Source organism: Mesorhizobium sp. M0139, assembly GCF_040322455.1.
In the GTDB taxonomy this organism is placed as follows: Bacteria; Pseudomonadota; Alphaproteobacteria; order Rhizobiales; family Rhizobiaceae; genus Mesorhizobium.
Genome location: NZ_JAMYTN010000001.1, coordinates 223,059 through 447,258, shown reverse-complemented (window position 1 = coordinate 447,258; position 224,200 = coordinate 223,059). Strand labels below are relative to the sequence as shown.

General features: G+C 62.7%; 218 protein-coding genes, 2 tRNA genes and 1 pseudogene (2 of these 221 only partly in view). 133 read left to right on the top strand and 88 right to left on the bottom strand.

All coding sequences use genetic code 11. The annotated features are described in order from the left end of the window. The 6 genes from NKJ58_RS02180 to NKJ58_RS02155 all read left to right on the top strand — a co-directional run. A protein-coding gene (locus NKJ58_RS02180) for a TM0106 family RecB-like putative nuclease (protein ID WP_352538728.1) crosses the window boundary here: on the top strand, positions 1-2,787 show its 3' portion. Its footprint begins 483 nt before the window's first position; only the last 2,787 of its 3,270 coding nucleotides appear in the window; its start codon lies off the left edge, out of view; it ends in the stop codon at positions 2,785-2,787. 16 nt (positions 2,788-2,803) lie between these two features. Further along, on the top strand, positions 2,804-5,305 hold the full coding sequence (locus NKJ58_RS02175) for a DUF4357 domain-containing protein (protein ID WP_352852749.1): 2,502 nt from the start codon (positions 2,804-2,806) through the stop codon (positions 5,303-5,305). Beyond that, positions 5,305-6,654 carry an McrC family protein gene (locus NKJ58_RS02170; RefSeq protein ID WP_352852748.1) on the top strand — a complete coding sequence of 450 codons (1,350 nt, stop codon included), beginning with the start codon at positions 5,305-5,307 and terminating at the stop codon, positions 6,652-6,654. The genes NKJ58_RS02175 and NKJ58_RS02170 overlap by 1 nt, the downstream gene beginning before the upstream one ends. Positions 6,655-6,839: 185 nt before the next feature. Beyond that, positions 6,840-7,364, top strand: a complete 525-nt coding sequence (locus NKJ58_RS02165) for a hypothetical protein (protein WP_352852747.1) — start codon at positions 6,840-6,842, stop codon at positions 7,362-7,364. 743 nt (positions 7,365-8,107) lie between these two features. Beyond that, positions 8,108-8,527: a hypothetical protein gene (locus NKJ58_RS02160; RefSeq protein ID WP_352538723.1), complete on the top strand. Its 420-nt coding sequence runs from the start codon at positions 8,108-8,110 to the stop codon at positions 8,525-8,527. Between the two features lie 13 nt (positions 8,528-8,540). Further along, on the top strand, positions 8,541-9,581 hold the full coding sequence (locus NKJ58_RS02155) for a radical SAM protein (RefSeq protein WP_352538756.1): 1,041 nt from the start codon (positions 8,541-8,543) through the stop codon (positions 9,579-9,581). 180 nt (positions 9,582-9,761) lie between these two features. Here NKJ58_RS02155 and NKJ58_RS02150 read toward each other — a convergent pair whose 3' ends face one another. The 3 genes from NKJ58_RS02150 to NKJ58_RS02140 form a co-directional block, all read right to left on the bottom strand. Next, positions 9,762-10,481, bottom strand: coding sequence for a CBS domain-containing protein (locus NKJ58_RS02150; RefSeq protein WP_352538722.1), 720 nt, complete (start codon positions 10,479-10,481; stop codon positions 9,762-9,764). Then, entirely contained in the window at positions 10,478-10,621 is a 144-nt protein-coding gene (locus NKJ58_RS02145) for a hypothetical protein (protein WP_352538721.1), read from the bottom strand. Before NKJ58_RS02145 ends, NKJ58_RS02150 begins: the two co-directional genes overlap by 4 nt. 201 nt (positions 10,622-10,822) lie before the next feature. After that, a complete protein-coding gene (locus NKJ58_RS02140; RefSeq protein WP_352852746.1) occupies positions 10,823-13,372 on the bottom strand; it encodes an AAA family ATPase in 2,550 nt (849 codons plus the stop codon). Positions 13,373-13,563: 191 nt separating this feature from the next. On the opposite strand from NKJ58_RS02140, the gene NKJ58_RS02135 reads away from it, so the two are divergent. The 9 genes from NKJ58_RS02135 (at position 13,564) to NKJ58_RS02095 (ending at position 23,831) form a co-directional block, all read left to right on the top strand. Next, positions 13,564-13,695, top strand: a complete 132-nt coding sequence (locus NKJ58_RS02135) for a hypothetical protein (RefSeq protein ID WP_352852745.1) — start codon at positions 13,564-13,566, stop codon at positions 13,693-13,695. Between the two features lie 225 nt (positions 13,696-13,920). Continuing rightward, positions 13,921-16,329, top strand: coding sequence for a DEAD/DEAH box helicase family protein (locus tag NKJ58_RS02130; RefSeq protein WP_352538718.1), 2,409 nt, complete (start codon positions 13,921-13,923; stop codon positions 16,327-16,329). Then, positions 16,326-16,883, top strand: coding sequence for a restriction endonuclease subunit S domain-containing protein (locus tag NKJ58_RS02125; RefSeq protein ID WP_352538717.1), 558 nt, complete (start codon positions 16,326-16,328; stop codon positions 16,881-16,883). Before NKJ58_RS02130 ends, NKJ58_RS02125 begins: the two co-directional genes overlap by 4 nt. A 2-nt stretch (positions 16,884-16,885) precedes the next feature. Beyond that, positions 16,886-18,832, top strand: a complete 1,947-nt coding sequence (locus NKJ58_RS02120) for a class I SAM-dependent DNA methyltransferase (protein WP_352538716.1) — start codon at positions 16,886-16,888, stop codon at positions 18,830-18,832. Positions 18,833-19,449: 617 nt separating this feature from the next. Beyond that, the gene (locus NKJ58_RS02115) at positions 19,450-19,644 is read left to right on the top strand and encodes a hypothetical protein (RefSeq protein WP_352538715.1); all 195 of its coding nucleotides are present in this window, start codon (positions 19,450-19,452) and stop codon (positions 19,642-19,644) included. Beyond that, complete coding sequence (locus NKJ58_RS02110) at positions 19,641-20,204, top strand: DNA-primase RepB domain-containing protein (RefSeq protein ID WP_352538714.1); 564 nt, start codon at positions 19,641-19,643, stop codon at positions 20,202-20,204. The genes NKJ58_RS02115 and NKJ58_RS02110 overlap by 4 nt, the downstream gene beginning before the upstream one ends. Next, the gene (locus NKJ58_RS02105; RefSeq protein WP_352538713.1) at positions 20,201-21,787 is read left to right on the top strand and encodes a virulence-associated E family protein; all 1,587 of its coding nucleotides are present in this window, start codon (positions 20,201-20,203) and stop codon (positions 21,785-21,787) included. The genes NKJ58_RS02110 and NKJ58_RS02105 overlap by 4 nt, the downstream gene beginning before the upstream one ends. A 426-nt stretch (positions 21,788-22,213) precedes the next feature. Continuing rightward, entirely contained in the window at positions 22,214-23,452 is a 1,239-nt protein-coding gene (locus tag NKJ58_RS02100; RefSeq protein ID WP_352538712.1) for a tyrosine-type recombinase/integrase, read from the top strand. Between the two features lie 217 nt (positions 23,453-23,669). Next, positions 23,670-23,831 (top strand): hypothetical protein, encoded by a 162-nt coding sequence (locus NKJ58_RS02095; RefSeq protein ID WP_352538711.1) that lies wholly within the window; start codon positions 23,670-23,672, stop codon positions 23,829-23,831. 211 nt (positions 23,832-24,042) lie between these two features. Here NKJ58_RS02095 and NKJ58_RS02090 read toward each other — a convergent pair whose 3' ends face one another. Next, the gene (locus tag NKJ58_RS02090) at positions 24,043-24,594 is read right to left on the bottom strand and encodes a hypothetical protein (protein ID WP_352538710.1); all 552 of its coding nucleotides are present in this window, start codon (positions 24,592-24,594) and stop codon (positions 24,043-24,045) included. Positions 24,595-24,657: 63 nt separating this feature from the next. Continuing rightward, positions 24,658-25,287 carry a hypothetical protein gene (locus NKJ58_RS02085; RefSeq protein ID WP_352538709.1) on the bottom strand — a complete coding sequence of 210 codons (630 nt, stop codon included), beginning with the start codon at positions 25,285-25,287 and terminating at the stop codon, positions 24,658-24,660. A 237-nt stretch (positions 25,288-25,524) separates the two neighbouring features. On the opposite strand from NKJ58_RS02085, the gene NKJ58_RS02080 reads away from it, so the two are divergent. Continuing rightward, a complete protein-coding gene (locus NKJ58_RS02080; protein ID WP_352852744.1) occupies positions 25,525-25,725 on the top strand; it encodes a helix-turn-helix domain-containing protein in 201 nt (66 codons plus the stop codon). A gap of 155 nt (positions 25,726-25,880) precedes the next feature. Here the strand turns inward: NKJ58_RS02080 and NKJ58_RS02075 are convergent, their stop codons facing one another. Together NKJ58_RS02075 and NKJ58_RS02070 are read right to left on the bottom strand one after the other, a co-directional pair. Beyond that, on the bottom strand, positions 25,881-27,926 hold the full coding sequence (locus NKJ58_RS02075) for a hypothetical protein (protein WP_352538707.1): 2,046 nt from the start codon (positions 27,924-27,926) through the stop codon (positions 25,881-25,883). Positions 27,927-28,428: 502 nt separating this feature from the next. After that, positions 28,429-28,503, bottom strand: a tRNA-Gly gene (locus NKJ58_RS02070). A 216-nt stretch (positions 28,504-28,719) separates the two neighbouring features. Here NKJ58_RS02070 and NKJ58_RS02065 point away from each other — a divergent pair. The 4 genes from NKJ58_RS02065 (at position 28,720) to NKJ58_RS02050 (ending at position 31,361) form a co-directional block, all read left to right on the top strand. Then, the gene (locus tag NKJ58_RS02065; protein ID WP_023672125.1) at positions 28,720-29,217 is read left to right on the top strand and encodes a prolyl-tRNA synthetase associated domain-containing protein; all 498 of its coding nucleotides are present in this window, start codon (positions 28,720-28,722) and stop codon (positions 29,215-29,217) included. A gap of 80 nt (positions 29,218-29,297) precedes the next feature. Further along, the gene (gene trxA, locus NKJ58_RS02060) at positions 29,298-30,305 is read left to right on the top strand and encodes a thioredoxin (RefSeq protein WP_352519405.1); all 1,008 of its coding nucleotides are present in this window, start codon (positions 29,298-29,300) and stop codon (positions 30,303-30,305) included. Between the two features lie 111 nt (positions 30,306-30,416). Further along, positions 30,417-31,088: an LON peptidase substrate-binding domain-containing protein gene (locus tag NKJ58_RS02055; protein ID WP_023816101.1), complete on the top strand. Its 672-nt coding sequence runs from the start codon at positions 30,417-30,419 to the stop codon at positions 31,086-31,088. Positions 31,089-31,118: 30 nt separating this feature from the next. After that, positions 31,119-31,361: a Trm112 family protein gene (locus tag NKJ58_RS02050; protein WP_023816100.1), complete on the top strand. Its 243-nt coding sequence runs from the start codon at positions 31,119-31,121 to the stop codon at positions 31,359-31,361. Positions 31,362-31,481: 120 nt separating this feature from the next. Here the strand turns inward: NKJ58_RS02050 and NKJ58_RS02045 are convergent, their stop codons facing one another. Genes NKJ58_RS02045 through NKJ58_RS02035 form a run of 3 tightly spaced genes read right to left on the bottom strand, consistent with a single transcriptional unit; the run spans position 31,482 to position 37,223 of the window. Continuing rightward, positions 31,482-34,754, bottom strand: coding sequence for an error-prone DNA polymerase (locus NKJ58_RS02045; RefSeq protein WP_352519404.1), 3,273 nt, complete (start codon positions 34,752-34,754; stop codon positions 31,482-31,484). Further along, the gene (locus tag NKJ58_RS02040; protein WP_352519403.1) at positions 34,751-36,229 is read right to left on the bottom strand and encodes a DUF6504 family protein; all 1,479 of its coding nucleotides are present in this window, start codon (positions 36,227-36,229) and stop codon (positions 34,751-34,753) included. The genes NKJ58_RS02045 and NKJ58_RS02040 overlap by 4 nt, the downstream gene beginning before the upstream one ends. Beyond that, a complete protein-coding gene (locus NKJ58_RS02035; protein WP_352519402.1) occupies positions 36,171-37,223 on the bottom strand; it encodes an ImuA family protein in 1,053 nt (350 codons plus the stop codon). The genes NKJ58_RS02040 and NKJ58_RS02035 overlap by 59 nt, the downstream gene beginning before the upstream one ends. A gap of 229 nt (positions 37,224-37,452) precedes the next feature. On the opposite strand from NKJ58_RS02035, the gene NKJ58_RS02030 reads away from it, so the two are divergent. Beyond that, the gene (locus tag NKJ58_RS02030) at positions 37,453-37,875 is read left to right on the top strand and encodes a metallopeptidase family protein (RefSeq protein ID WP_023702572.1); all 423 of its coding nucleotides are present in this window, start codon (positions 37,453-37,455) and stop codon (positions 37,873-37,875) included. 163 nt (positions 37,876-38,038) lie between these two features. Here NKJ58_RS02030 and NKJ58_RS02025 read toward each other — a convergent pair whose 3' ends face one another. Further along, on the bottom strand, positions 38,039-38,245 hold the full coding sequence (locus NKJ58_RS02025; RefSeq protein ID WP_023673921.1) for a DUF1737 domain-containing protein: 207 nt from the start codon (positions 38,243-38,245) through the stop codon (positions 38,039-38,041). A gap of 63 nt (positions 38,246-38,308) precedes the next feature. Continuing rightward, positions 38,309-39,187 carry an HpcH/HpaI aldolase/citrate lyase family protein gene (locus NKJ58_RS02020; protein WP_352519401.1) on the bottom strand — a complete coding sequence of 293 codons (879 nt, stop codon included), beginning with the start codon at positions 39,185-39,187 and terminating at the stop codon, positions 38,309-38,311. Between the two features lie 349 nt (positions 39,188-39,536). Between NKJ58_RS02020 and NKJ58_RS02015 the strand changes: the two genes are divergently transcribed. Genes NKJ58_RS02015 through NKJ58_RS02000 form a run of 4 tightly spaced genes read left to right on the top strand, consistent with a single transcriptional unit; the run spans position 39,537 to position 44,543 of the window. Further along, positions 39,537-41,063 (top strand): DUF4153 domain-containing protein, encoded by a 1,527-nt coding sequence (locus tag NKJ58_RS02015; protein ID WP_352519400.1) that lies wholly within the window; start codon positions 39,537-39,539, stop codon positions 41,061-41,063. A gap of 4 nt (positions 41,064-41,067) precedes the next feature. After that, a complete protein-coding gene (locus tag NKJ58_RS02010; RefSeq protein ID WP_352519399.1) occupies positions 41,068-41,763 on the top strand; it encodes a response regulator in 696 nt (231 codons plus the stop codon). Beyond that, on the top strand, positions 41,751-43,346 hold the full coding sequence (locus tag NKJ58_RS02005; protein WP_352519398.1) for a sensor histidine kinase: 1,596 nt from the start codon (positions 41,751-41,753) through the stop codon (positions 43,344-43,346). The genes NKJ58_RS02010 and NKJ58_RS02005 overlap by 13 nt, the downstream gene beginning before the upstream one ends. Positions 43,347-43,376: 30 nt before the next feature. Then, positions 43,377-44,543: an NAD(P)/FAD-dependent oxidoreductase gene (locus tag NKJ58_RS02000; RefSeq protein ID WP_352519397.1), complete on the top strand. Its 1,167-nt coding sequence runs from the start codon at positions 43,377-43,379 to the stop codon at positions 44,541-44,543. A gap of 204 nt (positions 44,544-44,747) precedes the next feature. Here NKJ58_RS02000 and NKJ58_RS01995 read toward each other — a convergent pair whose 3' ends face one another. Beyond that, entirely contained in the window at positions 44,748-45,479 is a 732-nt protein-coding gene (locus tag NKJ58_RS01995) for a DUF72 domain-containing protein (protein ID WP_023715738.1), read from the bottom strand. Between the two features lie 140 nt (positions 45,480-45,619). Further along, complete coding sequence (locus NKJ58_RS01990; protein ID WP_023683817.1) at positions 45,620-46,045, bottom strand: GNAT family N-acetyltransferase; 426 nt, start codon at positions 46,043-46,045, stop codon at positions 45,620-45,622. 162 nt (positions 46,046-46,207) lie between these two features. Here NKJ58_RS01990 and leuD point away from each other — a divergent pair, with 162 nt between their 5' ends. The 5 genes from leuD (at position 46,208) to leuB (ending at position 50,107) form a co-directional block, all read left to right on the top strand. Next, positions 46,208-46,813 carry a 3-isopropylmalate dehydratase small subunit gene (gene leuD / locus NKJ58_RS01985; RefSeq protein ID WP_023683818.1) on the top strand — a complete coding sequence of 202 codons (606 nt, stop codon included), beginning with the start codon at positions 46,208-46,210 and terminating at the stop codon, positions 46,811-46,813. Between the two features lie 64 nt (positions 46,814-46,877). Continuing rightward, entirely contained in the window at positions 46,878-47,801 is a 924-nt protein-coding gene (locus NKJ58_RS01980) for an Ivy family c-type lysozyme inhibitor (RefSeq protein WP_352519396.1), read from the top strand. 307 nt (positions 47,802-48,108) lie between these two features. Next, entirely contained in the window at positions 48,109-48,492 is a 384-nt protein-coding gene (locus NKJ58_RS01975; protein WP_023699291.1) for a RidA family protein, read from the top strand. 13 nt (positions 48,493-48,505) lie between these two features. Then, positions 48,506-48,856 (top strand): VOC family protein, encoded by a 351-nt coding sequence (locus NKJ58_RS01970; protein WP_023671691.1) that lies wholly within the window; start codon positions 48,506-48,508, stop codon positions 48,854-48,856. 147 nt (positions 48,857-49,003) lie between these two features. Next, the gene (leuB, locus tag NKJ58_RS01965) at positions 49,004-50,107 is read left to right on the top strand and encodes a 3-isopropylmalate dehydrogenase (protein WP_352519395.1); all 1,104 of its coding nucleotides are present in this window, start codon (positions 49,004-49,006) and stop codon (positions 50,105-50,107) included. An 8-nt stretch (positions 50,108-50,115) separates the two neighbouring features. Here leuB and NKJ58_RS01960 read toward each other — a convergent pair whose 3' ends face one another. The 4 genes from NKJ58_RS01960 to NKJ58_RS01945 all read right to left on the bottom strand — a co-directional run bounded on the left by NKJ58_RS01960 (position 50,116) and on the right by NKJ58_RS01945 (position 54,069). Beyond that, positions 50,116-50,514 (bottom strand): MarR family winged helix-turn-helix transcriptional regulator, encoded by a 399-nt coding sequence (locus tag NKJ58_RS01960; RefSeq protein WP_245259985.1) that lies wholly within the window; start codon positions 50,512-50,514, stop codon positions 50,116-50,118. A 49-nt stretch (positions 50,515-50,563) separates the two neighbouring features. Beyond that, positions 50,564-50,989, bottom strand: a complete 426-nt coding sequence (locus NKJ58_RS01955; protein ID WP_352852743.1) for an SRPBCC family protein — start codon at positions 50,987-50,989, stop codon at positions 50,564-50,566. Between the two features lie 193 nt (positions 50,990-51,182). Further along, positions 51,183-51,905, bottom strand: coding sequence for a DUF805 domain-containing protein (locus tag NKJ58_RS01950; protein ID WP_023687653.1), 723 nt, complete (start codon positions 51,903-51,905; stop codon positions 51,183-51,185). A 325-nt stretch (positions 51,906-52,230) separates the two neighbouring features. After that, entirely contained in the window at positions 52,231-54,069 is a 1,839-nt protein-coding gene (locus NKJ58_RS01945; RefSeq protein ID WP_352497740.1) for a DEAD/DEAH box helicase, read from the bottom strand. A gap of 190 nt (positions 54,070-54,259) precedes the next feature. Here NKJ58_RS01945 and NKJ58_RS01940 point away from each other — a divergent pair, with 190 nt between their 5' ends. From NKJ58_RS01940 to NKJ58_RS01930, 3 genes are all read left to right on the top strand, one after another. Beyond that, on the top strand, positions 54,260-54,385 hold the full coding sequence (locus NKJ58_RS01940) for a hypothetical protein (RefSeq protein WP_023671697.1): 126 nt from the start codon (positions 54,260-54,262) through the stop codon (positions 54,383-54,385). A 107-nt stretch (positions 54,386-54,492) separates the two neighbouring features. Beyond that, the gene (locus NKJ58_RS01935) at positions 54,493-55,527 is read left to right on the top strand and encodes an aspartate-semialdehyde dehydrogenase (protein WP_023671698.1); all 1,035 of its coding nucleotides are present in this window, start codon (positions 54,493-54,495) and stop codon (positions 55,525-55,527) included. Positions 55,528-55,753: 226 nt separating this feature from the next. After that, the gene (locus NKJ58_RS01930) at positions 55,754-56,206 is read left to right on the top strand and encodes a GNAT family N-acetyltransferase (protein ID WP_352519393.1); all 453 of its coding nucleotides are present in this window, start codon (positions 55,754-55,756) and stop codon (positions 56,204-56,206) included. Positions 56,207-56,209: 3 nt separating this feature from the next. On the opposite strand, the gene NKJ58_RS01925 is transcribed toward NKJ58_RS01930, so the two are convergent. After that, a complete protein-coding gene (locus NKJ58_RS01925) occupies positions 56,210-56,611 on the bottom strand; it encodes an ACT domain-containing protein (RefSeq protein ID WP_023826861.1) in 402 nt (133 codons plus the stop codon). A gap of 357 nt (positions 56,612-56,968) precedes the next feature. On the opposite strand from NKJ58_RS01925, the gene NKJ58_RS01920 reads away from it, so the two are divergent. From NKJ58_RS01920 to NKJ58_RS01910, 3 genes are all read left to right on the top strand, one after another. Continuing rightward, complete coding sequence (locus NKJ58_RS01920; RefSeq protein ID WP_031197130.1) at positions 56,969-57,379, top strand: DoxX family protein; 411 nt, start codon at positions 56,969-56,971, stop codon at positions 57,377-57,379. Positions 57,380-57,393: 14 nt separating this feature from the next. Beyond that, positions 57,394-57,921, top strand: a complete 528-nt coding sequence (locus NKJ58_RS01915; RefSeq protein ID WP_023752732.1) for an SRPBCC family protein — start codon at positions 57,394-57,396, stop codon at positions 57,919-57,921. Between the two features lie 152 nt (positions 57,922-58,073). Beyond that, entirely contained in the window at positions 58,074-58,337 is a 264-nt protein-coding gene (locus tag NKJ58_RS01910) for a YMGG-like glycine zipper-containing protein (RefSeq protein WP_023687657.1), read from the top strand. An 87-nt stretch (positions 58,338-58,424) separates the two neighbouring features. On the opposite strand, the gene NKJ58_RS01905 is transcribed toward NKJ58_RS01910, so the two are convergent. The 7 genes from NKJ58_RS01905 to NKJ58_RS01875 form a co-directional block, all read right to left on the bottom strand. After that, positions 58,425-59,270 carry an acyl-CoA thioester hydrolase/BAAT C-terminal domain-containing protein gene (locus NKJ58_RS01905; RefSeq protein ID WP_352759653.1) on the bottom strand — a complete coding sequence of 282 codons (846 nt, stop codon included), beginning with the start codon at positions 59,268-59,270 and terminating at the stop codon, positions 58,425-58,427. 87 nt (positions 59,271-59,357) lie between these two features. Further along, positions 59,358-59,759, bottom strand: coding sequence for a 30S ribosomal protein S16 (gene rpsP / locus NKJ58_RS01900; RefSeq protein WP_023671705.1), 402 nt, complete (start codon positions 59,757-59,759; stop codon positions 59,358-59,360). Positions 59,760-59,864: 105 nt separating this feature from the next. Then, on the bottom strand, positions 59,865-60,191 hold the full coding sequence (locus NKJ58_RS01895; protein ID WP_352759650.1) for a chorismate mutase: 327 nt from the start codon (positions 60,189-60,191) through the stop codon (positions 59,865-59,867). Between the two features lie 7 nt (positions 60,192-60,198). Next, positions 60,199-61,785, bottom strand: a complete 1,587-nt coding sequence (gene ffh, locus NKJ58_RS01890) for a signal recognition particle protein (RefSeq protein WP_023671707.1) — start codon at positions 61,783-61,785, stop codon at positions 60,199-60,201. Positions 61,786-62,168: 383 nt separating this feature from the next. Further along, entirely contained in the window at positions 62,169-63,119 is a 951-nt protein-coding gene (locus NKJ58_RS01885; RefSeq protein ID WP_352813306.1) for a CPBP family intramembrane glutamic endopeptidase, read from the bottom strand. A gap of 147 nt (positions 63,120-63,266) precedes the next feature. Then, a complete protein-coding gene (locus NKJ58_RS01880; protein WP_023715744.1) occupies positions 63,267-63,866 on the bottom strand; it encodes a DUF1236 domain-containing protein in 600 nt (199 codons plus the stop codon). 61 nt (positions 63,867-63,927) lie between these two features. After that, complete coding sequence (locus NKJ58_RS01875) at positions 63,928-65,025, bottom strand: zinc-binding metallopeptidase family protein (RefSeq protein ID WP_023715745.1); 1,098 nt, start codon at positions 65,023-65,025, stop codon at positions 63,928-63,930. A gap of 293 nt (positions 65,026-65,318) precedes the next feature. Here NKJ58_RS01875 and NKJ58_RS01870 point away from each other — a divergent pair, with 293 nt between their 5' ends. Then, positions 65,319-66,116 (top strand): lytic murein transglycosylase, encoded by a 798-nt coding sequence (locus NKJ58_RS01870; RefSeq protein WP_023671711.1) that lies wholly within the window; start codon positions 65,319-65,321, stop codon positions 66,114-66,116. 100 nt (positions 66,117-66,216) lie between these two features. On the opposite strand, the gene NKJ58_RS01865 is transcribed toward NKJ58_RS01870, so the two are convergent. From NKJ58_RS01865 to NKJ58_RS01855, 3 genes are all read right to left on the bottom strand, one after another. After that, positions 66,217-66,495 (bottom strand): hypothetical protein, encoded by a 279-nt coding sequence (locus NKJ58_RS01865; protein WP_023671712.1) that lies wholly within the window; start codon positions 66,493-66,495, stop codon positions 66,217-66,219. 215 nt (positions 66,496-66,710) lie between these two features. After that, positions 66,711-67,133 carry a hypothetical protein gene (locus NKJ58_RS01860; RefSeq protein WP_245275380.1) on the bottom strand — a complete coding sequence of 141 codons (423 nt, stop codon included), beginning with the start codon at positions 67,131-67,133 and terminating at the stop codon, positions 66,711-66,713. A gap of 139 nt (positions 67,134-67,272) precedes the next feature. Next, the gene (locus NKJ58_RS01855) at positions 67,273-68,505 is read right to left on the bottom strand and encodes an argininosuccinate synthase (protein WP_023715747.1); all 1,233 of its coding nucleotides are present in this window, start codon (positions 68,503-68,505) and stop codon (positions 67,273-67,275) included. 187 nt (positions 68,506-68,692) lie between these two features. Here NKJ58_RS01855 and NKJ58_RS01850 point away from each other — a divergent pair, with 187 nt between their 5' ends. Then, a complete protein-coding gene (locus NKJ58_RS01850) occupies positions 68,693-69,334 on the top strand; it encodes a LysE family translocator (RefSeq protein WP_023715748.1) in 642 nt (213 codons plus the stop codon). Here NKJ58_RS01850 and NKJ58_RS01845 read toward each other — a convergent pair. From NKJ58_RS01845 to NKJ58_RS01825, 5 genes are all read right to left on the bottom strand, one after another. Then, the gene (locus NKJ58_RS01845) at positions 69,306-69,773 is read right to left on the bottom strand and encodes a hypothetical protein (RefSeq protein ID WP_352852742.1); all 468 of its coding nucleotides are present in this window, start codon (positions 69,771-69,773) and stop codon (positions 69,306-69,308) included. The genes NKJ58_RS01850 and NKJ58_RS01845 overlap by 29 nt on opposite strands. Next, positions 69,770-71,002 carry a dual-specificity RNA methyltransferase RlmN gene (gene rlmN, locus NKJ58_RS01840; protein WP_023671717.1) on the bottom strand — a complete coding sequence of 411 codons (1,233 nt, stop codon included), beginning with the start codon at positions 71,000-71,002 and terminating at the stop codon, positions 69,770-69,772. Before rlmN ends, NKJ58_RS01845 begins: the two co-directional genes overlap by 4 nt. A 110-nt stretch (positions 71,003-71,112) precedes the next feature. Next, entirely contained in the window at positions 71,113-71,616 is a 504-nt protein-coding gene (locus tag NKJ58_RS01835) for an invasion associated locus B family protein (protein WP_023671718.1), read from the bottom strand. Between the two features lie 314 nt (positions 71,617-71,930). Further along, positions 71,931-72,293, bottom strand: a complete 363-nt coding sequence (locus NKJ58_RS01830) for a YkvA family protein (protein ID WP_023671719.1) — start codon at positions 72,291-72,293, stop codon at positions 71,931-71,933. A gap of 119 nt (positions 72,294-72,412) precedes the next feature. Next, complete coding sequence (locus NKJ58_RS01825; protein WP_023738023.1) at positions 72,413-72,709, bottom strand: 4a-hydroxytetrahydrobiopterin dehydratase; 297 nt, start codon at positions 72,707-72,709, stop codon at positions 72,413-72,415. A gap of 104 nt (positions 72,710-72,813) precedes the next feature. Here NKJ58_RS01825 and NKJ58_RS01820 point away from each other — a divergent pair, with 104 nt between their 5' ends. Next, positions 72,814-73,341 (top strand): low molecular weight protein-tyrosine-phosphatase, encoded by a 528-nt coding sequence (locus NKJ58_RS01820; RefSeq protein ID WP_352852741.1) that lies wholly within the window; start codon positions 72,814-72,816, stop codon positions 73,339-73,341. Here the strand turns inward: NKJ58_RS01820 and thpR are convergent. Beyond that, a complete protein-coding gene (gene thpR, locus NKJ58_RS01815; protein ID WP_352852740.1) occupies positions 73,245-73,841 on the bottom strand; it encodes an RNA 2',3'-cyclic phosphodiesterase in 597 nt (198 codons plus the stop codon). The genes NKJ58_RS01820 and thpR overlap by 97 nt on opposite strands. A gap of 270 nt (positions 73,842-74,111) precedes the next feature. Then, entirely contained in the window at positions 74,112-74,756 is a 645-nt protein-coding gene (locus NKJ58_RS01810; protein ID WP_023745434.1) for an arylesterase, read from the bottom strand. 50 nt (positions 74,757-74,806) lie between these two features. On the opposite strand from NKJ58_RS01810, the gene NKJ58_RS01805 reads away from it, so the two are divergent. From NKJ58_RS01805 to NKJ58_RS01790, 4 genes are all read left to right on the top strand, one after another. After that, positions 74,807-75,508, top strand: a complete 702-nt coding sequence (locus NKJ58_RS01805; RefSeq protein WP_023683841.1) for an ABC transporter ATP-binding protein — start codon at positions 74,807-74,809, stop codon at positions 75,506-75,508. Then, complete coding sequence (locus NKJ58_RS01800) at positions 75,508-78,057, top strand: ABC transporter permease (RefSeq protein ID WP_352852739.1); 2,550 nt, start codon at positions 75,508-75,510, stop codon at positions 78,055-78,057. The genes NKJ58_RS01805 and NKJ58_RS01800 overlap by 1 nt, the downstream gene beginning before the upstream one ends. Positions 78,058-78,296: 239 nt before the next feature. After that, positions 78,297-79,037 (top strand): Bax inhibitor-1/YccA family protein, encoded by a 741-nt coding sequence (locus NKJ58_RS01795; protein WP_023671726.1) that lies wholly within the window; start codon positions 78,297-78,299, stop codon positions 79,035-79,037. Between the two features lie 117 nt (positions 79,038-79,154). Further along, positions 79,155-79,736 carry a GNAT family N-acetyltransferase gene (locus NKJ58_RS01790; protein ID WP_023683843.1) on the top strand — a complete coding sequence of 194 codons (582 nt, stop codon included), beginning with the start codon at positions 79,155-79,157 and terminating at the stop codon, positions 79,734-79,736. Positions 79,737-79,852: 116 nt separating this feature from the next. Here NKJ58_RS01790 and NKJ58_RS01785 read toward each other — a convergent pair whose 3' ends face one another. The 3 genes from NKJ58_RS01785 to acnA all read right to left on the bottom strand — a co-directional run bounded on the left by NKJ58_RS01785 (position 79,853) and on the right by acnA (position 84,651). Next, complete coding sequence (locus tag NKJ58_RS01785) at positions 79,853-80,239, bottom strand: DUF2794 domain-containing protein (RefSeq protein WP_023683844.1); 387 nt, start codon at positions 80,237-80,239, stop codon at positions 79,853-79,855. Positions 80,240-80,822: 583 nt separating this feature from the next. Continuing rightward, on the bottom strand, positions 80,823-81,602 hold the full coding sequence (locus tag NKJ58_RS01780; protein WP_023683845.1) for a DUF1223 domain-containing protein: 780 nt from the start codon (positions 81,600-81,602) through the stop codon (positions 80,823-80,825). Between the two features lie 358 nt (positions 81,603-81,960). Next, positions 81,961-84,651 carry an aconitate hydratase AcnA gene (gene acnA, locus NKJ58_RS01775; protein ID WP_023745430.1) on the bottom strand — a complete coding sequence of 897 codons (2,691 nt, stop codon included), beginning with the start codon at positions 84,649-84,651 and terminating at the stop codon, positions 81,961-81,963. Between the two features lie 285 nt (positions 84,652-84,936). Here acnA and ccmA point away from each other — a divergent pair, with 285 nt between their 5' ends. The 4 genes from ccmA to NKJ58_RS01755 all read left to right on the top strand — a co-directional run bounded on the left by ccmA (position 84,937) and on the right by NKJ58_RS01755 (position 87,341). Beyond that, positions 84,937-85,542: a heme ABC exporter ATP-binding protein CcmA gene (ccmA, locus tag NKJ58_RS01770; protein ID WP_023828743.1), complete on the top strand. Its 606-nt coding sequence runs from the start codon at positions 84,937-84,939 to the stop codon at positions 85,540-85,542. 229 nt (positions 85,543-85,771) lie between these two features. Next, positions 85,772-86,437: a heme exporter protein CcmB gene (gene ccmB, locus NKJ58_RS01765; RefSeq protein ID WP_023828742.1), complete on the top strand. Its 666-nt coding sequence runs from the start codon at positions 85,772-85,774 to the stop codon at positions 86,435-86,437. Positions 86,438-86,559: 122 nt separating this feature from the next. Then, entirely contained in the window at positions 86,560-86,763 is a 204-nt protein-coding gene (gene ccmD / locus NKJ58_RS01760; RefSeq protein ID WP_023683849.1) for a heme exporter protein CcmD, read from the top strand. Then, positions 86,760-87,341 (top strand): DsbE family thiol:disulfide interchange protein, encoded by a 582-nt coding sequence (locus NKJ58_RS01755; RefSeq protein ID WP_352519384.1) that lies wholly within the window; start codon positions 86,760-86,762, stop codon positions 87,339-87,341. The genes ccmD and NKJ58_RS01755 overlap by 4 nt, the downstream gene beginning before the upstream one ends. Before the next feature lie 184 nt (positions 87,342-87,525). On the opposite strand, the gene NKJ58_RS01750 is transcribed toward NKJ58_RS01755, so the two are convergent. Beyond that, on the bottom strand, positions 87,526-87,693 hold the full coding sequence (locus NKJ58_RS01750) for a hypothetical protein (protein ID WP_023683851.1): 168 nt from the start codon (positions 87,691-87,693) through the stop codon (positions 87,526-87,528). Between the two features lie 286 nt (positions 87,694-87,979). On the opposite strand from NKJ58_RS01750, the gene NKJ58_RS01745 reads away from it, so the two are divergent. Both NKJ58_RS01745 and NKJ58_RS01740 read left to right on the top strand, forming a co-directional pair. Continuing rightward, positions 87,980-88,900 (top strand): SMP-30/gluconolactonase/LRE family protein, encoded by a 921-nt coding sequence (locus NKJ58_RS01745; protein ID WP_023671738.1) that lies wholly within the window; start codon positions 87,980-87,982, stop codon positions 88,898-88,900. Positions 88,901-89,065: 165 nt separating this feature from the next. After that, positions 89,066-89,272 (top strand): tautomerase family protein, encoded by a 207-nt coding sequence (locus NKJ58_RS01740; protein WP_352519382.1) that lies wholly within the window; start codon positions 89,066-89,068, stop codon positions 89,270-89,272. 83 nt (positions 89,273-89,355) lie between these two features. Here the strand turns inward: NKJ58_RS01740 and NKJ58_RS01735 are convergent, their stop codons facing one another. The 8 genes from NKJ58_RS01735 to NKJ58_RS01700 all read right to left on the bottom strand — a co-directional run bounded on the left by NKJ58_RS01735 (position 89,356) and on the right by NKJ58_RS01700 (position 96,578). Next, positions 89,356-89,904 carry an NADPH-dependent FMN reductase gene (locus NKJ58_RS01735; protein WP_023683853.1) on the bottom strand — a complete coding sequence of 183 codons (549 nt, stop codon included), beginning with the start codon at positions 89,902-89,904 and terminating at the stop codon, positions 89,356-89,358. A 58-nt stretch (positions 89,905-89,962) separates the two neighbouring features. Further along, entirely contained in the window at positions 89,963-90,583 is a 621-nt protein-coding gene (locus NKJ58_RS01730) for a pyridoxamine 5'-phosphate oxidase family protein (protein WP_023706747.1), read from the bottom strand. A 60-nt stretch (positions 90,584-90,643) separates the two neighbouring features. Then, complete coding sequence (locus NKJ58_RS01725; RefSeq protein ID WP_023710236.1) at positions 90,644-91,315, bottom strand: septation protein A; 672 nt, start codon at positions 91,313-91,315, stop codon at positions 90,644-90,646. Positions 91,316-91,376: 61 nt separating this feature from the next. Further along, positions 91,377-93,347: a signal recognition particle-docking protein FtsY gene (gene ftsY / locus NKJ58_RS01720; RefSeq protein ID WP_352519381.1), complete on the bottom strand. Its 1,971-nt coding sequence runs from the start codon at positions 93,345-93,347 to the stop codon at positions 91,377-91,379. A gap of 12 nt (positions 93,348-93,359) precedes the next feature. Further along, the gene (gene mtaB / locus NKJ58_RS01715) at positions 93,360-94,679 is read right to left on the bottom strand and encodes a tRNA (N(6)-L-threonylcarbamoyladenosine(37)-C(2))-methylthiotransferase MtaB (protein WP_023683857.1); all 1,320 of its coding nucleotides are present in this window, start codon (positions 94,677-94,679) and stop codon (positions 93,360-93,362) included. Beyond that, positions 94,679-95,563, bottom strand: coding sequence for a diaminopimelate epimerase (gene dapF / locus NKJ58_RS01710; protein WP_023683858.1), 885 nt, complete (start codon positions 95,561-95,563; stop codon positions 94,679-94,681). Before dapF ends, mtaB begins: the two co-directional genes overlap by 1 nt. A 74-nt stretch (positions 95,564-95,637) precedes the next feature. Beyond that, positions 95,638-95,799, bottom strand: coding sequence for a DUF1328 family protein (locus NKJ58_RS01705; RefSeq protein WP_023683859.1), 162 nt, complete (start codon positions 95,797-95,799; stop codon positions 95,638-95,640). Between the two features lie 98 nt (positions 95,800-95,897). After that, positions 95,898-96,578, bottom strand: a complete 681-nt coding sequence (locus NKJ58_RS01700; RefSeq protein ID WP_352852738.1) for a hypothetical protein — start codon at positions 96,576-96,578, stop codon at positions 95,898-95,900. Positions 96,579-96,898: 320 nt separating this feature from the next. On the opposite strand from NKJ58_RS01700, the gene NKJ58_RS01695 reads away from it, so the two are divergent. Continuing rightward, the gene (locus NKJ58_RS01695) at positions 96,899-97,438 is read left to right on the top strand and encodes a protease inhibitor Inh/omp19 family protein (protein ID WP_023687689.1); all 540 of its coding nucleotides are present in this window, start codon (positions 96,899-96,901) and stop codon (positions 97,436-97,438) included. A 188-nt stretch (positions 97,439-97,626) separates the two neighbouring features. Beyond that, on the top strand, positions 97,627-98,811 hold the full coding sequence (gene zapE, locus NKJ58_RS01690; protein WP_023814772.1) for a cell division protein ZapE: 1,185 nt from the start codon (positions 97,627-97,629) through the stop codon (positions 98,809-98,811). Between the two features lie 209 nt (positions 98,812-99,020). Here zapE and NKJ58_RS01685 read toward each other — a convergent pair whose 3' ends face one another. Further along, on the bottom strand, positions 99,021-99,449 hold the full coding sequence (locus NKJ58_RS01685) for a GNAT family N-acetyltransferase (RefSeq protein ID WP_023814771.1): 429 nt from the start codon (positions 99,447-99,449) through the stop codon (positions 99,021-99,023). Positions 99,450-99,682: 233 nt separating this feature from the next. Here NKJ58_RS01685 and mdh point away from each other — a divergent pair, with 233 nt between their 5' ends. The 11 genes from mdh to lpdA all read left to right on the top strand — a co-directional run bounded on the left by mdh (position 99,683) and on the right by lpdA (position 111,564). After that, on the top strand, positions 99,683-100,651 hold the full coding sequence (gene mdh / locus NKJ58_RS01680) for a malate dehydrogenase (RefSeq protein ID WP_352852737.1): 969 nt from the start codon (positions 99,683-99,685) through the stop codon (positions 100,649-100,651). 33 nt (positions 100,652-100,684) lie between these two features. Then, on the top strand, positions 100,685-101,878 hold the full coding sequence (gene sucC / locus NKJ58_RS01675; protein ID WP_023745421.1) for an ADP-forming succinate--CoA ligase subunit beta: 1,194 nt from the start codon (positions 100,685-100,687) through the stop codon (positions 101,876-101,878). A 6-nt stretch (positions 101,879-101,884) separates the two neighbouring features. After that, a complete protein-coding gene (locus NKJ58_RS01670) occupies positions 101,885-102,256 on the top strand; it encodes a cupin domain-containing protein (RefSeq protein ID WP_352852736.1) in 372 nt (123 codons plus the stop codon). Between the two features lie 3 nt (positions 102,257-102,259). Continuing rightward, on the top strand, positions 102,260-102,751 hold the full coding sequence (locus NKJ58_RS01665; protein ID WP_352852735.1) for a DUF1579 family protein: 492 nt from the start codon (positions 102,260-102,262) through the stop codon (positions 102,749-102,751). 12 nt (positions 102,752-102,763) lie between these two features. Beyond that, the gene (sucD, locus tag NKJ58_RS01660) at positions 102,764-103,669 is read left to right on the top strand and encodes a succinate--CoA ligase subunit alpha (protein ID WP_352852734.1); all 906 of its coding nucleotides are present in this window, start codon (positions 102,764-102,766) and stop codon (positions 103,667-103,669) included. 128 nt (positions 103,670-103,797) lie between these two features. Then, positions 103,798-106,785: a 2-oxoglutarate dehydrogenase E1 component gene (locus NKJ58_RS01655; protein ID WP_023706737.1), complete on the top strand. Its 2,988-nt coding sequence runs from the start codon at positions 103,798-103,800 to the stop codon at positions 106,783-106,785. A gap of 47 nt (positions 106,786-106,832) precedes the next feature. After that, positions 106,833-108,125: a 2-oxoglutarate dehydrogenase complex dihydrolipoyllysine-residue succinyltransferase gene (gene odhB, locus NKJ58_RS01650; protein ID WP_023742114.1), complete on the top strand. Its 1,293-nt coding sequence runs from the start codon at positions 106,833-106,835 to the stop codon at positions 108,123-108,125. Between the two features lie 16 nt (positions 108,126-108,141). Then, positions 108,142-108,879 carry a DUF4241 domain-containing protein gene (locus NKJ58_RS01645; RefSeq protein WP_352852733.1) on the top strand — a complete coding sequence of 246 codons (738 nt, stop codon included), beginning with the start codon at positions 108,142-108,144 and terminating at the stop codon, positions 108,877-108,879. Then, on the top strand, positions 108,876-109,382 hold the full coding sequence (locus NKJ58_RS01640; RefSeq protein ID WP_352852732.1) for a hypothetical protein: 507 nt from the start codon (positions 108,876-108,878) through the stop codon (positions 109,380-109,382). The genes NKJ58_RS01645 and NKJ58_RS01640 overlap by 4 nt, the downstream gene beginning before the upstream one ends. Next, on the top strand, positions 109,379-110,134 hold the full coding sequence (locus NKJ58_RS01635; RefSeq protein ID WP_352852731.1) for an SDR family oxidoreductase: 756 nt from the start codon (positions 109,379-109,381) through the stop codon (positions 110,132-110,134). The genes NKJ58_RS01640 and NKJ58_RS01635 overlap by 4 nt, the downstream gene beginning before the upstream one ends. A gap of 23 nt (positions 110,135-110,157) precedes the next feature. Beyond that, entirely contained in the window at positions 110,158-111,564 is a 1,407-nt protein-coding gene (lpdA, locus tag NKJ58_RS01630) for a dihydrolipoyl dehydrogenase (RefSeq protein ID WP_023814768.1), read from the top strand. Between the two features lie 846 nt (positions 111,565-112,410). Here lpdA and NKJ58_RS01625 read toward each other — a convergent pair. Both NKJ58_RS01625 and NKJ58_RS01620 read right to left on the bottom strand, forming a co-directional pair. Continuing rightward, positions 112,411-113,478, bottom strand: coding sequence for a TraB/GumN family protein (locus tag NKJ58_RS01625; protein WP_352852730.1), 1,068 nt, complete (start codon positions 113,476-113,478; stop codon positions 112,411-112,413). Positions 113,479-113,552: 74 nt separating this feature from the next. After that, positions 113,553-114,491 carry a tyrosine recombinase XerC gene (locus NKJ58_RS01620; protein WP_023742119.1) on the bottom strand — a complete coding sequence of 313 codons (939 nt, stop codon included), beginning with the start codon at positions 114,489-114,491 and terminating at the stop codon, positions 113,553-113,555. 96 nt (positions 114,492-114,587) lie between these two features. On the opposite strand from NKJ58_RS01620, the gene rimM reads away from it, so the two are divergent. Next, positions 114,588-115,187 (top strand): ribosome maturation factor RimM, encoded by a 600-nt coding sequence (gene rimM, locus NKJ58_RS01615; protein ID WP_023715860.1) that lies wholly within the window; start codon positions 114,588-114,590, stop codon positions 115,185-115,187. Beyond that, complete coding sequence (trmD, locus tag NKJ58_RS01610) at positions 115,184-115,900, top strand: tRNA (guanosine(37)-N1)-methyltransferase TrmD (RefSeq protein ID WP_023715861.1); 717 nt, start codon at positions 115,184-115,186, stop codon at positions 115,898-115,900. Before rimM ends, trmD begins: the two co-directional genes overlap by 4 nt. Here the strand turns inward: trmD and NKJ58_RS01605 are convergent. Both NKJ58_RS01605 and NKJ58_RS01600 read right to left on the bottom strand, forming a co-directional pair. After that, the gene (locus NKJ58_RS01605; RefSeq protein WP_023715862.1) at positions 115,897-116,229 is read right to left on the bottom strand and encodes a hypothetical protein; all 333 of its coding nucleotides are present in this window, start codon (positions 116,227-116,229) and stop codon (positions 115,897-115,899) included. The two genes, trmD and NKJ58_RS01605, sit on opposite strands and share 4 nt — an antisense overlap. Positions 116,230-116,268: 39 nt before the next feature. Further along, positions 116,269-117,021, bottom strand: coding sequence for a sulfite exporter TauE/SafE family protein (locus NKJ58_RS01600; protein ID WP_023715863.1), 753 nt, complete (start codon positions 117,019-117,021; stop codon positions 116,269-116,271). A 326-nt stretch (positions 117,022-117,347) separates the two neighbouring features. Between NKJ58_RS01600 and rplS the strand changes: the two genes are divergently transcribed. The 7 genes from rplS (at position 117,348) to leuC (ending at position 123,450) form a co-directional block, all read left to right on the top strand. Beyond that, the gene (rplS, locus tag NKJ58_RS01595; RefSeq protein ID WP_023715864.1) at positions 117,348-117,908 is read left to right on the top strand and encodes a 50S ribosomal protein L19; all 561 of its coding nucleotides are present in this window, start codon (positions 117,348-117,350) and stop codon (positions 117,906-117,908) included. Positions 117,909-118,060: 152 nt separating this feature from the next. After that, complete coding sequence (locus NKJ58_RS01590) at positions 118,061-118,489, top strand: organic hydroperoxide resistance protein (RefSeq protein ID WP_023670524.1); 429 nt, start codon at positions 118,061-118,063, stop codon at positions 118,487-118,489. Then, positions 118,486-118,983: a MarR family winged helix-turn-helix transcriptional regulator gene (locus NKJ58_RS01585; RefSeq protein WP_023683877.1), complete on the top strand. Its 498-nt coding sequence runs from the start codon at positions 118,486-118,488 to the stop codon at positions 118,981-118,983. The genes NKJ58_RS01590 and NKJ58_RS01585 overlap by 4 nt, the downstream gene beginning before the upstream one ends. Before the next feature lie 237 nt (positions 118,984-119,220). Continuing rightward, positions 119,221-120,021, top strand: coding sequence for a transporter substrate-binding domain-containing protein (locus NKJ58_RS01580; protein ID WP_023687705.1), 801 nt, complete (start codon positions 119,221-119,223; stop codon positions 120,019-120,021). Positions 120,022-120,263: 242 nt separating this feature from the next. Next, a complete protein-coding gene (locus NKJ58_RS01575; protein ID WP_023826889.1) occupies positions 120,264-121,070 on the top strand; it encodes an amino acid ABC transporter permease in 807 nt (268 codons plus the stop codon). A 58-nt stretch (positions 121,071-121,128) separates the two neighbouring features. Beyond that, complete coding sequence (locus NKJ58_RS01570) at positions 121,129-121,764, top strand: class I SAM-dependent DNA methyltransferase (protein ID WP_023815323.1); 636 nt, start codon at positions 121,129-121,131, stop codon at positions 121,762-121,764. Between the two features lie 276 nt (positions 121,765-122,040). Further along, a complete protein-coding gene (gene leuC, locus NKJ58_RS01565; protein WP_023670518.1) occupies positions 122,041-123,450 on the top strand; it encodes a 3-isopropylmalate dehydratase large subunit in 1,410 nt (469 codons plus the stop codon). A gap of 108 nt (positions 123,451-123,558) precedes the next feature. On the opposite strand, the gene NKJ58_RS01560 is transcribed toward leuC, so the two are convergent. Further along, complete coding sequence (locus NKJ58_RS01560) at positions 123,559-123,870, bottom strand: hypothetical protein (RefSeq protein ID WP_023706723.1); 312 nt, start codon at positions 123,868-123,870, stop codon at positions 123,559-123,561. 163 nt (positions 123,871-124,033) lie between these two features. Here NKJ58_RS01560 and NKJ58_RS01555 point away from each other — a divergent pair, with 163 nt between their 5' ends. Further along, positions 124,034-125,230, top strand: coding sequence for a GGDEF domain-containing protein (locus NKJ58_RS01555; protein ID WP_023815322.1), 1,197 nt, complete (start codon positions 124,034-124,036; stop codon positions 125,228-125,230). 37 nt (positions 125,231-125,267) lie between these two features. On the opposite strand, the gene NKJ58_RS01550 is transcribed toward NKJ58_RS01555, so the two are convergent. Next, positions 125,268-125,639 (bottom strand): hypothetical protein, encoded by a 372-nt coding sequence (locus NKJ58_RS01550; protein WP_023687709.1) that lies wholly within the window; start codon positions 125,637-125,639, stop codon positions 125,268-125,270. A 252-nt stretch (positions 125,640-125,891) separates the two neighbouring features. On the opposite strand from NKJ58_RS01550, the gene NKJ58_RS01545 reads away from it, so the two are divergent. The 6 genes from NKJ58_RS01545 (at position 125,892) to NKJ58_RS01520 (ending at position 130,942) form a co-directional block, all read left to right on the top strand. Continuing rightward, on the top strand, positions 125,892-126,362 hold the full coding sequence (locus tag NKJ58_RS01545; RefSeq protein WP_023828727.1) for a hypothetical protein: 471 nt from the start codon (positions 125,892-125,894) through the stop codon (positions 126,360-126,362). A gap of 240 nt (positions 126,363-126,602) precedes the next feature. Next, positions 126,603-127,022: a succinate dehydrogenase, cytochrome b556 subunit gene (gene sdhC, locus NKJ58_RS01540; RefSeq protein ID WP_352520159.1), complete on the top strand. Its 420-nt coding sequence runs from the start codon at positions 126,603-126,605 to the stop codon at positions 127,020-127,022. Further along, entirely contained in the window at positions 127,022-127,420 is a 399-nt protein-coding gene (gene sdhD / locus NKJ58_RS01535; protein ID WP_023683885.1) for a succinate dehydrogenase, hydrophobic membrane anchor protein, read from the top strand. Before sdhC ends, sdhD begins: the two co-directional genes overlap by 1 nt. Position 127,421: 1 nt before the next feature. Then, positions 127,422-129,251, top strand: a complete 1,830-nt coding sequence (gene sdhA, locus NKJ58_RS01530) for a succinate dehydrogenase flavoprotein subunit (protein ID WP_352520158.1) — start codon at positions 127,422-127,424, stop codon at positions 129,249-129,251. A gap of 40 nt (positions 129,252-129,291) precedes the next feature. Beyond that, positions 129,292-130,071: a succinate dehydrogenase iron-sulfur subunit gene (locus NKJ58_RS01525; RefSeq protein ID WP_023670510.1), complete on the top strand. Its 780-nt coding sequence runs from the start codon at positions 129,292-129,294 to the stop codon at positions 130,069-130,071. 241 nt (positions 130,072-130,312) lie between these two features. Next, the gene (locus NKJ58_RS01520) at positions 130,313-130,942 is read left to right on the top strand and encodes a YceH family protein (RefSeq protein ID WP_352520157.1); all 630 of its coding nucleotides are present in this window, start codon (positions 130,313-130,315) and stop codon (positions 130,940-130,942) included. Between the two features lie 93 nt (positions 130,943-131,035). On the opposite strand, the gene NKJ58_RS01515 is transcribed toward NKJ58_RS01520, so the two are convergent. Further along, positions 131,036-131,461 (bottom strand): OsmC family protein, encoded by a 426-nt coding sequence (locus NKJ58_RS01515; protein ID WP_352520156.1) that lies wholly within the window; start codon positions 131,459-131,461, stop codon positions 131,036-131,038. 219 nt (positions 131,462-131,680) lie between these two features. Here NKJ58_RS01515 and NKJ58_RS01510 point away from each other — a divergent pair, with 219 nt between their 5' ends. Both NKJ58_RS01510 and NKJ58_RS01505 read left to right on the top strand, forming a co-directional pair. Continuing rightward, on the top strand, positions 131,681-131,896 hold the full coding sequence (locus NKJ58_RS01510) for a hypothetical protein (RefSeq protein WP_023726056.1): 216 nt from the start codon (positions 131,681-131,683) through the stop codon (positions 131,894-131,896). Further along, entirely contained in the window at positions 131,893-132,249 is a 357-nt protein-coding gene (locus tag NKJ58_RS01505; protein ID WP_023698373.1) for a YciI family protein, read from the top strand. The genes NKJ58_RS01510 and NKJ58_RS01505 overlap by 4 nt, the downstream gene beginning before the upstream one ends. A 12-nt stretch (positions 132,250-132,261) precedes the next feature. On the opposite strand, the gene NKJ58_RS01500 is transcribed toward NKJ58_RS01505, so the two are convergent. Together NKJ58_RS01500 and NKJ58_RS01495 are read right to left on the bottom strand one after the other, a co-directional pair. Further along, complete coding sequence (locus tag NKJ58_RS01500) at positions 132,262-133,869, bottom strand: GMC family oxidoreductase (RefSeq protein ID WP_023742127.1); 1,608 nt, start codon at positions 133,867-133,869, stop codon at positions 132,262-132,264. Beyond that, a pseudogene (locus NKJ58_RS01495) lies at positions 133,866-134,455 on the bottom strand (FGGY-family carbohydrate kinase); the annotation flags it as partial. The gene NKJ58_RS01500 and the pseudogene NKJ58_RS01495, both read right to left, overlap by 4 nt. Positions 134,456-134,652: 197 nt before the next feature. Between NKJ58_RS01495 and NKJ58_RS01490 the strand changes: the two are divergent. Both NKJ58_RS01490 and plsY read left to right on the top strand, forming a co-directional pair. Further along, a complete protein-coding gene (locus NKJ58_RS01490; RefSeq protein ID WP_023747369.1) occupies positions 134,653-135,183 on the top strand; it encodes a hypothetical protein in 531 nt (176 codons plus the stop codon). Between the two features lie 16 nt (positions 135,184-135,199). After that, on the top strand, positions 135,200-135,838 hold the full coding sequence (gene plsY / locus NKJ58_RS01485) for a glycerol-3-phosphate 1-O-acyltransferase PlsY (RefSeq protein ID WP_023670502.1): 639 nt from the start codon (positions 135,200-135,202) through the stop codon (positions 135,836-135,838). A 22-nt stretch (positions 135,839-135,860) separates the two neighbouring features. Here the strand turns inward: plsY and NKJ58_RS01480 are convergent, their stop codons facing one another. Next, on the bottom strand, positions 135,861-137,117 hold the full coding sequence (locus NKJ58_RS01480; RefSeq protein ID WP_352520155.1) for a ubiquinone biosynthesis hydroxylase: 1,257 nt from the start codon (positions 137,115-137,117) through the stop codon (positions 135,861-135,863). Positions 137,118-137,229: 112 nt separating this feature from the next. On the opposite strand from NKJ58_RS01480, the gene tesB reads away from it, so the two are divergent. The 6 genes from tesB (at position 137,230) to xth (ending at position 144,966) form a co-directional block, all read left to right on the top strand. Next, positions 137,230-138,105 (top strand): acyl-CoA thioesterase II, encoded by an 876-nt coding sequence (gene tesB / locus NKJ58_RS01475; RefSeq protein ID WP_023683895.1) that lies wholly within the window; start codon positions 137,230-137,232, stop codon positions 138,103-138,105. A gap of 218 nt (positions 138,106-138,323) precedes the next feature. Further along, on the top strand, positions 138,324-138,662 hold the full coding sequence (locus tag NKJ58_RS01470; protein ID WP_023670499.1) for a P-II family nitrogen regulator: 339 nt from the start codon (positions 138,324-138,326) through the stop codon (positions 138,660-138,662). A 31-nt stretch (positions 138,663-138,693) separates the two neighbouring features. Beyond that, complete coding sequence (locus tag NKJ58_RS01465; RefSeq protein ID WP_023670498.1) at positions 138,694-140,124, top strand: ammonium transporter; 1,431 nt, start codon at positions 138,694-138,696, stop codon at positions 140,122-140,124. Positions 140,125-140,471: 347 nt separating this feature from the next. Continuing rightward, complete coding sequence (locus NKJ58_RS01460; protein ID WP_352852729.1) at positions 140,472-143,141, top strand: DNA translocase FtsK; 2,670 nt, start codon at positions 140,472-140,474, stop codon at positions 143,139-143,141. A gap of 138 nt (positions 143,142-143,279) precedes the next feature. Continuing rightward, on the top strand, positions 143,280-143,960 hold the full coding sequence (locus NKJ58_RS01455; protein ID WP_352852728.1) for an outer-membrane lipoprotein carrier protein LolA: 681 nt from the start codon (positions 143,280-143,282) through the stop codon (positions 143,958-143,960). 199 nt (positions 143,961-144,159) lie between these two features. Further along, entirely contained in the window at positions 144,160-144,966 is an 807-nt protein-coding gene (xth, locus tag NKJ58_RS01450) for an exodeoxyribonuclease III (RefSeq protein ID WP_352852727.1), read from the top strand. Between the two features lie 160 nt (positions 144,967-145,126). Here xth and NKJ58_RS01445 read toward each other — a convergent pair whose 3' ends face one another. Together NKJ58_RS01445 and NKJ58_RS01440 are read right to left on the bottom strand one after the other, a co-directional pair. Then, complete coding sequence (locus tag NKJ58_RS01445; protein ID WP_023670494.1) at positions 145,127-145,582, bottom strand: cyclic nucleotide-binding domain-containing protein; 456 nt, start codon at positions 145,580-145,582, stop codon at positions 145,127-145,129. Positions 145,583-145,759: 177 nt separating this feature from the next. Then, positions 145,760-146,443, bottom strand: coding sequence for a response regulator transcription factor (locus NKJ58_RS01440; protein WP_023670493.1), 684 nt, complete (start codon positions 146,441-146,443; stop codon positions 145,760-145,762). A gap of 145 nt (positions 146,444-146,588) precedes the next feature. On the opposite strand from NKJ58_RS01440, the gene NKJ58_RS01435 reads away from it, so the two are divergent. Next, positions 146,589-147,125, top strand: coding sequence for a L,D-transpeptidase family protein (locus tag NKJ58_RS01435; protein WP_352852757.1), 537 nt, complete (start codon positions 146,589-146,591; stop codon positions 147,123-147,125). Positions 147,126-147,266: 141 nt separating this feature from the next. Here NKJ58_RS01435 and NKJ58_RS01430 read toward each other — a convergent pair whose 3' ends face one another. Continuing rightward, positions 147,267-147,506, bottom strand: coding sequence for a hypothetical protein (locus tag NKJ58_RS01430; RefSeq protein ID WP_352852726.1), 240 nt, complete (start codon positions 147,504-147,506; stop codon positions 147,267-147,269). A 134-nt stretch (positions 147,507-147,640) separates the two neighbouring features. Here NKJ58_RS01430 and gcvA point away from each other — a divergent pair, with 134 nt between their 5' ends. Then, the gene (gcvA, locus tag NKJ58_RS01425; protein ID WP_023683901.1) at positions 147,641-148,561 is read left to right on the top strand and encodes a transcriptional regulator GcvA; all 921 of its coding nucleotides are present in this window, start codon (positions 147,641-147,643) and stop codon (positions 148,559-148,561) included. 15 nt (positions 148,562-148,576) lie between these two features. On the opposite strand, the gene NKJ58_RS01420 is transcribed toward gcvA, so the two are convergent. The 4 genes from NKJ58_RS01420 to NKJ58_RS01405 all read right to left on the bottom strand — a co-directional run bounded on the left by NKJ58_RS01420 (position 148,577) and on the right by NKJ58_RS01405 (position 150,564). Beyond that, entirely contained in the window at positions 148,577-148,999 is a 423-nt protein-coding gene (locus tag NKJ58_RS01420; RefSeq protein ID WP_352852725.1) for a DUF1761 domain-containing protein, read from the bottom strand. Between the two features lie 102 nt (positions 149,000-149,101). Continuing rightward, on the bottom strand, positions 149,102-149,800 hold the full coding sequence (locus NKJ58_RS01415) for a class I SAM-dependent methyltransferase (RefSeq protein WP_352852724.1): 699 nt from the start codon (positions 149,798-149,800) through the stop codon (positions 149,102-149,104). Beyond that, positions 149,755-150,180: an EVE domain-containing protein gene (locus NKJ58_RS01410; RefSeq protein ID WP_023826897.1), complete on the bottom strand. Its 426-nt coding sequence runs from the start codon at positions 150,178-150,180 to the stop codon at positions 149,755-149,757. Before NKJ58_RS01410 ends, NKJ58_RS01415 begins: the two co-directional genes overlap by 46 nt. A gap of 87 nt (positions 150,181-150,267) precedes the next feature. Next, complete coding sequence (locus NKJ58_RS01405) at positions 150,268-150,564, bottom strand: YciI-like protein (RefSeq protein ID WP_352852723.1); 297 nt, start codon at positions 150,562-150,564, stop codon at positions 150,268-150,270. Between the two features lie 388 nt (positions 150,565-150,952). Here NKJ58_RS01405 and NKJ58_RS01400 point away from each other — a divergent pair, with 388 nt between their 5' ends. The 4 genes from NKJ58_RS01400 to NKJ58_RS01385 are packed head-to-tail and all read left to right on the top strand — an operon-like array spanning position 150,953 to position 154,298. Continuing rightward, positions 150,953-152,182 carry a glycosyltransferase family 2 protein gene (locus tag NKJ58_RS01400; protein ID WP_352852722.1) on the top strand — a complete coding sequence of 410 codons (1,230 nt, stop codon included), beginning with the start codon at positions 150,953-150,955 and terminating at the stop codon, positions 152,180-152,182. Next, complete coding sequence (locus NKJ58_RS01395; protein WP_352852721.1) at positions 152,172-153,176, top strand: glycosyltransferase; 1,005 nt, start codon at positions 152,172-152,174, stop codon at positions 153,174-153,176. The genes NKJ58_RS01400 and NKJ58_RS01395 overlap by 11 nt, the downstream gene beginning before the upstream one ends. Positions 153,177-153,180: 4 nt before the next feature. Then, positions 153,181-153,672, top strand: coding sequence for a GtrA family protein (locus tag NKJ58_RS01390; RefSeq protein ID WP_352512766.1), 492 nt, complete (start codon positions 153,181-153,183; stop codon positions 153,670-153,672). A gap of 2 nt (positions 153,673-153,674) precedes the next feature. Continuing rightward, positions 153,675-154,298 carry a class I SAM-dependent methyltransferase gene (locus tag NKJ58_RS01385; protein WP_352852720.1) on the top strand — a complete coding sequence of 208 codons (624 nt, stop codon included), beginning with the start codon at positions 153,675-153,677 and terminating at the stop codon, positions 154,296-154,298. Between the two features lie 54 nt (positions 154,299-154,352). Here the strand turns inward: NKJ58_RS01385 and NKJ58_RS01380 are convergent, their stop codons facing one another. Next, a complete protein-coding gene (locus tag NKJ58_RS01380; RefSeq protein WP_352852719.1) occupies positions 154,353-155,201 on the bottom strand; it encodes a methyltransferase domain-containing protein in 849 nt (282 codons plus the stop codon). A 311-nt stretch (positions 155,202-155,512) separates the two neighbouring features. Between NKJ58_RS01380 and NKJ58_RS01375 the strand changes: the two genes are divergently transcribed. Then, positions 155,513-157,207: a DUF7056 domain-containing protein gene (locus NKJ58_RS01375; protein ID WP_352852718.1), complete on the top strand. Its 1,695-nt coding sequence runs from the start codon at positions 155,513-155,515 to the stop codon at positions 157,205-157,207. Here NKJ58_RS01375 and NKJ58_RS01370 read toward each other — a convergent pair. Together NKJ58_RS01370 and tsaD are read right to left on the bottom strand one after the other, a co-directional pair. After that, entirely contained in the window at positions 157,204-158,220 is a 1,017-nt protein-coding gene (locus tag NKJ58_RS01370; RefSeq protein WP_352852717.1) for an NAD(P)H-dependent glycerol-3-phosphate dehydrogenase, read from the bottom strand. The two genes, NKJ58_RS01375 and NKJ58_RS01370, sit on opposite strands and share 4 nt — an antisense overlap. Further along, positions 158,217-159,302 (bottom strand): tRNA (adenosine(37)-N6)-threonylcarbamoyltransferase complex transferase subunit TsaD, encoded by a 1,086-nt coding sequence (tsaD, locus tag NKJ58_RS01365; protein WP_352852756.1) that lies wholly within the window; start codon positions 159,300-159,302, stop codon positions 158,217-158,219. The genes NKJ58_RS01370 and tsaD overlap by 4 nt, the downstream gene beginning before the upstream one ends. A gap of 120 nt (positions 159,303-159,422) precedes the next feature. Between tsaD and hemC the strand changes: the two genes are divergently transcribed. The 8 genes from hemC to NKJ58_RS01325 all read left to right on the top strand — a co-directional run bounded on the left by hemC (position 159,423) and on the right by NKJ58_RS01325 (position 166,706). Next, entirely contained in the window at positions 159,423-160,346 is a 924-nt protein-coding gene (gene hemC / locus NKJ58_RS01360; RefSeq protein ID WP_023736796.1) for a hydroxymethylbilane synthase, read from the top strand. 1 nt (position 160,347) lies between these two features. Beyond that, positions 160,348-161,061 carry a uroporphyrinogen-III synthase gene (locus NKJ58_RS01355; RefSeq protein WP_023815312.1) on the top strand — a complete coding sequence of 238 codons (714 nt, stop codon included), beginning with the start codon at positions 160,348-160,350 and terminating at the stop codon, positions 161,059-161,061. Between the two features lie 111 nt (positions 161,062-161,172). After that, positions 161,173-162,663, top strand: a complete 1,491-nt coding sequence (locus NKJ58_RS01350; protein ID WP_352852716.1) for a COG4223 family protein — start codon at positions 161,173-161,175, stop codon at positions 162,661-162,663. A gap of 10 nt (positions 162,664-162,673) precedes the next feature. Further along, positions 162,674-164,275, top strand: a complete 1,602-nt coding sequence (locus tag NKJ58_RS01345) for a heme biosynthesis protein HemY (protein WP_352852715.1) — start codon at positions 162,674-162,676, stop codon at positions 164,273-164,275. A gap of 76 nt (positions 164,276-164,351) precedes the next feature. Next, positions 164,352-164,831, top strand: a complete 480-nt coding sequence (locus tag NKJ58_RS01340; protein WP_023687738.1) for a tellurite resistance TerB family protein — start codon at positions 164,352-164,354, stop codon at positions 164,829-164,831. A 14-nt stretch (positions 164,832-164,845) separates the two neighbouring features. Then, positions 164,846-165,562, top strand: coding sequence for a glutamine amidotransferase (locus tag NKJ58_RS01335; RefSeq protein ID WP_023752685.1), 717 nt, complete (start codon positions 164,846-164,848; stop codon positions 165,560-165,562). Between the two features lie 188 nt (positions 165,563-165,750). Then, positions 165,751-166,014, top strand: a complete 264-nt coding sequence (locus NKJ58_RS01330; RefSeq protein ID WP_023670477.1) for a YMGG-like glycine zipper-containing protein — start codon at positions 165,751-165,753, stop codon at positions 166,012-166,014. A 56-nt stretch (positions 166,015-166,070) separates the two neighbouring features. Further along, positions 166,071-166,706: a LolA family protein gene (locus NKJ58_RS01325; RefSeq protein ID WP_023687739.1), complete on the top strand. Its 636-nt coding sequence runs from the start codon at positions 166,071-166,073 to the stop codon at positions 166,704-166,706. A gap of 30 nt (positions 166,707-166,736) precedes the next feature. On the opposite strand, the gene NKJ58_RS01320 is transcribed toward NKJ58_RS01325, so the two are convergent. The 9 genes from NKJ58_RS01320 to NKJ58_RS01280 all read right to left on the bottom strand — a co-directional run bounded on the left by NKJ58_RS01320 (position 166,737) and on the right by NKJ58_RS01280 (position 180,417). Next, positions 166,737-169,940, bottom strand: coding sequence for an efflux RND transporter permease subunit (locus NKJ58_RS01320; RefSeq protein ID WP_023815310.1), 3,204 nt, complete (start codon positions 169,938-169,940; stop codon positions 166,737-166,739). Beyond that, the gene (locus NKJ58_RS01315) at positions 169,937-171,043 is read right to left on the bottom strand and encodes an efflux RND transporter periplasmic adaptor subunit (protein WP_023694469.1); all 1,107 of its coding nucleotides are present in this window, start codon (positions 171,041-171,043) and stop codon (positions 169,937-169,939) included. The genes NKJ58_RS01320 and NKJ58_RS01315 overlap by 4 nt, the downstream gene beginning before the upstream one ends. Positions 171,044-171,404: 361 nt before the next feature. Further along, positions 171,405-172,646: an MFS transporter gene (locus NKJ58_RS01310; RefSeq protein ID WP_023670472.1), complete on the bottom strand. Its 1,242-nt coding sequence runs from the start codon at positions 172,644-172,646 to the stop codon at positions 171,405-171,407. A 158-nt stretch (positions 172,647-172,804) separates the two neighbouring features. Next, positions 172,805-173,905, bottom strand: a complete 1,101-nt coding sequence (locus tag NKJ58_RS01305; protein ID WP_023670471.1) for an aminotransferase class I/II-fold pyridoxal phosphate-dependent enzyme — start codon at positions 173,903-173,905, stop codon at positions 172,805-172,807. Positions 173,906-174,038: 133 nt separating this feature from the next. Continuing rightward, positions 174,039-174,503, bottom strand: a complete 465-nt coding sequence (locus tag NKJ58_RS01300; protein ID WP_023687743.1) for a Ros/MucR family transcriptional regulator — start codon at positions 174,501-174,503, stop codon at positions 174,039-174,041. A 214-nt stretch (positions 174,504-174,717) separates the two neighbouring features. Beyond that, positions 174,718-175,422 carry an ROK family protein gene (locus NKJ58_RS01295; protein ID WP_023807698.1) on the bottom strand — a complete coding sequence of 235 codons (705 nt, stop codon included), beginning with the start codon at positions 175,420-175,422 and terminating at the stop codon, positions 174,718-174,720. A gap of 116 nt (positions 175,423-175,538) precedes the next feature. Further along, positions 175,539-176,912: a glucose-6-phosphate dehydrogenase gene (gene zwf, locus NKJ58_RS01290; protein ID WP_023687745.1), complete on the bottom strand. Its 1,374-nt coding sequence runs from the start codon at positions 176,910-176,912 to the stop codon at positions 175,539-175,541. A gap of 23 nt (positions 176,913-176,935) precedes the next feature. Next, a complete protein-coding gene (gene gnd / locus NKJ58_RS01285; protein ID WP_023694463.1) occupies positions 176,936-177,949 on the bottom strand; it encodes a phosphogluconate dehydrogenase (NAD(+)-dependent, decarboxylating) in 1,014 nt (337 codons plus the stop codon). A gap of 47 nt (positions 177,950-177,996) precedes the next feature. Next, complete coding sequence (locus NKJ58_RS01280) at positions 177,997-180,417, bottom strand: glucan 1,4-alpha-glucosidase (RefSeq protein WP_502902261.1); 2,421 nt, start codon at positions 180,415-180,417, stop codon at positions 177,997-177,999. 204 nt (positions 180,418-180,621) lie between these two features. On the opposite strand from NKJ58_RS01280, the gene NKJ58_RS01275 reads away from it, so the two are divergent. From NKJ58_RS01275 to NKJ58_RS01240, 8 genes are all read left to right on the top strand, one after another. Further along, a complete protein-coding gene (locus NKJ58_RS01275) occupies positions 180,622-181,635 on the top strand; it encodes an ABC transporter substrate-binding protein (RefSeq protein WP_023670464.1) in 1,014 nt (337 codons plus the stop codon). A gap of 48 nt (positions 181,636-181,683) precedes the next feature. Further along, on the top strand, positions 181,684-183,201 hold the full coding sequence (locus tag NKJ58_RS01270; protein WP_023710192.1) for a sugar ABC transporter ATP-binding protein: 1,518 nt from the start codon (positions 181,684-181,686) through the stop codon (positions 183,199-183,201). 1 nt (position 183,202) lies between these two features. Then, positions 183,203-184,174: an ABC transporter permease gene (locus NKJ58_RS01265; RefSeq protein WP_352500527.1), complete on the top strand. Its 972-nt coding sequence runs from the start codon at positions 183,203-183,205 to the stop codon at positions 184,172-184,174. Between the two features lie 2 nt (positions 184,175-184,176). Further along, positions 184,177-185,124, top strand: a complete 948-nt coding sequence (locus tag NKJ58_RS01260; RefSeq protein ID WP_023694459.1) for an ABC transporter permease — start codon at positions 184,177-184,179, stop codon at positions 185,122-185,124. 128 nt (positions 185,125-185,252) lie between these two features. After that, complete coding sequence (locus tag NKJ58_RS01255) at positions 185,253-186,278, top strand: BMP family protein (RefSeq protein WP_023670460.1); 1,026 nt, start codon at positions 185,253-185,255, stop codon at positions 186,276-186,278. A 174-nt stretch (positions 186,279-186,452) separates the two neighbouring features. After that, positions 186,453-187,964, top strand: a complete 1,512-nt coding sequence (locus NKJ58_RS01250; RefSeq protein ID WP_352519156.1) for an ABC transporter ATP-binding protein — start codon at positions 186,453-186,455, stop codon at positions 187,962-187,964. 281 nt (positions 187,965-188,245) lie between these two features. Then, positions 188,246-189,301 (top strand): ABC transporter permease, encoded by a 1,056-nt coding sequence (locus NKJ58_RS01245; protein ID WP_023683937.1) that lies wholly within the window; start codon positions 188,246-188,248, stop codon positions 189,299-189,301. Next, entirely contained in the window at positions 189,298-190,242 is a 945-nt protein-coding gene (locus NKJ58_RS01240; RefSeq protein ID WP_023683938.1) for an ABC transporter permease, read from the top strand. The genes NKJ58_RS01245 and NKJ58_RS01240 overlap by 4 nt, the downstream gene beginning before the upstream one ends. A gap of 24 nt (positions 190,243-190,266) precedes the next feature. Here the strand turns inward: NKJ58_RS01240 and NKJ58_RS01235 are convergent, their stop codons facing one another. After that, positions 190,267-191,034: an SDR family NAD(P)-dependent oxidoreductase gene (locus NKJ58_RS01235; RefSeq protein ID WP_023686096.1), complete on the bottom strand. Its 768-nt coding sequence runs from the start codon at positions 191,032-191,034 to the stop codon at positions 190,267-190,269. A gap of 232 nt (positions 191,035-191,266) precedes the next feature. Here NKJ58_RS01235 and NKJ58_RS01230 point away from each other — a divergent pair, with 232 nt between their 5' ends. Then, entirely contained in the window at positions 191,267-191,422 is a 156-nt protein-coding gene (locus NKJ58_RS01230; RefSeq protein ID WP_023670454.1) for a hypothetical protein, read from the top strand. 170 nt (positions 191,423-191,592) lie between these two features. Continuing rightward, positions 191,593-192,552: an LLM class flavin-dependent oxidoreductase gene (locus NKJ58_RS01225; RefSeq protein ID WP_023732922.1), complete on the top strand. Its 960-nt coding sequence runs from the start codon at positions 191,593-191,595 to the stop codon at positions 192,550-192,552. A gap of 195 nt (positions 192,553-192,747) precedes the next feature. On the opposite strand, the gene NKJ58_RS01220 is transcribed toward NKJ58_RS01225, so the two are convergent. After that, a complete protein-coding gene (locus tag NKJ58_RS01220; protein ID WP_023686098.1) occupies positions 192,748-193,416 on the bottom strand; it encodes a cysteine hydrolase family protein in 669 nt (222 codons plus the stop codon). 325 nt (positions 193,417-193,741) lie between these two features. Here NKJ58_RS01220 and exbB point away from each other — a divergent pair, with 325 nt between their 5' ends. The 12 genes from exbB to NKJ58_RS01160 all read left to right on the top strand — a co-directional run bounded on the left by exbB (position 193,742) and on the right by NKJ58_RS01160 (position 206,748). Continuing rightward, positions 193,742-194,731, top strand: a complete 990-nt coding sequence (exbB, locus tag NKJ58_RS01215; RefSeq protein WP_023687757.1) for a tonB-system energizer ExbB — start codon at positions 193,742-193,744, stop codon at positions 194,729-194,731. A 6-nt stretch (positions 194,732-194,737) separates the two neighbouring features. Next, entirely contained in the window at positions 194,738-195,196 is a 459-nt protein-coding gene (gene exbD / locus NKJ58_RS01210; RefSeq protein ID WP_352519155.1) for a TonB system transport protein ExbD, read from the top strand. Next, positions 195,193-196,152, top strand: coding sequence for an energy transducer TonB family protein (locus tag NKJ58_RS01205; RefSeq protein WP_023806409.1), 960 nt, complete (start codon positions 195,193-195,195; stop codon positions 196,150-196,152). The genes exbD and NKJ58_RS01205 overlap by 4 nt, the downstream gene beginning before the upstream one ends. Before the next feature lie 171 nt (positions 196,153-196,323). Then, the gene (locus NKJ58_RS01200; protein WP_023693237.1) at positions 196,324-197,418 is read left to right on the top strand and encodes a transporter substrate-binding protein; all 1,095 of its coding nucleotides are present in this window, start codon (positions 196,324-196,326) and stop codon (positions 197,416-197,418) included. After that, complete coding sequence (locus tag NKJ58_RS01195) at positions 197,415-198,014, top strand: ANTAR domain-containing response regulator (protein ID WP_023693236.1); 600 nt, start codon at positions 197,415-197,417, stop codon at positions 198,012-198,014. Before NKJ58_RS01200 ends, NKJ58_RS01195 begins: the two co-directional genes overlap by 4 nt. After that, positions 197,992-198,894, top strand: a complete 903-nt coding sequence (locus NKJ58_RS01190; protein ID WP_023693235.1) for an ABC transporter permease — start codon at positions 197,992-197,994, stop codon at positions 198,892-198,894. The genes NKJ58_RS01195 and NKJ58_RS01190 overlap by 23 nt, the downstream gene beginning before the upstream one ends. Positions 198,895-198,907: 13 nt before the next feature. After that, positions 198,908-199,828, top strand: a complete 921-nt coding sequence (locus tag NKJ58_RS01185; RefSeq protein WP_352852714.1) for an ABC transporter permease — start codon at positions 198,908-198,910, stop codon at positions 199,826-199,828. 76 nt (positions 199,829-199,904) lie between these two features. Further along, positions 199,905-201,500 (top strand): ABC transporter substrate-binding protein, encoded by a 1,596-nt coding sequence (locus NKJ58_RS01180; protein ID WP_488494722.1) that lies wholly within the window; start codon positions 199,905-199,907, stop codon positions 201,498-201,500. Beyond that, positions 201,490-202,434, top strand: a complete 945-nt coding sequence (locus tag NKJ58_RS01175; RefSeq protein ID WP_023668593.1) for an acetamidase/formamidase family protein — start codon at positions 201,490-201,492, stop codon at positions 202,432-202,434. Before NKJ58_RS01180 ends, NKJ58_RS01175 begins: the two co-directional genes overlap by 11 nt. A gap of 187 nt (positions 202,435-202,621) precedes the next feature. Then, positions 202,622-204,403, top strand: a complete 1,782-nt coding sequence (locus NKJ58_RS01170; RefSeq protein ID WP_352519153.1) for an ABC transporter ATP-binding protein — start codon at positions 202,622-202,624, stop codon at positions 204,401-204,403. A gap of 127 nt (positions 204,404-204,530) precedes the next feature. Continuing rightward, positions 204,531-205,481: a hypothetical protein gene (locus NKJ58_RS01165; protein ID WP_023698728.1), complete on the top strand. Its 951-nt coding sequence runs from the start codon at positions 204,531-204,533 to the stop codon at positions 205,479-205,481. Positions 205,482-205,533: 52 nt separating this feature from the next. Continuing rightward, positions 205,534-206,748, top strand: coding sequence for a hypothetical protein (locus NKJ58_RS01160; protein WP_023668596.1), 1,215 nt, complete (start codon positions 205,534-205,536; stop codon positions 206,746-206,748). Between the two features lie 47 nt (positions 206,749-206,795). Here the strand turns inward: NKJ58_RS01160 and NKJ58_RS01155 are convergent, their stop codons facing one another. The 3 genes from NKJ58_RS01155 to NKJ58_RS01145 form a co-directional block, all read right to left on the bottom strand. After that, entirely contained in the window at positions 206,796-210,221 is a 3,426-nt protein-coding gene (locus NKJ58_RS01155; protein WP_352519152.1) for an acyl-[ACP]--phospholipid O-acyltransferase, read from the bottom strand. 91 nt (positions 210,222-210,312) lie between these two features. Further along, positions 210,313-210,600, bottom strand: a complete 288-nt coding sequence (locus tag NKJ58_RS01150; protein ID WP_023668598.1) for a YiaA/YiaB family inner membrane protein — start codon at positions 210,598-210,600, stop codon at positions 210,313-210,315. A 111-nt stretch (positions 210,601-210,711) separates the two neighbouring features. Further along, positions 210,712-211,398: a PspA/IM30 family protein gene (locus tag NKJ58_RS01145; RefSeq protein ID WP_023831826.1), complete on the bottom strand. Its 687-nt coding sequence runs from the start codon at positions 211,396-211,398 to the stop codon at positions 210,712-210,714. A 107-nt stretch (positions 211,399-211,505) separates the two neighbouring features. Between NKJ58_RS01145 and NKJ58_RS01140 the strand changes: the two genes are divergently transcribed. Continuing rightward, a complete protein-coding gene (locus NKJ58_RS01140) occupies positions 211,506-212,114 on the top strand; it encodes a TetR/AcrR family transcriptional regulator (RefSeq protein WP_352519151.1) in 609 nt (202 codons plus the stop codon). Positions 212,115-212,216: 102 nt separating this feature from the next. Then, entirely contained in the window at positions 212,217-214,178 is a 1,962-nt protein-coding gene (locus NKJ58_RS01135) for an acyltransferase family protein (protein ID WP_352852713.1), read from the top strand. 47 nt (positions 214,179-214,225) lie between these two features. Here NKJ58_RS01135 and NKJ58_RS01130 read toward each other — a convergent pair. Continuing rightward, a tRNA-Ala gene (locus tag NKJ58_RS01130) sits at positions 214,226-214,301 on the bottom strand. A 148-nt stretch (positions 214,302-214,449) separates the two neighbouring features. Between NKJ58_RS01130 and NKJ58_RS01125 the strand changes: the two genes are divergently transcribed. Together NKJ58_RS01125 and NKJ58_RS01120 are read left to right on the top strand one after the other, a co-directional pair. Next, the gene (locus NKJ58_RS01125; protein WP_023668602.1) at positions 214,450-214,740 is read left to right on the top strand and encodes a YggT family protein; all 291 of its coding nucleotides are present in this window, start codon (positions 214,450-214,452) and stop codon (positions 214,738-214,740) included. Positions 214,741-214,753: 13 nt separating this feature from the next. Next, positions 214,754-215,065 (top strand): DUF167 family protein, encoded by a 312-nt coding sequence (locus tag NKJ58_RS01120; RefSeq protein WP_352445031.1) that lies wholly within the window; start codon positions 214,754-214,756, stop codon positions 215,063-215,065. Positions 215,066-215,175: 110 nt separating this feature from the next. Here NKJ58_RS01120 and NKJ58_RS01115 read toward each other — a convergent pair whose 3' ends face one another. The 3 genes from NKJ58_RS01115 to NKJ58_RS01105 are packed head-to-tail and all read right to left on the bottom strand — an operon-like array spanning position 215,176 to position 217,946. Continuing rightward, positions 215,176-216,057, bottom strand: a complete 882-nt coding sequence (locus NKJ58_RS01115; protein ID WP_023681445.1) for a MurR/RpiR family transcriptional regulator — start codon at positions 216,055-216,057, stop codon at positions 215,176-215,178. Between the two features lie 48 nt (positions 216,058-216,105). Further along, positions 216,106-217,173: an ABC transporter ATP-binding protein gene (locus NKJ58_RS01110; protein WP_027050535.1), complete on the bottom strand. Its 1,068-nt coding sequence runs from the start codon at positions 217,171-217,173 to the stop codon at positions 216,106-216,108. 2 nt (positions 217,174-217,175) lie between these two features. Further along, positions 217,176-217,946, bottom strand: a complete 771-nt coding sequence (locus NKJ58_RS01105) for an SDR family oxidoreductase (protein ID WP_023668606.1) — start codon at positions 217,944-217,946, stop codon at positions 217,176-217,178. 178 nt (positions 217,947-218,124) lie between these two features. On the opposite strand from NKJ58_RS01105, the gene NKJ58_RS01100 reads away from it, so the two are divergent. The 4 genes from NKJ58_RS01100 (at position 218,125) to NKJ58_RS01085 (ending at position 222,926) form a co-directional block, all read left to right on the top strand. Continuing rightward, on the top strand, positions 218,125-219,357 hold the full coding sequence (locus tag NKJ58_RS01100; protein ID WP_352519150.1) for an ABC transporter substrate-binding protein: 1,233 nt from the start codon (positions 218,125-218,127) through the stop codon (positions 219,355-219,357). Between the two features lie 331 nt (positions 219,358-219,688). After that, on the top strand, positions 219,689-220,558 hold the full coding sequence (locus tag NKJ58_RS01095; protein ID WP_023681441.1) for a carbohydrate ABC transporter permease: 870 nt from the start codon (positions 219,689-219,691) through the stop codon (positions 220,556-220,558). Next, on the top strand, positions 220,555-221,379 hold the full coding sequence (locus NKJ58_RS01090) for a carbohydrate ABC transporter permease (RefSeq protein WP_023668609.1): 825 nt from the start codon (positions 220,555-220,557) through the stop codon (positions 221,377-221,379). Before NKJ58_RS01095 ends, NKJ58_RS01090 begins: the two co-directional genes overlap by 4 nt. Before the next feature lie 71 nt (positions 221,380-221,450). Then, positions 221,451-222,926: a M81 family metallopeptidase gene (locus tag NKJ58_RS01085; RefSeq protein ID WP_023681440.1), complete on the top strand. Its 1,476-nt coding sequence runs from the start codon at positions 221,451-221,453 to the stop codon at positions 222,924-222,926. Positions 222,927-223,057: 131 nt separating this feature from the next. Here the strand turns inward: NKJ58_RS01085 and NKJ58_RS01080 are convergent, their stop codons facing one another. Continuing rightward, positions 223,058-224,200, bottom strand: the 3' portion of a protein-coding gene (locus tag NKJ58_RS01080) for a M3 family metallopeptidase (RefSeq protein WP_023681439.1). The gene runs 912 nt beyond the window's last position; the window shows 1,143 of its 2,055 coding nt (coding positions 913-2,055); the start codon falls outside the window, past its right edge; it ends in the stop codon at positions 223,058-223,060.

The following is a 224,200-nucleotide window of genomic DNA, read 5'->3' as shown; positions in this document are numbered from 1 at the left end:
CCCGAATATGCCCATGTTGAGTTAGGCGACGGCAGCCGCGCAACGCTGCGGCTAGCGGATTATGCAGCCTATGCGCGGATGGCGCGGGCTCGGCTTGAGGCTTTCACGGCTGACCCGCACCCGACGCGGCCCATTCCTTGCGCCGATTGTGGGTTTTGCCGCTGGTCCGACCATTGCGATGGTGTCTGGCAGGCTGAGGATAGTTTGTTCAACGTCGCGAATATTGCGCGCGGGCAAGTGAAGAAGCTCGAAGCCGCAGGTATCGCCACGATGGCCGAGCTTGCTGCGCGGGAAGGGCTGGTGCATGGCATGGCGGCGGGCACGCTGGAGAAGCTGCGCGCGCAGGCGCGGCTGCAGCATGCTCGCAAAATTGGAGCGCCGGCCTATGAGTTACGCTCGCCGCAAGAGGGAAAGGGGTTTCATCTTCTACCCGAACCCCAGCCGGGCGATCTGTTCTATGATATCGAGGGCGACCCGCACTACGAGGGGGGCCTTGAATATTTGCACGGGATCTGGTGCGACGGGCAGTTTCGCGCCTTCTGGGCGCACACCCACCACGCCGAGGCGCAGGCGCTTTCCGACCTTTTCGACTTCTTCCGCGCGCGGCTAACGAGTTATCCGAAAGCCCGCATCTATCACTACGCCCCATACGAAATCACCGCACTACGCCGTCTGACCGCGAAATACGGCATCGGCGAGGGTTTCCTCGACCGGCTGTTGCGCGAGCGACGCTTCGTCGATCTTTATGCCGTGGTGCGCGGCGGGTTGATCGCATCCGAGCCCAACTATTCAATCAAGTCGCTCGAGGTATTTTATGGCCTCAAGCGCGAGGGCGAGGTGAAGACGGCGGGCGGCTCAGTGGTGGCATATGAGCAATGGCGCGAGACAGGCGACCCGCAGATCCTGAGCGAGATCGAGGACTACAACCGTATCGACTGCCAGTCGACCGAGATGCTCCGCGAATGGCTAGCGTCGATCCGCCCCAAAGATCCGTGGCCGCAGATCGGCCGCGACCAGAGCGAGAAGGAAGCGGAGGAGGATGCCGAGGCGCGAGCTTTGCGAGCGCGGCTCGCAGCCTCGAACCTGCCCGAGGACCGCAAGGAAATGCTTTTCAACCTTGGCCTCTTCCACAAACGCGAGGCCAAGCCTGCCTGGTGGGCAATCTTTGATAGCCTCGGGAGTGAAGACGACGAATTGATTGACGATCTCGACGCGCTCGGTGGCTTGGTGGCCATTGGGCCCGCCGAGCCGATCAAACGGTCGGTCGCGCGCACTTATCGGTTCCCGCCGCAGGAGACGAAACTGCGAGGCGGGAGGAAGGCCACGGTCCCTACGCCCGAGGGTTTTGCTTCGGTCAACATCGAGGCATTCGACCGTACAAAGCGGATTCTCACGCTAAAGATAGGCGCGGCCAAGGGGGAGCTGTTGGGCGACCGGTTGACGTTGCACCCCGATAAGCCGATCGGCACCGAGGTCATCGCCGCAGCGTTGGGGAACGTAATCGACGATCAATGTGGTTCGCGGGTTTACCGGGCGATTGATGACCTGCTTTCGCGCGCGTCTCCACGCTTGACGGGTGGCGGCGGCGATATCCTGAATGGTGCCGATCCGGGCACGGGCACTATCGCTGCCGTCCAGCTTATGGAGAATACCGTCCTCCCCATCCAAGGACCGCCCGGCACCGGCAAGACCCATGTTACTGCCCGCGCGATCTTGTCACTGGCGGGCGCAGGCTATCGCGTGGGCGTCGCTTCAAACAGCCACGAAGCCGTCCGCAACGTGCTGCTCGGGTGCCTCTCGGCGCTTGAAGACGTGGACGTGCCGATTGCGCTCGACTTTGTTCACAAGGTCTCGGAGGATGAAAACGGATATCCCGAAGATTGCCCCGTGCGCCGCACGACCGACAATGCCGAAGCCGCCGAGGGCGGCCATGTCGTAGGCGGCACTGCCTTCTTCTTCGCGCGCGATGAGAACATCCAGGCTTTTGATTGGCTCTTTGTTGATGAGGCCGGTCAGGTAGGACTCGCCAACATGGTCGCTATGGGTCGGGCTGCGCGCAACCTCGTGTTAGTGGGTGACCCGCGCCAGCTGCCTCAGGTGATCCAGGGTGCGCATCCCGCGCCTGCTAACCTTTCATGCCTCGACTGGATGTTAGGTGAACACGCGACCGTGCGGGCCGACCTGGGAATCTTCCTGCCCGTCACGCGGCGCATGCATCCCGCGGTCTGCCGCTTCATCTCGGATCAGGTTTATGACGGGCGGCTGATTAGCCACCCCGACACAGCCCGTCAGCGGGTGATCGGCACTGCCTTCCCCGAGGCTGGGGCATTTTGGGTGCCGGTCGAACATCAGGGCAACGCGCAGGCCTCGCCGGAAGAGGTCGCAGCGATCCGCGTCGCGTGCGACGAGTTGCTGACCGGCCGGTGGACCGACAAGACCAGCAACACCCGTCCGATTTCGCAGGACGACATAATCGTGGTCGCCCCCTACAACGTGCAAGTCAACGCACTCAGAGAGGCGCTGCCAGAGGGAATTCGCGTCGGCACCGTGGATAAGTTCCAAGGGCAGGAGGCGCCGGTCTGCATCGTTTCGATGACCGCATCTTCGGTCGAGGAAACCTCCCGCGGGATGGATTTCCTCTTCTCGCTCAACCGCATCAACGTAGCGGTGTCACGCGCCAAGGGGCTTGCGCTCGTCTTCGGTTCGCCCCGCCTGCGCGAGGCGAAATGCAACACGGTCGAACACATGCGGCTGGTGAATACGCTTTGCGCACTTCAAGACGTCTGAACTCAGGAGGATCTGGTTGACTACTGACAGCGGCAACAATTGGCTCCAAATTCGAAAGGAGTTGGCGCTCGCGTTTGGCAAAAGCGTGCCTTCCGGATTCCTGGTCCGAGAAGGATCGACAGCCATGCGCAATGGCTCGCCGCTTGTGAAGAGAGACCGGGCGGAACGCGACCGGCTTGTTGGCACAGGAGTGCTAGTGCCCGATGAAAACCCGGCGTTGTTCCGCTTCGCCGTCGATCACACCTTCAGCAGCCAGAGTGTAGCGGCAGGAATTGTCATCGACGGCAATAGCAATGGAAGCCACTGGCAGACTGCCTCCAGGTCGACCAGGGGAGAAGGTGCAGTCCCAGACATACTGGATCGGATGGCCGTCGAAGCGGCAATGGATGCATTCGACAGATATCGCCAGAACGGAGAGCACTCCGAAATCTTTGGGCATTTCGGCGAGCCGCGCGATTATTGGGTGCGCTCAACGCGAGCACGCCCTAACAGGGTCTATCCTACGAAGCCCATAGTCGCGTTCGCGGGTGACAGAACCAAACTTAGTGGCGGCTGGGGAAACGCAGACGACGCTGCCGCCCTGCTGCACAATTCTGGATTTATTGTGGTCGACAAGGACGACCAGCCCGTAACCCCATCAGAGCAGTATGGTCACGTGATCCGCGGGGCAGACCGTATTCGGCTCGTGGCGCTGAACTACTACATGGAACCGGCCCGTGAGAGTGCGGCGCATGAAGTCTCGATCCGTGCCGGAACTTTGGCAGCGGATATAGGCCTGCTGAATGCTCATCCGGCTATCTGCAGTGCTCTTGGTGGTGAGAAGTTGCGGCAACTGGCCGGAGTTGGTGTGGCTACACATACCCAACCGAACCCGAGCAGCACCACGGTCTTCACATATCAACTCACCCCTGCGGAAGAAGGCCCAGAAACCATGAACTCCGAGCCATCGGTTGAAATGCCCTCCGCGACCAACCTAATCCTTTATGGTCCTCCTGGGACCGGCAAGACCTACGCAACGGCTGTGGAAGCGGTCCGACTTTGCCACGGCGATGAGGCGGTGGCTGCGCTGGAGCATGATCGCGATGCGCTGATGACCGAGTATCGCCATCTTGTAGCTGACGAACAGATCGCGTTCGTAACCTTCCATCAGTCATTCTCCTACGAAGAGTTCGTTGAGGGGCTGCGGCCCGTCACCGAAGGAGGGGACGCTGGTGATGAAAAAGCAGGAGCAGGGGGTCCAAGCGGGTTCAGGCTCAGACCTCAGCCTGGCGTATTCAAAAGGATCAGCGAGAAAGCCCGCTTAGACTCAGGGAACACCCCGACGATACGGCTCGACAGGTCTAAAGCAGTCTACAAAATCGCCTTAGGTCGCCGGCGGACCGAAGAAGACCAAATTCGAGAAGGGCTCGACAAATCACTGATCCATATCGGATGGGGAGGCGATATTGATTGGTCGGCTGAACGCTTCGACGATTTCGAAGAAATTAGGAAAGAATGGAAGGCCAAGAAGGATCCGGACGCCGGAGGCAAAGATCCGAACATCGAAATAACTTATGCTTTTAGGTCAGGTCTCCAGGTCGGGGACTATGTAGTCATCTCTGACGGCAGAGACAGCTTCCGTGCTCTCGGCCAGGTCACAGGGGAATATGAGTTCGACGCTGGTGCCACGTTCCACCCGCATAGGCGAAGAGTGCAGTGGATCTGGCGCGATGATAGCGGCACAGATCGTGCGAGCTTCTACGCCAAGAATTTCAGGCGCCAATCGGCATATCGACTGGATCCAGATCTCATTGATTGGGACGCGTTGGAAACCACAGTCATAGGTCTGGACGCCGGGCGCCCCGTTGCCGGCGCAAGGCCTCATGTCTTGATCATTGACGAGATCAACCGGGCGAATATCTCAAAGGTCTTCGGCGAGCTGATCACTCTACTCGAGGTAGACAAGCGTCTCGGCTGTCAGAACGAAATTAAGGTCCGGCTTCCCTATTCCGGGGCAAGCTTTGGCGTGCCGTCTAACCTACACATCATCGGTACGATGAATACCGCAGATCGTTCGATCGCGCTGCTCGACACGGCACTGCGCCGCCGCTTCACTTTTCGCGAGCTAATGCCAGACATATCGGTGCTGCGGAATACCATGGCTACGAGAGCGCTCAACGCAGAGAACCTCGACGGCATTAATCTGTGCAAACTTCTGAGCACGATCAACGAGCGGATCGAATACCTATTCGATCGCGAACATCAGATTGGTCACGCCTATTTCACAGAATGCGGCAGCCGGGCGGATGTGGACGACGTAATGCGTCACAAGATCATCCCGCTTCTGACCGAGTATTTCTATGAGGATTGGTCGAAGGTCGCCGCGGTGCTGGGCGACGGAGGCGGGACGGCCAACACCAACTTCCTCGAAGCGAAGAGACTATCGCCTCCCGCCGGCCTTGCGGACGATGAACTCGGCGGGGAGAAGCTGCGCTGGAGCGTCAAAGCAAAATTCAACTTCGCCGAGTTTGAAGCCTGATGCCGGCCTATACGGTCCGTGAATGGGACAGCCTTTCACATGGAGACGGAACCGGCCAGATACCGGAGTCCTTCGCGGATCGGCTGGCCGCCATTGCGCGGGTTTCTGCATTTGCTGGCAGAGAGGGCGGTGGTGTGGTCGAACGCCGTCGCCACTCGCTGCGCGCCAGGGGTGTTGTCGGCATTCTGGCCGCCAAAGACTGCAGTCTGGAGATACTGCCCAAAATTGACGTGGTGCCCGGCGAGAACATCAGCCGCCAAAACGCCGAGACTCGGAAGCGGCTAGTCCATATGTTGGCCGTCGCCCTTGAACTGAAGATCGATCTAGGGGCGATAACGGATATTGAGTGGCAGCGCGAGACGCTTCTCGAAATCTTGATTCGGATTTTTTGCGACAAACTTACCGAAGCGGTTCGCAAGGGTATGCCGCGCCGCTACACAGAGCAGGATGATGACCTGCCCATGCTGAGGGGTCGACTGAACATCACGCGGCAGTTCACCCGCCACGCAATCAATCCCTCACGCCTCGCTTGTCGGTTCGATACTCTATCCGAAGATATTGCGCTGAACCGCATCATGAAGGCGACAATCCGGCATCTGTTTCACATCTCGAAAAGTCCGGCCAATCAGCAGCGTCTACGCGAACTAGCATTCGTCTATTCAGAAATAGCCGATCTTCCCCCTGCGGCCCTCCGATGGGACGAGGTTGTTATCGACCGCACCAACCGCCAGTGGCGGGAGCTGTTTGATATGGCAAAGCTTCTGCTATCAAATCGCTACCAGACGACCACTGGAGGCCCTGGTGAGGGCACAGCCCTTCTCTTTGAAATGAACGCGCTATTCGAAGAATATGTCGGCCGCATGATTTCGCGCGCTTTGGTTGGGACCGACCTGAGCGTATCTTTACAGGGAGGGCGTCTCTTTTGTCTAAGCGCGGAAGAGACTGGACGTGGTCTGTTTCAGACGAAACCAGATATAATCATCCGACGAGCAGGGGCCGTTGTCCATCTGATTGATACTAAATGGAAGCGGATCCTATCTCGGATTGACCATCCAAAGCAGGGAGTTTCGCAAAGCGACGTATACCAGATGATGGCCTACGCGCAGCTCTACCGCGCGCCTAGACTGACGCTGCTGTACCCACATCACCCTGGGCTAGGAGATGAAGAAGCAGTGCACGCGCGGCACAAAATCACCGGGCACGAAACCATTTTGGAAACCGCAAGCATCGACGTTGCAAATGGCGAGCGGATGCTCGACCGATTGCGGCAGTTTCTCATGGTGGGCAAACCTCCTGAGCCCTATTGCTCAGTAGAAATCCCGCCTCTGCCAACGCAAGATCAAGACTGATTTGAGAAACTTTCCGCTACCAATATGTTAGAGAGGGGGCCTCGGAACTTCCTGGAGAGGATCGGATCTGCCGAATATGGAATTGCTCCTTGCAACAAATCTGCATGGCTTCCTAGATGTGTTCCGAAATGATCACCCCCAAGAAGCGCGGGCGGCCGGTTGGCGAAAGGTGAGGTTTTAGTCCGATGGAGGGCAATGTAATTGTCGTATCCAGCATCATCGAAGATGCCTTTCTGATATCATGCCTGGTTCTCGCGCTGCAGAATGCAGAGCAGGCGATCAATAGAAACTCAGACGTCGACAACTTCTTAGATGATTGCCAGACCAGTATCGAAGCCATGCTCCTGAAAAGACTCCTCGCCACCGCGGGAATGATCCGGAACCTAGTGTTCGAAAAGTATCCATCAGAGATGAGAACCGGCGAATGGCGCCAACTCGCGGACAGAGAGGTTGGTTTGCTTTCCACGGATGGAAGCGACCCCATCCCGCTACATTTTCAAGAGAGCTGCAACAAAATCCTTCATCACCGTAGTTATTCCTTCCCAGCATCAGATCAGATGGATGATATGAAGGCGCGGTCGAGCCTCAGCTTGCAGGATTGCGCACAGTTCTCTGGGTCGCGGCAAAAGAGCAAATGGCATGCGATCATCAACTTACACAATTTTGCTTCAGCTGCTTGGGTTTGCGCCGATATCGACAGCAGGATGTGACACGGTTGCTACCCAGCATCCGATCAACTATGCGCGGCCGACTGCGAAGGCGTTGTTAGCCGCCGATTTCCGCCAGCGGTTTATGAGAGGAACCTCTACTGGCGGGGGCGAGTTGCGGTTCGTTACTAGAACCGAATGATGGGGTAGAGCTCAACACTGTTCAACGTGCAATCGCGGTGTCGCCCCAGTTTGGCAAGCGATAAATTACGGCGTCTCTGGAGTACGGCTCATTTACACGTGCAACGCTCCAATTAGCCACGATACGCGTTTCTAAGTTGCACAACGGATATCGCATTTACGAACTGGCGCATACCGCCGTCGAGTATAGGGAACCTCAGCGAAATTCAGTAACGGTGACCGCACGGTAACCCGCGTTGTATCCTTTTGTCACTTCGTCGGGACCGAGGGTGTCATTTTTCGACTCCTATGCTTCATTGACGGCTTCCGCCGCCATTGTCTTGGAGACCCCTCTGATTGAAGGCCCGATTAGGCACTTCGCGGAGCTTCAAATTGCAGACCGGTCCATTTGCCTTGTAATCTTGTCGTCGTTCATCGGTGGTCCTTCCGGTCAAAGGTGGGTTTCGTAACCAGACCCTACCGGAAGCGCCGATTACCATCGCAAAGCCGTTCGCTACAGCCGAGCTACACCGCCTGTGGTTACACGGCCTACTTTTGACGACTCAACCTCTGGTGTTCAACCCCATAATAGGCTACCATTGGCCGATCTATTAGGGAGCGCTAATATGACGATGAATAGGCGTAAAATGTTCGCGTTGGCGGGAACTGCTGCCACATCAGCAGTTTTACAGGTGGCAGGAGGAACTGCTTATGCCCAGGAGAATAATTCTATAAACTTAAATATAGACGGTAAAAATGTCACCATAGAAAACGCTCCGCAAAAAATAAAGGAATTGAACACATTTCTTGAAAACGAGGATAATTTCAAACAATTTGCCCAAGACCCCGATGCTTCTCTCAAGAAATTTAACATGACCGTCGACCCTGATTTTATTGATCAGCTCAAAAACAGGTTGAATGGTAAAACCTCCATCAAAGACCTCCAGTCAAAAGTAGGTCAAGGCGGGGAGGACAACGCGACCCTTTGGGCTGTGGCGGCCGGCTCCTACTCCATTTCGTCCTCTAAAGTTGCCGTAGCGTTTTAAGTTGCATTCCGAAGTGCTGTCAGCAACTTCATTCGCCTTTCATCTGACATACACATGTCCGCTGACATGTGCACATTGCTGTTTTCATTCCGGTCCAAGCGTGCGTGATAAACTTGACCCGTCACTCGTGCTAACGGCTATTGCTGCTTTACCAGATGATTTATCGCTCGTCGCATTTACTGGTGGAGAGCCATTTCTTCACGGTGCGCACTTGGTTAAATACGTTCAAGCTGCTCACGAGCGGAACTTCAGGACACGAATAGTCACCAGCGCCTACTTTGGTTCAACTGGTGCTGCAGCAGCCTCCAAGCTAAGGCCACTGGCTAAGGCTGGATTGGACGAACTCAGCGTTAGTTGGGATGATTTTCACGAAGAGTTCGTCAAGTTCGATGCGGTCGCGAACGTTGTAAACGCGGCAATAGAATTAGGTATCTCCACCGCAATCAACTGTGTAGAGACAGCCGATTCACGCTGGACTCGCGTGAGCATTCTTGAAGCATTGGGAGAAAACGCCGGACGACTAGCGGTGGTTGCTGAAAGCCACTTGAATTTGACCGGGCGAGCCGAGGTCGAACTAGCCGATCGTCCCGCCAAAGCCAACGGCTATTTGGGGCCGTGTCCCTACGTGCTTACGGGACCGACATTGAGTGCGAAAGGCAAGCTGCTTGCATGCTGCGGAGTTATACCGGATACTGATCGGCTATCGATTGGTACTGAATTCGAGCCAGCCGATATTCCTGACCTGATTCATAAAAGTTTTTCCAATCCTTTACTTGTATGGCTGTTCTTGCGTGGCCCCTACTCGCTTGTCAAGGAAATCGCGCTGCGCCGTGGTATAGAACTGCCGTCAGCTGATGGGATTGGTGGTAATTGCGAGGCATGCAAGATACTTTTGACAAATCCGACTTTTCTGTCCGGTATCGATGACGTTCTTAAAGATAAGCTTTCGGCCCTTGCCAACGAAATGCTTCTGCTCGAGTCTATCGGGTTTTTGAATCCTGAGAAGATTGCAGCCTTCTGGTCGACTAAATCGGCTACCCGAGTTGGTCTTTAACGAGGGCTTCGTAACCCCGGAAGTGACCTGTGCGTAACCAGCCGATATAGCCGTCGTCCTCGGGACCAAACCCGTAGAACGAGCGTAGCCAGATCCGGCGAGGTTTGTTGGGAAGGTCAGTCATCAGCCCAATGCCCATACTGAAGAGTCGAAACGGGTTGAGCGCTCAACTTCTCGGCCTCAAACATCGGTTGACGTGGCGAGGACATCCCACGGCGTGATGAGACGTTGAAGCGCTTCTGACTCTTTGCCTGAGGCCGTCACGAACGCTGCACCCACCCGCGTCAAGGGCGACTCGACGGCAAGGAACATCTCGACGAGGCTATCGAGTGAGGTCCTCGGGCCTACGAACCTGAAGGTCTCCATACGCTTGGCATCGAGACGGCAACTAGGGAATATGTCCGAGATTTTCATCTGCCGACCAACGATCGTCTCCGTCTCTGCCCACAAATGATGGAAGACGGCCGCTTCGTTAAACACACCAATAACCGCATCGCGCTCATCCAGAATTGGCACATGAGTGAAACCGCCACGTTTCATCTCGTCGGCCAGGTCACCAAGCTGGTCGGTAAGGCTGGCGGTCCTGATTTCCTTACGCGGCACACCGACAGAATTGGCTGTAGGTGGGTTTCTCAGATGGTTGAGCAGAGCCCTTACCTCATCGAGAAACGTCTTGGAAATCTCAATGGCGTCGCCATCGGAACGATGCTTGGGATGTTGGAGCGCATTTCGCACGTCACGGATGTAGACGAGTAGCGCGCGATTCTTCCTCACAGAGCCATCACGCTCTGACGCCTTTTCGATCTCGAACGAGCGAGATGATGGCGAACCGGCGCGGATATTAACTTCGCGGACGATCTCCTCGAAGGTGCGGATGAAACCCTCGGTCGGGTTGCTCATTCCGTCGCCTCCATCTCACGTTCCTCGGCCGGCGCCAGCGCTTCGGCATGCAGTTTATCGAGCAGGCGGCGCTGTGCAGCTCTAATCCCGTCGAGGCCCATGCCGCGCGTTATCCCATGTCCGTGGACGGATTTCGGCAAACGTCCTCACCGTCTATCGGATGCTCTGTCCAAGGCAATCGGGGCGCGTGGTGAACCGGCTCATGCTTGCGAGGGCCCGGGCGAGCGAGTCCCGCCAGGTGCCAAAATCTCGCATCCCGTGAGCGGTTATAAAGCACGTGCTTAATACCCGCCCGACCTTCAGCAGATGCGATGTCCAGCGTGGCTTGTGCCCCACGCCGCCTAAGGACGCCTTGCAGCCAAACTTTTTTCGGCGGCAGCGAGTCCCTCCTTTACTCTGTTAAGAGCGCTGCTTGAAAGCCATTTGTCGGGGTCACTAAGAGCTTCGCTCAGTCCTCTCAGTCGATTTCTCAGTCGATTTGCTATCTCCGGTCGATATGGCGTCTTTGCAAATATCAGCAGGGAATTGGTAATGGGTTCCTCCACGGGATCAAGATATATCTCTCTCTCTTCTCCCAGTAACTTCACACGATCCACCAACTCCCAGGGCGTTTCGGACCTCTCCAATATCTGGCAAACTTGGAACGCAGTATTTCTGGCAAACAACTCGTATCGCTCCGCACGGTAGTCGGCTGCAACATGCAGAAGTTTAAACGCGCGAAGATGGAGGGCTAACGCGTCGTTTAAGTCTTTGAGACCGTCGATGGTATCGGTCGGAAGCCTCTCCTTTCCTCTTGCATATAAACTCGTCGCCTTGAGACAAATCATGGTGACTTTGTCTTGTTCATCGTATCGACGGCCGTTGAGAACCAAGTCCGCGATCTTCAAGGTCCAGCCATCGTGAGCGCCACTGTTTCGTTCCGCGTCAAACCACCTGTTCATGTAACGAAAGTCCGGCTCGTGCCGCATCTTTAATGCGTACTCGAATGCCTCTCTGGCCTCGATCAGGTGTGGCCTAGCAAGGCAGACGCAAACATAAGCGTACGTGCTCTTAAACACGGGATTTTCAGTTACCAGAGGGGGCAGATTCTTGTCGGTAACGATCCGGTAGGCTTCGTTTGCTCGATCGGGTGGATGGGATGGAAACCGCTTTGGCAGCAATCTCTCAACCTGAGTGGCAATTGCCGCGACTCTCGGATTGCTAACCTCCACGGTTCTCTTGTAGGCGCGTATCCGTTCTCTTAAGACGCTATATCCTTCTAAGTGGCGCTTGCGGCTGGAAACAAAAAGCTTAGTTAGCGGCGCTAACGAAAAGAGTGCCTCTTGGCCAGCCTCATCGACCTGCAGAAACATCTCGCGCACCATCCCGATCGCGTCCTTCACTCGCGACGGTTCGAACTGCAGCACCGTCTGCAGGTCGGCGAAATTTGCAGGTACGTCAAAATCAGCCAGAGCTGCAAGGAACAGCTTGGAAAGATTGCCACCTGTCAGCGCTTCCCATTCTCGGAGGAAGACGTACTCCCGTATGCTGTCGCCCGCGTGCTGATGGAACAACTCTACCGCCCGATCATAACTGCCGGCGGTCCGGGCAAGAGCAACGATATTTTCAACGACCAAGGGTCGGCGTTCTGAGACTGCTGCCAAAACATTGTCCCGAAACGCTCGCGACGGCTCCTGAACAGAAAACTGGGCGGCACATTCGCTTACAAAAAGTTCGTATTCTCCGTCCTGGAGGCCAGGGACTTCTATCGAATTTGTAAGGGACTGGGTGGGAGAATTCCGCAGAGTATAAATGACTCTGGATGGAACTTTTGATCGGCAAAGGCATCGGTACAGAAAATCCGACCCAGGATCAATACCTTTTGTAGTTAATGTATCAACATCGTCCAAAATAAGAACCACAGACGTTAGATCCAGAAACTGCACTAATTGCGACCTGAGGTCTGTCAATTGCGACGTCGCGAGGGACTCGAGATCAGAGGTCCAGTTTCCGTATTGCAAAATCTTCCGAAGAAGTTCTGATTCGCTAGAGAAATCGATATTCACGACATCAGCCACGCTACCAGTCGCGGGCACAAGTTCCTTCTCTTTCGCGCTTAGGAAAATAACGACTTCGATAGAATGCCCAGATATAGAAAGGTGCTGACCGTGATCCTTGAGGAGCTTGGCGAACTCGTAGGCTATAGTCGTTTTCCCCGACCCCCCTTTTCCATAAAGATACGTCCGTGGCTCGTCGGAGCTACCCAGCCAATGGAATAGCTGATCAAGGACCTCTGTCCGTCCGACAAACCGCTTCAATACAGCCGGACTTGGGGGGAGAGACCCTTCGACGCCCGAGCGCCCTTCAAATTCTTCGTAATCTGCTCGGCAAAAAAGAATGGGAAAATGGGATGGCGTTGCTTCAGAAACCTCGTGTCCGGCCCTCACCCAAAACGTGTCCGCCTTGTGTTTGCCGATACCTTTTGCAAATCGATATGGAGAAACGTTCTGTTGCCTTGCACACACCAAAAGGGCATTGACGTCACCATACCTTTCGGACGAGTAGTTCTTCAAAACCAGATTGGGATGAGCACCAAGTAATTGACCGAGCGCTTGTTGAAACTTGTCGAAGTTTATAAGAACTTTATTGTGCCCGCCGTCGCGCTTCTTGTCGTGGACTCCAAAAACGATAACTCCACCCAAGCCATTACCAAACGCGCATATCAGCCTAGCGATTCCAGCGAAATATTCGTCGGACAGAGAAAAAGGCCACTGGTCTTTGAAGTCCCAATATTGGCCTTCTTCCGATGTAAAGGCTTTACCTTCAGTGGTCAGCGCCGAATAAAAGGATTCTGCTTCTGGCATATCCTCGTCAGTAAGCCATTTGCGTATAGATTTCTCAATTTGGCGCATTTTGGAATCCCCCCACCCAAGGGATTATTCCATCCGGGGGCCTAAGCCAACTCGTGCGGGCGAATAATCTGTGTGAACTGGGACAAGTAGACGCAAGTTCAGAGCAAAGACTTCATGGATGAGTATCATCTGGGACGCACAGCGCTCACCTGACCGCGCCTTTAACGGGCGGCGCGGCTCCGTGAGCGCCCATGCGCGCCGACGAACGGCGGCGTCAACTCGACCAGAAGGTCGACGTAGAACCAAAAATCCTGATGGACACCGACACATTTCTAACTGGTTACGAAGCGCCGCTGGGAGTCGAACGTACCGCATTGGTATGACATAGCGGAACCGCGAGTTAAAAAGGCTCGTCGATTGTGCGCGGTTTGGCTTGCATTGGCTCCCCATGCCCCCCCTTGTCTTTTCACGAAAGCAAGACTCGCCCCGATTCGCCAGAAGCGTGACAGATTGTACCACAACAAGAATTCTGGGTTTGGCATGAGCGCAATGGCAATCGAGGAAATGTCGGCACTTCCTCGACAAGCTTCTTTACCGGGAGGGTGAAAATGAGCATGAATGAGGCCGACACGCGGTTTCACCTTATCGACCCCGTTCTCCGGGAGAAGGGCTATGTCAGTCGTGAGCGGGTCACACTCGAAACTGTCCTGACCCCTTCACCAGTTGAACCCATTGGGCCCAAGGGCCGCAGGCGGAAGGGGCCAGGGCGCACGGACTACCTCTTGTGCGTTCAGATCGACGACATGCCGAAGCCTATGCCCATCGCGGTTCTCGAGGCTAAGAAGGAGAGTGACGATCCTCTCAAAGGCATGCAGCAAGCCAAAACGTATGCCGACTGCGAGCGCTTTGACGTAAAATATGTCTTCGCCACCAACGGACATAGATATGGGGAGTACGATTATTTCTCCGGCCTCCAAGCCGGGCCATTCCAGTTCGCCGATTTTCTTGCTCACCCCGATCTTACGGCGAGATACGCCAAAGACCGTGGCATCAACCTTAGGGCACCGGAAGCGGCCATGCTCTTCCAGGCAGACAGCTCCGCTTGGGCGCAGACCCGATACTATCAGGACGCCGCAATACGCGTCACCTTCGAAAAGATCATTATCGACCGGAAATCGGGCACCCCGCCGCGGGTATTGCTGACCCTCGCCACCGGCGCAGGCAAGACGATCATCGCCACCAACCTGCTCTGGCGCCTCTCCCAGGCTGGACAGCTCCCGAAACCGGCACTCTTCCTGTGTGATCGCGACGAGCTTCGCGAACAGGCCTACAACAAGCTCAAGGCGGCCTTCGGCGACAACGCCCGCATCGTGAAGACCGAGCGGGGCGGCAACGCGGCACAGAATGCACGCATCCACATCGCCACCTATCAGACCCTAGGTCTGGATGACGATGAGGGGTTCGCGAGCTTCCTGACCGAACACTACGGCGAAGACGCATTCAGTGTCATTATCATCGACGAGTGTCACCGCTCCGCCTGGGGCCGGTGGTCCGAGGTGCTTCGGCGCAACCCGAACGCCATCCATATCGGTTTGACCGCGACGCCGCGCAAACTCGAGGAGTCGAAGCACGCCAGCGTCGAGGACCAGGAAATCACCGCCAACAATCGGAAGTACTTTGGTGAACCAGTCTACGAATACACCCTGATCGAGGCGCAGGAGGACGGATACCTGGCGGCCTGCGAGATCGTCAAACGCAAGGCCAGCATCGATAATATCGTCTTCACCAAGGAGGAAATCCTCAAGGCAGGTGTCCGTGACATCAAGACGGGCTTGCCGCTGACCGAGGATAACCTCACCAAGGCGCAGTATACGGGGAAGGACTTTGACGACGAGCTTTTCGTCGAGCTGCGAACGCCAAAGATGTGCGATGACCTGTTCCAGCTTCTCTGCCAGAACGGCGGACCGGAGCAGAAGGTCATCATCTTCTGCACGCGCGAGATCCATGCCGATCGGGTCGCGCAGCACATGAACAACCTCTACGTCCGATGGTGCCGCGAGAACGACCAGGTCCCCAAGGACCACTACGCGTTCAAGTGCATGGGCGGAGCCAATAACGGCGCCGACATGATCGAGCCGATGCGGGGATCGGGCGAACGCGCATTTATCGCCTGCACCGTTGACCTACTAGAGGCAGGCGTGGACATCGAACGCCTGAATGCCGTCGTCTTTTTCCGCTACCTCCAGTCGCCAATCAAGTTCTACCAGATGGTCGGCCGGGGTACGCGCATTCACGAGGAGACGGCCAAGTACAAGTTCTGGCTCTACGATTACACCGGTGTCACCGATCTCTTCGGAACCGAGTTCATCACCAGGCCAACGCGTCCCGGTGACAGGGGTGGCACAGGTGGTAGTGGCGAGAGCCGCGACGGCGGAGGGGGTGACGGCCCATCCGTGGCCGAGATCGGCGGAAAGCAGGTTATCATCAACCCCCAGGGTCGCTTCATCCTGGTCAGTCGCGACGGGCGCGACACGCCAATTCCGGTGGACGAATATCGGCGCGAGGTGATGGCACGTGTGCTCGCAGAGGCGCATACGCTGGACGAGTTTCGCGAGCTCTGGATCGAAACGACCAAGCGCCGTGACCTGATCGACCATCTGCTCGGCGACAACTTCAGCCCTGAAGTCATCCGCGAAATCGACAAGATGAGCGACTTTGACCTCTACGATTTCTTTGGCCATCACGGCTATCACGCCCGCGCTCTAAAGCGTCCCGAGCGTGGGAATCAATATATCGACTTGAACAGGAGCTGGTTTGACGCCATGGACCCGAAAGCCACCGTTGTGCTCAAGGAGCTTGGCCCCCAGTTCGCGCAAGGCGGCACCGACGCGCTGGAGACACCCGCTCTGTGGGACGTGCCGGAAATCCGGATGGCAGGAGGGCTCGCCGCGCTTCGTGGGCTGGGGAAACCTGCTGACGTGGTGCGTGAGGCAAAGGGAAGGCTGTTCAAGACGTGAGCAAGAAGATCATACTAGGAGACGGTCTCACCGAGATAAAGGGCGGCATTGGTCCTGACTGGGCGAACTTCCCGGTGTACGGAGCGACTGTTGACGGTCTTGCGCCGGCGAAGGAACTGCCGGGCAAGAACCCTCAGAAGTATAAGCCCGTTACGCCAGGGACTATATTCTACAATCCGATGCGTATCCTTATCGGTTCTGTAGCTTTCGTTGCCGAGGACGATGCCCCAGGCATTACCAGCCCAGACTATGTTGTATTCCGTGGGAATGAAGGTTGTATCGACTCACTCTGGTTTTACTATTGGCTCCGATCGCCTATCGGACATGAATGCGTGCTTTCTCTGGCCAGAGGAGCGGTTAGGGAACGAATGCTTTTCAATCGGCTGGCAGAGGCAGAGGTGTGCCTGCCAGATTTCGATGTACAACAGGAATTTGCCAATAGGCTGCGTATCGCGCAGTCGGAAATCAACTCGATAAAGGCTGCCATCAATGTGCAGCTAAGGGACATAAAGAGCCTGCCGCACAGAATTGTTGCGGCATCCTTTGGGGCATGACAATGAAGCAGAATAAATCCACAAAGCCCCAGCAAAGGAGCATCAGTGGCGTGCGATCCTTGTCGACTTTCGTCAAGGGTATCTGCGACGTGATGCGCCGCTCCAACTGCGCCAGTGCGCTTCAGTACGTGCCAGAACTGACGTGGATCCTGTTCCTGCGCCTTCTCGATGCGCAGGAAGCACGCGACCAGGAAGAGGCCGATGCCGTCGGCGTCGGGTTCTCGCACGCTTTGCGCGAGCCCTATAGGTGGCAGGACTGGGCGGCGCCTTATTCCGAGAAGCCGTACCATCCTAAGACCCCGGAGGGTAAAGCCTTCGGCTGGAAGCGGCAGGAACTGTTTGCTGCCGGTGACGGCAAGCTCTTCGACTTCATCAACAAGGAACTGCTGCCCGCGCTGCACAGGCTGGACACTGACACGCGTACCGGGCTGCCGAACCCGGCCGCCAGCCCCAAGCAGCGCATCATCGGCCGCATCATGACGGCGGTCGAACGGGTGCGCGTGGATTCCGAGACGAACCTGCGCGATATCCTGGATCGCGTGGACGAAATCAGCGTCGACAACATCGACGATACGCATTTCTTTACCCTGTCACAGGTGTACGAAGACCTGCTGCTCAAGATGGGCGAAAAGAACTCGGACGGCGGCCAATTCTTTACCCCGCGCGAGGTGATCCGGGCGATGGTGCATACAGTCGATCCGCACCTTGGCCAGACCGTCTATGACCCTTGCTGCGGCACCGGCGGCTTTCTGGCGATCGCCTATGAGCACATCGCCCGGAAACTGGGCCGCTCCCCGCTCAGCACTGACCTTGAGACGCTGAAGCACGACACGTTCTTCGGCCGCGAGAAGGAGAACCTTGTCATCCCGATCGCGCTGGCCAACCTGGTGCTGCACGGGATCGACCAGCCCAATCTCTGGCACGGCAACTCCCTTACGCGAAGGGCTACGTATGGCGCGCTCTTCGACAAGGCACCTAAGCAATTCGATGTCATTTTGACCAACCCGCCGTTCGGCGGGAAGGAAGGAAAGGACGCGCAGAAGAACTTCGCTTTCGAGACCAGTTCGACGCAGGTCCTGTTCGTCCAGGACATCCTTGCCGAGCTCGCGCCCAAAGGCACGTGCGCAATCGTCCTTGACGAAGGCATGCTGTTCCGGACCAACGAAGGCTCGTTCGTGGAGACGAAGCGCAAGCTGGTCGATGAATGCAATCTTTGGGCGATTGTGAGCCTGCCAGGAGGGGTCTTCTCGACCGCTGGCGCGGGCGTGAAGACGAACCTGCTATTCTTCACGAAAGGCAAGAAGACCGAGCGGATCTGGTACTACGACCTGAGCCATGTGAAGGTCGGCAAGAAGACCCCGCTTACGCTGGCGCACTTTGGATTCGACAAGGATGGAAGGCCGCTCGCCGACAGCGCGCTGCCCGCCAACCTGACCACCGATTGGCTGGAGCAGGAAGAAAACGCCGGAAAGCCGTTCCCGTCCTACGCTCGGCTGCAGCCGCTGCGCGGCAAAGCGGAGGCCGACAGTCGGCACTCTTGGACTGTCGACTTCGCAGCGCGCCGTGCGAAAGCCCGCCAAGAGATGCGGCCCATCTTGGAGCGGGCAACCGAAACCAAAGCCGAGGTGATCGACCTCAAGGAGAAGCTCAAGCGCCTGAAGAAGGTGAAGGCTTCCGACAGCAAAGTGGCGGCGCTAATCAGGGAGATCAGTGAGAAGGAGAAGGCAGCGCGAGAACTGGAGGCTCAGGCAGCAGCCGTGGATGCTGCCGTCTTCGACCTCAAGGCCGTCAACCCCAGCACAGTCGCAAAGTTTGACGACCGCTCGCCTGCCGAGATCATCCAGAGCATCCATGATCAGGGACGCATCGTGACCGACGCGCTGACGCGGCTCGCGGGGTTGGTCAATCGAGACGAGTCTATTTCCTCCAATGCCCGGACTGCATCTTGAGACCTCGCCGAAGAGTTCGACTTCTGCAGCCGTTCCTCCATACGCTTCTTATCGTCATACCCGCCGTGCCAGCGCTACGCATATTTCGCGACTTTCAGCAGCGGCGCAGCTACACGGGCGCGCGACCCTGGGCGACGGCTGACCACAAAACGTGAACAAAGTCAGTGGGTTGCGCGGTATGACGATTTGTGGCAGAGTGACTTTGCAACTGATGATGTGTGCTGACGCGCGGCCAATGCCGCCTTCATGACGCAGTGCTTCAGACGTAACAACCGATGCGTAAGCTAGGTTGTAAAGTTCTGCAGAGCGCCGCCGGTCGCATTTTAACCCTGAATGGAAACAGGGCGGAGATGCACGGTGCAGCGCCCTTTGTTGCTCTGTGCTCTCCGCTGATCGGAGAGTGTTGTGGAGAATTCACCCTGTAGCGGCCCTTCAGCGCCCGAAAAGCTGATCAATATCCAGATGGCCGCGAAAACGTTGGGCGTCCATGCTTGGGCACTGCGTCGGGCCATAAGCTCTGGAGTGATACCAGCTTATACCCCGTTCAACTCGCGGAAGCTGGTCAAACTCTCCGAGGTCGTCGCCTACATCGATGCCACCCGACAGGGAGGCATGCTGTGAAAGACGAACGCCAACTAGAACTGAATTTCGACGACCCGGTCGAATATCTAGCTCGTCCGACTTACCTCGGAAACACTGCGCGGAGCCACGGCACTTGCACGACGGGAACCATAGCCGTCGAGATCAAAATCCGCGTCGCTCTCAAGACAAGGATTGCTGGATCTCAAATCGGTGGCGAGGAGAAGGCATGAGCAACCTAACGCCAGATACTGCCTCGGCCATGGATTTTCTAAGGCGGTTCACTCCCTCAGATCGTTGGGATTTAGCCGCCCTCCCACCCGATGGGGGGCAACCTGAATTCCGGACCTTCATCCCTGACGAACATGAGCAAGCACGCGATTGGATCGAACGACGGCAGGGTACAAAGGGCCTCTATTATCACGTCAACCGGTTGCGGACGGATGCACGCAACATTAAAGCCAAAAAGCCGGACATCGTTGCAGTCCGTGCCCTGCATGTTGACGTTGATTTGAACGACGACGCTGCATTGTCAGCGTTGAGGGAATTTGGACCTACACCGACCGCTATTGTCTTCTCTGGTGGAGGATACCAAGCGCTTTGGCGATTGACTGAATCATCGACCGAATTCGATCGGGCTGAGCGAATCAACATCTGGCTCGCCCGTCAGCTTGGCGGTGACAACTGTCACAACATCGACCGTCTCCTCCGACTCCCGGGGACGATTAATTTGCCGAACGCAAAAAAACGAGCGGCCGGCCGCGTGCCAGTCCTTGCGAGGGTCATTGGATGAACTGGTCATTATCCTATGGTCTCGATGACTTTCCGGTCGCTACTCCCGCCTTTATTGGCACCGGAAAAGCTCCGGTGCCCTCGCTAGATGAAATCGTACCCAGGTCAATAGACGATCTGTCGGTCGGTGTTAGCGAAGTCCTCAAACAGCTGATACGCACCGGCGATGACTCTGAACGCCCAAGGGGAGGGCACAACCCTCGTCACCCAAGCAGAAGTCATTCGGTTTTTGCGGGCGCTCATGGGTTGGCTCGAGCGGGGTGCGATGAGACAACTATCGCTGGAATCTTGTTAGATCCCAGAAATGGGATCTCGGCCTCTGTTCTCGAAAAACGAAACCCGAAAAACTATGCCCTTAGACAGGCTCGGCGGGCAACCGAAGCGCTGGCCGCTGGATGGATCGATGTGGAGCGCAGCGGTAAACCGAGATCCAGTATGCGCAATACGTTGCAGGCCCTTGAACGGCTCGAACTTACCTTCAGCTACGACCGGTTTCGTCATCGAAAGATGCTAAACGGTGCGGCGCTGCAGGAATTCCAAGGGGAGTTGAGCGATGATGCTGTTGCGATGGTCCGCGCCCTCATCATTGCTGCGTTTGGTTTTGACCCCAGGGCTGAAAATGTCCGTGACGCTGTCAATCAACACTGCCTGGAAAACTCCTTCCACCCCGTTTGCGACATGCTCGACTCCCTGGAATGGGACGGAAAGCCGCGAATCGACGCATGGTTAGTCGACTATCTTGGCGCCGAAAACACAGCGCTTAATCGGGCAATTGGCCCGATAATTCTCATCGCCGCTGCTCGTCGGGTTCGTGTGCCAGGGGTAAAATTTGACCAGATCCCAATCTTGGAGGGCCCTCAAGGTTCGGGCAAGTCGACTGCCCTCCGGATAATGGCGGGCGAGGGTTTCCATTCTGACCAGGAAATCCTCACTCAGGATTCACGTAGCCAGATGGAACTGCTCGAAGGGATTTGGATCTATGAGCTGGGTGAGGTCGAGGGATTCAACCGAGCCGAAGTCAATAAGATCAAGGCGTTCGCTTCGCGCCAGGAAGACCGATCCCGAATGGCATACGGGCGTTTTGTCGAGGCGCGGCCAAGACAAGCGGTATTCATAGGTACCACCAATGAAACCACCTACCTCCGCGACCAGACGGGCAACCGGCGGTTCTGGCCGATAAAAACTACCGTCATCGATCTTGAGGGCTTGAGGCGCGACCGGGCTCAACTTTGGGCGGAAGCTGCACATCGCGAACGCCAAGGCGAGAGCATCATCCTTTCACCGAACCTATGGGAGACCGCCGCAGTTGAGCAAGCGGCACGGCTGGAGGAAGACCCGTGGCTCGAACTCCTCGCTACTGTCAAAGGCCGCGCCAGCGGACATCTGGTGCGTGTGGGGACGCACGAACTCTTAGGCAAGCTCAAAATCGAAGCAGAACGCCAGAACCAGTTCCACACAAAGCGGTTAGCTATCGTGATGCGGAAGCTCGGTTGGGAGCCTACGAAGTTTAGAGTCGGCGAGTACACGATCCGTGGCTACGAGCGCCCAAAACCAGAAGGCCACGTCGATGCCCAAGAATTTTAGGCTGTGGCGTGGTGGCGTGTGTGGCATGTCCGGGGGGCGGCGTCAGCGGTGTAGGAATGTGTAGCCGGGTGTGTAGGCGGCGGGCGCGCTAGGCGGCTGTGGCATGCCACACACGCCACAGCATAGTCCCCTCCGCTGTGTTGCGCTCTCAGCCAACCGGCATCGCGGCGCGGCTACAGGAATATGGCACCCCCAGTCGACCTGAGCTAGATCACGCGCCGCGATTTCAACCTCGGTGGCCGAGGAATCCGAGATATCCGGAGCCGCGTCGTCTCGCGGCTCCTACCTTCCCTGACATGCCGAGGTTACGCGTCTGGTTACAGTTCGGGCCGTTTCACGGGCTCGCTGGCCGCTCCGGCGATTACTTGTGCCGGTTACCGACGCGTGTTTTCGTTCCCGCTTTTTTCCTTTTGGATGAGCAACGCCATGAATGACTTCAACGTCTCCATCACGACCGCAACCCGGCGCCGCAAGCTCCGCGACGGCAAAGTCGCTCTCTATCCGCAATACTACTGTGAGTATCGCGAGCCGCTTACGCAGAAGCGCCGCCGCCGTGCGTTCAACCGTAAGAAGGACGCCGAGGCGTTCCGGAACTCGCTGCTGCTCAAGGTCGCGGAGGGCGGCTACATGGATGAGCGCAAGGCCCCAACCGTTGCACAGGCCATCGAGCACTGGCTCCAGACCAAGGAGGGCAACGTCAAGTCATCGACGCTGAAGGGCTACAAGGTGGTGGTGTATGGTGCAATCCGGGGACCGCTGCTCATCGGCACCAGGCAGGAACGTGCTGACTTCACTGAGACTGGCAATCCACCGAAGAATGCTCGCTTCATCAAATTGCTTGGACATATCAAGCTATCGGAACTGACAACTGCCATGATCCGCGTGTGGCACAGGACTGTCACCGAGCAGTGTGGCAGCTACACCGCAAATCGGGCCAAGTCGCACCTAAAGTCCATCCTGGCGCTGGCCGAGGAAGACTATTCCATCCGTGCGCCTTCGATGCCGACCGGGCTGGCGCGGGCGCGGCACAAAATCAAAAAGACGATCCTGGCCACCGAGCATATCGCCAAGCTGATTACGGCGGCGAAGAGCGACCTGGAGCAAGGCATCTACTACGCCTTCGCCTTCCTCGCCGGCACCAGGCCCTCCGAGCAGCTGGGTCTGTTGTGGAGCGAGGTGGACTTCGACCGCAACGTCATCCGCGTCCGGCGCATCCAGGAGCGGGACGGCTCGCTCACCGAAATGACCAAGACGGAGGCCGGTACCCGCGAGATCCCCATGAGCGCCGTGCTGCGCGAGATGCTGCTGGCTTGGCGGGTTCGCTGCCCCAGGTTGGGCAAGGAGCTGCACCGCGTGTTCCCTGGCCCCGGCCGGCTACAGGAATGGCCGAAGCCCCGTATCGGTGGTGGCGGTCCACTGCTCTATCAGAATTTTCGGCAGCGTTATTGGGCACCGGTGTTCGCCGCGCTCGGACTTCCATATGTGACGCCGCACTCTGCGCGCCATTCGTTCATTTCGATGCTTCAGGCTCAGGGCATCGAGATCGGCCTCGTGGCTCAGATCGCTGGCCACGCGAACCCGACGGTCACGCTCGGTCACTACACCCAGGCCGTCCGTGACGGAAGCGCAGCGATCGCTGCGCTGGACCGGGCCTACAGCGGCTAGCCTATGCCGGCACCGGCCACGCCGCGCCACGGGGACCGTACGCTCAGCGCTGTGGGTACGGCAGCCGGCCAGCCGGGCTGCACCGCCGCTGGCGGTGCACGGCTGCGGTGCAGGCCTGCAACATGGAAATCGTCGCTAACATGATGATATCTTTGATATAATTGCGCCTGAGCTCTCGCCATGGTTTACTGTCCTGTTGGACAGTAGGGAGAGATCGATGCACATCCTGATCAGGAACAAGCGAACCGGCAATGAGGAATGGATGCCGCTCGAAGCCGCTGCGGAAGTGATGGAACTCGACGCAACCGAGATCGAATGGGCGCTGGAAGAGTTTGGGGAGTGTGAGTCGGTCGATCACATCGCCATCGAGCCAGAATAAGCCGCCACCACCTCACAGCTGCGCCTTCCCAATGCGGCGGTCGACTCTCGATCGCCGCATTTTCGTATGTGTGCTTCGTTTCCGGGGCGCGCGCCTCGACCCTCCCCCTTCAAACGAGAGGTAACAGAATGCCAAAGGGACCCGTTTGGCCCTCGAAAATATCTGGAGCGCATACCCAGTACGCGCGACACCCAACTACTCTACCCTGTAGTCAACCGAATTCGGCGACACGCGCGTAACTCTCAGCGTTCTGCCTTCGACCTTGACGCTTTGACCCTTTCCCGAGCGCGATCTGGATCGGCTGCGCCGCAGTTGCATATTGGGATGAGCCACGCGGCGGAATGTATTGGAAGGAGGTCGATGCCGCGGTCGCTGAGACAGGAGTTCCACCGATCGTGCCGTTCACGTTGGTGTTGGTGGTGTTGCGCAGAATGAGTGGCGTTTCGCTCATCGTGGTTGCATTGCTCTCGACGCTCACGTCCGACCGTTCAAACACTGCTTGACCGCGGCGCGTGCCGAGATATCTGACCGTGGTGTGCCCCGCATCGGTGGTGCGGCCGAATAGGTCGGCCTTGCCGACGATGTTGGGAAGAGAACGTCTGGACTGGAAGTTCATCACGAAATCGCCGGGACCGGCAGACCGGATTTGAACGCTAACAGGCGTGAGCAGCGAGGTTTTGGTCTCAACCGGCGTACAGGCGGCGAGCGCCAGCGTGGATAGGAGAAATGTAGCGCTCGTAAGACGCTTTTTCGGTATGTTCATGGCTATCTATCCGTTTGAAATTACAAAGTTATTCGAAAAATAACGAGGAAAATCTGCTGTCAATTATCCGACAGCGATGCGGTTCGATCCGAGATATTCGCCTTTGATGAAACTCGCGTCCCACCGGCCGCAGGCCTCAATCGCCGCGACAGCCAAGCGCGCTCGGCTGTCTGGGTGGACAAGCAGGAAGAACACCACATGCGCTGTGGTGAACGTCCAGATCGCGGCGCCGGAAGCCACGGACCGGAGGCGGTCGGTGCATGAGGCGATGAAAGCGCGCCGCTCGATCCTGGGAAAATGCTGGTAGATCAGCAGCGACTTTTCGGAAGCGTAGAATGTGGCCAGTTCGTCCAGGAAGACGTACTTGCTTGAATTCTTCCGCCCTTTGGCGAGCGCTGTTTCTAAGCCATTGTCGGGATCGAAGAACACTAGGTCAGCATCGTGAAATTCGAACGCGCATCTGTCCATAAATGCCCGGCGACCGGCAGCGTTGTCGGGGAGTAACTCATTGAAATACGTGGCACTCGCGACAGCGCTGCTACCCTCAATGGCCTGCAGCCGGCGACGGTCTGGCTCCGATGCGGTATGGGCGAGAACGTCGAATAGCACTGGGTCATGATCGCGGTGCTGTTCGGGCTTGTTGAGGTAAATGAGCTTGTTGCCGTCCGAACTGCCATCCGAAGGCGTCAGCATCCAGCAGACGCCGACCCGTTAACGCCGCCGGCTGACAGCGCCCGTAGCAACGCATACTTCCGATAGTCGCTGATGTCCCCGACGTATTGTTCTTTCACGCCGACCCCGAATCCCTCAGTTTAGTGAAGAATGACATAATACCCGATTTTGGGGTACTCTGATTTAGGGTTTTATTGGACAGCCAGTTTCGAATTGGCGCTCCTCTTGACCTCAATCCGTTATGATCTCTATCGCCGAATGATCGAGCTTCTTGTAGAGGCGCGAAAGGAAGCTGGCATAACCCAAATCGAACTGGGGAAACGCCTTGGTGTCCGTCAGACTTTTGTATCGAAATTTGAGCTGGGCGAGCGGCGGCTCGACGTGGCAGAATACATTGAGGTGTGTCGAGCCATAGGCACGGACCCGTACCAAATCATGCGGGCGGCCGACGTGCGTTGAAACCGCATGAGATGGTTATGACACGGCTCACGGCGGAAGCAGCGTTAAAGAGCGAACGAGGCGCACCGGATTGTATATACCGGCTGAAGCGCAAAAACGCCAAGGCCACTTACTGACCTTGGCGTTTCAAACTTTTGATGGTTTACGCCGATTGGTTAATCAGCGGACTGAGAGATGGGCTCATCGCCTTCTAGTTCCCATTCATCCGTAACATCCATAATAGGCTCGTCATCAAGACTTTTTGCTTCTTCAACCAACCGACGGGCATCGGCGTTTGCACCGTTAGCCCGACGATGCGTCACACTCCACAAGACGAGCTCGTCATCAATCTGGGTCAGTTCTTCACGCCATGCCGCACAGGCACGCTGATCAACACCCTTCGTTTCGACAAGCGCCCGCCCGTCATCTCCCTCGACACTTCTTAGATTGTCGAAAGCTTCGGTCAATGCCGTGATCGCATTAGCCATGGCGCTTACTGCGTTGTGGTAGCGGTCGGTCGGCGTATCCCCAGGTCTGCGTGCCCGCGCTTTCCCGGCAGGCGGGAATTCTCCCCGCAAGTAGATGTCATTGACCATCTGGTCGCCGGCATCGCCCTGCACCTTGATTGAACCGTCTTCAGCGACCGCCCGAATATGGCGACCTTCGGCAAAATCTCTCAAGGCTTGACCGAGCTGGTGGACGCCCTGAACGTTCTGTCGCATAGCGTCAAGGACTTCACCCGGCGTCCGCCGATCGGGCTGATCATTGTTAGCCGAGCCTCGGTCGGCATTAAGCCTGCCCGAAACAACAAGGGGATAGGCCGCGCGGACTGCAAGTTCGAGAGAAGCTGGGCCCCTCTCGTCAACCGATCCATTGGCGATCGATTGATGGACTTCGGACAGCGCCGCTCTGACCAAGGTGTCAGTGTCACGGGAAGTGCTCTGCCAAACCTGGCTATGAACCGATTTTCCAAAAGCGAACCGGAGATAACGGCGCACCTGGTCTGCTTTTGAAGGGTCACCCGCGACCGCTCGAAGCACAAGCGCCGTGGCAAGGTCGTTCAGAAGCTTTGTGCCAATCCGCTTCCGCGTGGACTGGCTCGTAACGGCGACACGAATGGCAGTGCGGAAGCGCTGATCCGGATTCGTCAGCAAACCAACAATTTCGGCTGCCCGAATCGCTGGATCATCCGAGAGGTGGGCAGCGCGTGCCTCCGCCCTTGTGCAAGAGCCGGCGTAGTAGGCATGCTGAATGCTGGTAATCAAACTCCGACGATGCAATTCATCGAGAACTTCATCGGCAAGAGATTCATTTTCTGGACCTTCCCCCCAAGGGGTCGGGGGGTCGACATGGCGAAGCGCGACAATCGACTTGACCGCTGTCGGAAACCCTGTGGTCCCTGAGTGATAGGGCACAAATCCAACCAAGATCAAAGCCGGAATGCGTTCGCACCTCAGCGTGTCGAGGGTCTGTTTGTCAGCTCCGCGCTCATACTCTTCGTTCAGTTTGCGGATGTGACCCCGAAACTTCGTATCCTGGTCATCGTATGGCACGTCGGACGATCGAATGCCGAGTATCTCATGCGTGGCCGTTACGCGGGACGACCCGTCCACGGTAGTGAGCGTCGTAACCGGTTCTATGCCGTCATCATGGTTATATGTCATCGCGACCAGATAGACGGATTCCATGACGCCCTGGGAAGCAATCGAATCCTTCCAGTTGTTGTTTGCGAGCACATATCCTGCCGCCTGCTGAGAAGCCCAATGCAGATGCTCGCGGCTCTCAATTTGGACCGCCAGCTCAGCGACCTCGGCACCTACACCTGATGGGGTGCGGGGCTCTGGCACGGGTCGAAACTTTGAATCCTCAGCACCCTTCCCAGGTTCAACTGCGAAGGGGTGCCGACGAGACGGGAGCGTGCGTGGGTTGCGGGCATCCGGCATGATCCGGCGAGCCCACACCGCAGTTCGGATGCCAAGCAGGGTTCCGCCAGGCACGGCAATGGATTCAACAGTCGGGTCCGCAGTATCATTGATGGACTTTCGTACCGCAGCCGGATCCACAACAGCGTTAGAGATAGCTGTTGCCGCCGCTGCGGACAGGCCGAATGCCTCTTGCAGTTTTTCTGCGAGGGTTTGGCGGGCCTTTGCGTGCGCATACTCAGGAAGTTTTTCCGCAGGACGCGGAAGAACGGTATATTCTTTTGTGCTAGTGATGTTCATTTCAATGGTCCTTGGCTAGGCGATCGAGACTGAACTCGTCAAAAACCCGATCGCAACACGAGGTTGACGATCCGAGGTGCCAAGGACTCTAGGTCCGTGCGCATCCTCCTTCCGTTTACCAGGACAATCCCGGCGTCACCGAAGGCGGCAACAAGACTGAAACGTCTTCCCAAGGCGTACGAAACGTATCGGGCCAATGCCTGAGTTGTTTCGCGTAACCGCCCTCCAACGCGATTGAAGGAGGTGGACGACGCGCATTCCTGCGTCGCGGTGTTCGGGAGATAGCGCAGATTTGAACTATTATCAATCCCCAGCGTGCCCTTGCGCGACGTTCGGATTTTACTCCGCGTCGAATCCGCAAACTGATAACCGCGAAACTAGTAACCGCACGGTGACCACGACGTTCCGCAGACTTGAAGTCGCCGCGATCTCTGACCGGCCCAAAAACGAAAAAGCCGCGGAGTTCCGCGGCTTTTCGATGCTTGATTTCCTTGGAGGAAACTGGAGCGGGTGAAGCGATTCGAACGCTCGACCCCAACCTTGGCAAGGTTGTGCTCTACCCCTGAGCTACACCCGCTCACACGGCCCTTTGGCCGCAAGCCGGGCCTATATGGCTGAAGAGCGCGGCGATTGCAACAGGGAAATGACGGGCTTTTTGGTCGCGCCAAATCGCTTGGCGGAACCTTGTCGGCCACGCGGGTGGTTCATCGACTTCCCGCATGACGGTCTTGTCTCGGCGGCATCATTGGCCGTAAACGGCTTTGCCGCGCGCCGATACAGGGGAAGACCACCAATGCCGAAGACCGAAGCCGAGCTTTTCGCCTTTCTTGCCGATCTCGGCATATCAGTGTCGACCGTGCGCCATCCGCCGCTCTATACGGTGGCCGATTCGCAGTCGCTGCGCGGCGAGATACCGGGCGGGCACACGAAAAATCTGTTTCTCAAGGACAAGAAGGACAATTTCTTCCTGGTCAGCGTCGGCGAGGAGGCGGTCGTCGACCTGAAGCAGATCCACACGATGATCGGCGCCGCCGGCCGGGTGTCGTTCGGCAAGCCGGAGATGCTGATGGAGCTGCTCGGTGTCATTCCGGGCGCGGTCACCGTGTTCGGGCTGATCAACGACACCGAAAGACGGGTCAAAGTGGTGCTCGACCAGGATTTGATAGCACATGCGACAGTCAACGCGCATCCGCTGACCAATGAGGCGACGACGTCGATCGCGTCCGCCGACCTCATCAGATTCGTCGAGGCAACCGGACATGATGCTGCTATCTTGAAAGTCTCGGCTTGATCGCCACATGGATGGCGAAAACTGACCTCTAGTTAAGGACGTCGCGCTGCTCCGCTGGGCGCGATCGGAAGGGCGACGACATGAGCGACAACAACAATCCGTTTGGCGGCCAATTCGGCGGCAATTCTGGCCAGTACACCACGTCCGTGCAATATGGCGGCGCCGAGCCGGCCAAGTCGGCACTTGGCCCGACACCCGGCGCAGCACCTGCCGCTGGCGAGCTGATCAAGGACACCACGACCGCCACTTTCGCCGCCGACGTCATCCAGGAATCGCGCAAACAGCCGGTACTGGTCGATTTCTGGGCGCCGTGGTGCGGGCCCTGCAAGCAGCTCACGCCGCTTCTGGAAAAGGCGGTCAAGGCCGCCGGCGGCAAGGTCAAGCTGGTCAAAATGAACATTGACGATCATCCCTCGATCGCCGGCCAGCTCGGCATCCAATCGATCCCGGCGGTCATCGCCTTCAAGGACGGCCAGCCTGTCGACGGCTTCATGGGCGCCATCCCCGAGAGCCAGATCGCCGAGTTCATCACCAAGGTCGGCGGCAAGGGCAATGGTGCGCCGCCGGTGGCCGAAGCACTGGCCGCGGCGGCGGAAGCGCATGCGGCGGGCGATGCGCAGACCGCAGCCGACATTTACGACGCCATCCTGGCGCAGGCGCCGGAGACGATCGAGGCGATTGCCGGGCTGGGCGAGCTTCTGTTCGAGGCCGGCGACAGCGACGGCGCCGAGGCGCTGCTGGCAACGGCGCCGGAGGCCAAGAAGAATGCGCCGGCACTTGCCGCGCTGCGTGCCAAGATGACGCTGGCTGCGGAAGCGGCAGCACTTGGCAATCCAGCTGAATTCGAGCAGCGACTGGCCGCCAATCCCGGCGACCACCAGGCGCGTTTCGACCTCGCCATGATCCAGAACGCCAAGGGCGAGCGCCATGCGGCGGCCGACAATCTTCTGGCGATTATAAAAGCCGACCGGACGTGGAACGAGGACGGCGCCAGGGCGCAGCTGCTGAAACTGTTCGAGTCCTGGGGCATGACCGACGAGGCGACGCTGGCGGCACGGCGCAAATTGTCGTCGCTGCTGTTTTCCTGAGCCGTTTGCCGGCCAAATTGCCGGGGCGTGGCTGTCGGGCCTTGCGGTCGGCGGCCGCCGCGCCAGATTAGGCCGATAACATCGCGCCCGAAGCGGGTCGGAGGAGTGAAGGTGCAGGTCGGAAACGCATTTTACCGGGTCGGCAAGGATCTGCCGGCAACCATTCCGGTGTTTCCGCTTGCCGGCGCGCTGCTGCTGCCGGGCGGGCGCATGCCGCTCAACATTTTCGAGCCGCGCTATCTGCAGATGGTGGATGAGGCGATCGCCGGCGCGCGGCTGATCGGCATCGTCCAGCCCAGCCTCAATGGCGCGTTGCGCGCCGACGGCGAGCCGGAACTGTGCAATGTCGGCTGCGCCGGGCGCATCATCTCGATGGCCGAGAGCGGCGACGGCCGATATCTGATTTCGCTGCAGGGCGTCTGCCGTTTCCGCATCACCAGCGAATTGCCGGTGAAGACGCCGTTCCGGCAATGCAAGCTGGCGCCGTTCCTCACCGATCTCGCCGAAGACCAGGCGGCAAGCGAGATCGACCGGCCGGCGCTGTTGAAAGCGTTTCGCGCCTATCTGCAGGCCAACGATCTCGAAGCCGATTGGGAAAGCGTCAGCCGCGCCGAGAATACCATGCTGGTCAATGCGCTGTCGATGATGTCGCCCTACGGACCGGCCGAGAAACAGGCGCTGCTGGAGGCGCCCGACCTGAAAGCCCGCGCGGAGACGCTGATCGCGATCACCGAAATGGCGCTGGCGCGCGAGAATGAGGACTTTGGTTCCAGCCTGCAATAAGGGCTGAGCCGATGGCTGAAGGGGGATCCAATGGCTGCGGATGGGCGTGACGGCAAGTCGGTCAATGTCGATCCAAAATTGCTGGAGCTGCTGGCCTGCCCGCTGACCAAGGGGCCGCTGGCCTGGGACCCGGTGCGCGGCGAGTTGATCTCGCGGGCTGCCAAGCTCGCTTATCCCGTGCGCGACGGCATCCCGATCATGCTGCCCTCGGAGGCGCGGACTATTTCGGCGGAAGACGTGCTGTCGCCGCCGCGATTGGGTGGGCCGGGCTGAAGGGCCAGGGGTGGTTCAAACGGACCTCAGCCTAAGAAGCCATTCTGTTGGCGATCCTTCGCGCCCCCCTCTGCCCTTGCCGGCATTAATGTCATGGGCTCCCGACCGCCCTGCACTTGCCTACTGAAAATTCCGCCCCTTGGGCATGACCCTTTCAGCTTTGTCCGAGAGGGTGGCAATGTCGGGCCGGGCAGCCGGCGTCATCTCTTCCAGCAGCACCGTCAGCCACGGCGTCAAATCCTCGATCTTCTCGGCGACGATGTGGATGACGTCGGATTCCGACTGCAGCTTGCCGGTGACCTTGACGAAGCGCGCGCCCATGACGATGGGCCGGAAACGGGTAAAGGTCCGCTCCCAGAAAATGACGTTGGCGACGGCCTTGTCGTCTTCCAGCGTCAGGAAGATCGCATTGCCCTTGCCGGGCCGCTGCCGCACCAGCACCAGGCCGGCGACCGAGACCCGCCTGCCGTCGCGCACCGAGCCGAGATTGGCATTGGGAATGACGCCGGCGCGGTCGAGCCGCTCGCGCAGGAAGGCGACCGGATGCGCCTTCAGCGACAGGCCGAGCGCGCGGTAGTCGTGGATGACGTGCTCGCCGAGCGGCATTGTCGGCAGTTTTGTCTCGGGCTCGAGTTCGCGCAGCCGGATCGCCGGCTGGTCGAACAGCGGCAGCCGTTCGGCGGCGCTCTTGCCATCCAGCGCGCGTACCGCCCACAAGGCTTCACGACGGTCGAGGCCGAGCGAGCGGAAGGCGTCAGCCTGCGCCAGTCTTTCGATTTCGCCGACATCGAGGCCCGAGCGCAGCCAGACATCCCTGACGCTTGTATAGCCGGCGCCGCGCCGCGCGGTGAAAGCTTCCATACGCTTCTCGGCCAAGCCCTTGATCTGACGGAAGCCAAGCCGGACGGCGCACCGGGTCTTGATGACACCGCGCATTTCGGCATGGCGCGCAAGGATGCGGCCCGGATCGAATTGGGCTTTCTCCAGGGTGCAGTCCCAGTCGGAAAAATTGACGTCGACGTCGCGGATATCGACGCCATGGTCGCGCGCGTCGCGCACCAGCTGGGCCGGCTGGTAAAACCCCATCGGCTGCGAATTCAGGATCGCGGCGCAGAACACGTCGGGATAAAAGGTCTTGAACCAGCAGGAGGCATAGACGAGCAAAGCGAAGGAGGCGGCGTGGCTTTCGGGAAAGCCGTATTCGCCGAAGCCTTCGATCTGCTTGAAGCAGCGCTCGGCGAAGTCCTTGGTGTATCCCTTGCCGACCATGCCGTCGATCATGCGCTGGCGGTAATTGCCGATGGTGCCGGTGCGCTTGAAGGTGGCCATGGCGCGGCGTAGTTCGTCCGCCTCGCCCGGCCTGAAGCCGCCGGCGACGATGGCGATCTTCATCGCCTGTTCCTGGAACAACGGCACGCCCAGCGTCTTGCCCAGGATTTCTTCCAGTTCCGGCTTGGGGTACTCAGGCATTTCCTTTTTCTGCCGGCGGCGCAGATAGGGATGCACCATATCACCCTGGATCGGACCGGGCCGCACGATCGCCACCTCGATGACCAGGTCGTAGAATTCGCGCGGGCGTAGACGCGGCAGCATAGACATCTGCGCGCGCGATTCGATCTGGAAGACGCCGAGCGTGTCGGCGCGGCAGATCATGTCGTACACGTCGTTCTCTTCCGGCGGCAGGGTGGCCAGCACATAGGGTCGGCCGTAATCATCCCGGGCCTTCGGATAATAGTCGGTGAGCAAGGTGAAGGCGCGTTTGAGGCAGGTCAGCATGCCGAGCGCCAGAATATCCACCTTCAGGATCTTCACCGAGTCGAGATCGTCCTTATCCCACTCGACCATCTTGCGCGCCTCCATCGCCGTCTTGACGATGGGGACGATCTCGTCGAGCCGGTCGCGGGTAATGACGAAGCCGCCGACATGCTGCGACAGGTGCCGGGGAAAGCCCATGATCTCGTTGGCGTGGGCGATCACGCGACGGGTCGAGGTCTCGTTGCGGTCGAGGCCGCCGGCATGCGCCTCCTTCTCGCCGAGCTCCGAGGTCGACCAGCCCCAGATCGAACTGGAGAGCGCACTGCGGACATCGTCCGACAGGCCCATGGCCTTGGCCACCTCGCGCAGCGCCGAGCGGCCGCGATAGCTGATGACGGCGGCAGCCAGCGCGGTGCGCTTGGCGCTGTATTTGGAGTAGATGTACTGGATCACCTCCTCACGCCGCTCATGCTCGAAATCGACGTCGATGTCGGGCGGCTCGTTGCGCTCCTCGGAAATGAAGCGCTCGAACAACGTGTCGATGCGCTCGGGGCCGACCTCGGTGATGCCGATGCAGTAGCAGACGATCGAGTTGGCGGCCGAGCCTCTGCCCTGGCACAGAATGCCCTCATTGCGGGCGAACTGGACGATGTCGTAAACGGTCAGGAAATAGCGCGCATAATTCAGACGCTCGATCAGAGCGAGCTCCTCACTGATGCGCTGCAAGACGGAAGCGGGGACGCCCGCCGGATAGCGCGTGGCGGCCCCCTCCCTGGCCAGACGCTCTAGCTCGGCCTGCGGCCCAAGCCCTGATTGCGTCGGCTCGTCGGGATAATTGTACTGGAGGTCGCTGAGCGAGAAGGTCAGTTCGCCGGCAAAGCGCAGCGTCTCGGCCAGCGCCCGTGGATGGCGGCGGAAGAGACGGGCCATTTCCAGCGGCGGCTTCAGATGGCGCTCGGCGTTGGCCGTCAATTCCAGCCCGACCTCGGCGACCGGCAAATTGAGGCGGATGGCGGTGAGCACATCTTGCAGCGAGCGGCGCTCGGCGCTGTGATAAAGCACGTCGTTGGTCGCCATCAGCGGCACGCCGGCGATGTCCGCCATGCCCGCCGCCTGCTCGATGCGGAAACGGTCATTGCCGCGATAATCCGGCGCCATGCCTAGCCGCAAATTAGCGCCGAAACGGTCTTTCAGTTGACGGACCAATGCCAGGGGATCGTCGGCATTCGCCGAGAGATCCGGCAGCACCGCCAGCGACAGCAGGTCGCCCCATTCGAGCAGGTCGCTGCGCTGGAGAAGGGTCGCGCCCTTCTCGTTTTCATCGCGCAAATTGGCTTGCGTCAGCATGCGGCAGAGATGGCCCCAGCCCTTGCGGTTCTGCGGATAGGCGAGAATGTCCGGCGTGCCGTCGCCGAACACCAGGCGGCAACCGGGGTGATAGGCGAGCTTCTCGACCTTGGCCTGCTGCCAGGCGCGCACGACGCCGGCCACCGTGTTGCGGTCTGCCAGTCCGATCGAGGAAAAGCCGAGGAATTTGGCCGCCACCACCAGCTCCTCCGGCTTGGAGGCGCCGCGCAGGAAGGAGAAGTTCGACTGGATGCCGAATTCCGCATAGGGGATGACGGTCAGCGCGTTCATGCGAAGACCCCATGCATGAACCAGCGCGGCGGCACCTGCGGGTTGCCATAGAGGCCTTGCCGGTAGAGCCAGTAGCGGCGGCCGTCGGCATCCTCGATCCGGAAATAGTCACGCGTCGATGTGAGCGGATCGCTTGACGTTTCACGCCACCATTCCGGCGCGATGCGTTCCGGCCCCTCGGCGCGCGCGACCCGGTAGAGCGCGCGGCGCCAGCGGAAATTCATCGGCGGACCCTCAGGCATTTCGGTGGCCGGCACCTCGATCGGCTCGGGCGAACGGAACAGCCGGATCGGCCGTTCCGGCGGGAAGATGGTTGCGCGCGGCGCGTCTTTCGAGCCCGGCTTCCTGAGCGGTGTTTTGCGTTGTGGCGCTTCCGAGAACGGGATGGTGGCGATGGCGCGCTCCGGCAGATGGCTCTCGAGGGCGACCGGTTTCAGCACCGCACTGTCGCCGAGCCTGGCGCGGATGCGGTCGGCAAAGAGTGCCATGTCGGCGCCGTCATCCTCGGTCTCGCCGGTCAAATCGGCCTGCTGCATGTCGAAGCCGGCGGCCGCCAGCACCGAAAGCCGCACCAGGTCGAAGCCGTAGCCGGCATCGATGTCCTGTTCGAGCGCGGCCAGCCGCTCATGGAACAGGCGCTGGATAAGCTTGGGTTCGCGCAACGGTCGCGAGGTACCGACAGCGATGCGGCTGACGGCGCCGTCGACGCGAAACAAAAGCAGCGCCAGCATCCTTGCGCCCTCGCCGCGGCGTTCGAGATCGGCCTTCAGCGTCACCGCCAGCAAGAGCACCAGCCGTTCGATCTCGGCGGTCAGCACGACCGGCTCGGCCAGGTGGCGTTCGACCGAAAGCGGGGCCACGGGCAGGCGCGGCGATACCGCCTCGTCGAGGCGACCGAGCGCCTGGTCAAGACGCAACAGCAAGGTCGCGCCGAAGCGACGGGCGAGCGGCGCGCGCGGCGCTGCCATGACCGCGCCGGCGGTCCGCAGGCCGACGCTTTCCAAGCTGGCGCGGATATCGGCCTCCATGCGCAGTGCCGCCAGCGGCAAGGGGGCGAGCAGCGCTTCCTCCTCGCCGGAGACAACGATGCGGTTGCCGCAGAAGCGCGCCGCCGCCCAGGCTGCACCCGGCGTCGCGGCCAACCCGGCGCGGACATCGAAACCCTGCTGGAAAAACCGCGCAAGGATGTCGTCCAGCATGGCGCGCTCGCCGCCGAACAGATGCGTGCAGCCGGTGACGTCGAGATAAAGGCCATCAGTACCGTCGAGCGCCACCAGCGGCGTATAGCGATCGCACCAGTCGGCGAGGCCTTCGAGCAGCCGGCGATCGGCGTCCGGATCGGCCTCGACGATGTCGATCGAGGGATGCATGGCGCGCGCATCGGCAATGCCCATGCCAGGCTTCAGATGCAGCGCCTCAGCCCGCTCGTCGAGGGCCGATATGCGCTGGGCGTTGCGGTCGCGATGGCTGATCACGAGCGGTGGGTGAGATGGCGGCAGATGATCCGAAGGCCGGGAACGCCACGACCGTCCCAGGCGCTGGCGCAGGATCCGTTCTGCCGCCAGATGCGGGAACCACAGCGACAGAATTCTCTGCCCGTTTTTCGCGGGGCTTTCTTTCTTCGAATGCGTGTTCATCGGGGTTCCACTCCAGTGTGAATTGTCCAGGCAGAGCGGTGCGGCTCTTGCCGATGCTGACGGTGAAGGCAGGGTGGCCGATCGACCCGGCAAGCGGCCCGGCGATCGTCCGGCGCGATGTCGCTGGTGCAGCCGACACGATGAGGCGCACCGGGGCGGCGGTCGGCTCGGCTTCGCCGGCCTGGCGCAGCAGGAATACCGGCCGGCCGGCGTTTTGGGCGCGCGCGTGCAGCCGGCGCGTCGCGGTGAGGTCGAGCCGCTGCGGGCTGCCACGGATTTCGAGGATGATTGCGGCGAGCGCCGTCATCTTGGCGGCCTCCTCGGCTACCCACAGCGCATCGGTGAGTTTCGGCGCCTCGGAAAACAGCAACTGCTCCGGTGCGATACCGAACATGCCCTGCAATCCCCTGGCATAGGGAAAGCCGGCCTCGCGAAAAATCTCCGACGTGCCGATCCACAGCACGGGCAAGGGCTGGCCCTTGAGGATCAGGCTGACAAGCGACAGCACAAAGCCTGCGACGGCCCCGGCATTGCGGGTCTCAAGGCCATGGATTTCGCTCAAGGCGGCTTTCGGAAGGCCGCCGCTGAGGGCCGCATCGAGGCGTTCGATGCCGGTGGCCAGGAAAGCATCCGGCAAAGCTGCGGCAAGCCCGCGCCGGATGATGGTAACATCGGAATCGGGTTCAGGCGCGGCGTGGAGACAGCCCTCAGCACGCGCACGAGGTCGCTCGCCGGCCGGCACGGCCAGGCGCTCGGGCAGCGTTCCCTCGATCTTCGCGATCTGGCGGCGCAGGGCAAAAACAGTCTCCCGCGCCACGGCTGATGTCGCCATGACGGTCAATTTCTCTCATAATTGTTCCTGTTATGTTCCTATAGATTCCAGAGGGTGCCGAAAGAGTCAAGCGGAGTCAGAAGGAATTTATTCCTTGATCAAAGGTGGCGAGGCCAACCTTGGACTTTGGTCGCAGCCATTCGGCGCAAAGAAACAGTCATCGGCCAGGTACCCGTCCATTTGCCGAGTCCGGAGGGAAAGCCTATATGCCGGGATCAAAGGACAAAGCATGGCCCGCATCTACAAGACCCGCACCTGGCACGATGAACTCTCGCCCTCGATCGAAGAGATGGAGTTTCTGGCGCTGGAGGCGTACGCGCATCTGCCCGACGATTTCCGCAAGCTGACCGGCGAGATCGTCATCATGATCGCCGAATTCCCGACCGACGAGATCATGGACGATCTGTCGCTGGAGACGCCGTTCGATCTGCTTGGCCTGTTCGAGGGCCGCGGCATCGCCGAGCGCTGGAACCCGCAGACCGGCGAAGGCCCGAACCGCATCACCCTCTACCGCCGCGCCATCCTCGACTACTGGGCCGAGAACGAAGAGACGCTGGGCGACATCGTCACCCACGTGCTGATCCACGAGATCGGCCACCATTTCGGCCTGTCGGATGATGATATGGAGAAAATCGAAGAGGCGGCGGAGTGAGGCTGCGCCGATATTCAGGTGAAGCCGGCCTGCGAACGGCAGCTTCCTGCGCTTCCGGTGCTCGCGTACTTTAAGTACGCTCCGCTCCGGTTCTCGGAAACCACTGTTCTCGGCTCGGCCTGACCTGAATCTCGACACAGCCTGCGTCCGTGCCTGGCAAAGCCTACCAGTCGCTCAGCTTGGTATCCGGCCCGTATTCCTGGCCGTCGATATCCTTCACCACCGCCTGGCCGCAGCGCATCGATTTGGTCTTCTTGTCATAGGCGTAGGTCGGCGAGCCGTACAAATGCCAGCCCTTGTTCAGCGCCGCGGTTACCTTGTGACAGAAGGTGGAATCATCGGGGGCGGACAGAAAGCGGTAGAGTCTCATGGGTCAGGTCCTGTCGTAAGTTCTGTCTTGTAGGGCGGGATATTCCGAAGCCGGCTTAGGCAATCATGCGCCGATGGCGGCGGCCTTCGCCAGCAGTTTTTCGACTTGCGCCAGGTGCAGCCGTTCGACCATCCTGCCATCCAGCGCAATCACGCCCTTGCCGGCATTTTCGGGCAAGGCGAAAGCCTCTTTCACCGCATGCGCCTCGGCAAGGGCTTCGGGCGCGGGGGCAAAGGCGCGATTGGCGGCTTCGATCTGGGCCGGATGGATCAGCGTCTTGCCGTCGAAGCCCATGGCCGCCCCTTCCGTGCATTCGCGCGCAAACGCGTCGAGGTCGCGAAAATCGTTGGAGACGCCGTCGAGCATGTCGATGCCGCCGGCCCGCGCCGCCAGCACCATCTGCATCAGCCAAGGCACGAGGTAGCGCCGATCGGGCGTCGCCAGAATGCCGGTTTCCTTGACCAGATCGTTCGTTCCGGCAACGAAACAAGCTAGGCGCGAGGCCGGGTCGCGGCCGAGTTCGGCAATGGCGCCGATGTTGAGCATGGCCTTGGGCGTCTCGATCATCGCCCAGAGCTTGACGCTGTCGGGGGCAAAATTATCGTCGAGCACGTCGCCGACTTCGAGGATATCGCGCGGCGTGGCGACCTTGGACAACAGGATGCCGTCGGGCTCGAATTTTGCCGCGGCGAGCAGGTCTTCAGTGCCCCATTCGCTGGACAGCGCGTTGACGCGCACGATCATCTCGCAACGCTTTGGCCGATTGGCGAAAATAGCGGCGAGTTTATCCCGCGCGGCAATCTTGTCGGCCGGAGCGACGGCATCTTCGAGGTCGATGATCACGGCATCGCAGGCAAGTTGCGCGATCTTGGCTAGCGCCTTGTCGTTGGAGGCGGGGACGTAGAGTACAGAGCGGCGTGGGCGGTAGGGTTCGCTTGTCATACCCGATCTATGCCGCGTGTGATTGGTGGAGGCAAGCGCCCGACCGGTACCTGATGCGCTGCCCGCCATCCGCCGTTGGCTCGCCCCAGCTCGAAGCGCAGGTCCTGCACGAAAACTGCACATCCCTGCGGAAAACATCCTCCGCTCCGCCCTGCCGTGTCCATGCGGGCCCGCGACAAGGCGGCATGCAACAGCGAAACCGTTGGTCCCTACCCTATCGTCTCAGCAGCGAAAGCTGGTGGTTGGTCGATCCGCCACGGCCCGAGGCCCACCCTTGCCTGGAGGCAAGCTTGCTCCCTTTTATCCGCCCACCGGCCGAGCGGACCCAGCCCATCAGGAAAATCCGCGCATGACATCGTTTGCAAGCTTTTCCAGCCGCTTCGGCATCGCAGTCCTGCTCGTCGCGCTGGCGGATTTTTTCTTTTATGGCCAGCCCGCCGGAATCACCGTCCTGCTGTTCGCCATCGTGATTGCCGGCGCGGTCGTCGCCGTGCATCCGTCCGCCCTGAACTCCACGAGGCCTTGGCTCAAGCCGGCCTGCCTGTTCGTTACGCTGCTGCCGCTGGCCGAAAATGTCAGCCCGCTGTCGGTCACGATCGCGCTCGTGGCGTTGATCGTGTTTGCGCTGTCTCTGGCCGGGCGGTTGCGGCACGGCATCGCCCGCATTGCCGGCCAGGTCGGGCTTTTCCTGCTGGCGGCGCCGCTGCGGCTTATCCGTGACGTCTTCCGCTGGCGCCGCACGGTGCGCCGTCTTGGCGGCCGCCGCATCCGCCTGGCGTCCGTCATCGTCTGGGTGATGCCGGTGACCCTGGGCGCGGTGTTCCTGCTTTTGTTCGGCGCCGCCAATCCGGTCATCGAGTATTGGCTGTCGCTGATCGACCTGATGAAGCTGCTCGACCTCATCCAGCTGCCGCGGATTGTCTTCTGGCTGGTCGTGCTCGCCGGCGTCTGGGCCTTCCTGCGGCCACGCCTGCCGCGTTTCCTGCGCCGCCTTCCACGACGCCCGCCGCCTGCAGCCGTGGCCGCACCAGCCGCGACCAAACCCGCGACAACGATCGAGGACGTCGTCTTCGGCAAGGCGGCGATCCTGCGCGCCTTGCTCGTCTTCAACGCGCTGTTTGCACTGCAGACCGGGCTCGACGCCGCCTATCTCTGGGGCGGTGTCGCCCTGCCCGATGGCTTGAGCTATGCCGCCTACGCGCATCGCGGCGCCTATCCGCTGATCGCTACCGCGCTGCTGGCCGCCGGCTTCGTACTGGCGGCGCTGCGGCCGGGCAGCGAAACGTCAAGCGATCCGCTGATCCGCCGGCTGGTCTATGCCTGGGTGGCGCAGAACATCGTGCTGGTCATCTCGTCGATTCTCAGGCTCGATCTCTATATCGGCGTCTATGCACTGACCTACTGGCGCATCGCCGCCTTCGTCTGGATGGGGTTGGTGGCGTCAGGGCTTGTACTGATCATTGCCCGCATCGCGCTTGGAAAATCCAACGAATGGCTGCTCTCCGCCAATCTTGCGACGTTATCGGCGACGCTTTATGCCTGCTGCTTCATCAACTTCGCCGCAGCGATCGCCAACTTCAATGTCGACCATTCCCTTGAAATGACCGGCGACGGCACGCCTATCGATACCGAATATCTGCGCTCGCTTGGCGCTGCCGCCATGCCGGCGCTGGACCGCCTCTACATGCATCAATTCGGAAACCAAACCACCTGTCTGGCCGATCAAATGATGATCGACGACACTATCGCCGAGCAGAAGCAGTGGCGCGCCTGGAGCTTTCGCGGCTGGAGGCTCGTGCAGGTTCTCGACAAGAGAGGTCCGCTCGTGCTTCCTCCACCTACCCAGCCCTCGCAACGTTCAGTGCCGGACCGTTAGATCCATGCCGCATCAGATCCTGGTCGCCGACGACGATCCGCACATTCGCGAGATCATCTGCTTTGCGCTGGAGAGGGCCGGGATGAAGACGCAGGCCGTCGCTGACGGCGCAGCCGCCCTGCAGGCGATCGAAGGCCGCGAGCCCGACCTCGTCGTGCTCGATATCGGCATGCCGGAGATGGACGGGCTGGAAGTCTGCCGGCGGCTGAGGCAGCGCTCCGATGTGCCGGTTCTGTTCCTGTCGGCGCGAGACGAGGAGATCGATCGCATCCTCGGGCTCGAAATGGGCGGCGACGACTATGTGACGAAACCGTTCAGCCCGCGCGAGTTGGTGGCGCGCGTCAACGTCATCCTGCGCCGCGCCCGCCCGGTGGCGCCGGACCCCGCCGATGACAAGAACTTTGCGCATGGCAAGCTCAGCCTGGTGCCGGCCAGCCATGGCGCCAGTTTCGACGGCAAGGCGCTGGCGCTGACGGCGATCGAATTCTCGATCCTGAAAGGATTTCTGGCGCGGCCGGCGCATGTGCTGGGGCGCGACCTGGTGGTCGCCAGCGCCTATGCCGCCAACATCCATGTCGCCGACCGTACCGTCGATAGCCACATCCGCAACATCCGCGCCAAGCTGGCGGCGGCAGGCTGTCTCGACGCCATCGAAACCGTGCATGGCGTCGGTTTCCGGCTTGGCCGATGCGGCGCCTGAGCGACGCCAAATGGATCGGCACCAAATGGCGGCCAAGGCTGGCCACGGTGGTCCTCGCCATCCTCATCATGGTGCTGGCGCTGCCGCTGGTCGGCTTGTTCTTCTTCCGGCTTTATGAAAACCAGCTGATCCGCCAGACCGAGGGCGAGTTGATCGCGCAAGGCGCCGTCATCGCCGCCATCTATGCGCAGAATATCAGTGACGCCGCCATTGCCCCGGAGAAGCTTGGGGTGCCGATGCAGGCTGACAGCGGCGAAGCCAGCCGCGGCGACGACACGCCTTACCAGCCGATCGAGCCTACCCTCGATCTCGCCTCCGACTATTTGCTGCCGACCCGGCCCGCCGGCGTCGCTGCCGCCACCGATCCGGCCTTTGCAGCGATCGGCGCGCGGCTGTCGGGCATTCTCGACACCACGCAGAAAACCACCCTGGCCGGCTTCCGGCTGCTTGACCCGCATGGCGTCGTCATTGCCGGGCGCGACGAGGTCGGCCTGTCGCTGGCCCTTGTAGAGGAGGTGCGCACCGCCCTTACCGGCCACTATGCCAGCTCGCTCAGGCAACGAATTCCCGACCAGCCGCCACCGCCGCTCTATTCGGTCAGCCGCGGCACGAAAGTTCGCGTCTTTGTCGCCATGCCGATCGCGGTCGACGGCCATGTCGCCGGCGTGATCTACCTGTCTCGAACGCCGAACAACATCGTCAAGCATCTCTATGGCGAACGCGGCAAGGTGACGCTGGCGGCCATCGCCATGCTGTTCGGCACGCTGCTGATCGCGCTGGTGTTCCTGCGCACCGTCAGCCGGCCGATCTACGCGCTGATGGAGCGCACGAGGCGCATCGCCGCCGGCGACCGCGACGCCATCCGGCCGCTCGACCATCACGGCACGCGCGAAATGGCCGAGCTGTCCGCGGCCTTTCTCGACATGGCCGAAAAGCTGCAGGCGCGCTCCGACTCGATCCAGACCTTTGCCACCCATGTCTCGCACGAGCTCAAATCGCCGCTGACGGCGATCCAGGGCGCGGCCGAACTCTTGCGCGATTCCGGCGAGGCGATGGACGCGGCAGAGCGCAAGCGGTTTTCCGGCAACATCGTCAACGATGCCGGAAGGCTCAATCTGCTGGTACGGCGCCTGCTCGATCTGGCGCGCGCGGAAAACCTGGCGCCGAGCGGCGAAAGCACATCGCTCGATGCGGCGCTGGCATTGCTGCCGGTGGACGGCAGGCTGGCTGTGACCATCGAGACGGGCGGCGAAACCGGTCTGCGCATCTCGGCCGAGAATGCGGCGATCGTGCTTGCCAACCTGATCGACAATTCCGCCAGGCACGGCGCGACCCAGGTTTTGCTGGCGGCTGCCAGCGCCGACGGCAAAGTGACGATTGCGATCAGCGATGATGGCGCCGGCATTTCGCCGAGCAACAGGGCGCGCATTTTCGAGCCGTTTTTCACCACGCGGCGCGAGTCCGGCGGCACCGGCACGGGCCTCGGCATCGTGCTGGCCCTCCTGAAAGCGCATGATGGCACGATCGCGCTGGTTGACTCCGGGCGCGGCACGCGCTTCGAGATCATTGTGCCGGCGGCGTGAAGGATGCCGGCGGCCGGATCGGAGAACAAAGTGCGCTACGACACCGTCATCATCGGCGGAGCCATCGTCGGCTCCTCGGTCGCCTATTATCTGCGCGAGGAAGGCTTTTCCGGCTCCATCGCGCTGATCGAACGCGACCCGCAATTCGCGCATGCGGCAACGACGCTGTCCATGGCCTCGATCCGTCAGCAATTCTCGATTCCGGAAAATATCCGGCTGTCGCAGTTCACGCTAAACCTGTTCCGGCGACTGAAGGAGACCTTCGGCACCGATGCCGATATCGGTTTTCGCGAAGGCGGCTATCTCATCCTGGCCGGCGAGGCCGGGTTGCCGATCCTGAAAGCCAACCACGAGGCGCAGGTCGCCGAGGGCGCCGACATTCTGCTCGAGGATGCCGACCAGCTGGCAAAGCGCTTTTCGTGGCTGTCGACGGAAGGCATCAGCGCCGGCGCCTTCGGCCGCAGCGGCGAGGGCTGGTTCGACGCTCATGCGATGCTGACGCTGTTCCGCAAGGCGCTGCGCGACAGACAAGTCGATTTCATCGCCGCCGACGTCACTGGCATCGAGAGGCAGGGCAATCGCGTCACCGGCGTGGACCTCGACAATGGCGAAAGACTGCAAGCCGGCATCGTCGTCAATGCCGCCGGGCCGAATGCCGGCAAGGTGGCCGGCATGGCGGGACTCGTCCTGCCCGTCGAGCCGCGCAAGCGCAACGTTTTCGTCTTCGAGGCGCGGGAAAAATACGCCGACATGCCGCTGCTGGTCGACCCATCCGGCATCTATGTCCGGCCTGAAGGCTCGGTCTATCTCACCGGCGGCGCCGAGCTGGAGGAGGGCGATGGCCCCGCCGACCCCCGGGATTTCGACGTCGACTGGCCGCTGTTCGAAGAGGTGATCTGGCCGGTGCTGGCAACCCGCATTCCGGCTTTCGAAGCAATCAAGCCGACCCGCGCCTGGGCCGGCCATTACGACTACAACACGCTCGACCAGAACGCCGTCATCGGACCGCATCCCGAGGTCGAGAATTTCATCTTCGCCAACGGGTTCTCAGGGCATGGGCTGCAGCAGGCGCCGGCCGTCGGCAAGGCGCTAGCGGAGCTTTTGGTGCATGGCGGGTATCGGACCGTGGATTGCTCGGCGTTCGGGTACGCCAGAGTGGCCGAAGGAAGGGCGTTCCGGGAATTGAATGTGATTTGAGGCGGCAAAAGCTCACTGTCGAGTTCCCGCCCACCCCCCTCTGCCCTGCCGGGCATCTCCCCCGCAAGGGGGGAGATTGGCAGCTTCGGCGAAGGCGCCATTCTTGCAACGTCGGCGATTGGCGAAAGCGGTCGCGGCATCTGATCTCCCCCCTTGCGGGGGAGATGGTCGGCAGGCCAGAGGGGGGTGCTGTCCCGCGAGAGTCTAAGCAACCATCGCACTGACAGCCATCGCGTTGCCCAGTGCATGCCCGGCGGCCGTATTGTCGAAAATGCCCCAGACCTCGGCACCGGAAGCGGCCGCTGCTTCCACTTGCCGCGCAAACCGGTCGAGCGTTTCGGCATCGTAACCCGAATAGTAGATGCGCGGCGCGCCGTGCCAGCGGAAATAGGCAAGGCCGGGCGAGCCACCCGGCCCTGCTGCCTCCGGAACCGAAGCCGGGTCGGCGGCGACCCGTGCGACCTGGTGACCGGCGAGCAGTGCGTCCGCCTCGGCACCGAACCAGCTGGGATGGCGCGGCTCGCATGCCAGCCTTGCCAGGCTACGCCTGCCCAACATGTCGAAGAAGCCGCCGGCGACCTCCGGCTCGAAGGGCAGGCTTGGCGGCAGCTGCACCAGAAGCACGCTCAGCTTTTCGCCGAGACCTTCGACCTGCCCGAGAAAGTCCTCTGTCAGCCCCTCGCAATCGGCGAGGCGATGCTCATGGGTCATGCTCTTCGGTGCCTTGACCGCGAAGCGGAAGTGCTCCGGCACGGCGTGCGCCCAGCGCTCATAGGTCTCGCGGCGGTGCGGTTTGTAGAAGGAGGTGTCGATTTCCACGACCGGAAAGCATTTTGCGTAACGTTCGAGATGCGACCCGGGCTGCGGAAAGTCAGCCTTGTATCGAGACGGAATTCCCCATCCGGCGGTGCCTATCAGAGATCGGCGATTTCCCATGCTGCGGATTTGGACCGGATGAAGCGCGGGTCAAGGGCGACAAGGAGGCGTTGCGCCGCGGGGTCCTGAACACCGTTCCGCATTGCCCGAGAACCTTGCCCGCCGCCCGGTCCCTATCGGCGATTGCTTCTGACGCGACGTCAGCCCTTGCGTGAGAACCAGAACGCGTCGGGCATGCGCTTCATGCCGATACGCTCATAGAAGCCGACGGCGTCGGGCATCGAGATCAAGCTGATGGCGACCGAAGGCCCAAGCTGCCGGCGGGCCTCGTCCATCAGGCCTTTGCCGATGCCGAGGCCTTGCGCAGATTGGGATACGGCGAGCTCTGAAATGTAGCACACCCAGGAAAAATCGGTGATGGCCCTGATAACCCCAATCAGCGGCGTGCCTTCGACATCGAGCCGCGCGGTCAGCACCAGGTTCGCGCCCGAAAGCATCGCCTGCAGCCGGGCGTCGTCATCGACGGGGCGTGTTTCGCCGAGCGTGGATTCAACCAGAACGCGGCGGAATTCAGCGACGTCGAGCTCAGGCTCACTGGCATAGATAATATTCGATTGTGTGGTCATGGGCGCAAGGTGCACCAGCGGCGGCCGGTTTTAAAGACGTTTGCCGCCGATCTTTCGATCGGGCCGCGCACCAACAGTTGCCTTTTATTTGCCGGCGGCTTTGTGTAAACCGGGCGCAGCAAACCCTGACGCAACGAATTCGATCAAGAACGGGCAAAAGCCATGGAAAAATTCACCAAGCTCACCGGCGTCGCCGCACCGATGCCGATCGTCAATGTCGACACCGACATGATCATCCCCAAGGATTATCTCAAGACGATCAAGCGCACCGGGCTCGGCAGCGGCCTGTTCGCCGAAATGCGCTACAAGGACGATGGCTCGGAAAACCCCGACTTCGTGCTTAACAAGCCAGCCTACCGCAAGGCGGAGATCCTGGTCGCCGGCGACAATTTCGGCTGCGGTTCGAGCCGCGAACACGCGCCGTGGGCGCTGCTCGATTTCGGCATTCGCTGCGTCATCTCGACGTCGTTCGCCGACATTTTCTACAACAACTGCTTCAAGAACGGCATCCTGCCGATCACCGTCAGCCCCGAAGACCTGGAGAAGCTGATGGACGACGCCTCGCGCGGCTCCAATGCGACGGTGTCGGTCGACCTCGAGGCCAAGGAAATCCGCGGCCCCGACGGCGGCGTGGTCACCTTCGACCTCGACGACTTCAAGCGCCACTGCCTGCTGAACGGTCTCGACGATATCGGCCTGACCATGGAGAAGGCCGGCGCCATCGCCTCGTTCGAGAAGAAGAACGCTGCCGAGCGTCCTTGGGCCTGAGTGGTACGAGATGGCCCGGCCGCCACAAAGCCGGGTTCGTGGCGGCTGAACGGAGGGGACAGTCATGACACGTTTTCTTCTTGCCGGCGCCTGCGCGCTGGCGTGGATGCTGATGCCGGTGGCCGGCGCGCAAGCACAGACCGACACGGTCCTCGTGCCGGCAGAAGATCCGTCCGCCGCCGATCCGGGCGCGTCGAGCAATGCGGCCCTGGCGGACGATGACAGCCAAGGGCCGGTCCCGTTCGAGGGCGGGCAGCTGACCATCACCCAGCCGGAGCAGGATGGCGAAAAGGTGCTGGCCTATGACGGCAAGCAGCTGGCCAGCAATTACGACGTGTTCTTCGACAGAACAGTCAAGGTCGGCGGCGTCGACGTGGCGCTGGTCGATGTTGGCGACGGCGGCAACCAGTGCGGCCCGGCCGAGGTCATCGTCTGGAAACCGGAAGGCGGCGAGATACAAAGCCTCAAGGTCGAACAGGACGAATGCGGCGCGCCGCCGGCGGCGGTGGCCGACAACGCCATCTATTTCGTGCCGTATCTGTTGCCGGGCGATACGAAGCAAGCGCTGCAATGGTCGCCCAGCGATGGGCTGACGATCTCGGGCGACCTGACCTACGCGCCGGAGCCGGGTACGGACTGGAAGGACGTCGATCCGGCCAAATACCAGAACATCATCGACGCCTTCCACAATGAGGCCGTCTACAAGGCGGCGCAGACGCTGCTCGGCGACACCATGCCCGACATGGCGACCAGCCTGCTGGTCGGCGGCGGCACCGAAAAGACGGCGTCGGGCGCCTTCTACGCCACCGGCTGCGTGCCGCACGCATGCGGCAGCAATGACGGTTTCATGGCGGTCGACCCGGCCAAGCACACGCTCTACTTCGCCCGGCGCGGCGACAATGGCGAGCCGCAGGCGTGGCCTGACGTGAAGACCTGGCCTGCGGATGTGAAGGAAGCAATGGACAAGGCGCAGGAGTCGGGGAACTAGAGTTCGCGGCAGCGCGGCGAACACTCGGTGTTCATGCTTGTTTCGTCGCGATCCGTCACACGCCCCTCTGCCCTGCCGGGCATCTCCCCCTCAAGGGGGGAGATCAGACGTCACTCTGGCTTTCGCCAATCGCAAATGTGGAAAGCGAGAAAGGCGTCCGAACTGCTAATCTCCCGCCTTGAGGGGGAGATGGCCGGCAGGCCAGAGGGGGGTGCTGTCCCGCCGACGACCAAGATTTGCACCTGACTTGGCCCATGGCCTGGCCGGCCCTCTTCCTGCAAAGTGTCCGAAACCACAGCGAGGCTCCATGCGCACACTCATCTCCACCGGTTCGCCCTTCGAAAAAACCGCCGGCTATTCGCGCGCGGTGGTGCAGGGCGACTGGTGCTTCGTCTCGGGAACCACCGGCTATGACTATGCGACGATGGCCATGCCGGAAACGGTGGAGGCGCAGACGCGCAATTGCCTGGCGACCATCGCCGAGGCGCTGAGGGATGGCGGCTTCGACATGGCCGATGTGGTGCGGGCGCATTACTACATCACCGACCAGGCCATCGCGGACGTCGTCTTCCCCATCCTCGGCGAGGCTTTCGGCGAGATCAGGCCGGCGGCGACGATGATCGTGTGCCAGCTCAACAAGCCGGAAATGAAGATCGAGATCGAAGTCACGGCGCTGCGGCGCACGGCTTGAGGAGGCCAAAGCCATGACGGTCCGGCGCATCGTAGCCAATATCGGGACGCAGGACGCGGCGGCGGCGAAACGCTTCTATCAGGACGTGCTTGGCCTCGATGTGCTGATGGATCAGGGCTGGATCGTCACCTACGGGTCCGACGAACGGATGCAGGTGCAGATCAGCTTCATGGCCCAGGGCGGCTCCGGCACGCCGGTGCCGGACCTCTCCATCGAGGTCGACGATGTCGATGCGGCGCTGCAAGGCATGAAGGCCGCCGGCTTTGCCGTCGAATACGGTCCGGCCGACGAGCCGTGGGGCGTACGGCGGTTTTATGTGCGCGATCCGTTCGGCCGGTTGGTGAATATTTTGTCGCACAAGTGATTTGTTCCTCCCCCCGCCTCTGGCCACGGCGAGGAACCCAGGTCTTGAGAGGCGGGCGCCGTCGTAGCGTTCTTCATCCCCTTGCGCCGCAAGCTCTTGGCGTTTAGCAAGGCCGCGGTTTCTCCAAACAGCATCGGACGGTTCTCCATGGCTTCGAAAAATCTTCTCCTGCTCGCCGGCGACGGCATCGGCCCCGAGGCGATGGCCGAGGTGAAGAAGCTGATCGCGGCCATGAACGCAAAGCTCGGCAGCGGTTTTGCCACTGATGAAGGCTTGGTCGGCGGCTGTGCTTACGACGCACATGGCGCGGCGATTTCCGACGCCGACATGGCAAAGGCGATGGCTGCGGATGCGGTTCTGTTCGGCGCCGTTGGCGGGCCGAAATGGGACAAGGTGCCTTACGAGGTGCGTCCCGAGGCCGGGTTGCTACGGCTGCGCAAGGATATGGAGCTGTTCGCCAATCTCCGGCCCGCCATCTGCTATCCGGCGCTGGCCGCGTCCTCTTCGCTGAAGCAGGAGGTGGTCGAAGGCCTCGACATATTGATCGTGCGCGAGCTTACCGGCGGCGTCTATTTCGGCGAGCCCAAGCAGATCATCGATCTCGGAAACGGCCAGAAGCGCGGCATCGACACGCAGGTCTACGATACGTTCGAGATCGAGCGCATTTCGGGCGTCGCCTTCGAGCTGGCGCGCACCCGCAAGAACCATGTGACATCCATGGAGAAGCGCAACGTCATGAAATCCGGCGTGCTGTGGAACGAGGTCGTCACCCAGGCCCAGAAGACTCGCTATGCCGACGTCAAGCTCGACCACATGCTGGCCGATGCCGGCGGCATGCAGCTGGTGCGCTGGCCAAAGCAGTTCGACGTCATCGTCACCGACAATCTGTTCGGCGACATGCTGTCCGACATCGCCGCCATGCTGACCGGATCGATCGGCATGCTGCCGTCGGCCTCGCTCGGCGCGCCCGATGTGAAGACCAAGAAGCGCAAGGCGCTGTACGAGCCGGTGCATGGCTCGGCGCCCGACATTGCCGGCCAGGGCATCGCCAACCCGATCGCCATGATCGCGTCGTTTGCCATGTGCCTGCGATATTCCTTCGGCATGGTCGATGAGGCCGACAAGCTCGAAGGCGCAATAGCCGCCGTGCTCGACGACGGGCTGCGGACGAAGGATATTTTGTCCGAGGGCATGACCGAAGTCGGCACTGTCGCAATGGGCGATGCCATCATCGCCAAGTTCCTGGCTTAGCGGCCGACTCAGCGGATCTCGCCGGCCAGCCGTTTCAGCAGGCCGACGAGTTGCGCCTCATCCACGGCTGAGAAAAAAGCAGCGTCGGCGGCTTCGACGGCGACGATAGCGCGCTGGACTGCGGCCGTCCCCGTCGTGGAGACGCGGATCACCTTGGCGCGGGAATCCCGCGGGTTGGTGTCCCGCACAATCAGTCCCTTTGCCTCGAGCCGGGCGACGACGTCCGATGTCATCTTCACCTCGGTGCCGGCCTGGGCGGCGAGCTGCACCTGGTTGGGCGGCTCGCCATAGCGGCCGAGCCACATCGCCGAAGCCAGCAGCACGAACTGGACATGGGTAAGGTCAAGCGGGGCCAGCGCCGCCGTCATGACGCGCTGCCAGCGCATGGTGGTTCGCCAGAGCAGCAAGCCGGGGCTCTCGGATGGTCCGCTGAAGCGCGTGTTCAGATCCCCCCGATCAGCCACCGTTCGCCAACACCCTTGCCTGCTCGAACAGTTTGGCCATCGAAGTGTCGAAATCGCCGCTGATCTGCGGCCCGAGCTCTGGTCCGACCTCGGCGGCCGATGGGCCGGAAATCTCGAGGCGATGAGTCACTTGAGTGCCACCCTCGACCGGCGTCAGCGTATGCCTGAACAGCAGTTTCGTGTCGCCGAACGAGGTCTCGTCGGCATACGTCACAGTGTCGACAAGATCGACGATCGTCGATTCGAAGGTGTCCTGCCCGACGGGCGTTACAGAGACGCGGGTGCCCTTGGCGAACGGGCCGTGCAGCACGAACGTATCGGACCCTTCGTAGGTGAGGCGGCCTTCGTGCAGCGCCTTGAGCGCTTCCAGATGGCGTGCGCCGAAAGGGGGGAAATTGCGGTGTACTCGTTGGTCCACATTTGTCTTGGCTCCATCATCCGTTTTCGATCGTCGATTTGATGAGTGCACAGATTATCTGTGCGCAGACTAAACGGCAAGAGAAATATCTTGTTCGTCCGGTCAAAACAGCAGCTGCCTTCCTGGCTGCGACCTAAGCCATTGTTAAATCGCGGCTGTCCGCAAACAGCCGGCAGTTCATTTCTGGTGCGGTCTAGGCTCCGCCTCCTCCAGGCACCGGCCCCCACTGGTTTTCGTGGGCCTGGGTCGGGATCAATCCGAGTATCAGCGCGAGGATCAGCGTAGCCGGAGCGAACATGAAGGTGATTGCGAAGTAAGGTATTGCCAGCCAGCCGGTCAGGCCGATGTCGTGCAAGCGGCGCACGACGAGCCCGACCCAGGGCAGGAACGTCGCTAGCCAAAACAGCCCCCAGACGCCGATCATCACAATCGGCCAGTTGCCGGCATCGAAATTGCCGACGGCCTGGTCGGCGAGGCCGCCGGCAATTCCGACCAGGATGAAGCTGACGGTCCAGAACAGGCAGTAGCCCCAGAATTCCTTGCGGCGGGCGCGTTCGGCGAAGTTGATGTAGTTGCGCGTCACGCCTCGCCAGAAATAACCCGGCAGTCCGCTATCGCGAACCGCGCCGTCTTCCGCCAGGCGGCCGAAATGCTGTGGCGCGGCTGAAGCGGCAGCCGCCTTGGGCGGCGCGGCGCTTGCCGCTGGCGCAGCGGTGGCGGGACTGGCGGGCTGGGCGCGGATTGAAAAAACGTCGCGCGCCTGACCGCTTGCCGGCAGAAACTCGACCACTGCGCCGTTCGCGATCACGGTATCACGGCGCAGATCCTCGCGCGCGAAGGTGTAGCGGTTGCCGTCCGCCCCGGTGATGAAGCCGAAACCCTGGGCCTCGTCATAGTGAAGAACTTCGCCGCGCATTTAGCCTCGCCCCCGTGTAGGCACAGACTGTTCAAAGTTGCGGCGGACTGCAAGGGGTTGGACGAAATGGAGGGTAAACGGTTCAGGCATGAGTTGCTTCATTTTCCCGTCCGTTGGCGCTGCCCCTCACCTGCCTGCCGGCATCCTCTCCCCGTATAATGGCGGGGAGAGGGGTCGCTGTTATTGACGATTCCGCCAATCGCCAACGTTGCAAGAAGAGCGCCAAGGCTGCGGTCAGCCGTTTCTCCCCGTCACTATACGGGGAGAAACGCCAGGCAGGGCAATGAGGGGCAGCGCCTGCATCTGTAATTGGCCGATAAGAGCCTCAAACCGGCCGCTTCTTCGGTTTCTTGTTCTTCGGCGGTCCAGCCTTGTCGAATTTCGGTTTCCCGGCCCAAGGCTTTGCATCGCCGGCGGGCCGTTCCCGCTTCTCGAATTTCGGCTTGTGTGCGCTTTGCGGCGCCTCGAACGGTCGCTTGCCGCGATGCGGTTTCTTGTCCGGCTTCGGCGCCTGGTAGCCGGCCCGCGACAGGTCGGGCGTGCCGTCCAGGCGCTTCACCACGATGTTGCCCTGCAGCTTCTTGTCGGGGCCGATGGCGGCGAGGAAGCGATCGGCCCAGTCGGCCGCGATCTGCACGTAGGTCTCATCCTGCTGCATCTTGATGGAGCCGATCTCGCGCTTGGAGATGTTGCCGGTGCGGCACAGCATCGGGATCAGCCAGCGCGGCTCGGCATTTTGCTTGCGCCCGATCGACAGCGAGAACCAGACACTGTCGCCGAAGTCGTCGCGCCGGCTTGGCGCTTCATCGCGCTCGAATTTTTCGCCCGCCGGTTTGTCACGCGAAGGCGTGAACGGTGCGACATCCGTAAGCTCCTCGGGCGCCGAGCGGCTGGCGCGGCATTGGCGCACGAAGGCGGCGGCCACCTGTTCGGCGCCATGCTTGGCCAGAAGCGCGTCGATGAAGCCGCGCTCGTCCTCGGCAATCGGCTCTTCGAAGGCTGGATCGGCAAGGATGCGCTCGTCGTCGCGCTTGATGACGTCGTCGGCGGAGGGCGGGCTCGCCCATGTCGCCTTCAGCCCTGCATTCTGCAGCAGCCGTTCGGTGCGCTTGCGGGCGCCGTTGGGCACGATCAGCGCGCTGACGCCCTTGCGTCCGGCTCGGCCGGTTCGGCCGCTGCGGTGCAGCAGCGTTTCGGGATTGGTCGGCAGATCGGCGTGGATGACCAGTTCGAGATTGGGCAGGTCGATGCCGCGCGCTGCGACGTCCGTGGCAATGCAGACCTTGGCGCGGCCGTCGCGCATCGCCTGCAGCGCGTGGGTGCGTTCGTTCTGGCTGAGCTCGCCCGACAGTGCGACGACGGAAAAATTGCGGTTGTTGAAGCGTGCCGTCAGATGGTTGACGGCGGCGCGGGTGTTGCAGAACACCAGCGCGTTCTTCGCCTCGTAAAACCGCAGCACGTTGATGATGGCGTTCTCGCGGTCGGGATAGGCGACATTCAGCGCCCGGTATTCGATATCGAGATGCTGCTTTTCCTCGCCGCCGGCCGAGATGCGTACGGCGTCGCGCTGATAGCCTTGCGCCAGCGTGGCGATCGAGCGCGGCACGGTGGCCGAAAACATCAGCGTGCGGCGCTGAGCCGGTGCGGCATCGAGGATGAATTCGAGGTCCTCGCGAAAGCCCAGGTCGAGCATCTCGTCGGCCTCGTCCAGCACCACGGCTTTCAGCGCCGACATGTCGAGGGAGTTGCGGGTGATGTGGTCGCGCAGGCGGCCGGGCGTGCCGACGACGATGTGGGCGCCGCGCTCCAGCACGCGCCGTTCGGAGCGCATGTCCATGCCGCCGACGCAGGACGCGACGGTGGCGCCGGTCGGCGCGTAGAGCCATTGCAATTCGCGCATCACCTGCAGAGCGAGCTCGCGCGTCGGCGCCACGGCCAGCGCCAGCGGTGCGCCAGCCTGGTCAAAACGTTCGGCGCTTCCAAGAAGGGTCGGCGCCAAAGCGAGGCCGAAGGCGACGGTCTTGCCTGAGCCGGTCTGCGCCGACACCAGAGCGTCGGACTCGCCGAGCTCCAGCACGGCCTTCTGCACTGGCGTCAGCTCGGTATAGCCGCGTTTTTCCAGCGCTTCTGCCAGCGCAGGAACAATAGCTTCGAAATTGGACATCTCACTCTTTCGGAATTCAGGGTCTGGGCTCATCATGGAGCACATGCCGGGGCTGACGCACGCCAGCCAAACACTATTTGGGCGTTCGTACTTCTTGCGGCCGCTATTGTACAGGGCAGGCGTGTGCCTGGCCGCAATTGACTCCTGACGCAAACCGCGTAAAAGCCGGCATCGAACGGGATCATTTTCGATGCGCGGCCTCCTGATGGCTCTTCTTGCCTTCGACTTCCCCGGCCACAATCATGGGGCCGGGCGCGTCGGCGCGTCTTACCGTTCCAGCAAAACCATGGCCAAAAAAACCACCACCACGGTGTGATTCCCTTGGCCTAACCACCCTCTCCCGGGTCCGGCCCGGGGGACGGAACCCGCATTGGCCGGCGGGTTTTCTCCAAAAACCAAGCGGAGAGGGACAGGAGATTTCTGATGAGTTTCAAGGTTGCGGTAGTCGGCGCCACGGGCAATGTGGGTCGCGAAATGCTCAACATACTGGAAGAGCGCGGCTTTCCGGTAAGCGAAGTCGTGGCGCTGGCCTCGCGGCGCAGCCAGGGCACCGAAGTGTCGTTCGGCGACCGTTCGCTGAAGGTCAAGACGCTCGACCAGTATGATTTTTCCGACACCGACATCTGCATCATGTCGGCCGGCGGCAACGTCTCGAAGGAGTGGTCGCCGAAGATCGGCAAGCAGGGCTGCGTCGTCATCGATAACTCGTCGGCTTTCCGCTATGACCAGGACGTGCCGCTGATCGTGCCGGAAGTGAACCCGGATGCGATCTCGCTGTTCACCCGCAAGAACATCATCGCCAATCCGAACTGCTCGACGGCGCAGCTGGTCGTGGCGCTGAAGCCGCTGCACGATGTCGCCACCATCAAGCGCGTCGTAGTCGCCACCTATCAATCGGTATCCGGCGCCGGCAAGGAAGGCATGGACGAACTCTTTACACAGACCCGCGCGGTGTTCGTCGCCGATGGCGTCGAGGTCAAGAAGTTCACGAAGCGCATCGCCTTCAACGTCATTCCGCATATCGACGTCTTCCTCGACGACGGCTCGACCAAGGAAGAGTGGAAGATGGTCGCCGAGACCAAGAAGATGCTCGACCCCAAGATCAAGCTGACGGCGACCTGTGTGCGCGTGCCGGTGTTCATCGGCCATTCCGAAGCCGTCAACATCGAGTTCGAAAAGCCGATCACCGCCGACGAGGCGCGCGATATCCTGCGCGAAGCGCCGGGCTGCCAGGTCTTGGACAAGCGCGAGGATGGCGGCTACATCACGCCGCTGGAATCGGCCGGCGAGGACGCCACCTTCATCTCGCGCATCCGCGAGGATTCGACGATCGACAACGGCCTGTCGATGTGGATTGTCTCCGACAATCTGCGCAAGGGCGCGGCGCTGAACGCGGTGCAGATCGCCGAGCTTCTGGTCGAGCGCGGCCTGATCCAGCCGAAGAAGAAGGCGGCCTGACGGCTGGTTTGTTTTCGCTCACGGGGTTCGGCCTTCGGCCGATTCCGTTTATCGCTCACGGGCCGTATCGCCGCTGCCGCGGCTGGCCCTCCGCGGGGCGCCGGAAAGCCGGCGGCCCGCAGTCGCGGGCTCGGCCTTCGGCCGAAGCCTTCCTTCTCCCCGTTCACGGGGAGAAGGTCCCGGCAGGGGGATGAGGGGCAGCGCTGACCTCTGTTGAGAAACGCCTTTGAACGATCCCACCAAAATCGTGCTCCGCCCCGCCACGGCTTTGGATGCCGCGACCATCGCCATTGTCATGCGGGCCGCACTTGGCTCGTTCTCCTGGATGCCGGTCATCCACACGCCGGATGAGGATATTGCCTTCATCCGCGAGATCGTGCTGTCCCGGCAGCAGGTGACGGTCGCCGAGACCGGCACCGGCATTGTCGGCTTCATTGCCCTCAGCGGCGATTGGGTGGAACAGCTCAATCTCGAGCCCGCCTGGACGGGGCAAGGCATAGGCAGCCGGTTGCTGGTGCAAGCGACGGCGGCACTGCGGATCGTTAAACTGCATTGTTTCCAGGCCAACACCGGCGCGCGTCGCTTCTACGAGCGCCATGACTTTCGCCCCGAGGCGTTCGGCGACGGCACCACCAATGAAGAAGGCCTGCCGGATATCCTCTACGTGCGTCGAGCTTGATACTCAGCCGGCGCTATCCTTGGCCAGTTGGCGCAATAACTCCATCGCTTCCTCGGCCCGCTCAGCGGGCACGAACAGATGGTCATGATAGAAAGCAGAGACCGGATTGACGCCCATGCCGGCGGCGGCCAGCCGGGCGGTGATGGCGGCGAGGAAGCCGACGGTTTCCAGCGAGGAGTGGACGTTCAGGGTGATCATGCGGCAGCGGAAGGCGGACTGCAGCCCGGCGGCCTGGTCTTCGGGCAAGATCAGCGTCGTGCCCTCCTTCTCGCGAAACAGCATCACCGGATTGAGCGTCTCGGGAACCGGTGCACCGGGGACCAGGGTGGCGAAGACATGGACGCCGGGAAGCAGTTCCGGCGTCATCGCCGCCAGCAGCTTTTTCAGATCAGTCTCTCCGGCCATTCGCTCGTCTCTCGCCCAGCCTTATCAATAGCCGTGACTGGTGGATGTCGATAGTCCGTCAAGGTCGAGGGACAGCACCCCCCTCTGCCCTGCCGGGCATCTCCCCCGCAAGGAGGGAGATCGGCGGTTTAGATGCTCCGCTCATTCATGGAACATTGCCGAAACGGTCGAGCGTGTAATCTCCCCCCTTGCGGGGGAGATGGCCGGCAGGCCAGAGCGGGGTGTGAAGGATCGCCACGCAGCGGCTTTTGCTTGCTGCTACCCAAAAAGAATCCGCACCCTGTAGGATCGCCGCCCCATCGCTCGTCCTTGGTCCGAAGCCAGCAAACGGCTCGAACCACTTAGGAGGGAACACCCGTGAGTATTTCTCAAACCATGCCCGTCTCGTCGGGCGCCCTGTGGACCGGCCGCGTGCTCAGCGGCCTCATCATCCTGTTCATGATCTTCGACGGCGTCATCAAGCTGCCGCCGCTCGATGTCGTCACCCAGACCATGGTGCCGCTCGGCTGGCCGGCCGATGTCAATGTCGCGCGCACGCTCGGCATTATCGGGCTGATCTCGACCGCGCTCTATGCGCTGCCCCGCACCTCGGTGCTCGGCGCCATCCTGCTCACCGGCTATCTCGGCGGCGCCATCGCCACAAATATGCGCGTCGGCAGCCCGTTGTTTTCGCACACGCTGTTTAGCGTCTATCTCGGCATCATCCTGTGGGGCGGTCTCTATCTGCGCGACCCAAGCGTGCGCACCCTGATCCCGTTCAGCCGTTAAGCGAGGAGAAAAACATGCTCAGCACCATTCTCATCATCCTGGTCGTCATCATCGCCGCCGTGCTCATCTATGCGGCGACGAGGTCGAATGATTTCGTCACCGCCCGCACCGCCAGCATCAAGGCCGCGCCGGAAGCGATCTTTCCGCTGATCAACAATTTCAAGCACTGGCCGGAGTGGTCACCCTACGAAAAGCTCGACCCCGAGATGAAGCGCACGCTGTCGGGCGCTGATGCCGGCAAGGGCGCCGCCTACGCCTGGGAAGGCAATGCCAAGGCCGGCAAGGGACGCATGGAGATCGTCAATTCCGTGCCATCCTCGCTGGTGTCGCTGAAGCTCGACTTCGAGAAGCCGTTCCGGGCCAACAACAGCGTCGACTTCACCCTGAAGCCCTCGGGCGACACCACCGCAGTCACCTGGGCAATGCGCGGCAGCCGGCCCTTCATTGCCAAGCTTTTGGGCCTCTTCATGAATTTCGATACGCTGATCGGCAAGGATTTCGAGGCTGGCCTCGCCAATCTGAAGAAGGCCACTGAAAGGTAAAACGTCCTGCATTTCAACAAGCTCGGCGGCGGTCGTTACGAATGTGACAGGCGCGCGCACCGCGATCTCTCACGTCATCGGGATCAAATCAGCCGTCTGGGAGTTAGAGCCGTGGCGGCGAGGACGGCGATCCGCGTGAGAGAGGAACGATAATGAAAAGAGCGATGATCATTCTGGTACTGGCGACCGCACTGGGTGCGTGCTCGCAAACCGAAAAGGGTGCCGCGGTCGGCGGCCTCGGCGGCGCGGCGGTTGGCGCAGCTGTGGCAAATGATCCGGTTCAGGGCGCCGTCGTCGGCGGCGCCGTCGGCGCCGTGGCCGGCGCGCTGATCGGCCGTGCCAGCGAAAGCGGTCAATGTCGCTACCGCGGCCGCAACGGGCGCACCTACATCGCCAGCTGCCCCGACGGTTATTGAACACAGCCAGGTCCAACATCGGAAACCGGCGGCTATAGATCGCCGGTTTCGCTGTTGCCTAAGGCAGCTGGACCATGGCTGCCTGCGCTACAGCAATCCCCGGATATGCTCCCAAGCCAGGCGGCCCAGGCGCGTGTCGGCGTCGTCATTGCCGCCATGGGCATGCAGCCTCGAGCGCGGCGTGATTTCGCCCGGCAGCAGAATGCGGTGGCCGGCGTCGGGCACTGAGACGAGGCAGGTGGTCATTGCTGTGTCCTGGCGACGCCGAACGATCGACTGGGCAAAATCCAGCGATGGCCATAGCGCGTCGTCGCCGCCCGCAACCAGAACAATGTCGGCTGAAATAGCTTCGGCGGGAATGGCAGCCTTGGCCGCTGCGTCCTTGAAGGTTTGCAAGGCACGTAGGAAGAGCCGCCGGTAGGACACCAGACCATCGACATACTCAGCGTTCCAAGCGGGATTGCTTGGGACAAACGGCAAAGGAATCCCCTCGAGCGTCCACGACGATCGTTCCGGCCAGCTGACGCCGTCGCGGCCCGGCCCGATATTGCCCCAGACCACCGATGTCGGGCTGATCGCAACCACGAGGCCGATGCGTGGATCGTGAGCCGCCGCAAGCAGGGAGGCCTCGGCGCCTTTCGAGGTCCCGACATAGACGATGCGCCGGCATCCCATCTGGACAAGATAGTCGGTCGCCGCGAAAAACGTTTCGAGCGGGATCTCGCAAATGCCGGGCACCTGACCTTCGCCGCCAAACCATTGCAGCGCGAGAGCGGATGCTCGTTCCTTGGCAAAGAGCCGGGCGCGGGTGACGTCGATGCGGCCGCTCGATCCGCTGAGCACGACGACGCCTGTCGTGGCGCCGGCGCATCGCAACAGCGTTCCGGCTACGCCGCCGAAAAGGGTCTCTTCCGTGACGGTCCGCTCAGTCATCTTTCGTTCGAACGCATATGACATCGCCGCACATTAGCAAAACGGCGGGCACAGGCCCGCCGTTTTGTCGATGCGATGACGCGATGCTTATTCTGCGGTGGCGGCTTCCGCTTCGGCCGGGGCTGCAGCAGCGGCGGCAACGGCGGCGGCAGCGTCTTCCTGGGCCTTCTTCAGCAGAGAGGCGCGTTCCTGCGCCTTCTTGCCGGGCTCGGCCTTCTTCGGGTTGGAGCGGGCTTCGCGCTTGAGGAGGCCGGCCTCATCGAGGAAGCGCAGCACGCGGTCGGTCGGCTGGGCGCCGTGCGACAGCCAATGCTTGACGCGGTCGGCGTCGACCTTGACGCGCTCGCCGTCCTTGGGCAGCAGCGGGTTCCACGAGCCGATCGACTCGATGAACCGGCCGTCGCGCGGCGAACGGGCGTCGGCGATGACGACGTGGTAGTAAGGGCGCTTCTTCGAGCCCGCACGGGCCAGTCTGATCTTCAAGGGCATTTCATTTCTCCTAAAATTTCTGATCTCAGTGTTGGGTTAATGGCTTTGTCTGGTGCAGGTCGTTGTCCCAAAACCGCTGCGCACTTTTGGGCGACATGCACTTTGTTAGCCGGTTTTGCTTGCGCCGTTGGACGCGGCGATCTGCTCGTGATGGCGGATCACTTCGCGGACGACGAAGTTGAGGAATTTTTCCGCGAAATCGGGGTCGAGATGAGCGTCCTTCGCCAGCTGGCGAAGGCGGGTGATCTGCTCCTGCTCGCGCGCCGGGTCGGCGGGCGGCAGGCCATGCTCGGCCTTGAGCACGCCGACCGCCTTGGTGCAGCGGAAGCGCTCGGCCAGCATATGAATGAGGGCGGCGTCGATGTTGTCGATCGAGGCGCGATAGCCGGCCAGGATGGTGCGTGCGTCGGCTATGTCTTTTTCTTCGTTCATAGCGTCCTCACTTCTTCTTTCCGAGGCCGGGCAGACCACCGCCGCCAAGGCCGGGAAGCTTCATGCCGCCGGGCAGACCGGGCAGGCCACCGCCGCTCGGGGTGGGCGGGCCCTTCATGCCGCCAAGGCCGGGCATCTGCTTCTGCAAGGCTTCGAGCTGCTTGGGATCCATCTTGGAGAGGTCGGGCATGCCGCCACCCATCATGCCGCCGGGGCCACCCGGCATCATGCCGCCGAGGCCCATCTTGGAGGCAAGGCCGCCCATCATGCCGCGCATCAGGCCGCCCCCTTTGCCCTTGCCGCCCATCGCCTTCATCATGTCGGCCATGCCGCGATGCATTTTCAAGAGCTTGTTGATCTCGGCCGCATCCGTGCCTGAGCCGGCGGCGATGCGCTTCTTGCGCGAATGTTTCAGCATGTCCGGATTGGCGCGCTCGGCCTTGGTCATCGACGAGATGATGGCGAGTTGGCGGCCGAACATCTTGTCGTCGAGGCCGGCGGCCGCCATCTGGTCCTTCATTTTGCCCATGCCGGGCATCATGCCCATGATGCCGCCCATGCCGCCCATTTTCGACATCTGCTGAAGCTGGCCGGCAAGGTCGTTCAGGTCGAACTTGCCCGACTGCATCTTTTTGGCCATCGCCGCCGCCTGCTCGGCGTCGATGTTTTCGGCGGCCTTTTCGACCAGCGAGACGATGTCGCCCATGCCGAGGATGCGGTCTGCAATACGCTTGGGGTGGAATTCCTCCAGCCCGTCCATCTTTTCGCCGGTGCCGATCAGCTTGATCGGCTTGCCGGTGACGGCTCGCATCGAAAGCGCGGCACCGCCACGGCCATCGCCGTCCATGCGGGTCAGCACCAGGCCGGTGATGCCGACGCGCTCGTCGAAGCTTTTGGCAAGGTTGACGGCGTCCTGGCCGGTCAGCGAATCCGCGACCAGCAGGATTTCGTGCGGGCTCGACATCTTCTTGATGTCGGCCATCTCCACCATCAGCGGCTCGTCGATATGGGTGCGGCCGGCGGTGTCGAGGATGACGACGTCGTGACCGCCGAGCTTGGCTGCCTGGACGGCGCGCCTGGCGATGTCGACCGGGTTCTGGCCCGCAATGACAGGCAGCGTCGCGACTTTGACCTGCTCGCCGAGCTGGCGCAGCTGCTCTTGTGCCGCGGGCCGCCGCGTGTCGAGCGAGGCCATCAGAACCTTCTTGTTCTGGCGCTCGGTCAGGCGCTTGGCGATCTTGGCCGAGGTCGTCGTCTTGCCGGAGCCCTGCAGGCCGACCATCATGATGACGACCGGCGCCGGCGCATTGAGGTCGATGGCGACGCCCTCGGCGCCGAGCATGTCGACCAGCTCGTCATGGACGATCTTGACGACCATCTGCCCGGGCTTGATCGACTTTACGACAGCCGCGCCGACGGCCTTCTCGCGCACCTTGTCGGTGAAGGAACGCACCACTTCCAGCGCAACGTCGGCTTCGAGCAGCGCACGGCGCACCTCGCGCAACGCCGCCGAGACATCAGCCTCCGACAGCGCGCCGCGGCCGGTCAGGCCGTTCAGGATGGAGCCAAGGCGCTCCTGAAGTGATTCAAACATTGGTCAACCCGCCGCCCGAGAGCGCCTCGGATTCATGGTGATCCCTGTCGGGCCGATGGCCCTCCACGCCTCTTGTGCGCTCCTGCAGCGATTCAAACATTCCGTTTCCTTTTTCTCAGGCACCCCGATGGTGCCCGAGAGGTAGTGCGTTCGCGCCGCTCATCCAAGCAAAGCTCAAAACCAAAAAGCACCCGGGGGCGCTCAGCGCTGCCGGGTGTTGGCCTCCAGGATCTGTTTACAGCACCCACCTCAAAAGGTTTTGGCGTCCTGGTCGGCTTGCTCAGAGGGATACTCGTCGCGGATTTCGGGGCTGTAGACAGGAAATCGGCCGAAGAGTCAAGACAAGGGCGGCCTCCCGGTCTCTGGATCGGTCCCTGTTTAGTTCACCCTGCACCCCGAGGGTCGGCCGTAACCTTCAGCGGCGAGCGCGGGTGCAGAAGCAGCAGGATCGTCAGCAAGGTGCAGACGATACCGATGGCGGCGATGATGACGGCATCCGTCGTCGTCCAGTCCGGACCTTCCAGCGGCTTGGCGTTGAACAGGGCGAAGGAATTGTAGTTCTCCTGATGCGAGATCAGCAGGAAGCCGGTGAGATTGTTGCCGAGATGGGCGCCGAAGGCGGCGCCGAGATTGCCGGTGACATAAACCACCAGCGTCAACAGCAAGGCGAAGGCGGCGATCGAGGCCAGCACGCAGGCGTTGATGGCGGGGGTCGAGCCCGGGCTCCAATGCAAGGAGGTGAACAGCAAAGCGGGCAATAGCGCCCACACGTAAGGGCTCTCGAAGCGCCTGGCCAGGCCGCGCAGCAGATAGCCGCGAAACAGCATCTCCTCGGACGAGGTCTGCAGCAGGGTCAGCGCCACGATCGGGAGCAGGAACAGCAGCCAGGTCGACAGGTTGATCGTGCCGCGGGCGATTTCGGGCTGTAGCCAGTAGAGCAGGATTTCGGAAAGCGCCGATGTGATCAGCACCGCGACCAGGCCCTTGAGGAAGCCCGACAAGGACACGCGGCGACTGGCGCCGAAAAGCGCCGAGAGCGGCTCGCCATGGACGAAACGCATGGCAAGCCAGAGGCCGAGCCAGATGCCGGTAAACGAGGTGAGTGCGGTGAGTATGCCGATGGGCGAGGCCAGAAAGCCCTGAAGCGGCCCGCGCGGATCGTCCGGCAATACATGCCAGACGATCGCGACATAGGTGCCGCCAAGCACCACAACCAGGGTGATCGCCACCCAGAACAGGACGACGACTGCCGTTCCAATTATCAGCCGCGGCAGGTTCGTCTTTTCGGTGGCCGTGTTGCTATAGCGCTCGAAGGCGGCTGAATCTGATATCACGCGAGTTCCTCTGCCGAACGCATCGGGTCGCATGATCTAGGGGATCGTCGGCTCTCGCGCAATTGCTGCTGTTCAGCGACCCTTTTGCCGCCCTCAGCCTCGGCAGGAGGGCGGCACGAGTTCACTTGTCATTCTTTCCAGGCAAAATCAGCGCACGACGTACATGATGCGCCGTGTCTGCGGGTCGACCAGCGCCTGCTGGCCATTCACATAGACGTAGCGGTAGCGGTAGTCGGGGATTTCGCGTAGTTCGACCGTGTCGGGCAAGGTAGCACCGGTCACCACCTCGCCCTCGAGATAGACAGGATCGAGCCGGTGCGTGCTGACATAGGTGCCGACTTCCGCCGGTGGCCTGTCGATGGCGTCGACGGGGCCGTCGTCGGGCAGAATCGCACCGGTATAGGTATCGGGATAATCATCCTGCGGCGGTGTAACCACGGTGATGGCGGCGTCGGCGGGGCGGCGTGTCAGAACGACCCGGTTGCCGCCGAAATCGGCCGTGACATAGTCGGAATAGACCCAGCCCTGGCCTCCGGCTTCGGCAATGGTGCACCATTTGCTGTTTTCGATGCAGCCATTGAGCGTCGCCGACTGGCCGGCGGCGAGCACGCCGATCACAGGATATTGCGGGCCGGGGCCGGCGCGCACATTAAGGTCGGTGACGGCCGAGACGGCGGTATCGGCGAGTGCCGCACCCGACATCGCGACAAGCGCCCCGGCGACGGCCGGAAACAATATGCGTCTCATGTTTCTCTCCCTTTCATGGTCCCTCGCGACACCAAACGAAACCAGAGCGCATGCGTTCCGGCTAAAATACCGACGCCAGCTCACGATTTGTTCCGGTTTCTTTCGGCAAACCGGTCAAAAGCTCATGCACGAAGCTGAGTTTCTGTGCCGTCACGTCCGAAATGACGAAGGGATAGAGGTCGGGCAGGCCCATGCAGCGGTTGATCGAGTTGGAGGCTTCCGAGAGTACCAGCCAGCGGGCGAGAATCTTTCCGAACGGCTCGGGCACCGCGTTGGGTTCCGCGGGCGCCGCCTGCAACCGGCCGCCGGTGTCGCCTTGCGGCAGCACATTGGTCTCCATTGTCTCAAGCTGGCCGAGTGGAAAATTCAGCGCGTGCACCATCTCCAGCGTGTCGGTGATGTGGAGATGGTGCGCCCAGGTCTCGGCCCAGTCTTCCCATGGATGCGACGTCGCATAGGCGGAGATGTGGTTCTGCTGCCAGTCGGGCGCAGCGCCATTGGCGTAATAGGCCTTCAGCGCCTGCTCGTAGTCGGGGCGTTCGTCGCCGAACAGCGCCCGGAAGGCATCGAGCCGTTGCGGCACGTCGCGGATGAGCCGGTCCCAGTAGTAGTGGCCAAGCTCATGACGGAAATGACCAAGCAGCGTGCGGTAATTTTCGCCCATCTCGACGCGCCGCCTCTCGCGCTCGGCCGAGTCCGCCTCGGCGACGTTGAGCGTGATCAGGCCGTTGTCGTGGCCGGTAAGGATGCGTTCGCCGCCGGGACCGCCGCCGATCGGATCGGCAATGAAGTCGAAGGCGAGGCCGATTTCGTCGCCGTGCTTGTGCTTGGGCGCGACCGGAAGGCCGAAGGCGAGCAGCGAATAGACGGCGCGCTTCTTGGCCGCCTCGACGCGAATCCAGCGGCGGCGGTTGCCGTCGACGGAGAGGTCGGGGATCAGCTGGTTCAGCAAGCAGGCGCGGCAGTAGGTATGGCCCGGTTCGGCCATCCAGTTGCAGGCGCATTCATCCGCATTGGTGCAGTGGAAGATGCCGTCGACGTCAGACAAGGCAAAGCGCGCATGCTCGGGATCGTAAAGCACGAGACTCCCGCAATTCAGGCACTGCGCATTCTCGAAGTAGAGGCGGTGGCCGCAATGCGGGCAGTCGAACAGTTTCATGTCGATCTCGATGCGTCAGGCGTTGGCGTATGGCGTCAGAGGAGGAATATGGTGCGGAGCGGCGCCTCGCCCAAACGCCCGCCACGGGCCGCCGTTCCATGCCCCCGTCACCTCTTTTTACCCGAGCAGCGAATTCGCCTGCCCGGCACCGGGCGTTTCGGCCACAATAAGCACTTGATCGTAAGCAAATTCCGCTGCATTGGCCAGGGTAGCGCCGGGGGTACGGTGACAATGGCGCGTTTCGCTGGCAAGTTCGCAACCGGGACGTGATTCAGGCAATCAGGAGAAAAAGCATGGCATTGCTTGCCAAGGGAAAGATTATTGCTGCCGCGGTGGTCGCGGTACTTGCGCTGGCGACGGGCGCGCAGGCGGCGGCCAGCTGCGGCAAGACCGGCGCGGGCTTCGAGGCGTGGAAGCAGGACTTTGCCGCGCAGGCCAGGTCCGAAGGTGTCGGCGGGAAGGGTCTGGCTGCTCTGGCCGGTGCCAGCTACGCGACAAAGACAATCTCCGTCGACCGCGCCATCCACAAGGCGTTCAGCGGTTCGGTGGACGCCTTCATGAAGCGTCGTGGCGGAGCTGCGATCATTTCCAGGGGCCGTGCGCTGAAGAAGTCGAATGCAGCGATGTTCGACAGGATCGAGAGCAATTACGGGGTGTCGCCGGGCGTGTTGCTGGCCATCTGGGGCATGGAAACCGGCTTCGGAGCCTCCCTGGGCAACCAGAACACGGTCTCCGCCATTCTGACGCTTGCCTATGATTGCCGTCGCCCGGGCTTCTTTTACCCGCATGCCATTGCGGCGCTGAAGCTGGTCGATCGCGGCGCGCTGAGCGCCTCGTCGGTCGGCGCTGCGCATGGCGAGATCGGCCATACGCAGTTCCTGCCCGGCAATGTCCTGAAGTATGGCGTCGGCAACGGAAATCTGCGCGACAAGGCGACGGCCTTGGCTTCGACGGCCAACTTTCTCAAGGCTCATGGCTGGCGGGCGGGTGCGAGCGCGAGTGCGAATATGGGGGCCATCGCCGGCTGGAATTCCGCCAGCGTCTACCAGCAGGCCATCGCCCAGATCGCCGACGCGATCGACGGCGGCTGATAGAAATATCCAGATCGAAGAACGGAAAGCCCGGCCATGCGCCGGGCTTTTCTGCAAGGACTGGAGCTTTTGGCGGTCAAACCGTTCAGCAGCCGAGCGGCTACCCGCCTTTTATGACCTTCCAGATGTCCGTGGACTGGTCGAACTGGAGGCGGTTTATGTCGGAGAAGGTCAGCCGGCCGGTCTTCATGGCATCGACAAGGCGGCGGCACAGCAGTGGCGGCATGCGCTCCAGGGAAACGCCCATAAAAGCGGCGATCTCGTGTTTGGCCGATATATTCGATATGGCCACCTTGCTGACGCAGCGATCGAATGCCGCCTCGGGATCCTGTCTCACTTGCTCCTGCCCAGTCTGGCAACCGGCCAGCATGACGACCATTGCAGGCAGGGCCACAAACCACGGCTTCATTGTCAGCTGCCCCCATCGATTGTGAGGAGGCTAGATAAGGGCCCGAAAAGATCAAGCAGGAAAAGCACTGAGTTCTTTGCCGCCGCTCTATTTCTTTGTTTTTACGCAGTTACGGACGAAGTCGGGCATGCTCTTTCTCGAATTGCTCGATCGTTGGCGCAAATGCCGGCTGAGCGCCTGGGCTCTCAATAATGTGCGTAGCCGCTCAACGGGCACTTCTGGGAAATAGGAACCTCGAAGGCGCCTTCAGTACCTTTGCAGCTCCGGAATTTGGAGTTGCGCAGCACCGGCGCGGCCCTGGCAGCCGCCTTTGACTTGCCCTTGATGACCAGCCATATCTCGGTCGGCAGGTCTAGCTGCACTCTGTTCAAATCGGAGTAGCTGATCCGCCCGCTGCGTACGCCTTCGATGATACGCTGGCAGAACAGGGCCGGCATGCGCTCCTGCGAGACGCCCATGAAAGAGGCGATTTCGTGCTTGAACGTGATGCTCCACAAATGGACTGCGGAGATGCACCCGTCCTGCTCGCGTTTCGCGGCCGCCTGCGAGGACTGGCATCCGGTAAAGACGATGGCCGCCGCAAGCATGAGAAAAATGGCGTTTTTCACGATCAGAATCCCTCGTCCCGCGAAGGAATTTAGATGAGGCTTTTAAAAGGTCAAACGGAAACCATGTCAGCCAGCTTGGCCTCTTATATTAGAGGTATCAAATAAAAACCCTGCGTGACCGCCGGGTTTTCCTGGAACACTAGTTTGGTTCACCCTTGCGGCTCCTTGCCGCCAGCGTCCTCAGCCGCAGCGCATTGAGGCGGATGAAGCCGGCGGCGTCCTTCTGGTCGTAGGCGCCGCGGTCATCCTCGAAGGTGACCAGCGCGTCGGAATAGAGCGTCTTCTTGGATTTGCGGCCGGTGACCATGACATTGCCCTTGTAGAGTTTCAGGCGCACCGTGCCTTCGACGTCTTCCTGGCTCTTGTCGATCATCGCCTGGAGCATCAGCCGCTCGGGCGAGAACCAGAAGCCGTTGTAGATCAGCTCGGCGTAGCGCGGCATGAACTCGTCCTTGAGGTGGCCGGCGCCGCGGTCGAGCGTGATCGATTCGATGGCGCGGTGGGCGACGATCAGGATGGTGCCGCCGGGGGTCTCGTAGACGCCGCGCGATTTCATGCCGACGAAGCGGTTCTCGACCAGATCGAGCCGGCCGATGCCATTGTCGCGGCCAAGATCGTTAAGCGCCGTCAGCATGGCGGCCGGCGACAGCTTCTTGCCGTTCAGTGCAATCGGATCGCCCTTCAAGAATTCGATTTCGATCTCGGTGACCGCGTCCGGCGCGTCCATCGGCGAGACGGTGCGCTGATGGACGAATTCCGGCGGCTCGCTCCACGGGTCTTCCAGCACCTTGCCCTCGGAAGAGGAGTGCAGAAGGTTGGCGTCGACCGAGAACGGCGCCTCCCCCCGCTTGTCCTTGGCCACCGGGATCTGGTGCTGCTCGGCGAAGTTGATCAGGTCGGTGCGCGACTTGAACGACCAGTCGCGCCAGGGCGCGATCACCTTGATGTCGGGATTCAGCGCATAGGCCGACAGCTCGAAACGCACCTGGTCGTTGCCCTTGCCGGTGGCGCCATGCGCAATGGCATCGGCGCCGACCTCCTGGGCGATCTCGACCAGGTGTTTGGAGATCAGCGGCCGGGCGATCGAGGTGCCGAGCAGGTAGGTGCCTTCATAGACGGCATTGGCGCGAAACATCGGGAAGACGAAGTCGGCGACGAATTCCTCGCGGACATCGACGACGCGGATATCCTTGATGCCCATCATCTCGGCCTTCTTGCGCGCCGGCTCCAACTCGCCACCCTGGCCGAGATCGGCGGTGAAGGTGACGACTTCGGCGCCGAGCTCGGTCTGCAGCCATTTCAGGATGATGGAGGTGTCGAGACCGCCGGAATAGGCGAGCACGACCTTCTTGACGTCTTTTGTCTTGGGCATTGCTGGGGACATTTTGACGGTTCCGCGATGAGTTTCGCGGGCGAGGTATCACGGCATTTCCGGCCAGCGCAAGGGATGAACGGGCTCCGGCCGCCGCAGCCGCTGGACCAGATGCCACGCCAGTCAGTTGCTGGCGTGAGCCGGGAGGCTGCGTTATAGACCGACGATCATTCGCCAGGGCCCACCGATGTCCTTCATTCCCGACACCACCACGCTGATCCAGTTCGCCATCGCCACCATGATCCTGGCGATCACGCCGGGGCCGGATATGACGCTGTTCGTCTCGCGCACACTGAGCCAGGGCCGCGCCGCCGGCTTTGCCTCGCTGGCGGGTGCTCTGTTCGGAACGCTGATCCACACAACTTTGGTGGCGGTCGGCATCTCGGCGCTGATCGTCGCCTCGCCAATGGCCTTCCTCGTGCTGAAAACGTTCGGCGCCGCCTATCTGGTGTTCCTGGCCTGGCAGGCAATCACCAAGGGCTCGGCGTTTTCACCGCAGAAGAAGAACGGGCCGCAAATTTCGCTGTTCCGCAGCTGGGCCGCCGGACTCGGCGTCAACCTGCTCAACCCGAAGATCATCCTGTTCTTCATGACGTTTCTGCCGCAGTTCGTCTCCGCTCACGATCCGAACGCGCCGGGAAAACTGTTCTTCCTCGGCCTCATGTTCATCGTGCTGTCGATCCCTGTGACGGCGCCGATGGTGTTTGCCGCGGAAAGGTTTTCGGCGGCGATGAAGGCCAGCCCGCGGGTGACGCGGGTGGTAGACTATCTCTTTGCCGGTGTGTTTTCGGCCTTCGCGCTCAAGATCCTGACCGCTCAGGCGAAGTAGCGGCCTGCCACCAGCTTCCGGCCCAGCGGCCGGCGCTTAGCCAGTAGAAGATGCCGCCGACCATGCCGCAGCCGATCACCGCGGCGATGGCGCGCGGTTCGGTGACGTCGAAATCCACGTTCTGGTGGACGAAGCCGAGGAAGGCCGCGGCCACCAAGCCGCCCGCGAGTGCATAGAACAGCCAGTCGCGGCGGCTGAGGACCTCGGAGATCAGGATTGCGACCACCGCCGGTATGAAAGCGAAATAGGCGACAAACAGCGCCACGAACGGGATCGAAAAATACAGCGCCGCGGCCACCGCTGGGTGCGCATCGTCCGGCATATAACCGACGGAAGCCAGGAACAGCACGTTGAGAAAGGCGCTCGCCGCCAATGAGGCGACGACATAGCCGAACAGGATGACAGCGAAACGGAGGATATAGGCGTAGAGGCGGCTCACGCCTCGCCATGCCCCGCAATCATCATGGCTTCCAGCGCCAGGCGGTCGACCTTGCGCATGCGTTCGGATTCGGATTTGAGCTGCCCGCAGGCGGCCAGGATGTCGCGGCCGCGCGGCGTGCGGATCGGCGAGGCATAGCCGGCATTGTTGATGTAGTCGGCAAATTTCTCGATCGTCTCCCAGTCCGAGCACTGATAGTTGGTGCCCGGCCACGGGTTGAACGGGATCAGATTGATCTTGGCTGGAATGCCTTTGAGCAGCTTGATCAGCCCCTTGGCGTCCTCGATGGAATCGTTGACGTCCTTCAGCATCACATATTCGAAGGTGATGCGCTTGGCGTTGGACAGGCCGGGATAGGCGCGGCAGGCCTCGATCAGTTCCTTCAGCGGATACTTCTTGTTGATCGGCACAAGCAGGTCGCGCAGATCGTCATTGGTGGCGTGCAGCGAGATCGCCAGCATGACCCCTATCTCCTCGCCGGTGCGGAAGATCTCGGGCACCACGCCGGAGGTCGAGAGCGTAATGCGGCGCTTCGACAGCGACAGTCCGTCGCCGTCGGAGGCAATCAGCAGCGCCTTCTTCACCGCCTCGAAATTGTAGAGCGGCTCGCCCATGCCCATCATGACGACGTTGGAGACTTTTCTGCCCTCGGCAGGGACGATGGCGCCGTCGGGTGTGTCGCGGTCGGGGAAATCGCCGAGCCGGTCGCGGGCGGTGAGCAATTGCGCCAGGATCTCTTCCGCCGTCAAATTGCGCACCAGCTTCTGCGTGCCGGTGTGGCAGAACGAACAGGTCAGCGTGCAGCCGACCTGCGAGGAGATGCAGAGCGTGCCGCGGCCTTCTTCGGGGATGTAGACGGTCTCGATCTCGACGGGACGGCCGGCACCGCGCGGCGGAAAGCGGAACAGCCACTTGCGCGTGCCGTCGGAGGAAATCTGCTCCTCGACGATTTCGGGCCGGGCGACGGTAAAATGCTTGTCGAGTTCGGCGCGCAGATCCTTGGAGATGTTGAACATGCCGGCAAAATCGGAGACGCCGCGCACATACATCCAGTGCCAGAGCTGCTGGGCGCGCATTTTCGCCTGGCGCTCGGGCACGATGCCGGCACTAACAAGGGCTTCACCGAGCTCGGCCCGGGTCAGGCCGATCAGCGACGGCTTCTCGGGCGTGGCGCGAGCGCGCAACGCGTCGCGTGCGCCCTCAGTGGTGAGATCGAAGGAAAGGGTCATATCAGCGCCAATATAAGCAAATTGCGGCCGATTTCATCCATCGTGCCGAAAAGAAGCGCGGCGCATAGCACAGGTTGCGGCGAGAGTCATGCGGCGGGAACCGCGCTAGCCTACTTGCACTTGGCGATCGACGTCAGCGCGGCCGAGATGCCTTTCAGCGAAAACACATAGGTCGTCGGATTGCCGCGGCCAGACTTCGCCGAGACCTTCATGTCGGTGCCGGTCTTCATGGCGGCGATCAGCACCGGCTCTTCGGCGGCGTTCTCGACCCAGGCCGACTTGCCGCGGGTGAACATCGAGAACGTCTTCTTGTCGATGGTGACGGTGGCCTTGGAGCCTTCCTGGAATGTGTAGCCGGCGATGAATTGCGGCTCGTAGGACACTTGCTGGCCCGGCCGCTGGCTGACGAAGAAGAACATGTCGCCGTGATCGAGCGTCGGCGGCTGCTTGTCGGTCGGCACGGTGAGCACATAGCAGACCTTGCCGCCCTGCGCCTGGTAGCTGTAGGTGCCCCAGGCATTGTGCTGGCCGATCTTGGTCGCCTGCTGCGCCAGCGCCGGCGCGGCAAAAGCCACCAGGACCAGGCTCGAGACTAGTGCAATCAATCCGCGCATCGCTTTTCCCGTATTCCAAATGGTGCGGGGCAGGCCGGCTTGGCGTCCTGCCCGTCGCTTCATTTTGATTTAATCTGGGTTACCAAACGGTGAATTTCCCTCGGAAAAGGACATTCACCCATGGAAACCACCGCCATTTCCGCGCCGCTTCTTGAAAAAACGGCTTTCGCAATGTCCCTGCGGCGACTTGGAGGCCACGAAAGCGGCAAGAGTTTGACTTTTCCAACGGCCGCAGCGGAACCCGAAGCCAAGCCGCTATCGCCCTGTTTGAGCGGAGGATTTCTTCTGAACCCAGTTGCCAACGCGACGCCGATTCAGCTCTTGTCGGCGATCGCCTCCTTGGCGGCCTTGCGGTGCGCAGGGGTGATATGGGCGCTTACCGTGGAGATCGCGGCGGTCAGCACGGCGATGTCGTCGGTGAAGCCGAGGCCGAAGACGAAATCGGGTATGACGTCGACCGGCAGCACGAAATAGCCAAGCGCTGCCAGCAATATGCCCTTGGCACGCAAAGGCGTCTTCCTGTCGAGCGCGCAATAATAGCCGGCGACGACCTCTTCCATGAACGGAATCTGCCGGGCGGCCTTCTTGGCCGTGCGCCAGAATTTGGCGCGCACTTCACTCTCGTCGCCGAGCTTGCTGCCGAAGCCGAAGAAATCAAAACCGGGCTGCTGCGCCATCAATCCTCTCCTTGCCGGCCGTCGCGCTACGCGTTGCGCGCGGCCGCCACGGAAAATGTGGTGAAAGTCCCGGTCCACTGCAAGAGGATGGCGCCGATTTGGCGTTGCCGCCCCAGCGTTCAGCCGCCAGCATACCCATTCATCTTCTTGGCCAGCGCGATGTCGAGCGCAGTGACACCACCGGCATCATGGGTGTTGAGCGTCACGTCGACAGTCTTGTAGACGTTCGACCAGTCGGGATGATGGTCCATCTTCTCGGCGGCCAGCGCGACGCGGGTCATGAAGGCGAAGGCTTCGGAAAAATTCTTGAAGTCGAAGCTGCGCTTGATCGAGGCGCCATCGGCTGCCTGCGACCAGCCGGCCAGTTCGGCCAGTGCGCCGGCGATGGCGTCCTTGCTGAGTTTCTCTCTCGTCATGATGATTTCCCGTGCTATCCCAGATATCGACCCTCACCATAATGCAAGTCGCCCAAAAGTCCTTTGCGTTTTGGGCTTCCAAATGCACGAACGGCGCATATCGAATGAGCGTAAAGCCGATAAATTCCATACTCTTCGTCTGCCTCGGCAACATCTGCCGCTCACCCCTGGCCGAAGGCGTGTTTCGCGCCGTGCTGGCGGAACGCGGCCGCGACATGGTGCTGGACGACATCGTGCTGGACTCTGCGGCGACCGGCGGCTGGAACCTCGGCGAAGCGCCCGACCCGCGCTCGATCGCGATTGCGGCCCGCCACGGCCTCGACATATCAGGGCAGCGGGCACGCAAGGTCAGGCCGGAGGATTTTTCGCGCTTCGACCTGATCCTCGGCATGGATCGGCAAAATGTCCGCGACCTCAAGGCGTTGGCGCCGGCCGGTGCGCGGGAACGTATTCATCTCTTGGCAGAGTTTGCGCAGGGCAAAACCCGCGACGTGCCGGATCCCTATTATGACGTGGCCGAAGCGTTCGCTTCGGTCTACCGCATGATCCGCGAAGCGTCGGAGGCGCTGGCGACGAGATTGGTGGCGCGGGCGTCGACGCCGGAGAGCGGCCACGCCTCCTCGACAATGTAGGGACCGCCGCCGACCGAATCGCGCGACGACATCAGCACGAAGCGGCCGACGCGAAACGGTAGCGTCGCAAAATTGCCGCGCGCCGACAGGTACCGGGCGACGTCGAGCGGGCTCGAATTGCGCAAGCGTGCCAGCGTAACATGCGGGGTGAACTTGCGCGGGTCGGCGGGCAGGCCGAGCCGCTGGCAGATGCGGTCGATTTCGCTCTGCAGCGCCGAAAGGTCGGGCGAGGCGAAGACGCCGGCCCAGACGGCGTGCGGCTTCTTCTGGCCGAAAGCGCCAACTCCGGACAGGGTGAGCGAGAAGGATGGGCGGTGCACCCGGTCGAGCGCGTTGGCGATTTCGTCGGCGATATGGCCTTCGACGTCGCCGATGAAGCGCAGCGTCAGATGGTAGTTTTCGACATCGATCCAGCGGGCTCCGGGCAGGCCGCCCCTGAGCAGGGACAGCGAAAGAGCGGCGTCACGGGGTATTTCGAGGGCGGTGAAAAGACGCGGCATGGTGAGCCTCCCTTCCTCGAATCGAACTGTGCCCCTAGCGAATCATCGATAGTCAAACGGGGCAAGTGGTTTGTTGGTTGCAGGCATTTTTACGAACAGGCGACCCGGGCCCTCTGCAGCCCGGTCTTTTGTTTCAAAGTTCGCGCGAGGCGAACAGCGTCCTCTCTCTTGATGATAATGGCCATATGACCCTCCTTTTGGAGGCTATATGTCCTTTTTGGCCACACCGGTCAAAATGATCGCCGCGTGTTATTCTCGTCACGCCGGCGTTCAACCGCCACCCTGAACTGCCGCAATCGCCTTCTCCACGGCGGGCAGGATGCGCTCGACCATCGCTGCGACGCCCTTCGGATTGGGATGCAGGCCATCCTCCAACTGCAGGCCGGACTGCCCGGCGACGCCATCGAGAAAAAACGGATAGAGCGGCACATCGTATTTCGCGGCAAGCTTTGGATAGATCGCATCGAAGGCGTTCTGGTAGTCGGCGCCGAGATTGGGAGCGGCGCGCATGCCGGCCAAAAGCACCGCGATCTTGCGCGCTTTCAGCTTCGCCAGCATGTCGTCCAGGTTCTTTTCCGTGATGCTGGGCGAGACGCCGCGCAGCATGTCGTTGGCGCCGAGTTCGAGGATAACCAGCCTTGTCCCATCCGGTACCGACCAGTCAAGCCGTGCCAAGCCGCCGCTCGAGGTGTCGCCTGAAACGCCGGCGTTGGCGACGGTGACGTCATGGCCTTTGGCGCGCAGCGCAGCTTGCAATTTGTCGGTAAAGCCATCGCCAGGCCCGAGGCCGAAACCGGCCATCAGGCTGTCGCCGAAGCCGACGATGGTGAACGTCTCGGCGCGCACGGACGAAATGGCGCCGCAAAGGGTGACGAAAAGGACGAGCCCTGCGGCATTCAAGCGTTTGAAAGACATGTGGCAGCCCCCATATACCAGCCTTCATCCTGATATAGGACGCTTTAATTGTGACAGAAGCCGTCATCGAGCTGAAAGACGTATCCCTGACCCTTGGCCAAGGCGCTTCCTCAGTGCATGTGCTGAAACGCGTCAGCCTGGACGTGACGCGCGGCGAGGCGACCGGCATCGTCGGCCCTTCGGGGTCCGGCAAGTCGACCTTGCTGATGGTGCTGGCCGGGCTGGAGCAGGTCGATTCGGGGACGGTGCGGATCGCCGGCGAATTGCTGAACGGCAAAAGCGAGGACGAGGTCGCATCGTTTCGGGGCCGAAACATCGGCATCGTCTTCCAGTCGTTCCATCTCATTCCCAACATGACGGCGCTCGAAAATGTCGCGGTGCCGCTGGAACTGGCCGGCCATGCCGATCCGTTCGGTGTCGCGGCGCGCGAGCTGGCAGCGGTGGGCTTGAGCGACCGCGTCACCCACTATCCGGGCGAGCTGTCCGGCGGCGAACAGCAGCGCGTGGCGATCGCCCGCGCGCTGGCGCCGTCGCCGCGCATTCTCATCGCCGACGAGCCGACCGGCAATCTCGACCAGGCGACGGGGCGGCAGGTTGCCGACCTTTTGTTCGCCAAGGCGGCCGAGCGCGGCATGACCTTGGTGCTGGTCACGCACGATCCGGCCCTTGCGGCGCGCTGCTCGCGCCAGGTGTCGATGCGCTCGGGCCGCATCGAGGATGCGCCGGTAGCGCAGGTCAAGGTGCCGGCCTGATGCCACTGTCGCAGACGCTGAAGCTCGCGTTCCGCTTCTCGCTGCGCGAGATGCGCGGCGGGTTGTCGGGTTTCCTGATCTTCCTTGCCTGCATTGCGCTCGGCGTCGCTGCAATCGGCGGGGTCAATTCGGTGGCGCAGGCGATCACCGCAGGCTTTGCAGACCAGGGCCAGACGCTGCTTGGCGGCGACTTGCGCTTCCAGCTCAACCAGCGCGATGCGACGCCAGCCGAAAGCACCTTCCTCGACCGCCTCGGCACTGTGTCGCACAGTGCCAATATGCGCTCGATGGCGCGGCTGGAAGACGGCTCCGACCAGGCGCTGGTCGAGGCCAAGGCCGTCGACGACGCCTATCCGCTCTATGGCGCGATCGAGACCGCGCCGCAGCTTGGCAGAAAGGATTTGTTCGGCGAGAAATCAGGCGTCTTTGGCGCCGCCGCGCCCGACCTGTTGTTCGACCGGCTGAATGTGGAGATCGGTGACCGGCTGAAGGTCGGCAGCGCGACATTCGAATTGCGGGCCAGGCTGGTGAGCGAACCGGATGCGGTGTCGGACGGTTTCGGCTTCGCGCCGCGGCTGATGGTCTCGACCGCGGGGCTTGCCGCGTCCGGCCTGATCCAGCCGGGCAGCCTGGTCGAGAATGCCTACAAGGTTCGGCTGCCGGCCGGCGCCAGCCAAGCCGATCTCAAAGCCATCCAGGATCGGGCGGCGAGCGATTTCCCTGAAGCCGGCTGGTCGATCCGCACGCGTTCCAATGCGGCGCCGGCGCTGTCGGCCAACATCGAGCGCTTCTCGCAATTCCTGACGCTGGTCGGGCTGACGGCGCTGGTGGTCGGCGGCGTCGGCGTTGCCAATGCGGTGCGCGCCTATCTCGACGGCAAGCGCGGCGTCATCGCCACCTTCAAGAGCCTTGGCGCCTCGGGCGGCTTCGTCTTCACCGTCTATCTCGTGCAAATCCTGATGATCGCCGGCCTCGGCATCGCGCTTGGCCTCATCCTCGGCGCCGCCATGCCGTTTGCAGCCAGCGCTGCGCTCCAGTCGGTCATTCCGGTGCCGGCTGAAGGCGGCTTCTATCCCGGTGCGCTGGCTCTTGCCGCGCTGTTCGGGCTGCTGGTGACGCTGGCCTTCGCGCTGTTGCCGCTCGGCCGCGCCCGCGATGTGCCGGCGACCGCGCTGTTTCGCGAAATGGGTTTTGAGGGCCGCGGCTTTCCACGCCTGCCCTATCTTGCCACGGCGGTCGGCATCGCGCTCGCTTTGGCGGCTTTGGCCATCCTGTTTTCTGGCGACCGGCGCATCGCCTTGATCTTCGTCGGCGCGACGATCTTTGCCTTTCTGGTGTTGCGCCTGGTCGGTGCTCTGGTGCAGTGGGTGGCGCGCAAAAGCCCGCGTGTGCGCTCGGTCGCGCTTCGGCTCGCCATCGGCAACATCCACCGGCCCGGCGCGCTGACGCCGTCCGTCGTGCTGTCGCTCGGGCTCGGGCTGACGCTTTTGGTGACGCTGGCGCTGATCGACGGCAATCTCAGGCAGCAGATCTCCGGCAGTCTGCCGGAACGGGCGCCGAATTTCTTCTTCGTCGACATCCAGAATAGCGAGGTTGATGCCTTCTCGACATTGATCGGCAAAGAGGCGCCGAAGGGAACGCTGGTCAAGGTGCCGATGCTGCGCGGCCGGGTGATGGCGCTGAACGGCGTTAGTGTCGACAAGGCCAATGTGCCATCGGAAGGCGCCTGGGTGCTGCGCGGCGATCGCGGCCTGACCTACGACGCCAAACAGCCGGCCAATGCGACACTGACCGAAGGCATCTGGTGGCCGGAGAATTACAGCGGCGAACCGCTGGTTTCGTTCTCCAACGATGAAGGCAAGGCGCTCGGCCTGAAGCTTGGCGATACCGTCACCGTCAATGTGCTCGGACGCAATGTGACGGCCAGGATCGCCAATTTCCGAGAGGTGCAATGGGAGACGATGGGCATCAACTTCGTCATGGTGTTCTCGCCCAACACTTTTGCCGGCGCCCCGCATGGCTGGCTGGCGACGCTGACCGAAAAGGATGCCACGGCAGCAGAGGATGCCCGCCTGCTGAACGCCGTCACCCGCGCCTTCCCGGCGGTGACGACAGTTCGGGTCAAGGACGCGCTCGATGTCGTCAACCGGCTGGTCGGCCAGCTCGGCACGGCGATCCGGGCCGCGGCCGGCGTTGCCTTGATCGCTTCGGTGCTGGTGCTTGCCGGCGCGCTCGCCGCGGGAAATCGCGCCCGCATCCACGATGCCGTGGTGCTGAAGACGCTGGGCGCCACGAGGCGCACGCTTATCGCGGCGTTTTCGCTGGAATACATGCTGATCGGCCTGGCCACCGCGGTGTTCGCGTTGGCTGCCGGCGGCGTCTCCGCCTGGTACATCGTTGCCCGCATCATGACACTGCCGTCGCATTTCATGCCGGAGGTGGCAGTGGCGACCTTGGTGTTTGCGCTGGTGATCACGGTCGGCATCGGCCTTGCCGGCACCTGGCGGGTGCTCGGCCACAGGGCGGCGCCGGTGCTGCGCAACCTCTAGGCCCCAAGCGGCAAGGTTGGCCGAATCTGCCGTTTCCGATTAAATCTTGGTAATGTGCAGTCATGGAAGCCCAAGAAAACCGGCTTCCGGAGATTCACCAAGCGTTGCAGCCCGTTACGGTCTTGTTCTTGACGTCAAGAACCATCATATTTCGCCACAGGCATGCTGGAGCCCCGCCAGCGGCGCCCAGGTCCGAAAGGGCCTGACACCGTACGGGGCAGAAGCAACAGAGGATTCCAATGGCTGAGCCCATTCGCAACTACCAGACTTCGGCCGTGCCGGGCGCGCGCGCCGACATTGACCAAGGCCTGCGCACTTACATGCTCAAGGTCTACAATTTGATGGGGCTTGGCCTCCTCATCACCGGCGTCGCCGCCTGGGGCGCTTTCCAGCTCGCCGTCACCGGCGACGGACAGCTGACCGCTTTCGGCACGCTGATCTATGCCAGCGCCTTCCGCTGGGTGGTCATCCTGGCTCCGCTCGCCGCCGTCTTCTTCCTGTCGTTCAGGATCCAGTCGATGAGCGTGGCCGCGGCGCAAACCACCTTCTGGGTCTATTCGGGCCTGGTCGGCCTGTCGCTGTCGACCATCTTCCTGGTCTACACCGGCGCGTCGATCACCCAGACGTTCTTCGCCACGGCGGCCGCCTTCGGCGCGCTGTCGCTCTACGGCTACACGACCAAGCGCGACCTTTCGGCCTTCGGCTCGTTCCTGGTCATGGGCGTGGTCGGCCTGGTGATCGCCATGCTGATCAACATCTTCCTGCAATCGTCGGCGCTCGGCTTCGCCATCTCGGCGATCGGCGTGCTGATCTTCGCCGGGCTCACCGCCTATGACACGCAGACCATCAAGGAAATGTACTACGAAGGCGATCAGGCCGACGTTGCCGGCCGCAAGGCGATCATGGGCGCGTTGAGGCTATATCTCGACTTCATCAACCTGTTCATGTTCCTGCTGCAGTTCATGGGCGATCGCCGCTAGGCGGTCTTCCCATCAGGCAACTGGACCAGCTGATATCAAGAGGGCGGCCAACGGCCGCCCTTTTCTTTTGTGCCGGCCTTTGCTGTCATGGAGGCAGATGAATCGTCTGCGTAAATCATGAGCACTATTTCCATCCGCGCGGCCTTGGAAGGCGACCTCGGCCGAATCACCGAGATCTACGGCGATGCCGTGACGCATGGCACCGCGAGCTATGAGCTGGAGCCGCCCAGCCGCACTGAGATGGGTGGGCGCTTCGACAGCCTGACAGCGGGGGGCTTTCCCTATCTGGTGGCGGAACGAGATGGCGCGCTGCTCGGCTACGCCTATGCCGGCGCGTTCCGGCCGCGCCCGGCCTACCGCTTCATCGTAGAGGATTCCGTCTATGTCGCGCCTGATGCGAAGGGCCAGGGCGTCGGGCTGCTGCTGATGCAGGCGCTGATTGAAGCCTGCCGTATGGCGGGCTTTCGCCAGATCGTCGCGGTGATCGGCGACGGCCATGCAGACAGCGCCTCGGTGCGGCTGCATGAAAAGCTCGGCTTTCGCCATTCCGGTCGCCTGGAAGGCTCCGGCTACAAGCATGGGCGCTGGCTTGACACGGTGTTCATGCAGCTGTCGCTGAATGGCGGCGTAACGGTTCCGCCCGATCCGCATTCGCTGCCGGAGCGGAAGTTTCGTGAGAGCTTGAGGAGGGGGAATTGAGGAGTTGAAGAACTGAAGAATTGAGGATTTGAATAGCTGAGAACAAACCCGGCGGTATTTCGACCGTTACATCCTCTTTTTTCAATTCTTCAGTTCTTCAATTCCCCAATTCTCAATTAGGCCTGGACAATCTTCAGCTTAGCATCGAAGACGTTGAGCACGCGACCGAGTTCCTGGCCGCGCTTGAGGATTCGGCCGCCGGCGGCGATGACGGCGAAGGCGCCTTGCCGGCGCGCCAGTTTCGGATCCTTGACGATCTGGAACAGCGGCACTTCGCTGGCCCGGCGGAAGACTGAAAACACAGCCCGATCAGACAGATGATCGATGGCATAGTCGCGCCATTCGTTGGCGGCGACCATGCGTCCGTACAGCCTCAGGATCTCGTCGAGTTCACGCCGGTCGAAACGGACCGGCTGGTCGAGGCGTTCGCGTCGCGCCTCGTGCAGCGGGATCAATATTGCGGATGCGTCCCCATCCTCCGTCCCACCGCTGCGATCGGTCATCCCGCGATCCCTTTGAAAATGAATCTCGCTTGCAGAAGTTGGCGTGTTCGCCGTGGAATTGCAAGGCCCGGCTAACCATCCCGGGTCTGCGCTGTTTTCGCAACGTCCAGTCACTTTTATAAAACGCGGTGTTTGAATTGGTGATGCCTCGCCACATTTCCGCCTTTTTTTATCCGCGCTCATGCCCCAATGTCCGACGAATTTACCGGCGTTGCCTGAGACGGTTCGGTCCGGCACCGGCTCGTAAACCCCAAGCCCCCCGCCCACGGGTCTGCGTCGGATCGAACCAACCTCGGACTTTCCTCAGGGAGAGACCGGGTGCGACGATCCCAAAACCTAAATGACCGACGTCAGAAGCAAGCTGACGTCGGTTTTTTTGTTTTTGGCTGCTTGAAGAATTTGCCGGAGGCTGCGGTGCCCAGTTTGCGGGCGCATCCCCTCACCCGGATTGCCAGCCGAATTGCAACAGCAATTCGGGCCAATCCGACCTCCCCCGAGCGGAGAGGAGTTCGCGCCAGCGCTGATTCAGCCCCTTCTCCCCTCGGGGAGAAGGTGGCCGAGAACGGCCGGATGAGGGGGCCTCTTAAGGCTTGTGAATAAACGCAGCGCCCAGAATAGGGCCCGGCAGGCCGTCCTTGCCGACCGACTGCAGCAGCACGGCGCAGCCGCCTTTCTTGGCGATCTCGGTCATCGGCAATTCGTAGCGCTGCGCCTTGCCGTGCCACATGCCGGCGGTCTGGATGCCGGTGACGGCGTTCCAGTAGGTCATGCTGCGGCCGGTGTTCTCGCCCTTGGCGATGGTCACCGTCTGCGGTGGTTCGAAATAGACGATGACGACATGGGCGTCGCTCGGGCCGCTACCGGCGTCGCCGGCATCGATCATGACGCGATCGCTGGTGCGGCTGACTTTGACGCTGACCCGCATGCCTTCACCGGATTTTTCCATGCGGGCAAGCGCGCCGTCGACCTCCTTGCGGCTGGCGCCATTGACATGGCTGCGGCCATTGATAACGGCTTGCGGCGTGTAGACGGAGCGGGTGCCGAAGGCGCGCATATAGTCATATTGCCGGTCGGTATTGTCCTTGCTGCTCAGCGTGTCCTGCCAGCCGAGATAGTCCCAGTAATTGACGTGGTAGGCGAGCGCGACGACGTTGTCCTTGGCCGCCAGCTCGGCAAAGAACGCGTCCGCCGGCGGGCAGGAATTGCAGCCCTGGCTGGTGAACAGCTCGACCACGCCCAAGGGCCTGTCAATCTGCGGTTTGTCGGTCTGGGTCGTTCCCGATTCCTCGGCGAACCCGGTCCCGGCAAGCGCCGAGAAGGCCAGCGCAAAAGCCGCAAGCCGCAGAGGGTGTCGAGGTGCCATGATCGTTCCGATTCCCGCCGGTGACGCCGGCCTTGTTCTGGTTGCCCAGATTTGTGGCAGAAGCGACAGTCAACGGGAAGTCACGTTGCGGTGAAATTTTTGCTGCCGCAACCATGGGTATGGCCCCTACAGGCGGAGCACTTCACCGCCCGGTTCGATCGGGAGCATGGCATCATGAGCGTGGGGCAGATCTTGCTGAGCCCAGCCGGTTTTTACTCCTGTCGTACAGGGCGGAGCTTCGATCGGGTCGGGCAATGCTTTCGAAAGACTGGGAGTAGGGAGTAGGGAGTAGGGAGTAGGGAGTAGGGGGATGTCGTTCCCCGCTACCGCCCAATCCCTACTGCCTAAGCCCTGGCCGCTACGCGGCCAGATCGCGCAGCACGTATTGCAAAATGCCGCCATTCTTGAAGTAATCGAGTTCGTCCAGCGTATCGATGCGGCAGATGATCGGCACGTTCTTCACGGTGCCGTCGCCATAAGTCACCTTGGCGATCATCGTCTGGCGTGGCTTGATGGTGCTTATGCCGTCGATCTCGACCAGCTCGTCACCCTTGAGGTTGAGCGAGGCCCATGAGGTGCCTTCCTCGAAGACGAAGGGGATGACGCCCATGCCGACGAGGTTGGAGCGATGGATGCGCTCGAAGGACTGGGCGATGACGGCACGGACACCGAGGAGATTCGTTCCTTTAGCTGCCCAGTCGCGCGAGGAGCCGTTGCCGTATTCGACGCCGGCGAAGATGACCAGCGGCACGCCTTCCTTTTTGTATCTCATCGCCGCGTCGTAGATCGATTCCTCTTCCTTCGACGGGTAGTGGATGGTGTAGCCGCCCTCGCGGCCGTTCTCGCCCAGCATGTGGTTGCGGATGCGGATGTTGGCGAAGGTGCCGCGCATCATCACCTCATGGTTGCCGCGCCTTGTGCCGTACTGGTTGAAGTCGGCAACGCCGACGCCATGGTCGGTGAGGTATTTGCCGGCCGGGGAAGCGGCCTTGATCGAACCCGCCGGTGAGATGTGATCGGTGGTGATCTTGTCGCCGAACAGGCCGAGCACGCGCGCGCCCTTGATGTCGCCGATCTTGCCGAAACCGGAGGTCATGCCGGCGAAATAGGGCGGGTTCTGCACATAGGTCGAGTTGTCGTCCCAGGCATAGGTCTGGCCTTCCGGCGCCTTGACGTTCTGCCAGTATTCGTCGCCCTTGAAGACGTCGGCATATTTGCGGGCGAATAGCTCACGTGTGACGTTCTTCTCGATGAACTCCTGGATCTCGGCCGAACTCGGCCAGATATCCCTGAGATAGACCGGCTTGCCGTCGCGGCCTTCGCCGAGTGGCTCGGTGGTCAGGTCCTTGGTGACGGTGCCGGCCAAAGCATGGGCTACCACCAGCGGCGGCGACGCCAGATAGTTCGCCTGCACGTCAGGTGAAACACGGCCTTCGAAGTTGCGGTTGCCGGAGAGCACTGCGGCGGCGATCAGGCCCTTATCGTTGATGGTCTTGGAGATCGGCGCCGGCAGCGGGCCGGAATTGCCGATGCAGGTGGTGCAGCCGAAACCAACCAGGTTGAAGCCGATCTGGTCGAGCTCCTTCTGCAGGCCGGACTTTTCCAGATATTCGGCGACCACCTGGCTGCCCGGCGCCAGCGAGGTCTTCACCCACGGCTTCTGCTTGAGGCCGAGCCGGTTGGCGTTGCGCGCCAAAAGGCCGGCGCCGATCAGCACGCTCGGGTTGGAGGTGTTGGTGCAGGACGTGATGGCGGCAATGACGACATCGCCATGACCGAGATCATGGTCGGTGCCTTCGACGGCATAGCGCTTGTGGATTTCGGCAGCCTTCTTGTACTCGGTTTCCATCGCCTTTGCGAAGCCGGCCGGAATGCCTTCGAGCGGAACGCGGCCTTCGGGGCGCTTGGGACCTGCCATCGACGGCACGACGCTGTCGAGCTCGAGTTCGAGCAGGTCAGTGAAGACAGGGTCGGCCGAGCCGGCGTCACGCCACATGCCTTGCGCCTTGGAATAGGCCTCGACCAGGGCGATGCGGCTTTCCTCGCGGCCCGACATTGTGAGGTAGCGGATGGTCTCGCCGTCGACCGGGAAGAAGCCGCAGGTGGCGCCATATTCGGGCGCCATGTTGCCGATGGTGGCGCGGTCGGCCAGCGTCATGTTGGACAGGCCCGGGCCGAAGAACTCGACGAACTTGCCGACGACGCCCTTCTTGCGCAGCATCTGGGTGACGGTCAGTACGAGGTCGGTGGCGGTGATGCCCTCCCTGAGCTTGCCGGTAAGGCGGAAGCCGATGACTTCGGGCAACAGCATGGAAACCGGCTGGCCGAGCATCGCCGCCTCGGCCTCGATGCCGCCGACGCCCCAGCCGAGCACGCCAAGGCCGTTGATCATAGTGGTGTGCGAATCGGTGCCGACGCAGGTGTCGGGATAGGCGGTCGTTCCGCCGTCTTCCGTGTTGGTCCAGACGACCTGACCGAGATATTCGAGGTTGACCTGATGGCAGATGCCGGTGCCGGGCGGCACGACGCGAAAATTGCGGAACGCCTGCTGGCCCCATTTCAGGAATTTATAGCGCTCTTCGTTGCGCTCATATTCGAGCTCGACATTCCTGGCAAAGGCCAGTGGCGTGCCGAATTCGTCGACGATGACGGAGTGGTCGATGACGAGGTCGACCGGCACCAGCGGATTGATCTTCTGCGGATCGCCGCCGAGCGCCTTGAGGCCGTCGCGCATGGCGGCCAAGTCGACCACCGCCGGGACGCCGGTGAAATCCTGCATCAGGACACGCGCGGGGCGATAGGCGATCTCGACGCCGGCGGTGCCCTTGTCGGTCAGCCAGCCGGCAACAGCCTGGATAGAGTCCTTGGTGACGGAGCGGCCGTCTTCATTGCGCAAAAGGTTTTCCAGCAGCACCTTCATCGAATAAGGCAGCTGGGCAATGCCGGTGAGGCCGTTCCTCTCGGCCTCGACCAGATTGTAATAGACATAGTCCGCGCCACCCACGGTGAGGGTGCGGCGGCAATTGAAACTGTCGAGGGATTTTGACACGTGCGGTCCGTCCTTGTCTGTTCAGCCTGAAAGGGAACGGACGCCGATGGGCATGCAATCACGCGCAAAGGTGCGGGTACGGCCATTTCCGCTGTCCGTTCCCAGCCAACCCGAGCCGTTCAAGGCGGCGCGTGCGCTGGTTCGGCGCAAATTCTGTTCCCGTGCCGACCGCTGGCACGGATGTCCCGCATATAGAGAATTTTCTGGAATAGTTCTAGACAGTTGCGGAGCAAATTTGTGCGATGCGGCAGCTATCGCGCGGTAAAGTTTTCGGGACGGGCAGGCATGCGGCTGATTGCCGAAAATCTGGGCGGCGAACGCGGCGGCGAGACGGTCTTTTCCGGCATCGGTTTTGCGCTCGACAAGGGCCAGGTGCTGGTCGTCACCGGGCCGAACGGCTCGGGCAAATCGACGCTGCTCAGGGTCATCGCCGGGCTGCTGCCGAAGGCGCAAGGCGATGTGCGCATCGAGGGCGGCGAGAGGTTTCCGACGATCGCTTCGGCGGTCCACTATCTCGGCCACCTCAATGCAATGAAGACGGCGCTCAGCGTGGCGGAGGATCTGCGCTTCTGGCGCGATTTCAACGGCGATGGGCAGTTGGGTGTCGGAGAGGCGCTGGAGACGGTTGGTCTCGGCGGCATCGGCCATCTGCCTTTCGGATATTTGTCGACCGGGCAAAGGCGGCGGGCGGCGATTGCGAAATTGCTGGTCAGTCATAAGCCGCTGTGGCTGCTGGATGAGCCGACGGCTGGGCTGGATAAGGCCTCGGAGGCGCGGTTTGCGGGGCTGATGACGAGGCATTGCGCAGAAGGTGGAATCATTGTCGCGGCGACGCATTTGCCACTGGGATTGGATGGAGCACAGGCATTGAGGATGGGAGCAACAGGGTGATGTCGGCATTCCCGCCCACCCCCCTCTGCCCTGCCGGGCATCTCCCCCGCAGGGGGGGAGATCAGATGTCATGCCGGCTTTCGCCAATCACCGGCATTGAAAAAGAGGCGTCAGCAGTGGAACTGCCAATCTCCCCCCTTGCGGGGGAGATGTCCGGGAGGACAGAGGGGGGTGTGAAGGAACGCCACCTTCGGCAAGATGGCAATCAAACCGCAGGCGCGGCTTGGCAATGCTAGCCCTCTTCCTGCGCGACGTCCGTCTCTCAATCCGTGCCGGGGGCGGGGCGCTCACCGGCGTCATCTTCTTCCTCGCCGTCATCGCCACCATCCCCTTCGGTGTCGGACCGGACCTGAAGCTGCTCGCCCGCATCGGTCCGGCGATCCTGTGGATCGGCGCTCTGCTCGCCTGCCTGCTCGGCCTCGACCGGCTGTTTCAGGCCGATCGCGAAGACGGTTCGCTCGATCTTCTGGTGCTGGGCAATGACCGCCACATGCTGGCGCTGACGGTGCTGGTGAAGTGCCTGGCGCATTGGGCGGGCAGCGTTCTGCCGCTGGTGGTTGCGGCACCTCTGCTGAGCCTGTTCATGAACATGGAGCCGCTCAGCATCGGCGCCACCGCGCTGACGCTGCTGGTCGGCACGCCGGCGATCACTTTCATCGGCGCGGTCGGGGCGGCGGTGGCGGTGGCGCTGCCACGTGGCGGGCTGCTGATCTCGGTGCTGGTGCTGCCGCTGACCATCCCGGTGCTGATCTTCGGGGTGTCGGCGAGCTACGGCGCGGTGGCCGATCCTGATCCGTTCCTGCAGCCCTTCCTCATTCTTGCCGCGCTGACGCTGTTTCTTGCCGTGCTGGGTCCGGTGGCGGCAGCACTGGCGCTGCGGCATGGAACGGATTGATATGACCGCTGCGGCGCGACGATCAATTGCGAAGCCCCAGCCGCAAAGCTAAGAAAGCCGCAAAGCTATGGGAAGGCCATGATCGAGCACGACGAAGTGACGGTGGAAGGGGAGCGAAGCGCATGAGTGCACACGCACTCTATGTCGCGGCCGCCTATGGCATCACGGTGATCGTGCTGGCCGGGCTGATCGGCTGGATCCTGCTCGACCAGCGGACCCGCAAGCGCGAACTGGCAGACCTCGAAGCGGCCGGCGTGCGGCGTCGCTCGGACAAAGCCGGTACTGGGGCCAGCACTGGGGCCAGCACTGGGGCCAGCAAGCCATGAGCACGGAATGCGAAACGCCGGCGTCGCCGCGCCGCCGCCTGGTCGTGCTGTTGCCGCTGCTGGTTTTTCTCGGCCTCGCCGGATTGTTCCTGTCGCAGCTTTTGTCGGGACGCGATGAGGCGGCAGTGCCGTCGGCGCTGATCGGCCTGCCGGCGCCGCAGACCAACCTGCCGGCGCTGGAAGGGTCAAACCTGCCCGGGCTGGATTCGAAAGCCTTCGCCGGCAAGGTAACGCTGGTCAACGTCTTTGCATCGTGGTGCGCGCCGTGCCGGGAAGAGCATCCGGTGCTCTTGCAGCTGTCGCAGGACAAGCGCTTCGTCATGGCCGCGCTAAACTACAAGGACCAAGCGCAAAACGCGCGCCGGTTCCTTGGTGATCTCGGCAATCCGTTCCAGGCGATAGGTGTCGACGAGGCCGGCCGCACGGCCATCGACTGGGGCGTCTACGGCGTGCCGGAAACCTTCGTCATCGGCAAGGACGGCAAGATTGCCTACAAGCATGTCGGGCCGCTGACAGGGGAGTCGGCGAGGGATGTTCTGTTGCCGCAGATTGAAAAGGCGCTCGCGGCACCGGGCTGACGTTGGCGCCATGCCCCCTCATCGAGCCGCTACGCGGCCACCTTTTCCCCGTGGGGAGAAGAGGGAAGCATCGGCACAGGCTAGCTCCTCTCCCGGGGGGAGAGGTCGAATTGCCCGAATTGCTCATGCAATTCGGTTTGGCAATCCGGGTGAGGGGGCGGTGCCCCGCTGACGTCTGAAATGCTCAGCCGTAGATCTGCCTGTGGATCTGGTAGAGCATTTCCGAGCGGTCGGCGCGCAGGTCGGCCAGATCGCGGCTCGTCAGGTTTTCGATTTCCGCGACGAGGCGGTTGTAGTGGCGGCGCTTGGCCATCGAGGAGCGCGCGCGGGAGAAGAGGTTGTCAAAAGCCATAGCAAGGGTCCTTTCGTGCCGCATATCAGCGGTGAATTTGTTCCTCCCTTGGTCGTTCGCACCATGACATAGGAATGGTGCGATGCAAAAAGAAGATGTTGCAATGCACCATTGCACAGGGCGCATAGCGGGTTAATACAGCGCTACAGCACCATAAACGGCCGGACAGGCTGGCGGGCCATGCCGGCCGGGCACCTTTTGTCTTACAAATTGCGCCTGCGCCACCTTGCCATCGCGCCCGCAGGCTGGCTTGATCCGCGCGTCACGTGATGCCCGGAGGAAATGCATGGCGACCGCAGACTATTACGAAATTCTGGATCCGCGTTTCGCGCGGCTGTTCAACGGCAACGCCCAGGTGGAAAAGCTGTTTACCGGATGTCAGTGGGCGGAAGGGCCGGCCTGGTTCGCCGCCGGCCGCTATGTCGTCTGGTCCGACATCCCCAACAACCGCATGCTGCGCTATGACGAGACCGACGGCAATGTGAGCGTCTTCCGTCAGCCCTCCGGCAATTCCAACGGCAACACCGTCGACCGCCAGGGCCGACTGGTGACGTGCGAGCATTCCGGCCGCCGCGTCAGCCGCACCGAGCATGACGGTTCCGTCACCACCATCGCGGCCGAATGGAAAGGCAAGCGGCTGAATTCGCCCAATGACGCGGTCGTGAAATCCGACGGCTCGATCTGGTTCACCGATCCGAGCTACGGCATCGACACCGACTATGAGGGCGACAAGGCCGAAAGCGAGATCGGCGCTTGCAATGTCTACCGGGTCGATCCGGATACGGGCGAGGTCGAGGCCGTCATCACCGACATGGTCCGGCCGAACGGGCTTGCCTTTTCACTGGATGAAAGCCAGCTCTATGTCGTCGACACCGGCCGCACGCATGGCGCGCAGAACCCCGCGCATATGCGGGTCTTCAACGTCGGCAAGCACGGCAAGAAGGTCTCGGGCGGCAAGGTGTTCGCCGACTGCACGGCCGGCCTGTTCGACGGCTTCCGGCTCGACGAGGCCGGCCGCATCTGGACCAGTGCCGCCGACGGCATCCATTGCTACGATCCCGACGGCACGCTGATCGGCAAGGTCAAGGTGCCGGAAGTGACCGCCAATTGCGTGTTCGGCGGCAACAAGCTGAACTGCCTCTACATCGCCGGCACCACGTCGCTCTACATGGTGCGGCTGATGGTGAACGGGGCGAAGACGTATTGAGGCTGCTGCAAACGCTTCTCTGGCGGCCCTTGATGGCGTTTCTGCGCCTGCCGGCGGCGCCTGTTGCGCTGCGGCCGCCGGAACCACCGCCAAGCGGTTCGCCGGAGCGGATTTCGAAGCCGCCCAGCGGCGGCGGTATCAGACACAATTCAAGGGGAGGACATCATGCCATTCGTCAACATCCGCATCGTCAAGGAAGTGATCGCCGCTGATCCCGCTGGCAAGAAGGCCGACATTGCCAAAAAGGTCACGGCGGCCATCATGGACGCCACCGGGCTTAGCAATGACGACGTCTGGGTGGTGTTCGAAGAGGTCAACGCGCGCGACTGGTATGTCGGTGTGACCGATGTCGATACGTTGCGGAAGGGGTAGCACTGCGGCACGTTGGGGTGCGCCGCACCCTTTCGTTCGTCATCCTAGGGTCTGCGCCGCGTCGCTTCGCTCCTTGCTCCGCCCTAGGATGACGAGGCAACGTTTGCGCGTATAAAACTCGCGAAAACCTGCACCGCTTCGCGCATGGCCCGCAGGTTCTCGTCCTCTCCCAGGATCGCTTCTATCTCCGGCGGTTTCTTGCCGAGCAAGGCAATCTCCAGAACCGCATTCTCACAAAGCGCGAACGACATGGTGCGCATGATCTCGGCCAGCGCGGCGCGGGCATAGAGCGAGCGCGCGGAGGCGTGGGCCAGCATGGCGGGCTTGCCGACTGCGGCGTCGCGCGAGACCAGCCAGTCGAGAGCGTTTTTCATGCCGCCGGGCACGCCATGGGCATATTCGGGGCAGGAGACGATGATGCCATCGGCGCTGGTGACGGCCTCGATCAGCCGCATGGCCTCGGCCGGTGTGCGCTCGCCTTCGTCATCCGGGTTGAAGATCGGCAGCAGGCCGAGCCCGTCATAGACAGTTACGCGGCAATCCGAAGGCGCGTTCGCGGACAGCGCCGCCAGCAGCGCCGAATTGGTCGAGGCGGCGCGCAGGCTGCCGGAGATGGCGAGGAGTTCGATCACGGGGAAACAGGGCTAGGGAAACCGGCAAAGGACTGCAATGGCGAATCGTACGCGAAATTTACCACAGGGTCTTGCTGTAGGCCTCGTCCAGCGAGCGGTCGAAATCGTCGGCAGTTTCGGCATGCGCCATCTGATCGGACAGGATCTGACCGAGCGTCGGCAACGTCGCGCGGTCGTGCCAGCTGTCCGGCTTCCACAATTCGGAGCGCATGAAGGCCTTGGCGCAGTGCATGTAAGCGGCCTTGACGCTCACCACGACGACGCTTTGCGGTTGCTTGCCGTCGACGGTGAGGCGCTCGCGCAAACCGGCATCGACGGTTATGCGGGCGTCGCCATTGATGCGCAGCGTCTCGTTCATGCCGGGGATGAGAAAAAGCAGCCCGACCGAAGGGTTGAGCAGGATGTTTTCCAGCGTGTCCAGCCGGTTGTTGCCGGGCCGGTCGGGAATGGCGATGGTCGTGTCGTCGAGGACAAGGGCAAAGCCCGGTCTGTCGCCTTTCGGCGTCACGTCGGCATTGCCGGCGCCGTCGGAAGAACCGATCAGCACGAAAGGGCTCTTGCCGATGAAAGAGCGGCAGTGGCCGTCGAGCGCCCTGAGTTCCTTGCGCATCGAGGTGTCGGTCGGCCGCGGCGTCTTGTAGATCGTCCTCAGTTCATCGCGCGTGGTGACGAATTCCATGGCCGTCTCCGTTTATTCTGACGCAATTCCGGACGGCTTCACACTTTTCCTGGAATTGCTCTACTTGCCGGCTTCTTCCACCTTCTCGGCCTTATCCTCGATCGAATGGTGCAGGATCAGCGGCATCTGGCTGAAGGTGAACAACAGGGTGATCGGCATGATGCCCCAGACCTTGAAGGTAACCCAGAAGTCGGTGGAAAAATTCCGCCACACCACTTCATTGGCAAGAGCCAGGAACAGGAAGAACAGGCCCCAGCGGAAAGTCAGCTTGCGCCAGCCTTCGGCATCGAGGCGAAAGGCCGAATCGAAGACATAGCCGAGCAGCGATCGGCCGAAATACAGACCGCCGAGCAGCACGCCGCCGAACAGGGTGTTGACGATGGTCGGCTTCATCTTGATGAACACGTCGTCCTGCAGATAGAGCGTCAGCGCGCCGAAGATGAAGACGACGACGCCCGAGACCATCGGCATGATCGGCAAGGTGCGCAGCAGCAGCCAGGAGGCGATCAGCGCGACCGCCGTCGCCGCCATGAACAGGCCGGTGGCGACGAAGATCGGCCCGCCGAATTCGGCCAGGACAGGAAATTTCTGCACCAGCCAGGCGCCGCGTGCATTGGCGAAGAAGAACACCATCAGCGGCCCGAGTTCCAGCACCAGCTTGAGCAGCGGATTGACGCTTTCTTTCTTCTTTCGCGGGTCGGACGGGTCGCGTTCGAGGATGGGAGGGTTCATGACTTCCTTCTGACGCATGATCTTGTCCAAAAAAGCCTGCAGCTCTTCGGGATCGTGCTTTTTACGCTACGCCCGCGATCGCCCTGGCGAATTCGCTGGCCGAGAATGGTTCGAGGTCGTCGACCTGTTCGCCGACGCCGATGAAGTAGACCGGCAGTTTGTGCTTTGCCGCGATCGCGACCAGAATACCGCCGCGCGCCGTGCCGTCCAGCTTGGTCATCACCAGGCCGTTGACGCCGGCGACATTGCGGAAGATCTCGACCTGATTGAGCGCATTCTGGCCGGTGGTGGCGTCGACCGTCTGCAGCACGGTATGCGGCGCTTCCGGATCGAGCTTGCCCAGCACGCGCACGATCTTTTCCAGCTCCGCCATCAGTTCGGTCTTGTTTTGCAGCCGGCCGGCGGTGTCGATGATCAGCACGTCGGAGCCGGCCTCCTTGGCGCGTTCGAAAGCGTCGTAGGCGAGGCCGGCGGCATCCGCGCCTATCTTCGAGGCGATGACCGGCGACTTCGTCCTCTCGCCCCAGATCTTCAGCTGCTCGATGGCTGCAGCGCGAAACGTGTCGCCGGCGGCCAGCATCACCGACAGGCCACCATCGGTCAGTTTGGCGGCGAGCTTGCCGATGGTCGTGGTCTTGCCGGTGCCGTTGACGCCGACCACCAGAATGACATGCGGCTTGTGCGACAGGTCGAGCTCCAGCGGCATGGCGACATGGGCCAGCACCTTCTCCACCTCGGCCGCCATGATGGTGCGGACATCCGCGTCGGAGACATCCTTGCCGTAGCGGCTGGCAGCGAGGGCATCGGTGACGCGCAAGGCTGTTTCCATGCCCAGATCGGCACGGATCAGCACGTCCTCCAGATCCTGCAGCGTCTCCTCGTCGAGCTTGCGCTTGGTGAAGACGCCGGCGATGTTGCCGGTGAGTTCTTTCGAGGAGCGGGCAAGCCCGTCGCGCATGCGCTGGAACCAGGAGCGTCGCGGCGCCGGTTCGGGCGCCTTTTGCGGCTCGGCTTTCTGCTCGACCTTTTTGGTTACGGTGACTTTGCCGGGAGCTGGTTTTGACTGTGGCGAAGGTTGCGGGGCCGGCGCGGGCGCTAGCTCGGCAACGATGGTCTTGGCTTCGACCGGCGCGGGTACAGCTTCAACCGACGTGCGCTTTACCTCCCCCTTGATGGGGGAGGTCCCAAGCGAAGCTTGGGGGTGGGGGTGATTTGCGCTGGCGTCAGCGCTGTCACCCCACCCCGCCGCTTCGCGTCGACCCTCCCCACCGAGGGGAGGGTGGGGCGCCTCGTCCTTCTCCCCGTGGCTATACGGGGAGAAGGTGCCGGCAGGCGGGGCGGCGCTGACCTCTGAGGTAGGCTGTGCGGGAGGCGCGGACGGTTGCGGCACTTCGATCGGCGCTGGTGCTTCGGCCGGCTCCTCGGCAGGCGTTGGTACTTCAACGGGGGCCGGTTCCGGCTGCCTCTCCGGGCGCGCTGGTTCAACCTCCGGCTTGGCCGGTGCGGCCGGAACTTCTTGCGGCTGCGGTTCGGGCGCGGGCTTCGGAACAGCCGGCGGCGCGGGAACTTCCTCGGGCTCCGGCGGCTCGGCAGGCGTCTCAGGTTCGGGGGCTTCTTCCGGCGCGGGCTCCGGCAACGGTTCCGGCTCGGATGGGACGACCGGTTCCGGCGCGGGCGGGATGGTCGGCGCGGGTTCGGGCTTCGGTTCTTCTGGCGCCGACTGCGGCGCAGGCTTTACCTCCCCCTCGATGGGGGAGGCCCCAAGCGAAGCTTGGGGGTGAGTGGCGCCGGCGTCGGCGCTCTCACCCCTCTCCGCCACTTCGTGGCGACCCTCCCCATCGAGGGGAGGGTGGGGCGTCGGCGGCTCGGGCTCCTCGCGCTTCAAGAACTCCGGAACGACCTGCTCGGCCGCCGGCTTCAGCGCCTCAAGCGCATCCCATTTGATCGGCGGCAGGGGAGCGGTTTCGTCGATGCGCTCCTCGACGCCTTCCTTCTTGCCGAACGAAAATATGTTCTTGAAAAAACCGGCCATGCTTCAATCGTCTCAGGCGGCGCGGGCAGTGAGGGGCGAGGCTATCAGGCGCGCCCCATCATGGCCGGTGATGTCTGCCTCGACGATCTCGCCCGGCGCGCCTGTGCCTAGCGCGGCAAGCGTGAACCCTTCGGTGCGGCCGAGGCCGTCGCGCTCGACCAGGATCGACTGGCGCGTTCCCGGGAGCGACGACAAATGGCGGCGATAGGCGGCCTCGCCGACGGCGCGCAGCTGGGCCGCGCGCTGCTTGACCAATTCGCGGCGGACCTGCGGCATGCGCGCGGCGGGCGTGCCTTCGCGCGGCGAAAACGGGAAGACATGCAGGTGCGTCAGCCCACATTCCTCGACGATCTTTATCGAATTCTGAAACATTTCCTCGGTCTCGGTCGGGAAGCCGGCGATGATGTCGGCGCCGAAGACGATTTCGGGGCGCAGCTTGCGCACATCCTCGCAGAAGCGGATCGACTGGTCGCGCAAATGCCTGCGCTTCATGCGCTTCAGGATCATGTCGTCACCTGATTGCAGCGACAGATGCAGATGCGGCATCAGCCTGGGCTCGGTGGCGATGGCGTCCAGCAGATCGTCGTCGGCTTCGATCGAATCGATGGAGGACAGCCGCAGCCGCTTCACGTCAGGCACCTGCTTCAGGATGGTCTTCACCAGCTTTCCCAGCTTCGGCGCGCCCGGCAGGTCGGCGCCGAAAGAGGTCATGTCGACGCCGGTCAGCACGATCTCGGCATAGCCGTTGCCGGCCAGACGCTTGACCTGCTCGACCACGGCGCCCATCGGCACCGAGCGCGAATTGCCGCGGCCGTAGGGGATGATGCAGAAGGTGCAGCGGTGGTCGCAGCCATTCTGCACCTGCACGAAAGCGCGCGCCCGGCCCTCGATGGCGTCCACCATATGACCGGCGGTCTCGCGCACCGAGAAAATGTCGTTGACGCGCGCCTTCTCGGTGTCGTTGACGCCGAAATCCGGCAGCGCGCGGTAGGAGTTGGCCTTCAGCTTCTCTTCGTTGCCAAGCACGAGGTCGACCTCGTCCATGGCGGCAAAATTCTGCGGTTCGGTTTGCGCGGCGCAGCCGGTGACGATGATGCGCGCCGCCGGATTTTCGCGGCGGGCCCTTCTGATCGACTGCCTGGCCTGGCGCACCGCTTCGGCGGTGACGGCGCAGGTGTTGAAGATAATGGCGCCGCCTTTGAGCGCGCCGAGACCTGCGCTTTCGGCCTCGCGGCGCATCACTTCGGATTCATAGGTGTTGAGACGGCAGCCAAAGGTGACGACGTCTATGCCTTGGGAGTTGGGGCCCTTGGTATCGGCAAGTGCAGACATCAGGCCGCGCTTTCGGTGTCGCGGGCCCAGGTGCCGGTCGACGGATCGAAATTGCCGGAAAACTCCCATTCGGCAGCGCCGGTCAGGATGACGTGGTCGTCGTCGCGCCATTCCACATGCAGCGAGCCGCCGCCGGGCGTCATCAGCGTAACGCTGCGGCCGGTGCGCCGGGTGCGGGCAGCGGCGACGACGGAAGCGCAAGCGGCCGAGCCGCAAGCCTTGGTCAGGCCGGCGCCGCGCTCCCAGGTGCGGATGATCATCGTCTCCGGCGACGTTACCTGGGCGATGGTGATGTTGGCGCGCTCGGGGAAGATCGGATGGTTTTCGAGCAGCGGGCCGAAACGCTCGAGTTCGTAGGACCAGACATCGTTGTCGACCCAGAAGATAGCGTGAGGGTTGCCCATCGAGAGAGCCGAAGGCGAATGCAGCACCGGCGCGTCGATGGGGCCGATCTGCAACTCGATCATGCGGGTGTCGCGGAATTCCTCGGCCAGCGGAATGTCCTGCCAGCCAAAGCGCGGAGTGCCCATGTCGACCGAGATGGTGCCGTCGGCATGTTCGACGGCGTTGAGGATGCCGGCGCGGGTCTCGAAGGTGAAAGTCTTCTGGCCGGTTTCGGCGGCCAGCGCCTGGACGACACAGCGCATGCCGTTGCCGCAGGCCTGCGCGCCCGAGCCGTCGGAATTCAAGATGTCGATGTAAAAGGCGGTGCCCGGCGTGCGCGAATCGTGGACCGCCATGATCTGGTCGAACCTGGTCGCCGCATCGGCGTTCAGCGCGACAGCCGACGCCGCCGTGACCCTATCGGCACGGCCACGCATGTCGGCGACGATGATTTCGTTGCCGATGCCGTTCATCTTGGCGAAGGGGGCAGTGCCTGCCATGATCTGAGGTAATTTCCTGTACGTTTCGCCGCTATATGGCGGAAACGGGCGGGAATTACCAGTGTGGGCTGCGTTTAGGTTACCGCGAAAACGCCGAGCACGATCAGCAGGAAGATGACGAGAACGATGCCGATCAGCACGCGCGCGCCGGTGGCGGCGGCACCGGCCAGCGCCGGCATGCCGAGCAGGCTGGCGGCGGCAGCAACGATGAGAAGAATGATGATCCATTTGATCATGGACAATGCCTCGCAAATTGACTGGCCTGCAGCCGGCTTAAGAACGCATCTGCGGCGCTCTGGTTCCGTTGCCGCGATGCTCTTTCCGACTGGGCGCGCTATTCGGCAATCTCGAAGTCGGTCGTGAAAGGCGCCGTCTTTTGCGAGTTCTCGTCGTGCATGAGGAAATCCGCGCGGTATTTGCCGGGGGGAACGCCATCCAGGGAGACGTTTAATTTGAAGAACATCTCTCGGTTATGCGAGCGCGAGGCGAGCTGGACCCGGCCAAGCTTTTCGACGGTTCCCAGCTTCTCGCCCGACTGGGAAAGCACGGTAAGGTCAACGTAAAGCGCGATCTGGTTGTTGCCGAGCCCATCCGAGCCGTAGCCGTAACCGACCGGCTCCATATAAAGCACAATCTCTTCGCCCGGCTTGTAGACATGGTTCGGGCGCTCAGCGTAGGCGCCGAAGCCGCTGGCCGACATGATATGCTTCACATTTTGCACGCCAAGCGGCATCGCTTGCCACAGAGCGTCCTCGGCGCTGCGGAATTTGTCCAGCGCGCCGGCGCCATCACCCGCCTGCAGTGCCTTTTCGGCTTCAGCGGCGCGATCGGTGATTTCACCCGCGAAAGCGGCCGGCGTCGAAATTACCAGCGCGATCAAAACTGCCAAGATTGATTTCATCTGTTCCCCCTGTTGCGATAGACCATCGGCTAAAATGGCAGTGCCGTAAACGGCCAAATGCAGACTCCAGCCGCGCTCGATCTCGGGAACGTCCCAAACCTCGCCCGGACGCAAGGCGCGAAACCGCTCACGCGCCAGGCCTTGCGCCTCAAGCGCTTCAGTCAGTTTTGCGCCGGCAGTTGCGCTCGACCGCCGATGCGCCGACCTGCTGCGGGCTCCGGTGCCGCTTTCGCAACCAATGTACCGGTTGGAACCGCGCTAGAGCGAAGACATGCCTTTTGTCGCGCCAGCCATTTTGCGACAAATTTACAACAATTCGTGGTGCAAACCCTATTTTAACCATATCGGGTTGAAATTTCGCCACCTTCTCCATCTTGGTGAGGGGTGAGATTGTGCGGACGGCTTCCCCCCAGCCGGATCCGACGGAGGTTGGAATGATTTTTTCGAGAAGCGGGCTGATGGCCGTATCGCTGGCAGCGCTCGTTGCGAGCGGCTGTTCGACCTCGCGTTTTTCATCGATGGATGACCAGCAGCCCGCCCCGCTGCAGCCCGCGCCCGCCGGCACGGTGAGCGGAAGCCAACTGCCGCCCCCGGCAGCGCCGGGCACCACCGACCCATCGCAATTCCCGACCGCGCCGGCAGGCGCGCAGGTCGCCTCGCTGCCGCCGGACGGATCGGCGCCGGCCGGAGCCTCCGACCTTACCGCTGCGAGCGTTGCCGGCGTCTGGAACGCCAGCGTGTCCGGACAGAGCTGCAAGGTGGCGACGCCGCAGACCAAATTCGGCGCCGGCTTCCGCGCCGGGCCGCTGCATTGCCCGCCGCCCATCGACGGCATCAAATCGTGGAACGTCGCCGGCAAGCAGCTGACGCTCTATGACGAGAATGGCGGCACGCTGGCGCGGCTCTATTCCTCGGGCGGTTCGAAATTCGACGGCCAGACTACCAACGGCTTGCCGATATCGCTTACAAGGTAGGCAGGGTATGCTGATATTCAGGTGAGGCCGGCCTGCGAACGGCGGCTTCCTGCGCTTCCGGTGCTCACGTACTTAAGTACGCTCCGCTCCGGTTCTCGGGAGCCACCATTCTCGGCTCGGCCTGACCTGAACCTCAACACACCCTGATCTTTCCTGGAGCAATCCGCTCAAAGTAAGCGACGTGACCGATGCATCTGCGTGACGGCCTCCAGACCCATGCGACCGTCAGGCAGCGCTACGACCATCTGGTCGCAACCGGCGCCATCGAGCGCGATCCTGCGCAGGAGCGCATCGCCGCCGCGCTCGACCGGCTGACCGACGAGATCTCGGTCAAGCGGCTGGCGCACAAGTCGAGCGCGCTCGGCTGGCTGTTTGCCCGCAAGCGCGAGACGCGCGAGGTCGTCAAGGGCCTCTACATTCATGGCGGCGTCGGTCGCGGCAAGACCATGCTGATGGATATGTTCTTCGAGCTGTTGCCGGTCAGGCGCAAGCGCCGCGTTCATTTCAACGACTTCATGGCCGATGTGCAGGATCGCATCCAGAAGCACCGGCAGGCGCGCAAGAACGGCGACGTCAAGGAGGACGACCCGATCCCGCCGGTCGCGCTTCAGCTTGCCGAACAGGCCTGGGTGCTGTGCTTCGATGAGTTTTCGGTCACCGACATTGCCGATGCGATGGTCCTGTCGCGGCTGTTTTCGGCGCTGTTCGTCAATGGCGTGGTTCTGGTCGCCACCTCGAATGTCGCGCCGCAGGACCTTTATCGCGACGGGCTGAACCGCCAGCTTTTCCTGCCCTTCATCAGCATTCTCGAGCGCCAAGCCCATGTGCTGACGCTTGATGCCGACAAGGACTACAGGCTGGAAAAGCTCGCCCGCACGCCGGTTTATGTCACCCCGGCGGATGCCGAAGCCGACCGTGTGCTCGACGAGGCCTGGCAGGCGATGACGCGTGGAGCGCTGACGGCCGAGACCTCGCTGACGCTCAAGGGGCGGCAAGTGAGGATACCGGCTGCCGCCGGGGATGCAGCGCGGTTTTCCTTCGCCGACCTCTGCGAAAAGCCGCTCGGCGCACGCGATTTCCTGGCCATTGCCGGCCGCTTCTCGACCGTCTTCATCGATCACGTGCCGGTGCTGGGCGAAGGCAAGCGCAACGAGGCCAAGCGCTTCATCCTGTTGATCGACACGCTCTACGATCATCACACGCGGCTGGTGGTGAGCGCTGAGGCTCCCCCGCCTGAGCTTTACACGGCCAGGCGCGGCGTCGAGGTGTTCGAATTCGAACGCACCGCCTCGCGGCTGATCGAGATGCAAAGCCGCGACTGGCTGGAGGACTGGGCGGAACGGCAGAAGGACAACGCGGAAGCGCACGTCTGAGGGTTCCAAGAGGTCATTATGTAGTGATCCTTCGCGCCCCCCTCTGTCCTGCCGGACATCTCCCCCACACGGGGGGAGATTGGCGGTTTCGGCGCTCCGCTCATTCCTGCGGCCATTGGAGATTGGCGAAAGGTCGCGTGACGTCCGATCTCCCCCCTCGTGGGGGAGATGCCTGGCAAGGCAGAGGGGGGGCGCTGTCCCGCCGACGCCTAAAGCTCGTACACATACATCACAAACGACTCCGCCGGCCCATGCACCTCCTTGCGCGATTCATAAAGCGCGCGCGCTGGCACATTGTCCGGTTCGGTGCCGACCCAGGCTTCGCCGCATCCCTGCTCGCGGCCGAGCGCGAACATGGCGTCGAGCATCTTTCGCGCGATGCCATGGCGCTGGTAGGCGGGTGAGACGCCGACCTCGTCGATGTAGAGTTCGCTGACCTTGTCCAGGTGGCGGTGGATGACGGCAGCACACTGGCCGACGACGACGCCATCGGCCAGTGCCACAATCATCATACGACCTGAGGAGGCGAGGTAGGCGGACAGTCTGTCGGCCCGTACCGGTTCATCGAACACGTCTTCGGCGATGCGCTTCACAAGGGCGTCATCGCCTGGATATAGTCTTCTGATTTCCACGTTCATTGTGTAAAATCTCTCAAGTCGGCTTACAAACTTTGACGTTTACGTAAATCCCAATGTTTCTAACCGATTGAAATTATTCACTCGAAAATAATCGATTGAATATATTTTCCACCAGGGCTACTGGATGCGGCGAAATCCGCTGACACCACAGCATTCCGGCCTCTTCCTCGACGCCGTCAACCAGATCGCCAGAGATTTGGGCATCGTCACAGACAAAGGGAAAATTTCCTCACATGGCACGCAACAAGATAGCGCTCATCGGCTCCGGCATGATCGGCGGCACGCTCGCTCACATGATCGGCCTCAAGGACCTCGGCGACGTGGTGCTGTTCGATATTGCCGAGGGCATCCCGCAAGGCAAGGGGCTCGATATCGCGCAGTCTTCGCCGGTCGATGGTTTTGACTCCCGGCTGACCGGGGTCAATGATTATGCCGGGATCGAGGGCGCCGATGTCTGCATCGTCACTGCCGGCGTGCCGCGCAAGCCGGGTATGAGCCGCGACGATCTGCTCGGCATCAACCTCAAGGTCATGGAACAGGTCGGCGCCGGGCTGAAGAAATACGCGCCCAAGGCCTTCGTCATCTGCATCACCAACCCGCTCGACGCCATGGTCTGGGCGCTGCAGAAGTTTTCGGGCCTGCCCAAGACCCATGTCGTCGGCATGGCCGGCGTGCTCGACAGCGCGCGCTTCCGCTATTTCCTCGCCGAGGAGTTCAAGGTCTCGGTCGAGGACGTCACCGCCTTCGTGCTCGGTGGCCATGGCGATTCCATGGTGCCGATGATCCGCTATTCCACGGTGTCGGGCATTCCGCTGCCGGACCTCATCAAGATGGGCTGGACCTCGAAGGAAAAGCTCGACCAGATCGTCCAGCGCACCCGTGACGGCGGCGCCGAGATCGTTGGCCTCTTGAAGACCGGCTCGGCCTTCTACGCGCCGGCGGCTTCCGCAATTTCGATGGCCGAATCCTATCTCAAGGACAAGAAGCGCGTGCTGCCTTGTGCTGCGCATCTCTCGGGCCAGTATGGCGTCAAGGGCACCTATGTCGGCGTTCCCGTTGTCATCGGCGCCGGCGGCGTCGAGCGCATCATCGAGATCGACCTCAACAAGGCCGAGCAGAAGATGTTCGACGCTTCGGTGGCGACAGTGCAGGGCCTGACCGAGGCTTGCGTCCAGATCGCCCCGCACCTCGCCTCGAAATAATCCCCCAAAGCAGCCGATCCGGAGACCATCCAGATGAACATCCATGAATATCAAGGCAAGGCGCTGCTGAAGTCGTTTGGTGCGCCGGTGGCCGAAGGCGTGCCGGTGTTCAAGGCAAGCGAGGCGGAAGCCGCGGCACAAGCGCTGCCCGGCCCGCTCTATGTGGTGAAGAGCCAGATCCACGCCGGTGGCCGCGGCAAGGGGAAGTTCAAGGAACTGTCGCCCGACGCAAAGGGCGGCGTGCGGCTGGCTAAGTCGGTTGCCGAAGTCGTTGCCAACGCCAATGAGATGCTCGGCCACACGCTGGTGACCAAGCAGACCGGCCCCGCCGGCAAGCAGGTCAACCGTCTTTATATCGAGGACGGCGCCGACATCGAGCGCGAGCTTTATCTGTCGATCCTGGTCGACCGCTCGGTCGGCCGCATCGCTTTCGTCGTCTCGACCGAGGGCGGCATGGACATTGAAGGCGTCGCCCACGACACACCGGACAAGATCATCACCCGCGCCATCGATCCGCTGGCCGGCGTGACGACCATCGACGTCGACATATTGGTGGAAGCGCTGGGACTAAACGGCGATGCCGCCAAGGATGCCGGCACGCTGTTCCCGATCCTCTACAAGGCCTTTGTCGAGAAGGACATGAGCCTGCTCGAGGTCAACCCGCTGATCGTGATGAAGAACGGCAGGCTGCGCGTGCTCGACGCCAAGGTGTCGTTCGACAACAATGCGCTGTTTCGCCATCCCGAGCTGATGGAACTGCGCGACACCACCGAAGAGGACGAGAAGGAGATCGAGGCGTCGAAATACGACCTCGCCTATGTCGCGCTCGACGGCAATATCGGCTGCATGGTCAATGGCGCCGGCCTTGCCATGGCGACGATGGACATCATCAAGCTCTATGGCGCGGAACCCGCCAACTTCCTCGATGTCGGCGGCGGTGCGTCCAAGGAAAAAGTGACGGCAGCGTTCAAGATCATCACCAGGGACCCGGCGGTCAAAGGCATTTTGATCAACATCTTCGGCGGCATCATGAAGTGCGACATCATTGCCGAGGGCGTCATTGCCGCGGTCAAGGAAGTCGGCCTGGAAGTGCCGCTGGTGGTGCGCCTCGAAGGCACAAACGCCGAACTCGGCAAGAAGATCATCAACGACAGCGGCCTCAACGTGGTGTCGGCGGACGATCTCGACGACGCAGCCAAGAAGATCGTGGCGGCGGTGAAGGGCTGAAGGCGAATGCCTCCGCGCAAGATAAACCTCGTCGAGGCGGCGGATCGAACGATCACCAAGGTCTTCGATCCGCATATTGCCGGCGACGTCAATGACAGCCAGGCCAAGGTCGCCAAGTTCGGCGAGACCTTCGACTGGCATGCGCACGAGCGTGAGGACGAGGCTTTTCTCGTGCTGCGGGGCAAGATCGCCATCGATTTTCGCGACGGCCCGGTCGAGCTCGGCGAGGGCGAATTCATTGTCGTGCCGAAGGGCGTCGAGCACCGACCGCGGTCGCTGACCGCCGAGCCGGTGGTGCTGATGTTCGAGCCGGCGACGACGCTCAACACCGGCAACGCCAAGAGCGACCTTACCGTCTCCGATTTGAAGCGGCTCTGACCCATGAACGCGTTCTCCTCGCTCTCGGCCGATCACCAGCGCCTGCAGGCACTGGTCGGCGCTTGGCGCGGCGAGGAAGAGGTGGCGGAAACGCGGTGGGCCGATGGCGGACCGGCGGCGTCGGAAGTGCTGGCAGAGCCACAGTTCGGCGGCCTGTTCGTGGTGCAGCGCTATCGCCAGCGCCGCGACGGCACGGTCTCGTTCGGCTCGCACAGCGTGTTCGGCTTCGACCAGCCAAACAGGCTCTTCACCATGCACCAGTTCGACTCCATGGGTTTTGTGCCGGCCTCGCCGGCCACAGGAACGTGGAACGGCGATGAGCTGGTTCTGGAGCGGTCGTCGCCGCGTGGCTCAGCACGCGTGACGTATATTTTCGACAATGTCGATGCCTACCGGATGCGACTGCATTTCAAACCTGCCGGCAGCGACAGCTGGCAAGACATGGTGAGCGGCGTCTACCGGCGCGTTTCGCCTTCCTCGATCAACGGTTTTTAGAAAAGGGCTCCGATGTCCATTCTCATCGACAAGAACACCAAGGTGCTGGTTCAGGGCCTGACCGGCAAGACCGGCACGTTCCACACCGAGCAGGCCTTGGCCTATCACGGCACCAAGATGGTCGGCGGCATCCATCCCAAGAAGGGTGGCGAGACCTGGACCGGCGCCAAGGGCGAAAACCTGCCGATCTTCGCTTCCGTTGCCGAGGGCAAGGAAAAGACCGGCGCCAATGCCTCGGTGGTCTATGTGCCGCCGGCGGGCGCCGCCGAAGCCATCCTCGAAGCCATCGAAGCCCAGATCCCGCTGATCGTCTGCATCACCGAAGGCATTCCGGTGATGGACATGGTCAGGGTCAAGGCGCGGCTCGACCGCTCGACCTCGCGGCTGATCGGCCCGAACTGCCCCGGCGTGCTCACCCCCGACGAATGCAAGATCGGTATCATGCCCGGCAACATCTTCCGCAAGGGCTCGGTCGGCGTTGTTTCGCGCTCGGGAACGCTTACCTACGAGGCAGTGTTCCAGACCACCAATGTCGGCCTCGGCCAGACCACCGCCGTCGGTATCGGCGGCGACCCCGTCAAAGGCACCGAGTTCATCGACATGCTCGAAATGTTCCTCGCCGACGACGAGACCAAGTCGATCATCATGATCGGCGAGATCGGCGGTTCGGCCGAGGAAGACGCCGCGCAGTTCCTCAAGGACGAGGCCAAGCGCGGCCGCAGGAAACCGATGGCCGGCTTCATCGCCGGGCGCACCGCGCCGGCCGGTCGCACCATGGGCCATGCGGGCGCGGTCATCTCCGGCGGCAAGGGCGGCGCGGAAGACAAGATCGCGGCGATGGAATCGGCCGGCATCAAGGTATCGCCATCGCCGGCGCGTCTGGGCACGACACTGGTCGAGGCGATCAAGGCTAAGTGAGTAGCGAGTAGTGAATAGCGAATAGCGAAAAGAGAGTAACGGCGCGAGCCGGGAAAAATCCCTACTCGCTATTCGCTACTCACTATTCGCTTTTGAAAAGGAGACGGAGCCAGGCTCCGCGGACAAAAATGGCAAGACAAGATCAGGCCAACGACCAATTTTCGCTCACCTCTTTCCTCTATGGCGGCAATGCCGATTATATCGACGCGCTGTACGCCTCCTATGAGGATGATCCAGAGTCGGTAAACCCCGAATGGCAGGACTTTTTCGCCGGACTGAAGGACGACGCCGGCGATGTACGCAAGAACGCCAAGGGCGCTTCCTGGGCAAAGCCCTCCTGGCCGCTGCAGGCCAATGGCGAACTGGTGTCGGCGCTCGACGGCAATTGGGGCATCGTCGAGAAGCATCTGGAAAAGAAGGTCAAGGACAAGGCGGTCACCAATGGCGTCGTGCTGTCGGATGCCGACGTGCATCAGGCGACGCGCGATTCGGTGCGCGCCATCATGATGATCCGCGCCTTCCGCATGCGCGGCCATCTGCATGCCAATCTCGACCCGCTCGGCATCGCCAAGCCGCTTGAGGACTATAACGAGCTGTCGCCGGAGAATTACGGTTTCACCGCAGCCGACTACGACCGGCCGATCTTCCTCGACAATGTGCTCGGCCTCGAATTCGGCACCATCCGGCAGATGCTGGAAATCCTGACCCGCACCTATTGCTCGACGCTCGGTGTCGAGTTCATGCACATTTCCGATCCCGAGGAGAAGGCCTGGATCCAGGCGCGCATCGAGGGCGCCGACAAGGAGATTTCCTTCACCGCTACGGGAAAAAAAGCGATCCTGCAGAAGCTGGTCGAGGCCGAAGGCTTCGAGCAGTTCATCGATGTCAAGTACAAGGGTACCAAGCGCTTCGGCCTCGATGGCAGCGAAGGCCTGATCCCGGCGCTGGAGCAGATCATCAAGCGCGGCGGCCAGCTCGGCATGAAGGAGATCGTGCTCGGCATGGCGCATCGCGGCCGGCTGAACGTGCTGTCCCAGGTGATGGCCAAACCGCATCGCGCCATCTTCCACGAGTTCAAGGGCGGCTCGGCCGCTCCTGACGAGGTCGAGGGCTCGGGCGACGTCAAGTACCATCTCGGCGCCTCGTCGGACCGCGAATTCGACGGCAACAAGGTGCATCTGTCGCTGACCGCCAATCCCTCGCATCTGGAAATCGTCGATCCGGTTGTGATGGGCAAGGCGCGTGCCAAGCAGGACTATCTGTTCGGCCGCAGCCGCGAGGAGATCGTGCCGCTGGAAGAGCGCGCCAAGGTGCTGCCGCTGCTTCTGCATGGCGATGCCGCCTTTGCCGGCCAGGGTGTGATTGCCGAAATCCTCGGCCTGTCGGGCCTGCGCGGCCACCGCGTCGCCGGCACGCTGCATTTCATCATCAACAACCAGATCGGCTTCACCACCAATCCGCGCTTCTCGCGCTCGTCGCCCTATCCGTCCGACGTCGCCAAGATGATCGAGGCGCCGATTTTCCACGTCAATGGCGACGACCCGGAAGCGGTGGTGCATGCCACCAAGGTGGCGATCGAATTTCGCATGAAGTTCCACAAGCCGGTGGTGGTGGACATGTTCTGCTATCGCCGCTTCGGCCACAATGAGGGCGACGAACCGGCCTTCACGCAGCCGATCATGTACGCCAACATCCGCAACCACAAGACGACGGTGCAGATCTATGGCGAGCGGCTGATCGCCGAGGGCCATATCAGCCAGGCCGAACTCGACAAGATGAAGGCCGACTGGCGCGCCCATCTGGAATCCGAATGGGAAGTCGGCCAGCACTACAAGCCCAACAAGGCCGACTGGCTGGACGGCGCCTGGTCCGGCCTGCGCACGGCCGACAACCAGGACGAACAACGCCGCGGCAAGACCGCCGTGCCGGTCAAGGTGCTGAAGGACATCGGCAAGAAACTGACCGAGGTGCCGAAGGGCTTCGAGGCGCACAAGACCATCATCCGCTTCCTCGAAAATCGCCGCCAGGCGATCGACTCCGGCGAAGGCATCGACTGGTCGACGGCCGAGGCGCTGGCCTTCGGCGCCATCCTGCTCGACGGCAATCCGATCCGGCTCTCCGGCCAGGATTCAGAACGCGGCACCTTCTCGCAGCGCCATTCCGTGCTCTACGACCAGAAGGACGAGACCCGCTACATCCCGCTCAACAATCTGTCGGCGGCACAGGCCGGCTACGAAGTCATCAACTCGATGCTGTCGGAAGAGGCGGTGCTTGGCTTCGAATATGGCTACAGCCTGGCCGAGCCGAAGGCGCTGACGCTCTGGGAAGCGCAGTTCGGCGATTTCGCCAACGGCGCCCAGGTGGTGTTCGACCAGTTCATCTCGTCGGGCGAGCGCAAGTGGCTCAGAATGTCAGGCCTGGTCTGCCTGCTGCCGCATGGCTATGAAGGCCAGGGTCCAGAGCATTCTTCGGCCCGGCTCGAGCGCTTTCTGCAGCTTTGCGCCGAAGACAATATGCAAGTCGCCAACTGCACCACGCCGGCGAACTACTTCCACATATTGCGCCGGCAGTTGAAGCGCGACTTCCGCAAGCCGCTGATCCTGATGACGCCGAAGTCGCTGCTGCGCCACAAGCGGGCGGTATCGACGCTGCCGGAGATTTCGGGCGAAAGCTCGTTCCACCGGCTTTTGTGGGACGATGCCCAGCTGCTGCAGAACCAGGCGATCAAGCTCACCAAGGATTCCAAGATCCGCCGCGTCGTGCTGTGCTCGGGCAAGGTCTATTATGACCTCTACGAGGAGCGCGAGAAGCGCGGCATCAACGACATCTACCTGCTGCGCGTCGAACAGCTCTATCCCTTCCCGGCCAAGGCGCTGATCACCGAACTGTCGCGTTTCCGCAATGCGGAGATGGTGTGGTGCCAGGAAGAACCCAAGAACATGGGCGCATGGTCGTTCATCGACCCTTATCTGGAATGGGTGCTGGCGCATATCGACGCCAAGCATCAGCGGGTGCGCTACACCGGCAGGCCGGCGGCGGCATCGCCGGCGACCGGTCTGATGTCGAAGCATTTGGCGCAGCTCGCCGCCCTGCTCGAAGACGCGCTCGGCGAATAGAACAAACCCGGCGAATAGAACAGACAGAGAAGAAACGGACAGGCACAATGGCTACCGAAATCCGCGTTCCCACTCTCGGCGAATCCGTCACCGAGGCGACCATCGGCAAGTGGTTCAAGAAGGTCGGCGATGCCATTGCCGTCGACGAGCCGCTGGTCGAGCTCGAAACCGACAAGGTGACGGTGGAGGTGCCTGCCGCCGCCGCCGGCACGCTGGGCGAGATCACCGCCAAGGAAGGCGAGACCGTTGGCGTCGGCGCGCTGCTCGGTTCGATCTCGGCTGGAGGCGCTGCCGCCGCCCCGGCGTCCAAGCAGGAGACCAAGCCGCAAGCTGTGTCGCAGGCGTCGAGCCCCGACGCGGCACATACGACCAAGCAGGCCGCGGCCGAGACCGCCAAGATTGCCGGCGATGCCGGGCCGGTCGAGCCGCGCACCATGCCGCCGGCGCCAGCTGCCGCAAAGCTGATCGCCGAGAACAATCTGTCGGTCGACCAGGTTTCTGGCTCGGGCAAGCGTGGCCAGGTGCTGAAGGGCGACGTGCTCGACGCGATTTCCAAGGGCGCGCCGTCGCAGCCGGCCGAAATTCCGAAGGCCGCACCGGCTCCGGTCGCTGTGCGTGCGCCGTCTTCGGGCGACGATGCGTCGCGCGAGGAGCGCGTGCGCATGACCAAGCTGCGCCAGACCATTGCGCGCCGGCTGAAGGAAGCGCAGTCGACCGCCGCCATGCTGACCACCTTCAACGAGGTCGACATGTCGGCGGTGATGGCGCTCAGGACCAAGTACAAGGACATCTTCGAGAAGAAGCATGGCGTGAAGCTCGGCTTCATGGGCTTCTTCACCAAGGCGGTTACGCACGCATTGAAGGAAATCCCCTCGGTCAATGCCGAGATCGACGGCACCGACATCATCTTCAAGAACTATGCCCATATCGGCGTTGCCGTCGGCACCGAAAAGGGTCTCGTCGTGCCGGTGGTGCGCAATGCCGACCAAATGTCGATTGCCGAGATCGAGAAGGATATCGGCCGGCTGGGCATCGCCGCGCGGGACGGCAAGCTGTCGGTCGCCGACATGCAGGGTGGTACGTTCACGATTTCCAACGGTGGCGTCTACGGTTCGCTGATGTCGACGCCGATCCTCAATGCGCCGCAGTCGGGCATTCTTGGCATGCACAAGATCCAGGACCGGCCCGTCGTGGTCGGCGGCCAGATCGTGATTCGGCCGATGATGTACCTGGCGCTCAGCTACGATCACCGTATCGTCGACGGCAAGGAAGCCGTGACCTTCCTGGTCCGCGTCAAGGATAGCCTGGAGGATCCCGAACGGCTGGTGCTTGATTTGTGATCGGAGCTGATCCGTCATGAGCGGCTGGCTGGCGCGGTTTGGGTTCAAGCTGGGTCGAGTAGCGGGTAGCGTATTGAGGCGTTCCCGGCCGGCGGCTTCCGCCGCCATCTCTCCGCCGGCGACATCGACTGAATGGGATTCGGCGCCGGCGAGCAGCAATCTCGGTGTCTTCGCTCTCAGCGAAGCCGAAATGGCGGAGCGGAAGATCATCGTCACCGCGATCGGTGAGCTTGAGCTACCGACCGGCGAAATCATCGCTTGCGATCCACTGATTACCGGGCTGGAACGGCCTGTGTTTAGCCGTAAGGTCAGGCCGGGATGCTATCCAGTCACGTTGCTTGAGGCGCAAGGCCGTGTTGCTGCAGCGGTATTGCGGTTTGGCACTGGCTTGCCGGTGCGGTGGGAGTTGGCTGCCTTCGTCCGCGACGTCGGCACATCGTCCTGGAAGTCTGGATTTATTGTCGATGATAATGTTGCTTCGTTCATGGACAAGTCGGTTCTGACGCTGATGTCCGACCAGGAGGAACTCGACAGCTATCTTGCTGACGTTGCATGCTCGTTCGACAAGTTCCGCATGGATAATCCGGTTGATGGAAATCCGCTTAATATAGCCATGTTCGACACTGGCTTCAGTGATGGGAACTATTATTCCTTCTGGGGACTGGATGCGGCCGGCGAGCCGCTGGTCTTGATGACCGATTTCGAGGTGCTCGAAAACGCCGACGGCCGCGAGAGCAGCCAGAGCAATTCATGACAAACATCGCTTCGCCAATGATCGGATTTATGGCCGGGCTGGCTGTTCTCGCAGCGGGTTACGAGGCGCATGCCGCCTGCCCGCTGGCGCTTGCTGTCTATGGCGATGCCGAAAGCGAGGCCGGCATTGATTTCCGGCCGACGACGGATGCGGTCACCGTCACCAACTCGTTCAAGATGGTGCTCGACAAGGGCATCGTGCTCGACGGCATTGTGATGTGGACCTCCGGTGTTTCGCGACCGCAAGGGTCGCTGATGTACAAATGCCCGACCGGCGACGTCACCGGTGACGGGCTTGCCGCCTGCACGGTCTGGCATGGCGTCATCTACAGCGCCGACGATAAGGGCAACATCGCGCTCCTGGCGGCGGAAGGCACGGACGCGCCGCAGAGCCTGATCTTCCCCGATCTGGGTCCATCGTTGCAGATGTCGTCCGCCTTTGGCTCCATCGGTTTTTCGAAACTGCCGTGGGATGTGTTTTTGCTGAAAGGTTGCCAGGAATGAGCGCGGCGAAGAAAGTTCTTCTGGTCACCGGCGGCGGCCGCGGCATTGGTGCGGCCACTTGCCGGCTTGCGGCGAAGGCCGGCTACCGCGTCGCGGTCAACTATGCCGCAAACGAGGCCGCGGCCCAGGCGCTGGTCGCCGAGATCGAGGCCGGTGGCGGTGAAGCGATAGCGGTCAAGGGCGATGTCGGCGTCGAGGCTGACATCGTCGCCGTGTTCGAAGCCGTCGATGGCGCCTATGGCCGGCTCGACGCCCTGGTCAACAATGCCGGAATCGTCGACGTCAAGGCGCGTGTCGACGAGATGAGCCTGGCGCGGCTGGAGCGCATGATGCGCATCAATGTCATCGGCTCGTTTCTGTGCGCCCGCGAAGCGGTGCGGCGCATGTCGAGCAAGCATGGCGGCCAGGGCGGCGCCATCGTCAACATCTCGTCGGCTGCGTCGCTACACGGCTCGCCCGGCGAATATGTCGACTATGCCGCGTCCAAGGCGGCGATCGACACCTTCACGCTCGGACTGGCGCGCGAAGTCGCGACCGAAGGCGTGCGGGTCAATGCGATACGGCCGGGCATCATCGACACCGAGATCCACGCTTCGGGCGGCCAGCCGGACCGGGTCGAGCGGTTCCGCGACATGCTGCCGATGAAACGAGCCGGCACGGCGGATGAAGTCGCGCATGCCGTTCTCTATCTTTTGTCGGATGAAGCGTCCTACACGACGGGCGCAATCCTGAATGTAAGCGGCGGCCGCTGAGCGCCAAGCTAAGGGAAACGAACATGGCTTATGATGTCGTTATCATCGGGTCGGGACCGGGCGGCTATGTCTGTGCCATCAAGGCGGCACAGCTCGGGCTCAAGGTCGCGGTGGTCGAGAAGAACGCCACTTTCGGCGGCACCTGCCTGAACATCGGCTGCATCCCATCCAAGGCGCTGCTTTATGCCTCGGAGATGTTCGCCGAGGCCGGCCATTCCTTCGATGCGCTGGGCGTCGAGATACCGGCGCCGAAACTCAATCTGAAGAAGATGATGGCGCACAAGGACGCGACCGTTTCGGCCAACGTCAATGGCGTCGCCTTCCTGTTCAAGAAAAACAAGATCGATAGTTTCCGTGGCACCGGGAAGGTGGTTGCGGCCGGCAAGGTGTTGGTGACGGCTGAGGACGGCAAGGTCGAGGAGATCCAGACGAAAAACATCGTTATTGCCACGGGCTCCGATGTCGCCGGCATTCCCGGCGTCAAGGTCGACATCGACGAGAAGGTGATCGTATCGTCGACCGGCGCGCTGTCGCTGGAGAAAGTGCCGGGACATCTGGTGGTGGTCGGCGGTGGGGTCATCGGTCTGGAGCTCGGCTCGGTCTGGGCACGGCTCGGCGCCAAGGTCACCGTGGTCGAATTCCTCGACACCATCCTGGGCGGCATGGACGGCGAGGTCTCCAAGCAGTTCCAGCGCCTGCTTTCCAAGCAGGGTTTCGAGTTCAAGCTCGGCGCCAAGGTGACAGGGGTGACCAAGGCCAAAAAGGGCGCCGCCGTTGCGTTCGAACCGGTCAAGGGTGGTGCGGCCGAGACCATCGAGGCCGACGCGGTGCTGATCTCGACCGGACGCCGGGCCTATTCCGACAGCCTCGGGTTGAAAGAAGCCGGCGTCGAGGTCGACGAGCGCGGCCGGGTCAAGACCGACGGGCATCTCAGGACCAACGTGGCCGGCATCTACGCCATTGGCGACGTCATCGCCGGGCCGATGCTGGCGCACAAGGCCGAGGATGAAGGCGTGGCGGTGGCCGAGACCATTGCCGGCCAGGCCGGCCATGTGAATTACGACGTCATTCCGAGCGTCGTCTACACCAGCCCGGAAATCGCTTCGGTCGGCAAGACAGAGGAAGAGCTGAGGAAGGCCGGCATCGACTACAAAACCGGCAAATTCCCGTTCACCGCCAACGGCCGCGCGCGCGCCATGCTCCACACGGACGGCTTCGTGAAAATCCTCGCCGACAAAGCCAGCGACCGCGTGCTCGGCGTCCACATTGTCGGCTTCGGCGCCGGCGAGATGATTCATGAGGCGGCGGTGCTGATGGAATTCGGCGGCTCATCCGAAGACCTCGCCCGCACCTGCCACGCGCATCCGACAATGTCGGAAGCGGTGAAGGAAGCAGCGCTGGCGACGTTCTTCAAGCCGATCCATATTTAAGGAAAACGCTGGAGGGACAGCACCCCCCTCTGGCCTGCCGGCCATCTCCCCCTCAATGGGGGAGATTGGACTTCACCGCCGCGTCGCGAGCTTTCAAGTTTCTCACGTTTCTAACCTGGCGCTGTTCGTGAACTGCCGATCTCCTCTCTCGAGGGGGAGATGTCCGGCAGGACAGAGGGAGCGGTAAAGAATCGCGACGCTCGCCGATAGAGGCCCCAAACAAAACGGCCCGCTTTTCAGCGGGCCGTTCTTGGCTGGAATCAAGATGCCAGATCAGTTGGCCAGATTACGGGCTCGGCGCCGGAGCGGGCGCGGGTGCCGGGGCTGGCGCAGGAGCCGGTGCGGGAGCAGGGGCTGGTGCGGGAGCCGGTTCGGCGGGCTTCATCGGCTCAGCCGGCGCAGGTGCGGGCGCCGGTGTGCTGGCTGCCGGCGGCTCTGCGGGTGCAGGATGTTCGCCGCTTCTGCCGAAAACATAGTACGCGACAATCGCAAGGATGACGACGACCAGCGCAATCAGCCAGCCGCTGCCACCACCCGACCTGGGCGCTGGATCGTTAGGGTTCGCCATAAAAGTGTCCTCCGTGGATGAAAAGCATCAATCAACACCCCTCAACGCGCAACCGTTGAACGGGTTCATACTAGGCCTTCAAATTGACGAACGCAGGAAAATTCTGATTCGCAACCGCTTGTTGGCCTGTATTTCCCCCGCAAAATCAATCACGAACGAGGTAAAACGAGCTTAGCTGGCCTTTTCCGCCAAAAATAGGGCCAACCGCCTTCGCTTTGCGAATCAGCGCACCGGACAGAGCCGGGCTTACGTGATTCGGTATTCAAGACGGGCGCTGCTCAGTCGACGGCGGTGACGGTATAGCCGGCCTTGCGAAAATCCTCGACCAGGCCTTCGGGGCCGGGAAGATGCATGGCGCCGACGGCCATGAAGGCATTGCCCTTGGCCAGGATAGGTGCGGCATGGTCGGCCATGACCTTGTTGCGGCCGGTGATCATCGTCTGGTCGAATTCCGCGTAACCTGCGGCGTCTTCGTCTTCGTCGGGCGAGATCGAACGCAACAGCGGCCAGAAGGTGCCGGTGTCGCCGCGCTGGTAAAGCACGATCATGGTTTCGTTGATGTCATTTATCTTGTCGCCCAGCTTCAGGGTCTCGACCAGCCCCTTGATGTGGAATGCAAGCGGCAGCGAGGCCATGGCGTGCAGCTGGCTGGCAGCGGTCTCCAACCCTTCCACCGGCTTCCCCAAGGCCTTGGCGTCCTGCGCCAGCTTGACGTCCAGAACCGGTGCGCCGCCTGCCTGACGGGCGACCTCACAGACCGGCAGCGCGACCATGGCCGACAGCAGCCACGGCTTCATCTTGGAGACGCTCGCCGGCGGAATGCCGCGCGCATCGAGCCCTTTGTTCACCACCGCCGCATCCTCCGGCGACAACAGCGACGACAACGTCGTGTTGTCGGTGAACATCATCAGCTCGGGTTCCTTGAGCATGGCCTCCATCATCTTCTGCTTGTCGAGCACGTCGGTGGTCTCGATGATGATGGTGCCGGCAGCGTCATAGGCTTTCCTGGCTGCCGGCGGCAGAGTGGTGACGCGCGGGTCAGTCATGTGCATGGTGCCGAACAGGAAGGATGGCTTTTCGCCTGATTTCTCCAGCTTCCACAACAGGCCCTTGCCGTTCAGCGTCGCTGCTGCTTCCGTCTCGATCCTCGCATAGGCGGCGGGGTCTTCCTTCTGCAGGGCCGACAGCAGATCGGCGCCGGCGCAGGCCGGGGCTTCGGCATGCGCCCTGCCCATGGCAAGCAGCAGCACGATGAGGAAAGACAGGAAAAACACGGCGTTGAGCGCGACGAGCAGCTTCAGCGACACAAGGGCCGCGCGATCGGCAATGGCAAGGGCGCGTTTCATGGTGCGGTTCTAGGACTGAAAAGCGGCGAAACGGTTAACCGGCGTGGGGAAATTGTCCTGGACTTATACAGTGGTCACGCGCGGGGATGCGCGGATTCGTAAATCTCGAGCAGCCTTGCCGTGTCGACGCCGGTATAGACCTGCGTCGTCGACAGGCTGGCGTGGCCGAGCAGTTCCTGGATGGTGCGCAGGTCGCCGCCGCGCCCGAGCAGATGGGTGGCGAAGGAATGGCGCAACGCGTGCGGCGTCGCGGTGTCGGGCAGGTTCAGCGCCGAGCGCAGCCTGGCCATGTCGCGCTGGACGATGGCCGGGTTGAGCGGCCCGCCGCGGGCGCCGCGAAACAGCAGGCCCTTGGGGTCGAGATGATAGGGGCAAAGTTTTCGGTATTCGGCGATTGCCCTGAGCGCCACCGGCAGCACTGGCACCAGCCGTGTCTTGCCACCCTTGCCGGTGACGCGCAGCACGGTGTCGGCTTCCGATGCCAGGTCGGCGGCGCTGAGGCCCAGCGCTTCGGAAATGCGCAGGCCCGATCCATAAAGCAGCGTCAGCACGGCGGCGTTGCGGGCGGCGATCCAAGGCTCTTCAGCCAGCTGGCAGTCCACCGACACGACATGTTTGGCATCGCTGGCGGTCAGCGGCTTGGGCAGCGATTTCGGCTGGCGCGGCGCGCGCAACGCCGCGGCACCGGCGGCATTGGCGAGACCCCGCCGTTCGAGGAAGCGCAGCAGCGAGCGGATGCCGGCGAGGCCGCGTCCGAGCGTGCGGGCGCCGGCGCCGGCGTTGCGCCGCGCGGCAAGAAAGCCGCGCAGATCGGCCGGGCGCAGAGTGGCGATGTCGGAAAGACCAGGCGAGCCGCCGCAATGCCCTGTGAGGAAATGCAGGAACTGGCGCGTGTCGCGCTCATAGGCTTCGACGGTCGCCGGCGACAGCCGGCGCTCGCGCGCCAGCATCTTCAGCCAGCTTTCGCGCGCTGCCTGGAGGTCGGGTTTTGCCGGGATGAGAAATTCCTGCATGCCGCCATTGTCAGGCAGCCGGGTTAGGAAGCGGTGAAGAACCTGTCATTGAAATGACGCCGGTAGGGCGTTAGAGCAGGGCAAAGGATATCAGCCATGTCGAAGCCCCAGAACCCCGTGCAAATGGCCGTGATCGGCGCCGCCCACGGCATCAAGGGCGAATTGCGGGTGAAGACTTTCACTGGCGAGCCGATGGCGCTGGCCGATTATGGGCCGCTCTATGCCAAGGACGGCCGCGCCTTCCAGATCATCGACATCAGGCCCGCCAACACCGTCGTGGTGGTGCGCTTCAAGGGCATTGCCGACCGCAACGCCGCCGAGGCGCTGGCCGGAACCGAGCTGTTCGTCGACCGCTCGATGCTGCCCGACGATGGCGAGGAGGACGAATTCTACCACGCCGATCTCGTCGGACTTGAAGTCCGCGACGATAAGGGCGCGGTCATCGGCAAGGTGGTGGCGGTGCATAATTTCGGCGGCGGCGACATTCTCGACGTTACCCTCGGCGGGCGCAAAGGCGTGCTGATCCCGTTCACCCAGGCCGCCGTGCCTCAGGTTTCGATCGCCGAAGGTTTTCTCCGCGTCGACCCGGCAGCCGCCGGCCTTGTCGAGGATGAGGATGGCGACGCGCCGCGCGAAGAAGATTTCGACGCGAAGGGCCGACCGCGCGGGCCGCGCGAAGCCGGAGGCAACCGGTGACGTTCAAGGCGTCGGTGCTGACGCTCTATCCCGAGATGTTTCCGGGCGGGCTAGGCCTGTCGCTGGCCGGACGGGCGCTCGAAGTCGGGACATGGTCGCTGGAAGCTATCCAGATCCGCGACTTCGCCAGCGATCGCCATCACACCGTCGACGACACGCCGGCCGGCGGTGGCGCCGGCATGGTGATGCGCGCCGATGTGCTGGCCAAGGCGATCGACCACACGTCGCCGGCGGGCGATCCGCGGCCGCGTTTGCTGATGAGCCCGCGTGGAAAGCCGCTGACGCAGGCGCACGTGCGCGAACTGGCTGGCGGGCCAGGCGCCGTCATCGTTTGCGGCCGGTTCGAGGGCGTCGACCAGCGGCTGATCGAGGCGCGTGGACTGGAAGAGGTCTCCATCGGCGATTTCATCCTGTCGGGCGGCGAGCCGGCGGCGCTTGTGCTGCTCGACGCCGTGGTGCGGCTGTTGCCCGGCGTCATGGGCAATGCGGTGTCGGGCGAGGAAGAAAGTTTCGAGAACGGCCTGCTCGAACACCCGCATTACACGCGGCCACAGGAGTTCGAGGGCAGGCCGATCCCCGACGTGCTGGTCTCCGGCAACCACAAGAAGATCGCCGCCTGGCGGCGTGCGGAGTCCGAGAAGCTGACGAAGGAGCGGCGGCCTGATTTGCTGGAGAATGGCAACGATGGCGGAAATCGCCAAAGGCCGGGCTAGCCTCTGATCTTCTCTATGAGTTTTTCCTCTTCCAAAAACTCGGCGACAACCGCAAACGCAAAAACCGACGAAGTGTCGCGTGATGTGACACCATGAATGACAGCAGCAATTTCAGGCAGATAGCCTGCGACCGGAATCTCGTCGTCTGGTTCCTCGATCTCACGGTTTCGATTGATTTTTTCAGCCTGCCTATAGATTGCGGCCATGATTTCCGGATCTGCTTTTAGCAGCTCAGAGACTTGATGAAATTCGGCATCGGTCAGAAACTCGTACTGGCGAGTACCATCGGCTAACGGATTTCTGGGAATTACGACTTTGTAGTCCGACATTTCGTTTTCTCTGGGCGAAACATGAAAAATGTTCGTCACTCAGCTCTTGGCGAAATAATAAAACGCGAGAAACAGGCCGACGGCGATGACGAAGCCGCGTACTGCGTTTTGCGGCACGCGCTTGGCGATCAAGACGCCGGCATAGCCGCCGAGCGCGCCGCCGGGGATCATGACGATTGCCTGAGGCCAGGCAACAACGCCGCCGGAAACGAAGACCAGTATGGCAACGGCGGCGATGACCACGGCCAGCATGTTCTTCAGCGCGTTCAGCCGGTGATAGTCGCCGGATTGGGTCAGGCCGAGCGTCGCCAGCATCATGACGCCCATGCCGGCGCCGAAGAAGCCGCCATAGATGGCGGTAGCGAACTGCGCCAGCGAACCGGCCAGAGAGCCGACCGTGGCTTCATGCCCAGGCTTCGGCGTTGGTTTCAGCCACGGCCCGGCGGCGAACAAGGCGGTTGCGGCCAGCAGCAGCCACGGCACGAGGGCGCGGAACGACGGATTTGAGAGCGCCAGCAGGATGAGCGCACCAGCCAGCGCGCCCAAAGCCGAGATCAGGCAAAGCAGCAGCGCGCCGCGCCAGAAATGCTTGATGTCGGTCCAGTAAGCCAGCGTCGAGGTGATGTAACCGGGAAACTGCGTCACCGAGGACGTGGCGTTGGCGATGATCGGCGGCAGGCCGGCCAGCGTCATGGCGCCGAAGGTTATGAAGGTGCCGCCGCCGGCAACCGCGTTGACGGCGCCTGACAGAAAACCCGCGAGGAAGAGCAGGACTGCGTCGAAAACAGACATTGTGAGGCCGCCGGACAAGTGTGCTGCTCCCGGATTAGGAAGCTTGAAGGGCCGGCGCAACCCTGCACTGGACGATTGCGTGGTGGCATGCGACCAAAAAAGACAGGGCCAAGGCGTGACAAGTCAGTGAAATAGCTGTATGTGCCCGCCCGTACTGGCGAGAAAAATCTCCCGGACCCGTCAACAATGACGGTGTAGTCGCCCCTGCCCAATGTTTCGAAGACAAGATGTCTCGGGGACAAAGGGCATAGCCGAGCGGTCAATGGAACTGCAAGGCGAGTGTCGGACGCTCTGACTGTCGGAAGAACAAGAAGTGGACTATTGAGATGGATATCATCCGTCAGCTCGAGGCCGAACAGGCCGCCAAGATCGAAGCCAAGCGCAAGCTTCCCGAGTTTCAGCCCGGCGACACCGTGCGCGTCCAGGTCCGCGTGACCGAAGGCACCCGCACCCGCGTCCAGGCCTATGAGGGCGTCGTCATCGCCCGCGCCGGCGCCGGCTTCCAGGAAAATTTCACCGTCCGCAAGATCTCCTACGGCGAAGGCGTCGAGCGCGTTTTCCCGGTCTACTCGCCGATGGTCGAAGGCGTCGAGATCGTGCGCCGCGGCAAGGTGCGCCGCGCCAAGCTCTATTATTTGCGCGACCGTCGCGGCAAGTCGGCCCGTATTTCGGAAAACACCGGCGTGCGCGCCCGCAAGCTCAACGATGAGGAACGCGACGCGCTGAACGCCGAGAAGGCCCGCATCGAAGCCGAGAAGGTTGCCGCTGCCCAGGCGCTGGCCGCCGAGACGGCCGCCAAGGAAGCTGCCGAGAAGAAGGCCGTCGACGAAGCCGCCAAGGCCGCCAACGAGGCTGCAAAGGCGGCGGAAGCGACCCCGGCCGAATAACCTGGTCCAAGGATTTTGAAAAGGCGGCTTCGGCCGCCTTTTTTCGTTTCACCAGATTGTGAACGATTGCCGGCCGAGAGTTTGGCCATGGCTGTTGACTCGAATTATCTTGTACACTAAATGATAGTGTACAAATAAAATGGAGAACTGACATGGCACTCTACACCACACAGGCTCGCGTCACCGGCGGCCGCGCCGGCCACGGCGAGACCAGCGACGGCCTGCTGAAGGTCGACCTCGCTTTGCCGAAGGAGCTCGGCGGACAGGGTGGCGCCACCAATCCCGAGCAGCTGTTCGCGGTCGGCTATGCCGCCTGCTTCGAAAGCGCCATCCGCTTCGTCGCGCGCAAGCAGAAGCTGCCGCTGGACGATGCGGCGGTGAGCGCCACCGTCAGCCTGCTTCCCAATGGTGAAGGCTTCAAACTTGGTGTCGCACTGGCCGCCGAGACCAAAGGCCTTGATCAGGCGGCGGCGGAAGCGCTTGTATCGGCCGCGCATCAGATTTGCCCCTATTCCAATGCGATCAAAGGCAATGTCGAGGTGGCGCTTTCGACCGTGGCGCTTCCGGCAAAGGCAGCATGACGACGAAGACCGAAACCAGGGCCAGCGAAGTCCCGGCGGACACCGCCGGGAGGATCGCCGTTCCGCGCCTTGACCAGCAGCTCTGCTTCGCGCTCTATTCGGCGAGCGGGCTGATGACCAAGCTCTATCGGCCGCTGCTTGACCCGCTCGGCCTGACCTATCCGCAATATTTGGCGATGCTGGCGCTGTGGCAGCATGCGCCGAGCACGGTCGGCGAACTCGGCGAGGCGCTGGGGCTGGATTCGGCGACATTGACGCCTCTGCTCAAGCGGATGGAAGCGGCTGGTCTCGTCACCCGCCGTCGCGATCCGGCCGACGAGCGCCGCGTGCTGGTCGAACCGACTGCCAAGGGCCAGGCGCTGCGCGCCCGCATCAAGGACGTATCCGCAGGCCTTGCCTGCGCCATGCCGCTGGAAGTCGAGGAGCTGAAGTCGCTGCACCGGACCTTGACCGGATTTGTCGCCAAGCTGCGTGAGGCTACGTCACCATCCTAATCCGTCATCTGACGGGTTCCCGTGTCCAGGAGGGGCCTGGTTTGCCGGCGGCGCAATCACGGAATAAATTCCGACCACGGGGCGTTCTAAAACCGCGTTGGTTGAAGGCATTGGAATCCGCTTTCACCGGACGCTGAGCACCGGACCGGCTTGCAAGCCGTCTGCGGACGGCTAAAGTCGCGCCTGGATTTTCATGCGAGCCCGGCTGCAAGCGGGCTTCTCATCCTGGAGTGTGTCATGACCAAATCGAAGCTGCTGCTGGCCGCCCTCGCGGCCTGTTTCCTCGCGCCCGTCGCTGCATGGGCGGCCGATGCGCTGCCCGATCTCGGCGGCAAGAAGGTCGTGGTGGTGACGGAAAACGCCTATCCGCCGCTGCAGTTCATCGACGCCAAGACCGGCAAGCAGATCGGCTGGGAGTATGACGCGATGGACGAAATCGCCAAGCGGCTGAACTTCAAGGTGGAGTACCAGAACACCTCCTGGGACGCGATGATCCAGGCGGTTTCCGACAACCAGTACAACATTGGCATGACCGGCATCACCATCAAGGACGACCGAAAGGAGAAGGTCGATTTCTCCGACCCCTATATGCGTTCGGAGCAGTTCATGCTGGTGCGCGCCGATGAAAGCCGCTTCACCGACGCCAAGACCTTCGCCGCCTTCAAGGACGGGTTGATCGGCGCGCAGGCCGGAACGACGCCGTTCTACACCGCCGTCTACAGCGTGCTCGACGGCAATGAGCAGAACCCGCGCATCAAGCAGTTCGAGACCTTCGGCGCTTCGGTGCAGGCACTGAAATCCGGCGACGTCGATGTCGTCCTGACCGACGGCACCGCCGGCAAAGGCTATGTCGATGCCTCCGGCGGCAAGCTCAAGCTGATCGGCGGCCCGCTCGGCACCGAGGATTTTGGCTTCATCTTCCCGAAGGGCTCGGACCTGGTGAAGCCGGTCAACGCGGCGATCGCGGCGCTGAAGGCCGACGGCACGATCGAGGCGCTGAACAAGAAGTGGTTTCTCGACTACAAGATGGGGCAGTAGGCCGTCTTGGCGCGACGGCCGCTGACCCCCCTTGCGGGGGAGATGCCCGGCAGGGCAGAGGGGGGTGTGAAGGATCGCCTCCCTTTTGTTTTGAGCTTTTCCAAAGAGGCCAAAGGTTGTGACTGTAACCGTTTGACAGGTTGGAGGGACAGCACCCCCCTCTGTCCTGCCGGACATCTCCCCCGCAAGGGGGGAGATCGGCAGATCTTGCGAGCGCAGCTGTTCACCAGCGTTGGGCATTGATGCTCGCCTCAACCCCAAAATCCGATTTCCCCTGGTGGCTTGCCGCTGCGATCGCGCTCGCCATCGTGGCTGCGCTCTGCATTGCCGCCAGCGATCTCTACGCCCAGGTTTTTGCCACCGTCGCCAAAGGCATCGGCATCACCATTCTTGTCACCGTGGTCGCCTTCGCGCTGGCTTCCGCCGTCGGGCTCGGCATTGCGCTGATGGGGTTGTCGGGGTCGCGTTGGCTCAAGCAGATCGCTCGTTTCTATGTCGAGATCATCCGCGGCGTGCCGATCCTGGTGCTGTTGTTCTGGATCGCCTTCGCCGGCGCGCCGGCCTTCGTGGCTGCGTGGAATGCGCTGACCGCGCCGCTGCAAAACGCCGGCTATCTCGGCGAGCTTTTGGTGCGCGACGTGTCGCTGTTGTGGCGTGCGATCATGGCGCTGACCATCGGTTATTCCGCCTTCATCTCCGAGGTCTTCCGCGCCGGCATCCAGTCAGTCGAGAAAGGCCAGATCGAGGCTGCCAAGGCGCTCGGGCTGACGCGCACGCAGCGCTTCCGGCTGATCGTCTTCCCACAGGCGATCCGCACCATCCTGCCGCCGCTCGGCAATGACTTCGTCGCCATGGTCAAGGATTCCTCGCTGGTCTCGGTGCTCGGCGTCGCCGACATCACGCAGATGGGCAAGATCTACGCCGCCGGCTCGTTCCGCTTCTTCGAGACCTATTCGATCGTCGCCTATATCTATCTCATCCTCACCGTCAGCCTGTCGCTGGCGCTGCGGGGGCTGGAGCAACGACTGCGGCGGGCGCAGCAGGAATAGAAGTCCGACGCGGGCACGGCTACGATCGCGGAGGACAGGATTCCGGAGGATGCAGGCGATGACGATCGACAAGGCCAATGCGGCGCTGGGTACCGTCTATTCGGCCGACACGCCGGAAGGGCTGGCCAAGGCCTATGCAGACTGGGCCGCGACCTATGACGGCGAGACCGCTTCGCTCGGCTATCTGCTGCCGTTCCTGATCACCGCCTGGGTGGCGCGCCATGTGAAGGTGGGTGAAGGCCCGCTGCTCGACGCCGGCTGCGGCACCGGCCTGTCAGGCCCGTCATTGAAGGCGCTGGGTTATCACGACATTGCCGGCCTCGACCTCTCCGACGACATGCTGAAGATCGCCGGCAGCCGCAATGCCTATGGCGATCTGAAGCAGGCCATGCTCGGCGGGCCGCTACCCTGGCCGGACGGGCATTTCCGCGCCTTCTTCTCGACTGGCGTGTTCACCATCGGCCATGCGCCGGCGTCCGGCCTGCACGAGCTTGTCCGCATCACCAGGAAAGGCGGCCACGCCATCTTCACCGTGCGCGACCAGGTTTTCGAAAGCGGCGGCTTCCAGGACGTGTTCGACGGGCTGGAGCGGGCCGGGAAATGGCGGCCGGCCGAGCAAAGCCCATGGTTCCGCTGCTATGCGATCGCCGAGCCGGACGCGCTGGTGAAGACTTTTGTGTTCGAGGTGCTTTGAGCGCCGCCCTCTTCGCCTTCTCTCACAAGGGGAGAAGCGAAACACGCCGCAATTGCCGAAAAGCCAAAACATTGGTATGAGCCACGCCATGGAAGAGCTTTTTGGCGATCCGGCCTATAAGGGTTTCGTGCTGCAGGACAGAAAACGCCTGCCGTCGCGTTTCTCTTCGCGCATTTCCGGCGCGCTCACCAGCCGACTTAGCTAAGCCGCTTTCGCCGCGCCGAAGGCTTCGCGCGTCTGCCCTTCCCCTTTTTGCAAATCGACGGATTTACGCACATGAGCGCACCGCGCACCCTCTACGACAAGATTTTCGACGACCATGTCGTCGACCGCCAGGATGATGGCACCTGTCTGCTCTACATCGACCGCCATCTCGTCCATGAAGTGACCAGCCCGCAGGCCTTCGAAGGTCTGCGCATGACCGGCAGAAAAGTCCGGCATCCGGAAAAGACGCTGGCCGTGGTCGATCACAATGTCTCGACCTCGCCCGAGCGCAAGTTCGGCATCAAGAACGAGGAAAGCCGCATCCAGGTCGAGGCCTTGGCCAAGAACGCTAGGGATTTCGGCGTCGAATATTACTCCGAAAACGATATCCGCCAGGGCATCGTCCACATCATCGGGCCGGAGCAGGGCTTCACGCTGCCTGGCATGACCATTGTCTGCGGCGACAGCCACACCTCGACGCATGGCGCCTTCGGCGCATTGGCACATGGCATCGGCACCTCCGAGGTCGAGCATGTGCTGGCGACCCAGACGCTGATCCAGCGCAAGGCCAAGAACATGCTGGTGCGTGTCGATGGCCAGTTACCGGAAGGCGTCACCGCCAAGGACATCATCTTGGCCATCATCGGCGAGATCGGCACCGCCGGCGGCACCGGCTATGTCATCGAATATGCCGGCGAGGCGATCCGCGCGCTGTCGATGGAAGGCCGCATGACGATTTGCAACATGTCGATCGAGGGCGGCGCGCGCGCCGGCCTGATCGCGGCCGACGAAACCACCTTCGCCTATGTCAAGGGCAAGCCGCGCGCGCCGAAGGGCGCGTCGTGGGACGCCGCGCTCGAATACTGGAAGACGCTGCAGTCCGACGAGGGCGCGCATTTCGACAAGGTGATCGTGCTCGACGCGGCCAAGCTGCCGCCGATCGTCTCCTGGGGTTCCTCGCCCGAGGACGTCGTTTCGGTGCAGGGCGTCGTTCCCAATCCGGAAGAGATCACGGACGAGAACAAGCGGACGTCAAAGATCCGCGCGCTCGACTATATGGGGCTGACGCCGGGCACGAAGATCACCGACATCACGCTCGACCGCGTCTTCATCGGCTCCTGCACCAATGGCCGCATCGAGGATCTGCGTGCGGTGGCCAAGGTGGTCGAAGGCAAGACGGTGAGTGCGCATGTCGATGCGATGATCGTGCCGGGCTCCGGTCTGGTCAAGGAACAGGCGGAGGCCGAGGGTCTCGACAAGATCTTCATTGCCGCCGGTTTCGACTGGCGCGAGCCGGGCTGCTCGATGTGCCTGGCCATGAACGACGACCGGCTGAAGCCGCATGAGCGCTGCGCCTCGACCTCGAACCGCAATTTCGAAGGCCGGCAGGGCTTCAAGGGCCGCACCCATCTGGTATCGCCGGCAATGGCGGCGGCGGCGGCGATCGCCGGCCATTTCGTCGACATCCGCGACTGGAAATAGCGCAGACTGGTTCAAGCCTGATCTGAGCGTATGCAAAACCCCGAACGGCAAAACCGTTCGGGGTTTTGTTTAAAGCGCGCCGCTCTAAGACCCTTGGGGTATTATGCCCTAGCCGGCACGCCGGATGATTTCATGAAATTCCTCCCGGCTGCCGGGTTCGTCGGTCGCGACCACCAGCGCCAGTTCGCGCTCGTCGAAGATCTTGAACCACTCGTCCCATTCGACCAGCTCGTAGCCGCCTGCGTTGACCGGGCGTTCAGGCTGATCCTGGTCCTGATAGGCGTGCTGGCCGAAGACGAGCCTCAGCAACGGCTGCGTTCCGGTTTCGGGCGATACATCGACGATCGCCGGAAATCCGGCGCGCCCTGCGGCCCATGAGCGAATTGCTTCGTGATCGGTCAGCGTGATCGTGTCGGCCATGAACAACTTCTCCTTGATTGCTGTCAGGAAACGCCGGCCTCAGGTCCCGGTTCCGTGCACCAGCTTCATGAGTGGCGACTTGCATATTCGTCCCGGCTTAACCGCTTGTTGGGGCTTGCGCTCTAAGGTCTTCCCTGACGTCAAGCGGGGAAGTCACCGTCCTTTGGACACCGGCCTGTTCATAGCGCTGCTCAATCCGACGATCGCGCTGGCGCTCGGCGCGGCGTTCCTCCTGCTGTGGTTCTATCAGCGCCACCGGCCCTATCTGGCTGTGCTCGGCACGAGCTATTGCGTGTCCGCGCCCGGCTTCCTGCTGCAGTATTTCACGCTGCCCGGCGGCATGGTGCTGACCAAGCTGGTCTCCAACCTCTGCTTCACGCTCGCCGCCTGTTGCCTCGTCGGTGCGATCATCTCACGCTACGGCAGGCGCGTGCCCTATATCGCGATCGGCATTCTGGCGGGTGGCGGGATGGTGGCATTCTGCTGGTTCCTGTTCGTCCAGCCGGACTTGACTTGGCGCATCCTGTCGATCAATTTCGGCTTTGGCGGCCTCAGCCTGCTGGTCGCTGCCGAGCTGCGCGCCGTGCGCAAGAACGGCCCGACGGAAAAAATCCTGTTCGTGTTGTCGCTGCTGTCCGGGCTGAACTTCATCGGCCGCACGCTGCTCGTCGTCATCTCGCACGGGCCGTTCACCAGCTATGACGGGTTTTATGGCTCGTCCTACTGGACGACGGCGCTTTTGACGCACGCGCTGCTGTCGTTGCTGATCGCGCTCTGCCTGTTCTCGGCAGCTGCGCTCGACGTGATGAAGGCGCTGAAGACCGAGACGCACACCGATCCGCTGTCTGGCCTGCTCAACCGCAGGGGTTTCGAGGAGCGCGCCTTGCTGGTGCTGCAGCATTGCGCTGTTACCAAGGTGCCGGTCGCGCTGGTGCTGGCCGATCTCGATCACTTCAAGGCGCTCAACGACAAATACGGACATGCCGCGGGCGACCAGGTGATCGCCGACTTCGCCGCCAAGCTTCGCGCGGCCGCCGGCACGCGTGCGGTTGCCGGCCGCATCGGCGGCGAGGAGTTCGCCGTGCTTCTGTCGCTGAGCGATCTTGCCACGGCGCGGCTGTTTGCCGAAGCCGTGCGCACGCACTATTCGGCCGGCAGTGTCGACGGGTTGCCGCCGGGCACCAGGGTGACCGCGAGCTTCGGCGTCGCGGCGCGCACCGGCGACGAAGGGCTGGAGCCGCTGATGCGGCGCGCCGACGAAGCGCTCTACAAGGCCAAGAAGAACGGCCGCGACAGCGTGCGATTGTCCTATGAGCGGGCGGAAACGGTGTTCATCCCGGATACAGGCAGCGTCGGTTAGCGTCTCGCTTAAACGGCCTCTCGGCCGTGCCGGATCATCAGCGGCAAGGGCTGAGGTTGGGCATTTCGCCATCGGAGAGGCCGTACATATAGGAGCGGCCCTTCACGAACACCGGCGGCTGGTAGCAGCCACGCCTGGAGATGTGATCCGCCTCGTCTTCATAAAGGACTTCCGGTTCCGCTTCCGGCTGCCCGGCGCTGGTGTAGTCGGACAATTTCTTGGCCAGCCTGCCTTGGCCGACAATGATGCGCTTGTAGCCGGCGGCGCTGTCGATGACGAGATTGCCCAGGGAATCGGCATAGACGCGGTCATGATGGCGCGACCAGGCCATTGCCGGGGCGGCGAAGCCGAGACTGGCTGTCGCCAGCACAAGCGCCGCAAGGCGCGCTCTTCCTGAATTCGAAAGCATGGTGTCCTCTCTGCTGTGGACCCGATCGAATCGGAAATTAACCTTTTCTTAACCTTTGTTAAGAGGGCAGGCGCATCCGGCGGCGATCTCTCGCCAAACATGGTTAATATCCGACGGGATGGAAACCCGTGCGTCATCATTCGGCCATGCTTGCCCGCACCATCGGCCGCGACGCACACAACTACGCTGACGTCGGGTGAGCTTGATCTTGGTGGAACATCGCGGCTAGTTAGCCGCGCAGGAGGACAGCATATGGCGTTACGCCGGACGTGTCGGGTGACGCTGTTGTCGATCCCCTTGCTGACTGCCGCAGCCTGCGTGCCGCAGAACGGCGCGCCGACGGCGATGAATACCGTACCACCCACTGTTGCGCCCGTGCCGGCTCAGCAGTCCGCCGCACCTGTGGCGCCCCCGGCTTCCGCAACGGCTCCGACAGCGCCTGCCGCACCTTCAGCCAAGATCGTCACCGACCTTACCGCGCCGCGGTCTGCTGTCGGCACGGCAACTTACAGATGCGGCAATGGCGGCATGATCACCATCCAGAACCTCGGCACGGCGTTGCGCGTTGTCAGGCCCGATGGCACGACCGAGGAGTTTGCCGCATCACCCGTCAACCAGTCCAGCCGCTACCAGGAAGCCGCGTCGCATGACGCAATCGTGATCGACGCGCGCGAGGCGCTGGTGATGAAGAGGGGCTCGACACCACAGACCTGCAAACGATAGCCTGGCGTCGATGGCAAAGGAAATGCCGCACTGCAGCGAACGGTGCGCCGGCTTTCGACGGTGGCCAAATCGATTGAAGCGAAACAGCAGCCTTTTGTCAGACTAAATGACGTTTTCAAAACGATTTTCCGGCTTTGACGCGGTGCAAAAAGAGCATTAGAAACCGGCTGTCTGAAGTCATATATCGAGGCGGTAAGTGCCGCTTTCCACCGCGGCTCCGGACATCGAACTGGGGCAGCCATGAGCAAATCACCAGCCACCCGAACCGCCAGACGTGAACGGCCGCTCTCGCCGCACCTGACGATTTACCGCCCACCGGTCACCATGACGATGTCGATCATTCACCGCATCACTGGCGGGGCGCTGTATTTCGGCACGCTGCTGGTCGCCGCGTGGCTGATGGCGGCGGCGAGTTCGCAAGGCGCTTTCGATTGGATCAATTGGGCCTTCGGCACCTGGCTCGGCCGGCTCATCCTGTTCGGCTACACCTGGGCGCTGATGCACCACATGCTGGGCGGCGTGCGCCATCTCGTCTGGGACACCGGCGCCGGGCTGGAGAAACACACGGCATCGAAGATTGCCTGGGCGACGCTCGCCGGTTCCATCCTGCTCACGCTGCTGATCTGGGTCGCCGGCTACATGGCGCGGGGAACCTTGTGATGAGCGGCACGAACAACAACGATATGCGCACGCCGCTGGCCAAGGTCCGCGGTCTGGGCTCGGCCCGCGAAGGCACCGGGCATTTCTGGCGACAGCGGCTGACGGCCATTGCCAACATCCCGCTGATACTGTTCTTCGTCGGGTTCCTGATCGCGCTCAATGGCGCCGGCTTCGCCGAGGTGCGGGCGGCGCTCGCCAGTCCGTTCGTGGCGCTGGTGTTGGCGCTGGTGCTCGTTTCCGGTCTCACCCATATGCGTGTCGGCATGCAGGTCATTATCGAGGATTACGTGCATGCCGAAGGCATGAAGCTGGCGCTGATCGCACTCAGCACGTTTTTCACCATAGCGGTCGGCGTCGCCTCGATCTTCGCCCTGCTCAAACTGGCATTCGGAGGCTGATTTGGCCAAGGACGCGAAATCGGCCACCGGCTATACCTTTGTCGACCACAAGTTCGACGTGGTGGTCGTCGGCGCCGGCGGCGCCGGCCTGCGCGCCACGCTCGGCATGGCCGAGCAGGGCCTGCGCACGGCCTGCATCACCAAAGTGTTCCCGACCCGCTCGCACACGGTGGCGGCACAAGGCGGCATTGCCGCGTCGCTGTCCAACATGGGTCCGGACTCCTGGCAGTGGCACATGTACGACACCGTCAAGGGTTCGGACTGGCTGGGCGACGTCGACGCCATGGAATATCTGGTGCGCGAGGCACCGGCGGCGGTCTACGAGCTCGAGCATTACGGCGTGCCGTTCTCGCGCACCGAAGAGGGCAAGATCTACCAGCGGCCGTTCGGCGGGCACATGATGAATTATGGCGACGGCCCGCCGGTGCAGCGCACCTGTGCTGCCGCCGACCGCACCGGTCACGCCATCCTGCACACGCTCTACGGCCAGTCGCTGAAGAACAATGCACAGTTCTTCATCGAGTATTTTGCGCTCGACCTGATCATGGAACCGGACGGCACCTGCACCGGCGTCGTCGCCTGGAACCTCGACGACGGCACCATCCATCGCTTCTCCGCCAAGATGGTGGTGCTGGCGACCGGCGGATATGGCCGCGCCTATTTCTCGGCGACGTCGGCGCACACCTGTACAGGCGACGGCGGCGGCATGGCGGCACGGGCCGGCTTCCCGTTGCAGGATATGGAGTTCGTGCAGTTTCATCCGACCGGCATCTACGGCGCCGGCTGCCTGATCACCGAAGGCGCGCGCGGCGAGGGCGGCTATCTCGTCAATTCCGAGGGCGAGCGCTTCATGGAACGCTACGCGCCGTCGGCCAAGGACCTGGCCTCGCGCGACGTCGTCTCGCGTTGCATGACGCTGGAGATCCGCGAAGGCCGCGGGGTCGGCAAGAACAAGGACCATATTTTCCTGCATCTCGACCATCTCGATCCGGCCGTGCTGCATGAGCGGCTGCCGGGCATTTCGGAATCGGCCAGGATTTTCGCCGGCGTCGACCTGACCAAGGAGCCGATCCCGGTGCTGCCGACGGTGCACTACAATATGGGCGGCGTGCCGACCAACTACTGGGGCGAGGTGCTGAACCCGACGGTCGAGAATCCTGACCGGGTGTCACCCGGGCTGATGGCGGTCGGCGAGGCCGGCTGTGCCTCCGTGCACGGCGCCAACCGGCTGGGCTCGAACTCGTTGATCGATCTGGTGGTGTTCGGCCGCGCCGCCGCAATCCGCGCCGGCCAGGTCATCGACCGTAATTCGGCGATCCCTTCGCCCAACGAAGCCTCGGTCGAAAACATCATGGACCGCTTCGACCGGCTGCGCCACGCCAATGGCTCGACGCCAACCGCTGTTCTGCGTGAGAAAATGCAGAAGGCGATGCAGGAAGACGCCGCCGTGTTCCGCACACAGGAGTCGCTCGAAAACGGCTGCAAGCGCATTTCGCAGATATGGACCGAGCTCAAGGACCTGAAAGTCTCCGACCGCTCGATGATCTGGAATTCCGACCTGGTCGAGACGCTGGAGCTGGAAAATCTGATGGCCAACGCCATCACCACGGTCTACGGCGCCGAGGCACGCAAGGAGAGCCGCGGCGCGCATGCGCGCGAAGATTTCTCGGCCCGCGACGACACTATCTGGCGCAAGCATACGCTGGCCCGGCTAAGCGAGGACGGCCAGGTGAGCCTCAGCTATCGTCCGGTGCACACCGAACCGTTGGTGGCGGAAAAGGACGGCGGCATCAGCCTCGCCAAGATCGCGCCCAAGGCCAGGGTGTACTGACCATGGTGCCGAAGCTCGTCATCCGAAAGGACCTGAGGTAATGGTCGAACTAACGCTTCCCAAGAACTCCAAGGTGCAGCCGGGCAAGACCTGGCCGAAGCCGGAGGGCGCCACCAACCTCAGGGAATACCGCATCTACCGCTGGTCGCCCGACGATGACGAGAACCCGCGCATCGACACCTATTTCGTCGACATGGACGATTGTGGGCCGATGGTGCTCGATGCGCTGCTCTGGATCAAGAACAAGATCGACCCGACGCTGGCGTTGCGCCGCTCCTGCCGCGAAGGCATTTGCGGCTCCTGCGCCATGAACATCGATGGCTCCAACACGCTGGCCTGCACCAAGGGCTGCGACGACATTTCCGGCGCCGTCAAGGTCTACCCGCTGCCGCATATGCAGGTGGTCAAGGATCTGGTGCCCGACCTCACCAATTTCTACGCCCAGCACGCCTCGATCCAGCCATGGCTGAAGACAGTGTCGCCAGAGCCGGCCAAGGAATGGCTGCAGAGCCATGAGGATCGCGAAAAGCTCGACGGGCTCTACGAGTGCATCCTGTGCGCCTGCTGCTCGACCTCGTGCCCGAGCTATTGGTGGAACGGCGACCGTTATCTCGGCCCGGCGACGTTGCTGCAGGCCTATCGCTGGCTGATCGACAGCCGCGACGAAGCCACGGGCGAACGGCTCGACGATCTCGAAGACCCGTTCCGGCTCTACCGCTGCCACACCATCATGAACTGCGCGCAGACCTGCCCGAAGGGGCTCAACCCGGCCAAGGCGATTGCCGAGATCAAGAAGATGATGGTGGAGCGGCGGGTTTAGTTGAGGCGAGTTCGCTCGCGGCAATCTCGAACGCGGCGATCCTTCGCGCGCCCCTCTGTCCTGCCGGACATCTCCCCCACGGGTGGGGAGACTGGCCGTCATCGCGGCTTTCGCCAATCTCCAAGGTTGAAGGATGGCGCGCTGTCGGCGAAGCTGCCGATCTCCCCCCGCGTGGGGAGATATCCGGTAGGACAGAGAGGTGGGCGCTGTCTCGCCGGCGCTAGAAAGGATACTCAACCCAATGAGCGAAGAGCTTCCAATCCTTAATCCGGTCGAAGTCCGTGTGCTCGGCTGCCTGATCGAGAAGAAGGAGCTGACGCCGGATGTCTATCCGCTGACGCTGAATGCAGCACTTGCAGCCGCCAACCAGAAGACGGCGCGCGAGCCTGTGATGGCGCTCGAGCCGACAGAGGTGCATCGGACGCTGAAGCTGCTCGAGCAGAAGGGGCTGGTGCGTCAGATGTTCGGCTCGCGCGTCGAGCGCTATGGGCATCAGATGGCGCAGCGCTTCTCGCTGACGACGCCGCAGACTGCGGTGATCGGCCTGCTTTTGCTGCGCGGGCCGCAGACGGCGCATGAGTTGCTGGCGCGAGCTGAGCGCATGGCGCGGTTCTCGTCGATCGAAGACCTGCGCGCTGAACTCGACATGCTGATCGGCCGCCGACCGCCGCTCGTCCAGGAAATACCGCGCGGGCCGGGGCAGCGCGAGGACCGTTTTGTGCATCTGCTCGCCGGCCCCGTGGACGTTGCTGCCCTCTCTGCACAACGGAGTTCGCCGGTCCTACCGGCCTCTGACCTGGAAGCAAGGATTGCATCGATGGAGCAGGAAGTCGCAGCGCTTCGCGCCCGGCTTGATGCGCTGGGGGCTTAACTATCACCGGAGCGTTGGCGCGACGGATCGCTGGCCTCTGAAAATGCAAACGCCGGCGTTAAGCCGGCGTTTCTCACTTCGAATCCCTTCGTTTCACCCCAGCTTCGCGTCGAGCGATACTTTGATGGCGCCGAGTGCCTTCGAAACCGGGCACTCCGCCTTGGCCTTCTCGGCCAGTTCCTTGAACTTCGCCGCATCGATTCCTGGCACCTTGCCGACCAGGGTGATGGCGCTGCCGGTGATGCCGGTGCCGGGGACCAGCGTCACCACCGCCTTGGCGTCGAGCTCGGTGGCGGGCGTGCCGTTCTCGGCCAGGAAATGCGACAGCTGCATGGCGTAGCATCCGGCGTGTGCCGCCGCGATCAACTCTTCGGGATTGGTGCCGGATTTGCCGCTCTCGTCCTCGAAGCGAGCCTTGAACGAATAGGGCGTGCCTTTCAAAGTGCCGCTCTGGCTGTCGAGCGTGCCCGTGCCCTCCTTCAGATTGCCTTTCCAGACGGCGTTTGCGGTACGGTCCATAGAATTCTCCTTGATTACAGCGACAGCGCCGGCCACGCGGCGTTCCCTCCAACTATAGCGCGGCGGCAGGGGAAGACCACCGCGCTGTTTCGGCCGGATGCGACGCCGGCGTGCCCTGCAAATTTTTCTGAAAAAATGTGCGTGCAAAAATGTCGACTTGCATCGGCGCCGGCCGTCCTGCGAGCGTCCACGGATTCTCGTGGCGGATGGAGATCCAAGATGAACAATCTGTTTTCTGCCCATTGGAACGACGCCGACAAAAGCGCGCGTCTACGCGAGATCGAGTGCTCGCGATCTTCCGGCTTCGGCCGGCTGCTTGCTGCGGTCGCCGTGATCGGCATTGCGGTCTGCGTGCTCGACCACGCTGCTGCCGGCAAGGATGCCGCCGGCACCGTGATCGCCTATGGGTCGTCACAGCAAGGGAGCTGGAAATGAAATATGTCTGTCTGGTCTACGGCGAGGAAAAGGACCTCCATGCCATGACGCCGGAGCGTCTGGCCAAGCTCGACGCCGATTCGATGGCCTATGACCGGTCATTGGACCAGCAAGGCAAGCTGATCATCGCGCAGGCGCTGCAATCGGTGAAGACGTCGAAGACGGTGCGGCGGCGCCAAGGCAAGCGGCTGATCACTGACGGTCCGTTTGCCGAAACCAAGGAGCAGTTGCTTGGTTTCGTCATGATCGAAGCCGACACTCTCGACAAGGCGCTGGAGATCGCCGGCAAAATTCCGCTGGCTGAAATCGGCACCGTCGAAGTCAGGGCGATCTACGACGTGCCGGGGTCATAGGCGGCGGCGACGTCATGCAGGCCGGCGGATCATATCCGCCGCCTTCTCGGCGATCATCACCACTGGCGAGGCGGTGTTGCCGGAGACGATGCGCGGCATGATCGACGCGTCGATGATCCGCAGCCCCTCGATACCGGTCACGCGCAGGTCCGGGCTGACGACGGCGCGGTCATCGATGCCCATCCGGCAGGTGCCGACCGGGTGGAAGATGGTCGTGGCGATCGAGCCGATCTGGTGCAGCAGGTCCTCGTCCGACTGGTGGGCGAGACCAGGCAGGATTTCTTCCGGATGGAAGCCGGCAAGAGCCTTGGCGGTCATGATGCTGCGCGCCTGGCGCACCGAACGCAGCGCGATCTCGCGGTCGCGCGCCGTAGAGAGGTAGTTCAGCCGGATCTCCGGCTGCACGGCCAGCTCGCGCGTCGTAGCGTGCACCGAGCCGACGCTCTCGGGCCGCAGATTGCAGACCGACATGGTGATTGCCGGGAACGGGTGCAGCGGGTCGCCCAGCCGGTCGGTAGACAAGGGCTGGACGTGGTACTCCAGGTCCGGCGTCGCCATCGACGGATCGGATTTCGAGAACATGCCGAACTGGCTCGGCGCCATCGACATCGGTCCCGAGCGGCCAAAGGCATATTGCAGCGCGATCTTCGCCTTGCCGCTCAGGCTGTTGGCTAGCGTGTTGAGCGTCAGCGCCGACGACACTTTGTAGACAGTGCGGATCTGCAGATGGTCCTGAAGGTTCTCGCCGACATCGGGGCTGGCGTGAACCACATCGATGCCGAGCGCGGCGAGGCGATCCGGCTCGCCGACCCCGGAAAGCTCCAGCAGTTTCGGCGTGTTGATCGAGCCGGCGGTCAGCAGCACCTCGCTCCTGGCCTTTGCCTCGATGGTTTGGCCGCCGACGCGATAACAAACGCCGATAGCACGCTTGCCCTCGAACAACACCGTCTCGACATGCGCGTTGACGACCAGCCTGAGGTTCGGCCGCCGCAGCGCCGGGCGCAAGAATGCCTTGGCTGTGTTCCAGCGCACGCCCTTGCTCTGGTTGACTTCGAAGAAGCCGGACCCCTCATTGTCGCCGTCGTTAAAATCCTCGCGCGGCATGATGCCGAATTCCTTGGCCGCCTCCTGCACGGTGTTCAGGATCGGCCACGACAGGCGTTGCCGCGCCACTTTCCATTCGCCGCGGGAGCCATGCAGCTCGGTCTTGCCGCCATGATGGTCCTCGGATTTGAGGAAGTAGGGCAGCACATCGTCCCAGCCCCAGCCGACATTGCCCATCTGCCGCCAGCCATCGTAGTCCGCCGCCTGTCCCCGCATGTAGATCATGCCGTTGACCGAGGTGCAGCCGCCCAGCACCTTGCCGCGGGGATAGACCAGCGAGCGGCCGTTCAGGCCGGCTTCGGGGGCAGTCTTCATCATCCAGTCGGTGCGCGGATTGCCGATGCAATAGAGATAGCCGACCGGGATATGCACCCAGTGATAATTGTCGCTGCCGCCGGCCTCAAGCAGCAGCACGCGCGTCGCCGGGTTTTCGCTCAGCCGATTGGCCAGCACGCAGCCCGCCGTGCCTGCGCCGACGATGATGTAGTCGTAGTCGCCATCGAGCCGTTGGGTCATTGCGGTGGTTTACTCGGCGGTGTTCTACTCGGTTCTGCCGCCTGTTCGGCCCAGAACGATCGCAGCGTATCGGCAAGGCCGCAATAGGCGCGATGACGCCTGTTGTAATGGTCCTGCATGGCCGGGTTCGGACGATAGGCGGCGCTTGACCGGGTCATGGCGTCGACGCCGGCCTCATAGTCGGCGAACAGGCCGGCCGCGACCCCGGCGCCGATTGCCGCGCCAAGCGCGCCGGTCTCGCGCGCCTCAGGCACGGTGATCGGCACCCCAAGCCCGTCGGCGAAGATTTGCGGCCAGTGCTCGCTGCGCGAGCCGCCGCCGGACAGGACCGCCTTGTCGAAGCTGACACCGGCGTCCTTCAGGACATTGATGTGGCGCCTATGCTCGAACATCACGCCCTCGAACAGCGCGCGCAGCATATGGCCTTCCCTATGCCAGCGGCAAGGCCGTAGAAGCCGGCGCGGTATTCCGCCCCTTGCCCCGACCCGTAGAGAAACGGGTGGAACATCGGATCGTCCCAGGCCGGCCTCACCGCGCCGACAGCCGCATTGCAGTGGCCGAACGGATCGTCATGATGGGCACCGCGCTCGATGCGAAGTCGGCGTTATCGCCAAGCGGTTGCATCATTAGTGCCCGTGACGAGCGACCTGAACCCGGGACGTCCGATCTCGGCGTCTGGATGATTAGGGGGCCAGCTCTGTTTTCTCATCAGATACAATTCTTGCGTGTTGAAGCAACGCCGGAGTTCTCCTATCGTCGCCGCAATTTTCGGGGGAATTCGACATGCCTTTCCTGATTGCTATTCTCGGCGTGCTGGGAGCCGGGGCGTTCTGGTGGTATCGCATGAAGGCCATGAACGAAGCCGCGCGCGAGGTCGCCGACGTCGTCGGCCGCGTTCAGGGCAACATAAGGCGCAAGAAGCTGCGCAAGCAGGCGGCGCTGTCGCCGCTGACGGCGATCGACGATCCGGTGGTGGCGGCGGCAACGCTGATCACCGCACTGGCAGCGGAGCACGGCCCGATCATGCCGAAGCGCGAAACGGTCATCCGCGAGGTGATCTCGCAGATTGCGGACAACCAGAAGAAGACCGATGAAGCCGTCGTCTACGCCAAATGGGCCGCGGCGCAGATCGACGACACGACGATCGTCATCGACAAGCTGGCGCCCTTCCTGCGCGAGCGCCTCGATCCGCATGAGCGCGAAGACCTGCTGCAGATGCTGGATCGTGTTGCCAAGAGCGGCGAGCAGAGTTTCAAGGTCGCCGACCAACGCATGCTGCGACTGCGGCAGAAGCTGGGGTTTGAGGTCAACTGAGAAACAGCCCGGGCGCATGTCATTCTGGATAGCGAGCGTGGTAGGATCGGCTGCCGCTTACCTTATCGGCTCTACGCCTGCCGGCTATCTGGCGGGGAAACTGCTTAAGGGCATCGATATCCGGGAGCACGGCTCCAAGTCCACCGGTGCGACAAATGTATTGCGCACACTCGGGAAATGGCCAGCATTGGTGGTGCTTCTGGTGGACGTGCTGAAAGGGGCGGCAGCGGTCATCTTTGCCCGTTGGTTTTGTTTCTGGTCTTCCGCAACGCCGCCGTCGGCAATATCTGATATGCCCGTTTGGGCTCCTTGGGTTGTATGCCTGGCCGGACTCGCTGTTTTGCTTGGGCATAGCCGTTCGATCTGGCTGAATTTCACCGGCGGCAAATCGGCTGCGACGGGGTTGGGTGTTTTGTTGGCGATGTCCTGGCCTGTGGGTCTAGGCGCGGCGACGGCATTTGCCGTAGTGTTGGCAGTTTCCCGAATTGTGTCCCTGAGTTCGATGCTGGCGGCGCTCACCGCGATCGCCCTCGTCGGCGGCATGGAACAACCATTGCCCTACCGGTTGCTGGTCATCGCCGGCGGCATCTACGTGATCGTGCGTCACCGCGCCAACATTGCGCGGCTGATGTCAGGAGCCGAGCCGCGTCTATGACAAAGCGGCACTCATTCCCGGCCTAAATCGCCTCACCCTTGAGCAGCCGTGGTCTGCCGTTGGACAACCCCGACGCCTGGCGGATGAAGAACTCCTTCAGCCTGGGCATCCGTTCGACAAGGCCGAGGCCTATGTCGCGGACCTGGCGCAGCGGGCCGATGTCGTTGGAAAACAGCCGGTTCAGCACATCTGTGGTGACGCCCATCTGCACCGTGTCGAAGCGGCGCCATTGCTGGTAGCGCTCGAGCACGTCGAGCGCGCCGATATCCTGTCCCAAGCGATCGGCCTCGACCACCACTTCAGCAAGGGCCGCCACATCCTTGAAGCCGAGATTGAGGCCCTGGCCGGCGATCGGGTGGATGCCGTGCGCGGCATCGCCGGCAAGCGCTACGCGCGGGGCGACAAAGGCGCGCGCGATGGTCAGGCCGAGCGGCCAGGCGCGCGGCTTGTCGGTGACGCGGATTTCGCCGAGCTTCAGGCCGAAGCGCAATTCAAGCTCCTGCTCGAAGACGAGGTCGTCGCCCGAGACCAGCTTTTCGGCATCCTCGGAACGTTCGACCCAGACCAGCGACGAGCGGTTGGTGCCGTCGTCGGTGGGCTTGAGCGGCAGCGTCGCAAACGGGCCGGCCGGCAGAAAATGCTCTTCGGCGCGGCCATTGTGCGGGCGCTCATGCGCCACCGTGCAGACGATGCCGGACTGGCCATATTCCCATTTCACCGTCTTGATGCCGGCCATGTCGCGCAATTTGGAATTGACGCCGTCGGCGGCGACCAGCAGCCGCGCCTCAATCGCCGCGCCATCGGCCAGATGCACGGTGATGCCGGCGCCATTGCCGTCGAACGATGCGACCGCGACACCTTCGATGATGTCGATGCCGAGCTTTTGCGCGCGGCGGCGCAAGGCGCTGTTCAGGTCCTTGTTGGCGACCATGTGGGCGAACGGTTCGCCCGGCGCGACCTCGCCATCGAAGGTGAGAAACACCGGACGCACCGGATCGGCGGTGCGCGAATCGGTGACGATCATCTCGGTGATCGCCTGCGATTGCCCGACGATTTCCTGCCAGACGCCGAGCTGGTCGAGCATGCGGCAGGCGGCGGCGGCGATCGCCGAGGCGCGGCGGTCCTTTTGCCAGACGCCGGCGGGGGCAGCATCAACGACCGCCACGGCGAGGCCCGGCCGCGCCTGTTTCAGCGACACGGCGGCGGCGAGGCCGACATAGCCGGCGCCAGCGACCAGCACGTCGAGCGGGGTTTTTGCGTCCGGGTTGCGGTTCGCCATGTCAATTCCTTTCGAAGTCTCGACCATCCCCGCCCACTGGGGCATTCCGGCCTTGACTGCCCGCCATTCCTGTCGGAAACCGCCATAGCATCTTACGGCGAGGTCACGAAGCATGACGGCGGCCATGGACGAGCTTCTCAGCATTCTCGACCTCGAGCAGCTGGAACACAATCTGTACCGTGGTCGCAGCCCCAAGCTCGACTGGCAGCGCGTTTTCGGCGGCCAGACCATCGCCCAGGCGCTGGTCGCCGCGCAGCGCACCGTCGAGCCCGAGCGCCACGTGCATTCGCTGCACGGCTATTTCATGCGGCCCGGCGACACCAAGGTGCCGATCGTCTACGAGGTCGACCGCATCCGCGATGGCGGCTCCTTCGCCACGCGGCGCGTGGTGGCGATCCAGCACGGCCAGGCGATCTTTTCGCTGGAAGCCTCGTTCCAGCAGGACGAGGTTGGCCTTGAGCATCAGCTGCCGATGCCGCGCGACGTGCCGCCGCCCGACAGCCTGTTGTCGCAGCGCGAATTGCTGGGCAAGTTCGGCGAGGCGGTGCCGGACGGCATCAAGCGCTACTGGGAGCGTGACCGGCCGATCGAGATGAAGCCGGTGATGCTGAAGCATTACACCAGCCGCGAAAAGCTGGAGCCGCAGCAGAACATCTGGATCCGCACCACCGGCCCGGTGCCGGCCGACCGCGGCATCCAGGCGGCGGTGCTTGCCTACCTCTCCGACATGACGCTGCTCGACACCTCGACCTTTGCGCACGGCCGCGCCATTTTCGACCGCGACATCCAGGCGGCGAGCCTCGACCATGCGATGTGGTTCCATCGCAGCCATCCGCTCGATGACTGGATCCTGTACACGCAGGACAGCCCGTCGACGCAGGGGTCGCGCGGCTTCACCCGCGGCTCGCTGTTTGCCCGCGACGGCACGCTGATCGCCTCGGTTGCCCAGGAAGGCCTGATCCGGCTGAAGCGGCCGCCTGCGGAATAGGCATTTTCGAAAAATTGCCTACTTTTTAATCAGTGACTGTCCGTTGACAGTGCGCACCGTGGCGCCGGGACTCGAGCGATCTGTTTATTTACAATGAGTTAACACCCTGCTTCGGCAACTGGCACGGAGCTTGAATCCTGTTGGGCACTCTCCGGGCTTTTTGGGATCGGTGAAGGTGTGCAAACGCGGGGGACCGCAACAGCAAAGGGTGAAACCTTATGAAAATCGTGATGGCAATCATCAAGCCGTTCAAGCTCGACGAGGTGCGCGAAGCGCTCACCGCCGTCGGCATCCAGGGCCTGACCGTCACCGAAGTCAAAGGCTACGGGCGTCAGAAGGGACACACGGAAATCTATCGCGGGGCGGAATACGCGGTCAGTTTCCTGCCGAAGATCAAGATCGAAGTCGCGGTTAGCACAGACCTGGTCGACAAGGCCGTCGAAGCCATCACGGCGGCGGCCAAGACCGGCCAGATCGGCGACGGCAAGATCTTCGTCTTCGGCATCGATCAGGCGGTGCGCATCCGTACCGGCGAAACAGACACCGACGCACTTTGAGCGGCGAACACGTATTCCAATGGAGAGTTCAATGAATATACCTTCCACCTTGAAGTCAGTGGCGCGCTCCGCGCTGCTGGGCTCCTTAGCGCTCGGAGCATTGGGCACGGTTGCTGCCTTCGCGCAGGAGGCGGCTCCCGCCGTCGCGGCGGCAGCGCCAGCAGCGCCGGCTTTTACCGTCGACAAGGGCGACACCACGTGGATGATGATTTCCACCGTGCTGGTGCTGTTGATGACCATTCCCGGCCTTGCGCTTTTCTACGGCGGCCTGGTTCGTACCAAGAACATGCTGTCGGTGCTGATGCAGGTCTTCACCATCACCAGCGTGGTCATGATCATCTGGGTCTTCTACGGCTACAGCCTCGCCTTCACCCCGGGCAACGCCTTCGTCGGCGGCCTTTCGAAGATGTTTCTCTCCGGCGTCAACGTATCGACGCTTTCGGAAACCTTCAGCAAGGGCGTCGCCATTCCTGAACTGGTGTTCGTCGTCTTCCAGATGACCTTCGCCTGCATCACGCCCGCCCTGATCGTCGGCGCATTCGCCGAACGCGTCAAATTCTCCGCCTTGATCCTTTTTGTTATCCTATGGGTGACGTTAATCTACTTCCCGATCGCGCACATGGTCTGGTTCTGGGGCGGCCCGAGCGCCTATGCCGACCCGTCCGGCCTGATCTTCAGCTTCGGCGCCATCGACTTCGCCGGCGGCACGGTCGTTCACATCAATGCGGGCATTGCCGGTCTCGTCGGCGCGCTGATGATCGGCAAGCGCATCGGCTACAAGAAGGACATCATGGCGCCGCACTCGATGACGCTGACCATGGTCGGCGCTTCATTGCTGTGGGTCGGCTGGTTCGGCTTCAACGCCGGTTCGAACCTCGAAGCGAACGCCTATGCGGTGCTGGCGATGATCAACACCTTCGTCGCCACGGCGGCGGCGGCAGTGGCCTGGATCGTGCTTGAATCGCTGCTGCGCGGCAAAGCCTCCATGCTCGGCGCTGTTTCGGGCGCGGTCACCGGCCTCGTCGCGATTACGCCGGCTGCAGGTTTTGCCGGCCCGATGGGCGCTATCGTGCTTGGCATCGTTGCCACCTTCGTCTGCTACTTCTTCGTCTCGGTGGTGAAGAACACGTTCGACTATGATGACAGCCTCGATGTCTTCGGCGTCCACTGCGTCGGTGGCATCATCGGTGCGCTAGGCACTGGCATTCTGGTCAATCCCGCCCTCGGCGGCGCCGGCATCGTCGACTATTCGACGGCCGACTTCGCCGCCGGCTATGCCGGCACGGCCACGCAGCTGCTGGCGCAGGGCAAAGGCGTCCTGGTAACCCTGCTGTGGTCGGGCATCGGCAGCGCAATCCTCTACAAGGTCGTCGACTTGATCATCGGTCTGCGTCCGACAGCCGACGCCGAGCGCGAAGGCCTCGACCTGACTTCGCATGGCGAAGCGGCCTACCACTCGTAAGCCTTGCGGGGCGGCCTCGGCCGCCCCGCATTCTCCCATCCCGTCGTGACGCTCCCGAAAGGAGTTCACGCTTTGAGGCCCGGGTCATTCCGGGCCTCTCTTTTTGGCAACCGTGCTGGCAGGCCTCGGTCCCTGCGCAATCACGTTCTAGTGATGGCCGCCGGCGGGGAGACGTCGACCGGATTGGTTCCGAACTGTTGAGACTGCCTACAGTGGAGTGAGCAAGATCGTGGCTCTGGGTGCCGTATAGTTAATGCGGCCTTAACCTTCCCCCCGATAGTCTGACATCCGAATCTGCCGGAGTGCGTCATGCGCCCGGCCAGTCCATGACAGACGGGGAACGAAGCATGCGTTCAGGGGCTTCAGCACCGCTCGCGCTGACCGATACGGGGTACGGCATCCAGGCATTCGCGCGGCGCCAGGTCGGGCGGCTGGTCGGCGCCGGCCTGTTTGCGCTGGTCGCCTTTGGCGTCGCGGCGCTGGCGACCTGGAACGTCGCCGATCCCAGCTTCTCGCACGCCACCGACAACATCGTCACCAACGCCATGGGCTATGCGGGCGCGGTATTCTCCGACCTCGCCATGCAGTTCTTCGGCCTTGCCGCGGTCGCCGCCCTGGTGCCGGCGGTGATCTGGGGCTTTCTCCTGTTTTCGGCGCGAGGCGTCGACAGGCTGCCGAAGCGCGGCCTTGCCTGGTTCGGCTTCGCGCTGCTCGCGGCGGCGATGGCCGGCTGCGTGGTGCCGCCCAAGACGTGGCCGTTGCCGACCGGCCTCGGTGGCGTGTTCGGCGACATGGTGCTCAATATTCCGGGCCTGGTCATTGGCGGCTACCCGACCGGCATCGTTGCCAGCATCATTGCCATGGTGCTCATTGCGCCGGCGCTGTGGCTGTTTGTCTATGGCTCGGCGCTGATTGCGCGCAAGAACGGCTTTGCCGTCATGGAGCGCACCGCGGAGCCCGATCCCCGAGAGGACGACCTGCTCTTCGACGAAGACGAGGACGAGGGCGACGAGGGGATACTGGCGCTCGGCGCCGTTACCCACTGGTGGCTGTCTTTCCGCGCCTGGATGCATCGCCGGGCTGTGCGCCGCCAGCAGGAGCGCGACGAGTTCGAGCCGGAGATGGAGCAGCGCTCCACCGCATGGCGCCGCGCCGCCGAACGGGTCGAATCGGCGGAATTCGCCGAAGCGCGGATGAGCCCGGATGGCCGCGCCCGCGTCGAGCCGGAGTTCTTCGCCGCCATGGTCAATGACCGCAGCGTTTCCGTCGATCCGGACGATGACGACGTCCTCGATGCCGGTTTCGACAATGGCGACGAGGAGGTCGAACTCGACGACGAGCCGGTCCAGCGCCGTGCCGCGACGAACGCCAAGGTGCAGAACTTCCGGTCAGATGCAGCGACCCGCGTCGCCGCACCTGCGCCGCGTCCCGCTCCGGGCGCGCGCGTCCAGCGCGAGGCGCAGACCTCGCTGATCGGCTCGGAAACATTCGAAATGCCGTCGCTGCATTTCCTGTCGGAGCCGAAGAACGTGGTGCGCGACGCCAGCCTGTCCAAGGACGCGCTGGAGCAGAATGCGCGCCTGCTCGAAGGCGTTCTGGAGGATTTCGGCGTCAAGGGCGAGATTATCGCGGTACGGCCCGGCCCGGTGGTCACGCTCTATGAGTTGGAGCCGGCGCCCGGCATCAAATCGTCGCGCGTCATCGGCCTGTCCGACGACATCGCCCGCTCGATGAGCGCGATTGCCTGCCGCGTCGCCGTGGTGCCCGGCCGCAACGCCATCGGCATCGAATTGCCGAATGCCAAGCGCGAGACCGTCTATCTCCGGGAGATCCTGGCCAGCCGCGATTTCGAGACGACCAAGTCCAAGCTGGCGCTGGCGCTGGGCAAGACCATCAATGGCGAGGCGGTGATCGTCGACATCGCCAAGATGCCGCATGTGCTGGTCGCAGGCACCACCGGCTCCGGCAAGTCCGTCGCCATCAACACCATGATCCTGTCGCTGCTCTACAAGCTGACGCCGCAGGACTGCCGGCTGATCATGATCGACCCGAAGATGCTCGAACTTTCCGTCTATGACGGCATCCCGCACCTTCTGACGCCGGTGGTCACCGACCCGAAGAAGGCGGTGGTGGCGTTGAAATGGACCGTGCGCGAGATGGAGGACCGCTACCGCAAGATGTCCAAGGTCGGCGTGCGCAACATCGACGGCTTCAACGCGCGCGTGCAGTTGGCTGAAAAGAAGGGCGAAAAAATCTCGCGCACCGTGCAGACCGGCTTCGACCGCCAGACCGGCGAGGCGATCTACGAGACCGAGAACCTCGATCTCGAGCCGATGCCCTACATCGTCGTCATCATCGACGAAATGGCCGATTTGATGATGGTCGCCGGCAAGGACATCGAAGGCGCGGTGCAGCGCCTGGCGCAAATGGCGCGCGCGGCCGGCATCCATGTCATCATGGCGACGCAGCGCCCGTCGGTCGACGTCATCACCGGCACCATCAAGGCCAATTTCCCGACCCGTATCTCCTTCCAGGTGACGTCGAAGATCGACAGCCGCACCATTCTGGGCGAGCAGGGCGCCGAGCAGCTGCTCGGCATGGGCGACATGCTGTACATGGCCGGCGGCGGCCGCATCCAGCGCGTGCACGGCCCGTTCGTCGCCGACGACGAGGTCGAGAAGATCGTCGCCCATCTGAAGCTGCAGGGCGTGCCCGAATATCTCGACGCCATCACCGAGGATGACGGCGAGGACGATGACGAGCCGTCGGGCAAGGGCGGCGCTGGTGGTGGCGGCAACAGCAATTTCGAGGATTCCGACGATCCCTACGACCAGGCGGTCTCGGTCGTGCTGCGCGACGGCAAGGCGTCGACCAGCTATATCCAGCGCCGGCTCGGCATCGGCTACAACCGCGCCGCCTCGATCATCGAGAAGATGGAGAAGGAAGGCATTGTCGGCCCGGCCAACCATGCCGGCAAACGCGAAATCCTGGTGCCGACCGAGGACGACAAGTTCTGATCAGCCGATACGGCCCGGCGGCAACCTTGAACCTTTTGGCGCGTTACAGCGACTGAGCGCTGTCCGGCCCGCCAAACTTAAGTCTAACTGGGGGTCCACGGACTGCAATGAGACACACACCACACGAGAGTGACCGGCATGAAAAACGATCTTTCCGCGATCAGCGATTTCGCTCCAAACCGTCGCCAGTTGCTCGGCCTTGGCCTGATGCTTGCCGGCGCCGCGGCCATCAACGTCGTGCCGGGGTTCCAGCTCCTGGCCTCGGCGCAGGCGGCGGTGCCGCCGACGGCGCAAAAGATCGCCGACCATTTCTCCTCGGTCAAATCGATGAGCGGCGAGTTCGTCCAGTTCGGCCCCAACAACCAGCAGACCGGCGGCAAGTTCTTCCTTGAGCGGCCAGGCAAGATTCGCTTCAACTATGACGGCAAGTCGAATTTCCGGGTGATTTCCGACGGCAAGTCGGTGGTCATCCTCAACAAGCGGCTGAAAACGTCCGATCTCTATCCGTTGTCGAAGACGCCGCTGAAGCTGTTGCTCGACACCAAGATCGACCTCTCGGGCGGCCGCGTCAAATCGATCAAGGAAGAGAGCGACCTCACCACCATCCAGCTTGCCGACAAGTCGGTGTTCGGCAATTCGAAGATCACCATGATGTTCGATCCGAAATCCTATGATCTGCGCCAGTGGACCATCACCGACGCGCAGGGCAAGGACACCACGGTGATGATCTACAACACCAAGGAAGGCGTCAGCTTCCCTGCGGATACGTTCGCCATCGACTATGCGGCGAACCGCGAGCTGAACACCAAGACGCGCTAGATTCAGGTGAGGCCGGCCTGAAAATGGCGATCTCCTGCGCTTCCGGCGCTCACGGGGTTTAAGTACGCTCCGCTCCGGTTCTCGGAGACCACCATTTTCGACTCGGCCTGACCTGAATCAGGGCCGCCGCCCGCAAAGGCTGGCTTGTGTTTGTGGCGCTCGGCTGTCAGTAGATCGGCGACCTTGTTCGGACCGCCGCATGCCCTTCTCCATCGCCACCTGGAACATCAACTCCGTGCGCCTGCGCATGCCGATCGTCGAGCGGCTGCTGACGGAGCAGGCGCCCGATGTGCTTTGCCTGCAGGAGACGAAGGTTCCCGACGAGCTGTTTCCGGAAAAGGCGTTCCGCAAGGCCGGCTACGAGCACATCGCCTTCCATGGCCAGAAGGGCTATCACGGCGTGGCGACGGTGGCGCGGCGGCCGATCGAGATTGTCGAGAAGCGGCGCTTCTGCGAGATCGACGACAGCCGGCATCTGTCGGTCAAGGTGCAGGCCGGCGGAAAGGCAATCCTGGTCCACAATTTCTACGTGCCGGCCGGCGGCGACGAGCCCGATCCCGAGATCAACCGCAAGTTCCGCCACAAGCTCGATTTCGTTGCCGAGATGAACGCCATCCGCGCCGCGCATGACCAGGTGTCAGCCTCGATCCTGGTCGGCGACCTCAACATCGCGCCGCAGGAGCACGATGTCTGGTCGCACAAGCAATTGCTCAACGTGGTCAGCCACACGCCGGTCGAGACGCAAAATTTCGACACGATGCGGATCGCCGGCGACTGGGTCGACCTGATGCGGCTCAACGTGCCGCCAGAGCAGAAGCTCTACACCTGGTGGAGCTATCGCGCGCGGGACTGGGAAGCCTCGAACCGAGGCCGCCGGCTCGACCATGTCTGGTCGTCACCGAACCTAGTACCGAGCTTTGCCGGCTATGAGATCCTGCGAGAGGCGCGTGGCTGGGAGCGGCCCTCGGACCATGTGCCGGTGATTGCGCGGTTCGACCTGGATTAGGCGTGCCGATATTCAGGTGAGGCCGGCCTGCAAATGGCCGATACCTGCGCTTCCGGTGCGTACTTTGAGTACGCTCCGCTCCGGTTCTCGGTATCAGCCATTTTCGACTCGGCCTGACCTGAATCTCGACACACCCAAGCGTGAGCGCGGTCGCGGGGACCTACCCGCCAAACCTTGGCGCCAGCTTCTCGATGCGGGCGATCATGGCCTGAAAATCATCGAGGATTCGCTGGTGCAGTTTCACCGCCACCTCGGGATATTCCTCCAGGATGCGGCGAAACATCTTGCGGCTCAACCTTATCACTTCCGAATCGGTCTCGGCCGAGGCGCTGGTCAGCCGTCTTGAGTCGGCGATCAGCGCCAGTTCGCTGAGGATCGTGCCGGGGCCGGCGGTGCCGATCGGGATGCGGTCGCCGTCATGCTCGCGGTAGAGCACGATGCGGCCACTGACCACGATATAGGCTGAGTCGGCTTCGTCATCCTCGCGGTACAGCTTGCGGTCGGCCTGCAGATGGGTGGCTTCGGCGCCGAAGGCGAGCAGGCGCAGCTGTTCCTGCGTGAAACCCTCAAAGAGCTTCACGGCGGACAGGATGCGGATGTCGTCATCCAGCGCCATCTCTAGCTGCGTCCCCGAACGGTCAGTCCAATCCCTCCCTTAGAGCGCCGCGTGTCCAATTGAACGCGCAAAGGACGCTCTAACACTTCAATCTGCGCAGCGGGCCGATCCAGGCTCCCCCAGCCGGATCCTCCCCGAAACAGTCCCGCCCCGACCGCCTATTGAACAATGAAAAGTTTAAGGAACCAGCTTGTAGCCGCCGCTTTCTGTCACAAGAATTTCAGCATTGGAAGGATCGCGCTCGATCTTCTGGCGCAGCCGGTAGACGTGAGTTTCCAGCGTGTGCGTGGTGACGCCGGAATTGTAGCCCCACACTTCCTCAAGCAGGACGTCGCGCGTCACCACCTTCTGGTCGGCTCGATAGAGATATTTGATGATCGAGGCTTCCTTCTCGGTCAGCCGCACCTTGCCGCCGCGCTGGTCGATCAGAAGCTTCTGGCTGGGCTTGAACGTGTAGGGCCCGACCGAAAAGGTGGCGTCCTCGCTCTGCTCGTGCTGACGCAGTTGTGCGCGTATGCGGGCGAGCAGCACGGCGAAGCGGAACGGCTTGGTGACATAGTCGTTGGCGCCGGCCTCGAGGCCCAGAATTGTGTCGGAATCGGTATCGTGGCCGGTCAGCATGATGATCGGCGCCTTGTAGCCCCCCTTGCGCAGGATCTTCACCGCCTCGCGGCCATCCATGTCCGGCAGCCCGACATCCATGATGAGCAGGTCGATGAGCCCGCCGCGCGCCGCGGCGACGCCTTTGGCGGCGGTCGCTTCCTGCAAGACGTCGAATTCTTCGTAAAGGGCCAGTTGCTCGACGAGGGTTCCGCGCAGGTCGTCATCGTCGTCAACGATCAGAATGGTACGTGATGTCATGGATCAATCCATTGTTTTGAAAAGAATTTTCAGTTGACCGCCCCCCATTTATGCGGAAGCTGACCGGCGCAACAGTCCGATCACAGTGATTTGTTCCGTGACACGATCATACAAGAAAAAACGCGATCGCAATGCAGCCGGCGAAATTTTGCCGAAAGGGCTGCGTGTGCTGGTGGTTCGGGCGAGGCCGGGCAACCCCAGCCAGGGGATATTGCAGGCCGGCAGCAAGGTGTTTGCCTGCGCGCTCGGACGCGGCGGCATCTCAGCCAACAAGCGCGAAGGCGACGGTGCGACGCCGCTTGGCGAGATGCGGATTTTGTCAGGATATTTTCGGGGCGATCATTTCGCGGCCGGCCGCAAAACCCGGCTGGCGATGGCGCCGATCGGCGCCGATCTCGGCTGGTGCGAGGTGCCGGACGACCGCAACTACAACCGGCCGGTGAAAATCCCCTATGGCGCCAGCCATGAGCGAATGCGGCGCGACGACCGCCTCTATGACGCCTGCCTGGTGCTCGACTGGAACATGGCGCCGCGCCGGCGCGGCCGTGGCAGCGCCATCTTCTTCCATCTGGCGCGCCCAGGCTTCACACCGACGCAAGGCTGCGTGGCGGTGACGGCGCGGTCAATGGCGCGGCTGTTGCCGCTGGTGTCGGACCGGACGGTGGTGAGGGTGGTGAGGTAGGGAGTAGGGAGTAGGGAGTAGGGAGTAGGGAGTAGGGAGTAGGGAGTAGGGAGTAGGGAGTAGGGAGTAGGGAGTAGGATGGTCTCAGCGTCGTTTCAATCCTTCACTACTCACTACTCACTACTCCCTACTCACCATTGCCTAACGCCTTCTCGGCTTCTGCCACCCAGTGTCCAGCAATCCAAGCCGGCCGAGTTCCCGGTCCACGGCCCGCGTCACGTCCTTGCGCTGCGCGCCGACGTCGCGCAACTGGCGATCCGACAGATCCTCCACGTCCTGGCGCGTCAGGTTGATGGCGACTTTCGCTTGGCGAAGCCAGTCCGTTACGGCATGCAACCAGTTCGAGCGAGCTGCTGGCGAGTTCAAAACGAAGATGGACATGATGCGCTCCGTGTTCCGCCGGATATCAAATCCGGCTTGATGGTGTTTCGATGGATGCATCATGCCGCATTGAAATCCATGCGAGAAACGAGTAGTTCTTTTCGGATCGTCAAGTTTTATTTGAGGATACGGTGATGTCCCGTCTGTTGCCCGGAACGCGCGCGCTGAGGACTCTGGAAGCCGCCGCCCGCCACCTCAATTTCACCCGCGCTGCCGACGAGCTCGGGCTGACGCCGGCGGCGGTCAGCCACCAGATCAAGGAAATCGAGGATCAGCTCGGGCTGGTGCTGTTCACGCGAACCAGTCGTACCATCCGGCTGACCGAGGCAGGTACGGTGCTGTTCGAGGCCTCGATCGATGCGCTCGACCTGCTCAACCGGGCGGTGTCGCGGGCGCGCAAGCTGACGCGCGGCACGGCATTGCTGAAGGTAACGCTCGACGCGCAGTTCGCGTCAAAATGGCTGATGCGGCGCGTCGACGATTTTCGCAAACTTCAGCCCAGTATCGAACTGAGGTTCGACATCGGCTACGAAGTGCGCGATTTCGAACTCGACGACGTCGATGTCGGCATCCGGTTCGGGGTCGGCAAGTATCCGGGGCTTCGCGCCCATCGCCTGTTCGACAACATCCTCATTCCGGTGTGCAGCCCGAGCCTGCTGACCTCCGGCCCGCCGCTGCGCGAACCGCGCGACCTCTTCAACCACACGCTTGCCCATATCGAATGGTCGCGCCAAGGCGTGACATGGCCGAACTGGCGCATGTGGATGGCCGCGGCCGGCATCAACGATTTCGACGACAGCCGGACTATCGTGTTTGGAACCTCCACCGATGCCGTGCAGGCGGCGCTCGACGGCAATGCCGTGGCGCTCGCCGAGTTCGCCATGGTGGCAAACGACCTTTCCCAGGGAAGGCTGGTGCAGCCCTTTGAACTCGGTCTGCGCGTGGGGCCGGAGTTCGGCTACTTCCTGGTCTATCCCGAGAGCACTGCCAACGATCCGCGCATCATCGCTTTCCGCGAATGGATCCTCGACGAAGTCGCCAGGACGCAGACCTGACGACTTCTGCAGGCCTCAGCCGGCGACGACCGGAGCCCCGAACCAGCCGATCACCGCGCCGATGATCAACAGCACGCCGAGCCAGTGGCCGCCGTCGATCAGGGTCAGGTCCCAGCCGAAATTCTCATAGCGATGGTTGGCCGTCAGCGTCGTGGCGACGAAACCCAGCCAGAGGACGAAGCCGAAGATCAGCCCTGCGACAAGGACCGGCTCGCCGCCGGTCATCGCGCCGACGACCAAGGCTAAGACCAGCGCCATGATCAGCTCGGCGATGAAGGAGATGATGAAGGGCAATATCGATTTCTTTGATGTTGACGGATCGATCCTGGCCGCCCTCATCCAAGGCTTGCTGAGGGCCGTGTACCAGACGGCGCCAAACAGCCACGCCGCGACGGCCGCGACAACCACCGCCAGCCAGTTCACCACTGAAAAATCCATAAAGTCCTCCCCTCAAGCATGCCGCCCAAAGCCTGACGGTTCTGGGATAACAACATGCGTATTCTTCAAAATGCGCGATGGAACGCCTGTTCGGCAATGCCGTCAAGCGAAGCGCCACACCGTGGTGCGCTTGACCAGGGCGTCCTCCAGCGCCCGCGTCACCGCCACTTCGTTGACGGCGAGCGGCTCCAGTCCCGCCTTCGGCATGTAGGAGCGGCCGGGATCGCCGACGAGGATGTCGGCGCCGCGCGCCTTCAGTGTCGAAAACCACGGCATCAGCGTGTCGGCGAAGGGTTTGTCGTAGAAGACGTCGCCGGCCAGCACCACGTCCCAGCCGGCGTCGGTACCGATGCAGTCCGTGCCGCAAAACTCGATGGCAACGCCGTTGGCCTCGGCATTGAGGCGGACCGCCGTTTCGCAGAACGGGTCGATGTCGGTTGCGATCACGTGCGCCGCACCCGCCTTGGCGGCGGCGATGGCGACAAGGCCGGAGCCGGAGGCGAAGTCGAGCACGCGTTTGCCCCGCACATCCGACGGATTGTCCAGCACGTAACGGGCAAGGCCCTGACCGCCGGCCCAGGCAAAGGCCCAAAACGGCGGCGGCAGGCCGATTTCGATCAGCTCGTTCTCCGTGCGCTGCCAGAGGTCATGCGCTTCGTCGGCAAGATTGAGGACAATCTCCGGCACATGCGGCGGCGACATAAGCGCCGTGTTGTCGAGAATGAACTTTTTCGCGCTGTTCGGCGTGAGGGCCGTCACGGAGCCGGCGTCAGGCCGCCCATGCGGCAGACTTCCTTCCATTCGGCCGGCGTCACCGGCTGTACGGAAAGCCGTCCAAGCCGCACCAGAGCCATCTCGGCGAGTTTCGGATTGGCCTTGACCTGTTCCAGCGTCGGCGGGTTCGGCACATCCTTGAAGGCGCGGATGTCGACGCATTCCCAGCGCGGATCGTCGGTGCTGGTATCCTGATGGGCAAGCGCGCAGACCTCGGCAATGCCGACGACGTTCAGCCCCTCATTGGAGTGATAGAAGAAGCCGAGATCGCCGATCTGCATCGCCTTCATGTTGTTGCGCGCTGCATAGTTGCGCACGCCGTCCCACTGCGTGCCGGCCTTGCCCTTGGCCTTCAGCGCCTCGAAGGAGAAGACCGAAGGTTCGGATTTGAACAGCCAGTAGTTCATGTCTTTGCTCCAACTACTATTTTTGCGCAATTCCGGACGGAAAACCGTTACACACTTTTCCTGGGATCACTCTAGGCGCCGCCGGAACTAACTAGCCGCCGGCTTGTTGAAGGTCCAGTTCCACTGGCGGATTTCGACACTTTCGAACAGCCCGGCCTTGGCATAGGGGTCGGCAGCCGACAGCGCCTGCGCACCGACGAGGTCGGGCGCTTCCACGACGACGAGGCTGCCATTGGGCTTGCCCTCGGCGTCGAGGAACGGGCCGGCAAAGGCCAGTTTGTTGTCGGCGTTCAGGCGTTCGAGAAAGGCGACGTGGACCGGCCGCGTATCGACCCGCACCTGCAGGCTGCCTGGCTTGTCCTTGCAAATCAACGCAAACAGCATTTTTAAAACTCCGTTTTGGGATTGCGACAACAGCTCGCTTGAACTGCCGAAATCGCGGTTTTGCTTTTATGCTGGCTTCGGGTCAATGCCAAATGACGATCTCTCGACGCATTGAATCTCCGCTATGGCTCAAGCCAAGGCGTTGAAATAGTTGACAGTCCTGGGTTGATGAAAATCACAAACGCAACCCGCTTAGCCGAAAGAGTGGACGAAGGCGACAGGCTGCATCGCGCACCACAACAGCGCACCAGCTTTGCTTGCCGCCGCCTATAAATACACTACCGAGTATTTCGTAAATTCAAAAATAATCAATTTTCGATACGCAACACTCCAGCAAGTCAATTGTGAAATGGGCTGGTCTGCTCAGAACGCCTGAATAGAGGTCGCAATGGAGAGCATCGCGCGCAACACGACGGTTCGGATCGACGACGTCGCGCTTGCTTTCACGGCCGGCATGGGGACCGAGCGTGTTCTCGTCTCTGCAATCATTCCTTGCCTGAACGAGGAACTGACGCTCGGCATTTGCATTCGCAAAGCCTTCAATGCCTTCTCGATGCGCGGCATCAAGGGGGAAGTCGTCGTTGGCGACAATGGATCCGCGGACAAGTCGGTGGAGATTGCGCAAAAGCTGGGAGCGCGGGTCGTTCATCAGCCGGTAAAGGGCTATGGCGCGGCAATCAGAGCCGCGGTCGAAGCGGCCGAAGGCAAATATCTCATCATGGCGGATGCCGATGATTCCTACGATTGGAGCCAGCTCGGCGATTTCGTCGATGCGTTGGAACAGGGTGCGGAACTTGTGATGGGCGACCGGTTCGCCGGCGGGATCCAGCCGGGCGCCATGCCATCGTTGCATCGCTACCTCGGCAATCCTGTCCTTTCCACCATCGCTCGCTGTTTGCACAACTCTCCGGTCCGCGACTTCCATTGCGGCATGCGCGGTTTCACGCGCGAGGCATTTCTAAAAATCGGCGCGCGCTCGCCAGGGATGGAATTCGCTTCGGAAATGATCATCAATGCGCATCGCGCTGGGCTCGCCATTCGTGAAGTGCCGATCAAGCTCTATCCCGACAAGCGCAACCGCGCGCCGCATCTGCGTTCCTTCCGGGACGGTTGGCGACATCTGCGGCTGATCATAGCCCATGCGCCCGATAACATGTATCTCGTGCCTGGGCTGACCTTGTTGATCGCTGGCATTGCCGGCCTTGCCGTTCTCGCGGCTGGGCCTGTTCGCATCGGCGGATGGTACTTTGGAATTCACTTCGTCGCGCTTTCGGCCATGGCGACGTTGATTGGCCTTTCAGCGATCCTGTTCGGTATGCTGGCAAAGGTGGCAATCGCCATCTACCACCCGGTCTACAGCGGTCGAATTGTGCCATGGCTGACGCGCGGCCGGCCCTTGGAATGGCTGGTTTTTTCCGGTGGCGTACTCGCGGCAACCGGCTTCGCGGCCGATGTGTCACTCGCGCTACATTGGATTCTTATTGGCGGCCCCATGGAGCAATCGGTGCACCTGACCTTTGTAGTCACCACCATCTGCGTGGCCGGCATGTCGATGGTGCTGTCCGGCTTCGTGCTCAAATTGCTGCTTGATACGTTGAGTAGCAGACGTGAGCTCTAGCCCTCCAGCAGCCTTGCGAGCGGAAATTCAAGCGGCAAGCCGCGCGGCCGCAAAGCCTTTTCTGTCGGTTGTCATGCCGGTCCATGACGGGGCGGCATGGATTGGAGCGACACTTGACTCGCTTGCTGCAGAGCCGAGCGATGGCCTGGAGATAATCATTATCGACAGCAGCCCGACAAACGCTACTTCCGCCATTGTCGAGCGATTTCTCCACCGGCCGGCCTTCCGGCTGCTGCGGCGAAAGGATCTAGCGCCCTGGCAGTCGAAGACCAATCTGGGCGTTGAGCTGGCCGCCGCCGACTATGTCTGCATACTCCACCAAGACGACCTTTGGTTGCCCGGGCGCATCGAGGCCACGCGACGCTGGCTCGAGGACCTGCCCGAAGCAGCGCTTCACTTGGCCCCGACTGCGATCGTCGACCGCCACGGCCGGGGAATGGGATGCTGGAACTGTCCCTTGCCGAGCGACAAGGTGCTCGAATCCGACTTCTTGCTGGAACGGCTTCTCGTACAGAATTTCGTGTCCGTGCCTGCTCCGATATTTCGTCGGAATGCGTGGCTGGCATGCGGGGGTATGGATGAGAGGCTCTGGTATACGGCTGATTGGGATATATGGGCGAAGCTCGCCGTTGCCGGACCCGTCATTTATCACCAGGAGATAACCACGGCCTTCCGGGTTCATGGCGATTCGCTGACCGTAACCGGATCGCGCGATGCGAACGAATTCCGTTCGCAAATGCAGACTGTCCTGGAGCGCCATTTGGACCGGCTTTCGGCGCGCAGCCGGCGCCGGATCGAATCTGCTGCTCGGGCATCGATCAGCGTTAATGTGTCGCTGGCGGCTGCGTCAGCCGGCGACTTGAACGCCTTGCTTCGAGCCGCTCGTATTATGCTGTCGCTCGGGCCGACGGGATTGAGGCGCTATTTGCGCGATTCGCGGCTGCGTGAGCGTGTCATGTGCCGGCTTCGCGCGAAACTGACAGGAGCTTTCTGAGGCGATGTCCAGCTCTGTCAGGATCGCCGACATCCCAGTGGACCAGAGCGAAAGACCGCTTCTGGAACGGGGACGGCGGTACATTGTGGTGGGAGCGATATGCGCAATTGCGCACAATGTCATCATGATTACGGTCGATCAGCTGGGCAGGCACTACCTGCTGGGCATCATGATTTCATTCCTGGCGGTGACGCCGACCGGCTACGCTCTGCACAGCTGGTTCACCTTCGGCAAACCGCTGCGCTTCAAGGCATTTGCGCGTTTTGCGGCAGGCGTGGCTGCGGCCTACCCGATCTCGGTAGCCATGATGGTGCTTCTCTGTTCCTGGCTTGGCCTTGGTGTTGCGATCGCGTCTCCGATCGCCACCGTGGCGTTACTCATCTGGAACGTTGTGGTTGCGCATTTGGCTATCTTGTCACGGTTCAGTCTACGGTCCGCCACCGCGCCGACAGCATCTCGCTCAACCACACGACAATTTTCCGGAAACGAGGAATAAGAATGCTACCGCCAGGTCAGATCATGCGCAGGGCTCTTGGCCGCCATTTCAAGCCGGTCGGAGACGTCTACCGTCGCGTTTTCGTCAATCTCAATGCAATCGCGGATTTTCTCGATCGCGAATTGCCGAACGGCGCGAAGGTTTTGGATATCGGCGGCGGCGATGGAGCGCTCGTCGACCGGCTGCTCGATCAGCGCCCCGACCTGAGGATTACGATGTGCGATCTCGCCCCTTCGATCGGTGCGTTTCTAAGCAACGCAAATCGGGCGAAGGTCGGACTTCTGCCCGCGACGGACCTTTCCAGCGTGCAAGGGTCTTACGATGTCGTCACGATTTCCGACGTCATTCATCATGTACCGGTGGATCGGCGCGAGGCGTTCTTCAAATCGCTGGCCAACAGTTGCGAACGCTGGGCCTGCCGGAAGATCATCCTCAAGGACATCGAGCCTGGTGGAATACGCGCCACCTTGTCGCTTCTTGCGGACCGGCACATTACCGGAGACAAGCATGTCGTCTTGTTTTCGCGTTCGGACTTCGCGGCCATGGCAAAGCGGCATTTCCCGACGGCAAAGAGAGTATCGGCATCACCGGACCGGCCGAATTATTGTGAACTGCTCAGCTGGTAGCAGATGGGTGGATCCCGGCGTGTCACGAGGCGGTAAGCGCGGATCAACGACACGCTATTTGGTCGCGATGGTGCTGAGCATGCTGGCGATCCGGTGACTCTCCGGGCGATCGACCAGAAATTTATCGATAAACTTCAACGGGAATGTCAGCGTCAGGATTGCGGCTTTCGCTATCATGTAGCGGGTTCGGTTCTCTCGACCGATAACGACGCCGATATATTCCGAAAGGATGTTGACGATCGCGCTTGTCGGTCCTTGATGCGTCTGGACCTCCACCCTTGCGAACCGCTGCAGAAGCTGCTCGATCCCATCCTTTGTGAAGTTGCAGTAGTGGGCGGGATAGCCGTGATAGGGGAACAAGAAAGGGTTGATGCAGAGCAGCGTTCCGCCCGGCTTCAGGACACGGAACACTTCATCGACGACCGCTGCCGGATTGGGAACATGCTCGATCACGCTGTCCAGAATGACGACGTCAATGGAATCGCTCGCAAGCGGCGTGTGCTCGACATTAGCAACCAGATCGACGTTCGGGGTGGGGAACAGGTCAATGTTGAGGACATCGGGGCGGACGCGCCGTGCGCCGGAGCCGAACTCCACGACCATCGAGCCCTGAGGTATCGACGCAAGAAACGAATTCAGCGTGTCGTGAGGTGAATATTCGCTGGTGATGACCTGCTTCAGCGAATTGTACATTCGGGCGCGCGTGCTGGTACCGTCATACGCCTCTTTATGGAAGCTAGCGTCGAAGCCCTCCCTCACCGGCGACTCGACAAAGAACGGAACGCCTTTGTGCACGGGATAGGCGGCAGGGCAAGATTCGCAGGTCAGGGCAGCCGGGCTTGTGCCAAGCCTGGAATAGCAGACTGGGCAGACGAGGCCCGATGCCATCTTGGGTTGTAGCACGCGATGTCCTTTCAAGCCTCCGCATTGTCGCAGAGGCAGGTTGCCGTGTCTGAACGTAACGCTTCTTAGCAAGCAAAAGGCTAACAGCGGCTAAAGTCCGCTGCGTATAGACAGGCTGGAGCGGAGCGCTGCAGAATCCGAAGCGCGACGGCTTCAGTTCCGCACAGTGTCGGGATATTAACCGCGGTGGAACCATGCTTCGCCAAGCGGATCTGCCGGCCTCGAAGTTGTTGTCTGAGGATGAAGGGCGTTGCGCCCAGCGAGGCAGCACGCCTGGCGTTGGTCTGCCTGGGCACGATCGAGGGGTTGTCTTGAATACGCAGGAGCCGGGACCAAACAAGCTGTTCGCTCTCGGGCAGCGACCAACAACAACTTTTCTGCATATCCTGATCGCACTCAAGATCATCTTGCTGTTCGTTCTGGCTTGGAACATCCGCTTCGTCATGGATGAATTCGTCCAACTCGGATGGGCGAAATATTTCTCCAACGGCCTGTTCGATACGATCTGGCATCCCAAGGCGGTCGGCTATGCGGCTTTTTATGAGATTGCTCATCTGATCGGCTGGAACGCCACGTCGATTCTGCTTGCTGGCCGCATGCAGACTGCGTTGCTGGCCTGCGGGACGATCTCTTTGATCTACGCATGCGCTCGCGCTCTGGGCGAGGATCGCGTGCGCGCTTTGACGATCGTCCTCGTTCTCCTGTGCTTTTCGAATTTCATGGAGCGCATCTTTCGTACCATCGCCGAACCGCCGGCAGTGTTCTTCGCCGTGGCGGCGTTGCTGGTTGTCCTGCGCGCACCTGGGTTGAGGGCAAGGCAGCTTGTTGCCGCCGGCATGCTAAGTGGCCTTGCCTTCGTCATCACTCAGAAATCGGTCTACTTCAACGTTGCGCTCGGCATCGGCCTTGTTGCTGACGCAGCCTTGATGAGACGCTACGCAACAGGGGCGGTTCGCGGAGGGTGGCTCGTGCTTGGATGGGCCGTTCCGATAATCGTCTATTGCTTGATCTTCGGTGGAGGCGCCCCTGTTCTCGCGGCCAAAAACCTTTTACTTGGCCCGGTCGAGATTGCGACGCGTGGAGGCGGTGACTACGGGGGACTGAGGCAGTTCGTGTTACAGACACTGGCGCGGAACGCCCTTCTTTACGGGATCTGTTTCTCCGGTATGGCCCTGTCACTGATGCGGATCATGAAACTCGATGGTCGAAGGCGAATTGCGCTGATCTTTTCACTCGTCATCACGGTGCTGGTATTCACGCACGACCAGCCCTGGCCTTATGTCTTCATCATGGCGTTGCCGTTCGTTGCGCTCTGGTCGTTGGAGCTTCTCGACAGCACCGCAACCCACGCGCGCTACCGGGTTCCTGTCCTCGCGGTGCTGATCACAGCCATCGCAATGAGCTACGCGAGCAATGTCGTTTACCTACGCCTCAACAATCAGACCCAGCTTGAACTGGTCTCGCGCGCGGAATCTTTGCTCGCACCGGATGAGAAGTATTTCGACGGCATCGCCATGCTGCCCAATCGACAGGAGCCCTCCACACTCTGGCTCGACCAGCATTATGTCTTGAAAACATTGCAGGAAGGCAGGCAATCGGAAGCCTACAAAGTTCTCTCGGATTCCCCGCCCAAGATGGTCCTCTGGTCATATCGCATGGATTTGATCGATACCGTGATCGCGCCTCTCATCCGCGACAGCTACGTCCAGATCGCTCCCAACATCAGAATGGCTGGTCGTCGCCTCTATTCCGGTCGTCCGGTCGTTTTCAAGGTGCCTGTCGCCGGACGATACAGCCTGTACACGACCAGCGGGGAGCTTGCAGACGGCGAGGTCGAGATAAACGGCACCTCGCATTCTTCGCCCCTATCCTTGGAGGCAGGTACCAGCGACGTTGTCCTGCGCAACGGTCCAGCCGAGGCACTGCTGCTGCCGGAAGGTCACTATGAAAACCGCATCGTGCCTGGCGGGGACAATACCGAGCTGTTCACGGGAGTTTACAATTAAATACCGGTTTCGGTCTTCAGCGGCCGGGTCATCAATGCCGTGACAGCCTGCCGAATGGTGATCGTGCCGTCCAGTATCGCCGACACCGCAGCGATGATCGGCGCGTCGATGTCGCGCTCGGTGGCGATGCGGGCGGCGATCGCCGCCGTCGGCACGCCTTCGGCGAGCGGCAGTCCCGACAAGGGCTTACCTTGCCCCAGCGCCAGCCCATAGGCGAAATTGCGCGACTGGGCGGAAGAGCAGGTGAGCAAAAGGTCGCCGAGCCCGGAAAGCCCCATCAGCGTCTCCGGCTTGGCGCCGAAGGACGCGCCGATGCGGCGCAGTTCGACGAAGCCGCGCGTCACCATGGCGGCCTGCGCGCTGGCGCCGAGCCCGGCGCCGGTGACGGCGCCAGCGGCAATGGCGAAGACATTCTTCAAAGCGCCGCCGATCTCGACGCCGATCAAATCGTCGCTGGAATAGCAGCGCAGATTCTGCGCCGAAAAGCGCGCGGCAAGCTCGGCCGCCAAGGCGTCGTCGGGGGCAGCAACCACGACAGCGGTCGGCAGACCCCTGGCCACATCGGCGGCAAAGCTCGGACCGGACAAGGCCGAAACCGGAGTTTCGGGCAGGATCTCACCAACGATCGCCGACAGCAGCGCGCCGGTGTCGCGCTCGATGCCTTTGGCGCAGAGAACCAGCGGGATGCCTTTCGGCATATGGGGCTTTGCCGTCGTCAGCATGGCGCGCAGCGCCTGCGCCGGCGCCACGGCCAGCGCGCAATCGGCATCGGTCAGGGCCGTGCCGATATCGCTCGTCGCCGCAATGCCTGTTTCAATGGCGATGCCGGGGAGATAACGCGGGTTCTCGCCGCGGCGGATCGCGGAAACAGTCTCTTCGTCGCGGGCGTAGAGCCGGACATCGTGACCGGCGCGCAGCATCGCCAGCGCCAGCGCCGTGCCCCAGGCGCCGCCGCCGAGCACGGCGACGCGCCAGCCGGTTCTGTCCCTGCCGCTTGTGTTGCCGGCGCTCATGCTTTCGCTCCGCGCCGGCCGGAGCCGACCATCGGGGCCGAAATGCTGTCCAGCGGCCAGCGCGAACGCGGCACGAAATCGAAGCCGTTCTCTTGAGCCATGCCTGCCCGCAACCGCTCGATGCCGGCCCAGGCGATCATCGCCGCGTTGTCGGTGCACAGTTTGAGCGGCGGCGCGACAAAGGCGAAGCCGGCCTCGGCGCACTGCTTCTGCAGCGTCGCCTTGATCGCTCTGTTGGCGGCGACGCCACCGGCAACGACCAGCGCCGGCTCGGCCTTGTCCGGAAATTCGTCGCGGAAGCGGGCCAGCGCGCGGGCCACGCGGTCGCCAAGTGCGTCGGCTACCGCCGCCTGGAACGAGGCGCAGATGTCGGCGACATCCTGCTCGCTTAGCGGCTGGATGGCGGTCGCCGCCTGGCGCACGGCGGTCTTGAGGCCGGAGAAGGAGAAATCGGGCTGCGCCGAGCCCCTCATCGGCCGCGGAAAGGCAAAGCGCGTCGCATCGCCCGACATTGCCGCCTTTTCGACGTTCGGGCCGCCGGGATAGGGCAGGCCGAGCATTTTGGCCGTCTTGTCGAAAGCTTCGCCGAGCGCGTCGTCGATGGTCGTCGCCCAGCGCTGGTAGTCGCCGACGCCGCGCACGGCGACGATCTGGGTGTGGCCGCCGGAAACCAGCAGCAGCAAATAGGGAAAGTCGAGCCCGTCGGTCAGCCTTGCGGTCAGTGCGTGGCCTTCGAGATGGTTGATGGCGATCAGCGGCTTGCCGGCGGCCGCTGCAATCGCCTTGGCCGTCATCAGGCCGACGATCAGCCCGCCGACCAGGCCGGGGCCCGCAGTGGCGGCAATGGCGTCGATGTCGGCCAGGGCTACGCCCGAATCCGCAAGAGCGGCCTCGACAATGCCGTCCAGCGCCTCGACATGGGCGCGCGCGGCGATCTCCGGCACGACGCCGCCGAAGGCGGCGTGCTCCTCGATCTGGCAGAGCACGATGTTGGACGCAATCACCGGCACGGAATCGCCGTCCAGCGTCACCACGCTGGCGGCGGTCTCGTCGCAACTCGTCTCAATGCCCAGAACGCGGATCAATTCGTCGCTATCTCCAGAGATTGTGTCGCCGGACTTTCCTAGTTAGTAGAGGCGGGCCTCGCTAGGGAGAGCGCCGGCAACGCAAAGCCAGCCGGGGGTTATCACGGACCGCGCGCCATGCAAACTTTGAAAATCGGAACACGCGGCAGCCCGCTGGCGCTCGCCCAGGCGCATGAAACGCAGGCGCGGCTGATGGAAGCGCACGGCATGCCGGCGGAAGCCTTCGAGGTCGTCGTCATTTCGACCAGCGGCGACCGCATCCAGGACCGGCCGCTGTCGGAAGCCGGCGGCAAGGGCCTGTTCACCAAGGAAATCGAAGAGGCGCTGCTGGCCGGCACGATCGATATCGCCGTGCATTCCTCCAAGGATATGCCGACAGTGCTGCCGGACGGGCTGGAGCTGTCCGCCTTCCTGCCGCGCGAGGATGCGCGGGACGCCTTCATCGGAAAGGCGGTGAAGCGCATTGTTGATTTGCCGCAAGGCGCCAAGGTCGGGTCGTCTTCGCTCAGGCGCCAGGCGCTGATCCGGCGCATGCGGCCGGACCTAGACGTGGTCATGTTCCGCGGCAATGTGCAGACCAGGCTGCGCAAGCTGGAGGAAGGCGTCGCCGAAGGCACGATCCTCGCCTATGCCGGGCTGAAGCGGCTCGGGCTCGGCCATGTCGTCACCGATCTGATGCCGCTCGATGCCTTTCCGCCGGCGCCGGGACAAGGCGCAATCGGCATCGAAACCCGCATCGGCGACAGCGAGGTCGAAAAGATGCTGGTGGCCATCCATGATGTGCCGACAGGCCAGGCGCTGGCCTGTGAGCGCGCCTTCCTGGCGGCGCTCGACGGCTCCTGCCGCACGCCGATCGCCGGCTATGCGACGATCTCGGGCGGCAGGCTGGTTTTCGCCGGGCTGATCATTTCGCCCGATGGCACGCAATCGCATGAGGTCAAAGCCGAAGGCTTGGCGCTGGATGCCGCTGACATCGGCACGGACGCGGCCAGGATGGTGCGGGTCAAAGCGGGCGAAACCTTCTTCGACGGCTGGGTCTGATATGCGTGTCCTGGTGACGCGGCCGCAACCTGGGGCGTCGCGAACCATGCGGCGGCTGCAGGAATTGGGATTTGAGCCGCTCCTTCTGCCGCTGACCGAAACGGTGACACTGCGGGTTGGCGCCGATGCTGCGAGCGACAATGCCGTGGCCGTCGCTGTGACCAGCGCAAATGCGGTGCGGCATGCGCCGAAAGAACTCATTCGTGCGCTCGCCGCCTTGCCTTGCCATGCCGTCGGACGCAGGACGGCTGAAGCGGCACGTTCGACAGGGTTCTTGTCGGTCAGCGAAGGGGCGGGCGACGCCGAGCGGCTGGCCGAGGCGATTGCTGCCGGCCTTTCCGGCAAGGCGGTCGTCTATCTCACAGGGCGCGTGCGGTTTCCGGCATTCGAGGCGCGGCTGCGAAAGGCCGGCGTCGAGGTCCGCACCGTCGAAACCTACGACACGATTTCGCTCGATTATTCCGATGCTGAAATCCGTACACGCCTGTCCGATCAGGCGGTCGACGCGGTGCTGCTCTATTCAGCCAAGGCGGCGGCAGCGTTGCAGGCCTTGGCCAGCCGGGCGGAACTGCGCGATCTCTTTGAAAATACGCAGGCTTTTGCGCTCTCCGAGCGCGTGGCAGCGGCGTTTGACAATGCCGCCGGCAAAAAAATACGCATGGCGCGGGAACCGCAGGAGGAGGCGCTGCTTGAGCTGTTGCACCGCGGCGACTGAGCCCGTGTCATCACGCCGCCCCTTTTCACCTGATGATGATGTGCTAGACCATTTTTCAAACCATCACGCGCCGTCGGGCGCCCAGACGAAGCAGGATTGCGGAGCCCAGGCATGGTCAAGACGCCGAAGATGCGACATTCGAAAAGCCGCCGCGAGCCGGTGACCATCGAACTCGAACCCGGCGCTGTCTCGCGCATTGCCGATGCGGATGCCGCCAAGACGGATGTCGCCAACTCGGACGACGTCGAGGCCCCGGCAGGGTCGGTTGCGGCTGAGGATGCCGCTGCCATGGCCAATGCGCAGCCGGAGACGCCTGACGAGCCCGTTCATGCCGATCAGGCCGATCTCGAGCCGTGGGAGCACTCCGATGCCGCGGCGCAGGCCGCTCCCGAAAGCGCCGATGCGAAGGCGTCCACCCAGGCGGAGCAGCCTTACCCCACCGCTTCGGATGCGCCACCGCGCGCCAGAACCTCCGACTACAGTTTCGAGGATGCCTCGCCCAAGCCGGGTGCACCCAAGGAAACCCCAAGGACAGCCGGGAACCAGCCCATGGCCGCGCAACCGAAGCGCACGAACGGCATTGCCGCCGGCATCATCGGCGGTGTCATCGCGCTGGCTGCCGCCGGGGGGCTGCAGTTTGCCGGCGTGCTTGGCGCTCCGGGCTCAGGGGCGGGCACGGTCTCGCTCGACGGCGTCAATGGCGAGATCGCTTCGCTGAAGCGCGAAATCGCCGACCTCAGGGAAGCCAGCGGCAATGGCGCCGCAACGGCCAAGGTCGACGGGCTGTCTTCGGCGCTGGATCAGGTCAAGGCCGATGTCGCATCGCTGAAATCGGCGGTCGAAAGGGGCGGCGCCGGCGACAATGCCGGGCTTGCCTCGCTTGGCGACAAGGTCAAGCAGATCGAGACCGCGGTCGCCGCCCTTGGCCGGGCCGGTGGTGCAGCGCCCGTCGATCTCGCGCCGCTCAATGAAAGACTGGCGGGCCTCGACGCACTGGTGAAATCGGCCGGTGAGGCAGCCAAGACGCAGGAAGGCAAGATCGCCGCGCTGGAGCAGTCGGTGACGCAGCTCGCCGGCAAGGTCGATGCGCAGGCCTCGCAGCCAAAGATCGCGATGGCCATCGCCGCTTCGGCCTTGAAGGCGGCGCTTGACCGCGGCGCGCCGTTCGCCGCCGAGTTGGAGACCTTCGCGGCGATCTCGCCCGATGCACCGCAGATTGCAGCGCTGCGCCCCTACGCTGAAAAGGGCGTCCCGACCCGCACCGAGATCGCCGGCGAGGCCGACGCCGCGGCCAATGCGATGGTCGCGGCGGCGACGCCGGTCGATGAAAATGCCGGCTTCTTCCAGAACCTTTTGTCGAGCGCCGAATCGCTGGTCAAGGTCCGGCCGATCGGCGGCGTCGAAGGCGCCGGCGCGCCGGAAACCGTGGCGCGCATCGAAGTGGCGGTCAATCAGGGCGACTACGCCAAGGCGCTCAGCGAATACGCAACGCTGCCGGATGCGGTCAAGGCTGCCGGCGCCGACTTTGCCGGCAAACTGAAGGCGCGCATCGACGTCGAGACGCAGGTCGACGCGCTGATTGCAGGTGCGATGAAGGCATGAGGACGACACGATGATCCGCATTCTCATCTTTCTCGCCGCCGTCTTCGCGCTCGGCCTCGGCTTTGCCTGGCTGGCCGATCGTCCGGGCGAGATGGTCGTCACCTTCAACGGTTACCAATACCAGGTCAGCCTGATGGTGGCGGCGGTGGCGATCGTTGCCGTCGTCGCAGCGGTGATGATCGTCTGGTGGCTGATCAAGTCGCTGTGGAACAGCCCGTACACGATCTCGCGCTATTTCCGCGTCCGCCGCCGCGACCGTGGCTATCAGGCGCTGTCGACCGGCATGATCGCAGCCGGCGCCGGCGATGGCGCGCTGGCCCGCAAGAAGTCCAAGGAAGCCGCCAAACTGATCCGCTCCGACCAGGAGCCGCTGATCCAGCTGCTCGAAGCGCAAGCCTCGCTGCTCGAAGGCGACCATGAGGGCGCGCGCGAAAAATTCGAGGCGATGCTCGACGATCCCGAAATGCGGCTGCTTGGCCTGCGCGGGCTCTATCTCGAAGCCGAGCGGCTCGGCGACCGCAACGCGGCGCGTCACTATGCCGGGCGCGCCGCTTCCGTCGCACCGCAACTGGCTTGGGCCGCCGAATCGACGCTGGAGGATCTGACCGGGCGCGGCGACTGGGACGGCGCGCTGAAGCTGGTGGAGGCGCAGAAGTCGACCAGGCAGATCGAACGCGACGCCGCCAATCGCCGCCGCGCTGTGCTGTTGACCGCCAAGGCGCAGGCGCTGACCGACAGCGACCCCAATGCAGCCAAGGCAGCGGCACTCGAGGCCAACAAGCTCGCGCCCGATTTCGCGCCGGCCGCGGTTGCAGCCGCCAATCTTCTGTTCAAACAGAACGATGTGCGCAAAGGCTCGAAGATCCTTGAGGCAGCCTGGAAGGCGGAGCCGCATCCCGAGATCGCCGAGCTCTACACCCATGCAAGGCCGGGAGATGCCGTGGTCGATCGTCTCAACCGGGCGAAGAAGCTGCAGGAGCTGAAGCGCAACAATGCCGAATCGTCGATGACGGTGGCGCGCGCCGCGCTCGATGCGCAGGATTTTTCCACCGCCCGCCGCGAGGCGGAAGCCGCGATCCGCATGGATCGCCGGGAAGGCGCTTACCTGCTGCTGGCCGATATCGAGGAGGCAGAGACCGGCGACCAGGGCAAGATCAGGCAATTGCTGTCCAAGGCGGTCAGGGCGCCGCGCGATCCGGCCTGGGTCGCCGACGGCGTCGTCTCCGAACGCTGGGCGCCGGTATCGCCGGTCAGCGGCAAGCTCGACGCTTTCGCCTGGCGCGCACCGATGGAGCGGCTGGGCCAGCTCATCGACAGCCATGAAGACGAAGCCGATGTGCCGGTGCTTGCGGCACCCGCCAAGCCGGCAAAGGAAGCCGAAGTGATCGATCATCCCGCCGTTGCCAAGACGATCAGCGAGGCGCCGACCGAGCCGAAGCCCGCTGTGGGCGACGACCAGGTCACGCCGGTCACCGCCGCCGCTTTCGCCGCAATACCACCCGATGCCGAACCCGTCGAACCTGCCGAGGAACTGGCGCGGCTGCCCGACGACCCCGGCGTCGACCCCGATGACGAAGCGGAGAAGTCACCGCGCCGCTTCCGCCTGTTTTGATCGCTGAAGCATGATCCCAAAAAGTGGATACCGGTTTTTGGAAAAGATCATGCTCCAATAATGTGAAGTGAGCACCATGTTTGAACGCGTCCTGGCCTTTCTGAAAGACCTGCCCTCCGGGGCTGGGGCTCGCGCCAATGCGGACGATCCGCGCGTTGCGGCGTCGGCTTTGCTCTATCATGTGATGAATGCCGACGGCGTGCGCCAGGATGTCGAGTGGGAGCGGTTCAAGCAGGTGCTGGCGCAGAGCTATTCGATCAGCGGCGACGAGCTCGATGCACTGGCTGCCGCCGGCGAGCGCGCCGACAATGAGGCGATCGACCTCTATGCCTTCACCAGCGTCTTGAAGCGCCATCTCGACGCCGAGGCGCGCAAGGCTTTCATCGGCCTGATGTGGGAAATCGTCTATGCCGACGGCGAACTGCATGAACTGGAGGACAACACCGTCTGGCGCGTTGCCGAACTGATCGGCGTCGAGCGCCAGGATCGCGTCGAGGCGCGCCGCAAGGCGGCGGCCGCCGCGCCCGACGCCAGCGGAACGTCGAGCGACGAATAGGATTCCGCCTTTCCATGCCGCCCAGACCGAGCTCGAAACCAAAAGTCCTGATCGTGCTGCATCAGGAGACTTCGAGCCCCGGCCGGGTTGGCCACATGCTGCTCGAGGAAGGTTTCGACCTCGACATCCGCCGGCCGCCTCTCGGCGACAGCCTGCCGGAGACGCTGGAGGGACACGCCGGCGCCGTGGTGTTCGGCGGGCCGATGAGCGCCAATGACGAAGATGAGTTCGTCCGCCGCGAGACCAACTGGCTCAATGTTCCGCTAAAGGAGAACCGGCCCTTCCTCGGCATCTGCCTTGGCGCGCAGATGCTGGCCAATCATCTCGGCGGCAAGGTCGAGGGGCATGGCGAGGGGCTGGTCGAGATCGGCTGGTATCCGCTGAAGCCGACCGAAGCCGGCAAGAAGCTGCTGCCTTGGCCCGACATGGTCTACCAGTTTCACCGCGAAGGCTTTTCGCTGCCCAGGGATGCGACGCTGCTGGCGACGGCGGAAACCTACCCCAACCAGGCTTTTCGCTATGGCGACAATGCCTGGGGCATCCAGTTCCATGGCGAACTGACCAGGTTGATGATGCAGCGCTGGGTGGTGCGCGGCGCGCACCGTTTCGAATTGCCCGGCGCGCAGCCCGGCCGCGACCATCTCGGCGGCCGGCTGATCTGGGATATGCACCTCAAGCGCTGGCTGAGCGAATTTTTGAGCCTTATCTTCGGCAAGCCTACTGAGGGATAGAGCAAGATCCAACTACTCTGAACGGCCGAGCTTGCCCAAAGACGACTTACCTCTGGGAGGCGTGTACGATGGATCCGGGACCTTAGCCCGTTCCCGCAGATTTGGATTGCGCCCCAAACACTCCGATGGATCGAAAAACTCCGTGGCGCATTTAAGCTTCGGCTAATAACGGCCCCAGGAGAGAACCAATGAAGAAGACGCTGCTCATTTTGAGCCTACTCATTCCGCTCGCGGCATGCTCCCGCACCGAACAAGGCGCTGCCGTCGGTGGTTTGGGTGGCGCAGCTGTAGGCGCAGCAGTGGCCGGCGACCCGGTAAAAGGGGCGGTTGTTGGCGGGGCGGTCGGAGCGCTGGCCGGGGCGGTCATCGGGCACGCCAGCGAAGCCGGCCAGTGCAGATATCGCGGTCGGAACGGTCGAGTTTACGTTGCTCAGTGCCCGGACGGCTACTGATCTCAAAGACGCGTGATCTCTTTCGATCACGCGTCTTTTCGGGGTAGGATAACTGAATGGCATATAACAGCAAAAGACTGCGGGCTTTCTGGTTCGCCGTTGTCAGCGCTGTCGCGATAAACGCCGAACTTTCGACCGCGGCCTTGGCCGCACCTGTAGAAGCGAAGACGATTGCCGATCACTTCTCATCGGTAAAGTCCATGTCCGGGGACTTTGTCCAGTCGGGCCCAAGAGCGGAAAGGACCAAAGGGAAATTTTTCCTCCAGCGGCCGGGCAAGATCCGGTTCAACTATGCAGGCCAATCAGGGGTCAGCGTAATTGCAGATGGAAAATCCTTGGTGGTCTATAACAAGAAGCTCAAGACATCGCGGCTTTATGCTCTCTCGAAGACGCCGCTCAAGCTGCTCCTCGACAATCAGGTCAACTTTTCCGGCAATCGCCTCAAAAGTATCAAGGACGATGGCGCCCAGGTGATCATCAGGCTGGCCGACAAGTCGGCCTTCGGCAATTCGAATATCACTATGGTGTTTGACAGGGAATCGCTCGATCTACGCAGATGGACCCTGACTGACGAGAGGGGCCTTACCTCGACAGTCACCATATCCAACGTGAAGCAGGGCGTTCGCGCTCCTGCGGGCACCTTCACTATCGACTATGCCGCAAACCGTGAATTCAACACCAAAACGAAATAGTCGGCAGCGCCACGAACTGCCCGTGTAACACTACTCGGCGGCCGTCTCCGACGGCACCTCTGCCGGTGCCGAAGGCTCGGCCTCGGCATGCGGATTGCGCCGTGAAAACAGCGACCTGAGCGTGACGTAGAACACCGGCGTCAGGAACAGGCCGACGAAGGTGACGCCGAGCATGCCGGAGAACACCGCGGTGCCGAGCGACTGGCGCATTTCGGCGCCCGGGCCCGTCGCGATCATCAGCGGCACGACGCCGAGGATGAACGAGAAGGCGGTCATCAGGATCGGCCGCAGCCTGAGCCGGCAGGCTTCGACGGCAGCCTCGGCGGCCGACAGGCCGCGTTCCTGCGCCTGCCGCGCGAATTCGACGATGAGGATCGCGTTCTTGGCGGCAAGCCCGATCAGCACGATGAGGCCGATCTGCACGAGGATGTTGTTGTCCAGCCCTCGGAACGACACGCCGAGCAACGCTGCGAGCACGCCGAGCGGCACCACCAGCACGATGGCGAACGGCAGCACCCAGCTTTCATATTGCGCCGCCAGCGCCAGGAACACGAACAGCACCGACAGTCCGAAGATATAGACAGCGGCATTGCCGGTGTTGCGCTCCTGATAGGCGAGTTCGGTCCATTCGTAGGAGGTACCGGCCGGCAACGTCTGTGCCGTGATCGCTTCCATCTTGGCAAGCGCATCGCCGGTGGAAACGCCGGGCGCGGCGTTGCCCTGCAGCGGCACCGAGACGTACATGTTGTAGCGCTGGACCAGCGCCGGGCCGGTGACGTCGCGGATCTCGATCAACGTGCCGAGCGGAACCAGCGCGCCGGTCGCCGAGCGCACCTTCAGTTTCAAGATGTCGGCGCGATCGAGGCGGAACGCCTGGTCGGCCTGCGCGCGCACCTGGTAGACGCGCCCGAAAGCGTTGAAGTCGTTGACGTAGGCGGTGCCCAGATTGATCGACAGCGTCTCGAAGATGTTGGGGATCGGCACGTTCAGGATGCGCGCCTTGTCGCGATCGATCGCCAGGAAGAATTGCGGGCTGGACGCGGAGAAAGTGGTGAACACGCCGGTCAGCCCCGCCGTCTTGTTGGCCTTGCCGGCAATTTCATAGGCAAGCGCCAGGATCTGCCGCATGTCGGCGCTGTTGCGCTCCTGGATCTGCAGCTTGAAGCCGCCGGCATTGCCGACGCCGCGGATCGGCGGCGGCGGCAATGCGATAATGAAGGCTTCCTTGATGCTTTGCAGGCTGCCGAACAAATTGCCGATGACCTGGGTCGCGGACTGGCCGGCTTCCAGTCGCTCGTCAAACGGCTTGAACCTGGCGAAGATCACGCCCGCGTTGCTGGCATTGGTAAAGGTGGCACCGGAGAAGCCGGCGAAGGCGACCGCGTAGTCGACGCCCGGCGTTTTCTGGATGATCTGCGACGCCTGCTGGATGACGGCATCGGTCCGCGATAGCGAGGCGCCGTCCGGCAACTGGACGACGACGATCGCATAGCCCTGGTCGAGCGACGGAATGAAACCGCGCGGCACCGTCTGAACCATATAGACCGTGGCGTAGATGAGGGCCGCGAAAACGGCCAGCGTGGCGGCGATCGCTATCCGCGAGCCGACCAGCACGCGCACGATGCTCGAATACCAATGGGCGACCTTGTCGAAGCCGCGATTGAAGCCGTCGGCGAGCGCCCGTCCGAACCGCGCCAGGAAAAAGCGCGGCGGCGCCGCAGCAGTGTGGTGCGGCTTGAACAGCAGCGCGGCCAAGGCCGGCGAGAGCGTCAGCGAATTGAATGCCGAGATCGCCGTCGACACCGCGATGGTGATCGCAAACTGCAGGTAAAACTGCCCGGAAATGCCGGGAATGAAGGCTGTCGGCACGAACACCGCTATCAGCACCAGCGAGATCGCGATGACCGCCGTTCCGACTTCGTCCATGGTCAGATGCGACGCCGGATTGGGCGCCAGCCCGCTGGCGATATTTCGCTCGACGTTCTCGACCACGACGATCGCATCGTCGACGACGATGCCGATGGCCAGCACGAGGCCGAACAGCGTCAGCATGTTGAGGGAGAAGCCGGCGGCGTAAAGCACCGCCAGCGTGCCGATCAGCGACACGGGGATCGCCACGATCGGCACGATCGCCATGCGCCACGATTGCAGGAAGACGATGATGACGATGATGACCAGAACCATCGCCTCGAGGATCGTCTTGTAGACCTCCTGGATCGACTCGGCGACGAACTCGGTCGGATTGTAGACGATGTCGTAGCTCAATCCCTTCGGGAAGTCCTGGGAAAGCTCCTTCATCTTGTCCTGGATCTCCGCGGCTGCGGCGAGCGCATTGGTGCCTGGCCGCTGGAAGATGGCGAGCGCCACCGCCGGTTTGCCGTTGAGATAGGAGTTGGTGACGTAATCCTTGGCGCCGAGCTCGATGCGCGCCACGTCCTGCAGCTGGATCAGGCGGCCATCTTCGGCCGATTTGACGATCACGTATCGGAAGTCCCGTGCGTCGTTGAAGCGGCCTTGCGTGGTGACCGTGTACTGGAACGCCGTGCCGGTATTGGTCGGCGGCGCGCCGATCGAGCCGCCCGACACCTGGACGTTCTGGTCGCGCAGCGCCTGCACCACATCGCCCGAGGTCATCCCCAGGGCGGACAGTTTTTCCGGATCGAGCCAGATGCGCAGCGAATATTCGCGTTCGCCGAAGATGATGAGGTCGCCGACGCCGTCCAACCTGAGCAGTATGTCGCGCACCCGCGAGCGGGCGTAGTTCGAGACGTAGAGCTGGTCGTAGGTATTGTCGGGCGACAGCATGTGCACGACCATCATCAGGTCGGGCGAGCTCTTGATGGTGGTGATGCCGAGGCGGCGGACTTCTTCGGGCAGGCGCGGCTCGGCGACCGACACGCGGTTCTGCACCAGCACCTGCGCCTGGTCGAGATCGGTGCCCAGCTTGAAGGTGATGGTCAGCGCCATCGCCCCGTCGCCCGACGAATAGGACGACATGTAAAGCATGCCCTCGACGCCGTTGATCTCCTGCTCGATCGGCGTTGCCACCGTCGCTGCCACTGTCTCGGCGTCGGCGCCCGGGTACTGGGCGCGAACGACGATGGTCGGCGGCGCAATCTCGGGATATTGCGCGATCGGCAGCTGGGTATAGGCAATCCCGCCGAGGATCAGCAGGACGATCGAAACGACCGATGCGAAGATCGGACGGTCGACGAAGAAATGGGCGAACCTCATTGCTGCAACCCGGCGGTGTCGACCTTGGGCGGCAACGTCACCATCTCGACTTTCACCTTGGTGCCGGGCCTGGCGTGCATCAGCCCGTTGACGATGATCGTCTCGTCGCCGGTCAGGCCCGCGCGGATCACCCGGTAGCCGTCGAGAAGCGGGCCGGTGCGCACGGGCTTCGCCGACACCATCCCAGCCTCATCCACCAGGTACACGATGCGGCGATCCTGATCGGCGCCGACCGCCTCGTCGGGCACCAGGACGCCGCTATGCGGCAGCGACCCCGGCACGTTGATGCGCCCGAACATGCCTGGCTGGAGAACGCCGTCGGCGTTGGCAAACCTTGCACGCACCCGCATGGTGCCGGTCGCGTTGTCGATCCGGTTCTCGGCAAAATCGAGCTTGCCCTTGAATACCGCCTCCGCGCGGTCAGCGACGCGAACCACCACCTCGAGCCCGCCGGCGCCTTCCTGCATGCTGCCGCCGCGCTCCTTCGCGTCGCGGGCGTAGCTGAAATACAGGCGCTCATCGACGTCGAAATAGAAGTCGATCGGATCGCGCGTGACGATAGTCGTCAGCAAGGTGGAATCCGGCTGCACGAGGTTGCCGACCGACACCAGCCGGCGGTCGATGCGGCCGGACAAGGGCGCCTTGATCTCGGTGAACTCCAGGTTCAGGTTGGCCGTCGTCAGCGCAGCCGTCGCGCCTTGCATCTGCGCCTGCGCCGAAAGGTATTCCCGCCGACGGTCGTCGACCGTCGCGGCCGAGATATTGCCGGTCTTGGCGAGTTCATCGGCGCGATCCAGCTGCATCTTGGAGAATTCGAGCAGGGACTTGGCGACGTCTACTTGCGACTTGGCGGCATCGTAGGCCGCCTGGTACGGACGCTGGTCGATGGTGAAGAGCAGGTCGCCCTTGTTGACCAGTGCGCCGTCCTGGAAGCTGATCTTGTCCAGATAGCCGCTGACGCGCGAACGGATGGCGACCTCGTCGACGGCTTCGAAGCGCCCGACGAACTCATCGTCTTCGACGATTTCACGCACCACCGGCTTGGCCGCCGTCACCACCGGCAGTTGCTGGTCCTGCGCAAACGCGTTGCTGCTGAAAGCCATGCCGAGCAGGAATGCCACTGGGACGGCGGAGCGGGCCAGCCAGCCGGCCGATCGGCTGGGTCGCCCGCTTGCGTCGCGATGCGATTGCCGATTCCCTGAAGTGTCCATTTGCGTCCCCGCTAGCTGGACCCGGAGGTCGGGTGGTTCTCTTCTATATTTAAGGTTTCTCGTCGAGACCAGAGCACTGCAGTATTGTGCATGGCAACATAATCATTTTCCATATGGACTGAAATGTCCACCCTGTGGCTGCCCCGCCTTCTGGCTAGTTCGCCCAGAACCGGCCCATCCGCTTCCGGCCCATCTCAGCCGTCATCGGCGCAAGCTGATTTGGACCGAGCGCCGGATCCTGCGGCTTACTCGATCAGTTGCGGCTGTTGAGATGCCGCACCCTTCGCAGTTGCGGAAACAGCACCGCCCACAGTCCGGCGACGGCAATCGCACCGACGCCGCCGATCACCACCGCCGGCACGGTGCCGATCAGCGCCGCCATGGTGCCGGCGCGGAACTCGCCGACTTCGTTGGAGGCGCCGACGAAGACCTGGTTGACGGCGTTGACGCGGCCGCGCACCTCGTCGGGTGTCCACAGCTGGATCAGCGTCTCCCTGATATAGACGCTGAACATGTCGGTGGCGCCGAGGCCGGCAAGGGCCAGGATCGACAGCCAGGTGATGGTCGAGACGCCGAACAGCACGGTGAAGGCGCCGAACCCGGCGACGAAGCCGAGCATGATCTTGCCGGCACTGTCGCGCAGCGGATGCCCGGCAAGCCAGACCGCGACACAGATGGCGCCGATGCCGGGCGCCGAGCGCAGCAGGCCGAGGCCCCACGGGCCGAGTTCCAGAATATCGCGGGCATAGACCGGCAGCAGCGCCGAGGCACCGGACAGAAGCACGGCGAAGAGGTCGAGCGAGATGGCGCCCAGGACGATCTTCTCGCTCCAGATGTATCGGAAGCCGGCAAACAGCGTCTCCATCGTCGGCTTGTCGGTGGCGCTCTGCTGGGCCGGTTTCGGAATGGTGAAGATCAGCAGACCGGCCACCAGCATCAGCACGGAGGCAACGGCGTAAGCGGCTTCGGCCGAGACGCCATAGAGCAGGCCGCCGGCGACCGGGCCGACAATGGTCGCCGTTTGCCAGGCGGACGAGTTCCAGGCGATCGCATTGCCGAAATCTTCCGGCGGAACAAGGTTGGCGAACAGCGACGACGAGGCCGGCCCATAAAAAGCGCGCGCCAGGCCGAACATAGCCAGCACGATGAAGATCGGCAGCGGGCTGACGAGACCGCGCAGCGTGAAGTACAACAGGACAAGCGCACAACCTGCCTCGACTACCGTCGCCAGCGCCATGATCAGGCGGCGGCCGAAACGGTCGGCGACAACGCCGGTGACCAGCACCAGCAGCAGCGACGGCAGGAACTGGACGATGCCGACAATGCCGAGATCGAAGGGATCGCGCGTCAGATCATAGATCTGCCAGCCGACGGCGACGGACACGATCATGGTGGCGAAGGTGGTCAGGAAACGCGCCGCCCAATAGCTCAGGAAGGAGCGATGGCGGAAGGCGGCGTAACGCCGGTCAGGCGGTGTATGGGAATGGGATGTCATGGATACAGGCCCCGTTGCTTGCATTGGCCGGCGGGGCACTTCCCGGAAATGGGCGCTGTTCCGGCCAATGAAACTTATCAAAGTTCGGGGCGCGTATGCGTGAAAATCGGGCCCGGATCAAGCGGTTTTCAAGCCGCTCGCCCGATTGCACGCGGACGTTACTGCCTCAGCGCGGCGGAAATGGCGTCGAGGCCGCCCTGTAATTCCGCCTCTTTCGGCCAGCCGAAACCGACGCGGAAGAAGCGCTTGGGCATATCAAACCAGTGGCCGGGACCGACATAGGTGCCGTGGTTTTCCAAGAGATTGACGTAGAAACGGTCGAGGTCGAAGTCTGGACTGACAACGAGCCTTGGAAATCCGACGACGCCGCCTTGTGGCCGCACCCAGTCGACCAGCGGCTCGCGGTCGATCCAGGCTTGCACGATGTCGCGGCGTTTCGCCATCTCGGGCAGCAGCGCGCCCAAGAAAGCGTCGCGGCGCCCCAGCATGCCGCGCGCAATGCCTTCGTCGATGACGCTGCCGCAAATGCCGATCTGCTCCTTGGCGGCGAGGAAGCGCTCCTGCAGTTCGGCATCGCTGGTGATCAGCCAGCCAATGCGGATGCCGGGAATGCCGAAGGCTTTCGACAGCGACGAGACGCTGATCGCTTTGGGGCTGAGAGAAGCCGCCGCCGGCAGGCGCTGTCCATAGGAGAGGTCGCGATAGGTCTCGTCGACCAGCAGATGGCAGCCGCTCGCTTCGGCCAGCGCAATCAGCGCGTCGAGATCGGCCCGGCCCATCATCGTGCCGGTCGGGTTGTGCGGGCAGGTGACGCTGATCAGCTTGGTGTTCGGTTGCATGCTGGCGGCGACGCGGCCGAAATCGATGGCAAAGCCTGCGTCGAAATCGAGATCGACATAGGAGATGGCGCAGCCGATCGCCTTGGGGGTCTCGATGTTGGTGGCGTAGTTCGGCCGGACGACGACAAGGTGGTCGCGCTCCGACAGAAGCGAGGTCGAAATGATGAAGAGCGCGCCCGCCGCACCGGCGGTCACAAGAACATCGTCAGGCGAAATGCCGGAATCCTGCGCCGCGATCAGCGCCCGCAACTCCTTGTCGCCGCGATGCTCGCCGTAGAACAGCGTGAGATCCGGCAGCGACAGGCCGACGTCGGAGAGTTTCTGATCGGCGATCGAGCTTTCGGAGAGATTGAACCGAATGCGATCGTAGCCGTATTCCTCCGGCGCCTCTTTCTCGATCACCATTCTGGCGTAGTTCATGGCTGCTCCCCCAAAGTCCTGACACTGAGAGGTACAAGCCATAAAAGCACGAAGCCTGCCAAGGCTCATTCGCCGGCAGGCTTCTGTTTCAGCCGTCCAAACGATTGGCTCAGGGCCGAGGCGCTGATCCCACTCAGGCCGGAACTTTGGCCTTCCGACCCTTGGCTTTCGCCGGCGCGGCCACTGCAGCCTTGCGGCCGAGGCCGATCGACTTGGCCAGCTCGGAGCGCGACGCCGCGTAGTTGGGGGCAACCATCGGATAGTCGGCCGGCAGGCCCCATTTGGTACGATAGGCTTCCGGCGTCAGGTTGAAATGGACGCCGAGATGGCGCTTCAGCGATTTGAATTTTTTGCCGTCCTCGAGGCAGATGATGTAATCCGGCGTCACCGACCGCTTGGGATTGACGGCCGGGATCTGCGGCGCCGCCACTGGGGCCGGCGGCTGGCTGAGCCCTCCGATCGACGCCGCAACGCTGGCGATGAGATCGCTCAGGCCGGCAACGGGCAAGCGGTTCTTCTCGACGTAAGCGGACACGATATGGGCGGTAAGCTCGAGCAGGTCGATGTCCTTGTCAGAGTCGTTGCTGTCGTCGGCCAATTTATCTCTCCGTCGCTAGGGGGGTGGCGGAAACTCCCAGAGCGGTCCCAGCGGAGCCGGAAATCCGCTCTAGTCATTTGTCTTGCCGCATATGTGCGGTTGCGCCAGATGATTCCATCCGGTGCCACCGATCTAATCGCCAAATCTGCGTAACGCAATGACTTCGTATCGCGCCACACGTCATTTTGAACAACTATACTGAATTTTAATACTATCAGACGATCAGCGCCTTGTCGCGCCATAGTCGAAAACCGCCCTCGAAAGCGCGCGTATTGTCGCCGCGCCTGGATGTGGCGGGCAATTCATCCAGTCTGTCGACATTGCCGCCGCCGATGACGACATAATCCGGCTGCAGCGCCGCACGCAGCCGCCCGACGACGTCGAAAACGTATTTGCGCCATTTTTTCTTGCCGTATTTCTCCAGGCCGCGCTCGCCGACATAGTCTTCGAAACTGCCGCCCTTGCGGTACGGCAGATGCGCCAGTTCCATCGGCTGGCCGACATTGTTGAGGATCATCGCCGCGCCCAGGCCGGTGCCGAGGCCGAGGAACAGCATGCGCCCGCCATCGTAGCTGCCGATCGCCTGCAGCAGCGCGTCGTTGACGACCTTGACCGGCTTGCCGAAGGCGGCGGCAAAATCGTAGCCGTCCCAGCCCTTGCCGAGATTGGCGGGATCGAGCGAAGGCCTGTTGTGCTTGACCGGGCCGGGATAGCCCATCGAGATCACGTCATAGGCCAGCCCTTCGGCCAGCGTCTTCACCGTGGCGACCATCTGCTGCGGCGTCAGATCCGGTCCGGAATCGGCTCGGCGCATCTCGCCGCCTGCGCTGGTGAGGATTTTCACATGCGAGCCGCCGACATCGATCGTCAGCACGATCGGTTCGGCCTTGGCCTTCGCGGGCCTGGCTGCCTTGGCCATGTCGTTTCCTCCGCTCACTTGGCGCATTCCCCCGTTTCAGGGAACGGGGGAATGCTCCAACTCTTTGTTTTTACGCAATTCCGGACGGAAAAACCGCTCGCACCTTCCTGAATTGCTCAACTCGGATTGATCCAGCCGTTGGGCGGCCCGAAGCTGGCCATGGCGTCGGCCGGCCCCCAGGTCTTCGGCTCATACATATGCGGCGGCGTGGTGTCGCCGAGCACCGGGCCGACAATGCGCCAGGCAAGCTCGCTGGCATCCTGGCGGGTGAACAATTGGCCATTGCCGTTCATGGCATCGCCGATCAGCCGCTCATAGGGCGGCATGTCGCCCTTCGAATCGTCGAGCGCGGTGAGCTCGACCTGCTCGCCGACCATGTCGTCGCCGGGTGCCTTGCGTTGCGCGCCGATCGAGATCGCCACCTGCGGGTCGATGCGGAAGCGCACGTAATTGGCGTCGCTGGGCTTGATCGGATCGAAGACGTCCAGCGGCGGCCGCTTCAGCCGCACGATCACTTCGGTCACATGCACCGGCATGTTCTTGCCGGTGCGGATGAAGAAGGGCACGTCCTGCCAGCGCCAGGTGTCGACCATGAAGCGCACCGCGGCAAAGGTTTCGACCGGCGAGTTCGGCTTCACGCCGGGTTCAGCGAGATAGCCTGTGAACTGGCCGCGCACGACGTCGTCCTTGGTCAGCGTGCGGATGGCGCGCAGCACCTGCACCTTCTCGTCGATCAGATCGTCGGCCGAGCGGCCGACCGGCGGTTCCATGGCGAGCAGCAAAAGGATGTTGAGCAGATGGTTCTCGATCACATCGCGGATAGCGCCGACATCGTCATAGAATTTGCCACGGCCTTCGACGCCGAAGTCCTCGGCCATGGTGATCTGTACGCTTTCGACGAAGTTGCGGTTCCAGATCGGCTCGAGAAAGGAATTGGCAAAGCGGAAATAGAGCAGGTTCTGGATCGCCTCCTTGCCGAGATAGTGGTCGATGCGGAAGATCGACTGCTCTTCGAACACCAGATGCAGCACGCGGTTCAGCCAGCGCGCCGATTGGAGATCGTGGCCGAACGGCTTTTCCACCATCAGCCGCGCGCCATGCGCGGTACCGGATTGCTCCAGCCCCTGGACGACGGTCTCGAACATGGTCGGCGGCACCGCCATATAGTGCAGAGGCCGCTGCGCCGAGCCGAGCGCCGTCTTCAGCTTCTCGAAGGTCGCGCCGTCGCGGTAGTCGCCGCTGACATAGCGCAGCAGACTGGCGAATTTGGCGAAGATCTTTTCGTCGATCTTGCCGAGAGCGTTGACGATGCCGTCGCGGGCCCTCGCCTGCAATTGGTTGATGTCCCAGGCATCGAAGGCGACGCCGATCACCGGCTCGGTCAGCGTCCCCTTGGCTACCATCTGGTAGAGGGCCGGAAATATCTTCTTGTGGGCAAGGTCGCCGGTTGCTCCGAAGAGCACCAGCGTGTCGGACCGTTCCGGGCTCATCTTGCGCGTCTCCCCTGCGGCCTTCACTTGCCGGCCTTCGGCTTTTCGACATGGCCGCCAAAGGCATAGCGCATGGCCGACAGCAGCTTGTCGGCGAATTCGGATTCGCCCTGCGAGGAGAAGCGGTCGAACAAAGCCGAGGACAGAACCGGCGCCGGCACGCCGGTGTCGATCGCCGCCTTCAGCGTCCAGCGGCCTTCACCGGAATCGGAGACGCGGCCGCCGAACTGGGCCAATGCCGGGTCGCTCTTCAGAGCGCCGGCGGTGAGGTCGAGCAGCCAGGAGCCGATCACACTGCCATGGCGCCAGACCTCGGCCACCTGCGGCAGGTCGATGTCGAACTGATAGTATTGCGGGTTTTCCAAAGGGCTGGTCTCGGCGTCGGCAGTGCGCTGTCTTTTGCCGGCATTGGCCGATTTCAGGATGTTCATGCCTTCGGCGTAGGCGGCCATGACGCCATATTCGATGCCGTTGTGGATCATCTTGACGAAATGGCCGGCGCCGCTCGGTCCGCAATGCAGGTAGCCAAAGGGTGCGGTCCCGCCCGCCTTGTCGGGCGTGGCGCCGGCATCGGCGCCGGGCGCCAGCGTGGCGAAGATCGGATCGAGGTGTTTGACCGCCGTATCGGGGCCGCCGATCATCAGGCAGTAGCCGCGCTCCAAGCCCCAGACGCCGCCGCTGGTGCCGACATCGACATAGTGCAGGCCCTTGGCCGCAAGCTCGGCCGCCTGGTCGACAGCGTCGTGATAATAGGAATTGCCGCCGTCGATGATGATGTCGCCGGGCTCCATCAATGCTGCCACCTGGTCGGCGATCTTGCCGGTGATCGCCGCCGGCAGCATCAGCCAGGCGCTACGCGGCTTGGACAGCTTGCCGACGAACTCTTCCATGGAAGCGGCGCCGATGGCGCCATCGGCAACCAGGCCGGCAACGCTTGCCGGGTTGATGTCGTAGACGACGCATTCATGGCCGTCGCGCATCAGGCGGCGCACCATGTTGGCGCCCATCCTGCCCAGTCCCATCATTCCGATCTGCATGGTCTTGTCCTAGTCGCTTGAGGAAAGAAAAGAAAATTGCTGGCGAGTTAGTTCTCAATGCCGACGGTGAAGTCGACATTCTCCCAACGGTCGCCGTCGGGCCAGAAAAAAGTGAAGACGATCGTATTACCTCGCGGAATATCGGCCACCGGCAGATCCGCCAGATGGACGCCAAAGACATTCACGGACGTGTTGATTTCATGGCTGGTCTGCCACTGGTCGCCGCTCCAGCGGATCAGTGCGGGCTGCAGCAGTTCAACCCGCAGCGTCTTGCCGGCTTCCATGGTGCGCAGCCTGTTGTTGAAGCGCCATATCCTCAGCGGCGAGCCGGTCTTGTCCCTGATATAGCGCTTGACGCATTGCGGCGGCATGTCGAAGACGGCGCCGTCGCGGAGCGAGCGCAACAGCTTGATGTGTTCCGAATGCGCCCAGACCAGCGGCATGGCGCTGCCCGACGGCCTGCCCAGCCACAATTCGCGCTCCGGTAGGTCGGTGCTGTCCCAGACCTGTTCCGGCAGCAGACCGCCCAGGCCAGCCGAAGCCTCGAATGTCCTGAGCAGGCTTGCCGCCTTGTCCTTGTTACCGGCGGCCAGCTCGTAGTGGGCGCGTTCGCCGGCCAGCAACGGCCAGGGCCGGCCCTGGCCGTTGCCGTCGAAGGGCGCGCCGTCGGCGTGTTCGCCATAACCGTCGCTGGTGTAGCGATACCAGAGAGGCCCTTGCGGCAGGTCGCAGCGCAGTTGCGCGTCTATGATCTTGACCGTGCCGACGATGCGCGGATCGTCCGCGGCCCTGAGGCCGAAGCGGACCAGCGCCAGCGCGTCCGGGCTGACAATCGCTTCGGCCGGCTTGTCGGTATCGCCCGGCGGACGGTTCTTGATCGGTACGAAGCCGTCCTTCGGCGATGCGGCGCCTGAAGCGTCGGCCGGCGCGATGCGGATGTAGTAGCCGTCGACGCCAGCCTCGTGGCACTCCGGTGTGCCGCTGACATAGGTCCAGCGCTCGATCTGGTCGTTCCAGCAATCCGCGACCTCGCGCAAATAGTTAGCCGGCTCGGGTTTGCCGTTGACGTCGAACAGATCGGCGGCGCCAAGCAGTGCCGATATTTCGACGGCGAGCGTGAATGGGCTGTAGCCGGCATCCTCTTCCCAGCGGTCCTGCCCGGTGACGGGACCATTGCGCACGACATAGGACACGGCCTTCTCGATCATCGGCATGAAGGCGGCGAGCTTGGCGCGCGGCAGGTGGCCGGCGCGGTGCAGCCCATCGGCAAGCAGCAGCGGGAAGGCGCATTCGTCCATCTGGATGCCCGGCCAATAGAGCGAGCCGTCGAGCCACACATTTTGTGGCCAGTGGCCGTCCGGCTGCTGGATGGAACGGAGATAGGCGAGGATCTCAAGCGCCTGCGCCGGATCGCCGGCGGCGAGGAAGCCGCCCGCGGTTTCGACGAGGTCGCGCGGCCAGACCAGATGATAGCCGCCGAGGTCGTCGTCGCCCTTGCTCGCTCCCCAGGGGATCGACAGGCTGGCAACGGCCGCACCGGGCCTCGCCAGCGACAGGTGCGTCGCCAGCACCGCTGTGCTGACGCGGTAGGTGTTGAGCCCGGATGCATCATGGTGGTCGAGCTGCGTCAGGCCTGCCTGCCATTTCCGCCATTTCGCGACATAGGCCTTTGCCGCCGGCTCAAAACCGCGTTTCAGGCTGGCGGCGGCGTTTTCGGCCGCTTCATCCGGCGTTGCCCCAAACCCAAGCGCAAGCAAGGCTTTGCTGTTGCGTAAGGAAAAGCCGATCTCGCCGGTCAGCGCGACATTGCCGTCCTCCGCCCTTTGGCAGGTCGGATCGAGCCGGCCGGCGCGGCTGAGTTGCTGCCAGCCGTCGGAAAAGCCTGCATAGCCGGCCGAGCAGTCGCCCCAGGGCAGCGAGGAGGCAAGCGCCAAGCAGGCGCCGTGCCCGGACGCAAACAGCATCGGCTTGCCCTTGTGCACGCCGATCCAGACGGTGTTGCCCATGCCGGCATTGACCAGATGCGGCGCCAGCAGGGCGTAGACGCGGTAGTCCGTGGCCACGCCCTCGAGTGCCGTGAAGCTGATTTCCTGCAGCAGGGCCGGGCGCGCCGGATCCGCCAGGATGCGCTTTTCGATCCGGTAACGCGCCGTCGCGTTGACCAGCCGGTAGGCGGGCACGCCGTCCTCGAACGGCTCGATGGCATGCGTGGCGTCACGCTTCTCCTCGGAGAACCAGCCGCCGGGACCGGTGACCAGCAGTCCCATGTCGCGCGTGCAGGCGCTGTCGAGGCCGGGATAATAGACCTCGTTGACGATGCCATGGCTGAGCGTGAACCAGACGCGGCTCGCCGGCGAAAGCGCGGCACCTACGCCGCTCTTGGCGCTTGACGTCCAGCGCGCCGGAATTCCGGGGGCGCCCATTCTTTTGGGTGCACTGGGGGGAAGGGTCGGCGGCATCGCTGCCATGCATGGTCTCCTGGACCCTTCCCTAGACCAGCACGCGAAGGCTTTTCAACCGCCGCACCTGAAGTTGATCGTCCAAGCGTGATCGATCGCAGTTGACAAGCGGGCGTATCTGAATTTGTCTGACAATAGATAAAAAACAGGCAGACAACGCCAAAACCATCTGCAACAGTCGGCGGGGCCGACAATCCATGGGAGGATTATGACATGAAGACACTGCTCGTCCTGAGCGCTCTGGCGGCGATGCTCGCCTCGGGCACGGCGCTTGCCGACACCAGCGGCAAGAAGATCGCCTTCTCCAACAATTACGCCGGCAATTCGTGGCGCCAGGCGATGCTCGACAGCTACGGCATCGTCACCAAGAAGGCGGTGGAGGATAAGATCGTCGGCGCCGCCGACATCTTCACCACCGCCGACAAGGAAGTGCCGACCCAGGCTGCCCAGGTGCAGAACCTGATCCTGCAGGGCTATGACGCCATCGTCATCAATGCCGCATCGCCGGATGCGCTGAACGGCGCCATCAAGCAGGCCTGCGATGCCGGCATCGTCGTCGTCTCCTTCGACGGGACGGTCACCGAACCTTGCGCCTACCGCGTCGTCGTCGACTTCAAGGACATGGGCAAGCAGGAAGTCGAGCAGATGGCCAAGTTCCAGCCCAAGGGCGGCAATTTGCTGGAAATCCGCGGCCTTGCCGGCACCTCGATCGACGATGCCATCCATGCCGGCATCCTCGAAGGCGTCGCCGCCCATCCCGAGTTCAAGATCGTCGGTTCGGTGACCGGCGACTGGGACCAGACGACGGCGCAGAAGGCGGTCGCGACGATCCTGCCTTCGTTGCCCGACATCGTCGGCATCGTCGACCAGGGCGGTGACGGTTATGGCGCGGCACAAGCCTTTGCCGCCGCAGGCAAGCCGCGTCCGACCATCATCATGGGCAACCGCCAGGACGAGCTGAAATGGTGGAAGGAGCAGAAGGACAAGGATGGCTACCAGACCTGGTCGGCCTCGATCGCGCCCGGCGTGTCGTCGCTGGCCTTCTGGGTGGCGCAGCAGGTGCTCGACGGCCGCACGGACATTCCGCATGACCTTTTGGTGCCGTATCTCGCCTTTACCCAAGACAATTTCGAGACCGAGCTGCCGAAAATCAAGGAGGGCGGCGTCGCCACCCACGAATACAGCCAGGAAGACGCAATCGCGGCGATCAAAGCCAATATCAAGTGATGCATTGCATTCATTGCCAGCGGCATGACCGACCGGATATCGTTGAGCATGCCTGAGGCCAATACGGACATCATCAGACTGGGCGGCGCCGAAAAACAAATCGGCGCCGCCCATTTGGACATCATCAGGCTGAACGGCGCCGAAAAACATTTCGGCGCCGTTCGGGCGCTTAACGGCGTCGACTTCCATGTTGTATCAGGCGAATGCGTCGGGCTGGTCGGCCACAACGGCGCCGGCAAATCGACGCTGATGCATATGGTGGCCGGTACGCTGCAGCCCGATGGCGGTGAGATCGCGGTGCGTGGCAATGCCGAAACCGACTACTCGGTGGCGCGCGCGCTGAAACTCGGCATACGCTGCGTGTTCCAGGAACTGTCGCTCTGCCCTAACCTCAGTATCGCGGAGAATACGCGCATCAACCATCCGGCGCTCACCGGCTTCGGCTGGCGACGCAAGGCGGCTGCTCTCATTGCCGCCAAGCTGGACGAAATCTTTCCAGATCACGGCATCTCGGCAGACGACATTGCCGGCGATCTCTCCATCGGCCGGCGGCAGATGGTCGAGGTGGCGCGCGCCTTCACGGTGACGCGCGATCCGCTCGACCTGGTCATTCTCGACGAGCCGACCTCTTCGCTGGACGCGCATACTGCGGGCCAGCTGCTTGCCTTCGTGCGCCGTTTCGTAGCCACCGGGGGCAGCTGCATCCTGATCTCGCATGTGCTGGGCGAGGTGCTGCAGAATGCCGACCGCATCGTGGTCATGCGCGACGGCAAGGTGGTCGCCACGGACGTTGCAAAAGCGTTCGACCGCGACCGGCTGGTGGCCACCATGGGCGGCGCGGAAGCGCGCGAGAAGATCGCGGCGGAGATCGCCGCCAGGCCGGCGGCGGGCCCGCTCAGGGTGCGGGCGCGGCCCGAGCGGCAGCAGGATGGCAAGGAGCTTGTCGCTCGCGCCGGCGAGATCATCGGGCTTGCCGGGCTTGCCGGCCATGGCCAGACCGACCTGTTGCTGGCGATCTTTGCCGCCGCGACGCGTAGAAGGCTTGATATCGAGGTGACCGCCCCGGTGGCGCTGGTGGCCGGAGACCGCCAATCGGACGGCATTTTCCCGCAATGGTCTATTGCCGAAAACATCGGCATCCGCTCGCTGGCGCGGCTGCGCAAAGGGTTGCTGATCTCGCCGCAGCGCGAGGCCGAGCTTGCTGAGTTTTGGAAGCAGAAGATCGGCATCCGCACGCCTGACATGACCAACAACATCTTCTCGCTGTCCGGCGGCAACCAGCAGAAGGCGCTGTTTGCCCGCGCACTGGGTTCCGATGCGCAGATCGTGCTGATGGACGATCCGATGCGCGGCGTGGACATCGGCACCAAGCTTGAGGTCTACGATCTCGTGCGCGAGGAGGCGGCCAAGGGCCGGACCTTCCTCTGGTACACCACCGAGACCGAAGAGCTCGACAATTGCGACCACATCCATGTCTTCAAGAACGGCCGCATCGTCGCCAATCTCACGCGCGACGAGCTGACCGAGGAAAAGATCATCCAGTCCTCATTCGGCGACGCGGCCTGAGATGACGGCAATCGCTCCCGGCCCGACGACCTCGCCGCGCAGCAGTGCCGCCCGCGCGCGCCTGTTGCGCAGCCTGTTGCCGGCGCTGTCGCTGGCGCTGGTGGTTATCGCCATCGCCTGGCTCAACCCACGCGCCATCAGCTATTTCGGCTTCAGCCTGATGTTGAACCTGGCTATCCCGATCGCGCTGGCGACGATCGCCCAGATGTTCGTCATCGCCGGCAATGAGCTCGATCTGTCGATCGGCACCTTTGTCGGCTTTGTCGGCTGCGTCACCGCGACCTGGCTGAAGGACGCGCCGCTGCTCGGCGTGGTCATCCTGCTCGGCGCCATCGGGGTCTATGCACTGGTGGGCGCATTGATCCATCTGCGCAATCTGCCGTCGATCGTGGTAACGCTGGGCATGAGCTTCGTCTGGCAGGGGCTTGCCATTCTGGTGCTGCCCAAGCCCGGTGGCAAGGCGCCGGACTGGCTCTTGTCGCTGATGGCCTTCAAGCCGCCCTTCATTCCGTTCCCTATCATCGCCGCGCTGGCGATCGCAGCGGTGGTGCATTTTGGGCTGATGCGCACCTCCTATGGCGTCATCCTGCGGGGATCCGGCGGCAATCCGGCGGCGCTCAGGCGCGCTGGCTGGTCGCTGCTTCGAACCAAGATCGTGCTGTTTGCGCTGACCGGCCTATTCGGCGTTCTGTCCGGCATGGCGCTGATCGGCATCACCACCTCGGCCGACGCCAATATCGGCAATGGCTACACGCTGCTGGCGATCGCCGGCGTCATTCTCGGCGGCGGCGAGTTCGTCGGCGGCCGGGTGTCGCCGATCGGCGCCGTGCTCGGCGCGCTGACACTGGCGCTGGCGGCATCGCCTCTGCTCACCTTCATGCACATTCCGCCGGATTGGCAGGTCGCCGCCAACGGCGCCATCCTGATCATCGTGCTGGCAGCCCGCGTCCTGATCAGCCGCAGGGAGAGGTAGCGATGACGCTGGTTAAATCGCTGGCCGCCAAACCCTGGATATGGTCGTTCATCGGCGCGATGTTCGTCTGGCTGGCGACCATCGCTTTCACCGGCGGCTATGGCGGCGGTGGCATGGTCACGGCGGCACTGTCGCTGGCGGTGTTCACCGTCATCGTCGGAGTCGGCCAAATGTTCGTCATCACGCTCGGGCCAGGCAATGTCGACCTGTCGCTGCCGGCCAATATCGGGCTCGCCAGTGCCGTCGCCATGAAGGTCATGGGCGGCAGCGATTCCATGATCGTGGTCGGGCTGCTCGCCGCGCTCGCCTGCGGCGCCGCCATCGGTGCCGTCAACTATCTCCTGATCTGGGCGCTGAGGATCCCGCCGATCATCGCCACTCTGTCGGCCAGCTTCATCATCCAGTCGATCGACATCAGCTATGGGCGTGGCCTGCAGATCAAGCCGCCGCCCGGCTTTGCCGATTTTGCGAACTGGCAAATCCTGGGCATTCCAGTGCTGGCGATCCTTACCGTGTTGTTCAGCATCGGTGCGGCCATCGCCTTGCAGCGCATGATCTATGGCCGCTCGGTGCTGGCGATCGGCCAGAACATCCGCGCCGCGTGGCTTGCCGGCGTCAATGTCGGCCGCACCCGCTTCCTGACTTACACGCTGTCGGGCGCGCTCGGCGGCATGGATGGGGCGCTGCTCGCCGGCTATTTCCGCGGCGCCAATGTCGATATCGGCAACGAGTACCTGCTGGCCTCGATCGCCGTCGTCGTCATCGGCGGCACCTCGGTCGCCGGCGGCAAGGCCAATGTTCCCGGTGTCTGGGGCGCGGCGCTGTTCCTGGTACTGCTTCTGACCATGCTCAACACGTTCGGCGTCAGCGCCGGCGTTCGGCTGTTGCTGACCGGGCTGATCATCGTCGGCGTCATCACCGTAGCCGGCGGCGAGAAGGCGCTGCGCTAAAAGGCGTGAGCCCGGCAGCAGTCCCGCTAAATTTGACCATGTGGACAAAAGTCCGCACCCGTTCCATAGTTCCGCGTCTGATTTCGGAACAGCCGGCTCGACACGGCTGTCAAACAGAGGGGCACTAGATGGAAAACCGGAAAAACAAATCGCAATCGACCGGCCTGTCGCGGCGCGACGTGCTGGAACTCGGCGCACTTGGCCTGGCCGCAGCCATGCTGCCGGGTGCAGCCTTCGCCAAGGACAAGAAGCTGAAGGTGGCGGCGATCTTCGCCACGCCGATCGAGGAGCCGTGGGACAACCAGATCCACGTCGCCCTGCAGAAGGCCGAGAAGGAACTCGGCATCGAATACAAATGGTCGGAAAAGGTGCAGACCGCCGATTTCAGCCGCGTCATGCGCGAATATGCGCAAGGCGGGTACCAGCTGGTGCTGGGCGACGCCTTCGCCGCCGAGCGTGAATCGCGCCGCACGGCAAAGCAGTTCCCGAAGACGGCATGGCTGTTCGGCTCGGGCGCCGGCCCGGCCGAGCCCAATTTCGGCGTCTTCGACAACTGGATCCACGAGCCGGCCTATCTGTCCGGCATGATCGCCGGCAAGATGTCGAAGTCGGGCACGATCGGCGCGGTGGCGGCCATGGGCATTCCGGAAGTGAACCGGCTGGTCAACGCCTTCTTTGCCGGCGCCAAGGAGGTCAATCCCAACATCAAGAAGAAGGTCGCCTTCATTGGCTCGTTCTTCGATCCGCCCAAGGCCAAGGAAGCGGCGGTCGCCCAGATCGATGCCGGCGTTGATGTCATCTATGCCGAGCGCTTCGGCGTCATCGAGGCGGCGGTGGACAAGAAGATCCTCGCCATCTCCAACATGTCCGACCAGTCGAGCCTCGGCCCCGACACGGTCATAACCGGGCCGGTCTGGGACATGTATCCGACGGTCGAGCAGGCGATCAAGCTGGTCAAGGCCGGTGTCTTCACCGCGCAGGATTATGGCGATTTCTCGCGCATGGCCAAGGGCGGGTCGTTCCTGGCGCCCTACCATAAATTCGACAAGACGCTGCCGGCGGATGTGAAGGATCTGGTCGAGAAGAAGAAGGCCGAGATCCTGGAAGGCAATTTCCGGGTGGATGTGGATGAGAACACGCCGGTTTCGGATTAGCTCGGCGCACCCCCTCCCCTTGAGGGGAGGGTGGCCCGCAGGGCCGGGTGGGGTCCTCCGCGAAGTGCTCCATCCTGCTAAGTCATGGGTTGAGGCAGTTGAGGTGACCCCACCCGCCTCGCTTCGCTCGGCACCCTCCCCTCGAGGGGGAGGGGTATCTCCGCAGGAGCATCCTTGTCCGCCCCTCTCATCGAAATGCGCGGCATCACCAAGAGCTTCGGCGCCGTCAAGGCGAATGAGGCTGTCGATCTAAGCGTCGCCCCAGGTGAGATCCTCGGCCTGCTGGGCGAAAACGGCGCCGGCAAGACGACGCTGATGAATGTGCTGTTCGGCGCCTATGCGCCGGATGCCGGCGAGATTCTTATCCGGGGCAAGACCGTGCGGATCACCAGTTCGGCCGATGCGCTGGCCGCCGGCATCGGCATGGTGCACCAGCATTTTCATTTGGCGCCAAGGCTGACGGTCCTGGAAAACCTTCTGATTGGCATTCCCGGCAAATCCGGCCGCATCGACGGCGCCGGCGGACTTGCCCGGTTGTCCGACATCAGCCGTCAGTATGGGCTGACGCTGGACCCCAACCTGCCTGTCTCCGCGCTGTCGGTCGGCGAGCAGCAGCGGCTCGAAATCGTCAAGGCGCTGTTTCGCGGCGCCAGGCTGTTAATCCTCGACGAGCCGACGGCGGTGTTGGCGCCGGGCGAGGTCGACGGGCTGTTTTCGGCGCTGCGCTCGATGGCGGCGCAGGGGCTCGGCATCATCTTCATCTCGCATAAATTGAACGAGGTGCGGGCGCTCACCCATCGCTGCACCGTATTGCGGCACGGCCGCGTCGCCGGCCGTGTCGACGATCCGGCGAACACGACATCGGCAGAAATGGCGCAGCTGATGTGCGGCCATGAGATCGTGCCGCCGGCAAGAGGACCTTCGACCCCAGGCGCGGCGGTGCTGACGCTCGACGGTATTTCCACCTCACGGCATTCGGGGACGCCGCTGCGCGACGTATCGCTTGCCGTTCGCGCGGGCGAAATCCTCGGCATTGCCGGGGTCTCCGGCAATGGCCAGCGGGCGCTGGCCGAGGTGATTTCCGGCACGCGCGCGCCCGACGCCGGCGCGATGACGATAGCCGGCAAACCTGCTACGCGGTTCTCGCCGCGCGAGGTGCAGGCGCTCGGCCTTGGCCGCATCCCGGAAGACCGTATGACGACCGGGCTGGTCACCAATCTGCCGCTCGCCGATTCCATGGTGTTGCCGCGCATTGGTACTGCGGCTTTCAGCAGCCGGGGCCTGCTCAAGCCAGATGCGATCCGCGCCTTCGCCGAAGAACAGATCAAGGCCTATGACATCAGGTGCCCCGGGCCGATGACCCGCGCCGGCGCGCTGTCGGGCGGCAATCTGCAGAAGGCGCTGCTGGCGCGCGAACTGGCTTTCGACCCGAAGGTGCTGATCGTCTCGCAGCCGACGCGCGGCCTCGACATCGGCGCCGCCCGCTTCATCCACGAAAAATTCCTCGACATGCGCGCGAAGGGCTGCGGGATCATCGTCATCGGCGAGGATCTCGAAGAGCTGCTGGTGCTCTGCGACCGCATCGCGGTGATGTATGAGGGCCGCATCGCCGGCACGCTGGACAGCGCCGATGCGAACATCGCGCGGCTTGGGCTGCTGATGACCGGGGCGGAGGGCAGAGCCTAGATGGACTTTCTCACTCGGTTCCTCGCAGAAACCTCAAATAATACTGCCCGCTTTTGGCTGACTTTAAGCGTCAGCGCTGCCCCTCACCTGCCTGCCGGCATCCTCTCCCCGTATAGAGACGGGGAGAGGGGCTCTCACCCATGGTTTCGCCAATCGCCACAGCTGCAAGAGGGGAGTTGCATAGGGCCCAGATCCCTTCTCCCCGTGTCTATACGGGGAGAAGGTGCCGGCAGGCGGATGAAGGGCGGCGCGACCGTCTGGGCGGCGGAGGGGCATAGCTGATGTTCCGCCTCGAAGCCCGCAGTTCCACCCCCGCCTGGTTCAATCTCGCTTTGCCGCTGCTGGCCATCGGCGCAGCGCTGGTCCTGTGCAGCGGCCTCATCGCGCTGGCCGGCGCCGGCGTGCTTGAGGCCTATGGCGTGATGCTGTCGGCCTCGTTCGGCGACAGCTATGCCATCACCGAAACGCTGGTGCGCGCCGCCCCGATGATCTTCACCGGGCTGGCTGTGGCCGTCGCCTTCCGGGCCAAATTCTGGAACATCGGCGCCGAGGGCCAATTGCTGGCCGGCGCCGTGGCCAGCTGCTTCGTCGGCGCCATCCCAATGCCGGGCGCGCTGGCGATCCTGTCGATGGCGCTGGCGGGCGCTGCTGCCGGTGCCGCGGTAGCGCTGGTGCCCGCGACGCTCAGGGTCAAATTCAAGGTGGATGACGTCGTCAGCTCGCTGCTGCTCAACTCGGTCATCTACTATGCGCTGATGGCGCTGATCGAGGGGCCGTGGAAGGACTCGTTCAGCGGCTATCCGATCTCGCCGCCGATCGAGGATTCGGCGAATTTCCCGGTGCTGCTCGAAGGCACAAGGCTGCATCTGGGTGTCATCGCCGCGTTGATCGCGGCACCGTTGATCTGGTTCCTGATCGTGCGGACCACGCTCGGCTTCCGGATCAGGGTCACCGGCGAAAGCCCGGAAGCCGCCCGCTATGGCGGCATACATGTCGAGCGGGTGCTGATCTCGACGGCGCTGCTGTCGGGCGCGCTGGCCGGGCTTGCCGGCGTCGGCGAGGTCGGCGGCGTGCATTTCCAGGTGATGAGCGACATTTCGCCGGGCTATGGCTATTCCGGCATCGTCGTTGCCATGCTGGCCAGGCTCAATCCGCTCGGCGTCGTACCGGCGGCGATCTTCCTGGCCGCCGTGATGACCGGCGCCGAAGCGATGTCGCGCGCCACCGGCGTGCCGGCGTTCCTCAGCGATGTCATCCAGGGCACGGCGCTGCTCGCCATGCTGGTGGCGCTGCTGTTCACGGCCTATCGCATCCGCCGCGTCGGTGCCGCCTTATGAGCGCGGTGTTCGAACAGATCTTTCAGGTCGGCTTCCTCGCCGCCATTATCCGCATCGCCACGCCGCTGGCATTTGCCACGCTGGGCGAGATGTTCTCCGAGCGGGCCGGCGTGCTCAATCTCGGTATCGAAGGCATCATGCTGCTCTGCGCGATGACCGGCTTCACCGCCGCCAGCCTCAGCGGCAGCCTGTGGCTCGGCGTGCTGGCCGCGGTGTTGACCGGCATGGCGATGAGCGCGCTGCATGCGCTGTTCACGGTGGCGCTCGGCCTCAGCCAGCATGTCTGCGGCATCGGCGTTACTTTGTTCTCGTCCGGCCTTGCCTATTTCCTCTACCGTCTGACCTTCGGCCAGCAATCGGTGCCGCCCAGCATCAAGGGTTTTCAGACGGTGCCGATCCCGCTGCTGTCGGATATTCCGGTTCTGGGGTCAGCGGTTTTCAACCAGTTTGCGCTGGTCTACTTGGCAATCATTGCCATCCCGCTCGCTGCTTTCGTGCTCGACCGCACGCCTTGGGGGCTGTCGGTGCGGATGGTCGGCGAGAACCCGCGCGCCGCTGATTCCGCTGGGGTCAGCGTCATCGCCACGCGCTTCCAGGCGGTCATCCTCGGCGGTGCGCTGATGGGGCTTGCGGGCGCCTTCCTCACCATGGCACAGTTCAACGCCTTCACCTTTGGTGTCGTGTCGGGCCGTGGCTGGGTGGCGATCGCGCTGGTCGTGTTCGGCCGCTGGGACCCGTGGCGCTCTGCGGGCGCGGCGCTGCTGTTCGCCTTCGTCGATGCGCTACAATTGCGCATGCAGGCGAGCGGCCTCGGGCATATTCCCTATGAGACGTTCTTGATGCTGCCGTTCATTTTCACCATCGTCGCGATGGCCGTGATGTCACGCAACGCGGTTGCGCCGTCGGCGCTGCTGAAGCCGTTTCGACGAGAAGAGCGGTAAGCGAGTAGGCCAAGCCTGGGATACTCACATCGCCGTAAAACCATTATCGACAAACAGATGCGTCCCGTTAACGAAGCTGGACTCATCGCTGGCGAGGTACAGCGCTGCCTTGGCCACTTCCTCCGGCTCACCGATGCGGCCCTGCTGTGCGGCCAATGCGGCGTCCGACACGTCGACGCCGAGCTTGCCGAGATCGGCGACCTCGCGCAGGCCGTGCGGCGTGCGGATGAAGCCGGGACAGACGGCGTTGCAGCGTATGTTGCGGTCGCGGAATTCGACTGCGATGGCGCGCGCGAACATGTGGCAGGCGCCCTTGGTGGTGTCGTAGAGCACCTCCATGGGTGTGGCCGCCACAGCCGAGATCGACGAGGTGCAGACGATCGAACCGCCACCGGCAGCGATCATGCCCGGCAACACGGCGCGCGTCATCAGGAACATCGAGCGGACATTGACCGCATGCAGCCAGTCCCATTCCTGCACTGTCGTCTCCAGGAACGGCTTTATCACGATGGTGCCGGCATGGTTGAACAACACCGTGGCCGGGCCGAGCCTGGCAGTCGCCGCCTTCACTGCGGCCTCGACCTGCGCCTCGTCCGAGACGTCGGCCACCCAGTGTTCGGCGATATGTCCCCGCGCGCGTATCGCCGCCGCAGTGGCTGCCGCCGCCTCGCCATTGCGGTCGATGATCGCCACCTTGGCGCCTTCGGCGGCGAACAATTCCGAGGCCGCTCCGCCCATTCCGGTCGCGCCGCCCGAGATGATTGCAATCTTGCCGGCTAGTCTTGTACCCATGTTCTGTTCCCGTTCCCGATCGAAATGATCCGCATTTATGCCGGAATGGCGATGCTATCGCCTATGCAGACGTCGGCCAAGCTTGTCGCTCGCTTGTCGCCAGCAGGGGTCCCCCAGCAATCCAAAACCAAATAATAAGGCATACTGAGAAAATCGTTCTACATATCGCCAAAAAATAGCACTCGACAAAGTCTACTGATTTTATAGATTAATCCGCAAGACGGAGGTCGATATGTCCTATATCCAGAACGCCGAGACGGACCGCACCAGCCAGAGGCTGGCCAATAGCCAGGCTTTCCGCCCGGCCTATGCCGGCGCCTTCGCCTATCTCGTCTTTGCCCTTGCGTTCGTGTTCACCGGGGCAGTCGTGCTCGGCTTGATTCCCTGACCCGTTCAGGCCGAAGGGTGGCGACCTATCGCTTTCAGTGAGTGACCGGAGTTGATGAACCGAATGCGGATGCGCTTTGGCGCTGACCGCTTGTTTTTACGCATGTCGTCGTCTCAAAAACCGGGGCCACTTTTGGGCGACATACATCCAACGTGATGGAGGAGATGGCAATGCCGATCGAGTTCACGCATGTTCCCGGTAAAACGCATGCCGCCGACGCCGGTTCGGCCGTTCCGTTCTTCTATGATTTCGTCGAGACGGCGACAAAGCTGTCGCTGATCGAGGATTCCGGCTTCCAGAACATCGTCGTCGACGACCCGGCCGGGCTGTTGACCAATATGGACATCGCCGCCCAGGCGCTGGACCGCACCTCGTCGCTGGAAGTGGTGCTGACGCACTGGGCCGGCGTGATCGCGCCTGCGGTTGCGGCGCGGCAACTGGCGGCGCTCGACGCCAGGAGTGGCGGCCGGCTGGCGCTGAGGATGCTGAGCGAGCCGCTGGATGACGACGATGCCGAGACGCGTCCGGTCGGCCACACCGTGGTCTGGCAGCGCATCGACGAATATCTGGTGCTGCTGAAGCGGCTGTGGTCGAACGACCGGCCCTTCGACCATGAAGGTGCGTTCTACAGCATCAAGGGTGGCTATGTGCCGCGCAAGGGGCCGCATGGCGTCGATATCACCATCCGCATGGGTGGCCAGTCCGGCACGGCGCTGAAGGTCGCCGGCCGCCATGCCGACGTCTTCGAGCTGGCGCCTGGTTCGCCCGACGAGATCCGCCAGCTGATGGAACGGGCGCGCAGCGCCGCCGCCGAGCATGGCCGCGCCGGCAAGCTGCGTTTTGCGCTTCCGGTCCGGGTCCGCTCGGAGGGTGGCGCCTCTACCGTCGGACACAAGGCGGTCGAACTTTCCGGACCACCGGCGCAGATCGCCCTGTCGCTGCTGTCCTATGCGGCGCTGGGCATCAGCGAGTTCATGATCGTTGGCGTCGACAGGCCGCGCGAGATCGCCGGCGTCGGCCGCGAGACGATCGCGCTCTTGCGTAATTCGCTGGCACGCCGTGAGGCGGAGGTGCCGCAGCCCGGCGCGTTTGCCTCGCGGGGCGGGTCGGATATTCACGCAGCTGGGTAGCGAGATCGCGATCGGGAACGCCGGCGGGGACAGCACCCCCCTCTGTCCTGCCGGACATCTCCCCCTCAAAGGGGAAGATTGGCAGCTTGAGCGCCGGCTCTCAACGTTGGTAATTGGCGAAAGCCGACGTGATGTCTGATCGCCCTCCTTGCGGGGGATGCCCGGCAGGGCAGAGGGGTGCTGTCCCGCCAGCGTCTAATCACCACTCAGCACTGCCAGCGCCTCCAACACCGCGTCAGATTCCGTCAGCGTACCAAATACCCCGTCCTCCACCGTCACCATATGCAGCGCCGCGTCATGCGCGTATTGGTCGCCGCTGGCGCAGGCATCGGCGATGGTCAGGCACTGGAAATTGCGGTCGCAGGCCTCGCGCAGCGTCGTGTGCACGCAGACATCGGTCGTGCAGCCGGAAAAGATCAGATGGGTGATGCCGCGTGCGCGCAGCACAAGTTCCAGGTCGGTGTAGGTGAAGGCGCTGTTGCAGGTCTTGTCGACGATGATGTCGTGCGGCGCGACGTCGATGTCGGCGACGATCTGAAAGCCGGGGCCGGAGCGCAGCAGCACGTCGGTGCCTTCGAGACCCGCCCGCTTGCGGCGCCATCTCTCGTACGGCGTCATGTCGGCCATGTCGCCGCGATATCCCTGCCTGGTGTGAATGATGGTGAGGCCGGCCGCGCGTGCCGCTGATATCAGTCGGTTGACTGTCGGCAGGATGGCGCGCAGCGGCGCGGGGTCATAACCCTTCCTGGCGAAATAGCCGGTCGGCGAGAGGAAATCCTCCTGCAGGTCGATGACCAGCAACGCGGTGTTTGCCGGCACCAGCCGGCCGTCATAGGGGAAATCGAACGGTATCGCCTTGATCATCGCAGCCTGCCTCAATTGCTGCCCGGTATCGTGGCCCAGCAACCCTGCGGCCGTCCATCCCTCAGTGCGACGACACCAGGTAGACCGACGCCAGGACGATGTGCCGCTGAGACATCGCGCCGATAATCGTTGGCCAAAAAAGCCATCTTGTTTGTTGACTAGTAAACTCATGTTTTATAGTCAAGCAGGGCACTCGGCCGCCTGAATTGTTTCCAGCGGCTGTGCCGCGTTTGAGAGAAGCCAGAACCAGTGGCTGGATTTCCGGGGTCGACATTCCGTCACCGACCAGCCGATCGTACGTGCAATGACGAAGCGAGGAAGAAGCGTGTCCAGAAATGGTTTGTTGGCGGCGCTGGCCGCGGTCATGCTGTCGGCCGGCAGCGCTGCTGCGCAAGAGCAGCCAAACACGCAGCCCAGGGTGACGACGGAACCCGCTGCAGCTGCCCGGTCGGCGGCCCAGCCTTCCCCGGTCGCAGTCGAACGGCCCGCACCGGCTGCGCCTGTCGCGCCGGCTTCGCCAACTGCCGGGCAGGCGGCGCCGACCGCGCCACAGCCGGCAACCCAGCCCGGTGCATCCGCGCAGGCCGAGCCTTCGGCAATATCGCTGACGCTGCCGCACGATCTGTCGCCCTGGGGCATGTTCATGGCCGCCGACATCATCGTCAAGGCGGTGATGATCGGGTTGGCCTTCGCCTCGCTGGTCACCTGGACGGTGTGGCTGGCCAAATCGCTGGAGATTCTCTTCGGCAAGCTCGGCGCCCGTCGCGCTGCGCGCGCCATCGGCAATGCCGCCACGCTGCGCCAGGCCGGGCGCGCGCTTGGCAACAGTGGCGGCCCCGGTGCGCTTTTGGTGCGGGCGGCCGAGGAAGAGACTGCCCTTTCGGCCGGTGCGCTCGGCCATGTCACCGGCGACGGGCTGAAGGAACGCGTGACGTCGCGCCTGTCGCGCATCGAAGCGGCGGCGGCGCGGCGCATGTCGCGCGGCACCGGCGTGCTGGCGACGATCGGCTCGACGGCGCCCTTCGTGGGCTTGTTCGGCACCGTCTGGGGCATCATGAACGCCTTCATCGGCATCTCGCAGGCGCAGACCACCAACCTCGCGGTCGTCGCGCCCGGCATCGCCGAGGCGCTGCTCGCCACGGCGATGGGCCTGGTCGCGGCCATTCCCGCGGTGGTCATCTACAACGTCTTTGCGCGGTCGATAGCCGGCTACCGGCAGCTCCTTGCCGATGCCTCGGCCGGGGTCGAGCGGCTGGTCAGCCGCGATCTCGATTTCCGCACGGTGCCGCAGGCGCCAGCGCTGGCGGCGGAGTGATGGGCTATGGCGGCTAGAATTCGCGAGGCTATCGATGGCGATCTCGAGGAAAACCACGAGATCAATGTCACCCCGTTCATCGATGTCATCCTGGTGCTGCTGATCATCTTCATGGTCGCTGCACCCTTGGCGACAGTCGACGTCAATGTCGATCTGCCGGGTTCGACGGCGACGCCAGCACCCCGGCCGGAAACGCCGCTGTTCCTGACCCTGAAGGACGATCTGACGCTCGCGATCGGCAATGACAGCGTGCCGCGCCAGGCTTTCGCCGCGGTGCTCGACGGCAGAACCAAGGGCGACAAGCAGACCCGCATCTTCCTGCGTGCCGACAAGGCGGTCGGTTATGGCGAGCTGATGGAGTTGATGAACCTGCTGCGCGGCGCTGGTTATCTGAAGATCGCGCTGGTGGGGCTGGAGACGGTGCCGGCGGACGCATCCGCGGCGCACCGGGGCGCCGCCCCGTGACGCAACTGGCCGCCGCCGCACCCGCGGCCGACCCGCCACGCGCCGGCCTGCGCGAAATTGGCTTGTGGGCGGCTGCGGCCATTGTCATTGTCGGCGCGCATGTCGCGATCGCCTATGCCGTCCAGAGCTTCAGCCTGGCCAACATGGCCGATGGCGGCCCGCCGCCGGCTGTGGCTATCGAGCTGTCGCCGCTGATGGTGGCGCCGGCGGTGCAGGAGGACTCGATGGCCGACGTGGTGACGCCTGAGCCGCCGAACCAGATCGAGGAGGCGGTTGCCGAACTGAAGCCCGTCGTGGAGCCCGAGCCCGGTCAGCCGGGGCCGGTCGCCGAGAAGACGGAAGCGGTTCAACCCGCCGCTCCGATCGAGACGGCAGCGGCCGAGCAGCCCGATCAATCGCCGCCGCTGGATGAGGTGGTGCCCGACATCGTCCCGACCATAGCGCCGGATGTGGTCATTCCGCCGCCCCAGACCAAGCCGGCGGAGACCAAGCCGGCGGAGACCAAGCCGATCGAGAAGGCGAAGAAGGCTGCCGAAAAACCCAAGCCGAAAGCAAAGAAAGAGAAGAAGGAAAAGGCCGCGCCGGCGAAAGCGGTCGTGACCGCCAGTGTCGATCAAAAGGCAGCGGCGAAGGCGTCGGCGCCGAAGGCTTCGCAATCGAGTGGATCATCAGTCAGTGCAAGCAAATGGAACTCCCAGCTGATCGGATGGATCAATCGGCACAAGCGCTACCCGAGCGCGGCAAGGTCGCGGCGCGCCGTGGGTACCGCAAATGTGACCTTCGTCGTCAGCGCTTCGGGCAAGGTGACCTCCGTCCGGCTGACCCGATCTTCGGGGGACGCCGATCTCGATCGCGCCGCGCTCGGCATTCTGCAGGGTGCGACGGTGCCCGCGCCACCGCCTGAGAAGGCCGGTACGGCTGTCGTGGCGCCTTTGATGTTCACGCTGCGGAACTAGAAGCAGCCGGACAAGGCCGATCCCATGACCACGTACTTTCCCGCTTGACTGACCCGCCGGACCGAATACGCTAGCGCAAAATACCGGCCTTGGTCGCCGGGCGGCAAATATGCCTCGTATGCCTCGCCCTCCGGCGCTGGCTGCGGGGCATTGTCATTTCTGAGGATCGGTTTGAAACGGCGTATCGAGATCGGCATCCTGTATTCCCGCTCGGGCAGCTACCAGTTGGTCTCCGATGCGTGCCGGATGGGCGCCACGCGCGCCATCGCCGACATCAATGCCGATCGGAGCTATGGCATCGAACTGGTTCCGGTCGAGCGCGATCCGCAAAGTAATGCCGATCGCTACGCGACTTTGTGCGAGGACATTTTCAGGACCAGCAGCGCGCGCCATGTCGTCGGTTGCGTCACCTCGTGGAGCCGCAAGGAAACCATCCCGGTGCTGGAGAAGGCCGGCGGCATGCTCTGGTATGCCTGCCCCTATGAAGGGTTCGAGGCCAACGAGCATGTCGTCTACATGCACGCCTGCCCCAACCAGCATCTGGTTCCGCTGATGGCGCATGTCGTGCCGCGTTTCGGCGCCAACGGCTTCCTGCTCGGCTCGAACTACATTTGGGGCTGGGAGATGAACCGCGTGGCGCGCGACCTGATCGCGGATGCCGGCGGCAAAGTGCTGGGCGAGCGCTATCTGCGCATCGGCGAGACCGACGTGTCGCGGTTGATCGCGGAAATCCGGGCGACGAGGCCGAGCTTCATCCTCAACAATCTGATCGGCACCTCGTCGTATGCCTTCCTGGCGGCTTACCGCGAGTTGGGCGATGAGGATGCGGCATTCAGGCCGGAAAACTGCCCCGTCATCTCCTGCAACCTCACGGAAGGCGAGTTGCCGGCGATCGGCGAGACAGGGAAAGGGCATCTGTCGGTCGGGCCCTATTTCGCGCCCCGGCCGGCTGCCTTCGCTTCGTCCTTCGAGGCCTCCGCCTATGCCTCGGTGCAGGTGATGGCCGACGTGCTGTCGCGCAACACTGATGCCGGCCCGGCGGAATTTTCCAAGGCCTTCGCCGAGCGGCGCTTCTCCACCCGGCTCGGGCCGATCGCCATCGACGCCCACTCCCAGCACGCGACGCTGCCAGTGATCATCGGCCGGATCGCCGATGGCTTCTTCGAGGTCGTCAGCCAGGAGGATGAGGTCGCGCCGGATCCCTATCTGTCGCGCTACGACCCCGCCAAGACATTCGGCCGTCCGCGTCTGAGGGTGGTGTCATGACGCGGACGCGCATCCCCAATCTCGGCGGCGCGCGGGCTTTCATCCTGCATCGCCCGCATCCGACGGTGCAGGCCATCACCAGGCAATTGTCGGCCATCGGCCTGGCTACGATCGACTGCTGGCCGGAATTGCCGCCGGAAGCTCTCGCCGCCGATTTCGTCTTCTTCGATGCCGATCTCGGTTTCGACGAGCAGTTCCCGTGGGAAGCCGGTGAGGCGCCGATGCCGCTGGTGGCGCTGATCGGTTCCGAGGCGCCGGGGCGTATCGAATGGGCGCTGTCGCACAAGGCCGATGCGCAGCTGCTGAAGCCGGTCGGCAATGCCGGTGTGTACAGCGCATTGCTGATCGCAAGGCAGAGCTTCGAGGCACGCAAGCATTTAGCCGGCGAGATAGCGTCGCTGCGCCAGCGCGTCGCCGAGCGCCAGACCATTGTGCGCGCGGTGACGGCGCTGTCGAAAGGCAGCGATGACGAGCGTGCCTATGCACAACTGCGATCGCTGGCGATGAGCTGGCAGATCAGCGTCGAGGATGCCGCGCGCAGGATCGTGGCAATGACGGATGAGGAAGGCGGCGATGACCAGTCCCATCGCGCCTGATCTCCCGGTACGCATGCCGGCAAAACCGCGCGCCGGCGTCTGGCGTCGGCTGGTCAAACGCCGCCTGGCGCTGCTCGGGCTGGTCATCGTCGCCATTGTTGTCGCCGGCGCCGTGCTGGCGCCCCGGCTGACCGGCTACGATCCCAACGAGCAGATGTTCGACGGCCTGACCATCGAGGGCTCGCCGCTGCCGCCCAGCGCCCAGTATTGGCTCGGCACCGACCTGCTCGGACGTGACCTCTTGACCCGCATCCTCTACGGCGCCCGCACCTCGCTGATCATCGGCATCGTCGCCAATGGCGTGGCGCTTTTGATCGGCACTTTGGTGGGCGTCACCGCAGGCTATTTCCGCGGCTGGATCGGCAGTGCGCTGATGCGCTTCACCGATCTGATGATGGCGTTCCCGGCGCTGCTGCTCGCCATCTGCCTGGCGGCAGTGTTTCAGCCGAGTCTGTGGATCGTCGCCATGGTCATCGCGCTGGTCAACTGGGTGCAGACGGCGCGTGTCATCTACACCGAGACCTCATCGCTGGCCGAGCGCGAGTTCATCGATGCCGAGCGCAGCATCGGGGCGAGTGCGCCGCGCATCCTATTTCGCCACATCCTGCCGCATCTGCTGCCGACCATCATCGTCTGGGGCACGCTCGGCATCTCGACCACGGTTCTGCTCGAGGCGACGCTTTCCTTCCTCGGCATCGGTGTGCAGCCGCCGACCGCGTCGTGGGGCAACATCATTTTCGAGAACCAGACCTATTTCCAGGCCGCGCCCTGGCTGGTGTTCTTCCCCGGCGCCGCAATCCTCGCGTTGGCGCTGGCCTTCAATCTGATCGGCGACGCGTTGCGCGACATCCTCGATCCGACGCAAAGGGGCCGGGAATAATGGGGGGCCGGTCATGATCGCCTATCTCGGCCGCCGGCTGATCCAGTCGCTGCTCATCCTGCTTGGCGTCTCGCTGATCACTTTTGCGCTGCTCTACCTCTTGCCGGCCGACCCGGTGCGGCAGATCGCCGGCCGCAGTGCCACGCCGCAGACGGTGGAAAACATCCGCCAGCAACTCGGCCTCGACCAGCCTTTCGTGGTCCAGTACTGGCACTATCTGACGAAGCTACTCAGCGGCGATCTCGGCCGCTCCTACATCCAGCGCTCGGAGGTCACCGAACTCATCGTCTCGCGGCTGCCGGCCAGCCTGCTTTTGATGGTCGGCGCCATCCTTTGCGAATTGCTGATCGGGCTCTCGATGGGGCTGATCGCCGCCGTCAAGCGCGGCTCCGCCACCGACCAGACCCTGATGGTGGCCTCCTTCGTCGGCGTCTCGGCGCCGCAATTCGTCGTCGGCTTGTTGCTGCTCTACGTCTTTGCCGTGCGGCTAAGCTGGTTTCCGATCGGCGGCTACGGCACATGGCGCCATCTGGTGCTGCCGTCGCTGACCTTGGGCATACTCGGCGCCGGCTGGTACGCGCGCATGATGCGCTCGTCGATGATTGACGTCCTGCGCCAGGATTATGTCCGCACGGCGCGGGCCAAGGGCCTGGCGCGCAGCGCCATCATATTCCGCCACGCACTGCCGAATGCCATCCTGCCGGTCATCGCCATGATCGGCATCGACATCGGCATCTTCATGGGCGGCATCGTCGTCGTCGAAAGCGTGTTCGGCTGGCCGGGTATCGGTCAGCTGGCGTGGCAGGCGATCCAGCGCGTCGACATTCCGATCATCATGGGCGTCACGCTGGTCTCGGCCTTCGCCATCGTGCTCGGCAATCTGCTCGCCGACATCATCGCGCCGTTCATCGATCCCCGCATCAAGCTCAGATGAAAATGAAACAGAGAAAGGGAACACAACAATGAAAAAGTTTCTCGCATCCACAGTCGCGGCATCGGCCTTGGCCCTCATGCTCGGCATGACAAGCGTCCGCGCCGAAGACACGGTCGATCCCAACGCCAAGCAAGGCGGCGCCATCACCATCACCTACAAGGACGATGTTGCGACCCTCGATCCGGCGATCGGCTATGACTGGCAGAACTGGTCGATGATCAAGAGCCTGTTCGATGGGCTGATGGATTACGAGCCGGGCACCACCAATTTGAAGCCCGATCTGGCAGAAAGCTACGAGATTTCGCCCGACGGCCAGACCTTCACCTTCAAGCTGCGCCATGGCGTGAAATTCCACAATGGCCGCGAGATGACGGCCGACGACGTGAAATATTCGCTCGACCGCGTCACCAATCCGAAGACGCAGAGCCCCGGCGCCGGCTTCTTCGGCTCGATCAAGGGCTATGACGATGTCGCCGTCGGCAAGGCCGAAGGCCTTTCCGGCGTCACCGTCGTCGATCCCTACACGGTGAAGTTCGAGCTGACCCGGCCCGACGCCACCTTCCTGCATGTCATGGCCATCAATTTCGCCCATGTCGTGCCGAAGGAAGAGGTCGAGAAATATGGCGCCGATTTCGGCAAGCATCCGGTGGGCACCGGCGCCTTCAAGCTCGCCGAGTGGACACTCGGCCAACGCATCGTCTTCGAGCGCAATGCGGATTACTGGCACAAGGGCCTGCCACATCTCGACAAGATCACCTTCGAGATCGGCCAGGAACCGATCGTGGCGCTGCTGCGCTTGCAGAAGGGCGAGATCGATGTGCCCGGCGACGGCATTCCGCCGGCAAAATTCCAGGAGGTGATGGCCGATCCCGAGCAGAAGGCGCGCGTCGTCGAAGGCGGTCAGCTGCACACCGGCTACGTCACCATGAACACCACCATGGCGCCGTTCGACAATGTGAAGGTGCGTCAGGCCGTCAACATGGCGCTCAACAAGGCGCGCATCATCCAGATCATCAACGGCCGCGCCGTGCCGGCCAACCAGCCGCTGCCGCCGTCGATGCCGGGCTACGACAAGGAATACAAAGGTTATCCCTATGACGTAGCCAAGGCCAAGGCGCTGCTGGCCGAGGCCGGTCATCCCGATGGTTTCGACACGCAGCTGTTCGCCATGAACACCGATCCCAACCCGCGCATTGCCCAGGCGATCCAGCAGGACCTGGCGGCCATCGGCATCAAGGCCAGCATCCAGTCGCTGGCGCAGGCCAATGTCATCGCCGCCGGCGGTGACAAGGCCGGCGCGCCGATGATCTGGTCGGGCGGCATGGCCTGGATCGCCGACTTCCCCGATCCGTCGAATTTCTACGGCCCGATCCTCGGCTGCGCCGGCGCGGTGCCGGGCGGCTGGAACTGGTCGTGGTACTGCAACAAGGACCTCGACGCCAAGGCGGCCGAGGCGGATTCTGTGGTCGACCCGGCAAAGGCCGGCGAACGCGACAAGATGTGGAGCGCCATCTACGACAAGGTGATGGAAGACGCGCCCTGGGCGCCGGTCTTCAACGAACAGCGCTTCACCATGAAATCCGCCCGAATGGGCGGCGCCGACAACCTCTATGTCGACCCGGTCCATATCCCGATCAACTATGACAATGTGTACGTAAAAGATGTGCAATAGCTGCGACTACACCATCCATGGGCGCCATCACCATTTCGGCTGGGACAATTCCTTTGTCCCGGCCGAGCGGGTGGCGCCCGGCGCGACCATCGAGTTCCAGTGCCTCGATGCCGCCGGCGGCCAGCTGAACGCCGACAGCACGGTCGCCGAAATTGTCAAGCTCGACTTCGCCGGGGTCAACCCGGTGACCGGGCCGATCTTCGTCGAGGGCGCCGAGCCGGGTGACGCGCTCAAGGTGACGATCGAGATGTTCAAACCGTCCGGCTTCGGTTGGACGGCGAACATTCCCGGTTTCGGCCTGCTCGCCGACGACTTCACGGAACCGGCGCTGAACATCTGGAAATACGATGCAGCCGCGCTCGAACCGGCGCTGTTCGGGAAAAACGCGCGCGTGCCACTGAAGCCGTTCGCCGGCACCATCGGCAATGCGCCGGCTGAGATGGGGCTTCACTCGGTGGTGCCGCCACGGCGGGTCGGCGGCAATCTCGACATCCGCGATCTCGCTGCCGGCACGACGCTCTATCTGCCGGTTGAGGTGGCCGGCGCGCTGTTCTCGGTCGGCGATACGCACGCCGCACAAGGCGATGGCGAGGTCTGCGGCACGGCGATCGAGAGCCCGATGGACGTCGTGCTCAAGCTCGACCTTGTCAAGGACGCCAGGCTGAAGACGCCGCGCTTCACCACGCCGGGCCCGGTGACGCGCCATCTCGACGCCAAGGGTTACGAGGTGACGACGGGGATTGGGCCGGATCTGATGGCGGGCGCGAAGGAGGCGGTGGCGCAGATGGTCGATCTGCTCGCTGGGCGTTACCAGATCGATCCGGTCGAGGCCTATATGCTGGCCTCGGTGTGTGGTGATCTGCGCATCAGCGAGATCGTCGACATGCCGAATTGGGTGGTGTCGTTCTATTTTCCGCGTTGCGTGTTTGAATGATGTCAGGTCGGCGCTGCACCCCCACCCCGCTGCTTCGCAGCGACCCTCCCCACAAGGCGGAGGGTAAAGCGCTGCCGCCCTACCTCCCCCTTGTGGGGAGGTCGGACCGGACGTCCGGGTGGGGGGCAGCGCCAAGGTTTGTGCGAATGGTGCGACGGAACCAATCCGTCGCAGGGCTCCACCCACAATGACCCTCGCCGACACCCCCGTCCTCTCCATCGCCAACCTCTCCGTCAGCGTGCGCGGCGAGGACGGCGAGCGCAATGTAGTCTCCAACCTGTCGCTGACGCTGGCGCGCGGTGAGACGCTTTGCATTGCCGGCGAATCCGGCTCCGGCAAGTCGATGACCGCGCTGGCGATCATGCAGCTTTTGCCGCAGCCGGCGGCGCGCATATCGTCAGGCATGATCCGTCTTCGGGATGGGAATCGGGGCGACACCGACCTAGCAACCCTCGACGAACGCCAGATGCGGCGCATTCGCGGCGACCGCATCGCCATGATCTTCCAGGAGCCGATGACCTCGCTCAATCCGGTGCTGTCGATCGGCCGGCAACTGACCGAATCCATCGAAGCGCATACCAGCCTGTCGTCGGCGCAAGCCCGCCAGCGCGCGATCGAGGCGTTGAAGGCGGTGTGCATTTCGGAGGCGGAAAGCCGGCTAAAGCAGTTTCCGCACGAACTCTCCGGCGGCATGCGCCAGCGGGTGATGATCGCCATGGCGCTGGCGCTCGAGCCCGACGTGCTGATCGCCGATGAGCCGACGACGGCGCTCGACGTCACCGTGCAAGGCGAAGTGCTGGAGCTGTTGCGCGACCTGCAGCGCCAGCATGGCACCAGCGTCATCCTGATCACCCACGATATGGGCGTGGTTGCCGAAATGGCCGACCGGGTCATCGTCATGCGCGACGGCCGCATGGTCGAAGAAGGCACGACATCGGATATTTTTGCCCGCCCGCAGGCCGACTATACGCGCGAACTGCTGGCTGCCGTGCCGCGCATCGGCAGTGGTGTCGGTCGACAGAAATCCAGGGATGCGATTGACGTCTTGAAACCGGCCAATGTCGCCGAGGTCAACGACCTGCATGTCCGCTTCGATCTGCGTGGCGGCATCTTTGGCCGGGTCACCCGCCGCGTCCACGCCGTCGAGGGCGTCAGCTTCTCGATCGCGCCCAACGAAACGCTTGCTCTGGTCGGCGAATCCGGCTGCGGCAAGTCGACGACCGCCAAGGCGCTGGCCGGACTGGCGCCGTATAGCGGCGACATCGTCATTGGCGGGCGCAATCTCTCCGGTCTTGGCCGCGACGAGCGCAAGGCGGTGCGCCGTGACGTCCAGATGATTTTCCAGGATCCCTTCGCTTCGCTCGATCCGCGCATGCGCGTCGGCGAGCTCGTCGCCGAGCCGCTGGTGATCCATGGCATCGCCTCCAAGGACGAGCGCCGCGAACGGGTGGGGGCGCTGTTCGAGCGTGTCGGCCTGTCGGCCGACCAGATGGAGCTTTACCCGCACGAATTCTCCGGTGGCCAGCGCCAGCGCGTCTGCATCGCCCGAGCGCTGGCGCTACGACCAAAACTGATCATCGCTGACGAAAGCGTCTCCGCGCTCGACGTCTCGGTGCAGGCGCGTGTGCTCGATTTGCTGAAGGAATTGCAGCGCGAATTCGGCGTCGCCTATCTCTTCATCTCGCACGACATGGCGGTGGTCGAGAACATTTCCGACCGCGTTGCCGTCATGTATCTCGGCCAGATCGTCGAGATGGGCACGCGCGACCAGGTGTTTTCCAACCCGCGCCATCCCTACACCAGGCGGCTGATCGACGCCGTGCCGGTGCCCGATCCGGCGCAGCGCAGAACGCGCTTCGCGCGCCTCGACCAGGAAATCCCGAGCGCCACCCGCAGGATCGGGGAGGCGCCGCTGAAGCTGGCGCTGAACGATGTCGGCGGCGGCCATCTGGTTGCTGCGGAAAGCTGAGCCCGCACTGGCTGGCAGCTGTTCTTTTACTTTGTTGAGTACAACCAAGAACTGCCGTCTCGGGTTTACCGCGTCTTAGGTGGACGGCGGCCACTATACGGTCGGCGTTCTTGCCACGGGGAAAACAGTGCTCAAGGCGGTTCTGCAACTGCTGCCGGGTCGGTTCATGGATGTGCGCATGCGCGTGTCCGAGGGCTACGAGACGCGCGTGGTGGAGCGGCCCGGGCGCTGGATGAAGGCTGCCGAACTGGAGCAGCTGAGCAGCGATCTGCGGCTGGTAGCGTCCAAGACACTGAAGTTCGGCAGCCTGACCTATGGCGTGTTTTCCGGCGACCGCAGCCGGCTGGAACATTCCATCATCACCATTGTCTACCGGCGCAGCGACCGGCAGCCGATCGCCTTCAACTCGCTGGCGCTGATGGAGACATCGCTCGCCGGCAAGCCCTATGAAGTCTTGCACCTCGGTTTGGTCATGATCGATCCCGACGAGCGCAGCCGCGGGCTGAGCTGGATCCTCTACGGCCTGACCTGCTTCCTGATGTTTTTGCGCAATCAACTGCGGCCGATCTGGATTTCCAATGTCACCCAGGTACCCGCTGTCGTCGGCATGGTCGCGGAGGCGTTCAGCAATGTGTTCCCAGGACCGCATGCCGGCGCGCGCCGCTCGCTTACCCATGTGCTTCTGGCGCGGCAGATCATGGCGCGGCACCGCCATGTCTTCGGCGTCGGCCCCGAAGCGGGTTTCGACGAAGAGCGTTTCGTCATCACCAATGCCTATACGGGCGGCTCGGACGATCTGAAGAAAACCTTCGACGAGACGGCCAAGCACCGCGAGGAGACCTTTAACGAGTTCTGCCGCAAGGAACTCGACTACGGGCGCGGCGACGATGTGCTGCAGATCGGCCAGATGAGCTTCCAGTCGGCGCGCACCTTTCTCGCCGACACGGTTCCGCGCCGCTCGCTTGCAGCACTTGCCGTGGCCGGCGCGGCCGCCACGCTGCAGCGGCTGGTGCTGCCGGTGGTTCACTGGGCCGATAGCACCCGCCAATGGAATGTGCTGAGACCATGGACACGCTGATGGCTTCATTCGTGGCGTCTCGGTTTATCCGCAAGCTGATGGCAGCCGGCCGATGATGAACCTCGACGGCACGCTCGTCGCCGACACCATCACCTCGCTAGCGGCGCTGGTTGGCCTGCTTGTCGTGATATCGATCATAGGCGGGCGCGACACGGGCGATCCGCTGTCGCGGCGCTTTCTATTCGGCCTCAAGGTGCTGGCAGTGCTGCTTGCCTGCCGCATCCTCGACTGGACCACGGGTCTTGCCTTTTTCCGGTTCGTCACCATCACGGCGGCGGGTCTGCTGCCGCTGGCCGCACTGCTGCTGACCGAAGGCCTGCTGCGCCGGCACGCGCCGTTCGCTCTCAAATTGTTCGCCGCCGGCGGTGCCCTGCTGTTCTTCCTTCTGGCGCCGATCCCGGCACGTTTCGCTGAACCATGGCGAATGGCGGTACTACTTGCCTTCCAGTTCGGAGGTTTTCTCGCCATCGGCTGGCTGGTGATGACGCGCGATCGCGACAGCCTGTCGGCGGCCGAAAACCGCACGGTCGAGCGCATGGCGCTGTCGCTGCTGTTGATCATTCCGTTCATGGTCACCGACTACCGGCCCGGCCTGTTCGAAGTGCCGGTTCGGCTTGGCGGCATCGCCATCCTGTTCCTGTGCTGGCTGACGATCGGCCTTGGACGCGCCAGCCTCGGCCATCGCGACACGATCGGCGCCTTTACCGTGATTACGCTGAGCTCGGTTTTCGCCGGGCTGGCGCTGGGCGGCATCGACGATCTCGGCTGGCGCGGCAGTGTGCAGGGCGTGGTGATCGTGCTGTCGGCGACGCTGCTGGCAGTCATCTACAATGACAGCGTCAGCCTCACCGCGGAGAAGCGCCGCGACTCGTTGCTGAAGCACATGGCCGAGGGTGATCTCACCGACTCGGCGCGCTTCCTGCGCGGCCTGCAGAGCCATATCCTTGTCGACGGCGCGCTGATCCTGCCGGCAGGGGACCTCGGCGACTTCGACCTGAAGGTGCTGGCCCGTGCACTGGAGCAGGAGCCCGTGCGCTCGCTCGCCGATACGCAGCCGGGGGCGCCAGTCGACCAGGATATACGCGAGCAGCTGGCATGGCTGTTCGAGAAATTTGAGGCGACCCATGTGCTGCTGGCGACGCTCGAGCCGTTGACCGTGGTGGCGCTCAACATGCCGGCGCTGGCATCGTCGCCGGGCGTGGAAATGGAGCTGCGGGCAGTCCAGCGCATGGCGATGCTGATCTCGCAGCGGCATGCGAAGGGTTGATCATCTGAACGGGCCGGCTCTTGCGTCGGCCCGTTGCCGTAGCCGGGTCAGGCGGCCTTGGTCTTCAAGGCCTCTTCGTCGCGCACCATTTTTGTCACGGCGGCGAAGTCGAGCTTGCCGGAGCCAAGGACCGGTACCTTTGAGACCACCCGCACTTCGGCCGGGACCATCAGGTCCATGGCGCCGTTGGCCTTGGCGTAGGCGAGGAATTCCGCTCGTGTGGCGCCGGATGCCTCAGTGATGAGGATCAGCTTTTCGCCCTTGCGCGCGTCGGGCACCGTGGCGACCGCCGACAGCGAGCCCTTCCACAATTCGCCGGCCAGCGCTTCGACAGCGGCGAGCGAGATCATCTCGCCGCCGATCTTGGCGAAGCGCTTGGCGCGGCCGCGAATGGTGATGAAGCCGCCTTCGTCGATAGCGACGACGTCGCCCGTATCATGCCAGCCGTCCTCCAGCGGTTCGAGCACGCCGGGCTTCTCGGCCCGGAGATAACCGGCCATGACATTGGGGCCGCGCACGAACAGCCGGCCGCCTTCGTCGACGCCGGGGACCGGATCGAGGCGGTATTCCATGCCGGGCATGATCTTGCCGACGGTTCCGGAGCGATTGTACATCGGCGTGTTGATGGAGATCACCGGCGCCGTCTCGGTGACGCCGTAGCCCTCGAGGATGCGTAGGCCGAACTTCTCCATATAGGTCATGCGCGTCGCTGTCTTGACCGGTTCCGCGCCGGCAAAGCAATAGCGTATCGAGCGGAAGTCGTAGGGGTGAGCGGTGCGCGCATAGCCGGAGAGGAAGGTGTCGGTGCCGAAGATGATCGTCGCGTTCGAGCCGTAGATCAGTTCCGGCACGAGGCGGTAGTGCAGCGGCGAGGGGTAGAAATAGACCGGCACGCCGGAGATCAACGGCAGCACCGTGCCCGCGGTCATGCCGAAGGAGTGGAAGATCGGCAGCACGTTGAACACCTTGTCGCCCGAATGGAAGTCGATACGCGACGCCGCCTGGGCGGCGTTGGCCAGGATGTTGCGGTGGCTCAGAACGACGCCCTTCGGCGTGCCTTCCGAACCCGAGGTGAACAAGATCACCGCCGCATCGCCGGGCTTGCGTTTCGCGCGCGGCGTCGACTTGCGCAGCAAGCCGAGCAGCTTATCCTTGAGACTGATGGTCTTTCTGAGATCGTCGAGCCACACGATGTCGACCGAGCGACCGAGTTCCTCGACTACAGCGCCGAGCTTTGCCTGTTCGACGAACGCGCGGGACGTCAGCACGGTGCGGACTTCGGCGGCCTTGCAGGCGGACAGAATATTGGCAGCACCTGCGGTGAAGTTCATCATCGCCGGAACCTTGCCGGCGGACATGACGCCGAGCAGCGTCGCGCAAGAGCCGTTGGCGTTGGGCAGCATGATGCCCAGCGTCTGCTGGTCGGCATAAAGGTTCTGGAACTTCTCACCAAGCACGGCGGCAGCCGTGAGCAGCTTGCTGTAGCTGAGAGAACCGGTGACCGGATCCTGAACTGCGAGCTGATTCATGCCGCGTTCGTTCGCCGTCTCGATGATCTTTTCCAGTACGGTCTTGTCGATGTCCTGGGTGCGGAAAACGAGATCCGACATCACCTGGTAGAGCGCGGAACCCGCCGCGGCGCGGCGCTTGCGGCCCTTCAGCTCTTGCGGCACCTCGAGCTTGACCGGTTCCAGAATGGTCACCTTGACCTTCGGGAACAGGCGGCGGCGCACATGCTGCGAGCTCAACCGCGAGAAGTAGGTCTTCTCCAGCCCGTCGATGCGCACCGGCACAACCATCGAGCCGGTCTTGTCGGCAACCATGGCGGCGCCGTCATAGACCTTCATCAGGCCGCCGGTCACCGTGATGCGTCCCTCCGGGAAGATCACCAGCGGGTCGCCGCCCTGCACGATCTTGATCAGCGTGCGGGTCGACATCGGCTTGGCCGGGTTGAGCGGCAAAGCGCGGGCAAGTTTCATGAACGGCTTCATCCACCAAGCCTGGGCAATGGTGTAGTCGATGGCGAAGACCGGTTCCTCATCGGTCAGCGTCAAGGCGAGCGGACCGTCGAGGAAGCTGACATGGTTGAGCGCCAGGATCGGCGCCTTGCCGGCCGCCTTGAGGTTTTGCATGCCCTCGACTTCGAGGCGCAGGAAAGCGCGGAACAGGATGGAGACGAAGTCACGGAAGGGGTTCGTCGGCAAATATTTCAGCATCAGCCAGGCGGCAATCGCATTGGCCGCGACGAGGCCGAACAGGATGCCGCCGGTCGAGACCTTCGTCTGGATCAGGGCCATGATGATGCCGCCGCCAGTCATGAAGCCGGCATTGACGATACTGACGGCGGCGACGACCCGGGCGCGCCGCGCTTCGGGCGACCAGGCCTGCACGGCGGCGAAGGTCGGCACCACCAGGAAAGCGGCTGCAATGGCCATGCCGGCGAGGTCGATGGCGACGCGGATCGTGTTTGGGCCGGCGAAGAATGCGCCAAGGGTTTCCGCCTGGGGCGACGGCGTCATGCCGGAGATGGTCCAGGCGAGATGCAGGCCGAACAGGGCGAGCAGCGCCGTGCCGACCGGTGCCGGCAACAGCACGATGCGGCCCTGCGACATCCAGGCGGCGATGGCCGAACCGATGGCGATCGAGACGGCGAACACGGCGAGGTAGACGGTGACGGCCATTTCGTTGCCGCCGAGCGAATCCTTGATCAGGACCGGCAGGAGCGAGAGCACGATGGCGCCGATCAGCCAGAACCAAGACGTCATCAGGCCGGCGCGCCAGATGCGCGTGTCGGTGCGCAATTCGGTGACCTGGCGCCAGGTCGAGCGGAAGATGTTCTTGTCGATGACAAGGTCGGGCGCCGCCGAACCGGTGGACGGGATATAGCGGCTGACGAGCCAGCAACCGACGGCGAGCGCCATCATGATCGGTCCGAACACCGCGACGCCGATACCATCGGCGGAAACGACGCCGCCGGCTATGGTGCCGCCGAGAATCGCGGCAAACGTGGCTGACTCGATCCAGGCGTTGGCCTTGGGCAGTTCCTTGCGTTCGAGGTGATCGGGCAGGATTCCGTATTTGATCGGTCCGAACAGCGCCGAGATGATGCCGAACATCAACAGCGCCGTCATCAGCACGGGAATGGACGACAGGGCGATGCCGACGACGGAGACACCCGCCGCGGCGATCTCGGCGAATTTCAGACGCTTGGCTATGAGAGCCTTGTCGAAGCGGTCGGCGAGCTCGCCGCCGAGCGCCGACAAGAGCAGGAAGGGAGCCATGAAGACGGCGCCCGCCAAGGTGACCAGTGATGCCGCCTGGTCCGCCGCCAGCGTGAACAGAATAAGGAACACCAGCGTGTTCTTGAGGAAATTATCGTTGAAGGCGGACAGGAACTGCGTCCAGAACAAGGGCGCAAAGCGCCTGGATGTCATCAGATGAGCTGTGGGACGATTGATCGGGGCGATTTCCATAGCGGCGACTTCCATTGGGCAAGACCGGTGAAAATCCTGACTGGATTGATCAGCGGTCTTGCGCGTTGAGCCTTGTTTAGCGGGAACCCGGTTACACTTCGTTACTGCGGCTGACTTCCATCAGCAACTTCTCGGTCTTGGCGTCTTCCAGCCGGTTGATGAAGCGGCTTGCCTCTTCCGAGTCGCGCAGTGTCTTGGTGATGGTGATCGAGGTGTGCACGAGCATGATGGCGGCCATGGCATAAAACCCCTTGGCGGCGAAGCTCGCCTCCATGAAGTAGATGCCGCCGGCCATCATTGTGGCGGCAACGGCGAAACTGGCCATGGTGAAGGTCTTCCAGGCGCTTGAGTCCTTGGGGGAATAGGTGTTCGGGGTCATCGATATGGTCCTTTCGTTTCAAGGTTAGGTTGGTTGGGCGTGGGTCTGTTTCAGGCTGGATACAATCAGGCTGGATACAATCAGACTGGATAACAATCAGGCCGGGTACGATCAGGCCGGCTTGGTCATGGTCTTCGTGAGCCGTTCGAGCACGGCGTCGGCGCTGCTTCTCAGCGGCGCACCGCAGCCGGCGGCCGCAAGCTTCTCTGAGACCGCGGCAGGATCGCCCGACTGTTCCATCTCGGCCATGGCGGCCGCGGTGTCGTCGATCTGCTTTTGCCTGGTGCGCAGGCGCAGCAGCGTCTCCTCGGCGTCCCTGAGCGCCGACAGGCTGGAGCCGGGCGCGCTTTCTCGCAGGCGCTGGGTCGAGTCGACCGCGGCAACGATGCGCTGGCCGCGCTGCAATTCGCGCAGGCGCATTTCGGAGACGCGGATAATCCGCTTGAGACGCTCAATCTCGGTGCCGAAGCTTTTCTGCGCCTCGGCGGAGGCGTCGCGTTCGGCTTCCAGCATGGCGATGGTTTCGGCGGCTTCGCGGGCCAGTTCATTCTGTCCCTGCTCGATCGCGGCGATCGTGCGCTTCTCCAAATCGTCGATGCGGAGGACAAGCTTCTTGTACTGCGCGACTTCCTGTTCGTTCTGGGCGATGGCAATTGCAACCGCCCGGCGGGCGGCCGCGATAGCGTCGGCGCAATCGCGGATCTGCTGGCGCAGGATTATCAGCGCGTTGCGGTCGACGACCGCCTCGGCGGCTTCGTAGCTTCGGCCGCGAACGAGAGCAAAAAACTGTTTCAACATTTCCGTTTCTCCTCTATGAACGTTGTTCATGAGGCAAAGTAGCACATTGTGAACGGCGTTCAAGGAGAAAATGAACGGTGTTCATGATTGCGCATAAGAGAAGGTTAATGACCGCAAAACGGGACGCCAAACGCGAGGACCTCAAAGGCAGGCTGATCGAGGCCGCGCAAGCGCGCATCCAGTCCTCGGGGCTCGCCGGGCTGCGCGCACGCGACATCACGGCCGATGCCGGCTGCGCGCTCGGCGCGCTCTACACCGCCTTCGCCGACCTCGACGAGCTCATCCTGCACGTCAATTCGATCACGCTGGCAAGACTTGGGGCGGCGTTGGAACAGGAGGCGACCGCCGCCGCCGAGCCAAGGGCCAAGCTGAAGGCACTGGCCAAGGCCTATCTCGGCTTCGCCCGCGGCAATCGCATGGCGTGGAAGGCGCTGTTCGAGCATCGCATGGCGCCAGGCGTGGCGGTGCCCGGATGGCATCTGGCCGAACATGCCGTGCTGATCCAGCATCTAGTCGAGCCGCTGGCGGCGCTGCTCCCGGCGGCGGCAACGCCGGAGCTTTTGGCCCGCGCGCGCACGCTGTTCTCCGCCGTGCATGGGATCGTCGCCATCTCGCTCGAAGACCGTTTCATTGGCCTGGCGTCCACCGATCTCGAAGGTGAGCTGCTGGGTTTCGTCGGCACGCTGGTGAGCGGACTGGAGACGGAAAGGGAATGAACTGCTGCGATCGGCTCTTGCCTCACGGCACTCTGCCCTTATGAAGATCGTGGCGCGGACTGCCGGTTGATCCAGGCCGGCTGAGACTGTTGGGGATATCCGGTGACAATCGATCAGAACCGTCGGTTTCGACCCGAAATACAGGGGCTGCGCGGCTTGGCGGTCGCGCTTGTCGTGGTCTATCACATATGGCCGGATGTGCTGCCTGGCGGATATGTCGGCGTCGACGTCTTTTTCGTCATCTCTGGCTATCTGATCACGGGCCTGCTGGCGCAGATGGCGCTGCGCGGCGTCCGGATTTCACTGATCGAATTCTACTCGCGACGGGTGCGACGGTTGTTGCCGGCAGCAACCCTGGTGCTGCTGGTGGCATTGCTGGGCACGCTGCTTTTCATCTCAAAGGCGCGCTGGGAGGAAATGGGCAACCAGATCGTGGCGAGCGCTCTTTATGTCGAGAACTGGCGGCTGGCCTCGATTGCGGTCAGCTATCTCGAGGCCGACACCTTGCCGAGCCCGGTGCAACACTACTGGTCGCTTTCCATCGAAGAGCAGTTCTACATCGCCTGGCCGTTGGTGATGATCGGCGTGATCTGGCTGGCGCGCCGCCGTGACCTTCCGCTGAGGGCCTGCTTGATCGGGGCGTTGTCGCTCATTTTCGCGGCATCACTTGTTGCCTCTGTCGTTTTGACGGCGACGGATCCGGCCCAGGCCTATTTCGTCAGCCATACCCGCCTGTGGGAATTGGCGCTGGGTGGTCTGCTGGTGCTGACCGAACACCAGTTTCGACTGGCGGCACTCACTAGACAGTGGCTGGCGATCGCCGGCATCCTGGGCATCGTTGCGTCCGCCTTGCTGTTTTCCGCTGCAACTCCATTTCCCGGCGTCAGTGCGTTGTTGCCGACCTTGGCCACAGTGCTGGTCATCCTGGCTGGCGAGGTTGAAGTCGGCCGGTTTCGTGGGCTCGATTCGTTGCCACTTCGTTTCATCGGCGATCGCTCCTACTCGGTCTATCTATGGCATTGGCCGCTGATCACCATCTCCCAGGCGCAGGGTCATTCGCTGACCCTTGCCGGCGGTTTCGGCCTGATTGCGGCGACCCTGCTTCTATCGGATCTGTCCTATCGATATGTTGAGCAGCGCTACCGGCAAGCTCGGGGCGGCGCCTGGTGGAAGCCGCTGGGATACGGCACCGCGGCGGTTCTCACATGCGTGGCCGCATCCGGCAGCCTGCTGCTCTTTCTGAAGACCGAACGCATCGACACCGCGCTGATCGGCACGCCTTCCTACCCTGGGCCCGCCGCTCTCGTCTCCGGCGCCGTGGTCCCGGACGGTGTGAACCTTCTGCCGCCGCTGGCCCGGCTGAGGCGGGACGTGCCGGTCGTGTATGCAAGGAAGTGCCACCAGGAGGAAAGCTCGGAGCCCAAACGATGCTCTCTAGGCGATCCCACGGGTGCGAAAACAATGGTTCTGGTGGGAGATTCTCATGCAGCCCAGTGGGTGCCGGCACTGGACAAGATCGCAAAGGACCGCAACTTCAAACTGGTTACCTTTACAAAATCCGCCTGCCCATTCACCCGCGTGGCCATCACGGCGGATGGCAAACCCAACGTCTTATGCGCGCAGTGGCACGAAAAGGTGCTGGCCGAGATCCTAAAGCTGAAACCGGATCTGATCTTCACCAGCCAGTCCAATTACGGAGCGGTTCAGCAAGACGTGATGATCGAGGGGCTGCGAAGTCTCTGGGGCGGGCTGACGGACGCCGGCTCGCAAATCGTTGCCATCCGCAACACGCCCTATATGAAATTCGACCCGGGCGAATGCCTGAGTTCGACCCCAACGAAATGCGTCACCAAACTGAGCGATATTGAGCGGAGCAACGTGTTGGCGCTGGCCGCGGAAGGACAGAAAAATGTGCGCGCCATCGATATGCTCGATGCCATTTGCGGGCCGCAACTATGCCCGGCAGTTGTCGGCAACATCATCGTCTGGCGGGACAGTCATCATCTGACCGCCAGCTACTCGCTTGCCCTGGCGCCCTATCTCGCAGCGAAGGCGGGGCTTTGACGAGACGTCTCGGAACTTAGATGTGTCGACAGGCAGGAAAATTCCGCTGGTGGAGCTGAGGAGGATCGAACTCCTGACCTCGTCATTGCGAACGACGCGCTCTCCCAGCTGAGCTACAGCCCCGTCCAGCGGATGGCGCATTTATCGAAGGCTGCGGTTTCCTGTCAAGGCGGGGTTTTGCCGAATTCCCTTGTGCCCGGTGCTTGTAGGCGACCGGCCCTTGCCGGTTTCGCGCGCAATGGCTACATGTCGGCAACAATCGGAGACCGGCATGCTCGCCCTCATTCAAACAATCGTCATGGCGCTGGACCTATACTGGTGGGTCATCATCGCCTCGGCGATCTTTTCCTGGCTCTATGCGTTCAACGTCGTCAACTCGCGCAATCAATTTGTCGGCAGCATCGGCAACATGCTCTACCGGCTGACCGAGCCGGCGCTGCGGCCGATCCGTCGGTTCATGCCCGACCTCGGCGGCGTCGACATTTCGCCGATCATCCTGCTTCTGCTCCTGTTCTTTCTCAGGCAGCTCATTCTCACCACGATAGCGCCGCTGGTCCTGTGAGCCTGACGATGGCATGAGCGCGCCATTCCGCTTGCGCGTCGACGGCATCGACCTGTTTATCCGGCTGACACCGAAGTGTTCGGTGGACAGGCTCGAAGGCGTCGAGGTATCGGCCGACGGGCGCAGCCGTTTGAAGGCGCGCGTGCGCGCCGTGCCGGAGAATGGCGCGGCCAATGCGGCGCTGGAACCGCTGGTGGCCAAGGCGCTGGGCGTTCCGGCATCGGCCGTGTCGGTCATTGCAGGCGGCACGGCACGGCTGAAGACGGTGCGTGTCGCGGGTGATCCGGCGGTGCTGGCGCAGCGTATCGGGGCGCTCAGCCGCTGATCGAAGATCCAGCGTTGCGGCATGCAGCCCCTTGATCTGTCGGCGGAACAGCGCCCCCCTCTGTCCTGCCGGACATCTCCCCCACGAGATTGGCAGCTTCCGCCCCGCTCTCAATCCCCCAGCGGCAGCTTCGGATCGTCAACCTTCAGCGTGTTCACGCTCTGCTTGATGCGGCGCAGGTTTTCGAGAACCCTGGGTCCGCGCGTCTCGGCCACGGAGGTGACGATCATGTCGACGATCGACAGCAGAGCATAGCGCGACGAGGTCGGCTTGTAGATGTTGCCGTCCTCCAGCGACTGGAACTGGATGACGGTATCGGCGGCCTTGGCGAGCGCTGATTCCGGCGGGGTTACGGCGATGGTGGTGGCGCCATATTGCTGGGCCACCTGCACGGCGTCGATGACCGATCGCGCATAGCCGGACACCGAGAACGCGATCAACGTCGTCTCCGACGTAGCGACCGCGGCATACATGCGCTGCAACTGCCCGTCGATCTGCGCCAGCACCGGCACGCCCAGCCTAAACAGCCGGTTCTGCATCTCGGTCGCCATCATCGAGGAAATGCCGCCGGAGCCGATGCACAGCACATTGCCCGAACTGACGATGCGCGCGGCCACGCCCACCAGCGTCTTCATGTCGAGGTTTTCGCTGGCGCGCTGGATGGCGGCGATTGCCGCTTCGGTGATGGCCGACGCAATGCGCTGCTCGCGCGCGTCCCGGTTCAGCGGTTCGGGCGATAGATACTGGCCGCCAATGGCGATCGCCTGCGCCAGGTAGAATTTGAAATCGCGCAGACCCTCGCAGCCGAGATTGCGGCAGAAACGGGTGACCGTCGGCTCGCTGACGCCGACGCGCGCGGCAATTTCCGAGATTGCCGCCTTGGAGGCGAAGTCGAGATCTGTGAGCACGAGACCGGCCAGGCGGCGGTCCGATTTGGTGCCGTCCTGCGACATCAGCTGCAGGCGCGTGATGATGTCGGCCGGCGTTTTCATTTCTGGGTTGTCGTCTTCATCGTGGTATTTTCGTTTTCATGCCGGCGCTCATAGCGGCAGGCCTGTCGCCGTGTCGAACAGATGGATGTTGCCCGGCGCTACCGAGACCGGCAGCATTTCACCCGGCTTGACCTGGATCCGGTCGCGGAACACGGCGCGCACCGTGTCGGCACCGATCGCACCATAGACATGGGTTTCCGAGCCGGTCGGCTCGACGACATCGACCTTGATCGCCATCGCGTCGACAGCCTCGCCGATGACGAAGTGTTCGGGCCGTATGCCGGCCTCGACCGTGCTGCCAGCCGGCACCGTCTTGCTGCCGAGCGCCAGTCGCCCTCCGCCGGCCGATTCGAACCAGCTTTTCTCGGGCGTCGTCTTCAGGGCGCCGGAGACAAAACTCATCGACGGCGAGCCGATGAAGGAGGCGACGAATTTGTTGGCGGGACGGTCGTAGAGTTCCAGCGGTGCGCCGACCTGCTGGATCTTGCCGCGGTCCATCACCACGATGCGGTCGGCCATGGTCATGGCCTCGATCTGGTCGTGGGTGACATAGACGATGGTCGATTTCAGCCGCTGGTGCAGCGCCTTGATCTCGGTGCGCATCTGCACGCGCAGTTGCGCGTCGAGATTGCTGAGCGGCTCGTCGAACAGGAACACCGAGGGTTCGCGCACGATGGCGCGGCCCATTGCGACGCGCTGGCGCTGGCCGCCCGACAACTCCCGGGGATAGCGGTCGAGATAGGAGAACAGGTTGAGGACGCCAGAGGCCTTTTTCACCTTGGCGTCGATTGCCGTGCGGCTTTCGCCGCGGATCTTTGGGCCAAAGCCGATATTGTCGGCCGCTTTCAGGTGCGGAAACAGCGCATAGGACTGGAAGACCATCGCGATGTTACGCTGCTGTGGCGGCAAATCGTTGGCGCGCACGCCGCCGATCAAGAGGTCGCCTGCGGTGATCGGCTCCAGCCCGGCCAGCATGCGCAGCAAGGTCGACTTGCCGCAGCCGGAAGGGCCGACCAGCACGACGAACTCGCCGCTCTTGATGTCGAGGCTGATGTTTTCGAGGATCTTGTGGCGTCCGAAAGATTTCGACAGGTCGCGGAACTCGACATCGGTCATGGTCAGGCTCCCAATATGTCGTCGATGAAGGGCAGGAAGCCGGCGGTCAGTCCGGCGTCGACCGGCACCACCGCGCCGGTTATCCCCGATGCGCGATCCGAAACAAGGAAGGCCACCGCTTCGGCCACTTCCGTGGCGTCGACGATGCGGCCGAGCGGATAGAGCCGCTTGAGCTTGCCGAGAACATCCGGGTTCTTGGCCAGCCGATGGTCCCATGCGGCGGTGCGGATCGAGCCGGGGCAGACGACATTGGCGCGCAGCCCGCTGCGGCCGAGTTCCACAGCGATCGCTTTGGCATAGGCATTGATGCCGGCCTTGGCCGCGGCATAGGCCGGGTTGCCGAAATGGGCGATGGCGTTGACGGAAGAGATGAAGACGACGCTGCCCGAACCGCGCGCGGCCATTGCCTTGATCAGCGGATCGGCGAACAGCATCACCCCGGTCAGATTGAGGTCGAGCTCATGCGTGATCTTGTCGGGGGTCAGCGCTGCAAGAGTCTCGGCGCGCGTCCAGCCGGCATTGTTGATCAGGATGTCGGGCACGCCGTCTTTCCCGAGGATCGCCGTGATCGCGGCATCGGTGGAGATCCGGTCGAGAAGGTCGAAGACGTGGCCCGACGCCAGATGCGGACTGCCGAGCTGGTCTTGCGACTGGTCGCAGCCGACGACGCGCGCGCCTCGTTCGGCCAGCAGCGCCACAATAGCCGAGCCGAGCCCGCCGCCGGCGCCGGTCACCAGCACGGTCTTGCCTGCGAATTCGGCCTTTGAAACCACGCTGCGCGCCTCCCTGGGATCTACGATAATCGGAAAACGCTATTTTAAGAAATGTAATTAAGCAACAGGATAATCCGCTTGCATGAGGTCAAATGATGGATAATGTAGGAAAGTCACATTAAGCCTTGGTCGCCTGGAAGCCGCAAGAGCGCAGGCGCAATCAAATGGGAGAGATCGAATGAAGCTTGCAAAATGGACTGTCGGCCTGATGGCCGGAATGAGCCTGCTCGCCCTGGCCGCGCAGGCAGATGCCGGCGAGGTGCGCGTAACCGTCGCCGAATACAGCGCCAAGACCGGCCCGTATTTCGAAGCGGTGAAAAAGGAATTCGAGGCAGCCAACCCGGGTATCACCGTCAAGTTCGAAGTTGTGCCGTGGGACGTGCTGCTGCAGAAGCTGACCACCGACATCACGGCCGGTACCAATGCCGACCTGTCGATCATCGGCACCCGCTGGCTGATCGATTTCGTCCAGCAGGATGTCGCCGAGCCGCTCGACGCCTACATCAAGCCAGACTTCAAGGACCGCTTCATCGACACCTTCCTGTCGCCGTCGATCATGGAGGGCAAGACCTATGGCCTGCCGATCGCGGCTTCGGCGCGCGCCATGTACTACAACAAGGAATTGTTCGAGAAGGCCGGAATCGCCAACCCGCCGGCAACCTGGACCGAGTTGCAGGAGGATGCGCGCAAGATCAAGGCGCTGGGCACCGGCACGTTCGGCTTCGGCCTGCAGGGCAAGGAGATCGAGACCGACGTCTATTACTACTATGCGATGTGGTCGCAAGGCACCGAGATTCTCAACAAGGATGGCACGTCGGGCCTCGGCACGCCGGGCGCGCTCGAAGCCGCCAAGCTCTACAAGTCGATGATCGACGAAGGCCTGACGGAACCCGGCGTCACCTCCAACAACCGCGAGGACGTCCAGAACCTGTTCAAGCAGGGCAAGGTCGGCATGATGATCACCGCGCCCTTCCTGTCCAACCAGATCAAGGACGAGGCGCCGAACCTGAAATACGGCGTGGCCGCTATCCCCGCCGGACCGACCGGCGCGCGCGGCACGTACGGCGTCACCGATTCCATCATCATGTTCAAGAATTCCAAGAACAAGGATGAGGCCTGGAAGCTGCTCGACTTCCTGTTCACCACCGAACAGCGCGCCAAGTTCACGCAAGGGGAAGGCTTCCTGCCGGTGAACAAGGAAGAGGCCAAGATGGACTATTACGTCGACAATGCCGATCTGGCAGCGTTCACCGCGCTGCTGCCCGACGCCCGCTTTGCACCGGTCATCCCCGGCTGGGAAGAAGTCGCCCAGATCACCTCGGATGCCATGCAGAAGATCTATCTCGGCGGCGACCCCGAGGCAGGCTTGAAGGAAGCGGCTGCCAAGGCCAACGCCGTGATCAAGAAATAGGGCGTATCTCCCTGCGCCCGGCGCGCCCCTGAGATCGGGGCGCGCCACACTTTCCTCTCCCTCCGGAGGGGGAGAGGTGGCTCGGCGAAGCCGAGACGGAGTGGGGGAACCACCTGGCAACCGCCGCGAACGGACATAGGAAGGGCAATAGGGGCAAACATCACCTCGCCTTGCGCCCCAAGGGTCGACCCCCCGAGCTTCGCTCGACACCTCTCCCCTGATCGACGGGGGAGAGGAAAGGCATTCTTCTGAAGCGCTGCTAAAGACCGATATGCAAGATTGATCCGAGCTGGCGTGCCAGCGCCACAGAACCACGGTACAAAACCGGCCGATGCAAAATCGCTTCTTGCCCTATCTGCTGACCTTGCCCAGCCTGTTGCTGGCGGCGGTCGTCATCTTCTGGCCGGTCTGGGACCTGATCCAGATCTCGACGCATGACGTCAGCCGCTTCGGCCAGCTACGCGACTTCAACGATTTCGCCAATTATTCAGCCTTCCTCGCCGATCCCGATTTCCTGGCGGCACTCTGGCGCACCGGCCTGTGGACGTTGCTGGTGGTCGGCGGCGCGCTGCTGTTGTCGGTGCCGGTGGCGATGATCCTCAACACCGATTTCTACGGCCGCGGCATTGCCCGCGTCATCATCATGCTGCCCTGGGCGGTGTCGCTGACGATGACGGCGGTGGTCTGGCGCTGGGCGCTCAACGGTGAAAGCGGCATGCTGAACTCGGCGCTGATCGGGCTCGGCCTGATCCATGAAAACATCCAGTGGCTGGCGCGCGCCGAGACGGCATTCCCGATGCAGGTGCTGATTGGCATATTGGTGACGGTACCGTTCACCACGACCATCTTCCTCGGCGGCCTGTCGTCGATCCCCGACGACCTCTACGAGGCGGCGGCCCTGGAGGGGGCGACGCCGCTGCAGCAGTTCCGCGAGATCACCTTTCCGCTGCTGAAGCCGTTCATCAACATCGCCATCGTCCTCAACACCATCTACGTCTTCAATTCCTTCCCGATCATCTGGGTGATGACGCAGGGCGGGCCGGCCAACTCGACCGACATATTGGTCACCCATCTCTACAAGCTGGCCTTCCGCATCGGCAAGCTGGGCGAAGCATCGGCGGTGTCGCTGCTGATGTTCGCCATCCTTTTGATCTTCACGATGATCTATGTGCGGCTTGCCATGCGGGAGCAGCGCACATGACGCCCAAGCTGAAGCGTACGATCATCGCATGGCTGCTGCTTTCGCCGCTGCTCGTGGTGACCATCTTCCCCTTCGCGGTAATGTTTTTGACCGCGGTCAAACCGCGGCAGGAGGTGCTGTCGCCGACCTGGTGGCCAAGCGAATTCCACTGGTCGAATTTTGCCGACATGTGGGTGGCGACCGGCTTTGGCCAGGCGCTGGCCAATTCGCTCTATGTCTCTGTTATCGCCACCGTCGGCGCCATCCTGATCTCGGTGCCGGCCGCCTATGCCATGTCGCGGTTTCGCTTTGCCGGCTATGGCGCCTTCCGCCAGTTCCTGCTGATCTCGCAGATGATCTCGCCGATCGTGCTGGTGCTCGGCCTGTTCCGGCTGATGGCGGCCTGGGGTCTGATCGAATCCACGACCGCGCTCGGCGTCATCTACATGGCTTTCAACGTCGCCTTCACCGTGTGGATGCTGCAAAGCTATTTCGACACCATCCCGCGCGATCTCGAGGAAGCAGCGTGGATGGAAGGCGCCGGCCGCTGGCTGACCTTGCGAAAAGTGTTTCTGCCGCTTTGCCTGCCGGCAATCGCGGTGACCGCCATCTTCACCTTCATCAACGCATGGAATGAGTTCGTCGTTGCGCTCACAATGCTGCGCAGCCAGGAAAGTTACACGCTGCCGATCCAGGTGTTCTCGCTGGTCGCCGGCCGCTACACGATCGAATGGCACCATGTAATGGCGGCGACGCTGCTGGCGACGCTGCCGGTGGCAATCCTGTTCATCTGGCTGCAGCGCTATCTCGTCCGCGGGCTGGCGCTCGGGGCCGTAAAATAGCAATTCCAGGAAAAGTGTGGAGCGGTTTTCCGTCCGGAATTGCGAAAAACAAATAGCCGTACGGAGTTTTCATGCGCATCTTCACCGCCTCGCTGGCGACCGAAACCAACACCTTCTCGCCGGTGCCGACCGACCGGGCGTCGTTCGAGATGGCGTTCTATGCCGGGCCGGGCAAGCATCCTGATACACCGACCTTGTGCTCCTCGCCGATGGTCGCGCTGCGCCGGCGTGCGGCTGCCGAAGGGCTGACCGTCATCGAAGGCACCGCCACCTGGGCGGAGCCGGGCGGGCTGGTGCAGCGGCAGACCTATGAGGCGTTGCGTGACGAGATTCTCGGCCAGTTGAAGGCAGCCTTGCCGGTCGACGCCGTCATCCTCGGCCTGCACGGCGCCATGGTGGCGCAAGGCTATGACGATTGCGAAGGCGATCTGCTGGAACGGGTTCGCGCAATCGTCGGGCCCGACGTGGTGATCGCGGTCGAGCTCGACCCGCACAGTCATCTGACCCCAAAGCGCGTCGCGGCATGCAATGTCATGGCCTATTTCCTCGAATTCCCGCACACCGACTTCTATGAGCGCGGCGAACATGTCGTCGAGCTTGGATTGGCGGCGGCGCGCGACGAGATCAGGCCGGTGATCTCGACCTTCGACTGCCGCATGATCCAGGTGCTGCCGACCAGCCGCGAGCCGATGCGCTCCTTCGTCGACCGCATCAAGGCGCTGCACGGCAAGGACGGCGTGCTGTCGGTCTCGGTCATCCATGGCTTCATGGCGGCGGACGTGCCCGAAATGGGCACGCGCATCCTGGTCGTCACTGACAATGACAAGGCCAAGGGCGATGCGCTGGCGGAGAGGCTAGGGCACGAGCTTTACGCCATCCGTGAAAGGACGGCGATGACGATGCTGAACACCGAGGACGGCATCGCGCGGGCACTGGCCGTGCGCAAGGAAAATCCCGGCAAGCCGGTTGTGATTGCCGACATCTGGGACAATCCCGGCGGTGGCGTCGCCGGCGACGGTACCGTTGTGCTGCGCGCAATGTTGGAACAGGGCGTTGACAATTTTGGCGTGGCGACGATCTGGGACCCGATCGCTGTCACCTTCTGCCAGGCGGCAGGCGAAGGCGCCGTCATCGACCTGCGCTTCGGCGGCAAGGCCGGGCCGCTGGCCGGCGAACCGATCGATGCGCGCGTCAAGGTGTTGAAAGCCGTCCCCGAGGGCTGGCAGAGCTTCGGGCCGAGCCGGGTGACGCTCGGACCGACGGCGCTGGTGCGGCTCGAAGGCACCGAAATCGACATCATCCTCAACACCAACCGCACGCAGACCTTCGAGCCGGATGTCTTCTCCAACATCGGTGTCGATCCGTTGTCGAAGGACATATTGCTGATCAAGTCGACCAACCATTTCTACGCCGGCTTTGAACCGATCGCGGCGGAGATCATCTATGTCTCGGCGCCGAGCTCGTATCCGAGCAATCCGGCGGTGACGGATTACAGGAAGCTGACGCGGCCGGTGTGGCCACGGGTGGCGGATCCTTGGCGCTGGTGATCTCCCCACTTGAGGGGGAGATGTCGCCAAAGGCGACAGAGGGGGTCCTCGCGCGTGAAGCGCCGACCTTCATCTGCCGCAGGAGGTCGAGCCCAGTCGGACCGACCCCCGAGGGGGGAGATAAGCTGGCGCTATAGCAATCCCCGCTTCACCATCATCGCTTCCGGCGAAGGCATCTTGCCGCGGAACGCCGTGTACAGCTCCTCCGGATCCTTCGACCCGCCGGCGGCATAGATATTCTTCCGCAGCCGTTCCGCCAGCGCCGGGTTGAAGGGATCGCCAGTCTCCTCGAAGGCGGCGAAGGCGTCGGCGTCGAGCACTTCCGACCACATGTAGGAATAGTAGCCGGCTGAATAACCGTCGCCGGAGAAGATATGGCCGAAATGCGGGGTGCGATGACGCATGGCGATGGTGTCGGGCATATCAAGCTTTTCCAGCGTTTCGGCTTCGAAACGCAGCGGTTCCGCCGGCGCATCCGGCCGCGCGTGATACGCCATGTCGATCAGCGCCGACGCTGTGAACTCGACCGTGGCGAAACCTGCGCCGAACGTGCGGGCGGCCAGCATCTTGTCGAGCAGCGACTTCGGCATCGGCTTGCCGGTCTTAACATGCAGCGCATGCTTTTCCAGCACTGCGGGCACCGTCAGCCAGTGCTCGTAGAGCTGCGAAGGCAGTTCGACGAAATCGCGGGAAACCGAGGTGCCCGCCACCGACGGCCAGGTGACGTCGGTCAGCATGCCGTGCAAAGCATGGCCGAATTCGTGGAACAGGGTCTTGGCCTCATCGACCGACAGCAGCGCCGCTTCCCCCGCCGGCGGCTTGGCGAAGTTCATGATGTTGTAGATCACCGGCTTTGAGCCATCCCCAAGCTTGTAGCCAGACTTCAGCGCGCTCATCCAGGCGCCAGAACGCTTCGAGGATCGGGCGAAATAGTCGGCGAGGAACAGGCCGCGCTCGCTGCCATCGGCGTTCTTCACCACGAAGACGCGCGCGTCGGGATGCCAGGCGGCGATGCCCTTCTTCTCCTCGAAAGTGATGCCGAACAGTTTTGTGGCGACGTCGAAGCAGGCGTCGATGACCCGGTCGAGTTGCAGATAGGGTTTCAGTTCCGCCTCGTCGAAGTCGAATTTCTCGGCGCGCAATTTCTCCTGGTAGAAGCGCCAGTCCCAGGCGGCGAATTTTTCGTTGCTGCCTGCCTTGGTCGCCAGCCGCTCCAGCTCCTTCTGGTCGGCGGCGGCCTTCTCCAGCGCTTTCTCCCAGACCGGGTCGAGGAG

Bases quoted from the DNA above. Each gene is read 5' to 3' on its own strand.
- mtaB (WP_023683857.1), bottom strand. From the start codon at position 94,679: ATGTCTGCACTTGCCGATACCAAGGGCCCCAACTCCCAAGGCATAGAC.
- NKJ58_RS01855 (WP_023715747.1), bottom strand. From the start codon at position 68,505: ATGCCCAAGACAAAAGACGTCAAGAAGGTCGTGCTCGCCTATTCCGGC.
- NKJ58_RS01115 (WP_023681445.1), bottom strand. From the start codon at position 216,057: ATGAAAACGCCGGCCGACATCATCACGCGCCTGCAGCTGATGTCGCAG.
- NKJ58_RS01430 (WP_352852726.1), bottom strand. From the start codon at position 147,506: ATGTCCATCTTCGTTTTGAACTCGCCAGCAGCTCGCTCGAACTGGTTG.
- sucC (WP_023745421.1), top strand. From the start codon at position 100,685: ATGAACATCCATGAATATCAAGGCAAGGCGCTGCTGAAGTCGTTTGGT.
- NKJ58_RS01140 (WP_352519151.1), top strand. From the start codon at position 211,506: ATGACCGCAAAACGGGACGCCAAACGCGAGGACCTCAAAGGCAGGCTG.
- NKJ58_RS01110 (WP_027050535.1), bottom strand. From the start codon at position 217,173: ATGACCGATGTCGAGTTCCGCGACCTGTCGAAATCTTTCGGACGCCAC.
- zapE (WP_023814772.1), top strand. From the start codon at position 97,627: ATGCATCTGCGTGACGGCCTCCAGACCCATGCGACCGTCAGGCAGCGC.
- NKJ58_RS01820 (WP_352852741.1), top strand. From the start codon at position 72,814: ATGAGCGTAAAGCCGATAAATTCCATACTCTTCGTCTGCCTCGGCAAC.
- NKJ58_RS01350 (WP_352852716.1), top strand. From the start codon at position 161,173: ATGGTCAAGACGCCGAAGATGCGACATTCGAAAAGCCGCCGCGAGCCG.
- NKJ58_RS01620 (WP_023742119.1), bottom strand. From the start codon at position 114,491: ATGCAGGAATTTCTCATCCCGGCAAAACCCGACCTCCAGGCAGCGCGC.
- NKJ58_RS02120 (WP_352538716.1), top strand. From the start codon at position 16,886: ATGAAGCAGAATAAATCCACAAAGCCCCAGCAAAGGAGCATCAGTGGC.
- NKJ58_RS01975 (WP_023699291.1), top strand. From the start codon at position 48,109: ATGCGCACACTCATCTCCACCGGTTCGCCCTTCGAAAAAACCGCCGGC.
- NKJ58_RS02140 (WP_352852746.1), bottom strand. From the start codon at position 13,372: ATGCGCCAAATTGAGAAATCTATACGCAAATGGCTTACTGACGAGGAT.
- NKJ58_RS01830 (WP_023671719.1), bottom strand. From the start codon at position 72,293: ATGGCGCAGCAGCCCGGTTTTGATTTCTTCGGCTTCGGCAGCAAGCTC.
- gnd (WP_023694463.1), bottom strand. From the start codon at position 177,949: ATGCAGATCGGAATGATGGGACTGGGCAGGATGGGCGCCAACATGGTG.
- NKJ58_RS01635 (WP_352852731.1), top strand. From the start codon at position 109,379: ATGAGCGCGGCGAAGAAAGTTCTTCTGGTCACCGGCGGCGGCCGCGGC.
- sdhC (WP_352520159.1), top strand. From the start codon at position 126,603: ATGAGCAAATCACCAGCCACCCGAACCGCCAGACGTGAACGGCCGCTC.
- NKJ58_RS01160 (WP_023668596.1), top strand. From the start codon at position 205,534: ATGATGAACCTCGACGGCACGCTCGTCGCCGACACCATCACCTCGCTA.
- NKJ58_RS02030 (WP_023702572.1), top strand. From the start codon at position 37,453: ATGGCCCGCATCTACAAGACCCGCACCTGGCACGATGAACTCTCGCCC.
- NKJ58_RS01865 (WP_023671712.1), bottom strand. From the start codon at position 66,495: ATGGTCGTCATGCTGGCCGGTTGCCAGACTGGGCAGGAGCAAGTGAGA.
- zwf (WP_023687745.1), bottom strand. From the start codon at position 176,912: ATGAGCCCGGAACGGTCCGACACGCTGGTGCTCTTCGGAGCAACCGGC.
- NKJ58_RS01785 (WP_023683844.1), bottom strand. From the start codon at position 80,239: ATGACCGATCGCAGCGGTGGGACGGAGGATGGGGACGCATCCGCAATA.
- NKJ58_RS01120 (WP_352445031.1), top strand. From the start codon at position 214,754: ATGAGCGCGCCATTCCGCTTGCGCGTCGACGGCATCGACCTGTTTATC.
- NKJ58_RS01580 (WP_023687705.1), top strand. From the start codon at position 119,221: ATGACCAAATCGAAGCTGCTGCTGGCCGCCCTCGCGGCCTGTTTCCTC.
- NKJ58_RS01790 (WP_023683843.1), top strand. From the start codon at position 79,155: ATGAGCACTATTTCCATCCGCGCGGCCTTGGAAGGCGACCTCGGCCGA.
- NKJ58_RS02130 (WP_352538718.1), top strand. From the start codon at position 13,921: ATGAGCATGAATGAGGCCGACACGCGGTTTCACCTTATCGACCCCGTT.
- NKJ58_RS01625 (WP_352852730.1), bottom strand. From the start codon at position 113,478: ATGAAACGCGCCCTTGCCATTGCCGATCGCGCGGCCCTTGTGTCGCTG.
- NKJ58_RS01665 (WP_352852735.1), top strand. From the start codon at position 102,260: ATGAACGCGTTCTCCTCGCTCTCGGCCGATCACCAGCGCCTGCAGGCA.
- sdhD (WP_023683885.1), top strand. From the start codon at position 127,022: ATGAGCGGCACGAACAACAACGATATGCGCACGCCGCTGGCCAAGGTC.
- NKJ58_RS01455 (WP_352852728.1), top strand. From the start codon at position 143,280: ATGAAAAACGATCTTTCCGCGATCAGCGATTTCGCTCCAAACCGTCGC.
- hemC (WP_023736796.1), top strand. From the start codon at position 159,423: ATGCAAACTTTGAAAATCGGAACACGCGGCAGCCCGCTGGCGCTCGCC.
- NKJ58_RS02165 (WP_352852747.1), top strand. From the start codon at position 6,840: ATGGAGGGCAATGTAATTGTCGTATCCAGCATCATCGAAGATGCCTTT.
- NKJ58_RS01240 (WP_023683938.1), top strand. From the start codon at position 189,298: ATGAGCGCGGTGTTCGAACAGATCTTTCAGGTCGGCTTCCTCGCCGCC.
- NKJ58_RS01640 (WP_352852732.1), top strand. From the start codon at position 108,876: ATGACAAACATCGCTTCGCCAATGATCGGATTTATGGCCGGGCTGGCT.
- NKJ58_RS01935 (WP_023671698.1), top strand. From the start codon at position 54,493: ATGAGTTTCAAGGTTGCGGTAGTCGGCGCCACGGGCAATGTGGGTCGC.
- NKJ58_RS01460 (WP_352852729.1), top strand. From the start codon at position 140,472: ATGCGTTCAGGGGCTTCAGCACCGCTCGCGCTGACCGATACGGGGTAC.
- NKJ58_RS01490 (WP_023747369.1), top strand. From the start codon at position 134,653: ATGCCTTTCCTGATTGCTATTCTCGGCGTGCTGGGAGCCGGGGCGTTC.
- NKJ58_RS01655 (WP_023706737.1), top strand. From the start codon at position 103,798: ATGGCAAGACAAGATCAGGCCAACGACCAATTTTCGCTCACCTCTTTC.
- NKJ58_RS01370 (WP_352852717.1), bottom strand. From the start codon at position 158,220: ATGAGCGCCGGCAACACAAGCGGCAGGGACAGAACCGGCTGGCGCGTC.
- sucD (WP_352852734.1), top strand. From the start codon at position 102,764: ATGTCCATTCTCATCGACAAGAACACCAAGGTGCTGGTTCAGGGCCTG.
- NKJ58_RS01335 (WP_023752685.1), top strand. From the start codon at position 164,846: ATGCCGCCCAGACCGAGCTCGAAACCAAAAGTCCTGATCGTGCTGCAT.
- NKJ58_RS01265 (WP_352500527.1), top strand. From the start codon at position 183,203: ATGACGGCAATCGCTCCCGGCCCGACGACCTCGCCGCGCAGCAGTGCC.
- NKJ58_RS01705 (WP_023683859.1), bottom strand. From the start codon at position 95,799: ATGATCAAATGGATCATCATTCTTCTCATCGTTGCTGCCGCCGCCAGC.
- NKJ58_RS01515 (WP_352520156.1), bottom strand. From the start codon at position 131,461: ATGGACCGTACCGCAAACGCCGTCTGGAAAGGCAATCTGAAGGAGGGC.
- rlmN (WP_023671717.1), bottom strand. From the start codon at position 71,002: ATGACCCTTTCCTTCGATCTCACCACTGAGGGCGCACGCGACGCGTTG.
- NKJ58_RS01445 (WP_023670494.1), bottom strand. From the start codon at position 145,582: ATGGCGCTGGATGACGACATCCGCATCCTGTCCGCCGTGAAGCTCTTT.
- NKJ58_RS01520 (WP_352520157.1), top strand. From the start codon at position 130,313: ATGAGCGAAGAGCTTCCAATCCTTAATCCGGTCGAAGTCCGTGTGCTC.
- NKJ58_RS01480 (WP_352520155.1), bottom strand. From the start codon at position 137,117: ATGGCGAACCGCAACCCGGACGCAAAAACCCCGCTCGACGTGCTGGTC.
- NKJ58_RS01560 (WP_023706723.1), bottom strand. From the start codon at position 123,870: ATGGCCGACACGATCACGCTGACCGATCACGAAGCAATTCGCTCATGG.
- NKJ58_RS01870 (WP_023671711.1), top strand. From the start codon at position 65,319: ATGGCATTGCTTGCCAAGGGAAAGATTATTGCTGCCGCGGTGGTCGCG.
- NKJ58_RS01545 (WP_023828727.1), top strand. From the start codon at position 125,892: ATGGCGTTACGCCGGACGTGTCGGGTGACGCTGTTGTCGATCCCCTTG.
- leuB (WP_352519395.1), top strand. From the start codon at position 49,004: ATGGCTTCGAAAAATCTTCTCCTGCTCGCCGGCGACGGCATCGGCCCC.
- NKJ58_RS01385 (WP_352852720.1), top strand. From the start codon at position 153,675: ATGCTACCGCCAGGTCAGATCATGCGCAGGGCTCTTGGCCGCCATTTC.
- NKJ58_RS01310 (WP_023670472.1), bottom strand. From the start codon at position 172,646: ATGACATCCCATTCCCATACACCGCCTGACCGGCGTTACGCCGCCTTC.
- NKJ58_RS01740 (WP_352519382.1), top strand. From the start codon at position 89,066: ATGCCATTCGTCAACATCCGCATCGTCAAGGAAGTGATCGCCGCTGAT.
- xth (WP_352852727.1), top strand. From the start codon at position 144,160: ATGCCCTTCTCCATCGCCACCTGGAACATCAACTCCGTGCGCCTGCGC.
- NKJ58_RS01755 (WP_352519384.1), top strand. From the start codon at position 86,760: ATGAGCACGGAATGCGAAACGCCGGCGTCGCCGCGCCGCCGCCTGGTC.
- thpR (WP_352852740.1), bottom strand. From the start codon at position 73,841: ATGCCGCGTCTTTTCACCGCCCTCGAAATACCCCGTGACGCCGCTCTT.
- NKJ58_RS01260 (WP_023694459.1), top strand. From the start codon at position 184,177: ATGACGCTGGTTAAATCGCTGGCCGCCAAACCCTGGATATGGTCGTTC.
- NKJ58_RS02075 (WP_352538707.1), bottom strand. From the start codon at position 27,926: ATGAACATCACTAGCACAAAAGAATATACCGTTCTTCCGCGTCCTGCG.
- NKJ58_RS01085 (WP_023681440.1), top strand. From the start codon at position 221,451: ATGCGCATCTTCACCGCCTCGCTGGCGACCGAAACCAACACCTTCTCG.
- NKJ58_RS01180 (WP_488494722.1), top strand. From the start codon at position 199,905: ATGCTCGGCATGACAAGCGTCCGCGCCGAAGACACGGTCGATCCCAAC.
- exbD (WP_352519155.1), top strand. From the start codon at position 194,738: ATGGCGGCTAGAATTCGCGAGGCTATCGATGGCGATCTCGAGGAAAAC.
- NKJ58_RS01945 (WP_352497740.1), bottom strand. From the start codon at position 54,069: ATGTCCAATTTCGAAGCTATTGTTCCTGCGCTGGCAGAAGCGCTGGAA.
- NKJ58_RS01245 (WP_023683937.1), top strand. From the start codon at position 188,246: ATGTTCCGCCTCGAAGCCCGCAGTTCCACCCCCGCCTGGTTCAATCTC.
- rimM (WP_023715860.1), top strand. From the start codon at position 114,588: ATGTCGAAGCCCCAGAACCCCGTGCAAATGGCCGTGATCGGCGCCGCC.
- rpsP (WP_023671705.1), bottom strand. From the start codon at position 59,759: ATGCCCTTGAAGATCAGACTGGCCCGTGCGGGCTCGAAGAAGCGCCCT.
- ccmB (WP_023828742.1), top strand. From the start codon at position 85,772: ATGCTAGCCCTCTTCCTGCGCGACGTCCGTCTCTCAATCCGTGCCGGG.
- NKJ58_RS01125 (WP_023668602.1), top strand. From the start codon at position 214,450: ATGCTCGCCCTCATTCAAACAATCGTCATGGCGCTGGACCTATACTGG.
- NKJ58_RS02035 (WP_352519402.1), bottom strand. From the start codon at position 37,223: ATGGCGACATCAGCCGTGGCGCGGGAGACTGTTTTTGCCCTGCGCCGC.
- NKJ58_RS02150 (WP_352538722.1), bottom strand. From the start codon at position 10,481: ATGAGCAACCCGACCGAGGGTTTCATCCGCACCTTCGAGGAGATCGTC.
- NKJ58_RS01090 (WP_023668609.1), top strand. From the start codon at position 220,555: ATGACGCCCAAGCTGAAGCGTACGATCATCGCATGGCTGCTGCTTTCG.
- NKJ58_RS01155 (WP_352519152.1), bottom strand. From the start codon at position 210,221: ATGGAAATCGCCCCGATCAATCGTCCCACAGCTCATCTGATGACATCC.
- NKJ58_RS01295 (WP_023807698.1), bottom strand. From the start codon at position 175,422: ATGGCCAAGGCAGCCAGGCCCGCGAAGGCCAAGGCCGAACCGATCGTG.
- NKJ58_RS01970 (WP_023671691.1), top strand. From the start codon at position 48,506: ATGACGGTCCGGCGCATCGTAGCCAATATCGGGACGCAGGACGCGGCG.
- NKJ58_RS01910 (WP_023687657.1), top strand. From the start codon at position 58,074: ATGAAAAGAGCGATGATCATTCTGGTACTGGCGACCGCACTGGGTGCG.
- ccmA (WP_023828743.1), top strand. From the start codon at position 84,937: ATGCGGCTGATTGCCGAAAATCTGGGCGGCGAACGCGGCGGCGAGACG.
- NKJ58_RS01730 (WP_023706747.1), bottom strand. From the start codon at position 90,583: ATGGAATTCGTCACCACGCGCGATGAACTGAGGACGATCTACAAGACG.
- NKJ58_RS01990 (WP_023683817.1), bottom strand. From the start codon at position 46,045: ATGACCACACAATCGAATATTATCTATGCCAGTGAGCCTGAGCTCGAC.
- gcvA (WP_023683901.1), top strand. From the start codon at position 147,641: ATGTCCCGTCTGTTGCCCGGAACGCGCGCGCTGAGGACTCTGGAAGCC.
- NKJ58_RS01195 (WP_023693236.1), top strand. From the start codon at position 197,415: ATGACGCGGACGCGCATCCCCAATCTCGGCGGCGCGCGGGCTTTCATC.
- NKJ58_RS01305 (WP_023670471.1), bottom strand. From the start codon at position 173,905: ATGAACTACGCCAGAATGGTGATCGAGAAAGAGGCGCCGGAGGAATAC.
- NKJ58_RS01220 (WP_023686098.1), bottom strand. From the start codon at position 193,416: ATGATCAAGGCGATACCGTTCGATTTCCCCTATGACGGCCGGCTGGTG.
- NKJ58_RS01470 (WP_023670499.1), top strand. From the start codon at position 138,324: ATGAAAATCGTGATGGCAATCATCAAGCCGTTCAAGCTCGACGAGGTG.
- mdh (WP_352852737.1), top strand. From the start codon at position 99,683: ATGGCACGCAACAAGATAGCGCTCATCGGCTCCGGCATGATCGGCGGC.
- NKJ58_RS01745 (WP_023671738.1), top strand. From the start codon at position 87,980: ATGGCGACCGCAGACTATTACGAAATTCTGGATCCGCGTTTCGCGCGG.
- NKJ58_RS01550 (WP_023687709.1), bottom strand. From the start codon at position 125,639: ATGCTTTCGAATTCAGGAAGAGCGCGCCTTGCGGCGCTTGTGCTGGCG.
- NKJ58_RS01750 (WP_023683851.1), bottom strand. From the start codon at position 87,693: ATGGCTTTTGACAACCTCTTCTCCCGCGCGCGCTCCTCGATGGCCAAG.
- NKJ58_RS01600 (WP_023715863.1), bottom strand. From the start codon at position 117,021: ATGTCTGTTTTCGACGCAGTCCTGCTCTTCCTCGCGGGTTTTCTGTCA.
- leuD (WP_023683818.1), top strand. From the start codon at position 46,208: ATGGAAAAATTCACCAAGCTCACCGGCGTCGCCGCACCGATGCCGATC.
- NKJ58_RS02135 (WP_352852745.1), top strand. From the start codon at position 13,564: ATGCGCGCCGACGAACGGCGGCGTCAACTCGACCAGAAGGTCGACGTA.
- NKJ58_RS01420 (WP_352852725.1), bottom strand. From the start codon at position 148,999: ATGGATTTTTCAGTGGTGAACTGGCTGGCGGTGGTTGTCGCGGCCGTC.
- trxA (WP_352519405.1), top strand. From the start codon at position 29,298: ATGAGCGACAACAACAATCCGTTTGGCGGCCAATTCGGCGGCAATTCT.
- NKJ58_RS02085 (WP_352538709.1), bottom strand. From the start codon at position 25,287: ATGCTGACGCCTTCGGATGGCAGTTCGGACGGCAACAAGCTCATTTAC.
- NKJ58_RS01510 (WP_023726056.1), top strand. From the start codon at position 131,681: ATGAACAATCTGTTTTCTGCCCATTGGAACGACGCCGACAAAAGCGCG.
- NKJ58_RS01415 (WP_352852724.1), bottom strand. From the start codon at position 149,800: ATGGAAGGAAGTCTGCCGCATGGGCGGCCTGACGCCGGCTCCGTGACG.
- NKJ58_RS01280 (WP_502902261.1), bottom strand. From the start codon at position 180,417: ATGGCAGCGATGCCGCCGACCCTTCCCCCCAGTGCACCCAAAAGAATG.
- NKJ58_RS01190 (WP_023693235.1), top strand. From the start codon at position 197,992: ATGACCAGTCCCATCGCGCCTGATCTCCCGGTACGCATGCCGGCAAAA.
- NKJ58_RS01950 (WP_023687653.1), bottom strand. From the start codon at position 51,905: ATGCGCGGCGAAGTTCTTCACTATGACGAGGCCCAGGGTTTCGGCTTC.
- NKJ58_RS01645 (WP_352852733.1), top strand. From the start codon at position 108,142: ATGAGCGGCTGGCTGGCGCGGTTTGGGTTCAAGCTGGGTCGAGTAGCG.
- NKJ58_RS01405 (WP_352852723.1), bottom strand. From the start codon at position 150,564: ATGCTGTTTGCGTTGATTTGCAAGGACAAGCCAGGCAGCCTGCAGGTG.
- NKJ58_RS02110 (WP_352538714.1), top strand. From the start codon at position 19,641: ATGAGCAACCTAACGCCAGATACTGCCTCGGCCATGGATTTTCTAAGG.
- NKJ58_RS01270 (WP_023710192.1), top strand. From the start codon at position 181,684: ATGCCTGAGGCCAATACGGACATCATCAGACTGGGCGGCGCCGAAAAA.
- NKJ58_RS02095 (WP_352538711.1), top strand. From the start codon at position 23,670: ATGCACATCCTGATCAGGAACAAGCGAACCGGCAATGAGGAATGGATG.
- NKJ58_RS01340 (WP_023687738.1), top strand. From the start codon at position 164,352: ATGTTTGAACGCGTCCTGGCCTTTCTGAAAGACCTGCCCTCCGGGGCT.
- NKJ58_RS01170 (WP_352519153.1), top strand. From the start codon at position 202,622: ATGACCCTCGCCGACACCCCCGTCCTCTCCATCGCCAACCTCTCCGTC.
- NKJ58_RS01465 (WP_023670498.1), top strand. From the start codon at position 138,694: ATGAATATACCTTCCACCTTGAAGTCAGTGGCGCGCTCCGCGCTGCTG.
- plsY (WP_023670502.1), top strand. From the start codon at position 135,200: ATGTCATTCTGGATAGCGAGCGTGGTAGGATCGGCTGCCGCTTACCTT.
- NKJ58_RS01410 (WP_023826897.1), bottom strand. From the start codon at position 150,180: ATGAACTACTGGCTGTTCAAATCCGAACCTTCGGTCTTCTCCTTCGAG.
- NKJ58_RS01695 (WP_023687689.1), top strand. From the start codon at position 96,899: ATGATTTTTTCGAGAAGCGGGCTGATGGCCGTATCGCTGGCAGCGCTC.
- NKJ58_RS02015 (WP_352519400.1), top strand. From the start codon at position 39,537: ATGACATCGTTTGCAAGCTTTTCCAGCCGCTTCGGCATCGCAGTCCTG.
- ccmD (WP_023683849.1), top strand. From the start codon at position 86,560: ATGAGTGCACACGCACTCTATGTCGCGGCCGCCTATGGCATCACGGTG.
- odhB (WP_023742114.1), top strand. From the start codon at position 106,833: ATGGCTACCGAAATCCGCGTTCCCACTCTCGGCGAATCCGTCACCGAG.
- NKJ58_RS01355 (WP_023815312.1), top strand. From the start codon at position 160,348: ATGCGTGTCCTGGTGACGCGGCCGCAACCTGGGGCGTCGCGAACCATG.
- NKJ58_RS01925 (WP_023826861.1), bottom strand. From the start codon at position 56,611: ATGGCCGGAGAGACTGATCTGAAAAAGCTGCTGGCGGCGATGACGCCG.
- NKJ58_RS02045 (WP_352519404.1), bottom strand. From the start codon at position 34,754: ATGAACGCGCTGACCGTCATCCCCTATGCGGAATTCGGCATCCAGTCG.
- NKJ58_RS01810 (WP_023745434.1), bottom strand. From the start codon at position 74,756: ATGTCTTTCAAACGCTTGAATGCCGCAGGGCTCGTCCTTTTCGTCACC.
- NKJ58_RS01570 (WP_023815323.1), top strand. From the start codon at position 121,129: ATGACGATCGACAAGGCCAATGCGGCGCTGGGTACCGTCTATTCGGCC.
- NKJ58_RS01235 (WP_023686096.1), bottom strand. From the start codon at position 191,034: ATGGGTACAAGACTAGCCGGCAAGATTGCAATCATCTCGGGCGGCGCG.
- ffh (WP_023671707.1), bottom strand. From the start codon at position 61,785: ATGTTTGAATCACTTCAGGAGCGCCTTGGCTCCATCCTGAACGGCCTG.
- NKJ58_RS01575 (WP_023826889.1), top strand. From the start codon at position 120,264: ATGCTCGCCTCAACCCCAAAATCCGATTTCCCCTGGTGGCTTGCCGCT.
- NKJ58_RS01825 (WP_023738023.1), bottom strand. From the start codon at position 72,709: ATGACGAGAGAGAAACTCAGCAAGGACGCCATCGCCGGCGCACTGGCC.
- NKJ58_RS01835 (WP_023671718.1), bottom strand. From the start codon at position 71,616: ATGCGCGGATTGATTGCACTAGTCTCGAGCCTGGTCCTGGTGGCTTTT.
- lpdA (WP_023814768.1), top strand. From the start codon at position 110,158: ATGGCTTATGATGTCGTTATCATCGGGTCGGGACCGGGCGGCTATGTC.
- NKJ58_RS01345 (WP_352852715.1), top strand. From the start codon at position 162,674: ATGATCCGCATTCTCATCTTTCTCGCCGCCGTCTTCGCGCTCGGCCTC.
- NKJ58_RS01255 (WP_023670460.1), top strand. From the start codon at position 185,253: ATGGAAAACCGGAAAAACAAATCGCAATCGACCGGCCTGTCGCGGCGC.
- dapF (WP_023683858.1), bottom strand. From the start codon at position 95,563: ATGGCAGGCACTGCCCCCTTCGCCAAGATGAACGGCATCGGCAACGAA.
- NKJ58_RS02080 (WP_352852744.1), top strand. From the start codon at position 25,525: ATGATCGAGCTTCTTGTAGAGGCGCGAAAGGAAGCTGGCATAACCCAA.
- NKJ58_RS01500 (WP_023742127.1), bottom strand. From the start codon at position 133,869: ATGACCCAACGGCTCGATGGCGACTACGACTACATCATCGTCGGCGCA.
- NKJ58_RS01980 (WP_352519396.1), top strand. From the start codon at position 46,878: ATGACACGTTTTCTTCTTGCCGGCGCCTGCGCGCTGGCGTGGATGCTG.
- NKJ58_RS01390 (WP_352512766.1), top strand. From the start codon at position 153,181: ATGTCCAGCTCTGTCAGGATCGCCGACATCCCAGTGGACCAGAGCGAA.
- NKJ58_RS01315 (WP_023694469.1), bottom strand. From the start codon at position 171,043: ATGGCTTTCAGCAGCAACGCGTTTGCGCAGGACCAGCAACTGCCGGTG.
- NKJ58_RS01585 (WP_023683877.1), top strand. From the start codon at position 118,486: ATGACGACGAAGACCGAAACCAGGGCCAGCGAAGTCCCGGCGGACACC.
- NKJ58_RS02105 (WP_352538713.1), top strand. From the start codon at position 20,201: ATGAACTGGTCATTATCCTATGGTCTCGATGACTTTCCGGTCGCTACT.
- NKJ58_RS02065 (WP_023672125.1), top strand. From the start codon at position 28,720: ATGCCGAAGACCGAAGCCGAGCTTTTCGCCTTTCTTGCCGATCTCGGC.
- NKJ58_RS02050 (WP_023816100.1), top strand. From the start codon at position 31,119: ATGGCTGCGGATGGGCGTGACGGCAAGTCGGTCAATGTCGATCCAAAA.
- NKJ58_RS01400 (WP_352852722.1), top strand. From the start codon at position 150,953: ATGGAGAGCATCGCGCGCAACACGACGGTTCGGATCGACGACGTCGCG.
- NKJ58_RS01905 (WP_352759653.1), bottom strand. From the start codon at position 59,270: ATGACTGAGCGGACCGTCACGGAAGAGACCCTTTTCGGCGGCGTAGCC.
- NKJ58_RS01605 (WP_023715862.1), bottom strand. From the start codon at position 116,229: ATGTCGGACTACAAAGTCGTAATTCCCAGAAATCCGTTAGCCGATGGT.
- NKJ58_RS01320 (WP_023815310.1), bottom strand. From the start codon at position 169,940: ATGAGGTTCGCCCATTTCTTCGTCGACCGTCCGATCTTCGCATCGGTC.
- NKJ58_RS01725 (WP_023710236.1), bottom strand. From the start codon at position 91,315: ATGAACCCTCCCATCCTCGAACGCGACCCGTCCGACCCGCGAAAGAAG.
- NKJ58_RS01150 (WP_023668598.1), bottom strand. From the start codon at position 210,600: ATGACCCCGAACACCTATTCCCCCAAGGACTCAAGCGCCTGGAAGACC.
- NKJ58_RS01505 (WP_023698373.1), top strand. From the start codon at position 131,893: ATGAAATATGTCTGTCTGGTCTACGGCGAGGAAAAGGACCTCCATGCC.
- NKJ58_RS02090 (WP_352538710.1), bottom strand. From the start codon at position 24,594: ATGAACATACCGAAAAAGCGTCTTACGAGCGCTACATTTCTCCTATCC.
- NKJ58_RS01175 (WP_023668593.1), top strand. From the start codon at position 201,490: ATGTGCAATAGCTGCGACTACACCATCCATGGGCGCCATCACCATTTC.
- NKJ58_RS01995 (WP_023715738.1), bottom strand. From the start codon at position 45,479: ATGGGAAATCGCCGATCTCTGATAGGCACCGCCGGATGGGGAATTCCG.
- NKJ58_RS01185 (WP_352852714.1), top strand. From the start codon at position 198,908: ATGATCGCCTATCTCGGCCGCCGGCTGATCCAGTCGCTGCTCATCCTG.
- NKJ58_RS01795 (WP_023671726.1), top strand. From the start codon at position 78,297: ATGGCTGAGCCCATTCGCAACTACCAGACTTCGGCCGTGCCGGGCGCG.
- NKJ58_RS01670 (WP_352852736.1), top strand. From the start codon at position 101,885: ATGCCTCCGCGCAAGATAAACCTCGTCGAGGCGGCGGATCGAACGATC.
- ftsY (WP_352519381.1), bottom strand. From the start codon at position 93,347: ATGGCCGGTTTTTTCAAGAACATATTTTCGTTCGGCAAGAAGGAAGGC.
- NKJ58_RS01915 (WP_023752732.1), top strand. From the start codon at position 57,394: ATGCTCAGCACCATTCTCATCATCCTGGTCGTCATCATCGCCGCCGTG.
- NKJ58_RS02170 (WP_352852748.1), top strand. From the start codon at position 5,305: ATGCCGGCCTATACGGTCCGTGAATGGGACAGCCTTTCACATGGAGAC.
- NKJ58_RS01800 (WP_352852739.1), top strand. From the start codon at position 75,508: ATGCCACTGTCGCAGACGCTGAAGCTCGCGTTCCGCTTCTCGCTGCGC.
- NKJ58_RS01780 (WP_023683845.1), bottom strand. From the start codon at position 81,602: ATGGCACCTCGACACCCTCTGCGGCTTGCGGCTTTTGCGCTGGCCTTC.
- leuC (WP_023670518.1), top strand. From the start codon at position 122,041: ATGAGCGCACCGCGCACCCTCTACGACAAGATTTTCGACGACCATGTC.
- NKJ58_RS01875 (WP_023715745.1), bottom strand. From the start codon at position 65,025: ATGAAACTGTTCGACTGCCCGCATTGCGGCCACCGCCTCTACTTCGAG.
- NKJ58_RS02025 (WP_023673921.1), bottom strand. From the start codon at position 38,245: ATGAGACTCTACCGCTTTCTGTCCGCCCCCGATGATTCCACCTTCTGT.
- NKJ58_RS02160 (WP_352538723.1), top strand. From the start codon at position 8,108: ATGACGATGAATAGGCGTAAAATGTTCGCGTTGGCGGGAACTGCTGCC.
- NKJ58_RS01590 (WP_023670524.1), top strand. From the start codon at position 118,061: ATGGCACTCTACACCACACAGGCTCGCGTCACCGGCGGCCGCGCCGGC.
- NKJ58_RS01275 (WP_023670464.1), top strand. From the start codon at position 180,622: ATGAAGACACTGCTCGTCCTGAGCGCTCTGGCGGCGATGCTCGCCTCG.
- rplS (WP_023715864.1), top strand. From the start codon at position 117,348: ATGGATATCATCCGTCAGCTCGAGGCCGAACAGGCCGCCAAGATCGAA.
- NKJ58_RS01850 (WP_023715748.1), top strand. From the start codon at position 68,693: ATGTCCTTCATTCCCGACACCACCACGCTGATCCAGTTCGCCATCGCC.
- NKJ58_RS01230 (WP_023670454.1), top strand. From the start codon at position 191,267: ATGTCCTATATCCAGAACGCCGAGACGGACCGCACCAGCCAGAGGCTG.
- NKJ58_RS01225 (WP_023732922.1), top strand. From the start codon at position 191,593: ATGCCGATCGAGTTCACGCATGTTCCCGGTAAAACGCATGCCGCCGAC.
- NKJ58_RS02010 (WP_352519399.1), top strand. From the start codon at position 41,068: ATGCCGCATCAGATCCTGGTCGCCGACGACGATCCGCACATTCGCGAG.
- NKJ58_RS01325 (WP_023687739.1), top strand. From the start codon at position 166,071: ATGGCATATAACAGCAAAAGACTGCGGGCTTTCTGGTTCGCCGTTGTC.
- NKJ58_RS01330 (WP_023670477.1), top strand. From the start codon at position 165,751: ATGAAGAAGACGCTGCTCATTTTGAGCCTACTCATTCCGCTCGCGGCA.
- NKJ58_RS01525 (WP_023670510.1), top strand. From the start codon at position 129,292: ATGGTCGAACTAACGCTTCCCAAGAACTCCAAGGTGCAGCCGGGCAAG.
- NKJ58_RS01100 (WP_352519150.1), top strand. From the start codon at position 218,125: ATGAAGCTTGCAAAATGGACTGTCGGCCTGATGGCCGGAATGAGCCTG.
- NKJ58_RS01895 (WP_352759650.1), bottom strand. From the start codon at position 60,191: ATGAACGAAGAAAAAGACATAGCCGACGCACGCACCATCCTGGCCGGC.
- NKJ58_RS02100 (WP_352538712.1), top strand. From the start codon at position 22,214: ATGAATGACTTCAACGTCTCCATCACGACCGCAACCCGGCGCCGCAAG.
- NKJ58_RS01940 (WP_023671697.1), top strand. From the start codon at position 54,260: ATGCGCGGCCTCCTGATGGCTCTTCTTGCCTTCGACTTCCCCGGCCAC.
- NKJ58_RS02020 (WP_352519401.1), bottom strand. From the start codon at position 39,187: ATGACAAGCGAACCCTACCGCCCACGCCGCTCTGTACTCTACGTCCCC.
- NKJ58_RS01095 (WP_023681441.1), top strand. From the start codon at position 219,689: ATGCAAAATCGCTTCTTGCCCTATCTGCTGACCTTGCCCAGCCTGTTG.
- NKJ58_RS02005 (WP_352519398.1), top strand. From the start codon at position 41,751: ATGCGGCGCCTGAGCGACGCCAAATGGATCGGCACCAAATGGCGGCCA.
- tesB (WP_023683895.1), top strand. From the start codon at position 137,230: ATGACGGCGGCCATGGACGAGCTTCTCAGCATTCTCGACCTCGAGCAG.
- NKJ58_RS01440 (WP_023670493.1), bottom strand. From the start codon at position 146,443: ATGACATCACGTACCATTCTGATCGTTGACGACGATGACGACCTGCGC.
- NKJ58_RS01685 (WP_023814771.1), bottom strand. From the start codon at position 99,449: ATGAACGTGGAAATCAGAAGACTATATCCAGGCGATGACGCCCTTGTG.
- NKJ58_RS01145 (WP_023831826.1), bottom strand. From the start codon at position 211,398: ATGTTGAAACAGTTTTTTGCTCTCGTTCGCGGCCGAAGCTACGAAGCC.
- NKJ58_RS01880 (WP_023715744.1), bottom strand. From the start codon at position 63,866: ATGAGACGCATATTGTTTCCGGCCGTCGCCGGGGCGCTTGTCGCGATG.